A 230,686-nucleotide genomic window follows, 5' to 3' on the forward strand; every position below is an offset into this window, starting at 1 on the left:
TCAAAAGGGAATGGACACGAAATTAGAAAGACCTAAACATTGTGACCCACCACCTCTAGTGTCTTAGAAATCCCCGAAAAAAGTTGCCCAAAAGTTGCCCACGACCTGCACGAACCTTCGAATTCAGCGCGCCTGGAGGGATTCCCCCGAAGGGGTCCCTTCGGGAGAACCCCCAACGCAGTGCGCCTGCCGAGAGTCGAACTCGGAACCCTCAGATCCGTAGTCTGATGCTCTATCCAATTGAGCTACAGGCGCGGCATCATTAAATTAGTTCTCGAACCGTGAATTTCAAAGAAGATCGATGGAGTCGAGATGTCTGAAAAATCTGCAGTAGTAAGACAGGTGAGAGGTATGACTTTTGTCGGACTCACAGAATCAGGGCACTGGGTCAGCGTCGACGGACCTCCCGACTTTGGCGGGTCCAATGCAGCAATCCGGCCGAAGGAATTGGTCCTTATCGCACTCGGTGCTTGCACCGGAAGTGATGTCGCCTCGATCCTGCAGAAGAAAAAAATCAAGCTTTCCGGATTCGAAGTAAAACTGAAAGCCCACGTCGCCGATGAACACCCGCAAGTCTATACAAAGATTCACATCGAGTATGTCTTCTATGGCGAGAATCTTTCGAAACCTGACCTCGAACGAGCTATCGACCTTTCACAAAATAAATATTGTCCTGTCAGCGCTATGCTCAGACCGTCAGTAGAGCTGACGAACTCGTATGTAATTCTTCCGCCGGAGGATTTCCAGAACCCGAAGTCGATTCTCTGAAAGAGGTTAGGTGGCTCGTTTGTGCTACTTTAGCTTGAGGTCCTTAACCAATCTTATTGCCTCAGCCACCATTACTGCAGATGAAATGTCCTGAGGTCTCTCCCGCATTGAGTCCGTTCCACATTTCTGAATACCGTCGACACAGTTGGTGAGGTCCTGTGTACTGACGAGGTCTTCGAAAAAGACCAACATTCGTTCAAATTCTTGCCTGCACGACTTGAATTTCGATGTCGCTTCTGTCAGGTACATCCCTACAAGATTGCACGAGTGGTCCGTACCAGTATGAATCGATTCTTCATTTCGAGTTTGCAAGAATATTTCTACAAGATTCCTGGAAATAGCAACCTGCTGATCCTCATCGAGTGGACTGAATGTCATCACGAGCGGCATTGCCATATTCAGAGTCACCTGACCATGATCCACTATATTCTTATATCGTCCGTCAGGTTCGTAAAATGTGCTGAAGAAACCCGATTCAATTTGAGATATGATGTCAGTATACCGAGCGCCTTCCGAAGAATCCGAGTCGCTTATCAGCCTGAGAAGGTTGTATAGAAGAGCGTTTATACATGCGTTGCTCGGATTTGCTGCAGCGATATCAGATCCGCCTGTCAAAACTATTAGTCCTGTCGCGCCGAGCCTCTTTCCTCCCAAATTGTTCTCGAGTATCATGTCAGCCGACTCTTTGAGCACAGGCATGAAGCGCCTTAACAGACTCGCCCCATCCTCCTTCGCGGTGCTTCTTGCTAGTGCCACGGCAAAGTAAAAAGGCACCATCGGGTCGTCGTAATTTATGTGCTGGTCGCTTTCGTCGACGCTTGCCGGGAGCACTCCATTCATCTTATTGGTAACCAGATTGTGCAAGATATTGTGCTCCAGTTTGCTTTCGCCGGAGATCCAGCTCAATCCCGCTAACGACAGAAGGGTATCTCGGATCATGATGCTGCCGTACGGATAACCTTCAAGGACAACCGAACCTCGAACAGCATGACTCCTGACGAAATGACATGAACCCATGTCTGCAAGCCTGATATACTTCTTGGAAAGTCCGGACCTGGAGCGCACTGCCTCGATTGCTTCCACATATTTTGCCTCGATCTCGGAATAATCAAATTCCCCGAGGTCCCGAGTAGATGCAGCAAGCGTTACGCTTTTTCCGGGTTCGAGTATCGTCTCCCAATATCCGATGTTATATAAGTCCTCTCGGCTGTCGTCATAATTGCCACCGTCGTTCTTGTAAATGAAATCGCGATACCAGAACGACTCCGGACTGGTATTGTAAATTCGAGACAGCTTCAGATAGACTCGTGGAAGATTCATATCCGCCACAATCCTGACACCGTCAGGAAGTTCGTCCACAAGGAAGCCATCGCCGGCAAGGAGGAGAGAGTCCTTCAGCCTGAAGCTGAGAAGGGGCAAAAGCCGGAACGTCAACTCAACTTTCGAATCATTTTCATAGTGAATGAAAACTGAATTAGAGTGTTTCGGCATTACGACTTTTTTAGACAGAAGGTTGCCGTCCAGATCGAACGACAATTGAGGGAAGTGATCGAACGTGAACTTATGCAGGTATTTGTAACCCTGCGGGAATAGCGTGCCGGGGTATTGATTTGTCCCCAGAAAATATGATTTCCCATTAACTATGACTTCTTCGTCAACTTTATTCAGAAGTGCCAGTCTTCTAAGCGGAGGATTCAATGAAACGGTGAGTAGCGAATGCTGCCGACGAGTGTTCATGAAAGAAATCGTGCTCGAAGCAAATCCACCATCGCCATCCGTCAGAATCCACTCCTTTGATGACGAGAATTCTATGTCCCGTAGCTGTTTTTGACCGAAAACTATCATTTTTGACAATATAACTAATGCTGTTTCAACTGAAAACCTTGATTTTGCTTCAAGTAAAAGGAGAAGTAAACTTGATTAACTCATTGAGAGACTATAAATTCCTGACAATGAGGTTTTCTAGAGCAGTTTTGACGTTTGTTCTGGCTGCGATTTTTCCCGCGATCGCTTCTTCGCAGGTCGCCGGAGGAACCGTGGCGGAGCAGCAAGACTATACCTTCGCCGTCGGTCTCTACCGCGATGCTCAATACAATTTGGCTCTACAGCAATTTAAGAATTTTCTGACGAATTACCCCAACGCTACGAAGACGGACGAAATAACATTTCTTTGTGGCGAATGCCTTATGCAGGAAAGACTGTACGACAGCTCTCTGGGTTATTATGAGAAGGTTATAGGCGAATTTCCCAGCTCAACTTATTATATGAGATCGGAACTGAGGGCTGGGGAGGCTTACCTCCAGATGGGCAATTATGCGAAATCGGAAAAGCTCCTCAAGAGTGTATTGTCGGGCTCAAGCGATAACGACATCAAGGGGGAAAGCTCCTACAGACTCGGACAATTATTTGCAGCAAAGGACGACTATCAAAACGCGATAAAATACTTCGAACTCTCCTACGACGGTTACCCTGCTTCACCGTTTGCCGATTATGCATTCTATGGGCATGCCTGGAGCTATGGCAAGATTGGAAAGTTTCAGGAGAGCAAGCAAGAATTCTCGCAACTCATTACCAATTACCCGAAATCGAAATTGAAGCCGGATGCAATTGAGAAAATGGGCGAATGCGACTTTTTCACCTACGATTACCAATCGGCCATAAATGAGTTCAAAAGTTCAATCGCGCTCTCAAACGATATCGAATCAGCCGCGGCCGCGCTGTACTACGAGGGCAGAGCGTTTGAGGGGTTGAGTCAGGCTGACAGCGCCAAAGTAGTCTTCACTGAATATCTTGCTGTATATCCAAACGAGACGCATTCAGATGAAGTGCGGCTTCTTCTCGCGAAGCTGCTCGACGTCTCGAGCGATGGAGCTCCGAAGGCGATCGCGATTCTAGGTCAGGTGTCCCCAAAGGGACCCTTGTATTTTGACAGCCGAATCGAAATCGCAAATGCTTACCAGGCGAACGGTTCTCCCGACACAGCGAGGATGATCCTGGAGAATCTCATCAGCGGCAACAAGGACCCCGAGAAGGTGGCACGCGCGAATTACGCGCTAGGTCGACTTTTCTTTGCTCGGAAGAATTACCAGGAAAGCCAGAAGTCGTTTGTCCTCGCGGCAAGGAGCCCGTCACAATATGGCGAAGCGATGAAAAATGCCGCATTGTCTGCGGCTGCGGACGGAAGGTACAAGGAAGCAAAAGAGTTTTTCCTGAATTCCATTGCTCAGCTCAAGGGTGATGATCTCGCGAGAGCTCATTTTGATTATGCCGCTTCTCTGTACGCGTCAGGCGACTATGCCGGGGCGGCACAAATCTATCTTACTGCGCTCGGAATCTCTACAACCGATAGGGAAAGAGACGATGCAGTTTACATGGCAGCCGAATCGTTCTACCGCGCCAGCGAGTATGGCCCTTCGCTCGCTAACTACCAGCGGTATCTGACGACATTTCCGGGCGGAATCCATTCATCGAACGCTTTCCTGGGTGTCGCGTATTCTTATTTCTACTTGAATGATCTCGATTCTGCGGCGGTAAGCTTCAGGAAGTTTATCGATGCAAATCCGAACTCTCCACTGCTGCCCATCACGTATCTGAGATTCGGCGACTGTTATTATTACGGAAAGGACTTTTCAAAAGCGATCGAAATATACGAAACAACCGCGAAGAAATTTGAAAACGACACCGCATCAGCGTACGCCTGGTACCAGGATGGAGAAGCGAACTTTCATCTGGGTAAATACGGTCCTGCGGTGACAGCTTTCGAATTCGTGGTAAGCACTTATTCAGGTTCCGCGGTCGCTCCGGAGGCGCAATACGCAATTGGGTGGGTCCACTTTACCGAAACTAAATATGCCGAGGCGATAAGCGAATTCGACAATCTTGTTGCACGGTATCCAGGCAGTCCGGTCGCCGCTCGGGCACTATCCACGGAAGGAGACGCATACTACAACCAGGGCAAATATGCCGATGCGCTCACCTGCTACCAGTCGTTGCTTCAGAAATATCCTTCCAGCGACTACGTTGACAATGCTATAATGGGAATGCAATACTGCCTTACGGTTCTTGGCAGGTCTAAAGAAGCAGAGGGCGTAATCGACAGTTTTGTTCGCGAGCATCCTTCGCTTGCAAGCGTCGACAGGATCTACTATAAAAAGGTCGAGTACGATCTGAACCAGAAGAAATACTCGGACGCCGAAAGGGACTTGAAGGAATTCATCGTGAAATTCCCGAGAAGCAGCATGGTGGGCAAAGTGCTTTACAATCTCGCGATTGTCGAGCTGAATCTTGGGAAAGAGAAAGCGGCCACAGGAGTCCTCTCTGATCTGCTTGACCGAAGGCCTACGGACGAATACACAACCGCAGGGAAGATAAAGCTTGCGGAACTGTACCAGGCCAAAAAAGGTTACACGGAGGCTGAACGACTTCTCAAGGAGGCCGCTGCGTCCGCCGATCCAAACAGTACTGGGGCGCTCGTCGATCTCGGCAAATTGTACCTCGCACGTCAGGACACAGCCTCCGCAAAAGCGACGCTCTTGAAGGCCGCCCAGGTACAACCAGATTCTGCCAGCGCAGCTCAAATAGGCGATGCAAAGATCCTGTTGAGCGGCATTTACTTTAATTCCGGCAGCACGCAGGAAGCGATTTCGTTGGCAAACACGGTGGCGTCCTCGCACGAAGATATGATTGGCGCACGGGCGCAACTGCGGCTCGGAGAGTACTACTGCGCTTTGGGCGACAGTACGAATGCCGTCCTCTCTTTCCTGAAAGTCAAGTACGTTTTTGCGAGCTTCAGCGACATCGTCGCTCAGTCGCAGCTGGAAATGGCTGACTGCGTTGCGAAGGCCGGAAATCTCAGAGAAGCTCGCAGAGTCCTTCAGGACCTTATCGAAAGCAGAAGTGAAGACTCGTACACAAGAGCGGCGAGGGAACAGTTGAAAAACTTGAGAGCCCGATAGGATTGGAGATATTGAATGAATAAGACTGCGGCTTTTTATGGTGTACTGATCACGATCATCGTCCTCGCACTTATCGTTTCCGCGAATCTCAACAAGACTCCTGAGTTGAAACCCAAGTATGCCGATCTGGTAGAGAATCAGATTATGAGCGCAGATACTTCTAATTCTTTTGGACAGAACCTCCATGCACTACATGGGATTCATTCGCGAGATCAGCTGATGAACGTCATGAGAGGCTTTACTGAAGCTCTCGGGGTGAAGTGCGATTACTGCCACAACACAGACAATTTCCCGAGTGATGAAAAAGTCCAGAAGCGAATGGCCCGTCTTATGATAAAAATGGTCGGGAACATTGACCACGACTATCTTAACGCTCCGCAGATGGAAAAGGTGAGCTGCTTTACCTGTCATCGCGGTTCGACGACTCCAAAAATGACGCTTGCAAAGTGACGAGAGCAGCACTTTCCATATTGACCGTGATGGTTTCAACTACGTCAGCACTACTTGCGCAGGATTTGAACGCGCCTCCGGTTACGACATTCAAGCCGGACACTTCGCTCCCAAAGGTTAGTCTTCCCGAATTTGTCATAACGGGCAGATCACAGATGGAACTTCCAAGAACAGACAAGCCCGGTGTGGCGATCGACTCATCTTACTTTCAGAACAAGGAATTGCAGAGCGGGGATAACGGCGTTCCGCTCGAGCGTTCCTTGACCGCGGAAGATGTGGGGTATCCCGAGGGGCTGACAAGCCTATTCGCTCATGCATCCTACGGTCATTACACTACCGCCGACTATCTTCTATCGGCAGGAGGCGCGCTCCAGGGCTACCTTATGAACGCTTCCATAGGTGGGAACTATACATCGGGTTTCATCCCACTGACAATGGGCCGCGACTTTTCGACTGGAGCCGGTGTATCGAAAGACCTTGTCAGCGACGCGACTATGAAGTGGAGCAGCACGTTCGACGTTGGTTACGCCAGATCGAGCTATTATTTGTACGGTGATCCCTTGCCCAACCTCCTGAGGATGACAAACAGGTACCATGTCGGACTTAACTCGGATCTCGAGATTGGGCCCACACCTCTACAGTTCAATCTTGGTTACGAGCGTTATTCTATTTCTGATTTGTGGGAAGGAGTGGAAGGGACCGCAAAAGTCCAGCTTGCAACGCGCATCTCGATCTCAAGCGGCGACATCAGGCTTGGGTTGGATTATCTTGGCAGCACGCACTCCCTCGCCCCCGCCGCCTCGGCTCCGGCAATATACTACACTCCTTTCACGACGACGGGAATCATCGATCGCCTCCCGTATTATCTCCACATCGGCGGTAGTTATGATAACGGAATTGGAAATCTGTCATACTCTCTGGCAATTGGATATTTCCAGTATACCGACGACTCGACGAGCGGCATCTCAAAACTTTATCCCGATCTGAAGATCATCTACAGGTTCGGCGACAGCGTATCAGTCTTCGCAAGGTTTTTCGGGAGAATCGATCAGGCAGACATGCAGAGTTTCGTGTCCACCGACAGATTCGTAAACGGCTACATACCGCTCGAGAACGCTCAGAGGTTCGCAGACTTCACTGTCGGAAGTACGATTTCATTGATAAGGAATGTGACTCTCATTCCGCAGTTTAATTTGAAGAGTGAGAAATACCTTCCCGTTTTTGCGAGTGTTCCCTCTTATAACAACGTTCTTGTCTACGCGAAGCGGGCGACAGTGTACAAGATCTCTCTCGAGTCGAAATATTCCGAAAATAACCTGAGCGCGGGCCTGGTACTCGAGTATCAAAAGGGAACTGCCGACTCTTTAGGCAATATTCCCAATCTTCCTCCGTTCTTGGCCGCACTTGATGGCCTGTACCGCTTTACGCCTGATCTTGCGCTAAGCGGTAATTTCACATTTCTTTCGAAACGATATACCGACTTAGCTCTTACTCAACAGGTGGGGACTGCTAGTATTCTCGACATGCGCTTCTCATACACATTGGGAATTTCAGGAATTCCATTCGAGTTCTTCGTTGAAGGGAAGAATCTCTTCAACCAAAAGTATTACATCTGGCAAAATTACCAGGAATTCCCGCTTTCGCTTTTCATAGGACTGAATTGCAGGATACGATGAACTCTTTCATATTGATCGGATGAATAGGTGACAATCACGGACGGGACTTTGTTTCATATTATGAGCGTTGATATTATTTCATACTTTCAATAAAATAACATGAACCAACCGAGGAGGGACAATTCATGGGAAGCCTGAACTTTCAAGACGATCAAAACCCGAAACCGCCACAGAGGCAGCCGGATCCTGGTCATCATAGGGATCTGGACGACGCCAAGGTGGACGATATTTTTGTCGATGGGCCGGGCGTTGGCCCAAAGCTCTTGTTGATTGCGGTCGTTGTGATCGTAATCGCCGGCATTGGCGGAGGCCTTTATCTTCTAAACCAGCGGGGCATTCTCAAGTTCGGAAAGAAGACACCCGTCGTGGTTGTGCAGCCCCCAGTAACGGCTCCGCCGGTCAGCGCCGCACCTGCTCCGAAACCGAACGTGGTTCAGCCTACACCGACCGGGAAATTCGCGATACAGGTTTCAGCTTTTAAGAATCAGGACCAGGCGAATCGGGCAGTCCAGAATCTGAAGAAGAAGGGTGTGGATGCTTACGTTTTTGCCGGTGAAGTGCCGAATGAAGGAAAATGGTTCAAGGTCTGCGTCGGCTCCTACGATACGAAACTCCGGGCGCTCGCCGAGACTGAAATGATGAAGCAGAAAGTGGGAACAGATGTCTGGGTCATCTCCGCTCAGTGACAAGCGGAGTACTGTCGCGGGTTCTTACTATTTCCGACAGTACGAGCTGAAGCGGATATACTCGAGTAGTTTCTACCGCGGCATGGCGATCGCACTCGCGATCCATGCCGCGTTCGTCGTCGCATTAATTCTGATGGAGCCAATCTACAATAAGACTCCTGATGTTGAAACTCTTCTCCCGCCAGTGACGACCGGGTTCCGCATAATTGAAATGAAGATGATCGGAATAAAGGAATCCGGTATGGACGTTTCCGGAAAAGGCGGCGGCGAAGGGACGATCAAAGAACCTCCGGCCGCGGCCTTCGCAAATGTGAGGACATCTAGGGCAGCAAACCCGAAAGCTAGTATCACCAATAATGCCTCAATAGTTCCTCGATCGCTTCAGGGTCCGGGAATCAATGACATCGCGGGCATTCGCAGAAATCCGGTTTACTTCGATACGCTCAAAGGGTTTAACGGTTCGTCTCGGAACGGGACGGGATCTGGCGGCGGAACGGGCTCAACCGTCGGTAATACTAGCGGCGAAGGCTCAGGGATGACGGACAAGAACGGTTTCGGCGGGGGCTTCGGCGACAGATTCGTTCCGGGCAACCCGGCTAACAATTCTGCCACTGGAACTCCTTACGAAATCTCGTGGAACGGCGTTGCACGCTCGCTTCTCAACGGTGACGCGCCGACATTTCCCGCAGGCGTAGAGCGCGGCGGAGTGGTGCGCATCAGGCTCTCGGTGGACCCCGCCGGAAACATAGTGTCCATTGTTCCTGTCGAGAAAGCGGACTCGAGACTCGAGGAAGCGGCGATGACCGCAATTCGCACCTGGAAGTTCAGCAAACTTCCCCACGTTTATCCGCAGGTAGATCAACAAGCGACCGCGAAATTTGTCTTCAAATTGGAATGAGCCCGCAACCGCGCTGACATGGATTGAAAAGAAGAGATACCCCAAGGACAATCGGCAAGTCGCTTGCTACCATCGCGGAACGGCTGCGAGATCACTTCGGCCTCCCGAAAAGAAAAAGAGATCTCCCTGACCCGCTCGAACTTCTCATCGCCACGATACTTTCCCAGAACACGAATGATATTAACAGCCACAAGGCTTTTGAAAACCTGAAATCGGCAATCACGGATTTTTCGCTTCTTGACAAAACCCAACCGCGTAAGATCGAGACGCTTATCAAGGTCGGCGGAATATCAAAAAAGAAAAGCAGAACGATAGTAAGAGTGGTCAAAGAGGTAAAGAAGGGGTTTCGCTCGTTCGATCACAAGTCGCTCCGAAAAATTGAACGCTCGGATCTCATAGAGCGCCTGCGCGCTCTGCCCGGCGTCGGTTACAAAACTGCTGCCTGCGTATCTTTGTTTGCACTGGGCGATGACGACGCGTTCCCGGTCGATACTCATGTCCACAGGGTTCTAAACAGGATCGGAGTCGTAAATGAAAGAACTCCCGACAAAACTTATCTGGCTGTCCGTGATTCGATTCCAACCGGTTGCGGATACCAGCTTCACATAAACCTTATCCGTTTCGGCAGAAAGATTTGCACTGCAAGCAAACCTCGATGTATGGAATGCCCCTTGTTCGATCTATGCAAGTGGGACCAGAAAAATTCGCATGGTCGAAGCACGCGAAGAATTTCCTCCGATCGCAATATAAAGTTTATGATCCTGGAGACAGTATGAAAACTCGCGTTCCTGGCATGAAATCAAAGCCGTGCAAGAACGCACAGATTTCTCAAAAGGTATCTTGGGATTATGCCGATATGAGATTAGTGCCTGAAATCATTGATACTGTTATTGAATATTAGATACCTTTTCATTAAGTAAAAGCAATGGAACCGAAAGACCAAGTTCGTGCGCTGAGAATCAGCGGCTTGAATGTGGCAGGTGAGCCGGTCGATGTCGACTATTCTCTGAACCTCATGAACGTCGTCCTCTTCTTCGAGCCCGTCTCGAAGAATTCGCTCGATGTTGTAGAGCTCGTTCGGCTCATGTCGGAGCGCTACTCACGGCTGTCTGTCGGTTTCTGGTATGTGATGGAACCGCGGCTCTCTTGTCTCTATCGCTCGTTGTCCGCGCAAAGGACGCTTGACAGGCTGAGCCTTTTTTCAAATGTCCTTTTCGACGCAAACAATATGATTGTCCTCCAGTCGGGCGTCAGAGTGGTCCCTGCCGTCATCGTTGTCGACTCGAACGGATTAATCTGTTCGCAATTCGAAGGCGAGATCAGCCTGCTGGAAATCGAAAGAACGGTTCAGGCGAGGATCGCACTTTCGGGTTATAAGGACGAGCTCCCTTTAATGTCGCGATTCGATGCGTTTGGGAACGGAATCACCAGCGAACTCTCCAGAGGGCGCAGCGGTTCCGTGATGCGTCAGCTGGGATATGCAACCGGCGATTATGTGTTCGGTAGTGTGATCGCGCCGGAAACGAATCAGGAGTTTTCGCTCCCCGACTACTGTCTCATAAACACCATCTATCCGTTCGGCGCCTGGTTTGTCGGACGCGATTCAATCGCCGGCAATTCCGGAAGCACAGTGTACGTCAGCTGCGCAAGAGACGAATCGGTCACGATCTTCGCAGGGGCCGAAGCAGGAGCGACGCTGAGGATACATACTTCGATCGAGTCGCCGCAGAACATGGTATTTGGCAAGGACGTGAAAAAGTCAGAGGGATCGCTCGAAATGAAATTTGATGAGTTCCGGCCATACGAGGTCCTCCTCAATAGCGGTGACTCCGACCTGCTAATCAGTCTGCAAATCATGTCGGGGACCGCGCAGCTATACTCGGTCGAATTCTGCCCGACCGTGTATGTCCCAGTCAATCGCCCATAACTCAACCGGAAAAAGCCCCGTAACTCGAAATCCTGCCGTGGTCGGTGGATGGCCTGCACACGATTTATGACGCTCACAAAAGTCAACCGGTTGGCTCTCGAGAATTCTTCTCGGGAAAAATCGCACTTCGATTATGAACTCGCTCTTTCGGGAATACCTTCAAGCGCTGAAATCTTCTTTCTAAAATCATTCGACAGCTCTACGGACTTCCTCTCTTTGTAATCGTATCCCACCATCACGCTTGTACCTTCCGCCACAGTTCTGTTTGTCTTCAGATCAGAAATCAAGTATTCCATATCGAAGCTTTTGTTTTTAAGCTTGCTTACTCTGGTATACACGATTAGAGTCTCACCCGAGAAAGCCGGTGACTTGTACGTACACTTTACTTCAAGGACGATCATCCCGAATTTTGTGACGTCGTCCACCGGTATTCCGAAAAGATCTCTGAAGTAATGAACCCTGCCTTCTTCAAAATAACTTAAGTATGTGGCGTTGTTTACATGGCCGAGAGAATCCATGTCGGAGAATCTGACGGGAATATTGATACTGAATTTGAAATCTTTCTTATCCAAGACTCGAAAGGATAACGAACTGGAACGAGACAGTCAAGAAGAGGCAGGGGAACCCTCGCAAGGAGTCCAACTCGTGGGATTGCCATTGGCAGAGGTGTAGATTAGATTTATTTAAACAAATCACTCAGAAAACCACCAAAGAAAATGGAAACCAAGCTGATTGAGTCGATCAAGTCAAAAGCAAAGTCATTGAATCGCCACATCGTCCTTCCTGACGCGATGGATGAGCGGGCGATCTTCGCTGCAAGAAAAGTAACGGACCAGTCGATCGCGAAAGTCTCCCTCATCGGGAGGGAAATGGACATCCGGAAGAAGGCCGAAGAATTGAAATCTCCTCTTGTTGGCATCGACATTGTCGATCCGGAGAAGGACAAGAACGCTGATCGTTACACGAAGACTTTTTACGAATTGAGAAAATCGAAGGGCGTAACGCCCGAGCAGGCAGCCTCGACAATGAAAAACTCGCTCTTCTACGGTGCGATGATGCTGAAAGATGGTCTCGCGAACGGAAGCGTTGCAGGATCGCTCTCCACGACGGGAGATGTACTGCGCGCGGGAATTCAGGTTGTTGGAATGAAAGAGGGCATCTCAATCGTCTCGAGTTTCTTCCTGATAGTATTCCCGAACAAGGTCTATTCGTTCGCTGATTGTGCGGTCGTTCCGAATCCCACGCCGGAGCAGCTTGCCGATATCGCGATAAGCACAGCAGATAATCACCGCAAACTCGTTGGCGAAGAGCCGCGTGTTGCCATGTTGTCATTTTCAACGAAGGGCAGCGCGAAACACGAGATGATTGACAAAGTGGTACACGCTACAGAGATCGCAAGGAAGAAGGCTCCCAATCTGAAGATCGACGGCGAGCTGCAGCTAGATGCCGCGATACTGCCGGAAGTCGCGAAGAGAAAAGCGCCCGCCAGTTCCGTCGCCGGAGATGCGAACGTGCTGATCTTTCCCGATCTGAATGCTGGGAACATCGGCTATAAACTGGCACAACGACTCGGCGGCGCGGACGCACTCGGACCAATAGTCCAGGGACTCAAGAAGCCTGCGTTCGACCTTTCACGCGGATGTAGTGTCCAGGATATCGTCGACGTCATCGCGATAAACTGCGTCATGGGAGCTTGAGCAGATATCAAGCCGTCGGAGCTACCATCGGGTCGATTGCTGACGGAAATCCGGTTGTGCCGCTCATATCGTTGCACGGATCTCCATTTCAATTCGGTTTTGTCGCTGACTAACGCCTTCGTTCAGCTTTTTTTCTCGCTGGTCGAGTGCTAATTTCTCATTTGTACTAATGTGTCGGGAGAAAAATGACGAAAGCGGTTGCAGTCGGTAAAATTAAGATCGGAAATGGAAATCCTCTTGTCATTATCGCCGGTCCGTGTGTTGTCGAAAGCAGGGAGCTCGCGCTGAAGGTTGCACGCGACGCGAAGCGGATCGCGGGAAAACTCAAACTTCCGTTTATCTACAAGTCGAGCTACAAGAAAGCGAACAGGTCGAGCGGCGAGACTTTTACCGGCATCGGAATGGACGAAGCACTCAAGGTCCTGGCAGAGGTCAAGAAGGAAATTGAGGTTCCGATATTGACGGATGTCCACTCGGTAGATGAGGTGGAAGCGGCTTCTGAAGTCGCGGACGTCCTCCAGATTCCTGCCTTTCTCTGTCGACAGACTGAACTCCTCCAGGCGGCGGGCCGAACTCATAAAGCGGTGAATATCAAGAAAGGCCAGTTCATGGCTCCGGAAGACATGAGACTGCAGGCAGAAAAGGTCGAAGCTGTAGGAAACTCTAAAGTGATGCTTACCGAGCGTGGCACGACATTCGGCTACCATAATCTCGTTGTTGATATGCGTTCGCTCGTGATCATGAGTAGGAGTGGATATCCTGTCATACTTGATACCACTCATTCGCTCCAGCTTCCCGGCGGTGAGAAGGATCGTACCGGCGGACAACCGGAGTTTATTTTTCCCATTGCCCGAGCCGGGGCTGCTGCCGGAATCGACGGGCTCTTTCTGGAGACACACCCCGATCCTCGCAAGGCCCTCAGTGACGCGTCGACTCAACTTCAGTTCGATCTTTTTGAACCGCTCCTGATCCAGGTCAGCAGGATCGACAGAGCGAGGCGAGAAGTTGTCAAATGACTAAATATCAACAGCTTCTTCCTAAGTTGAAAAAAATCAGAATGATTCTCCTCGATGTTGATGGAGTTCTGACTGACGGCGCGATCATCTACGGTGTTGACGGTCTCGAGCTTAAGATATTTGATTCGCAGGACGGATATGGCATCACCAACGCGATGAAGAACGGGATTAGGGTTGGAATTATCACTGCCAGAAAGTCCGAGGTTGTCCAGAGACGCGCTGCAGATCTTGGTATCGTCGATATCTTTCAGGGATCGATGGACAAAGTGACCCCTTTCGAGGAGATAAAGAAGAAGTTTTCTCTCTCCGGATCGGAAACTGCCTACATCGGAGATGATTTACTTGATCTTCCCCTTCTGCAAAAGGTCGGATTCAGCGCCGCGCCGGCTAACGCAGTTCGCGATATCAAAATGCAGGTCGACTATGTCGCTAAGGCGAGCGGCGGCCACGGCGCCGTCCGCGAGGTGATCGATCTGATACTTAAGGCGCAGGGCAAATTGTGATTTACCGGCCGTCGAATAATGGCTCGGATTTTCCGAGGGAACTCGAACCTCTGGAGAGGGAGCTCGTTTACGGCCAACTTCCAATTCAATCTCCCACCTACAATCGTTACAGGGCGTCCATCGATCAGATGAAGATCGTTGGATTCGGCAGGCGCGGAGCAGGTCATTTCGTTCTTGCGAAACACAGGCCGGCAGAAGACATCATGGATCTTGTGACGCCCGTATTCGCCATCGGCGGCGCGCGCAATCGTGACGGCGAATTGACTGTGGTGATCCACGAGATGGAACAAGAATCTGTGTCGTTCGAGCTGATGGCGGTAAGGGGAGAAATTGAATCTTTCATGAACATGGACTTCACAAGATGGTCCACTTCGGAGTGGCAGCCGGGCAGCGATTGTCCGAAGTGTTCCGTGCGAGTAAAGGAGGTCGCGTTGAAGGTTGATGGGAGTGGCGTCCTGGCGATGTGCCCTTCTCACCGCGCGATCTGGGTTTGGGACGGCGTCATGCAGGTCAATCACATCGTGCCGCTAACAGCTTTTATGAACGAGCTTAACCTGCAGAGGGCATTGAAGGGTGGAAAGAAAATATACCGTCCACCTGCAGATGTGTTTTTGGATTTGGAAGATTACAGCGACTCTGACTTTGCGCACGCGTTTGTATTGTATAACAAATATTCTCACAAGCTTGAAATCAAGGACCAGCAACTCGTTCCGCAACAGAAGTGGAGAGCGGGACTGTTCGGAAGAATCTTCCGCGGTTCTCGCCAGGAACTGAATGCAGGCAGAACCGGTCCAACCGGACACACCGATAAGTGAAAGGCTGCATCTGATGGATGCCATCGAAAAAGGGAAACAGGTAGTACGCATCGAAGCCGACGCGGTTCGGGCACTTGAGGCGAAGATCGGGAAATCATTTTCCGACGCGGTCGATCTGGTCGCCGGAATTTCAGGAAGAGTTGTCATTACCGGAATGGGCAAGTCGGGATTGATCGCCAGGAAGATTGTCGCGACCCTGAACTCCACCGGGACACCTTCTATCTTCCTTCATCCGAGTGACGCCGTCCATGGCGATCTCGGCATGGTCAGGCCTGAGGATGTCGTAATTTGTATCTCGAACAGCGGTGACACGGAGGAGATCGTCCAGCTCCTTCCGATGTTCAAGAGAATCGGTGTCCCGATTATTTCGGTCCTCGGGAACAAAGACTCCAAATTGGGAAGAGAAAGTGAATTCGTTCTCGATGCGGGAGTCGAACAGGAAGCATGTCCCTACGACCTGGCGCCTACCGCTTCTACAACCGCGGCACTTGTGATTGGAGATGCACTCGCTATTGCGCTGCTGGAGCGGAACAATTTCACGGCGGAGGAATTTGCCATGCTCCATCCTGGCGGCAACCTCGGAAAGCGGCTGTTTCTCAAGGTCGAAGAGTTGATGGTAAAAGGCAAGGACGTGCCGAAAGTTTTGAGCGGTGCGTCCCTTCGTGAGTCGATCCTGGCTATGACCTCAGGTAGACTAGGGGCAGTCTGTGTCGTGGATCGTTCGGACATCCTCATGGGAATTATCACAGACGGCGATTTGAGACGATTGCTTCAGAAAAATTCCGACTTCAGCAACATGACGGCAGAAGAGATGATGACGAAAAATCCGAAGGTGATAAAACCGAACGTCCTCGCCGTGTCTGCAATTGAAGAGATGGAAAACTTCAACATTTCTCAGCTGATTATAGTTGACGACGCCCGCAGGGCGATAGGAATGGTCCATCTTCACGATCTTGTCAAAGCAGGTCTCTCTCCGAAATCGGACCTATGAGATTCTTTCCCTTTTTACTTGTACTCCTCATCGTTTCAGGCTGCGAGGAGAAATTGAAACCATCCGTAGTGTCGATACGCGGAAGACTTGCCGATCAGGAGAGTTGGAATTCCACGATCCAGTTTACGGATAGCGGGTCCACCCGAGGTATCCTGAAAGCCGGCCACGTTTGGGTTTATAACAATGAGAACCAGACCTACATGGGCGACAGCGTGCACGTCGATTTCTATGACGACCGCGGGAATCACACAAGTTTCATGACTTCAGACAGCGGTATCGTGAACAACCAGACGAACGACCTGGAGGCAATAGGAAACGTTTACGCCCACAGCGACAGCGGGACCTCTCTCTGGACCGATAGGCTTTTCTGGAACGCGAAAACTCAAAAGGTGACATCTGACGTCTTTGTAAGGATCGTATCTCCGAAGGAATCGCTTCAGGGAATCGGCTTTGAATCGGACAGGGACCTGACGAATTACAGGATATTCAACGTGAGCGGCGAGTCGAGATCTTCGAAGTGACTCAGGACGATTATAAACCTGCAGCCGTGCGTGAGAGCCCGAGGCGCCCTCCGGCCACATATAATAATTTTGGACCGGACTTTATGCCCGCGAATACGCGTCGCCTGACGCCTTTTCTTGTCTTAATATTTTTCTCGGCTCTAACAATCGTTATTCCGACTTGTAATTCTCTCGCCCAGGAACAGCCTGTTCGTCTTATTCATGCGGACAGTCTCATCGGCTATTCGCTCGGAGGTGATTCTTATCGCGAACTGATAGGTCACGTCACGATGCAGCACGAGTCTACAGTTCTCAAGTGCGATCGTGCTGTTCAGAATCTGACAAAAGACATTGTGAACCTGTACGGTCATGTAAGAGTGGAGGACGACACGCTTACGCTGCTTGCAAAACAGGCGCAGTATTTTGGAAAGACAAAAGAAGTCCAGAGCGACAGTGCCGTTTATCTGAACGATCGGAAGAGATCCCTCGACGCCGACAGGGGTACCTACAACACCGACACCAAAGAGGCCAGATTTTTCGGAAACGTATTCGTTCGCGATTCAGTATCTCAACTCACCAGTGACCAATTGGTATATTTTCGAAACGAAGGCAAGACAATCGCTGACGGGAACGTAAAAATAAAAAGCCTTGAAAATAATGTTACTGTTCGCGGGAAGCATTTCGAGGATTACGATAAACAGCATCACAGTATCATGGTCGGCATTCCGGAACTCGTGCAGATAGACACCGCCTCCGACGGCAAGATAGACACCTTGATGATCACGTCGCTATTCATGGAGGCATACAGGGACAGCGCGAATGAAAAGTTTGTCGCCCGTGACAGCGTCGAAGTTGTTCGCGGCTCTCTATCGGCGCGCTGCGGTTACGGAACATATTTCTCTAAGGACAGTCTCGTGATCCTGCAGAATGCGCCGGTTGTTTGGTACGAAGACAATCAGCTCGTCGGCGACAGCGTCTCGGTATTTATTCGCGACAAGAAGATTTCGAGAGTAGAGGTCGTAGGCTCGGCATTCGCAATTTCTCAGAGCGATTCGGTTTACGCAGACCGGTACAACCAGCTGAAGGGGAAAAGGCTCACGATGTTCCTCAACGACAGGAAGGTGGACCACATCATCGTTGAAAATAACGCGACGAGTTTGTATTATCTTTACGACAAAGACAAGCCAAACGGCGTGAACAAAGTCAGCGGGGACCGTGTCGTAATGTATTTCAAAGATGGTAAAGTGGAAAGGATCGCCGTATTGAGTGGAGTCGAAGGAGAGTATTCTCCCGAGAAAATGGTGAAGACTAAAATAAACGCATACAATCTTGCGGGATTCACGTACCATAAAAACCGTCCTCTCAAAGGCGAATTTCCGGTGTCATGGAAATGAGTGAAGATAATTTGAGGGGAAGGGACGGCGATCTGCAATATGTTGCGGGTGCCTCATTCTTGTATTCACGTGAGCTCAAGAAGCGGTACAAAAAGAGATTCGTCGTCAATGAAGTATCGGTAGACGTCAAGCAAGGCGAAGTGGTCGGTCTTCTCGGTCCGAACGGTGCGGGGAAGACAACGACTTTTTATATGATGGTCGGAATGATAAAGCCAAACATGGGAGATGTTTTCATAGATCAGCAGAACATAACAAATCTCCCGATGTACAAGCGCGCGCGGCTCGGGATTGGATATTTGCCGCAAGAACCGTCGATATTCAGGAAGATGAGTGTCGAAGACAATATCATGGCCGTCCTTGAGTTCAGGAAGTTGAGCCCGGGAGCCAGAAAACAAAGATGCGACGAGTTGATAAACGAGCTTGGCGTCTCGCAAATCAGGAAAACGCCCGGATACGCATTGAGCGGCGGCGAGAGACGGCGCACTGAAATAGCGCGCTCACTTGCGACCGACCCGAAGTTCATGCTCCTCGACGAGCCCTTCGCGGGCATCGATCCTCTCGCGGTGGAAGACATTATGAGAATAGTGGTCAGCCTGAAGAATCGGGGCATTGGAGTTCTGATAACCGACCATAATGTCCACGAAACGCTCTCGATAGTCGACAGAGCATATTTATTGTTCGAAGGGAGAATCCTAAAATCAGGCACATCCGAATATCTCGCGAACGATCCGGAAGCGAGAAAGCTGTACCTCGGGGAAAAATTCAAGCTCGACAGGTACTGAGGAATAAATCCTAAGTACGAAGTCCTGAATCCTAAACAATATCTAAACAATAAGATTCTAAACTGACCGCATACAACTTTAAATGTTGTTAATTCGGATTTTGAATCTGTATGGAGTTTTCCCGAAGGGCTGCCTTCGACAAGAGCTTAGGACTTTGTATTTCTTCTTCCTTGATGAATAACTGATGCCGATGCTTGCACTTTTCCAAGTCCTTTACTTATATTCAAATCAATGAAGCTACACTCAAACATAAGCGGACGGGCAACCAAATCCGATGAACGGCTCTCAAACGTCGTCTCGTTTGCCGCTTTTTCTTCCTGGGGTTCGCCCCTGGCATACTCCTACTTCTATTTCTATTTCCCCTACCGGGGAATATGATCTTACTCTAACCATATATATCTGTATTTTCCCAACATTTGAAAAAGAGATTTCCGAATGATTATTCGGACTCATAGAGAATTTGAAACGGATTTTCAGTCCGGAGCGAGACTCCGGGAAGGGAGCAAATAAAATGGTTGTGGTTTTTGAAGAGGAAGCCAGCGAAAACGAAATCGAAAATGTGATTAAAGTCCTGAACGAGTTTGGCTTCGATGTACATCGATCGACGGGTGTCTCGAGAACCATCCTCGGCGCGATCGGTGTCAAACCTGATTTCGATCATCGTCAGATACAGGTATTGCCGGGTGTTGATGAAGTCTACCGCGTCACGGAACCATACAAGCTCGCGAACAGGACATTCAAACCAGAGGGAACAATAATCGATATCAAGGGCGTGAAGGTCGGCGGAAATGAAGTCGTGGTCATGGCAGGACCGTGCGCCGTGGAGAATGAGAAACAGCTGTTCGCAATAGCGGAACACGTTTCGAAGAACGGCGCGAAACTACTCCGTGGCGGCGCCTTCAAGCCGCGGACATCTCCCTATTCATTCCAGGGGATGGGCGAAGACGGGCTGAAGCTTCTCCGCAAAGCGGGTGATGAGTTCGGACTTGTTGTGATTACTGAAGTCATGGACAAAAGCCAGATCGATCTGGTCGCGGAATACGCGGACATCCTGCAGGTAGGCGCGCGAAATATGCAGAACTTCACTTTGTTGAAGGACCTCGGAAAAATTTCGAAACCCGTGATGTTGAAGCGTGGACTCGCATCAACGGTAGAGGAATGGCTGATGGCGGCAGAATACATCTTGTCAGGCGGTAACAGGGATGTCATGTTGTGCGAGCGCGGAATCAGGACATTCGAGAACTCCACACGAAACACGCTCGACATAAACGCGATTCCAGTCGTTCACAAAAAGAGCCATCTACCGGTCATAGTCGATCCGTCTCATGCCACCGGCATCAGGGATAAGGTCGTTCCAGTTGCAAGAGCGGCGGTTGCAGTTGGGGCCGATGGAATAATGGTCGAGGTCCACAACGATCCCGGCAAGGCGCTGTCGGACGGACCGCAGTCGCTCTTTCCCGACCAGTTTACTCAGATGATGAAGGAAATCAGACTTATTGCAAAGGCGATAGGAAGAGAAGTGGCTTGATCTTTTCACGAAGACTTAGAACTCAAAATATAGGTTGACCATTGGACGAGTTTGAAAGCTTCGATTCATCCAAGAAAGTGGGAGTCGTCGGATGCGGATTGATCGGCGGCTCGATCGCGCTATCGCTTTCGAACAGCGGCTACCAGGTTTTCGTCGTTGATCTTCCCGGAAATGAAGGGAAGATAAGCAAGCAGATCCCTTTTGCGGTGGTAAGAAAAAGCATTCGCGATCTGTGTGCCGACGTGCCGTCAGTAATTTTTATCTGTGCGCCAACCGACCAATCCTCCGCTATCCTGGAGGAAATTGCCTCGAGTTGCAGGAAGGGGACGATAATTACGGATGTTTCGGGAGTGAAACTTCCGATTATGGAAAAAGCGGCACGCTCGGTTCCCGATGGCGTGATATTTGTCGGCGGACATCCTATGGCTGGCTCCGAAAAATCCGGTGTCGAAGCCGCGCAACCGTTTCTTTTCCAAAATGCGGTTTACGTCTTCAGTCCGCTGAAAAAGTATTCGGAAAAGGAAATCGCGCCTCTGGTTGAAGCTGTCGAGCGACTCGGAGCTCGAATACTTTTCATGGATGCATCTCAACATGATAGGATCGCTGCCGCAACCAGTCATCTCCCACAATTGATCGCTGTAGAGCTCGTAAATCTGATCGGCGATCTGTCTTCGAAGGACGAGCACTTCAACACTCTAGCCGCCGGCGGGTTCAGGGATATGACGCGTGTCGCGTCGAGCGATTTTTCCGTGTGGCAGGAGGTTATCTCCGCGAACCGACAAAACATCGGCGAAATACTCGATGCGTTCATCGGAAAACTGGAGCAGCTGAAATCCGCAGTCGAGGGGGAGCGCAGCGGCAAGATTAAGAAAGAATTTGAGTCGGCCAATCATGCTCGCAGGAAAATCGGGAAAAGTGGGAAAGGATTCCTTAAGCCGCTCTATGATCTTCACGTCGTGGTGGAGGACAAGGTCGGGGTCCTGAAGGAAATCACATCGACTCTTGCTGACTCCGGCATAAATATCAAGGACATGGAGCTCCTTAAAGTCAGGGAGGGTACCGGCGGGATGTTCAGGCTGTCGTTCGACACGGAGGAAATCATGGACGAGGCAGCGCGCATCCTGGGTGAACACGGATTCCAGGTTTTGCGAAAGGAGTTCGAAGGCTAATCGCCTTCTTCTTCCTCAATCTTTGCCTCGGGCTCGGTTACTTCTTTGGTAATGATCCTGACGCCTTCCAGAGACGTCTTGAATAGTGACCCCTCGTCAGAAGAGAATATTTTCCTGAAATCCTCCGGTGTGAAGAATTCCGAAAATCTTTCCGAATATTCGTCCAGCTTTCTAAGGTAGTACTGCGCGTTGTACTCGGGCGGCGAGGGTTCCTCCGGATCATATATGCGCGCGTTCGCGAACGACCTTGTGGAAGGATCGTTCCCCACGATGTAGTACGATACTCTATCACCCGGTTTCAGACGAAGTCCGGCGCCCAGCGCTGCCTCGTAACTTGCCGAACGGTTTCTTTTGTTCGATTTCACGGCGGTAATATAATCGTCTATCGTCTCACGCACGCTTTCTGTTCTTACCATTTTCCGTAGCGGCAATTCCCGGGCTGAAATCGCTCGCGCAAAATCAGAATAGAGGAGATGAAGCGCCTCAATCGCCTCGCGGAGTAAATATTCGACAGCCGTCTCTATGAATTCTCTTCCGAATCTCTCCATGCTTCTGGAAATCAGCGACGATCCGCGCATCTTTACTCTGCCGTCATACCCGAGAAGCGCGTAGTTCTTTTTCTTGTAACTCAACATTTTCTCGTATCTGCCGTCGAGGGAAAGGTTAATTCCTGTCTCGAGCACATTGGACAAGCTCTTGACGAATTTTGTCTCTCCTTCTTCTCCTCTGATTTCGGGAGGTGGCACGAAGTAGAGGCCGTCGGTATCGACTTCCAGGAGTGTCCCGCCTTCCGACCTGATTTGTGCAATAAGTTGCCTCAGTATTTTCTGGCCGGTCTCCGTGACTCTGTCGGCCGAGACGTAGTCGTTGAAGATGCCTCTTGAGTAACCGAGGTAGCCGTAGTATGAATTGATCAGAATCTTCAGAGAGGACTGCATGGCATCTAGCTTCGATTTCTGGACAGGGTCGCTCTCCTCTTTCATCTTCTTCTTCGTGTCGAGTCGGAGCTTGGTCAGGTGCTTGAGTGTCTTCTGGAACACTCCGAGGTCGTCGGTCGGCGGCGAAATCTTGTGTGCCAGCATGATCGATGGATAAAGCGACTCGACATCCGCGTGAATGACGGGTCCCGCGACGCCTCTTACGAAAACATCGGTGTAACCTCCTGAAGTCTGTCTGCCCGTTTGCGGACGCGGCAATGAATGCTTCTTCCTCAAGTACTCGCGAACAAACAGCGATTCAATTTTCGCTGCGGCACCTGATCGCGGAATATGCCCGTAGTTGTACGGGAGCATCTGGGCAAGGTAGAAGTTTGCCTGGGAAAGATGTTCGGCAATCATCCTCGTCTCTCTCACGTCGTCGAGTGCGTACTTGACGAGGTGGTCCGGGTCCTTGAGCCAGGTTTCGGAAATCTTCGAGCCTTCGATGTAGACTCTGTCCTTCGACGCGAATCCGAAGAACTTCGCCACATTCTTCAAACCGTAACTTTCAAGCTCTCTTCTCTGGCTGTCGTAATTCTGGACGAGAAGCCATGTATCAATTATGTGCCTACCGGGAATCTCGACATTCGAATACTCAATTTCCTTCTCGGCGTATGAAAGACGTGAGGTGAATACTTTCGGTTCAAGTGAGTCGCGGCCAATCTTTAGTTTCACGCCGCACATCTCGCCTCGTCTCAGGATGTACGGAATATCGAAGTTGAAAATATTGTGCCCCTCGATTACGTCAGGATCGCGATTCCTTATTATGTCGACCAGCTCGTTCAGCATCTCGCCTTCGGACTTCTGTCTGCCGTCGATTACGTATTCCCATCCGGTATTGTCGGAAAGTGAAATCAGTATGATCCTGTCCTGCAAGCGGCCAGCATTTGAGAATCCGGCGGAAGAGAATGTCTCGATATCCAGCTGCATCCTTCTTAATTCGGAAAAATCCATCTCTTTGAAAAGTGTCGTCCCTGTCTGCATCAGATACTGAAAAACGGGATCCAGCTTCACATATACTTCATCCATGTCGGAAGTTTCCTGCACGAATGTGCCCGTCCGATTGCCGAGATTGTCCGCCACCGCTTTCAAGCCGGCTCGCATTTCGCTCCAGCGGTGGAAAATACACAGGTACTTGTAGTGGTTATTGCCCGCGAGTTTGACTTTCCAGTATTTCTTATCGAACCCGCTCAGCAAATTCTCGTCTTGCAGGAAGAAGAAGGGGAAGAACTTGTGTTGCGTGATGACCGTCTTTCCCTCGACGCGCTTCGCTACTTTAATTGCAGACTCGCTCGCCTGGTAGACGGCGACGATTTTCGTTTCGGCGTTATGTCCGAATAATAAGGAGTCCATGACGTTTCAAAGTGGGTGTCGTGATGTTACAGCCGTTTGTCATCTTCATTGTCGATCATCATTTGTATCCGGGAGGCGATAGTGGCGATAGCCACGGCGTTCTCGCCGCCTTTGGGTATGATTATGTCCGCCCATCTCTTGCTTGGTTCGACGAATTCCAGGTGCATCGGCTTCACGGTCTCAACGTATTGAGACATGACGGACTCAATCGATCTTCCGCGCTCCATTATGTCACGCGTAAGTCTGCGAAGCAGCCGTTCATCGGCGTCGGTATCGACAAATATTTTAATGTCCAGGAGGTCGCGCAGTTCTTTTTCCACGAAGATCAAAATGCCTTCCACAATGATAACCTTGCTGGGGCGTACGAGTTCCTTCTTCTCAAGCCGCCTGTATGTGGCAAAATCGTAAACGGGTTTCCTTATCGCACGATGGGCCTTGAGAGATTTGAGATGTCTCACCAGCAAAGGCGTATCGAGGGAGTCCGGATGATCGAAATTCACCTGCGCATGAGTTCTGCCGCGGAATGATGAAATATCTTTGTAATACGAATCATGCTGGATTATAAGTACATTGTCGATACGAAGGTTGTCAATTATCCTCCGGGTTACCGTTGTCTTTCCGGATCCTGTTCCTCCTGCGATCCCTATGAGTATTGGTTTCATCTATTCGTGAGAAATGGCTGATTGCTTCGTGGATGCACACCCGGGCACTTCCCGGCGAACTGCAAGTTATCAAACAGACAACGGCCAGTCAAATCCTCGGGAGTCCGTAGATCTGAATGCCTCGCGCCGGAATGAACTAAAACGGGCGCGCCGCTGAACCAGGCACGCCCGCAAATTGTGATATGATGATATGTTACCTTCTTACAATCGGTACGTAGTCACGCGTTCCGTACCCGAGATATAATTGTCTGGGTCGTGAGATTTTCTGCTCATTGTCGAGAAGCATTTCCTCCCATTGAGCTATCCATCCGGCTGTTCTTCCGATCGCGAAAAGGACAGGGAACATGTCGACGGGGAATTTCATTGCCTGATAGATCAGTCCTGAATAAAAATCGACATTCGGATATAGCTTTCTGGAAGTGAAATAGTCGTCCTCGAGTGCGATTCGTTCAAGCTCAAGAGCGATGTCGAGAAGGGGATTCTTTCCGGTCACTTCGAACACGTCGTCCGCTAGCTTCTTGATTATCTTTGCGCGCGGATCGTAGTTCTTATACACTCGATGTCCGAATCCCATGAGTCGTTTTTCGCCTTTTCCTTCTTTCACCTCCTTGATGAAAGCCGGGACCTTGTCCTTACTTCCGATCTCCCTGAGCATTCGAAGGACTGCTTCGTTTGCTCCGCCATGGAGCGGTCCGTACAGGGCAGCCGAGGCCCCTGCGAGCGCAGAATACGGATCGACGTGTGATGAACCGACACTTCTCATTGCGTTCGCGCTGCAATTCTGCTCGTGATCTGCGTGAAGTATGAAAAGCACATCCAGAGCATTTTCAAGAGCAGGATTCGGCTTGTACTTCGGTTCGGTCATCTTGAAAAGCATGTTCAGAAAATTTCCCGCGTAACTTAGATCGTTGTCAGGATAAGTATAGGGAAGCCCCATCGCATGCCTGTACGCGAACGCTGCTATCGTGATGACCTTTCCTATTAACCTGTAGCTTTGCAACTGGCGCGATTCCTTGTCGAAAATATTCTTCGCGTCCGGATAGAAAGTCGACAACGCCGCCATGGTACTGATGAACATTCCCATCGGATGCGCGTCGTAGTGGAACCCGTCGATGAACTTCTTGATATTTTCGTGTACGATAGTATGATGAATGACGTTATATTTCCATTCATCCAGCTGATTCTTTTTTGGCAGCTCACCTTTCAATATCAGGTAAGCAACTTCCAGGTAGTTGCTCTGTTCCGCGAGTTGTTCGATCGGATAACCCCTGTACCTCAAGATCCCCTTGTCACCATCTATGAATGTCACCTTGCTTTTGCAAGAGGCTGTATTCATAAATGCAGGATCGTAACTCAACAAACCGAAGTCGTCCGGTTTCACTCTGATCTGCCTGAGATCCGCAGCTTTTATGGATTCATTCTCGATCGCGATCTCATACTGCTTCCCGGTTCGGTTATCTGTGATTGTCAGGCTTTCTTTGGGCATATGACCTCCATTGGCTTCATCTGGTTAATGGTGCGTTGTGCGGCTCTGCTTGAATCCTGCTTCGTCCGCGAAGTTGATTCATTGGTGTTACGTTTATCTTATATGATTAGTGAAGCCTTAGTATACCTCGAAAAATTGCCGGGAGTCTGCCTGTTGCATCGGAAGAAACCCCTTTTGACCTGCGTGTTGGGTGCGAGCCGTTCGGACTGGTTTCGGGTTTTTCAACGTGTCGGTGCTGACAACCGAGTCCACTAGCATGTCGTGCAGGATGTCGCCACACTCAACTCTTACTCTTGCCGGTTTTCTTCCTGTCGATTACAATGAACCCATCAACCTGCGTGTGGCGAATGCCATCAGGACCGATACCGACGATCTTGTACTCGACGTTCTCAGCCGCTTTGAACGGACCTACTATCGCGGTCCAGTAACTGTTATTGCGGTTGTAGTCATTGTACCGCCACTCGGCGTCGACGTTGAATTTCCTCTCGGGTGCGCTAATGCTCGCGACCTTGATCTCGACACTGACGGCCTGTCCCATTTCGATTGGGTAACTTCCTATCCAGATAACTACCTTGTCGTTTGGAAATACTTCGGCCGGAGTTCTCGGCGCGTCCTCCGTGTTATGCCAGATTACCATTCCCAATGCCCATAGGTTTTTTCGGTTTTAAACATGAGACGATATGATCTGCTGTCATCAATCGAAGAAAGGCGAGAGGGTAAGCGCACATGCAATCCACTTCATAGATAACTCCTCCATCTCTGTCAATTTCGCGAAACTGTTTGTGGAACCAGACGCTTCGCAACTCGCCCTTCCTTTCGTTGTCTCAAATGTAAAATTTAAATCTCTGAACAGCAATAGTTGTCAGGTGACTCCGCTAATTTTCGTTTCAATTCACCGTAACTTTCCCAGCGACCGAACGCCCGATGAAAATCCGACTGCAGCTGGTTCCTTCTTATCCACTCACGGATCTCGTGCTCGCTTAATTTTCGCCTCTTTGAGCAGTGAGCGAAACTCGTATGCACACCTTGCACGACTACTACCTCCAAATGCCGGCGGAGAGTTTTAAACACGCATCTCTGCCGCCTTTTGAGCATACGGTGGCGGCATTCCGATTGTACCTATCGTCGATAAGTGAGCGCAGAACTCGACAGGCCGCTGGATTGAGTCTTGAGAATGGTAGTACCGCCGCTTTACTGGTTGAGATTATTACTGCCGAACGGATTGAGATAATGGTGAGTTGGAGACCTGATATGTTGAAGAGATGGGTGATTACTGGAGTTGTGTGCGCGATTCTATGTGTTTCTATGAGTTCTTGCACAACTTTGTATAACTCCTCTCCTAAGTACGACATCTCAGGAGTATTTGAAGAATATCGCACAAATGGTTTGGTCTTCAAGATAGTCTCAGCTAAGTACCTCAAGGGTGTAGAGGCTTGGCTGGGTGAGGATAACTGGCTTTATATCACGATTCCTGACTCAAGTATGAAGGTGTCCCAGCTTCACAGTCTTGATGGAAGCAAGGCAGTGGAAAAAACGCAATTCTATAAACATCAGTCCTCGGTGCAAGTCACAATCAAGCTCAAACAGAAGTTCGATCATGTCGACGTTCTAAGATATCCGGACGATCGGAATACGTATGTTGTACTTTACCATTTTAAGCAAGATTAAGCCTGTGCATTCGATACTTTTTCCTGGATGGTCAAATGAAATCATCGGATTTCTTTTTGCTTAGGTCTCAGGCTGTCTAAGCGCGAACATTTCATTTGGTCAAACGGATGGTGTTTGTGCCGGTTCGGTATCTGTCTCTGACATCTGCTCTAGGACTGTATGTTGGACTTGGGGCTCACTTTTTCTCTAATTGAAGGTTTGCTTACCCGTCGAAAATCGTCAAATTAGCGGCAGTCTGGGGCTCTTGGGGGCTATTTTCATATTATATTCAAAATCTTCTTGCAATTGATTTAAAAAAGCTATTAATTTTCAGCGAAATTGAGCATGGCAAAATCTAAATTTCTCGCTGGAAAAAAAATCATCCCTCAGCCAATTCCGAAAGGAATCAAAGTCACCGATCTCGTAGATACTTATTTTCAGGCGTACAATGCCGCACGACTTAAAGAAGCTTCTCAATTGTTTGCACAGAAAATGCTCGAACGCGATGTGACAATTGGGATGAGTTTGACGGGTGCGCTGACGCCTGCGGGACTTGGGGGGTCTTGCATCGTCCCTCTCATAAGAGCGGGCTTTGTTGACTGGATAGTTTCAACCGGCGCTAATCTCTATCACGATACGCATTTTGCAATCGGGCACTCGCTTCATAAAGGAAGTCCTTTCGTGGATGACAGAGTTCTACGAAATGAGGGCGTCATCAGGATCTACGATATTCTTTTCGATTACGAGGTGCTCCTCTCGACAGATTCGTTCTTCAGGCACTTGATAGCGCAGGATGAATTTCAAAAAGAGATGGGGACAGCGGAATTTCATCATAGGATTGGCAAGTATGTCGCAGCTCGAGAGAAGACTCTTGGAATAAAACACAGCTCCGTGATCGCTGCAGCCTATCGATACGCAGTTCCGGTCTACACCTCCAGTCCTGGCGACAGTTCAATTGGGATGAATGTTGCTGCGATGGCGCTCGATGGATACGGCTTGAAACTGGATGTTTCGCGAGATGTCAACGAAACCGCAGCAATCGTATTGAATGCCAAGAGAGGAGGCGGGAAGAGCGGCGTGTTGATTTTCGGAGGCGGCTCACCGAAGAATTTCATGCTTCAAACGGAACCTCAAATACAGGAAGTACTAGGGATTGCCGAAAAAGGACACGATTTCTTTATTCAGGTGACGGATGCCAGGGTTGACACGGGCGGACTATCCGGGGCCACACCTTCAGAGGCCGTCAGCTGGGGAAAAGTAGATCCCACTAAATTGCCCGATACCGTTGTCGCCTATGTAGATTCGACGATTGCAATGCCGATCATGACCTCATACGCATTGGCAAAGCGGGCTCCGAGAAAGCCGAAGAAACTTTATAACCGTCTGCCGGAGTTGATGAGGATGCTGAAGGACGAGCACGAGAGGGCAAGTCGCAGAGGAAAATGAATTTCAAATACGATCGCTCGATAACATTTCCCAAAGGATTCAAGGCCGCAGGGGTAAGCGCCGGTATAAAGGAGAACGGGCTTCCCGATCTCGGACTGGTAGCTTCAGATGAGGGCACAATTGGCGTCGCGGTATTCACGAGGAACAAATTCCAGGCGGCACCAATTACGTTGTCAGGCCGAAACTTGGCCTCTTCCGGTTCCAAAGTGCGGGCGATTATTGCAAACAGCGGTTGCGCGAATGCTCTCACAGGCAAAGTCGGAATGAAAAACGCCGAGAAGACCGCGATTGAAGCGGCAAAGGTCTTACAAATTCCACGGAATGAGGTTTTGATCGCTTCTACCGGTGTCATTGGTCGTCAATTGCCTGTGCACGAAATCGTGGACAGTCTTCCAGGGCTTGCCAGGGAATTGAAGACTGGTTCCGATACAATATTCGCGCAGAGCATCATGACCACTGACAAGTTTCCGAAGCAGGTCGCGGCGGAATTCACGCTCGCTAAGGGAAAGAAATATAGGATTGGCGGTGTCGCAAAAGGCGCGGGAATGATTCATCCGAATATGGCAACGATGTTATGCTTTGTAACCACCGACGCGAAAGTTGAAGAAGCAAAATTACGCTCTGCTCTCTCCGCTTCTGTCGACAGGTCTTTCAACACCATCACCGTCGATGGTGATACGAGCACTAACGACTCTGTTTTTCTCCTCGCCAGTGGTGCTTCGGGAGTCGCAGTGAAGAGTGACTCGGACTACAGGCTGTTTCTCGATGCTTTGACTTCCATCTTGCGTGAACTCGCAATGATGATCGTGCGTGACGGTGAAGGCGCGACGAGATTTATGAAACTGAATGTGCGGTCCGCGTCCAACTTCGGTGACGCAGTAAAGGTTGGACGGGCGGTGGGTGTTTCTCCGCTTGTCAAGACCGCCATATTTGGTGGCGACCCGAATTGGGGCAGGGTAATTTCTGCAGTCGGGAACTCCAACGTAGAATTCGATCCTTCAAAGGTCGAGCTAAGGATCGGCAATGTCTGCGTGTTCAGAGGAAACGAACCTCAGAAAGTTGACCCGGCTGCCATCAAGAGTCTTTTTTCGAAGAAAGAAATAGAAATGACGATCAAGCTCAATACCGGACGAGAGTCCGCGGAAGTGTTTACATGTGATTTGAGCTATGACTACGTCAAAATCAACGGTGAATACACCACCTAAACTATCAACAAACCAAACAAGGAGTCACGTATGGGAAAGTACGAAGAGCTTCAACAAATCATAGGCAGCTTTGAAGTAGACTTCCGTAAGTTTTACGAGAAGCAGAACAAGGCAGCCGGAACTCGCGTGCGCAAACATATGGGCGAACTCAAGAAATTTGCCCAGACGATTCGTCAAGAGGTGCAGGAGCTGAAGCTGAAGATGAAAGAGGAAGGCAAGTAAGTTTTCTCGAAACCGTCCCTCGCGCCAGCGAGGGACGGTCATCTGTCAGCGTCCGTTCAAATCTTTCGTAAGGACCACACCCTCGGAACGGTGAGGTGGCATTCTTAACGACTCACCGTGGATCATTTTCCTTCTTGTGTATGTCGATCATCTTCAGTTCATCAATATAATTTGTGCTCTGGGGATCTCGCAGGTCGATAAATTGCTTTGCGATCTGCTTCAATCTGTCCGCAGTTTCGGCTATCAGTTCGATCCCTCTCTCGAGCTTGTCGTATTCACCGGCCTTCAGAGACTTCCGCATCATGTCGAGGGCGAGATAGATGACGTTTAACGGATTGTTGATTTCATGTCCGACGGTGGCCGAAAGTTCGAGTATCGCAAGCCTTCGCGTCAGCTGCTGGATCTCGCCGTGGAGTTCGCGCACCCTCACTCCGCTTTCAATGCGGGCGAGTACCTCGAGATGAGGCGCAGGTTTCGTGATAAAATCGTCGGCGCCGGCCTGCAAGCCGCGGACCCTGTCTTTGACGTCGCCCTTTGCAGTCAGCAGTATTATGTAAGTATACTTTAAAGTTTGATCGTTTCTGATGGCTTTTGCGAGCTGCTCGCCGTCCATCTCAGGCATCATCCAATCGATCAGCATTATGTCCGGAGAGAATTCCTTTGCGGCGTTGAGGGCGTCGGTCCCGTTCGCTGCCTCCCTGACCTCGTACCCCGCTTTTACGAGCACACGATTGAGAATGACTCGGGCATTCGTGTCGTCATCAACTATCAAAACCCTGTACTTCACTCATCCTCCTCTGTCCGTTCTGGCACGGTAAAGTTGATCGTAGTCCCTTTATTTGATCCATTGCTGCTTACCCAAATCTCTCCTCCCATCATTTCTATCAGGTGTTTCGATATAGCGAGCCCGAGTCCTGTCCCGCCGAACCTCCGCGTGCTGTCCCCCTCAACCTGGACGAACTTCTGAAATAATCTTCGCTGCTTATCCTTCTCGATACCGATTCCGCTGTCCCTGACCGAGAATAAAAGCATTCCGTCCCGCGGCTCAACGCGTACGTCGACTCCTCCTTTTGCGGTGAACTTTATTGCGTTACCAACCACGTTTATTAGTACCTGCTTAATGCGACGGAGATCCGCGGAAGCGAAAAGCGGGGTGGAGCTCATTGAAAAATCCAATTTCAATTTCTTCTGGGAAGCCTGTATCTCGAATGAAGAAAATACATCTCTTAGTAATTCGTCAACATAGATTCTTTCGATTTGAAGATGCATCTTGCCTGATTCGATGCGCGATATGTCGAGCAAGTCGTTTATTACGTTGAGCAGATGGTACGAGCTCTCAAGCGCATTGTGCGCAAAGAGATTTAATTCTTCGGGACTCTCATAATATCCCTCCGTAATCAGGGTTAGAAAGCCGATGATCGAATTGAGGGGAGTTCTCAATTCATGTGATGTGTTTGCAAGAAATTCGTCTTTGAGTTGATTCGCCTCTATTAGATGATCGTTCAGACGCCGGAGTTCTTCCAACTGCGAGTCTGCCAGGCTCGATCGTGAGTCCTTGAGTGCTCCGGATTCGGACGGTGCAACCAGACCTGCTGTAAGCACATGACCGTCGTGTCGGTAGAGGAGCATCATATATTCGCTCACTTTTATTTTCTCACCCGAGTGAGTAAGTATCGTGTATTCAAATGACTCGCCAGCCGACCCGCCCGTAAGCGATCGGCGGAACTTCTTCAGCTTGTGAAGGTCCTCGGACGAGACGATTGTGCGTTCGTAAAAATCTCCCTGAAGGAACTGTTCCGCCGAAAATCCGGTCAGTTCCGCAAAACCTCCGACGCACGTCTTCGGAGAAAAATCCGACGATCCGACATCAGCTGTGTATACGAAGGCGGGTATTGTCCTCAACTGCGATATATGAACTTTTCCGTCGCCGGTTGAGCGAACCTGCTTGAATTTGCCCGGGATACGTCGCTTTCTATCATCTGATCCCTGGTTCGGTACCATAATGTCTATTTCATCGGAATTTTGTCTCTGCTCTGCAATTTAGCAGGGACTTCATTTCAATTGCAAAGCGGATGAGTGCAAAGGAACACTCGAATCACGAACATACTACACGCAGGGTGCATGTTTCACTCGGGAAGCCTTTTCAGCATTTCGTAGTACTTGAGAATGATTTTTTGGTATTCAGGTGGGAAATTCTTCCGGATCAGACGGAGCATCTCCTGGTCTTGTTCTGATGTTGCATTGGACAAGTCAATATTCGCCGGACTTCGTCTTGCCATGTCTTCGCCCGGTGTGCTCTCGCGTCGGTTGTCATAATCTCTCTGGCGGATTGACCTCGCCGCGTCGAGGAGTCTTGAAAGTATTTTTTCCTGGCGCTGGATGGTCTCTTGGCTTATTTCCTTGCCCTGCATGTCCTTCACAATATCCTTCATATCGCCTGCGATCTTGTCCAGATTGCCAAGGACTTTATCCTGTGCTTGCGACTGTGCAGCCTCGTCCGAAAGCTGCTCGATCGACTTCCTGATTGCTTCCTGTTGTGCGGCCAACCTGGCAAGTTCTGCCTGTTGCTCCATCGATAGTGCGCCGCTTTCACCAAGCTTCTGAGTCAGGGCATTGATGTTCTCCTGTTCTCCGGCGAGTTGTTGGAGCTGTTGCATCAGCGAGGGTGTACTGCCGGATCCCTGTCCCTGCATCATTGCTTGGAGAGTATTCTGGATGTTCATCGCAGCTTCGTTCATCGAACCCATAGCCTGGCTCTGGGCATCTGTAGCGGGCTGTTGACCCCGGCTTTGCAGGTTTGTTAAAGCCTTTTGCATTTCAGAATATGCCTGCCCGATCTGGCGGCCCATTTGCGGCGTGACGGAAAAACTCTTGTTGGACAACTGCATCATCTGTTGTGCCGTGTAGTTGAGCTCTTGCATGAGTTCATTCTGCTGGTCTGCTAAAGACCTTGACTCAGCCGAGTTTGGAATCGAGACTTGTGTCTTGTCACGCAATTCCTCCTGCTTCTTTGACACCTCAAGAAGATTCTGCTGCGCCTTCCTGAGCGCGTTGACCGCCTCCCGCTGCTGGTTCCGAACCATCTCCTTTTGAACTTGCAAAATGTCCTGCTGGAAATTCTTGAGAGCGGCAGTAATCTGCTGTTGAGTCGACGATGCCTGCGAGAATTTACCTTGCGACAACTGTTGCTGTGCCGATTCCATCTTCTGTGACGCCGCGGATGTATCCAGCGATTCCTGCGCCTGCTCGAGTTTCTGCGTCGGCATTTCCTGAGAGAACTCGTTCATCTTCCTCTTCAAATCGGATAGACTCTGCTTCGCTTCATCGAGATCCTTTTGAATCTGCTTCTGGTTCTGGGCCAGTCTGTTCCGCTCAGAGCTGCTGCCGGAGTCTGCACTGGATGTTGCCTTTTGGAGATTCTGTTGCTCGGAAGACATTTGTTCGGCGCGCTTCATCAGCTCGTCGAGTTTTTGTTCGATCTGAACTCTTTTTATCAGACTCAGCGTTCGTTCAATACTTTGCTTCAGCATTTCTTCGTTAATCTGGAAATTCTGTGCCGCCTGGCGTACAAGATTCGGATTGAGAGATCGTATCGCATCTTGAAGCTTCTTGAGGGCTTCCTGGAACTCCGGCGAGTTGACCTCCTCAAGCGCTTTCTGAAGCTCCATGTATTTTTCCAGCGTCTGCGGCGAGATGATGTTGTTCTCGAGCATCTTTTGTGTCATCGACTCGACCTGCTTCTTGACGTCATCCACCTTGGCCTGCAACTCCTGATACTTCTGCAGCGTGCTCTCCATCTTCTTTTGCTGCTCCCAGCTCAGCTGCTGCGACTGGGTCTTCATGTCCTGAGATATCTTGTCGAGCTGGTCTTTCAGGTTGTCGGAGCTTTTCAACACATTCTCAGCTTTTGAAAAGAGATCGCCATGTTCGCTGTCTGTGGATGAGAACACTTCCTGCAGCGATGGGAGGCGGACCTGGTATTCAGCGCTAACAGCTGATTTCGGACCTTTCACCTCGTCGTTGTCAAAAACTTCCGCGCGATATGCGACCACATCTTCAGGGACAAGGCTGAGCGGCGACAGGTCCCATGTATATGATATGTCTTTCTGTCCCGCCGACTTATCCTGCAACGGGATTTCGATGCGGCGATAGAGAGTATCGGGTGAGATGTACTTTGAATAAACCAGTTTGTATTCGACAAACAATTTTGTGAATCCGTAATCGTCGCCGATCCTGATCCCGACCGGAAGGCGCATGTCGCGATTCAGATCTATATCTTTGGCCGGAAACGTAAGTTCGCATGTCGGGAAATCGTCGTTCAAGGCCTGTATGCTGTAAATGATCGGATCTCTGTTGGCAAGACTGTCGCGATCTACGAGCCGGAATCTGTAGGTGGTTGAGTTCCTTATGACAAAAACCCCTGTCGCATTCGTGCCGCTAACCACGAAACGGCTCGATGTTGTATCTCCGAACTCAATTTTTGCCGAGTCGAGTTCCTTGCTCGTTCTCAATGAAAACTCAGCGCGTGTTCCGATGAGCGCGCTAAAATCTCCGATGTTGTCCTGAAGAGTCTCTGCAGATTTGCCCGTGTAACCCGGGTATAAGAGCATGACACTGAAGCTCTGAACTAGCGGCAAATCGACCACCTTGACATGATACTCGTCGGTGTTCTGTTCACCGGCGGTGAGAAAATAACTCACATCCTCTCTCAGGTTAGGTAATTGAAACTGGTACCGTCCCGGCGAACTCATTTTCAAACGGTATCTCTCAAAGTCTTTTTCATCGGAGTACTTTTCGCTTAATGTAATGTAGGCAGGAAGTCTTCGAGCAGAGACAAGCGAGAGCGTTACATCGATATTGAGTGAGTCGCCCCTCGAGACCTGGATGTCGCCCGGACGCACGGTGATGGCGAATTCATCCGGCGCGGCGTATTTCTCGCTGAAGTTCACAATCCTGGCTATCGCGCCGGGAAATTGTGAGGGGAACAATAGAAAGCTCGATAGCGATATGATCAACGATGAGACAAAGATCAACTTCGGTCTTTTGCCTGTAGGATATTTAAGCGATGAGCCTATGTCAAGATGGTACGCACGCTCGAAAATCGTGTCGACATACGCGCTAGCGAGGTCGAGCGAATAAAAAGGAGTCGATTCGCCCGGGAGCAGTTCAACCGCGTTCCTGAGTCTGTCCTTAAGGTCGGGGAACCGGCTCCCCGCCTCAAGCGCGATGATCCTGATATCATCGGCGCTCGGTCCCCTGAAATATCGGGAGACGGGCGAAAATAAAAATCTGACAGTGGCTGCCACAATTATGGTCGCATCAAGAAAAAAGAGGACAGCGCGGCCGGCGACTCCAAAATTGAAAATAATCTGTATTACCGCAGCGATGGTGACAGCCAGAAGTAACGCTGATGCCACCGACAAGCATGACGCCGCGATTTGGGAGAGCGTTTTTCTTTTGTAGATGTGCTGCAGCGAAGTGAATACTCCGCTGTTTCTGCTATCCGAAAAGGTCTCTTCCATCTCTTAATGCGTCAATGCCCAATAGACAAGATTAGTTCCGAACTCAAGTGCTTCGAGACGTTTTGATTCCGGATCACCATGTACTTCCGGCGGATCCCAGCCGTCCGAAGGATTGCTCTCATAAGTGTAATACACAACGAGTCTTTTTCCCAGGAAGATTCCGAATCCTTGCGGAGGAAGCCCGTTATGTTTATGGGTCTTCGGAACCCCGTTTGGAAAATCATAAACACAATTGTAGAGTCCGAACGAAAAGGGAAGCTCCACGAGCTGTTTGTCCGGGAAGACCTTCTTTATTTCTCTTCTGAAGGAAGCGTCCATGCCGTAATCGTCATCCGCGTAGAGAAAACCGCCGTTCTCAAGATACTGTCGGAGCCGGTTGGCCTGCTCGTCAGAAAATCTGATGTTGCCGTGCCCGGTCATAAAAAGAAATGAGTAAGTAAAAATATCGTCGCTCATGATATCGACATAGTAGTAATTTGGATCCACGTCGATATTGGTGTGCTGTTTGACGAACTGTAGAAGTGTGGCTTCTTCGAGCGGATCGTTGTACCAGTCACCGCCTCCGTCGTATTTCAGGCGTGCAATCCTGAACGCACTCGTCTTCTGCGCATTCGATTCGGTTGCAAATGCCAGAAGAATTGCAATCAATATAATTATCAACGAAGACTTCCTCATCAAGTTGAATCTAAAGAAGGGTACGTGGAGATTCAAGATAAGCCCTTGTCGGTCTAAAATGATTTCCAGGTTCGTGTTTAGTATGTTACAATGTGGAACAGTTCATCTATCACAACGGCTACGTAACTGTCTTTTTGACCGTCGCGTTCGCAGGTGAATTCGGGCTCTTCACGGGAGTTGCGTTGGCACGGACAGGCGCGGTCTCACTTACCGGAGTAGTCATCCTGGGGACTGTTGCCTCTTTCGTCGGAAACATGCTGTACTACTACGCCGGGAGACTTCTCTGGAAGAAATGGCGATTTCTTCGTATGAGGTTTGAAGAAAAAATTGAGCGGACATCGCGGGTAGTCAGGCGCTACGGTTCGCCGATTATGCTGATCGCCAGATTCTTCTACGGGATCAGAAATGTAATCGCGATAGCACTTGGCGTCTACGACGTGAGAGCCGGAATCTTCGTGATATACAACCTGGTTGGCGCATTTATCTGGTCGTGGTTTTTTACGGAGGCAGGGAGCGTCTTTTCGTCATACTTCATGAATACTTTCGCGAGCTTCCGCGCGGGAATGTACTGGGGAATCCTGTCATCGATATTCGTAGCCGCGCTTTTCGTTCTGATAAGAAAAGCCATATCTCGTCTCCAAAAGTAGTGCCTTCACAAGATAAAAATGCCGGCGGGTTTAGTGAGCCGGCATTTTTCTCGTCAATACTTTGAACTTGTGTCGGGATTACTGCGTGCCGTCGTGACAATCGGTGCACGATCCGGTTTTCCATGCGTCGCCGATATCCGTCGGGTGCTGAAACTCAATACCGGCGAGATTGATCGATTCCTCGAGTTTAGCTCCCTGGTTGAGGATCACGTGGCAAGTCTCGCATTTGTTTGGTATGATCTGCCCGTCCGCGTTCTTGTGGTTTCCATCATGACACCTGAAACATCCCGGGAAATTCTCATGACCGATGTCATCGTTATACGCCCGCCAGTCGACTCTCATGTACGGAAAGAAATTGTTTCTGTAGATTTTTTGAACTGAGGCCACCGCCTGAGCGATCTGAGCGGCTCGAGTAGTGACTAATTCCGGGTACTTTTCTTTGTAGAATGAATCGACATATATCCCTATGCTGTCCATTGCGTCTTTTGTGTTCTCGTAACGGGGCACAAGTGCGTTGACTGCGGTTTGCTTAATCCATGGAATCGTAGGGTCAATTTGATCTGCTGACATCGCATCATTTACCGCATCGCCGGGTGTCTTTATGACATGAGTCGGGCGGTTGTGGCAATCCATGCAGTCCATTGTCTTAATGGAAATTTTCTGAATCGAATCGGGAGTGAAGGGATTGTTGCTCGTCTCGAATACTTCGCTCTTGCCTGTCGTATCGACAACCCGGACCCAGGGAATGGTTTGTGAGCTCGAGTCGGTGGGCAAGTACTGGACCGTGTGAGTTACATGCCAGTGGACGGGCGGTCGCTGTGCCTCGCCGGAAGTGCTCCTGCCGATTTTCACTAACATGTCCAATGTCCACCGCGTGTTCGAAGAATCCTCCAGGTAAAACGCCCTTGTGATCCTTCTCTCGCCCACGAACGATTGCGGCCAGTGACACTGCTCGCAAGTTTCTCTTGCCGGACGCAGGTTCCTGATCGGTGTCGGTATGGGTCGAGGATATTTATGGAATATTACAGAATAAACCTGGTAGGCGCCCGATAGTTTCGACTTAACATACCAACTTGCGCCGGGACCGACATGGCACTGAATGCACGCGACACGTGCGTGAGGCGAGTGGAGGTAAGTCGTGTACTCTGGTTCCATGACATCGTGGCAAATCTTGCCGCAGAAGGTGACCGACTCTGTGAACTCGAACGCCCTGTAACCGCCGATCGCGCTGAAAAGCATGAGAAGGAGTGTCCCCGTTGAGAACAGGAAGAACGCGGTGCGTTGCCGCCTGTCATTAAGATCGATCCTTGGGAGACTGGGAGTTCCTTCTTCGATCGCCCTTCGCAAACGCTTCCTCTGGAGAAATGCTCCGGCCGGAATAATAACAAGGCCGAGAATCAAAACGCTCGGGAGAAGTATGTAAGTGACGATTCCGAAATATGGCGGGAGAGAACTCCAGATCAGATCGATAAGCATCAGAACGAGTATAGTTCCGAACGTCACAGAAGCGATGATCGCTCCAGCCATACTAACACTATTGTAAAATAAATCGGGAAATCTTCTTTTTGCCATTCTTACCTCAGTTTTCGTTCGCGCAAAAGGTTACTGCCCCGACTCACGTCAGAGCTGCATATCACCAATCCATCCGATGACAAAATTATACTCGCTCAGGGAAGAGTATGGATTGCAAATGTTTTATCTTCCAGCCGCATTCGCAGTTGCCGCTAGAAATTACGACTATATGGATATTCAATTCAATATATCGTCATTAGCTTAAAAAACTTGATTGCAAATCATTTGATCTTTTGATTACCGCCGGATTGGGTCTTTCGGAATGAGACTGTTAAATTCCAGCACCATGACCGTACGATTGTTCGTTACCGGCGGAACCTTCGACAAAGAATATAACGAGCTGAACGGCACGCTCTACTTCAAGGACACACATCTTCACGAAATGTTAAGGCTCGGGAGATGCAAAGTATCTGTCGACATAAGGACTTTGATGATGATCGACAGCCTCGACATGACGGACCACGACCGCCGTATAATCCTGGAGAACTGCGAGCGGTGCAGTGAGGATAAGATCATTATCACTCATGGCACAGACACGATGGAGTTGACGGCGAGAGTTTTGGGGCAATCGATAAGCGATAAGACGATAATACTCACGGGGGCAATGATACCTTATAAATTCGGGAGTTCCGATGGGCTGTTCAATCTCGGAAGCGCCCTGGCGTTCGCTGAAACGCTTCCTCATGGAGTCTATATCGCAATGAACGGCAGGCATTTCGAATGGCACAACGTCAGGAAAAACAAGAAGACAGGCGAGTTTGAAGAACTCAAATGAATACGGTCCACGAGTGGCGGTAAACTAATGACCGACAAAGCGCTTCAGTCTCCGGGCAGATGTCCGTGGTCCACGACCGACCCGCTTTACATAAATTATCACGACAACGAATGGGGTGTACCGGTGCACGACGATCGGCTGCTGTTTGAGTTCCTCGTCCTCGAAAGTGCACAGGCAGGATTAAGCTGGATAACGATCCTCCGGAAGCGGGAGAATTATAGAAAGGCATTCGACAACTTCGACTTTGAGAAGGTTGCCTCTTACGACAAAAGAAAAATCAGAAGTCTTCTCTCTGACGCAGGAATAGTCAGGAACAGGTTGAAGATAGAATCGGCGATTCAGAATGCGCGAATGTTCATCGACGTGAGAAAAGAGTTTGGCACTTTTGACAAGTACATCTGGGAGTTTGTCGGAGGAAAGCCGATCGTCAACAAATGGAAAACATTGAAGCAGATCCCGGCGAGTACAAAAGAATCGGATTCTCTCAGTAAGGATTTGAAAGCGAGGGGATTCAAATTTGTCGGCTCGACGATCTGCTACGCGCACATGCAGGCAACCGGAATGGTGAATGACCACGTTGCTTCATGTTTCCGCTATAAGGAATTGAAATAGCCGTCATCGTCGCGCGCCAGTAGTCATTCTGAGTGCGCAGGCGCGCGGGTAATGCAGGAAGTCGTGTCAATATAAGTCGTCAGATTGCTTCAAATAAAAAATAAGGGAGCTGTTTATGAAACGTATTATCACGCTTCTAACCGTTTGTCTTCTGGCAATGAATGTCAATGGGTTTTGCCAGGAGTCGTCATCTATTTCACTTCCCGCGCCGGACACAACTGGAGGCAAGCCGTTGATGCAGGCGCTGAAGTTAAGACACACATCGCGGGCGTTCGACTCCAAGCCGTTGCCGTCGCAAGTTCTGTCGAATCTTCTATGGGCGGCGTTCGGAGTGAACAGACCGGACGGCCACAGGACTGCGCCTTCGGCAATGAACTGGCAGGAAACAGAGATTTACGTCGCACTGGCCGACGGTTTGTATCTTTACGACGCACAGACACAGTCTCTAAAGCTTGTGATGAAAGATGATATGCGAGGGAAGACAGGCACCCAGGGATTTGTTAAAGATGCTCCGGTCGACCTCGTTTACGTGTCGGATCTATCCAAGACAGGACGCGCATCGCCGGAAGACCAAACTCTTTACACCGCGGCGGATTGTGGGTTCATTGCGCAAAATGTCTATCTCTACTGCGCATCGGAGGGACTTGCTTGTGTCGTACGGGGATCGATCAACAGGGAAGAATTCGCGAAGGCCGCAGGCCTGAAGGCGAACGAGAAGGTCATCCTGTCGCAAACGATCGGTTACCCGAAATGAATCCGGACAATGCGCATCATTTGCCCGCCGATGCTTCTACGACAGCCGGCAAATGAAACGATCCAGAATGCTCCTCACATTTTCCTGAAATGAATCTGTAACGGAGGTTGAAATGTGGAAGTCACTGCTTCTCGGTGTGATGTTTGCAATGTGTCTCAGTACAATAAACGCACAGACGACCGTCAAGGGAAAATTATTCGGGCACGATGGCAAGCCACTCAAGGCAGCTAACATTTTCCTGATGAAAGACGGTGCATCTGCTGTCAAATCTGTGCAGGTCGGTAAAGATGGTAGCTACTCATTCCTCATCGATACTGCAGGCGTGTGGACGGTGAGGTACACCGGTGTCGATCATTACATGCATGACGTTTTGCTTTTCGTGGAGGGACAATCTACGGTAGGGATCGACGTGCGGTTAAAAGGCTACGAGTACGCAGAGGATCTAAGTGGCGTTAAAGTCGTCGGCGACTTTAATAATTTTTCATTCGAGAGCGCTGTCCCGTTGCAAAAGGGAAGTGACGGAAGATATGCGTTAGAGTTCAAGGCGACGGCCGATTCGCTTGCGTACCAGCTCATCGGAGTTGAAAAGTCCGGCAGGTCGATCAATGGGACTAATTCCACACGTTATGCGTACGACGGTGGCGGGGATTACAAATCGATCGTGATACCCGTGAACGGAATTGCGCGAATCATCTTTGACACGGCGTTGATTGTCCGAGCTAGCGAGCCCGCATTTGTTAAATTTGTGAATCCCGACACCAGGATAGCTAAGATGTCCGGGCTGGCAGAAGACTGGCAGAGATATCAGGAGAAAGTGGCTGCCGCTGAGACAGAGTTCCGGAAGAGCGGAAAAGACATTTCACAATTCAGGTATGATGCATCAATTGATATCTCTGAAGTGAAGTCGCGGCTGGACAAGGAGACCGATTCGCTCGTCCGAGAGGGCCTGTTGGTGAACTACCTGGAGCTTTGCGGGATGTCCGGACAGTTTGATTCATCCGAAACGGCAAAAACTCTTGCCAGAATTCCGCCATCGTCTCCAGCCTGGTCGATTGATCCAAACCTCATACTCCGTTTTGGCTCCACGGCGGTGGGTAAGGAAGGAAGTTATTTCGATCGTTATATCTCAGAAAATCCCGATGAGAGCGCGAAAGCTTCTCTCGTGTTCAATGAATTCATCGATGCGAAATACAACAATCAAAGAGAGGATGCGGCAAAGTATTACGATATACTCGTGAATCAGCTGAAGGATACTCCCCAGGGAAAGAGAGCAAAACTCAGATATGTCAGGGAGGGTAAGATCGGGGCGGGTATGCCGGTCCCGGATTTCTCAATAAAATCGTTTGACGACTCAACCCGTTTGATTACGAATGAGAGTCTACTGGGCAAGACTTACATCGTCGATTTCTGGGCGACATGGTGCGGTCCTTGCGTGGGAGAGATGAAGCACCTTCATGATGCCTACAACAAATTCAAAGATAAGGGATTCATAATACTCAGCATTTCCCTTGACGCTTCACCTGCCGATGTAATTGCGTTCAGGAAAGATAAGTGGCCGATGCCATGGCTTCATGCGTTTGTTGGCGATTGGGAGAACACGATCTGCAAGGACTTCGATGTGGTTGCCATACCGCGCCCCGTACTTGTCGACAGTAAAGGGAAGATTGTGGCGATGAATAACGAGCTTCGCGGTGCAGAGCTCGACAAGACGCTCGAGCGAATCCTGGGCAAGTGAGGCAACCAGGTCATCCTCAAATAGCCTGAAAGCTACAGATCACTAGCCAGAAAAAAGCGGTGAGAGTCTTTCAACTCCCACCGCTATCTAGCGAATGGAACTTTGTTCTATTTCTGCTTGGGGAGAGGTGTGGAGTCTAACGGGGATTGAGTTGCATTCAACTTTAGTTCGGTCCTCGCGATTTCGTCAGCCAACGATCTGTCGTTGGGGAAGAGATCCTGGAGTTGCTTTAGAATGTCCAGCGACTTTGCGTAATTATTCTCCAGTGCGTAAAGGCTCAGCAGAACTCCATAAGGATTATAGTACCCCTGGACGTCTTTTGGGTTTTCCTTTATTGCTGCAAGAGCATCGCGTTCTACCACAGCGGCATACCTGTAGAATTTAGCGGTGTCGCCCGCGCCATAATACATTCTTGCGACGTCGCTTAACAGGCGGTAGTTCATCGGGATTGCCTCAATGGGCACTCTCGCCTCCATCGTGTCGAGCGCGGAGAGCGCATCCGTCGAATCTCGACGCATCATGTAATAATTGGCAAGCCTCATGTAACCATAGCGATAGTTTACCATTAGCATGCGGACATTATCGTCGTAGTAAATGCTCGGTTTGTTAAGGTTTGTAAATAGAAATCCATACTGAGGGTCCGTCGCGTATCGCACCGGCTGATTCATGAAGCACTCCTGCGTAATGGGCTCATTGATCGTGTAGTCTTCATTCGGGTTGCCGTTTTGCACCGGTCTAAGCTCAAGTGCTAGACCCTGCATTTCCAGATATCGCCCCAGGCCGATGAAATTATCCGGTGATACCGTGACAGCGTAAAAGACCGGCCTTTTCCAAGCGTTCGTCTGGATGATGTTCTGCATGATTATGTCCTGGACACGCAGCGCTTCAACGTCTCCGACCTGCAAGGTAGGCCGTAGGTCATATTGGATTAAGCCGCGATTCGTGATGCTAGTGTCGGTAATTCCGAATGCCGCGTAAACTTCTTTTGGAACCGCCAACTTAAAGGACCTTGTCCGCCACTGGATCGGCTGAATGTTCCGGATCTCATCGTCGGTCAGACTGATCGGCACTTTCATCGCACCGTGCGGCCTTTCGTTTTTCAATTGGAGAATATACCAGTCAGTGTTAACGAGGCTGAGGTTGACTATCCTTATATCTGTTCTGATTCCCATGCCCTCCTGCAAGTACCAGAGGGGGAAGGTGTCGTTATCGCCGTTTGTAAAAAGGATCGCGTTCGGTTTGCACGACTGGAGTATGTTGTAAGAATAATCCCACGGCGCAAAATTGTTGTGCCTGTTATGAACGTAAAGATTTTGCGAAAACAAATTTACAGGAGAGATACCGAAAATCACGACTGCTGTACCCGCGACGATTAGATTTCTTCGGTCGCTTTCTTTCATCTTCTCGGAAAAGTACTCGAGGATTCCGGCAGCTCCTACGCTTAGCCACATTCCAAGAACGAAGAACGAGCCGACGAAGAAATAGTCACGTTCTCTCGGCTGAGGATTCTGCATATTGAAAAAGACGACTAGCGCTAGTCCCATCATGATAAAGAGCGTTAAGAATGCCAGTCCAAATTTCCAATCCTTCTTTACATGGTACCAGATTCCGAACAACGACAGGAAAAGAGGTATGGCGAAGAACCTGGTGGGGAAACCGGTGCGGCCGTCATATCGGCCCGGCGAGGGACTTGAAAAAGCCACGGGATCATCCTGAATGTCGCTTGTCCGGCCAATGAAATTGAACCCTATGTACCTGAGATACATGTGACCGAGCTGGAAGTTTAAGAAGTAATCAAGGTCGGATGAATAATTCTTGTATCTCTCAGTATACTGTGGATCACTGCTCCACATACGTGGCCACATCCTTTGTTCGCCGTACTGTTCGCGATTCAGGTAGGTCACGAGACGCGCGAGATTGCTCGGGTTATTCTCATTTATCGGCGTGTGAGCGTTCGACCGAACAAATACCAGAGTGTACGTCGAGTAACCAAGGATGATAAGAAGTCCCCCCATTATCGCAGTACCAAGAATCCAATGCCTTGTTCTCTCCGCCTTCCGCACGCCATAGATTGCCGCAGCTATCAGGCCCGGAGGTATGAGCTGGATGATGATGCTGTGGGAAATGTCGAACGGCCCTGTTTTCAAATCTCCGTTCAGGATCTGGGCAAGCCACTTAACGATTCCCGGGTAGATGACCATGAAGGAGAGTGCGGTGATGAGCCCGAATTTTAGAAATGATTTCCACTCGAATTCATAATATTTGAAATAGATGAAAAGCGCTATCGTGAAGTAAGCGAGCAGACTAAGTTGATGGATGCCGATGGACAGACCCATGATGTAAGCGGCAAGGAGGAGGTAACGCTGGCTTCCGGGTTCGTCGGCCTTTTCGTACCACACCATTCCGAGCCATATGACGATGGCCACAAAGAACATGCTTGTGGCAAAGAGACCCGACTCGACTGCGTTGAACCAAAACGTATCGGTCACTGAAAACGAGAGAGCGCCGATGACTGAAGATCCGAACACAACGAGGGAAGAGTTTGTATCGGATGGGAAGCCTCTCCAGCGAGAAATCACTCTCACGCCGATCAGGTAGAGAAACATGATTGTCAGCGCACTCGTGAGTGCAGAGATCAGGTTCAGCCTCAACGCCGGATCACTGACGTAAGGAGTCATCATCGCGATTCTGCCGGCCAGAACAAACAATGGAGCGCCGGGGGGATGTGGTACCTCGAGTGCGGGAGCTGCCGCTGCGTATTCACCGCAATCCCAGAACGCCACCGATGACTGAGATGTCATCCGGTAGAGAGTTAGAGTGAGTAGGAAAATTGTTAAAGCGATGTAGCGATTGACGTACTTGAAATTCATGGTTCGTCCGATATTAGTTTTGACTCTGTAGCATGTATTTTACTCTTGTTTCGCCGAAAAAACAAGCTTGCCGGGATTTTTGCGCCGGTCTCAATCGTCATTTCAAGCCTGACGCTTGCAGGAATTCAACAAAATCTTTATTATCAAAGTGTGAGAGAAGGAGTGGTTAGCAGTATGTTCCGCAGCGCTTCCTGGGTCAGTCCATCCGTTGTAGCCGTGCTCGTGCCTCTTTTCATCGAGCGTGGCCGCCAGAGGATCGCTGCAGACACGGCGTGCTGAACAAAGAGTTCTTCCAATTTTGTTTGGATCTCGTCCCGGTGCGGAACCGATTGTGATAGGACTGTGCCGCCCCGATATGGAGGGATCATGAGAGCAATCGCCACGGGCATCGCCGCCCGTAATTATCTAAAAGAATAGAGATAGAAAACTCAGGAACAGTAATTCCGCCTGACTAGTTTGCACTGATTGAAATCCAAAAGGAGTTGAAGAGAGAATGAGCGTAAGTCAGCTTGCGAAGTCTATTGCTGAATCGCCGACACTAAAGCTGAATGAAGAAGCCAGATTGCTAAGAGAGAAAGGCGAAGCAGTAATTCACCTTGGAGCGGGTGAACCAAAAAACAAAGCTCCGATTTCGGCAATCCTGTCGGCTGCGGCCAAGTTAACTACCGCAGATATCAAGTACACGCCGACGGACGGGATACCGTCGTTGAAAAAGGCTATCATCAGATACACGGAAGAGAATTACGACCGTATTATTGCTCCAGAAAATGTGATTGTATCTGCAGGAGCAAAGCAATCTGTTTATAATGTCCTCTATTCACTAATAAACCCCCAGGACGAAGTCATAATTCTGGCGCCGTATTGGGTTAGCTACCCTGAAATGGTGAAGATGGTCTATGGCGTGCCAGTAGTGGTAACACCCGAAGACGGCAGCTTCTATCCGCGAATGGAGGATGTGCTCAAGGCAGTCAGTTCGTATACCAAAGCCATAATTGTCAACAGCCCCAACAATCCGTCCGGGGTGATGTATCCCGAAGCATTCATAGCGGAGCTGGTTGAATACTGCGAGAAGAAGAACATCTATATCATCATGGATGACATTTACCACAAGCTGGTGTTCGACGGGAAGAAGACGCCATCCGCTTACAAGTTCACCAAGAAGGACATTGAGTCGACCCATATAATCGTCGTAAACGGTGTTTCGAAACTGTACGGCATGACCGGCTTCAGGATTGGCTGGGCGGTGGCAAGCCGGAGCCTCGTGGAAATTATGACTAATGTTCAAAGCCAGATCACTTCCTGCACGGCGGTGCTATTGCAGGCGGCGGCCGAAGGCGCGTTGACGGGTCTTCAAAGCGCCGTCGAAAGTCTGCGGCTGACTCTCGAGAATAATCGCGACGTGATGATGCAGGAGCTTCATTCATTCAAGGGCGTGAGAGTCACGAAACCGGACGGGACTTATTATTGTCTTCCCGACTTCCGTGCTTACTCGAATAACTCTGTCGCACTTTCAGAACTCCTACTGAAGAAAGCTCTCGTCGTAACTGTACCTGGTAAGGAATTCGGGATGGAAGGACATTTGAGGATCAGCTATTCCGGGTCGATCAAAGACATCACTGAAGGAATCGAGAGAATTAAATGGGCTGTCGATCCGAGCTCACCGACCGAAATTTACATAGGAGAAAGAAAACTCGTGAGGGACTGGCTATGAATAATCTTCTGAACATAAAAACTCCCGCAGAAGGCGAAGCCAAAGCCTTGAAGAGCGACTACGGTCTGGACAACCACGGCATCTCGAATCTGAGGATGTCGTATTGGAACCTTCCGACCGAATCGCTATATGAAGAAATAACGTTCCGAGGAGAAGCCAGGATAACTCATCACGGCCCGGTCGTCGCAAACACCGGTAAACATACTGCGCGAGCCGCCGGTGACAAGTATATAGTGAAGGAACCCTCGACGGAAAGTCAGATTTGGTGGGGACAGTATAACAAACCCTTCAGCTCTGAAAAGTTCGACGGCCTTTATAACCGTCTCCTCGGTTTTCTCCAGGGAAGAGACTTATTCGTTCAGGACTGCCATGTCGGCGCCGATCCCGAATATCAAATGCCGATCAGGATCATCGCTGAAAAAGCCTGGCATGCCCTCTTCGCGCGCAACATGTTCATTCTTCCTACAACGAACGAAGAATACAGGAGACACGTTCCGGATTTCACTGTGATCGCCGTTCCTTCTTTCAAAGCCATTCCCCAGATCGATGGAACGGGATCGGAGACTTTTATCGTGCTGAATTTTGCGAGAAGAGTATGCATAATCGGAAATTCAGCTTACGCAGGAGAAATTAAAAAATCAGTCTTCACTATCCTCAACTATTTGCTCCCCCTGCAGGGAGTCATGTCTATGCACAGCTCAGCCAACATTGGCAAAGACGGTGACTCTGCAATCTTCTTCGGGCTATCTGGGACGGGAAAAACCACTTTGTCAGCCGATCCGAAACGGAGATTGATCGGGGATGACGAACACGGTTGGAGTGACGATGGTGTCTTCAATTACGAAGGCGGCTGCTATGCAAAGGTGATCCGGCTTTCGGAATCTGCCGAGCCGCAGATCTACGCGACCACGAAGATGTTCGGTTCGATTCTTGAAAATGTCGTGTTCGACCCGGTCACCAGGATGGTTGATCTCGATGATGAATCGATCACGGAGAACACTCGCGGTTCTTATCCGCTCGACTACATTGAGAACGCAGTGCCCGAGAAGCGGGGCGGGCATCCGAAGAACATCATTCTACTTACCTGCGACGCCTCTGGCGTCATGCCGCCGATTGCGAAGTTGAACCCTGACCAGGCGATCTACCAATTTATTTCCGGATACACTTCAAAGATCGCGGGCACAGAAGTCGGCCTCGGGAAGGAACCCGAGCTGACGTTCAGCACCTGCTTCGGCGCTCCTTTCATGGTACACCATCCGTACTTTTACGCCGACATACTTAAGCGGAAGATCATCAATCACGGCGTGAGCTGCTGGCTGGTCAACACCGGATGGATTGGTGGAGCTTTTGGCGTCGGGAAGAGAATAAGCATAGGTTATACGCGTGCCTTGCTCAATGCTGCCCTAAACGGGGAACTCCTCAAGTCGAAGTTCGTGACTGATCCCATTTTCGGGTTCCAGGTTCCGCTGGCATGTGACGGGGTTCCATCGAACATTCTAGACCCCTCAAACTCCTGGCCGAGCAAGAGCGAGTACATGAACAAATACAAGCAACTCGCTTCGCGCTTCATTGAAAACTTCAAGAAGTTCGAGGAGGGTTGCCCGCCCGAAGTTATAAAGGCTGGACCTACGGTCTGAGAATCAAGGCGGCTCGCTCGAGCCGCCTTTTTCCTATCACATTGATGCAACTGGCTACCATCTGACCTTCGCGTTTGCAACAAAGTCTTATTTTTTGTAAATTTCCAAGCAATTTTTGAAGTCTTCGAAAAATGTTTGAACAAATTTCCGAAAAATTCGACTCTATTTTCCGCCGCTTTAGCGGGCAGGCACGCATTTCTGATGAGAACGTTAGTGATGCGGTGCGAGAGGTGCGCCGGGCGCTGCTCGAGGCAGACGTAAATTATAAAGTCGCGCGCCAGTTCACCGACGAAATTCAGAAGAAGGCGATTGGTCGCGACGTCGCAAAAAGCCTTAACCCCGGTCAGGTGTTCGTCAAGATAGTCTTCGACGAATTAGTACAACTCCTCGGCGGTACTACAAGCGATCTCCAGCTTACTGAAGTCATTCCCAACGTCATCATGATTGCAGGTCTTCAAGGTTCGGGGAAAACTACTTTCGCCGCGAAACTCGCCGAGCATTTAAAGTCGAAGGGGAGATACCCGCTGCTTGTCGCCTGCGACATTCACAGGCCCGCTGCCGTCGACCAGCTTGAGATGCTTGGTCAACAAATAGCTATTCCGGTCTACCTCGAGCGCGGAGCGACCGCCGTCGACATCGCGAAGCAGTCAATCGAGTACGCGAAAAAGAACGCACGCGACATTGCTATCATAGACACCGCGGGCCGGCTCCATCTCGATGAGGAAATGATGAGAGAAGCCGAGGCAGTTAAATCAGCCGTGAGTCCCCATCAGATTTTCTTCGTCGTAGATTCGATGACGGGGCAGGATGCCGTGAACACGGCGCAGGAGTTCAACCGCCGCCTCAACTTCGACGCGGTTGTCTTGACGAAGCTGGATGGCGATGCGCGCGGTGGAGCGGCGATGTCCATCAGGTCGGTCGTTCAGAAGCCGATCAAGTTTGTCAGCCTTGGCGAGAAACTCGACCAGCTTGAAGTATTTCACCCGGACAGGATGGCCTCAAGAATCCTCGGGATGGGCGACGTGGTCACTCTCGTCGAGAAAGTGCAGGCGCAGGTTGACGAGAAGAAAGCTGAAAAACTCGAGCGTCGACTGAGACGGAATGAATTCTCCCTTGAGGACTTTCGGGATCAGCTCAAGGAAATCAGGAAGATGGGATCTTTGAAGGATGTATTGTCGATGGTCCCGGGAGTGTCGGGTGCAGTCAGGAACGCATCGGTCGACGAGAAGGCTCTCACCAGGATTGACGCGATGATCAGCTCCATGACTATCCAGGAAAGGGAACGGCCGCAGATCATCGACGGCAGGCGGAGGAAAAGGATTGCTGCGGGAAGCGGCACAACTGTTCAAGACATAAACAGATTATTGAAACAATTCTCGGAAATGCAAAAGATGTTTAAGACTCTTTCCAAAGGTAAACTTGGAAAGGGAGCACTGGCCAACATGCGGTTTCCGCTTTAAAACTCGGAGGAAAATTTGGCGGTAAGATTAAGATTGCGCAGGACAGGAAGAAAGAATCAGCCATCGTACAAGGTAGTGGCAGCGGATTCTCGTTCACCACGCGACGGGCGTTTTATAGAAATGGTCGGGACATACAACCCGCGTGTCAATCCGGCTGAGATACACATCAATGAAGAGAAGGCCTTCAGGTGGCTTCGTCGCGGCGCCCTCCCGACCGACACTGTCCGCAGCTTGCTCCGCAAGTCCGGCCTGTGGTACAAATGGTACTTACTGAAAAAAGGACTGGATGAACCGGCTGTTGCTCAGAAACTTGCCGAATGGCAGGCCGGGCAGGAAGCCAAACTTGCGCGGGATGCCGAGCGCAAGCAGCGAAGAAAAGCTACGCGAAAAGCTAAGAAGGCGGCTGAAGGCGCACCCGCCGCAGAAGGTAACCAGACGCAACCGGCAGCTCCGGCTACACAGGAACAACCGGCCGCCTAAACGAATTCAGAGATGCATTGTGGTTAGTTGTACTTCAACAGGTCCGTTGCTCGACAGAAGGCGCATGAAGCATTCGCCCGAAGTTCAACTGTTCTCCTTCCTGTATTTTGGTCAGGAAGCTAACTATACAGTTCGTCGATTCCCACTGACCAGGTGGATCGCTTCGACGGAGTGGATATCAGGCTCAGGTGAAAAAGGAGGTCCGCAATGCATGACTTCGTTGAATTCGTTATTAAGAGACTCGTGGACAAACCTGATAACGTTCAGTTGACTCAGGACGAGAAGGAAGCGAACAAGGTTGTCTTTCAACTTAAGGTAGATCAGGATGACGTCGGAAAAGTGATCGGCCGTAAGGGAAGAACCGCGAACGCAATTCGGACACTCTTGAGCGCAGTTGCTGCCCGCGAAGGGAAACGCGCGATTCTCGAAATAATTGACAAGTAGTAGGCTGCCAGTCGCGGAATCGTCCCGCGCAGGGTTCTGAATCGAATTTCATCCAGCTAATTCGCTGACGGAATTCTCAATTTTGTTTCAATCGGGAACAGGTGTGGAAGATTTTGTTTTGATAGGAATCGTACGAAAAGTCAGAAACAATAAGGGCGATCTCAAAGTCGAACCGATGAGCGACGTCCCTTCTCGCTATTCGTCTCTGACACGAGTGTTCGTTCGCAGGGATCTGAAAGACCCGGCACTTGAAAAGCTTGTCGAAAAATGTGCTCCTGTTAATGGCTATGTCGTTCTCAAACTTGAGGGAGTCGACTCGTTCACTGCGGCTGAGGACTTCGTGGGGTCGCAGATTCTCGTTCCCGAGTCGGAGAGAGCGGAATTACCCGCCGGCACTTTCTATATCGACGCACTCATAGGGATGAATGTACTGAACAACGAAGGAAATCGTATCGGCACCGTTGATGACGTGCGCTCCTCCGGCCAAAGATCGCTATTGGTTAGACGCGACGATGGAAAGGAGTTCATTCTTCCCTTTGTCCGTGAATTTGTTAAGGATGTTAACGTCGGCGCGAAGACAATAGTGGTCGAGCTGATAGAAGGAATCATGGAAGGTGAGACCGATGAGGATTGATGTGGTCACGGCGTTTCCCGGGATGATTCTAAGCGCGATTGACGCAAGCATGCTAAAGAAAGCCAGAGAACGAAATACTGTCGAGATCATTGTCCATGATTTGCGCGATTACACGCACGACAAGCATAAAACTGTTGACGATTCGCCTTACGGTGGCGGTGCAGGGATGGTCTTGAAACCGGAACCGGTTTTCGAATGCGTGGAGAAGCTGTGCTCCGAAAGACATTACGACGAAGTGATCCTCATGGCTGCCGACGGAGATACGTTGAATCAGGCATATGCAAATGAGCTCTCGCTGAAGACCAACCTCATTTTGATTTGCGGTCATTACAAGGGAGTTGATGAGCGAATCAGAGAAAGCCTGGTGACGAAGGAGATCTCGATCGGCGACTACGTGTTGACCGGAGGAGAAATACCTGCGCTGGTAGTGATCGATGCGGTGACCAGACTCCTGCCGGGATCACTTGGTGACAGCGAGAGTGCGCTCAACGACTCATTTCAAACGGGGCTCCTCGACTCACCGCAGTACACCCGGCCGGCGGACTTCAGAGGGATGAAGGTACCCGACGTCCTTTTGAGCGGAGATCATCAAGAAGTCAGGAAGTGGCGTGAAGAAAAGAGCGTTGCTCGCACCGCCCGCAGGAGACCGGATCTGATCGATAAGAATTTTTCCAATTACGAGAAATCGGAGAATGAACATGAATAAAATATCATTGGTGGAAGCAGCACACCTCAAGACCGACCTTCCCCCTTTCAGACCCGGTGACACGGTCAATGTCCACTTCAGAGTTGTGGAAGGCGACAAGGAGCGTATCCAGGATTTTGAAGGTATTGTAATAAGCAGGCGCGGTGCGGGATTGAAGGAGACTTTTACCGTCAGGAAGATTTCAAACGGCGTCGGCGTCGAAAGAATATTCCCGGTGCATTCACCCCGTATTGCCAGAATAGAAGTTTTGCGCGGCGGGAAAGTGAGGCGTGCAAAACTCTTTTACCTCAGAGAATTGGCTACGAAAGCGGTTCGTCAGAAGACCACCTAACCAACGGGAGACGAAATGTTCCAGTCAACTGGAGATTTCCCGTCTGACCGGCTGAGAACAGGAAACGGAGTGAGCGTCCGGCAGACAATCGATGAAGAGATGCAGTTTCTGGGAGAAATGAATTCCTTCGGCGCGCTACAGGATATATTCGAGAAGGTCAAAGCGGGAGAAAGGCTAAGCCGTGAAGACGGCTTGAAATTATACGAGAGCCCGAACCTTCTTGGACTGGGGTATCTAGCAAATATTGCTCGTGAACGCTTGAACGGCTCGAACACCTACTTCGTGAAGAATTATGTCCTGAACTACACGAATATTTGTGAGCTCGACTGCAAGTTCTGTTCATTCTACCGTAAAGAGGGGCAGGACGGAGCGTATCTCATGAGTCTCAATCAGATTTTCGGGACCATTGAGCGAGAGAAAGAGAACATCTCCGAAATGCATATCGTTGGCGGGCTGAACAACAAGCTGCCTTATGATTACTACATCGAGATGCTCAGGGGAATAAAGCGGATAAATCAACGGATCCACATAAAGGCGTTCACAGCGGTGGAGATCGAGTTCTTTGCGAGACTTTACGGCAAATCATTGGAGGAAGTCCTGTCGGAATTCAAGGAAGCAGGACTTGATGCGATGCCCGGCGGCGGTGCCGAGATATTCAGCGAACGAGTAAGGGAGAAGATGTTCGCGGAAAAGATCGGGGCGGACGACTGGATAAGAGTGATAAAAGTCGCGCACCGACTCGGGATTCCATCTAATGCCACGATGCTCTACGGCCACATGGAGAAAGTTGAAGAAAGGGTAGACCATCTCATCCGGCTTCGTGAAGTACAGGATGAAACGCGTAACTTCTTCGCGTTCATTCCGCTTGCGTATCATCCGCATGTCGAAGACTCAACACAATGGGCAACAGGTGTAGATAATCTGAAGAGCATCGCAGTGAGCAGATTGATGCTCGACAATTTTCCCCACATCAAGGCATATTGGATTTCGATGGGACCGAAGGTGGCGCAGGTCAGTCTCGGATTCGGGGCCGACGATCTTGACGGTACGGTCCGGGACGAAAGAGTCTTCCACATGGCGGGCGCATCGACAGAAAATGCCCTTACCAAGAAACAACTTATCAAGCTTATCAAAGATGCAGGCCGCATCCCGATAGAAAGAGACGGCCTGTACAGAACTGTGGAGAGCTTCGCGTAAACAGCGCAGAAGTTCACTCAAGGAGTTCAGCAGCATGAGCATATCGAATAATCCCACCTCCGGAAAGAAAAAACTTGGCGCGGTCAGTTTCCTTAATACCAAGCCGTTGATTTACGGACTGGAGAAGAATCTCTTCCCGCACAATTTTGACATAAGGAAGGACATACCTTCTGCGCTGGCAGTCCTGCTTGGCGCCGGCCAGCTCGATGTCGCATTGATTCCAAGCATCGCATACGCAAAACACAGTCCGATACTTCGCGTTGTTCCGGAATGCGGGATAATTGCTCATGACAAAGTGAACAGTATAAGACTCTACTTCAACAAAGACCTGGCCAACATCAGAAAAGTGGCGCTCGACATCAGCTCAATGACCTCGGTCGTTCTTACGAAGGTGATTCTCGCGGAAAAGTACGAGATAAAGCCGGAGTTTGTCGTCGCGCAGCCTGACGTAAGCAGGATGCTTGCGTCGGCCGATGCTGCGCTCGTGATTGGAGACTCGGCTCTTTTCAAAACCGGTTCCGCCGGTCCTAATTATCTTGATCTCGCCGAAGAGTGGGTTGACATGACTGGACTCCCATTCGTATTTGCAGTTTGGGCGGGGAAGCCGGACGCGCTGAATGTTGACGACGTTCACGCGATAATCTATTCGAAGAACCTCGGCATCGATAATATTGAAACTGTGTGCAAAGAGGCCGCAGCCGAGTACGGCACAAGTCTGAATGTCATACTCGAGTATCTAACGAACAACGTTCAGTTCAATCTCGGTGAGGCCGAGATCGCAGGTATGCGGCACTTCTTCGAACTGGCGTACTATCACGGCGCGCTTGAATATCTGCCCTCTCTCAATTTCTATCCTCTTGAAACGACTGCGGAGTCCGCTTCTTCAAGCTGAGTTAGTGTAACAAATCCCTCAAAATCCGTAGATTCATGTTGAAAAGGAGTGTTCAACATGAAACGGCTGTTTCTTCTACTGACAATCTTGGTCGTCTCAAATGGGTATGCAGCGCCACGGATACAGGTGAAGGATTCGCTAAATACCGATCATGGGGGACTGATTGACTCGCTGAAACTGGAACTCGGCAGGATCGAAAAATCCTACCGTCTCTTAAGAGAACGAACAGACTCGACGAAGGAGTTGAGTGAAGTCGATAAGATGGAGCTTGACAAACTCTCTGACGCGCTTCAGAGGATCAGCACCGAGATAAGAAGCAACTCGGGCAATGCCGACGAGCTTGCCGATGACGCTACCAACGTATACGATTTTCAATACACAGTGGTCAAGGAGGGAGATTATACTCTCGCGGCAGACAAGGATGTAGACGGCGACGTGAAGGTCTTGAATGGAGACGCCCGGATATACGGTTCTCTGAATGGAAACATTCTTGTAGTTAATGGAGACGCCTACATAAAGAGTGGCGCGCGCGTTCTCGGCAACGTTGTGGTGGTAAACGGAAGAGCGCACGTAAGCGACGACGCGACGGTCCGCGGAAGCGTGATCGAACGCGAGGGGAGTGATCTCAAAGAAAGACGATCGTTCACACGTCACCTGAATCTCATCGAGCATCCGGACGTCTGGCAGGATCGCGATTTCATGTTTGAGCACGTCGCAGCAAATTATAACAGAGTTGACGGACTTTTCCTGGGACTCGGGCAGGACAAGGAATACTATTGGGGCGGTGCGGACGACTTTTCGCCATACGGTTTTCTCGGTTACGCGTTCAGCCTTCACAAGTGGCGTTACCAACTCGGTATGGACAAATGGTTTGGTAACGAAGATCGATTTGAGATTGGCGCTGAAGGGCATTCTCTGACCGACTCAAAGGAGTTGTGGATGGTCGGACCGAAAGAGAATTTCGTCTACTCCATCCTGGCTAGAGAAGATTATATGGATTATTACACCCGCTACGGGATGTCCGTTCATGCCGCGCAGTATTATGACATGGCCTCCAGGCTGACGCTAAGTTACGATGTCGACAAATATACCTCCTTATCGAGAAACACAAACTGGTCGATCTTTGGCGGCCACAAAGTATTTCGGGACAACCCCGCGATAGAAGACGGCTGGATGAGAAGCGTGGTAGTTTCGCTGGATCACAGGAGCTATACAGGCGGAACAACGCGGAGAGTGGGTTGGATGGCGGACCTGCGCGGCGAAGCCACTCTGAACGGCGTATTTGACTTCCGGATGCTGACGGCAAATGTGGTCAGATACCAGCATCTCTTCTCAGGATTGCAAATGAATCTTAGATTTGTGGGTGGAACTTCAAATGGAGATCTGCCGCCGCAGAGAGTCTACCAGATAGGCGGATTCAACACTTTGAACGCTTTCGCTTACAAAGAGTTCTCGGGAAACAGACTCCTCCTTCTTAATTGTGAATTCTTGTTCGACCCGGACATGTTCAGTCGGTCGCACTTCTTCCCGCTCAATACTTTTACTCTGATCCTGCTTGCCGACGTCGGGCAGGTGCAGACCGCGCCCGCAAATGATGCCTTTTCTGGTGGCTGGGGATTAGTCAACTCGAGGGATTTCAAGTCTGACTTCGGCGTGGGCTTCGGCAGCGACGACGGGACTTTCAGGATATTCCTCGCGTGGAGGACGGACATAGCGACATCGCCAACGCTGGGTGTGAGAGTGTCGCGACCGTTTTAAGCCGGCTAGTCTCTTGCGGTCTCTGCCTGGACAATGGGTGTGCAGACGGAAAGTTCGCACACCCATTCTCGTGAGGTCAATACGATCCGTTCAGGGGAAGATTCCTAAATCAACATAAGAGGTAGCGATCTTGTCTATCGCATCAATGAATGCCGCTGTCCTGAGATCTGGGATCTTACTGTTTCCTTTCTTGATTTCCCTGATCTGATTGTACGCTCCGGTCATTGTTTCTTCCAGACCGGAGTTTACCAAATCAATTTCGTCGGCGCCTCTCGCGATCTTCTTTCTTTCCGCGTCCGTGAATTCCTTGCCGGTCGCGTGCTCTACCGCTTGCAGCATCTTGTCGAACGCGGACTCTTCAAATCTTTTGTCCATTCTTCCGAACCGAACGTGAGACAGGTTCTTCAGCCATTCGAAATAGGAAACGGTGACACCGCCCGCATTCAAGTACATGTCGGGTATGACCAATACCCCCTTTCGAAGTAGAATTTCTTCCGCATTCGCCGTCGTCGGTCCGTTAGCACCTTCTGCGATGATCTTCGCCTTGATCCTCGGCGCATTCTCTTCAGTGATCTGATTTTCCAGTGCTGCAGGAATCAAGATGTCGCACTCGAGTTCGAGTGCCGCGAGCGAGCCGGCAAGGTCCTTCGCTCCCGGATACTTCAGAATCGACCCTGTCTCTTTCCGATGCTTTACAACCGCATCAACGTCGAGACCGGAAGAATTGTGGATCGCACCCTCGTATTCGGCAAGTGCAATGATAATCGCTCCACCATCCTGGCAAAACTTCGCCGCATGATAACCCACGTTACCAAGACCCTGGACAACGACTTTCTTCCCGGACAACCTGCGAGAAAAACCGAGCGCTTTCATGTCATCCTTGTTGTCGCATGCTTCACGGAGCCCGAAGTAGATGCCTCTTCCGGTCGCTTCCGTTCTCCCGCGCACTCCGCCCTCAGCGACTGGCTTTCCGGTTACGCAGGCAAGCGCGTCTATCTTACCCGGGTTGAACGCGGCGTAAGTATCCGCTATCCATGCCATCTCTCGGGGACCGGATCCATAATCAGGCGCAGGGACGTCGACACCGGGTCCGATGTAATTCTTTCGGATCAACTCAGCAGTGTAGCGCCTCGTGATGATTTCAAGATCCGTGACTGAATAATCCTTGGGGTTGACTTTGATCGCGCCTTTCGCTCCCCCAAATGGGACGTCGACCACGGCACACTTGTAAGTCATCAACGCGGCAAGAGCCTTGACTTCGTCTTCATCCACCTCGGCCGAGTATCTTATTCCTCCCTTGACAGGAAGTTTGTGATAGCTGTGTTCGACACGCCAGCCCTGCAGAACCTCAAACCCCTTCGATGTCCGTACAGGGAACTGGAATGAATAGATGCTGTTGCAGCCCTTGATCTGTTCGAGCAATCCCTTCGGATGATTTGTAAATTGCGCAGCTCTATCGAAATTAAGGTTTACATTCTCGAAGAAGCTAATCTTTTGCTTGGAGTCGCTCATTGTTAACTCTCCTTTTCACTTTTTGAAATTACAAAACGGGAAATTGAAATCCAGCGGGATAATCCATTGGAGCTGCTGCCAACCAGCGGCGCGTAAGCCGGCGCATTTCCGCGCGAACGGCCGGACATCCTGCGGGGAGTTTCCATGCACTTGGATATTTCGGATAAACCGGTGCGGTTCTTGAACGATCAGCCGCGGGATGCAACGACTGCCGTGCCATAACATAAAACTTCTGTAACTCCGCCCAACAACTCCGTCGCGTCGTACCTCACTCCGATGACCGCGTTTGCTCCGAGCTGCTCCGCGTGTTCCACCATCATGTCGAACGATTCGTTCCTTGTCTTTTCGCACAACTCAGTAAACAGTGAGATATTTCCTCCGAACAGAGTCTGCAGCGAACCTCCGATCGTGCCGAATACAGACCTCGAGCGCACCGTAATTCCCCTAACAACGCCCAGCTGCTTTGTGATCTTGTATCCTTCCAATGTAAAAGTGGTGGTGGTCATCGAGTGATCCATCTTGTGTCTCCTTAGCCCTTATTCGTTTTGAGATTACTGTCGAGCAAGAATTGAGCTTCTTCGAACCAAGGGTGGGAAAGCATGGTCAAATATATGTTCCTCCGGCAACTCTTACAATCTTCTTTCGCATCGAGGCTGTATGAATCAATTGGACCAATTTCGTAAATTTCTATGAACAACGCGAGGAGCGGATGACACGTTTAAAAATATTTGTCGTCGTCATGTTGGCGTGCGCAGTTGAAGCATGCAATCCACCCAAATCCACGGTGGATCTGGTTTTGAAAAACGGGAGATTCTATACGGTCGATTCGAGGTTACCGAACGCCGGAGCCGTGGCAATTGTTCGGGGTACCATCATCGGCGTCGGTACTGACGACGGAATTGCATCCAGGTTTGATGGAAAGGTGACTATAGACCTCAAGGGCGCATTTGTCCTTCCTGGTTTGACAGACGGCCACGCGCATTTGACGGATCTCGGTGCAATGCTGCTGACATTGGATTTGACAAAAGCAAAGTCGCCCGCTGAAGTGGCCGGCCTCGTTGCGGGCGCGGCAAAGAATTCGAGTCCGGGAGGCTGGATTCGCGGAAGAGGATGGGATCAGAACCAATGGCCGGGCAGAAATTTCCCGACTCACGAGACACTCGACAAGGCTGCTCCGGACAATTATGTTTATCTTTTTCGGGTCGACGGTCACGCCGTCTGGGTAAACAAAAAAGTCATGGATCTCTGCGGAATATCACGCGCCACGCAAGACCCCGAGGGCGGAAAAATTATACGTGATAAGAAGGGAAATCCAACTGGAGTCTTTCTGGATGCCGCCCGTGAATTGATCGCCTCGAAAGTTCCTCGACCAACGGATTCCGAAGTTGAACACGCAATTACGGTCGCGATGGATACTTGCGCCAGTTACGGTTTAACGGAGGTGGATGACGCACGGATTTTCGAACAGACGATCGGAATATATAAGCATCTTGTTGACAGCGGTAAATTGAGAATTCGAATAACGTCGATGTATTTCGGCATGGACTCGACGCTTCCAGCCATACTTAGACAGGGACCCATCATGAATTATGGCGGTCTGTTTACAATGCGCGCCGTGAAAGTCTACATGGACGGGGCGTTAGGATCCAGAGGTGCGGCCCTTGTGAAAGCTTACTCTGACGACCCCGGCAATTATGGTCTCACCGAAATCGGAGAATCCGATCTCGAGAACCTCACTATTGCAGCACTATCGGACGGCTTCCAGGTCTGTACCCACGCGATCGGAGATCGTGCCAATCATGTCACATTAGATGCGTACGAGAAAGCTCTTAAGGCAATTAACCTTCCCGACCCGAGGTTGAGGATCGAGCACGCACAGGTACTTCTCAAAGACGACATACCTCGTTTCAAGGAGCTTGGAGTGATTCCGTCAATGCAGCCCGCTCACTGCACTGCCGACATGTACTGGGCCGAGGCGAGACTTGGGCCGGAGCGGATAAAGCATGCTTACGCCTGGAGGTCTTTAATAGATGACGGTAACATTATTATCGGCGGGTCCGATTTTCCGGATGTTAGTCCTGATCCCAGACTTGGTATCTACGCGGCAGTTTCGCGGCAGGACATGAATGGGCTCCCGAGGGATTTCACCGATGCGAAGGAGTACTTTGAACTGTCTCCCGACGCGCTGAAAGACAGCTCCTATTTTGACAATGGTTTCTTCCCGTCTCAGAAAATGACGCTTGACGAAGCGATAAAAGCTTTTACCATTTGGCCAGCCTACGGGAGCTTTCAGGAAAACGAAAAGGGTTCGATATCTGTCGGGAAATTCGCCGACTTCACAATCTTCGAAAAAGATTTTCGGGAGATTGCGCCGATCGAGATTCCCGACGACGCTGTGTTGGCGACGATTGTTGCAGGTAAGCTCATCTTTGTCAATCGTTCCGAACACGACTGGGAGGTACAATGATATATCGGAAACTCGGCCGCACGAATCTGGAGGTGAGCGAGATAGGTATCGGCACGTGGGGAATGGGCGGGAATTTATGGCTCGATTCTGATGACAAAGAAAGCACCAGATCACTTCAAACAGCGATTGAGCTTGGTGTGAATTTCATCGACACTGCACTGGCTTATGGCAACGGTCACAGCGAGGAACTTATCGGGCGCGTACTGAGAGAGCGCAAGGAGAAGATCTATATTGCCACAAAAATTCCTCCGCACAACCGGAAGTGGCCCGCGCAGAAAGAAGATCGATTTCGCGAGGCCTTTCCGCGGGACCACATCATCGCCTCGACTGAGTCGAGTCTTAGGAATCTAAAAGTTGATTGCATCGACCTGCAACAATTCCACGTTTGGAACGACGAATGGGCGAACGAGCGCGAATGGCAGGACACCTTAATGGAACTGAAGTCGCAGGGTAAGATCAGATTCGCGGGGATCTCGATGAATAGCCATGAACCCGAAAATGGAATTAAAGCTGCCGGGACGGGATTGATAGATGTGTTTCAGGTCTTTTACAATATATTCGACCAGTCTCCCGAGAAAGTCCTCTTTGGTTTTTGTCGCAGGAACGAGATCGGCATCATAGCGCGTGTGCCGTTCGATGAAGGTTCGCTCACGGGAAATCTTCGGATGGATACGGAATTTCCCGAAGGAGATTATCGCAACGGCTATTTTGCTAAAGAGAAGAGAAAAAGGCTCATCGATCTCGTGGAACGCTTGAGAGAATATCTCGGCGTCGAAGCTGCGACACTTCCGGAACTCGCGCTGAGGTACGTGCTGAACGAATCCGTGGTGTCGACCGTGATACCGGGGATGAGAAAAGTCAGTCACGTCGAGTCGGATTGTTCAGTCGCCGACGGCAGAAAATTGTCTTCAAAGTTGATCGACGAGTTGAAACAATTTCACTACTATGGATAATCACAGTGAACGATGACATAAATCGAATCCCAAACCACAAATAAGAAACGGGCCATCTTATAGGAGGATCCAATGGAATTGAAGCTGGTCAAGATCGAGAAGCCTGATGACGTTAATTTCATTTTAGGGCAGTCGCATTTCATCAAGACGGTTGAGGACATTCACGAAGCCATAGTCCAAACGGTCCCGCAGATGAAATTCGGAATTGCGTTCTGCGAATCGTCCGGTCCGGCTCTTGTTCGTTATTCCGGCAACGATGATAACCTGGCGGACATTGCTAAGAAGAACGCGATGAACCTGTCGGCAGGCCATTCGTTCGTCATTTTCATGCGGGACGGGTTCCCGGTAAATATCCTGAATACGGTAAAGAACATCCCCGAAGTTGCGAACATTTATTGTGCTACCGGAAATCCGGCAGAGGTATTGATCGTGGAATCGGAAGACGGACGCGGCATATTGGGTGTCATTGACGGTGTCAAATCAAAAGGCGTGGAATCGGATGCTGACAAGAAGACCCGCCACGACTTCCTTAGAAAGATCGGATATAAGCTATAGAAGGAACTTCCGACCGGTTGAAGCGTCTATAAACTCATCTATGTTGGAGACTATGAGAAAGTGTTGTCTTTTTTTAGCGTTGCTGCCCGCAATCGCGTTCGCCCAGTCTGACACGTTGACGTTATCGCAATGTGTCCAGATCGCTCTTAAGCGCAATCCGCAAATCAGGGTTGCCGAAGGCGGCCTGGAAGCATCTCAGGCAGATCTGAAACTGACACGGTCGACACTTCTGCCGCAGGTCTCGGCGTCGGCCGGAGTCACAAGAAGTGGCGGAACATTTTTGATCGGGAATATTGTGAGGAACGGTGACTATGACAACTATACCTCCGGGTTTCAAGCGCAGCAATTAGTATTTGATTTTGGAAAATCTTACACCAAGTTGTCAGCATCGGGTAGTCTCGTCGATGCCGCGGGCCAGTCACTGAGGTCCGCCAGCCAGGACGTGATCGTGAATACCTATATTGCTTACTTCAATTACCTGGCGGCGGTGAGGGTGCTTGAAGTGGACAACGAGACGGTCAGGCAGGCTGAAGATCACCTGACACAGGCACGGGCCTTCTACACGGCGGGGACTGTACCACAGTATGACGTCGTAAACGCGGAGGTGTCCGTCGCGAACGACAGTGTTAGTTTGATCCAGGCGGAAAACGGACTTAAGATCGCTCGAGTGCAGTTGGAAAATGTAATTGGCCAGAGTCTCCCTAATAATTTTATTCTATCTGACGTACTTGAGGTCTCTCACGTTGATATAAGCGTGAATGATGCGATCGACAGTGCGATCGCTAACCGCCCGGAACTGTTGGCAAGCGAGGCTGAAGTCGAAGCCGGAAAATCACTTCTCGCTTCCGCGTGGACAACTAACCTTCCTAACATCTCCGCGAGCGGCGGATACAACTGGCGAGGGCTACAGCTGAACCCGCTTTACAGCGGATGGAACGTCGGGGTCACTGTCACACTTCCGATCTTCCAGGGTTTTGCACTTGACGCAGGTGTTGACCAGGCAAGAGCAAACCTGAAGACCGCAGAGGCGTCAAATGATTTGGTTATGCAGTCACTGACACTTGACGTTCAGCAACAGGATTTCGCCCTCCAGGAGGCAAGCCAGCGAACTCGGGCCGCTCGCGTACTCGTCGAGCAGGCCGGAGAGGCATTGAGGCTTGCTGTCGCGAGATACAACTCGGGGACGGGAAGTGCCCTCGAGACTACCGACGCGCAAGTCACCTTGGCGAACGCGCGCATAACTTATATACAGTCCCTTTACGACTACAATGTCTCTTACGCGAGACTCGAAAGGGCAATGGGAGTAATAAAGTGAAAGCGAGAGAACAATTGCGATGAAAAAGAAGAGATTAATAATAATAATTGCTGGGGTACTGGTCCTTGCATGCGGCGCTATGTTTTTGATTTCGAGCGGGAAGAGTGAAGACCCCAAATGGCTGACGTTGAAAGTGTTGCGCGGAGATTTGGATGTTGTGGTCACAGCGACGGGTACGGTTGCTGCGGATACGACTCTTCAAGTCGGTACGCAGGTGTCAGGAACGATTGCCCAGCTATTTGCTGACTGGAATTCGTACGTAAGAAAAGGACAGGTGATTGCCAAGTTAGATACGACGTTTCTCTGGGCTAGTGTTGAAGTTGCGGAATCAAATTTGCAAAAGGCTAAGGTCGCCGCCGATCAGGCAAAGGTTAGTTTCGACAGAGTGAAACAATTGTTCGACCGCAATCTAGATTCCCAATCAGATTATGATGCGGCTTTCGCGACGTACCAGACTGCCGAGGCAGATGTGAAAACGGCTCAGACAGCTCTCGACCAGGCACACATAAATCTAAATTATGCGACGATCAAAGCGCCGATAAGCGGGGTTGTGATTTCGAGAAACGTTGACCTCGGACAGACGGTTGCTGCGAGTTTCAATACGCCGACTCTTTTCACGATAGCAAATGATTTGTCTCGCATGCAGGTGCAGGCGTCCGTCGATGAAGGCGATATAGGCAATGTGAAAGTCGGTCAAAATGTTACATTCACCGTCGATGCTTACCCGACTGATCTTTTCAACGGAAGAGTTTCACAAATAAGGCTGCAGTCTACTATAGTGCAAAACGTCGTTGAATACACAGTCATAATAGATGTTCCTAATCCGGATTTAAAATTAATGCCGGGTATGACGGCAAACCTGACCATCAATGTTGCCGAAGCAAAAGATGTTTTGAAGGTTCCGACGACAGCATTGCGTTTCACACCACCGCAGGAGTATTTAACCCAATTGATGAACCAGCTTCCGGATTCAATCAAGCAAAAATTTCAGCAGCGACGAAATCAAAATGGCGGTAGCAATGCCGGAACTGGAGTCGGCAGTGGAACGAACGGCGGCACAGGAGGAGGGAATGCTCAGACGCGGAACTTGACTCCCGGCAGCTATTTCAGAGTTTGGGTCGTCGATGGCAAACAAATAAAACCGGTGCGAGTTTTGCTCGGCTTGTCCGACGGAACCAATACCGAAGTGCAAGGCGCTCTTAAAGAAGGCGACGATGTCGCAGTTGGAACGCTGACTCAAACCGCGAGCACTCAGCAAAGTAATCCGTTTCAGGGTGGCCAGAGGAGATTTTAAGACCATGGCCCAGCCGATAATTTCCGTAAAACATATAGTCAAAATCTATAAGATGGGTGACTTTGAAGTTCATGCCCTTCGTGGAATTAACCTGGACATCAACAAGGGCGAGTTCGTTGCTATAATGGGAGCAAGTGGTTCCGGTAAGTCAACCTTTATGAATATTCTGGGATGCCTCGATACACCAACTAGTGGCGAATATTTTTTAGATGAAATTGAAGTGGGGAAACTGGATCGCGATGAGCTTGCTCGTTTGAGAAATAAGAAGTTAGGATTTGTTTTCCAAGCGTACAATCTCTTGCCGAGAACAACCGCGCTGGAGAATGTCGAACTGCCGCTTCTTTATTCAAATTCAGTTTCTTCATCTCAGAGAAAAGAGAAGGCGCTCGATGCACTTAACGCAGTCGGACTTTCTGACCGGGCACTTCACTATTCGAACCAGCTTTCGGGCGGACAGCAGCAGAGAGTTGCAATCGCACGATCCTTAGTGAATGATCCTGTCGTGATTCTTGCAGATGAGCCGACGGGAAATTTAGACACACGGACAAGCGTTGAAGTAATGGAAATTTTTCAGAAGCTCAACGGACGCGGAATTACCGTTGTCCTCGTAACACACGAGTTGGACATTGCCCAGTACGCGCAAAGAAATGTCGTATTCAAAGACGGGAAGATAAACCGGCTTGTCACTGTTGAAGACAGAAAAATTGCCTCTGAAGAACTGCCGAAGATTCCTGTATTAGAAGAAGAGTTGGACTCATGAAGATTCTCAACATACTTAAGATCGCGTACCGTTCGCTTGGAAGAAACAAACTTCGTTCCTTCCTGACCATGCTCGGCATCATCATCGGTGTTGCCGCCGTCATCGCAATGCTTGCAATCGGGCAAGGAGCAAGCAATGCCGTTAAAGCACAAATCGCTTCCCTCGGAACAAACATGATGATTCTTTTTCCGGGTGCATCGAATCAAAGCGGAGTCAGAACGCAAGCGGCGACATTTACACGGTTTACAGAAGATGACGCTATCGCGATCAGCAAACAGTGTCCCGCAGTGCAATATGTATCGCCCGTGGTAAGAGTTGTCTCACAGGTTATTGCAGGAACGCAGAATTGGCGTACCAGCATATTTGGCGGCTATCCAAATTACTTCAACATAAGAGCCTGGCCTCTGCAGAGCGGAAATTATTATACGGATTCCGATGAGCGCGGAGCAACAAAAGTATGCATTGTCGGGCAGACTGTTGCGACAAACCTCTTCGGACCAAATTCACTTCCTATCGGGCAGATTATCAGGATCAGGAACCTTCCGTTCAGGATTATCGGTGTTTTATCGGCGAAAGGTCAGGATGCGAGCGGTAATGATCAAGATGATATTATCATTGCTCCCTTTTCGACAGTTCTGAAAAAACTTGTCGGCGGAATTTATGCAAATGTGATCTTTGCTTCCGCGCAATCCCCGGATGCTATCGATGAAGCAAGCAACGAAATCACCCAGCTGATAAGAGATAGGCACAAGCTGACACAGTGGGAAGGGAATGATTTTACAGTCAGAACACAGACTGAAATTGCGAGCACAGCTGATGCCACCACTCAAACGATGACACTTTTATTGGCAAGTATTGCCGGGATATCGCTCGTGGTTGGCGGGATCGGAATTATGAACATCATGCTCGTGTCGGTGACGGAAAGAACGCGCGAGATTGGAATCAGGATGGCGGTCGGGGCGCGCGGCAACGACGTCTTGACACAATTCTTGATAGAGGCACTGAGTTTGAGTTTCGCTGGAGGACTGATCGGCATTGTGCTTGGAGTTTTGACTTCACAATTTGTTTCTGACCTGCAGAAGTGGCCGATAGTGATTTCACCTCAGTCGATTGGCTTGGCATTTGCGTTTGCAGCAGCGATCGGCATCTTTTTCGGTTGGTATCCGGCGCGCAAGGCAGCCAATCTGAATCCGATCGACGCGCTGAGATACGAATAACGGACACAATCGGCCGAATTATCACCCTCGACATTTGGGACCCATAAACAAGGCGTCCTGCCGGCGGATCCATTCGTGAATCGGAAATCTCATCGTGGCACGAACACACACGTGTTTTGCGACAGACTTGCTGAGAAGTAAGCCTATCCTCAAACTCCTCCCCACGATTTTCACTAGAAACCAAAAGTTCTTAGATTGAAACGGAACCGGCACTAATACGATAAGTCAGGTGTTATGTTGATGTGAACTTGGATGGTAATGTTGTTTTTGTTGGGCGACTGTGGAATCTTGGATGAGAGCCGGCTTGATGTTCTTCTGTCAAGAATAGTTAAACCTATATCATAGATTTAAATGCGTTGGATGACAACTTCGGCTCTGAGGAGCGAACGGGTTGTCGCTGAGCAGCACATAGCTAGTCGACAGGAATATCTGCTGAGACCACATCTCATTCTGTTACTCGCAGCTTTTCCCCGGCGTTAATTTGGAGATGACAATCACCATTGCAGGAAGGATTCTAGAATGACGTTGTCTCAAAGCGGCTTTATAACTGGAACTTTACTTTGGCTACTTTCGGTTCAGCTCGGGTTTTCGCAGAACAATAAATCTGTCCTGGATTTCGCCGGTTCAGATTCGATAGCGGTTGCAGCGATCGAAGACGCGCAGGTGCCCTATACACCCGTCGTCGATACTTCAGGCGATTATTTGCCGACCTGGTACGATATGATTACGAGGATTCCGGGCGACTGGGTAGCCTATTCGAATGAGACTTTCCAAACAAAAAACATTCCTGCAATAATCGGGATGGTGGGTGTCACCGCGGGTCTTGTCGTCGTGGACCGGCAGTGGTGGTGGACGGAACAGAAATGGTATGATGAGTCCCCGACGTTTAAGCGGTTAAGCAACTGGATGGTATTTACCGGCGACGGCAGATTTCAGTTCGGTATCGTCGGCGCCTTTGCCGCATATGGGTTTGCCTTCGACGATCATCGTGCATTGCGCACGGCGAGCGAGACCACCGAAGCTATTCTCGCTTGCGGAGGAGTAGTCCAATTACTGAAACACATTACCGGTCGTGAGAGTCCTTTTGTCTCCACAAAGCGGACCGGTGCCTGGAGATTTTTTCCCAACCAGATCCAGTACTCAAAACATGTTCCGCATTACGACGCCTTTCCGTCGGGACATCTCGCGACAGCGACGACGACACTTATCGTAATCGCGGACAATTATCCGGAATTGGTATGGCTTAAACCTGTCGGATACGTTGCACTTGCGGCGATCTCGTCAAGTCTTGTCGCATATGGCATCCACTGGTGGAGCGATTTCCCGCTTGCTCTTGCGCTTGGATATTCATTTGGCGAGATCGCGGCCCATCCGATCGGCGTCAACCTTACACATGGCAACAATGGGAACGAACACAGGTTGTCGTTCGGACCGGTCACTTACCCCCATGGGGGAGCGGGTGTCGGATTATCGCTGGCCTTGTAGAGATTTGAATTGATGATTATGATGAGATGCTCGGGAGATCTCCATCAGGACAAAGTGCGCGTCCGCTTCTTTGACACTTCTAAACGAGGATGACCCCTTCAAGTCTGAGCAAGAATTCCTTTAGTCTAATTCCTCCGGCATATCCTGTCAGCTTGCTGTCCGAGCCTATTACCCGGTGACACGGAATAATTATAGGTAATGGGTTCTTTCCCACCGTAGCTCCCACCGCACGATATCCTTTTGTGTGAATCCTTCCAGCGATTTGTTTGTAGGTTGTGATCCTACCGTATGGTGTTCTGGCTATTTCAGTCCACACGCGTTGCTGGAACGGCGTCCCGATCAGGTCGATGTCCAAATCAAACTTGGTTCGTTTTCCGATGAAGTACTCGTTCAACTGTTTCACGGCGACCGAATTTCGTTTCCGGTCGTCCACGATTCCCTCAAGAGAGAAGTTCGTCTTGACCCAGGAAAAGAAGCTTGATTTACCGTCTTTTGGGAGCGCTATCTTGCATACGCCTTTCGCCGTGGAAGCGATATAGATGACCCCGATTGGCGCCTCAAATGAAGCACAGTAAACCTGCTGTGCAGCCGGGTCTCCGATATCCTGTTGCAGATTGAGGGAGCCGCGAACGGAGTCGATTCTTCTCAGCCTCTCTGCGGTCCTCATCCATGCCTGTGAAACTTTTACAGCAGCCTGCGACACGCGGAATGTCCTCTCATTTTTTTTGGCGGAGTTGTAGCTCCGTAATTGAAAGAACTTCTACTTGAAATCTCTTATCGTATAAGAACGCTTCGTTATGGCAGAAACTTCATTTAGTGCCATGATGTAAGAAGTGAACCAGCAACTCATAACCAATATACGCACTGAAGGACAACATTATAAAACCTGAAATCTTGGAAAGAACAGTCAGCGTCTCTGCCTTGAACGAATCCTTCTTCCAGAATATCGCCTTGAGAAGTGAATAATACCATAGCGCGGTACCGCCCCCGACTCCGAGAGCGAATAGAATGCCGTCTCCAAGATTATTTATTACATTCCCGGAAGACTGGATAATGCCGCTAAGTGTAATCCAGAATGCGACCAGCGTCGGATTTGAAATGTACATGAAGACACCGATTAGAAATGCGCTGTGAAATCTCCCGTTCTTTGCGTCGTAGTTTTCATATTTGAAAGCCTCAACACGAGTTGTGATATCCCGTATTCCGAGGTAGAGAAGAAGTAGAAAGCCGATGACCTGAAATATCACATTTACTTCGATCTTGTGAACAATTGCTGAGAGACCGAGCATCGACGCTCCACAATAAAAGGAATCCATAGAGGAAGCTCCCAGTCCCACGGCAAATGCATTCTTGAATCCCTGTTTGAAACCTTTCGAAACCACCGTGACGTTGATAGGCCCGATCGGAACTGAGATGACAATTCCTATAATTACGCCGATTAAAAGTGCTATCATTCCTATATTGCTTTACGAATTTTTTTGCATACGCTTCAGCTTTATCCACCCCCCGCAAACGCAACCGAAAAATACAGAATCGAAAAGTAAATAGCAATCTTGAATGCGTGGATCACGATAAGTACTTTCGAAGATCACAGTGATGCGCAGAGCGTAAAGAAGGCGATCAACCCCACGACATATCTCATTCCAGCAGCGCTATTTACCTTGATTTTCAGACGGCCGTTGTTTAAAATTTCTTCCGCGTTAAAACACAAATGGAGGTTCCCTGGATGGTTTCGAAACGATTCTATTTGCTTGTAGCTCTCGCAATTTTCAGCGCAGGTTGCGCGGCGAACATGAGCACCGACAGCAAGGTGATCGCCGTTGTCGGAGACACTAAGATTACTTACGGCGATTTCAAGCGTCAGTATGACCAGAACTACTACGGCCAATCCGACACCGCCGCCACAAAGGAGAGCATGGAGAAATTCCTGAATCTCCTCGTGGATTACAACTTAAAATTACTCTCCGCTCAGAAGGACCACCTGGCGGACGACCCTTCGGTGAAAGCCGAGATCCAGCTGTACGAGCAGCAGCTGGCCGTGAGCTACGTCATGGAGCATGAGATAACAGAGCCGGCGGTAAAACAGATTTACGATCGTCAGAAATATGAAGTACGGGCGACTCAACTTTTCGTACCGTTTGCGAAAGACTCGCTGGGCAAGACCGACACGCTCAAATCCTATAATGAGGTGGTGGGCTTAATCAAGGCTATCCAAGAAGGTGCGTCGTTGGATTCGCTCCAACGTAAATACAGGGGGTCCGACACCTACTACTTGACGGCAGGAAATTTCCTCCAGTATCTCGGAGGAAGAGAATTTGAAGACCAGCTGTATGCACTCCAACCGGGCCAGGTAAGTCCGTCCCCGATAAAGACTTCTTTTGGGTATCTCATTATCAAGCTGACCGACAGGAGGCCGCGAGTAGAGAGTATTAGAGCAAGCCATATCCTTATCCCGATTCCCCCGCAGGGTGGCAACGACACCTTGAAAGCATATAACGAGGCGATCGCGATTCTGGATTCTATTAAGAATGGAGTCGATTTCGGTAAACTTGCCGAGCGAAATTCCTCCGATAAATATTCGGCGGTCCGCGGAGGAGACCTCGGATTCTTCTCGCGGGGCCAGATGGTGAGAGAGTTTGATGAAGCTGCCTTCAGCATGAAAGTCGGAGATGTGGTGGGTCCGGTGAGGACGCGCTTCGGCTATCACATAATAAAGCTCACGGATGTGAAACAGGTTCCTTCCTATGAGCAAGTGAAAGACAAACTCAGGGAGAACTATCTGAACGCGGGCTACAAGATGGATCTTCAGAATTTCATCGACAGGCTGAAGAGGACCTACGGCTATAAGGAAGACGATGCTCAGATCAGATACTTCTACGGCAAGTTGGATTCGACGAAGCAGTTCTCGGAACTCGATCTGGACTCTCTACTCACGCCCTCGGATCGTGCGAGAACGATATTCACGTTTGACGATTGCAGTGGGACAGTCGACACCGTCGTTTCAATCGTGAACGCTGACGAGTCAGTAAGACCTCTGCTGCCGAATTGGACTGGCATCAACACGATGATTAACCAGACTTCAAAGCAAATGCTGATAACTCATTACTCGGTCTCTGAAGCGCGAAGTTATCCCAATTTCGATTCATTGATAACCCAATATGAGAACGGGATTCTGATCTATCACATGGAGCAGCAGGAAATATGGAATAAGATCCAAACAAGTGACAGCGCGTTGAAACCCTACTACTTTGATCACGCGGACAAATATCGCTGGCCCGAGAGAGCCGACCTGAGCGAGATACATGTGTCCAAGGACAGTCTCGCTAACGCGTTGTACGCGCTGCTTCAAACGGGTGAGGATTTTGACTCGGTGGCGGCCAGGTATACGACACGTCCGGGTCTTGCCGCGAAGGCTGGGCACTGGGGATTGTTTACTGACTCAACTAACGCGCTTGTCACTGCCGGGTTTGCAATGAAGGAGGGCGAGTTCAGCAAGCCGATTCCTTTCGAAGGCGGTTACTCGATCATAAAAGTGAACAAATTTGTGGCGCCTCAACCTAAGACTTTCGACGAGGCACGCGGCGAGGTCTCATCTGACTACCAGGAGTCGGAGTCCAAACGAATCCAGGGAGAGTGGCTGAACCGTCTCAGAAAGGAATTCGGAGTCGAGATCGACAACAAGACTTTCGATGAGTTGATCGCGACAAAGTGAACAAGACACGGATCCGCCTCCTTTTTGTTGTGGTGATCTTCGCTGCTGGGTGTTCAAAGCAGAAACAAAACGGGCGGCTCCTCGCGACCGCGGGCGGAGTGGATCTTTATATGGGAGATGTTGCAGCCCATGTTGACACTAACTCCGCTTACGCGGTGAGAAACTACGTGTCAAAGTGGGTAGATGAGCAGCTCCTTTACAACGAGGCGGCCAGCGAAGGACTCGACAATTCCTCGGATTTCAAGGAGCGCGTCGGCGAGTTTTCCAGACAACTCGCAATAACCGATCTCCTCAACAGGAAGGTCTACGGATCTCCCGTTGAATTCACACAGGAGGAGATCTCAACTTTCTATACCCAACACCGCATTGAATTTAAGGCCGCTGAGGATCTTGCTCAGGTAAACCTCGCGGGATTCGACAAAAGGAGTTATGCGGTGTCGTTCAGAAATTCCCTGGTGTCGGGTGCACAGTGGAGCTCCGTGTTCAGCGAGATCCCGCAGTACGCAATCTTGAGTGAAAGAGATTCGGTCTTCATTACTTCTTCTAGCGTAAGCCCGGCGATCTGGAATGTCGTGCAGTCACTTGAAAACGGGAGGATCTCTTTTCCGATTCAGGTCGATTCATTAAGCTGCATTGTTCAGGTCATCCAGAAGATCGAACCGGGAACTCCACTGCCGCTCGAGTATGTCACCCAGCTCATAAAGGAACGGCTGACAGTATTCAAACGGCGGCAAATGACTCAGGACTTGATAAATTCCCTGAGATCATCGGGAAATTATCAGATAGATCCAAGTGTTGCTATTAAAGACACCAGCGCCGAGGAGTGAACAGCTTGAAAAGATTTCTTGAGGTTGTCTTTGCAGCAGCCGCTCTCACTGGAGTAGTGCGTGCACAGGACAAGCCGGTCCTTGACAGGATCGTCGCGGTCGTAGGTAACGAAGTCATTCTGAAATCCGAACTCGATTACCAGGTCCAGCTCGCAGCGTATCAGAGCAGACTCAATCCGTCCGATCCTTCCTTGAGAACGAGAGTACTTGAGGCAATGATAGACGATAAGTTGATTCTCGCGCAGGCGATTCTTGACAGCGTCTCCGTCACGGATGATGAAGTGAACAAGCAGCTCAACTCGAGAATTCAGAACCTCGTGAGGCAGCTCGGGAGCGAGTCGGCACTCGAACAGCAATACGGTATGTCGATAAACAAGATACGCAACGAATACAGATCCGAGATGCGGAAACAGCTTATCATCCAGAAGCTGAAGGAGCAGAAATTCGGCGACCTCAAAGTCTCCGCGCTGGACGTGAAAAACTTCTACGAAACGTACAAGGACAGCCTGGCGACAGTCCCGGATCAGCTTACGCTCAGCCACATCTTCATGGTGCCGAAACCGTCTTCGCGCGCTCGTGAGCAGGCTTACTCATCGGCCAAGTCGATTCTCGATTCTCTTCGCGCCGGCTCGGATTTCGCAGCGCTGGCAAAAAAGTATTCGCAGGACCCCGGGAGTGCCTCATCCGGAGGCGACCTCGGTTGGGCAAAGCGCGGCCAGTTTGTGCCGGAATTCGAACACGCCGCATTCGGCATGAAGCCCGGCGAAATATCGGATATTGTTGAAACTCAATTCGGGTTTCATATCATACAGGTCCTCGATAGGAGAGGCGATATGATCCACGTTCGTCACATCCTGATTCAGATCCCGCACCTGGCCGCTGACGATGATTCCGTAGTAGTTGTACTCGATACACTTCGTGCCCGCGCGATGCGCGGTGAGAATTTTGCCGCACTTGCCAGGGAATACTCGCAGGACCAGGATACGCGCGACATCGGAGGAGATTTGGGAACGGTGGACACTTCACAATTGGAGCCATCGTTCAGAGCGACTGTGGATACTCTTAAAGCCGGAGACATTAGTTTTCCCGCAAAAGTCGTTTTCGGAAATTCGTACGGGTATCATATCGTGTATCTCCGCGAGCGAATACCCGCACACAAAGTCGACTTGAGCCAGGACTACGCCCGACTTCAGAACATGGCGCTCAGCCTAAAACAGAATGAAGCTTATCTCGATTGGATTTCGCAGCTTAAGAAGCAAGTTTACTGGAAAATCATAAGTTGACCTTAAGGGGTCGGAAATCCGGCTGACATTTTCCACATTTCGAACCAGTTCTCCGATATTTCCTGACTAAGGTCGCACAGATCTTGAAAGAAATCAATTTCATCGAATACGAATTGCCGAACGGCCTTCATGTCATACTCTGTCCTGATAAGAATTCGAGGATCGTCGCGGTGGATGTATGGTACCATGTGGGAAGTAAAGACGAAGACCCCAGTCGCACCGGTTTCGCACACCTGTTCGAACACATGATGTTTCAGGGCTCAGCCCATGTGGGCAAAGCTGAACACATGAGCTACATCGAGAGAGCCGGCGGGACGTTTAACGGTTCGACAACCTGGGACCGGACGAATTACTTCGAGACGCTGCCTTCAGATCGGCTCGAGCTCGCGTTGTGGCTTGAGGCGGACAGGATGTCGAGTCTTGACATCAGCCAAACCAACCTCGACAACCAGAGGGAAGTGGTAAAAGAAGAGCGTCGCTGGCGAGTAGATAACCGGCCCTATGGTACTGCGTGGGAAAAGATTTATTCACTTGCCTTCAGAGTCCACCCCTACCGCTGGCCCGTCGTGGGTTATATGAACGACCTCGATGCCGCGACGGTTGAGGATGTCAGGTCGTTCTTTGCGAAGTACTATGTTCCGAATAACGCCGTGCTTGTACTCGCAGGTGAGTTCGAAGTCGCATCGGTCAAACGTTCGATCGAGAAGTACTTTTCAGATATTCCAGCGGGCGCATCGATTGAGAGGGAATTCATAAACGAGCCCCCCCTTGAATCCGGAATTCACGAGATAGTTCATGACATCGCGGCACTTCCTGCCGTTTACATGGCGTTTCGCATCCCGGAATTGACCTCGGACGATGTCAAAGCACTCGACCTCGTCGCGGCAATTCTTACTGAAGGCGAAAGCTCTCGATTGTACAAGCGGCTTGTTTACGAGAAACGGATCGCTGAATCTGTCGAGTCATTTGCCGTCGATATGGAACATCCCGGTCTGTTCATTGTGAACGCGGTCGTCGCGCCAGGGCATTCGACTGAGGAGATCAAGAACGCTATAGATGCAGAGTTGAAAATGATTCCCACAAAATCCATCCACGACCAAGAGGTTCAAAAAGTCAAGAACCAGTCGTATTCTCACTGGGTTTCGAGGAATTCGAGGGCTATGGGTCGTGCAGAAAACCTTGCGCATTTCTCCGTATTCCATCACGACACGGCTGAGATCAATCGGCATCCGGGCAAGATTCAGTCAATCACAAACGAACAAATCAGATCGGCAGCGGAAAAATATCTCTCGACCGACAGGAGAGTTGTTCTGGACTATGTTCCCAAGATTCGAAGAGTATCCAAGCGAGCCGGAAGGAAATTGACAGTTGCCTAGGAATAGTCTGACAGCCGCTAGAGAAAGCATGGCGAAAAGAGTCAAGAGAAAAAGCCTCCGTCTTCCCCCAGGAAAATCAGTTACGAAAGTCGCTGTGTCATTTAAAGAGTTCGAGCTGGAGAATGGACTCAAAGTGATTTTGAGGAAGGATTCAGGTATTCCGCTGGTCGCTGTGAATGTGGCGTACCATGTTGGCTCAAAGAACGAAGTGGTCGGGAAGACCGGCTTCGCACACCTTTTTGAACACCTGATGTTCGAGGGTTCGGAAAACGTGAAGAAGGGAGATTTTGACCGGTATATTTCATTAGCGGGAGGATACAATAACGCCTACACGACGGAAGACGTCACAAATTATTATGAAGTCCTTCCTTCAAACCAGCTCTCGCTCGCGCTCTGGCTTGAGAGCGACCGGATGTTCAAGTTCAGCGTGACAGACGAGGCGCTGTCGACTCAAAGGGAAGTTGTCAAGGAGGAAAAGCGATATAGAGTTGACAACCGGCCGTATGGCGACGCAACGGAAAAGCTTCAGCGTATGCTATTCCCAGTTGGGCAATATAACTGGCCGGTCATCGGTTCGATGGAGGACCTCGATGCGGCGAGAATGACGGATGTAAAGGATTTTTTTGAGAGGTTCTACACACCTGGGAACGCGGTGCTGTCAGTCAGTGGCGATATCGATCCGAAGAAATCAGAACAACTGATCCGAAAATATTTCGAGGCAATTCCCGCAGGTGCTTCGAGGATACTCACAGTCGATTTCCAAGACGAGAGACTAAAAGAAGAAAATATTGTGTCGGTTCATAGCGACGTACCTGCGCCGGCAGTTTTCGTGGGCTACAAGGCCCCACCGGAGGGATCGCCGGAATATTACGCGTTGAGTCAGATTACTAAGATACTTTCGGATGGGAACAGCTCCAGGCTGTATAAGCGCCTTGTGTACGACTCCCAGGCCGTATCTGATTTCGATGCTTCAGTCGAAGGCATGGAGAAAGCAAGTGTGTTTGTATTTTCCGCGTTCCTTACACCAGGTCATACCGTGGAGGAAGTGTTAAACATATTCGACCAAGAGATGCTCGCCCTGCAAGATGTCACTGTTGATGAGTATGAATTTGCCAAAGCCCGCAATTCAACTATTTCAGGATATGTTGGAAGACTCTCCACTAATAACGGTGTCGCGGACGCTCTTGCACATTACAGAATATTCTTCGATGACACGAAGATGATCAATACGGAACTAGATCGAGAGCTCGCTGTAACACGGGAATCCATCAAAGAAGTCTCTCGCAACATCCTTACGCGGAATGAGCGTGCAATTCTTTTCTATCATCCCGACAATTAGGCGGCAGTCGCCCGCAAGACGTGATTGTGCGATTGGAAGAATGATAATATTAAAACGACAAGGTCTCTGCTCATGAAGAGAAGGAAACAAGCTTCAGTGGATCGATCGACACCGCCCCCTCCGGGAGTGCCCGGTAAGGTAGGTTTCCCACGGTATTCTGAAAAGAAGCTCCGCAACGGATTCAAGATCTTTGTCATCGAGAATCACAGTCTCCCGATCGTGACGATTGGCTTCGTCGTACGCGGAGGTTCGATGTACGATGGCGACCGCCCAGGGCTGGCAAGCATCACCAGTGAGCTCCTGACAAAAGGAACGAAGACGAGAAGCGCGACAGAAATTGCAGAACAAATAGATTTTGTCGGAGGATCGCTTGCAAGCAGCGCATCGTGGGACGCATGCCAGGTCTTTGTCTCAGTGCTCAAAGAATATGTGACGGTCGGTTTCGACCTCCTGGAGGATGTCGTGCTTAATCCTACATTTCCGGAAGAGGAAATTGAAAGAGTCAGGACACAGCGGCTAGCGTCGATTCAGCAATTGAAGGCTGACTCGGGTTATCTTGCGGACACTAAATTTGCCGAAGTCTTATTCAAGATGCATCCCTACGGTAAACCGCCAGGAGGCACCGAGAAGTCGGTAAAGGAACTCAAGCGCTCCGACTTCAGATTGTTTCATGATAATCTCTTTACGCCGCTTAACTCGTTCATTGTTTTCGCGGGAGATATTCTGCCAAAGGAGGCTGAGCAATTTAGCGCAGGAGTGTTTGGAAAGTGGAAACGAAAGAGCAAGCCGGCTGCTGTCAAATCACCCGGTGCGTCCGAACCGCGAAAGGGCATCGTAATTATTGAAAAGCCTGATGCCGTGCAATCCGCGTTGAGGATAGGCCACGTCGGAATTGCAAGAAGAAATCCCGATTATCTCAAAGTTTTCGTGATGAACACACTTCTCGGCGGATACTTCAGCTCGCGCATTAACATGAACCTCCGGGAGGTTCATGGGTACACTTACGGGGGAAGGAGCTCATTCGATGCGCGTACTCTTCCCGGGGTCTTCGAGGTGTCCGCCGACGTTCGGAATGAAGTTACTCTCGAGACGATCGATGAGATCTTCGCGGAGTTGAACAGGATCGTCAGGGCGCTTCCGACGAAGAGTGAACTTGAAATGGTTAAGAATTATCTCGTTGGACTTTTTCCTATACAGCTCGAGACTCCTCAGCAAGTTGCGAGCAGAATAATCGTGATAGAACTGTTTCATCTCCCGAAGAATTATTACAGGGATTACCGTAGTAATATCCGGAGGGTCACTGCCGCCGGTATCAGGGCAGCTGCGGCGGAATACATCCATCCTGAGAATTGTGCGATAGTTCTCAGCGGAAATTCGGCTGAAATAAAGAATAAATTGAAAAAGTTCGGCCAAATTCAAATATTTGATCGTGACGGCAATAAGTTGAACGACAAATAATCGAGGTTTCGAATTGAATCAAGCGGCCATGAAAGAAAAACAATCCTCAGACGTGGACGGGATCGCGCGTCTCAGCAAGTCATTCACTGAATTGAAGATCGAAGTCGCCAAGGTAATCGTGGGGCAGGATGAAATCATACGGCAATTGGTCGCTACTATGCTCTCGCGCGGTCATTGTCTCCTGATAGGAGTTCCCGGTCTCGCGAAAACTCTGTTGGTGAGGACTCTTGCCGACGTGCTGCAGCTAAAGTTCAGCCGGATTCAGTTTACGCCTGACCTGATGCCGAGCGACATCACCGGTACAGAAATCATAGAGGAAAACGTCACCACCGGCGAGCGGGCGTTCCGGTTTGTGAAAGGCCCGCTGTTTGGCAATATCATACTTGCCGATGAAATCAACAGGACTCCGCCGAAAACACAGAGCGCACTCCTCGAGGCGATGCAGGAATATCGAATCACCGCGGCCGGCCAGACTTTCCAACTCGAGCAGCCTTTTTTTGTCCTTGCCACTCAGAATCCGATCGAACAGGAGGGAACCTACCCGCTGCCGGAAGCACAGCTCGACAGGTTCATGTTCAACTTATGGTTGGACTACCCGTCGTTCGACGAGGAAGTGAAGATTGTCCAATCAACCACGGGTGAATACGCGCCTGTGGTCAGGAAAGTTATTGGCGCTTCCGACATCCTTTATTTCCAGGAGCTGGTGCGCCGGGTCCCCGTTGCGGAGTCTGTGGTGAAGTATTCAGTTCAGCTCGCGAACCGAACGAGGCCGCAGAATGCAACCTCGCCCGATTTCGTCAAGCAATTTGTGAGTTACGGCGCGGGTCCGCGTGCATCGCAGTATCTCATACTTGGTGCGAAGGCGAATGCCGCCCTCGACGGACGCTTCAGTCCGGACATCGACGATATAAAGAAGGCTGCACTGCCCGTGCTTAGACACAGGATTATCACAAACTTCAACGCAGAAGCGGAGAACGTCCCTACCACCGAAATTGTGAAACGGCTCTTAGAGATTTGATAAGTGAAGGCCGCGTTCGCTGTTCTCATCCTGCTCTACACGTCGTCGCTTTCAGCTCAGAACAAATATTGGGTGTTCTTCTCCGACAAACCTGGCGTCGGAATTTCCGCTCATTTGCTGAAGACTAAAACCGCCGATCAATTCCTCGTCTCAAAAGGAATTCTGTCTCAGCGTGCAATCATCCGCCGTCTTAAAGTTTTGTCAGAAGACAAAGTTGTTTCGTCGTCTGATTTCCCCGTTTCGGAAAATTACGTGGACGGCTTGAAGTCCGAAGGCTTCAAGGTAATTGGGGAAAGCAGATGGTTCAACGCTGCTGTCGTCGTGAGCGATTCATCATCGCTTTATAAGTTAAGAACGCTTCCTTTTGTCAATGCATACAGGCGGATCCAAGAATATTCATCTCCGATTCAGCCGAAAAATATTCGACCTTTCTCTCCGCTAAGCCCCTCAATAGGGTCACTTCCACCTGCGCAGGATCCGGGGGACTCGACTTTTTACGGACCTTCGCAGACGCAGCTCGAACTCAGCGGGGTACCACAAGTTCACGCACTTGGTATTAACGGAAAAGGGGTGCTTGTAGGAATGCTCGACGCAGGATTTCGGTACGAAGGCCATGACGCGTTAGAGCATATCAAGATTATCGGCGAACATGACTTCATCCAAAATGATTCGATAACGGCGAACCAGGCGGGCGATTCTCCCGACCAGGATAATCATGGCACATCAACTCTGTCGATGCTCGGCGCATATTCACCCGGAAATGATATCGGTGTCGCTTACGGCTCAGAGTTCATGCTTGCCAAGACTGAATACGTTCCTGTATCAGACTTTAAGTGGGAGGAGGACAACTGGGTAGAGGGAATTGAATGGATGGAGGCGCGGGGCGTCGATGTTGTCTCTTCGTCAGTAGGCTACGATACTTTTGTCGATTCGTCCGGTGCGATAGACTCATCGCAATCTTACTTCTGGTCCAGAGGTGATTTCAACGGCAGGAGATCCATCGCTAGTGAAGCTGCGACAAGGGCCGCGGAGCTGGGTGTGGTAGTCGTACAGGCGGCGGGGAATGAAGGAAATGGAGATGGTGAAACAGGAACGCTGCTCGTGCCCGGTGACGCGGATAGTATCATTACTGTCGGTGCCGTCGACTTCACAGGTCAGCTTGCTTCTTTCAGTTCAACAGGTCCGACGAGTGACGGAAGAATCAAACCGGACCTTGTTGCCGACGGCTCGGGAGATTACGTCGCGGTCGTACCGGGACCCGACACATACGCGTATGAAAGCGGGACTTCTTTTGCTACGCCACTCACCGCCGGTATTGCTGCACTGATTCTCTCAGTGAGACCCAACTATACTCCTTCTCAGGTTATTGATCTGCTGAAGACAACTGCGGACAAAAACACTGACACATCGAGTTCTCTTTTTCCAAATGACTTTTACGGCTGGGGAATTGTAAATGCATGGTCGGCGGTTCGCACTCTTGGATTTGTCGGATCCAATGATTTTACCTACTGGGTAACCGGAACCACCTTGAATCTCGCAGTGAGGGCTTATGCTTCCAAAGGAATCAATCTGGCGATGAGCAACGCGTACTATTCATCCGATGGAGCCGCATATTCGGCTGAGCAGGTGTTTCGTACCGATACGGCAAACCAATTCGAGCTCAAAGTCCCCGTTTGGACTTCACTTACGAAGGATCTTCATTTCTACTTCGATCTTGTTGATTCGGATGGAACGCATCTTAACATACCTTATCGTGGCTTGAGCTCGCCATTTCAGATTGCCGCTTGGGAGTTGAATCCAATTCCGTCATCTGACAACTACTTTTTGTTTACCAATTACCCGAATCCATTTTCATCGGTAATGCACGTAAGTGTAGACGTAGCCTCTAACTCAAATGCCGAGATTGTTGTGTTCGACATTCTTGGCAGGAGAATCAAGACGATTTTCAAAGGATCCGTCGCGTTCGGGTTGAGTGATTTCACATGGAACGGCATCAATGACAAGGGGGTACGCGTGAGCAGCGGTACATATTTCATCAGGGTTAATATCGGCGGCCAAGTTAGCGTATTGAAAGCGCTGTTTCTAAAGTGAATCTTCGTGTTCTCTTCGATATACCGACCTTAGTGCTGGTCGGGCTGGCATTGCTTTCAGCGGGACTAGCATACGTGATGTACGCGAAGTTGGAAGCCCTTTCCCGAACTCGACAATTCCTTTTGACCGGCTTGAGAAGCCTTACTTTTTTCCTCGTATGCCTCGAGGCCGTCAACGTGGTTACGAGTATGGCTCGCGATTACGAGCGAAAAAGAGAGGCGGTAATCTTGATAGATAATTCAAGGAGCATGTCGCTAAAGGACGGTCCAACATTGCGATCTCAAGTTGTGGAGAACTTGCTGCGTAGCAAGTCCTTAGATAGCGTCCGCAGGAATTTCAATGTCCGTTCCGTTGCTTTCGGCGGAGATATAAAGCGGGATCCTTCGATCGACTCGCTGAGGTTTGACGAGCCCGCGACGAACATTGGAAGCGCTATCGATGAGGCTGCGAGAGTGCCGGGGAATAATCCCGCCGGGTTCGCACTCCTTCTCAGCGACGGTAACTACAATGCGGGTGAAAGTCCTGTCGATGCGGCGCGTGACGCCGACTTTCCGATTTTTACCGTGGGAATCGGTGATTCTTCCCAACCGAAAGACGTCTTTGTTCGGCAAGTGATTGCGGCGCCCAACATCTACGCGGGTAGGGAGACCACTGTGCGGGCAATCGTCAGCTCGTACGGGTTCGGCGGACAGAAGGCAACAGTCCGGCTGACTGAAGACGGCAGGGAGATTAGTTCGAAATCGATCGTGCTGCCCGTCAGCGGCGACATCGAAGTCCCTTTCGACTACACCCCGGTCTATGTCGGAACGCATGTTCTGGCTCTTAGCGCGCCATTCTTCAAAGACGAATTCAATAAGGAGAACAACTCATCCTCAGTGACGGTTGATGTGCGCAAGGGAAGGTACAATGTCCTCGTGGTCGCCGGTGAGCCGTCAGCTGATCTCGCATTTCTGAAGAGAACTGTCGAAGACAACGCCGACTTCGAATCACAGGTGCTCATCCAGAAAAACGGGGGAGAGTTCTACGAGAAGAACGCAGGCGAAATCCTTTCCAGCAAGTACGACGCAATTATGTTATGTGATTTCCCGAATGTCCAGTCTTCGCAAACGCTGATTCAGATTTCGAATTTGATAAGCTCAACCGGGATTCCATATTTTTATCTCGCGGGAAATCAGTTTTCGCCCACCACGGTGAGCAAGCTGCCGCGCCTTCCTTTGACAGTCGCCGGTTTTCAGGGAGGCGAGTTTCAAATCGGTCTATACGCATCGGCTGAAGCGTCGGCGCCACTGGAGCTGCAGCCTCTTAACTCGCTTTTTGTTTCGAACTACGCTCTTCTCCCGCCCCTCTACTATCAACGAGTCGATGGCTTACCCGTGTCCGGCACCACAGCCCTCGTCCTTCCGGTGATGAACGGGACGAAACTCAATTCGCCGATTTTATATTTCAACTTAAGGAACAGGAGCGCGGCATTCCTCGCGTACGGTCTGTGGCGATTGAAAATGATGAGCGCTCTGAGTGGATTGCAACCCGATTTCTTGAATGAATTTATTGAAACTATACTGAGAACTCTGATCAACGGCGGGAAACAAAAACTCCTTACGCTTCATACAGACAAAAAAAATTACGATCCTTCCGAGAAAATTCAGTTTAATGCTCTCCTTGTAGACCAGGCCGGTTCTCCGGTGAGTGATGCCGCAGTAGATGTGCGCATTGAAAGCGAGGGCACCCATAGGACATTCTCGGATATCCAGTTGGCCGCGACGGGGGAGGGGGGATACTCAGGTGAAATCCCGGCGCCGGGCGAAGGGAAATATGTGTTTGTCGGGAGGGTGTCGGCACTCGCCCCACCTGCCACATTTTATGGCGCCGATAGTGGTACAGTTGTCGTCGAACCGCTCAGGACGGAATTCGTTCAAACTCCGATGAATGCCACATTGCTCAGACAGGTCGCGTCTGTGAGCGGCGGACGTTTCATGACTCCTGAGGAGTTCATACGCCACGGGTTGAACTTAAACCCTGAATGGAAGGAACCCGTTGACTTGACCGACACCAAGAAATTCGAAATCCTATCACTTCTCCCTGCACTTGGATTAGCCCTGGCGCTTCTCACGGTCGAATGGACGTTACGAAAGCTCTGGGGCCTGCCCTGACCGTTACGAATGGCAACTCCCTTCTTCGACTTCACCATAACAACTTCAATTGTGTCCTCCCCCTTTTGAAGTTCCTTCGTGATCGGTTTCAAATAAACTTAACAGCAAAGTAATCTTTGACTAACCTCCTATTAGTTCCACAATGGCTAGATTAATAGATGCGGAAGATCATGATGGTTGTAATGTCGTGCGTCTCTCTTCTGTGTCTTGACGCCGAGTGTGGCGCGCAACCTAAAGGCGAAAGCATCGCGCCTCCTAGTGTGGAAGGCAGGATAGTGTGGCTTGCTTATGATTCCCGATTTGAAAGCGCACTGAATCAGATCGACGAAGAAATTCGTCCGGAAGGCGACTCAATGAAATGGAATTTTTTCCGGGGCGTGGTATTTTGGCAGGAACATATACTACTCGACAGCGCCGGTATCCCTTCGGCAGATGTGGAGGCGAGCTTTCTGAGTTCCATCCAACTTGTTATTTCGGCCGGGGAATCGAGGCTTTCCGGAGAACCTGATGATCCGGAGGCACTTTTCTACACCGGTTTCGCGCTCGGCTACAGGGCAAAATATGACGCCGCCGAAGGAGACAAGTTCAAGGCCGCATCGGACGGCAATAAAGGACTGAGCTTTCACAAGAAGCTCTTGACCGCGCATCCTGAATACTACGACGCCTACTTCAGCCTCGCGCTTTTCAATTTCTACACAAGCGCGCTTCCGTGGTTTTTAAAACCGCTCCTGTTCATCCTTGGAAAAAGCGGGTCGGAGGATAAGGCATACGATTATCTTTGGCTCGCTGGAGGAAAAGGCGAGTTCACAAGATATGCAGCCCAGGAAATTCTCGGCGAGCTTTACGCACGAGACAAGTCTTATGATTCCTCAACGGCAGTGTACCAGAAATTGATTATGCAATTTCCCGACTCCCGACTTTATTATTATACAAGGCTTTCATGCATCCTTATGGATGGTAAAGAATATTCACGGAATGTGACCGAGTGCCTCAGCGCGTTGAGCGCCGTGGCGTCCATGAAGCTGGACCGCGTAGACTCGCTTTATCTTGGAATTATTCAGATGCGGCTCGCAGAGAGTTGTCAGTACACAGGAGACTATTCAGAAGCACAGAAGCACTATGACTGGATAGTGAGAGCAAACCGATCGACTGAGGCGGTCAGGATCGCACGCGATCGTTTGGCGGACATACAAAAGCGTTGAGGATAGCAAGTGGACCGAACGGAGTCGATACAGACGCTCATTCTGGTCAGTGGGCCGTGATCAAATTAGATTGACATTATGCCACCTTGCCCGTAATTTTCTGATGAATTATTTGAGAGAGAAATCCGGATGGCTGTACTCGCCGCAATAGACGTTGGGTCAAACGCGATTCGACTTTCGATTGGTCGCACGGGGAACGACGGAAAGATAAGCGCGGTTGAAAGCATGCGGGAGCCAATCCGCCTGGGTCGCGATGTGTTCACCCGACGGGTTATCTCGGACCAGACGATGGAAGAGGCGTGCGACGCTTTCCGGGGATTCAAATCCGCAATCGATAGGAACGGCGTGACATGGACGAGGGCGGTCGCAACGAGCGCTCTGCGGGAGGCGATGAACCGTGACACATTCATAGACAGAATCTCGCAAGCAGCGTCCATCGAAATTGAGGTGATCGGACCTGAAGAAGAGGCGAGACTGATCCAGCTTGCTGTCTCCGAAAAGGTCAATCTAAAGAACAAGACGGCCCTCCTTATCGATATTGGCGGAGGAAGCACTGAGGTGACGCTGGTTGTCGATGGCAGCATTGTCTCCACAGAAAGTTTTCGGCTCGGCGCGGTCAGGCTCCTGCAGATGCTTGAGGAGCAAAAGCAAGGCGAGAAGAAATTCAACGTTCTTGTGCGTGAGTATGTCGATTCGGCCCAGCGCCGGCTCAGGAGAGAGCTCGGCGACAGGAAGATCGATATCTGCGCGGGAACAGGAGGGAACATCGACGCTCTGATCGGGCTCCGTAAAGATATGCTGATGAAGGAAAGGGACTCGTCGATAGATGTCTCGGAGCTCGACGTCATAGTAAAGAAGCTTTCCTCGACAACGTTTGAAGATCGTGTTCGTGAGCTGAGGTTGAGACCGGATAGGGCGGACGTGATTGTACCCGCCGCTATCATTCTTCAGGAGATTGTGAAGGTCGCAAAGGTCAATGAGATCCTCATTCCGAAAGTTGGATTGAAGGACGGATTAATGATCGATATGGGACTTGAGATCTTCGGGACCCACAAGCATACCAACCGGGATCAGACTGTTACATCAGCGATCGAAGTCGGGAGAAAATATTCATTCGATGAACAACACGGCTTGATCGTGGCGAGGTACGCTGTCGAACTTTTTGACCAGACAAAGACACTGCACAACTTGAATCTTGAACACAGATCGTTGCTGGAGATCGCATCGATCCTGCATGATGTCGGAACCTACATCAGTATGACGGCCCATCACAAACACACCTATTACCTTCTCACGGCTACTCCGGTGATAGGACTCTCGCGCGCTCAGATGGAAATCGTCGCGAACGTGGCGCGTTACCATCGTAAGTCGTTTCCGAAGATGCAGCACGAAGCTTATCGACTCCTCTCATCTAAGGATCGCGTGGTAGTTTCAAAGCTCGCTGCAATACTCCGGATGGCAGACGCGATGGACAACGAGCACGCGTCGAAGGTCAGTTCGTTTACAACTGAATATAAGAAACCGAATTTCACAGTACGGCTTGAGGGTGAAGGTGATCTTCTTCTTGAGAAGTGGGCGCTGATGCGGAAGGGAGACCTCTTCGAAGAAGTTTTCGGCGTGAAGGTCGGTGTTGTGGAATAACTGTCCCGATTCTTTCTCGCCGATTGTAACGACAAATCATCGTAAAAAGAAAATCCACCCGGTCGCAGTCTTGCGATGACACAAACATGCACGTGTGCAAATTTCGCCGGAAACGGCACTGTGCGGGTGAATCAGGCGCTAAATTTGCGTAGAAAATGGATCGGATGCAGGGGTTGTTAGAGGTTAACAATTCCTTAACTTGTCATTGAATCGCGGGGCGAACTATTTTGTTGAGAATTGGAGGAGGATCGAAAGGTGATGCATCTACCACCATTGAGAAACGCCGAGGAATTTAGCCGGAATGATCTCGATGAAGAACCCATAGCGCCGAAGAATTCGCGAATCTCTAAAGGCCATCAGACTGGGCAGCGCTCCAAAAGAGCCGGCGAGCATAAATATGAAAGGCCTATAGACTTCGGGTCGTCACAAGTCAGGCCCGTGCTGGATCCGTCGCTCTATATCAATCGCGAGTTGAGCTGGCTGGAATTCAATCAGCGAGTTCTGGAGGAGGCCCGCGACAAAAGGCATCCGCTTCTTGAACGCGTGAAATTTCTTTCCATCGTCAATTCAAACCTTGACGAATTCTTCATGATTCGCGTCGCAGGAATACAGGAGCAGGTCCGCGCCCAGTTCGGAGAGCTCTCGCCTGACGGCATGACACCCGAACAGCAGCTCCATGCCATCCATGAGCGCGTCAACACGATGGCAAAAGAGATGTGCGACTGCTTCTGGCAGGACCTCCATCCGGCGCTCGCGGAGTCCGGGATTCATCTTCTCAAGATGGACCAGGTCAACTCGGATGACAGGGCCAAACTTTCCGAACTCTTCGCCCGGGAAATATTTCCGGTATTGACACCGCTCGCATTCGATCCAGGACATCCGTTCCCGTACATTTCAAATCTGAGTCTCAATATTGCGGCTGTGGTTACGACACCGCAGGGCGAAGAGAAATTCGCGCGCGTGAAAGTGCCGGGCGTGATTGCCCGCCTCGTAAAGATTCCGAATGGAGACTCACCAATTCTTCGTTTCGTCTGGCTGGAGGACTTGATAGCAGAAAATCTAAATCTCCTTTTCCCGGGCATGAGTGTGAAGGAATCCTATGTTTTCCGAATCACGAGAAATGCCGACATAGAAATTCAGGAGGACGAGGCTGAGGATTTGATCAGCTCAATAGAGGAATCGGTCCGCCAGCGTCGCTTCGGCTCAGTGGTGCAGGTCGCGGTACAAGACACGATGCCGGCTCGGATAAGGAACATTCTGATCGAGAACCTCGAAGTGACTCCGGACGGCGTGTATGACATGCCGCCGCCGCTCGGCCTTATCCACCTTACAGAGCTCCTCTCGCTCCCCAGACCTGAGCTCAAAGACCAGCCATACCATCCGTCTCCACTCGGGTCGGAGGAAGACGGCGAAGACTTGTTTAGCATCATCAGGCATAAGGATGTTCTTCTTCATCACCCTTACGATTCGTTTAACCCCGTGGTACAGTTAATCGAGTCCGCAGTCAATGATCCCAACGTGCTTGCCATAAAGCAAACACTTTATCGCATCGGCCGTGAATCTCCTCTCGTGCCTCTCCTCATAAGGGCTGCCGAGAATGGAAAGCAAGTAGCCGTACTGGTGGAATTGAAGGCGCGGTTCGATGAGGAGAATAACATAGGCTGGGCAAAACAACTCGAGCGAGCAGGCATCCACGTGGTCTATGGCCTGGTTGGATTGAAAACTCACGCGAAGATGGCATTAGTCGTAAGAAAAGAACAGGATGGATTGAGACGATATGTCCATCTCAGCACCGGAAACTATAACGCCGTGACCGCAAAGATATACACGGACCTCAGCTATTTCACCTGTCGAGAGGAAATTGCCGATGATGTGACTCAGGTATTCAATTTTCTAACCGGCTATTCAAAGAGAGAGACTTATCGGAAACTCGCAGTTGCGCCTGTTACGCTCAGGGAAAAACTAAATGAACTCATAGATCGTGAGATCAAAAATGTTCTGGCCGGAAAACCGGGAAGAATGATCTTGAAAATGAATGCCCTCACGGATGTGCAAATGATTTCGAAACTTTATGAGGCTTCTAAAGTCGGAGTAAGGATCGAACTGATAGTACGAGGGATCTGCTCGCTCAGACCCGGCGTAAAAAATCTCAGTGAGAATGTGCGTGTGGTTAGCATTGTTGGAAGATACCTGGAACACAGCCGTGTTTTCTATTTTGAAAACGCCGGGACGCCGCAGATCTATCTTAGCAGTGCGGACCTGATGGGACGCAACCTTTACAGGCGCGTGGAACTAATGTTTCCGATTGAAGATCCGGCGGAAATGGAAGTGATCATGAAGGAAGTCCTGGAGCCGGCGCTGAACGACAGGACAAGAGGAAGGGAGCTGAGGACTGATGGAGCGTACACGCGTCTGACAACGCCGGGTGGCGAACAGGCGCCCGACAGCCAGCAGGCTCTCATGCTGTCCCGTTCGAAGATGGGAACGATACCGAAAGTTGTACCGAGGGAATTTCCTCTTCGGGACTGAGAAATTTCTCGCTGATTTCCTAATACCCAAATTGTTGAACGGTCGAAAAGTCTGAACGGATGACAATATGATTCCATTGTATGCAATTCATGTCCATTCGAGGAATATCTCGGGGAGGATTTGTAAATCCTCGAATTAATGTTGATAAAACGATTCTTTAATATTGAAATTTTACATTCATTTAAAGACTTCTTCCCTCGGTAGCTGCCAGGTGCGCTCAGATTTGAAGAATGCAAATCGCTGTCGCCCCGTTAAGTCTACTTCGAATTTTCCAATTTCTTTATGACAATTTTGTTTGCTTCTTGCCGGGGACCCAATGTGAGTTGTACCCGCATATAGTTTAATGAGACGCTCGGACCAAAATAAGCAATTGAATTCTAAGGGAGGGGAAATGGTTAAACTGCTTTTCAAGGATGGTGGTAGTGTTATTGACCCGACAACGGGTCCTCAGTCTTACCTTTTGGAACGACTGAAGAATGTAATGGATCGTGCGTTTACGCCGCTTCATTGTCCGAACCATAATGCAAGCTCTTACGCGACACTCATACTCAACGTCGAGTTCGGAAGCACAGATTGGGAAGTCACCGACTATTGCTGCCAGGAGTTCAGCGCCGTAGTGGAAAGTGAAATGCCATATCCGTGGAGTCACGCAAGAAGACATCAGAAGTCGTGACATTCCAGGATCATGTGCAGCATCGGACGGACATCTGCTGCTTCGACGCTGATTCGGATGCTCTGAATCTCAGTCGGTCAGGTTCTCTTAACGGTTTCTTAACATTAGATTAACCTATTGTTCAATGCAAATTTTTAGTTTTTTCGTGTGGCGGTGGAAATAGACGACGTATTTGTGCCTTCGAATGCCGTAAAGATCGAGCGGAAGACTTTGGTCCATCCGGACATGGTCTTCAAGGGAGTCGTGGGCTTCTTTGCGCTAACAGTTGTTGTACTCGTCCTATGGCTCGGGATTCAGCTCTACACTTCCTCACGGGCCGCGTTCGCCTCAATCGGGTTCTGGAATTTTGTCAAGGGGACCACGTGGAATCCCGTGACGGGAGAGTTTGGTGCACTCCCGTTCATATATGGAACCGCAGTTACGTCGGTGCTGTCCCTTCTGATCGCGACACCGTTGGGAATCGGCACTGCTGTTTTTCTCGCTGAACTTTCACCAAAGTGGTTGAGAAGCTCTCTTCAACCACTGATTGAGCTTCTCGCCGGTATCCCAAGTGTAATTTATGGGCTTTGGGGAATGTTCGTCCTTTCACCACTGATGGCGAGCACGGTAGAACCGTTTCTTATGAACAAGTTTGGTTTTCTTCCTTTCTTTAAAGGGTACCCGCTCGGGATCGGCTTCTTGACCGCTTCGATAATTCTCGCCATAATGATCGTCCCCTTCATCATATCCGTTTCGACTGAAGTCCTGGGGACGGTGCCCGTACCGCTAAAGGAAGGTATGTATGCGCTGGGTGCTACACGTTGGGAGGTCGTGAAGAAAGTCTGTCTTCCGTTCGCAAGGAGCGGTATCTCAGGTTCAGTAGTGCTTGCACTTGCCCGCGCGTTGGGAGAGACGATGGCAGTTACAATGGTGATTGGCAATACCCCGCAGATCAGTAAATCGCTCTTCGATCCGGGTTATTCAATGTCCGCTGTGATCGCAAACGAATTTACAGAAGCTACAACGGATACTTATCTTTCCGCGTTGATCGCAGTAGCATTCATTCTTCTTCTCATTACACTTTTGGTAAACGCAGTAGCGAGGTGGTTGATTTGGCGGACGACGCGGGCAAAGTAAACAAAACCGTTCTTGAAGGTACCGGCTTCTCCTATTGGAGAAGGAAGGGTGTTAATTGGTTTTTCACGCTCGTCTTTTCTTCCAGCATACTAATAGTGCTCCTCCCCCTCTTGCTTATCGTTGGCTACTTGTTGATGAAGGGTGCTTCGTCAGTCAATCTGAATTTCTTCATTCATCGTCCTGCGCCTGTTGGTGAAAGCGGGGGAGGAATGGGTAATGCGATCATCGGATCATTGTATGTCGTAGGACTTGCTTCTCTCATAGGAATTCCGATTGGACTTTTTGGCGGCGTCTACCTCGGAGAATTCCCAAACAGCAGGCTCTCAACGGTCGCAAGATTTGTCGCGGATGTGCTGAACGGTGTGCCGTCTATTGTAATGGGCGTTTTTGCCTACACGGTCGTCGTTCTACCCATGAAAAGTTTTTCCGCTCTCGCCGGGGGGTTCGCGCTTGGAGTGATGATGATACCAACCATCCTCAGGACGACCGATGAGATCTTGCAAACAGTTCCTCTCAGCATTCGTGAGGCGTCGCTTGCTCTTGGAGTTCCGTACTGGCGAACGGTCATTTCGGTGGTCTTGCGGAGTGCGAAGGCGGGCATTGTCACGGGGATTTTACTCGCAGGAGCAAGGATACTCGGAGAAACCGCTCCGCTCTTATTCACTGCGTTCAATAATGCTTTCTTCAGCTACAGTCTGGTCCAGCCGATATCTACTCTCCCGGTCCAGATCTTTAATTATGCGATCTCACCGTACAACGACTGGCACAGACAGGCATGGGCTGGAGCATTGGTGCTCGTCGTCGGAATACTGGTTGTGAATTTTGCCGTGCGTGCGTTTTCAAGTCAGAAGTTCGAGCACGTCTAATGGCCGACGCGGCAGTTCACAATTTCAATCCGGGAATAGTGACGCAGGATCTGAAGGCTTACTTCGGCAGTCTGGAGGTGCTCAAAGGGATCAGTGTGGCCATTCCAAAATATGAGGTGACTGCATTAATTGGACCTTCCGGCTGTGGCAAGACAACGTTTCTCCGGACATTGAACCGGATGCATGAGCTCGCCCGCGATGCGACGATCACCGGGAGCGTGATGGTCGACGGTACGGATATTTACGGTTCTAATATCGATCCTGTTCTCGTCCGCAGAAAAATCGGGATGGTTTTTCAGAAACCAAACCCGTTCCCTTCGATGTCCGTTTACGATAATGTTATCGCCGGCTTGAAATTAACCGGACGGCAATCGAGGAGGCAGTACGACGAATTAGTTGAGAAGACTCTTGTGCAAGCCGCGCTATGGGACGAAGTGAAGGACTCTCTTCAAAAATCGGGTGCGAGCCTTTCGGGAGGGCAGCAGCAAAGGCTTTGCATCGCGCGAACACTTGCTGTCAATCCTGAAGTCATACTGATGGATGAGCCTGCGAGTGCCCTGGATCCCCTCTCTACCGCGAAAATCGAGGAGCTGATATTCCAGCTCAAAGACACCTACACAATTGTGATCGTTACGCACAACATGCAACAGGCGGCTCGTGTGAGCGACTACACCGCGTTCTTTTATATCGGGGAAATGGTCGAATTCAGTGCCACCAAAGACATGTTTACCAAACCGAAGAAGAAACAGACCGAAGATTACATCACCGGTCGCTTCGGCTGATTATTCCGCATTTCTTTCGAATTCCCTCATCTAATCCGGACTACCGCTCCTGTCGATCGGTAAGTCCTGACTTCACCGAAACCAATTATCCAGGAATCCGTCTATGAACGAGTCTGTTTCCTGGAGTTTTGTCTTGCGGTCCAGTGGTATTAAATTCATCCAATAATTTCTGATCAGTTCAGAATAGTCTTGTTCCATTTCGTCCTACAAAGATGAAGAGATTAACCAAAGGAGGTCCATTCATGAGGTCGTCATATATTTTCCTTTCGTTGCTTCTCACAATCCCGCCGGTTATGGCGCAGTCAGTGCACCACTTGTTTTCACCACTGGAACTTCCTACTCCAAATGCATACCGGACAGCTGACGGCAGGCCCGGACCCGAATACTGGCAGCAGCGCGCTGATTATGACATCAAAGCATCGTTGGACAGCTCGGCCGGAAGAGTGACCGCGAGCGAGGTTATCACTTACACTAATAATTCCCCGGAGCCACTGACGACTCTTTGGCTGCAAGTCGATCAGAATCTTTTCAAAGAAGGAAGCAGGGGAAGCCTCGAGTTTGATTCGCCTCGAGTAAGATGGAGAGGAGCCTTCTCGAACGGCGGAGATGAATTGAGTAGCGTTGTCGTGGTACGGAACGGAAGAAAGGAACAGGTGCACTACATCGTGGACGACACCAGAATGAGAATAGATCTTGAGAGCGCCCTCCCGGCTCACGGCGGCAAACTTCAGATACAGATCGCCTGGTCGTTTGTTGTACCACCTTACGGGTCTGACCGCACCGGGAGGTTCTATTCGAAAGATGGCACGATCTTCGAAGTCGCTCAATGGTACCCGCGGATGTACGTGTACGACGATGTTCACGGGTGGAATCCGCTTCCGTATCTCGGCGAAGGGGAATTCTACCTCGAGTATGGCGACTTCAAAGTTGATATTACCGCGCCACGTGATTTTGTCGTCGTCGGTACCGGGGTTCTACAGAATCCTGATCAGGTTTTGACTAAAACAGAACGCGACAGGCTCGCACAGGCCAGGAAGTCGGACGAGACAGTTCATGTGATATCGGAAGCTGAAATAGGACAACCTCTCACGCGACCGAAGGGCAAAGAGAATCTGACATGGAAATTCGAAGCGAAGAATGTTCGGGACTTTTCATGGGCGGCATCTAGAGCCTTCATATGGGATGCATCGCACTGGGACAATATCCTCCTGATGGCTGTTTACCCGCGTGAAGGGATCGCGACCGATACGACACGTGGCCCCGGCTGGGAGCAGGATGTCCAGTTCATGAGACATACATTCATGTACTATTCCACGAATTATTTTCACTTCCCTTACCCGGTTGCGACAAACGTCGCCGGAGTGGTCGGCGGGATGGAATACCCTATGATAGTGTTCTGTTCGGTCCGATCGCGGGGACAGGGACTCTATTCGGTGACAGATCATGAATTCGGACATGGCTGGTTTCCTATGACCGTAGGCAGCGACGAGAGGAGGCATGCGTGGATGGACGAGGGAGTTAATACATTCATAAATTATTATTCGAACTTCGATTACTACGGCTCAAAGTCGTTCAATATCCGGCGCGTTCAAGCAGATACAATAGCTCACTGGATGTTGAGACAGCAGGACGGTCAGCCGATCGAAGTGCGGGCCGATCTTATCAAGCCGATGGGATTAGGTTTTCTCGAGTACGCGAAAACGGGATTCGGACTCAGGCTTCTGAGGGAATTCATACTCGGACCGGAAAAATTTGACGGCGGTTTCAAGGAATATATCCAGCGATGGGCCTTCAAACATCCTCAGCCGGCTGACTTCTTCCGCACGATTGAGGACTACTCCGGTGAGGACCTCAGCTGGTTCTGGAGAGAATGGTTCTACTCGACTGACGTCCTTGACCAGGGAATCGACTCTGTAGTCGCCGATTCAGCCCGGACACGCGTTTTCATTTCGAATAACCGCGGACTTGCAATGCCATCTGAACTCCAGATAACTTTTTCGGATAATCAAACTGAAGACATCAAACTTCCAGTGGAAATCTGGTTTCAGGGTAACAAGTATACTTATCCCATTTACGATTCGAGACAGGTTCAGAGCGTGGTTTTGGATCCGAAGCATGAGCTCCCGGACATCGACCGGAACAATAATGTGTGGTCTACCAATTCTTCATCGCCGGGCAATTAATACGAGCTTCATCCATATTCTCTTTTCCAAACCGGGACGCGGCGAATGCTCGCGTTCCGGTTTTTGATTCACGTTGCAGATTTTTAACCTGTAAATTACGGGAGCATTGATGAGGTTATATCCAATAATCATACCGCCGGGCCGCCTTTCAGTTTTTACTACTTTTTTCGTTCTGCTAATGTTCCTCGAGTCGTTCAGCGCGACAAGAGAGAAAGTCTGCCAATATCCGCTTACTCGGGCGGAAGAGACAAACTTCACCGAAACTTCGCGCTACCAGGACGTGATGACATTCATCTCCTCGCTCCAAAATGCCGGTGGACGGTTTGCCCTTGAGTATTTTGGGACGACGGCCGAGGGGAAGAAACTACCTCTGGCAATCTTTTCAGACCCGGAAATATTCACTCCCGTCGGGGCGAAGAGGCTCGGCAAACCGGTCGTCTTCGTCATGGCGAACATTCATGCCGGGGAAGTTGAGGGGAAAGAGGCCGCGCAGATCATAATGAGAGAAATTGTCGACGGCAGACTTGCTGCGTTGCTTAAACATATGGTTCTACTCGTCGCCCCCATTTACAATGCGGACGGCAACGATAAGATCAGCATTTACAACCGGACCGATCAAAACGGTCCGTACGGAGGCGTCGGGGCTCGCGCCAACTCGCAGGGTCTCGATCTGAACCGGGACTACATAAAACTGGAATCGCCGGAGGCGCAGGGGCTCGTCGCCAATGTATTTGACAAATGGGATCCGGACGTGTTCATTGATCTCCATACGACTGACGGCTCTTATCATGGATACGCGCTCACCTACTCCGGGCCTCTTAATCCCAACACCGACAAAGAGATTATGGCGTTCGAAAAGGAAAAACTGTTTCCGTCTGTGTCGAAAGTTCTTTTGAGGAAGTATAATTATAGAACCTATTACTACGGTGACTTCGTTCCGCCTCACGATCCTTACGGCTACTTCGATCCGGACAGCGAGCATTCAGCGAGGGCATGGGCAACGTTCGACGAGCGTCCAAGATTCGGTACGAACTATCTCGGATTAAGAAACAGGCTCTGTGTTTTAAGCGAAGCGTATTCTCATCTTGATTTCAAAACGCGAATCGACGTAACGAAGGAATTCGTCATCGAGATCCTGGATTACGTGTCGAAGAATCCGAGTAAAATTTTGTCCCTCACTACGCGAGCTGATGAGTACGCGATACGGACTGGAACTACAAGAGGGCACGAGAGAGGATTCGGAACCGAGTTCAAATTCGAACCGTCAGATGGACCGGTGACGATCCTGGAAGGGAGCGTGAGACGAGTCCTGGACGAGCGAACAGGGAAATACAGAATCGAAGCCGTTCAGGGCGTCCGGCCGCTGAAAATGATTGAGTATGAAAAGTTCGCGCCGACGAAATCGCTTGCTCCTCCCGCTGCTTATGTGATTCCATCAGATCGCGAGGACATAATTAAACTGCTTCAGCATCACGGAATCATTGTCTATAGAACTACGGAAGATACAACCCTCCAGGTCCAGCAGTATCTAGTAGATTCTCTCACTCACGCCTCGATCTCTTTCCAGAAACACCATGAATCAAAGTTGACTGTAACTGAGAAAGCGACAACTATCAAACTGCCGGCGGGTACGTTCATCGTGAGCACGCACCAGCCAGAAGCGGGATTGATCTTCTATCTGCTGGAACCTGAATCTGACGATGGACTTGCCGTATGGAATTATTTCGACGCAGACATTGAAACCCAGCTCGCTTCGAACTCGGCAGCGATTTACCCGGTTTACCGACTGAGCAACGAACCGAAAGTGAGCAAAGTATCAGTGCAATGAGTTCTTCGCCAGAAGGTCTGAATCAACTTGGAGCACGCTACACCTTCTGATCCCCAAGTGAGTTTGACCGGCTAACTGAAACGGCAGCTTCGGCTGCCGTTTTCTTTTCCAGTTTTCGGATCTAGTTCTTCTCTTGTGATTCATAAGTGGAATTCCAATTCCATTTCTACGTGGGGCAGAATACCACCGAGCCTTCAATTTATTGCGATCCCTTCGCGCAAGTCTTTGAATTTGAATAACTAATGAGTGCTGTTTGCGGCATTCCAGTTGCACTAGATGACGTGTTGTTGAAATTATGATTTGACAAATAATGTGTGAAGAGGAACAAAAATGGCCGAAGTGAAAACAGAAGAGAAGCAAAACGAAATTAGTGATTCAGAAAAACAGATAGTAACCATAGACGGCAATGAAGCGGCCGCTTACGTTGCCCACAAACTGAATGAAGTCATCGCCATCTATCCGATAACTCCTTCATCACCGATGGGCGAATGGTCTGACGAGTGGTCTTCGCAGGGCCGTCCTAATCTCTGGGGGACAATCCCGCTTGTGGCGGAGATGCAAAGTGAAGGCGGTGCGTCTGGAGCGGTTCACGGTTCTCTTCAGGCTGGCGCGTTGACAACAACGTTCACCGCCTCGCAAGGTCTCCTGCTCATGATTCCAAACATGTTCAAGATTGCGGGCGAACTTACGTCAACCGTATTCCACATCGCTGCAAGGACTGTCGCAGCTCACGCGCTGTCGATATTCGGCGACCACAGCGACGTTATGGCTGCAAGACCGACAGGGTGGGCCATGCTCGCGTCAAACTCAGTGCAGGAAGTAAACGATTTCGCTGCGATCGCTCAGATGGCAACACTCGAGTCGCGCGTCCCGTTCCTCCATTTCTTCGACGGGTTTAGGACCTCTCATGAAGTGATGAAAATCCAACAGCTGACCGACGCCGAGATGCGTCAACTCATCGATGAAGAGCTGATCAAGTCGCATCGTCAGCGTGCTTTGTCGCCCGACCATCCGGTCCTTCGGGGCTCGGCACAAAATCCGGATGTGTTCTTCCAGGCGCGCGAGACTGTGAATAAGTTTTATACGGATTGCCCAGGGCTTGTTCAAAAAGCCATGGACAAGTTCGCTAAAGTGACCGGAAGAAAATACGAACTGTTTCAGTATGTCGGCTCACCTGACGCCGAGCGGATCATCGTGATCATGGGCTCCGGCGCCGAAACGGCCCACGAGACGGTCGAGTATTTGCGAAGTAAGGGTGAAAAGGTGGGTCTGGTTAAAGTGAGATTGTTCAGACCGTTCTCGGTGGAACGGTTCGTCCGCTCCTTCCCGAAGACTGTTAAGAATGTCGCAGTTCTTGACAGGACAAAGGAACCGGGTGCTACCGGCGAACCGCTCTACACCGATGTGGTGACCGCTCTTGCCGAAGCTGCCGCGAATAACAGCGGCATGAATGGTGGATCACCGAGAGTGATCGGCGGAAGATACGGTCTGTCGTCAAAAGAATTTACGCCGGCAATGGTAAAGTCGGTATTCGATGAAATGAAGAAACCGGTTCCGAAGAATCACTTCACAGTCGGGATAGTCGATGACGTGACAAATACGAGTCTTGGTTACGATCCGGCTTTCGACATCGAGCCGCCGGAAGTGGTACGCGCGATTTTCTACGGGCTCGGCGCAGACGGGACCGTCGGCGCGAACAAGAATTCCATTAAGATCATCGGCGGTGAAACCGATTTCCACGCGCAGGGATATTTCGTCTACGATTCGAAGAAATCAGGCACGATGACGATTTCTCACCTGAGATTCGGGCCGAAGCCTATCCATTCCACTTACCTCATAGGAAGCGCCAACTTCGTCGGATGTCATCAATGGTTCTTCCTAGAGAAGTATGATGTTCTCGAGAAAGCCGTTCCGGGCGGAGTCTTCCTGCTGAACAGCAGTTACGGTCCCGATGAAGTCTGGGACAAACTGCCGAGGCATATCCAGAAACAGATCATTGAGAAGCGACTGAAGTTTCACGTGGTCGACGCGTACAAAGTGGCGCGTCAGACAAACATGGGAAGCAGGATAAACACGATCATGCAGACATGCTTCTTCGCGATCTCAGGTGTGCTTCCGCGTGAGCAAGCAATCGAGCAGATAAAAAATTCGATCAAGAAAACATACGGCAAGAAGGGCGATCTGGTCGTCCAGCAAAACTTCCAGGCTGTCGACCAAACACTCGCAAATCTCTTTGAAGTTAAAGTCCCCGACAAAGTGAGCAGCACGATAGTGATGCCCCCAGTGGTTTCCGAACGTGCTCCTGACTACGTGAAGAAGGTGACGTCTCAGATGATCGCCGGAAAGGGCGACTCACTCCCGGTAAGCGCAATGCCGATCGATGGAACATTCCCGACCGCCACCGCACAGTGGGAGAAGAGAAACATCGCTCTGGAGATTCCGGTATGGGTGGAGGAAATCTGCATCCAGTGTAACAAGTGCGTCGTGATTTGTCCTCACGCCAGCATTCGTGTGAAGGTCTATGACCCGAAGGAGCTTGCCGGTGCACCGCCGACCTTCAAGGCGATGGACTTCAAGAGCGCGGAGCACAAGGGAATGAAATACAGTCTCCAGGTTGCTCCTGAAGATTGCACAGGCTGCGGATTATGTGTCGAGTTCTGTCCCGCGAAGAGCAAGACGGAGACCAAAATCAAGGCGATCAACATGAAGCCTCAACCTCCGATTAGAGAGGCCGAACGGGCTAATTACGACTTCTTCCTGAATATTCCGGAAGTCGATCGCAGAACAATAAAGCTCGACAACGTCAAGGACTCTCAATTTCTCCAGCCGCTCTTCGAATATTCGGGCGCGTGCTCCGGTTGCGGAGAGACTCCATACGTCAAACTGGTTACGCAGCTGTTTGGCGACCGCTCCGTCGTCGCTAATGCGACGGGTTGTTCTTCGATTTACGGTGGAAATCTTCCGACCACACCCTATACGGTAAACAAAGACGGCCGCGGCCCGGCATGGTCCAATTCACTTTTCGAAGACAATGCCGAGTTCGGGCTCGGGATGCGGCTCGCCATAGATAAACAGACGGAGATGGCAAAAGAGCTTGTCCAGAAACTTGCAGGCCAGATCGGCGATCAGCTTGTGAAGGAACTTCTGGTAGCGAAGCAAAGCGACGAAGCGGGGATTTATGAGCAGCGGGAACGTGTAAAGCTGTTGAAAGAGAAACTCGCCTCACTGAATTCTCGAGAAGCAAAGTCCCTGTTGAATTTGGCCGACAACCTTGTGAAGAGAAGTGTGTGGATATTTGGCGGAGATGGTTGGGCGTACGATATCGGCTACGGCGGTCTGGATCACGTCATCGCATCCGGAAAGAACGTAAACATTCTCGTGCTGGACACGGAAGTGTACTCGAACACGGGCGGGCAGATGTCGAAAGCGACTTCGCGCGCGGCCGTTGCCAAGTTTGCCGCCGGCGGCAAACCGAATCGGAAGAAGGACCTTTCCCTCATGGCACTCACGTACGGTAATGTCTACGTTGCGCGTGTCGCGATGGGAGCAAATGATGCACAGACTGTACGCGCCTTCATAGAGGCAGAGTCTTACGACGGACCGTCTATCATAATTGCGTATGCTCATTGCATAGAACACGGCATCGATATGTCTCTAGGTGCGCGCAACCAGAAAGTTGCCGTGGAAACAGGTTATTGGCCGCTCTTCAGATTTGATCCGCGCCTGGCAAAGGAGAGCAAGAATCCGTTCAGGATAGACTCCAAAGCGCCGAAAGGATCGGTTTCTGACTTCACCTCCCTTGAGACGAGGTTCAACATCCTAAAGAAGACTCACCCTGAGCGAGCAAAGTTCCTGATGGAGCTTGCGCAGGAAGACGTGAACGAACGGTGGAAAATGTATGATCAGCTTGCGAAGGAATATGAGCCTCATAAATCCGGCAACGGTTCCGAGGCTACGAAACAGCAGACGCCGTCTGCACCATTGAACTAGGGATTCAGGAACAATGACATGGACCTAAAAACGAATTACCTCGGACTCGGACTGAAGAACCCATTGGTTGCTTCAGCCAGCCCGCTCTCGCGAAGCATCGATAGCATGAAATGGCTCGAGGATTCAGGCGCATCGGCGATCGTGATGTACTCCCTCTTCGAAGAGGAGATCGCGCACGAAAGGGCAGAGCTCGATCACTACCTGCACTATGGAACCGATAGTTTTGCAGAAGCGCTGACCTATCTGCCGTCCGCGGCTGAATACAACCTTGAGCCCGACTCTTATCTTGACCTCCTGCGGAAAGCGAAAGAGTCTCTCGGGATTCCCGTTATACCAAGTCTCAACGGAATTACGACGGGCGGTTGGATAAAATACGCGAAGTATTTCGAAGAGGCCGGCGCCGATGCCGTCGAGCTGAATGTTTATTATATTCCGACCGATCCTCGCCTCACGTCGGATGACGTCGAAGCACGTTATACTGATGTCCTTGCAGCAGTGAAAGATACAGTCAGAATTCCCGTGGCTGTGAAGCTTAGTCCGTATTTCAGTTCACTGACCAATCTGACCGACAGGCTTGTCAAGATTGGGGCCTCCGGATTAGTTCTGTTCAACCGATTTTATCAACCTGACATCGATATCGAGAAACTCGAGGTTGAACCCGGGGTCGTCCTGAGCAGCTCCGCGGACAACAGACTTCCGATGAGATGGATTGCGATACTCTACGGAAGAACCAAAGCGAGTCTCGCAGCGACGAGCGGGATACATACGGCAGAAGACGTATTAAAACTCGTCATGGCGGGTGCCGATGTCACGATGATGTGTTCCGCGCTGCTCCAAAACGGTCCGGCACACATAAAAAAGGTCCTCACAGATTTGACAAAGTGGATGGAAGAGCATGAGTATGCTTCGATTGAACAAATGAAAGGAAGCATGAGTCAGAAGTCCGTTGCGGATCCCGCCGCGTTCGAGCGGGCAAATTACGTGAAGGCGCTGAACAGATTTAAGCTTCTCCTCTAAACACACTACACCACACATAGGGCGCCTCCGGGCGCCTTTTTTATTCCGACAAATTCTCGAATCCGGGAAACTATTTCTTAAACTGAACTGCCCTTGTGTGCCACAAGCACACTCTTGCAATTCGCGGAGTATTATCAATGCCGCCAATCTTCATTAGACCATTTTTCAGCCGTTAAATTGACTAGCAGCCGCTTTTGCCCGACGTCGGGCCATAAGTTGTCGGCACTCGAGTGTCGTTGAGGTGCTTGTCAACGGTCAGTTGTGCCCGTTCCTGAACAAGATGATTGATTGTCGAGGCAATGCTGTCTCTCCTCGGATTTCTCATGTTGATTTTGCCGTTCCTCTTAAGTTGGAAAAGTCCGTTCAGACTTTCATCATGACTGCTCTGGCACGATGTTTTTATAATCGAAATGGCTATCTTTCCTGAAAAGGAGAGAGGCATGTGCTCACCACCGCGGTCAGGATTAATTTGTTTTTTGTCTCCTCTATTTCTTATTCTGTTATGGCAGAATTCCGAAAAAGCCTTTGGTCAAACTAATTCCCGAATCAAGATGAATCGAACGACTGAATCTGTGATCGATCTCGATGGTAAGTGGAAGATGAAAGACTTCACATCGGGAATCGGTGTTCAGAAAAAGATCTACCTGCCGGAGAATGAACCCGCTGATTGTCTACCATGTCAAGTCCCCGGAACTGTAAGGACCGCGTTACTGCAAGCAGGAGAGATTCCTGATCCGTATTTCGGTTACAATAATGAAAAGTCGCTCTGGGTCGAACAGAAAGAGTGGTGGTTCTTCAAGAAATTTTCAGTGCCGGCCGGTCTTGAAGGCAAATTCATCGATCTTGATTTCGAAGGGACTTCGTTCCAGGGTGAATTCTGGATAAACGGCCAAAAGGCGGGTGAGCTGAAAGGAATGCTGAACCCACGGTCGTTCGATGTCTCAAGGCTTCTGAAATATGGCGCAGAGAACCAGGTGGTGGTTCGTCTTGAGGCGCCGCCTGATGAATGGTCAAAGACGATGGAAGATGGTTTGACATGGCGTGCGCCGAGAGACCAATTGTACTCAATCGCGCAGTGTATGTATGGCTGGGACTGGGGTCCGCATGGACTTCCGATTGGGTTGTGGAAGTCCGTAAGCCTGCACGTCACCGGACCCGTGCGAATTGAGAATCCATATGTGGTAACAAAAGTTAAATCCAGTAAGAAAGCGGTATGTAACGTTCGAATCGAGGTCCGGAATCTTACCGCTGATTCAATTGATGCGCGAATTGTCGGACAAGTGAAAGAAAAGAAATCGAATCGAATTGCATCTGATTTCGAGAAAACCGTTAAGCTGAAGTCCAAAGAGACGAGGAAAATGATTTTTGATGTTGCCGTGACCGATCCTCAGTTGTGGTGGCCGAACGGGATGGGTGATCAGAACCTTTATATACTCGACGTCGCCGTGGCGGAGAGAGATTCAGAATCCGATAATTTGTCGACTCAGTTTGGAATCAGGGAGTTGAAGCTCGTGGATAATGAGCGTGTGGGGGAATTTCTCAAGTCGATGCAGAATGACGTCGGAGACCCGCACCATTTGGGAAACGCCGTCGGCTCATATCCGTGGACATTTTTGGTGAACGGCAGGAAGATGTTCGCAAAAGGTGGAAACTGGATACCTGATGACCAGCTCCTCCGTCTGGATCACAGCAGGTATGAACGATTGCTGAAACTATTTAAGGACGGAAATTTTAATCTGCTTCGTGTTTGGGGAGGAGGACTTTACGAGACCGACGATTTTTACAACTTGTGTGATGAGTACGGGATTCTCACCTGGCAGGAATTCCTGAGTAATCAGAACTTTTCGAAAATCGACCGGGATAATTTTCTTGAAGGTGCGAAGTCCGCAGTGCTGCGCTTGAGAAATCATCCTTCTCTCACCTTCTGGTGCGGCGGAAACGAGTTCGATCCGGACGATGTTGGAAGCAAGACTGTGATTGACTCGCTTGCAGCGCTCTTGAAAACCTTCGATCCGGTTCGCGAATTCCACAGAGCGTCTCCGTATATGGGTGATGATCACTATTGGGGGGTCTGGCACGGCCTAGAACCGTACACGAAGTACCGCGTAGTGCGGCCATTCCGGAGCGAGGCCGGTCTGAACGCTCCTCCGGTATTTGAAAATTATGTCAAGTTCACACCCGCTCAATTCCTGTGGCCGCCTGACACAACGTACATTGAATACCATGGAGAATCGGGCACGGGTTTCACTCACCTCAGCAAGTTGATGCGGTACGCGGACGAGTTCGGCGATCCTTCGTGCATCGAGGAACTTATTACGCGCGGACAGCTCTACCAGGCACTCGGTAATGAATTTGATATGGAGTTCTGCAGATCTAATAAGTTTCGGAACAGCGGATTCCTGGTATGGCAATATGATGACATATGGCCGTGTCTTTCGTGGTCGATCGTAGATTGGTACGGCACTCCGAAGCCTTCATATTATTTTCTGAAACGTGCTTCGCGCCCAGTTCATATTTCTGCCGACTATGAAAGATATCTGTGGAATCCAGGAGAGACTTTCAAATCGGATGTATACCTTTTGAATGATACTGAAGATTCACTCAAGGAGCTCAACTTCAGAGCGACACTGCTTGATTGCAGAGGACGAACTTTGGCAGAGAAATCCGGCAGTGCGGGCACAAGCGCTAATACTTCTAAGAAGATCGGCGAAATAAAGTATAGAATACCGGAGTCGATGAAAGGCAAATCCTTCTTTGTAGTTGTCGAACTGGAGAAGAAGTCGGGAGGAAAGATATCCGATGCGATCTATCCGATAGCTGTCAGCAACTCGGGCGAATTAAGCGACTACAAAAACATTTTTTCCGATTTAAACAACATGCCCAAGGTCCATCTGTCAGCAAAGTCCGGATCACTCGAAGTATCAAAAGATTCGAGTTGGATAGCTGCCGGTGAGATTCAGTTGACAAATCCAGACTCGAGCCTGGCGTTCTTTGTGAGAATCCGTATGGTTGAGGAATCGGATACGCTGAGGAGTTCGTACAGCGACAACTACATATCGCTCGTTGGCGGCGAAACCAAGACGATCTCGGTAAGAATCGAGCACGATGGGAAGATGGTTCCCCCACCTCAACTTCATTTCGAGATATCGGGACTGAACTGTCAGATTCAGGAGCTTAAGATGGATGTGAACGGCATCTAGAGACTGAAACGGTCCGAGGCTAAGTTGACCACGGACCGTTTTCTCAACTCCGAACCTAAATATCTGTTGAGACCGCCTTGAAAGTGGATATCTATTGGTTCTCGATTACAGTGGAACGACTCTTTAATGTGTTGAAGTCAATCTCATTTCTTGTGTAGAGATCGATGTCTCCCTTCTTTACGCTGACAAGCTTACTTTGCTCCCCCTCCATGAAGTTATTCACCTTCAGAAGAACCAATATAGATTCATCCTTCCTGATGGATCTAAGAGATGAACCGTATGTCCCGAGCTCAAGTATGACTTTGTCCTTCAACTTGCCGGTATTGAACTTCACCGTATCAACTGATCTCGAAAAATCTGAGACATAAGGCATATCGGAAACACTGCACACAAACAACGCTCCAAGACCCTTGACATAGACTCCCCTTGAATCGGCACCTCCGAAAGAGACATCTCTGTCGCTTGAGTTTTTTTCCGACAATGACTTCTCCAGGATCGTAGCCATGATGCTTATGGAGTTATCCTCGTCAGTCTCCTCGACATCGGTAACCTGCACACTATGTCTGAAGATGTTTTCCGCCACTGCTCCCGTACGGTAATCTGTAATGTTTTTCTTTGAGACGTTGTACAGTCTCGCAGCTGGTTGAGAATCGCCCGATAGGAAAACCACTACCGAAACTGTTTGAGCTGAGGTGAGTTTGTTCTCAGCATCAGCGTAGCTGCCAAGGAACTTCATTATCGCCTGATCGAGGCGATCCATGATTTGTTTTGAGGATTCTTCAGTTTTCTTGCCGAACGACTCAACCAACTGGTTCAGCGAATCCTTTCGTGCGCCGAGCCGATCCCCCATCGACAAACTCGAATCAATAGAGGCTAAAACCCTTACCTTCGTTTCAAGGGCGATCTTGCGAGCTAGAAATCCTGCTGAGACGATTCCATCGGAGGAGTTCACCACGAAGAGCAGCCCGCTCCCCGGTAGATATGAACCGAATACATCGCTGGAGTTGTATTCATCCCGATTCGCGTCCTTCATTAATTCTGCCAGGATGCCGTTCATTACGCCGATGTCGGGGTACGACTGTTCTTGAGCCAAGCTGACAACGGGCGAAATTGTCAGGGCGATCAGAATCATGCAAGTCAGGTTCATCAACAAATTCCTATTCATAATGAATTCTCCCGTTTTTGTATTTCATGATTCAGAATCTCATCGTTACTTGACAGCGTCAGCGAGCCTCATCACGCCGGTGAGGGCGGCCTTCGACTGATAGTATGCGAGCTGGTTCTGTTCCTGCAGACGATAGAGATGATTTGTAAAATACATCATGTAAGTCCGTTGCTGGCCGCTGATCTGCTTTGAGAAAGTCTCAAGGCTAGATTTGTACATGTCCGCCTGACGTGCTTCGCTAGCGGCGATCAATTCTGACACAATTTGAAGATTTCGCTTTTCGGCTGCCGCAATTTCTGAAGCGATCCTTGACGAATCAGCTGCTAACGGGTTAGTCGCGGATCGTCCGATAGCAATAACGATGGCTCCATTGTCAAATTGAACACGTGTCCCCATGAGGAACGCAGCGACAAGTGCCGCAGCGAACGTCAGGCGTAAACCGTACCTTGCGAAGAGACCTGAGATTAGTGACAGGGAGTTTTTCGCACGTCTCACGGGCAACGCCCCCGGCAAGAGTGCGAACACCGGGGCGGGACCATGCGCGGGAATTTTCCAGCGCCCCATCGCAAGGATTGTCTGTCTGTAATCTTCCGATTCTTTGCGGCAGCCGGCACATGATCCGACGTGTTCACTGACCAATCGGCTGTCTTCTTCCCCAAGTTCGTCCAGAACGAACGGGATAATCTTTTCACGAACATCTTTACATCGCATCTTTCAGAATCTCCTCGATCAATTTGTTCCTGGCAAGGGAATCTTTCATTGCACGAAGTCCGGAGTACATCCTGGTTTTCACGGTGTTGAGAGGGACATTGAGCGTCTCGGCAATCTCCGAGAACTTCATATCCTGGTACAGCTTCATTACAATCACGACTCTTTGTTCTTCCGGAATTGAAAGCATTATCTTCTCGAAAAGAATATGAAGGCCCACAAGATCGATCCTTGACTCCAGGTCAGCCGCCTCCGTGTCCGGTCCATCGAGGTCGATATGCGGATCCTCAGATTCTCCGTTTGTGCGGCTTCGAGCAATATGTTTTCTGTCGTTTAATAGGTCCATGGCGTTATTGTTCGCTATGCGATAGAGCCACGACCGGAATTTGGCCGGCTCGTTCAACTGATGCAGGCGCGTGTAGACCGTGATGAATGTTTTCTGGCAAGCATCCTCGGCATCTTCCATGTTGCCGAGCACGCGATACAGGAAACCTAGTATCTTCTCATACCACCTCCTGGTGAGGAGGTTGAAGACTGAGACATCGCCTGCCTTAAACTTTGCAATTAACTCGAATTCTGGGCTGTCTGGCATCCTATAGTATGACGGAGGTTTGTGAAGGAAAGTTTTCAATATTTTCGATCAAATACCAGCTAAGGATATACCCGCAAGAATAACGCGGTCTTGACGTGTCACTGAGGAGAGCGTATGGGGCGCGCAGTGGGAAGCGCATTGGACCGCTTTCTGCGAAACTCGAATCGCGGCGGAAGTATTTGTACGATGATCATGATTTTTGCGTTTGGAATAAATAGAAGATCGTTCTAAACTGACATCCAGATATTTCTTGCGGAAGACCTAATATGAAGACCTCGTTCGTGATTCTTGCGAAGCTATCGATCCTGATCCCGATATCCGTTCCTGCCCAATCGCACAAGGCACCTTTGGACTACGTTAATCCGGCTATCGGAGGTGTCAGCCTTTTGCTTTCGACGACGAAGCCGATCGTGCAGCTGCCTCATGACTATCCACAGGTAACGCCGGTGTTGAATCCGGGATTAAACGATTCATATCTTGCCACTAAGGTTTATGGGTTTCCCGCCGGTGCGATTGTTCTCATGCCGGGTATCGGGAGTGTGAAGACCGATCCGGATGAGATCGCATCGGATTTCGATAGGGATTTCGAAACACGCACTCCGTATTTCTATCAAGTGTTGCTTGATGATTATGGCATCGAGACCTCTTTCACTGCGGGACATTTTTCAGTGTTCTATCGATTCAAATACTCAGGAACGGACACGAACCTCATTAACGTCATGATGGCCGACAGCGGAACTATAAGGATCATTTCTCAGACCGAGATTGAAGGTTCCACTGAAGTCAATGACGTTCCATATTATTTTTATCTTAAATTTTCAGAACCGTTCGGTGACGCAAAATCCTGGGATTACGGCGGAGTGCCGGACTCCAGGACGGAAATTGAAGGGAGGAAGATAGGGATCACTTTGGTATTCACGCGGTCCAAGGAGCGGATGATTCAGGTGAAATCAGGCCTTTCATTTATCAGTCTCGATCAGGCCAGGAAGAATCTCGGGGAATCAATCCACGGTTGGGATTTTGAGAAACGAATACAGGAGACTAAGTCGGCCTGGGAGCGTCTCCTCGGCAAGATCGAGGTCAAAGGTGGTACAGACAAGGAGAAGACTATTTTTTACACCTCGCTATATCGAGCCGAGCAGAATATGACAGACATAACGGAGGACGGAAAGTACTACAGTGGTTATGATCACGCCGTACATGACAGTCACGGAAGGGATTTTTACACGGACGACCAGTTGTGGGATACCTTCCGTTGTGAACACCCTCTTCAGTTACTCCTTGACCCAATACAGCAGGAAGATATTATCCAATCGTATATAAGAATGTATGAAGAGTGGGGATGGCTGCCGTTATTCCCGAGAATCTACGGCGAGTTTCCGGCGATGATTGGTCAGCATGCAAACGCGCTGATAGCTGACGCTTACTTCAAGGGTTATCGTGACTTCGATGTGGCGAAAGCATATGAGGCAATGAAAAAGGAAGCGATGCGCGCGACTATGCTTCCGTGGCGAAATGGGATCATGGACATGCTTGATTCAATTTACTTGGAAAAGGGTTACTTCCCGGCGCTGAAAGAGGGGGAAACCGAAACGAATCCTAACGTTCACCCTTTTGAGAGGAGGCAGGCTGTTTCAGTCACCCTGGAGACTGCATACGATGACTGGTGCCTCGCGATGATGGCAAAGGAGCTGGGGCACAGTGACGACTACGGATATTTTCTCAAGCGCGCCTACAATTACAAGAAAGTCTTCGACACGACTATAGGTTTCATGGCGCCCAAGACCGCGGACGGAGAGTGGGTGAAAGGATTCGATCCGACCTTACCCAGCGGTCCGGGCGGGCGCGACTATTTCTCGGAATGTAACTCGTGGATTTACACTTTCAGTGTCATGCACGATATGACGGGGTTGATTCAGCTCTTTGGCGGACGTAAAGAATTCTTGAGCAAACTCGATTCTCTCTTTGAAGCGCAGTACGGAGGCATTTGGAAGTATTCGTTTCTCGGCAAGTTCCCGGACATGACCGGGCTGATAGGGAATTATGCGCAAGGAAACGAACCGAGCTTTCACATACCGTACATTTATGATTTTGCCGGCGAGCCATGGAAAGCCCAGAAGATTATCCGCGAGATATTGGAAGTGTGGTACAACGATAGTCCGCTCGGTATCCCGGGTGATGACGATCTAGGCGCGATGGGATCATGGTACGTATTTTCATCGATGGGATTCTATCCGTTTTGTCCCGGCGCATCCTACTACGTGATAGGCAGCCCGATTTTCAAGGAAGTAACCATTCATTTGGCGGGCGGAAATTCGTTTGATATTAAAGCCGACAACGTGTCGATTCAGAACAAGTACATCGAGTCCGCGACTCTCAACGGCAAGCCGCTCATGAAACCATGGTTCACGCAAGAGGACCTCGCACACGGAGGTATTCTCGAGCTGCAGATGGGGCCAAGGCCGAACAAAAGTTGGGGAAGTGCACCCGAAGATGCCCCTCCCTCAATGAGCGATAAGTGAAGCAGGATATCCTCATTGACGGATCAACCCGGATCTCGTGCTGTCTTGCACACATTCCCGAAGAGAAGGAGTTCCTGTAACATGTGTATTGATCTTTACAAACCTGGGCTGACGTCAAGACTGGCTTTCGTTCTTTCAGTGTTCTTGCTCGTGCTGGTGACTTACGGAAGCGCGTCGCTGCTGACGAGACCGGGTCGGCCAGTCAAAGCGAAGCCGGACTCTGTCGCGACCGCGCAAGAGCTACTTCCTTATCGAAACGAAAGTCTACCTGTCGATGAGCGTGTAAGAGATCTCCTTGAACGCATGACTGTTGAAGAGAAAGCGCGCCAGCTTGACATGTATTCAGGCGCGACTGACCTTCTCGACAAGGACCAACTCGACGAACGAGATCACGCGAAACCAGGCGCAAAGTTCAGTCGATCAAAGGCAGAGTCAGTGCTGAGCAATCTTGGAGTCGGCTCAATTCACGACCTTTATCCGGCTCCGGAACTCTATGATAGTTTGCAGTCCTGGGTAATTCACTCTAACCGGCTGGGCATACCGGCGTTATTCATCGAAGAAGGTCTTCATGGTTACATGGGACGGCTGAAAACCGTATTCCCTCAAAGTGTGAATCTCGCGACGACGTGGGACACTTCCCTCGCACACGAAACGGGCGCGGCCATCGCCTCCGAGGCGAGGGCCGATGGGGTCGACATGATTCTGGGTCCGGTTCTTGATGTGGCGCGTGAACCGAGATGGGGTCGGGTCGAGGAGGACTTCGGCGAAGATCCGTTCCTTTCGGGTAGAATAGCCGTCGGCTACGTTGAAGGGATGCAGGGAAGCACACTTGCTGATGATTCAACATGCATCGCGGAGCCGAAACATTTCGCAGGATACGGTTCACCCGAAAGCGGATTGAATATCGCTCCCACTCATGCCGGCGAGAGGGAAGTGCGTACCATCATGCTGAAATCTTTTGAAGCCGCGGTGCGAGAGGGACACGCGATGGGGATAATGGCATCATACAACAGCATTGACGGAGTTCCAAGCACAGACAATCCGTGGCTCTTAAACTCCGTGCTCAGGAAAGAGTGGGGATTCAAAGGTTTTGTCCTGTCGGACCTCGGCGCAATCAGACAACTATATGATATCTTTTATGTCGCGCCGACAAGACAGGAAGCCATATATCTCGCAATGAAATCCGGCGTGGATATGCAGTTCTACGATTTCCCCCACGATCTTTTCCAGAATGCTATAATCGAAGGAATTAGAGACGGAAAACTCCCGCGGCCAGTTCTCGACAGCGCGGTCGGCCGAGTTTTGCGGGCAAAGTTCATGCTCGGTCTCTTTGACCATCCCTTCGTCGACGTGAACCTTAGCAGTCGGGTTAGCAGGTCGCCTGATCATTTGCGTCTTGCACTCGAGGTCGCACGCGAGTCTATGTGCCTTCTCAAGAACAGTGGACACCTTCTTCCTTTGAGGAAGGACCTCGACTGCGTCGCCCTTATCGGCCCTAATGTAGATAGTACCCGACTCGGTGATTATTCTGGACCTGTTAGTGATCGAATCGAAGAGAGTCTCCTCGAGCAGGTCAGGAAAATTGTTTCGTCGCGAACGACAATTCTTTTTTCAAATGGCAACGACATTGAGGATGCCGTCGCGAAGGCAAAGAAAGCACGAGTTGTGATCCTCGGCTTGGGAGAGAACTCGCGTATTTCCGGTGAGAACCGCGACCGTTCGGAATTGAACCTCCCCGGCAATCAGGAAAAATTGCTTGAGGCTGTGGTCGCTGCTGGCGTGCCTGTAGTGTTGGTTCTGCAGAACGGCAGACCTCTGACAATCCCGTGGGCCGCAGAACATGTACCTGCAATTCTCGAGGCATGGTACCCCGGTGAGTTCGGCGGAAAGGCTATCGCGGAAACTCTTTTTGGGGACAACAATCCGGCAGGAAAACTCACAATATCGTTCCCTAGAAGTGTGGGACAGCTCCCCGATTTCTATAACTATGGCACCTCGAAGATAGCAAAGTACATCGACGGTGACGTGGGACCGCAGTATCCGTTCGGATATGGACTGAGCTACACGACTTTTTCATATGACAGTTTGGACATTCTCGCTCCTTCCCTGGAAAGCGACGGCGATGTAATCGTTTCATTTAGTGTGACAAACAACGGTAAGCTGGACGGAGACGAGGTGGTACAGGCATACGTGCGGGAGAGATACGCGAGTGTAGAAACGCCGGTAAAAGCATTGAAAGGTTTCGAGCGAATTCATCTGCGCGCGGGCGAAGCGCGAAGAGTCGTCATTCCAATCAGACTAAAAGATCTTGAGGTTTGGGGCGCAGACAGAAAATGGGAAATTGAACCGGGCGAATTCACCGTCACGGTAGGAGGAAATTCAGAAGGGAAGTTGACCGGAGAATTTGTCCTCAGATAGACATAAGATTCTACAAGCGGCTTTGATTTGAGGACAGAACTCTCATGGAAGCTGGAGTCACTTCTCGAGATTCGTCAGCGGTTTCAGGGCAACTTCAATTATGTTCCCATCTTTTTTCATCTGATCGATAATTTCTATCGACGGTGCAGCGTCAAGGAGGAGCGTGCAGCACGCCGCTTTCGAATTGTCGAAAATAATATTTGTCATCTCCTCCACGTTTATACCGCTTGCCTTTATCTTGTCCAGGATTCCAGCCAGAACCCCTACTTTGTTATAATGCCGGACGACAAGTGACTGAGTCGCTGATGACCTCGCCCGGATATTCACGGTATTGAGCGGCACTCCCTTTTCCTTGAATGACCTGACGATGTTCACAACTTCGTCTGCGATTGCCTCAGACGCCTGATCGGTCGAGGCACCGATGTGGGGAGTGGCCGTTACCAGTCCGGCAAGTTCTGTGTCTTCGAATTGCGCATCGCCGCCGGCGGGTTCGTGCTCAAAAACGTCAAGCCCCACCCGGAGTTTCTTCGATTTGATCGCATCCTTAAGTGCGGTCGTGTCGACGACCTCGCCCCTCGATGTGTTTACTAGTATCGCGCCGTTCTTCATCGACTCGAGAAACGTCTTATCGATCAGGTGATGAGTCGAGTTCTTGTCGTATGCGACATGTATGCTCACCGCGTCGGAAATCCTGGCGAGATCTTTGAGGTCACTTATGCATTCGACATTCAGGCTCTCTGCCAGCTCGTTCGTCATACTTCTCGACCAAATGACCACCTTCATGTCGAGGCTGAGCGCACGACGCGCCACAGCTTTGCCGATCGAGCCAAACCCGACTATACCAATTACTCTGTCCTTGAGTCCTTTTGCTTTCCCGTAATCTTTCTTTTTCCATGAGCCTGATCTCAAGTCTCTGGTGGAATTTGCGATCTGCCTGTCGGCAGCGATCAGGAGACCGATTGCCAGTTCAGCTACCGCCTCAGTGTTCTTGCCCGGGCAGTTCGATACGTAGATCCCACGGGAGTTTGCCGCAGCGAGATCGATAGTGTTTACTCCGGCACCGGCGCGAACGATCAATGAAAGGTTTTTCCCGGCCTCGATAGTCCTGGGCAATACTCTGGTGGATCTCACGACCAATACATCCGAGTTACCTATCGCACCCGGAAGGTCTTCGGCTGATAGATCGGCGTTCACTTCAACTTCAGCGCCGAGGTCCTTCAGCGTAGCAACGGTTTTATCGGACAGTTTGTCTGCGATTAAGACTTTCATGACAGGGGTCTCCTTAGCTCTTGAAATCGTCTTTCGTACTTCACCGGTTCGTCTGGTGCATCTCCTCAATGCGGGATTTTGGACAGGGAAAAGTTAGAAGGTGCGGGAGTAAAATTCAAAGCGAATTATTGTTTCGGCGGATAAAGGGAATGCTTGAGTGTTAAGGTCTATTCATATCTTAAGGATTCCACGGGATCAACACTCGCTGCGCGACGCGCCGGGAACACGCCCGCGAACAAACCTATGGTGGTAAGCACGAGGACAGTGAAGAGCATGATTCCGATTGAAAGGAGAGGTCTCCCCAGGAACTGCATTGGTCCGCTGCTTGTGTCAAGCATTCCTGCCCCAGCGACGATCCCCCAAGATAGAAGCAAGCCGCTTGTCCCGCCGAGCAGAGAAATGATAAGAGCTTCGAAGATGAACTGCGAAAGGATGTAAACCCTTCTTGCTCCTACAGCCATCATGATCCCGATCTCTCTCGTACGTTCTTTCACGACGACATACATTACATTTGCCACGCCGACTCCTGCTATCATCAGGGTAAAGAATCCAACGATCCCGAGGAATATTTTCACGCCGAGGGTAACCTTCTGAATAATCTCGTCGATCATCATCGTATCAAATATGCCGATAGCACGTTCATCGGTAGGATCAAATCTATATTTCTTGCCCAGGACCTCGCGTATCTCACTCATCATTTGTGTCTGCATTCCCGGGCTGGGTGCTTTCAGAAGGATTGTGTTTATATGTTCATACCCATAGATCATCCTGAAAGTCGAATACGGAATTACAGCGCGTCTGGAATCGGGGCCGTTGTTCATTGATGTTTGAAGCTTCTTCTCCATAATTCCGACAACTGTGAAAGGCACATTGTCCAGCGCGACGGTTTTTCCTATCGGGTTTTCGCTCTTAAAGAGATCTCCGGCAATTTCATAGCCCAGGAACAGACTTCGCTGCTGGAACTTGATGTCGTGGGCGTCTATAAATCTTCCTCCCGGATCTGGATACATTGCGCGCATGATTTCGAAATCGGGTCCGGCACCTTCACACTCTGTTGTGAGCCTTGTTTTTCCGTAGAACAGTTCAGCGTTCTTCCTGTACTGCGGACTGCTCATGACTATGTTTGGAATCGTCGCCCTTAGGAGATCGACGTCGCTCTCCTCCAGGTTGATGCCGCGGCCTTTCGGGAGGCCCTGGTACACTTTTCCCGTCTCGCCGCCGTACACGATAAGGACTCTGTTCCACGCGTTCACCATGCCGTTCCTCATCGCTGCGCCGAAGCCGGATCCGAATGCAAGCAGGAGAACGACGGACATCGTTCCCCAGGTGATCGCGATCAGTGTAAGCGCTGTCCGGAGCTTGTGGCTCCCCATATCGCGAAAGAACTCTTTGATTAACTCACCTACCATCGATTAGAGTCTCCCTGAATTCATCTAGTCCCTCAAGCATTCAACGACATCGAGATTAGCCGCACGACGAGCAGGCATCATACCTGCGGATAATCCAATCACCGCCAGAATTGAAATTGTAGCTATGACGACAGGAAGGGAAATCTCGGGAGTACCGACGTACTGCTTTATCGGTATCAGTTGTAAGGCAGAGACGATTCCCCATCCTATTAGAAACCCGACCGCAGCGCCCAGTCCAACGATCATGAAAGTCTCCGCAAAGAACTGAAGGAGTATCGTCGATTTCTTGGCGCCGACAGCCCGCTTCACCCCTATCTCCTTCACACGCTCCCGGACAACGATGAACATTATGTTTGCGACTCCAAGTCCGGCAACGCCAAGAGTGAAGCTTCCGATGATGCCCAGAAAAAGGGTGAATCCTATCGTGATGTAGAGAAGTATCTTCTCAAAATCCGCAGTGTTCCAGATGAAGATTGCGTCCTTGTCGGCGGGGTCGAAGCGATATTTCTCTCCAAGTGCTGCACGAACCTCTACCTCCACCTCGTCAGTCTTAGCAGGGTCTGCCGCTTTGTAAATAAGATCAGTTATGTATGGCGTTCCGAACATCGCGGTAAAAGTCGGTGCCGGAATGAATATGCGGTCCTGATCCTGCATGTAGTACGACGAGTTTTGGTTTTTCGGTTGCATGACCCCAATGACGGTGAATGGTGTCTGACCCACAAAGACGATACGCCCGAGTGCGTCCGTTTCCCCGAAAAGGTAATTCTTCACTTCATTGCCGAGTACCGCGACTCGTTTCCGATCTGCAACGTCCAGTGTGTCTATGAATCTTCCGCCTTGGACAGGAATAATATTTCTCATTTCACTGTATATGGGGTAGATACCCGTTATTCCAGGGTTGGTAATATTGATTCCATACCTGATCGGCGTTCCCATCTTGATGTACTCAGGACAAATGGACTGGATGTCGCGTACCTTCGCCGTCACTATCGACGCGGCCTCTTCAGTTAAGTGGATCTCCCTGCCGATACCAAAACCCTGGAACGGTTTCGTTGTCCGGTTTGGAAACATCACCGAGATGCTTTCACCCATCCCGTGCATGTTCATCATCGACTGCTTCTTGAAGCCAAGGCCGAAAGAAATGAGAACTATGACAGTTACCGTTCCCCAGATGATCCCGAACATCGTGAGGAACGCGCGCATTTTTTGTGCGCGAAGATCAGCGAAAAACTCGGAGAAGAAACTTATAAATGCCGTCATGACAGATCTTTAATTGATCTTGACGACGGGTTTTTCGAGGAGCTTGTCGCCTTCTTTAAGTCCTGATACCACTTCGATGTTTATGGCATCGCTCAGCCCGGTCTTGATGGCGAGCTCTTTTGACTTGCCGTCGGGGAGAGAGAGCTTTACAATCGAGGAGTCATTCCTGAAGGTAACAACCCTTTCCGGTATGTAAAGTATTCCGGTCTTCTTCTGGATTATGACGTCTGCATTGGCAGAGTAGCCAGCTCTAAGCGTAATGTTCTTTGTGTTCGAAATTGCGATCTCGATCGGGAACACCGATGCATTTTCCTTTTTCTCGGCTTCCAGCCATATCTTTGAAAGTCTCCCTGGTATCGTGTCGCCGGGAAGAGCTCCAACCCTAAGCTCCGCCGGCATCCCTTCGCGAAGTTTGCCGACATCAATCTCGTCCACTGTTCCCTTGAAGACGAGCTGACTCATGTTTGCCATTTTCATCAAGACGGTTCCTTCCTGGTAGGAAGTGAGTGGCGTGACGGGGTCACCAACCTCCACAGCTCGAGTTAGGACATATCCGTCGATCGGCGCGTATATAATTGACTCAATCTTAGTGTTGTCTATTGTTACTCTTCCGTTTTGTATCAGGTCTAGATTGTCCCGGGCTATCTTGAGACGCAATTCTGATTGCTTATATGATACGAGAGAGTTGTCAAAATCCCTTTCCGATATCAGAGCCCGCCTGTGTAAGGAATCCTGTCTGCCCAGATCCTTCTTGGTATTATCATAGTCTACAACGGCCAGCTCAAGCTGTCTCTTCGCATCAGCAAGTTCCCCCGGCGTCGGATCGGGCTTGACTTCGAGGAGCGGGTCACCAGCGTGAACGAACGCACCCACTTCGACGTAAAGGACTTTTATAACGCCGCTGACTCGTGACTTGATGGAAATCTCGTTTTCGGGCTCGATGGTTCCGATTGCGAGGGCTTTTTCCTGAATTGTCCCCTTGGCCACGGTTACACTAGCGATTGTATCGCCGCCTCCGCCATCCTTCGATTTTGCCGCGATCAGTGCCACGACCGCGAGCACTACCAGGACTGCGAACGTTATGATTATCTTTTTCTTCCTGGTCTTTCGTTTATTGGCCATTTCGCATGCCCTCTGCTTTCTTGTGGTTTATGAACGCTACGACTGAAACATCTATTGGTTTCGCAAAAAGCCGATTTCTTTGGAAGGGCGCTTTGGCCAGCAGTGACTCGTTCAGGAAGAAATTACTGATGAGGAGATTCGCTATTGGCGCGCCTGGAGGGACTCGAACCCCCAACCCACAGATCCGAAGTCTGTTGCTCTATCCAATTGAGCTACAGGCGCCTACACAAATTTATCGATGATCCATTCGAATTGCAAATTTCACGTTTTTGAGATCTAGTTTATTCTGGTGTGGGCACTACTCCCCATCGGCACCGCGATCTTTTTTGTGGGATTAAAAGCTTACGCTGTTCACTTAACAAAGATTTGCAAATATTTGTATAATGTATTATAATTTCGCCAGATGAAGGACTTCGAGTTCAAGAAGCTTTACTATTCAATCTCTGAGGTTAGTCGCATCACGGGGCTTGAACAACATGTTTTGCGCTATTGGGAATCTCAATTTCCTGAATTGAATCCGGCAAAGAATAGAGCCGGGAATCGGATATACACCAACCGGGACATAAGTCTGATCTTCGAAATCAAGCGTCTCGTCCGTGAAGAGGGTTTCACTATTGAGGGCGCAAAAAAAGTCCTAAGTGCAAGATCCAACGGGACCGCGGAGGAGACTGCTGAGTCCACGGACAGAAAGGATAGAGCTCCCGACTACAAGCAGACATTGATTGAGGTACGGACCTTCTTGGATGAACTCGTTCGAAAACTTTCCAACAGGGACTGACGACAAATCTTTATTCGCAGCTCCAGTCGTGTGGAGATGCTGTCTGATTGTCACTCCACATCGCAATCCAGTTGCAAACGATCGTCTCAGGAAGCGTGATCATTCTCCGGCCGTTGTGGAACGGTTGTTAGATCGTGCGCAATTCATTAAATTGATTTCGAAGTTGAACACCGGAACGTGGCGCAGCCTGGTAGCGTCCCGAAGGGAACCTGCGGTCACTACCTTGGGGTGAAAATCCAAACCAATGAATTACGTAGTCTACATACTGCAGAGCCTGAAAGATGGTCGATATTATATCGGTCATACAGCAGACATGGAGAAACGATTGAGAGCGCACAACTCGGGGAAGGTGAAATCGACCCAGAAGAGAAAGCCACTGAAGTTAGTGTACCGGGAAGAGTATGAAACGAAAGGGGAAGCATTCCGACGAGAGATGTATTTGAAAAGTGCAAAGGGGTATCGGGAGAAGAAGAAAATAGTGGATGAGATTGATAGCGGAGAAGGAATTGTGTAAATTGGAGCTGCAGTTGAACACCGGAACGTGGCGCAGCCCGGTAGCGCACTACCTTGGGGTGGTAGGGGTCGCGGGTTCGAATCCCGCCGTTCCGACAAGCGGACAATATTTAATACGCCTCTTCGGAGGCGTATTTTGTTGTGTTCAAGTCTCTCGTAACTTGTCAAATGTCGGGAGTCGATGAAGAATTGAGAAGGTTGGACCGCCTTCAGGAAATATACGAATCGGAACGTGTGAAGTCATTACGTGCCGACTTTTACCTCTTCGACCCGATAAGTTTTCCAAAAAAGTTCGCCAGAAGAGATGACATTGAGGTCGCCGCCTTTATTGCGGCGATGTTTGCCATCGGTCCTCGCTACGCAATACTCAGATCGCTTGACAGAATCTTCACGCAGCTTGGCGACTCGCCGTCTCAAACTATCAGGTCGTTTGATCTCAACGAGATGCTCTCGGAATTGAAAGGTCATGTGCAGTTCGCTTACAAGAACATCATCGCGAAGGATGTGGTACAAATACTTCTAGCAATGAAGAATATACTCTCTGAATTCGGGACCATCGAGGACGCGCTTCGATCGAATCTGGACGGCGAGCCGGACGCGTCTTTTCACATCCTTACAGGGCTGCTTGAGAAAATGAAGGCGTATCCCGTAGCTTCTTTGCTCGGAGGTGAATTGACCCCGCGCTCACGATCACTTCTCGCAAGCCCGAATCAGGGAAGTGCATGCAAGCGGATGAACATGTTCCTGAGATGGATGACTCGGAGCGACGACATCGACTTCGGGTTTTATTCGTGGCTGGGTACCGATCGGCTCATCATACCGCTTGATGTGAATGTCTCCAGAGCTTCGAGGAAGCTCGGACTGACGAAACGGAAAACGGATAATTGGAAAACTGCCGTAGAAATCACGGACCAATTGAAGCGGCTCGATCCGGCAGACCCGGTTAAGTACGATGTGCCGCTATTCCTTTTCGGAATGGAACTGAGAAAAGGATCGAAATCAGAATGACTAATCTAAAACTTTTGCTCATTCTTTCGATATGTGCGGCAAGTTCCGCATTCGCACAGCCGAAGGTAATGACTCTGAAGGCTGACTCGAACATTTCATATATCGGCGGCTTTGTGGATTTGAACCATGCATACGTGTCAGTTGCCGATTTAGCGAAAGGATTAGGCTTGAGGACTTTCGGTCTGCAATCCACCGGGAAAGTAAGCGTTTATTCGGATTCCGGCAGCGTCCTCCTGACTCCCAATAATAGTTTCATCGTCGTGTCGACAGGCGGTGAATCGAAAACTTATCAGCTCCCCGTGCCGGTCCTTTCTGCAAACGGTAAGCTATATATCGCCGGGAAATATGCAAGTCAGTACTTGTCGGCAATACTTCCGGGTACCCTCGCATTCGACGAGAGTGCCGCCGGTTTCAGCTACTCATCTACGGTTCTTGCCCCGCCGACAATTCTGGGCATTCAGTCAGAAGAAAAGGCCAACGGCGCAGTGATCGAGATTGGAATGAAAGAATTGCCGAAAGCCTATGAGGCAGCAATCGGGCAGGACAATATGCTGTATGTGACTCTTATGCCAGCAAGAGTCGACACTCAAAAGCTGAGTGCGCTTCCGTCGACCCAGGTTTATTCCGGCGTGCTTGCAATCCAGAATCCCAACTCGGTGCAGCTGAGCTTCAAGTTGACCCACAATTATTCCTCGCACCAGATTTACATCGATAGCACGACGAACTCTGTTTCGGTAGCCCTGTATATGCAAGCTGATGTCGAGAAAATATTCTCCGAGGAGCTCAAGCACCGGCTTGAGGAGGAGAAGAAGAACTGGAAGCTGGATGTGATAGTCATTGATCCCGGCCATGGTGGAAAAGATCCGGGTGCGATCGGCATAAGCGGTGTACAGGAAAAGGATGTCACGCTGGCAATTGCGAAGGCTTTAAAGAAGGCCATTAACGTCCGGCTCCCCAAGGTGAAGGTCGTCATGACAAGGGACGACGATGAGTTTGTAGAGCTCGACAAGCGAGGCGAGATCGCAAACGATTCAGGCGGAAAACTGTTCGTCAGCATTCATTGCAACTCCATGCCCCGCAAGCCGAGTTCTCCGAACGGACTGGAGACTTATTTCCTCAGGCCTGGAAAAACCGACGAAGCCATTCGTATTGCAGCACAAGAAAACGCCGCGATCAAGTATGAAAACGATTATGAGAAGAAGTACCAGACTTATGATGCCGACAATATGATCCTCACCACGATGGCACACAGTGCGTATGTGAAATATTCGGAACAGTTCGCTCAATTGATTGAGGACAACGTTTCTTCCGTCGCAAATGTCGCGGATGATGGAGTGAACCAGGCGGGATTTATAGTTTTGATCGGAGCTTCGATGCCCGCAGTGCTTGTCGAGAGCGGATATATATCGAATATTAGGGAGGCGCGATATCTCAAAAGTAAGGCAGGCCAGCAGGCAATAGCTAGGGGAATCTCGAATGCAATCGTCCAGTTCAAGGAGGAGTATGAAAAGAACTTCACGCAAAACTAAATCACGCGGGAAGATCGAAGACATCCAGAATGAAATTAAGGGGTTCCTGAAACGAAACCCTGTCGCCACATTTAAGAAGCGCCAGCTTGCGAAGTTACTCGGATACACCTCTGAACACGAGTACGCAAGGTTCAAGCAAGCCCTGCGCGCCCTCGAGGCTAAAGGGTCGGTGCAGCAATCGGGGAGGCGTAAGCTCGGCTCCGGCGAACAGGTCGACATTCCGCCGGGAAGACTCGTTCTGGACAAAGGCGGCAACATCCTTTTCTATCCTGAAGAATCGACCCTGGGCGAAGAAGTGAAAATGCAATTCGCCGTGACGCCCGGCGGACTGGGCGATGCGAATCCCGGAGACAGAGTTCGAGTCAAGATTGTAGGCGGATCGGGAAAGCTCCTTGTCGTCAGGGTTACGGAAGTCCTCGAACGGGAGGAGCTGCGAGTCGTCGGGACAGTCCAGCAAGTCGGCGGACATTTCAGGCTGGTCACTCGCGACAGGAATTTTCCGTCTGAGATCGATATCCCCAGGAAGAAGCTGAATAACGCGCGAGAGGGAAGTAAAGTCGTCGCGAGACTGATAGTCGACAGGCACGCGGGCTACTCTGCAGAAGTTCTCACTGTGCTCGGTAGAGCCGGAGATCCAAATGTCGAGTTGAACAGCATAGCCGCGCAGTTCAATCTCAGAAAGGATTTCCCGAAAGAAGTCGAGGACGAGTCGGAGAGGATTGCGGACAGAATATCCGAAACAGAACTGGAACACCGGCTCGACTTTAGACATGAGACCGTAATCACGATAGATCCCGAAGACGCTCGCGATTTTGACGACGCGGTCTCGTTGAAAGAAATCTCGGCTGACTTGTTCGAGCTGGGAGTCCACATTGCTGACGTGAGTCATTATGTCAGAGCGGGAAGCGCGCTCGACAATGAGGCGTACAACAGGGGTACCAGCGTGTATCTGACGAACGGCGTAATCCCCATGCTTCCTCACCGTCTTTCAAATAATATTTGCAGCCTGAATCCTGACGTCGACAGACTGACCTACTCGGTCATAATGCAAATTACGCCGGCCGGCAAAGTCACCGAGTACAAATTTGCGAAGTCTGTCATACGGAGTAAGCGGAGGTTCACGTACGAGGAAGTCCAGAAGATAATCGAAAGCGGTCGCGGTGATCACGCAGATATTATTCTGAAGATGAACAGTCTCGCGCACACTCTCACAAAAATTCGGAGCAAAGCCGGGAGTATTGACTTCGATCTTCCGGAGGCAAAATTCGTCTTCGATGAAATGGGGAGGCCGGTCGAGATTATAAAGAAGCAGCGACTCGATAGTCACAGGCTGGTTGAAGAATTTATGCTCCTGGCAAATAAAACGGTCGCGTCACACATCGGCCGTCAGGGTGTGAAAGCCAGACCCTTCATTTACCGGGTGCACGATTTGCCCGATCCCGCGAGGATAAAAGAGCTGGCAGTTTTTGTATCGCACTTTGGATATAAATTGGATTACGACGGGACTGTGAATCAGAAGCAGCTCCAGAAACTGCTTCAGTCGGTCGAAGGAAAACCCGAGGAATATCTGATCAACGACATCATGCTCCGCTCGATGGCGAAGGCAATTTATTCGGAGAAGAACATCGGACATTACGGGTTGGCATTCAAATACTATACGCACTTCACGTCTCCAATCCGGCGCTATCCGGATCTGATCGTTCACCGTCTTCTCCACGCTTATGAGACAGGGGCGCAAATTCCGGATCTTAAATCGACGAAAAAGCTGGTGGCCGAAGTGTCAAGTTCTTCTAGCGACGCGGAAAGACGTGCCGTCGAGGCGGAACGTGAATCGGTGAAGATCAAGCAGACCCAGTACATGATGGGACACATCGGCGACGAATATGAGGGCACAGTGGCCGGCGTAACGAACTTCGGGATGTTCGTCGAAGTGGATGAAGTGCTGGTCGAAGGGTTGGTCCACGTGAGAGAAATGGACGATTACTTCACATTCGTTCAAGGTCAGTTCAAGTTGAAGGGAAGCAGGACGGGAAAAGTTTACCAGCTTGGTGACCGGGTGCGTGTGAGGGTTCTCAGGGTTAACATGGAACGACACGAGATAGATTTCTCGCTTTGCTGAAACCCGTTCATTTGAAGAACGACTTTCGGCAAGTATATTTTGGTTTGAGGAGTTTCAAATGATCGATCCAGCAAGTATGCAAAAGATGCTTTCCGAGATGCAAAAGAATCTCGAGAAGGCGATGAGCGAGTTGGAAGGTATGCAGGTCACCGGTGAATCCGGCGGCGGCATGGTCAAAGTGACGGCAAATGGAAAAAGGGAGGTCCTGAAAATCGACATTGAGCCGGATCTGTTCAAGTCGCAGGACAGGGAGATGTTGGAGGACCTTGTCGCAGCCGCAGTGAACAGCGCACTCGAAAAAGCTGAGAAGCTGGCAACGGAGCACCTGGGTGCGAGCACCGGCGGTCTCCTGTCGATGCTCCCCGGATTCAAGTTCGGCGGGATTTCCTGAATGATATATACCTCCCAGGCTCTCGAGATGTTGATCGGCGAACTGAGCAAACTTCCGGGCATAGGACGAAAGACTGCTCAAAGGCTCGCTCTCCATCTGTTGAAATCCGATAACGAGAGTGCTGACCGGCTGGCAAGCGCGATCGTCGAAGTGAAAAGGAGAATCCGCTACTGCTCCGTATGCTGGAACATCACGGAGAAGGATCCGTGCTCGATTTGCTCCGATCCGTCGCGCGATCATAGCGCGATATGTGTCGTCGAAGACGCCAGTGACGTGCTTGCCGTCGAAAAAACAAATGAGTTTCACGGCGTGTACCATGTCCTGGGCGGCGCGCTGAGCCCGCTGGAAGGCGTCACGCCTGATCAGTTAAAGGTGAAAGAGTTGTTGAGCCGGTTGAATTCGGAAGTGAAGGAAGTGATAATTGCGATGAACCCGGACGTCGAAGGTGAAGCAACAACTATTTATCTTGGAAATCTTTTGAAGCCTCTCGGTGTGAAGGTGACCCGGATCGCACGAGGCATCCCGGTGGGAGGAGACCTCGAGTTTGCGGATGAAGCTACTCTCGTGCGGGCATTGGAGGGACGGATCGTTGTCGAATGACGAGACCGTTACTATTTCTATGGCTTACTTTTATTCCTATTTCAGGGTGCGGAATATTTGAAACGCGACAACCTCAACCGCCACAGCAGGGTCGAACGGATTTTCAGCCGCCAACTGCGCCATCGGTAGTCGTGGATAACATGACCAGCGCCATAGGGGACAAGAATGTGGACAATTATCTCTCCTGTCTTTCGGATACAAGCTTCGGAGGGAGACCTTTTTCTTTCGTCCCGGCTCCCGATGTCTTCAGGCAATATCAGGCCATCTTCGCATCGTGGGACAAGAATTCAGAAGGAGCCTACTTCAGAAGTATTTCGACTCAGTCGTCCGCCACAGCAGCACCAGCTTTGACTCTCTCCTCAGTGACACTCGTGCAGCAGGGAAGCGATTCAGCACAATACAATGCCGATTACGTTCTCATCTGGCCAAGCAAAGTCCCGGGCTACCCGCATCAACAATTTCAAGGAAACCTCCAACTCTATCTTGGAATCGACAGGAATCAGAACTGGTCAATCTACAGGTGGATTGACTCGCGTACCGGAGACAGCTTAACATGGGGGGACATGAAAGCCAGGTTCAGCCAATGAAGTGGTTTGCCGCCTCGGTCCTCTTTTTCCTTTTCGGAAGCTGCGAGAACCCATTCGCTCCGCGACTGGAGACACAGCAGATTGCAACGAACAGCTTTCTTTCCGATCAAAAGACAATCGACGGAGTTTTTCAGAATTTCATTTATGCATACACGTTCAGAGACACGGTGGTCTACTCGCAGCTCATGGCGTCGAGTTTTACGTTTACCTACAGAGACTATGACAATGGAGTCGATGTTGCATGGGGTAGGGACGACGAAATGCGGTCGACGAGCATGATGTTCCAGCTTGTCAATCGTCTGGAGTTGAATTGGAACAACATCTACTCGGAGACCGAGGATTCTTTACAGGCCACTGTGACGAGGGGATTCACATTGACGGTCGCCTTCAACCCTGCAGACATCTCGCAGGTAGACGGTAAGGCATACTTCCAGCTTTCTCGTCCGTCATCCTCTTCGCCATGGCAAATTTCACTTTGGAGGGACGAGTCAAATTTCTGATAACATGAAGAAAATCAAAATAGCTTTTCAGGGAGAGCGGGGCGCATTCAGCGAAATCGCTGCACGGCATTATTTCCCGGCGGGTACGATCGAACTAGTTCCGCACACTACTTTTGTCGACGTTTTTCACGCTGTAGAAAAGAAGAAAGTGAAATATGGAATCGTCCCGGTGGAAAACACACTCAGCGGAGGGATACGGGAAGTTTTCAACCTTCTCGATGTGGAGCCGGTCTATGTCCGCGGCGAGATAAAGCTGAAGATATCGCATTCGCTGCTGGCCAAGAGAACATCGAGGATGTCGGCTATCAGGACGGTTTACTCTCATCCTCAGGCGCTCCTGCAATGCAGGAAGTTTATACGTTCGGCGGGACTCAGGCCCGTAGAGTACTATGACACGGCGGGCGCCGCAAAATATGTGTCGGGCACCAAAGATGAATCGATTGCTGCAATTGCAAGCGAAGCAGCGGCGGAAGACTACAATTTGAAAGTGCTGAAGAGACGCCTGGAGAGCGACGGGAACAATTTCACGAGATTCCTCATAATTTCGAATAGGTATGAGATCCAGAAGGATGCAGACAAGACCACAGTCACGTTCAGCTTACGGAACGCGCCGGGTGCACTCCACAAGCTTCTCAGCGCGTTCGCGATAAGAGACATCGACCTCCTCACGATCGATTCAATCCCGATTCTCGGGAAGCCGTGGGAGTACAAGTTCTACGTTGATTTCAGCGGCAGTATAAATAACGTGGTACAGCAAAGAGCAATCGATCATCTGGAAGAGATGAGCCCTCACGTGAAGATTGTCGGAAGCTACAAATCCGGGAGGACCATTCAGTGAGCAGACTCTGGTTTATTATCAAAGAGGCCTTCAGCGGTCTGGGACGCGCAAAACTGAGCGCTTTCTTCTCCATACTGATGGTGGCACTGTCGTTTACTATGCTCGGAAGCTTCTATCTTACTTCGATCCAGGCCGAGCGCCTGCTCAAATATCTCAAAGGGAAAGTTGAAGTGGAGGCGTTCCTCACCGATTCGCTGACTCAAGACCAGCTTGCCGTTTTGAGATCGCAGATTCTCGGGACGAAAGGAGTTAGTAAAGTCGACTACGTGAGCAAGGCCGACGCGGCGGAGATGTTCAAAAACGAGTTCGGCGAAGATATCAACAATGTTCTCGACTTTAATCCGCTGCCGGCTTCCTTCAGGATTTTTTTGAAGGACCAGTACAAAAATACAACGGACGTCGGTGTTATCGCCGGAAAGATTGAGAAGATGCCGGGGGTCGAAAATGTTAAATACCGTAAAGCGCTTCTCAGCTTGATCGACAAGAGGGTCAGACTTTTCTATGGTATAATGAGCGGTTTCGGAGGAGCACTCGTGCTTCTTTCAATATTCCTTGTCTATAACTCCATGCGGCTCGCGATTTCCCACAAGAAGAGAATAATAGACACGATGAAACTTGTGGGAGCATCGCGCATGTTCGTCCGGCTCCCTTTTCTTTTGGGCGGCATGATACAGGGATTCACCGGCGGCCTGATCGCTGCGGGCGCTATTTACGGAGTTCTCAGCGCGGGTTCCATACTCCTGCGCGAGAGTTATATCAACCAGGTTCTTCCACCTCTGCAGTTCTATCTGGCGGTAATCGGAATCGCGACGCTTCTTGGACTTGTGTCAACTCTGTCAGCGACGCGCAAGTACATCAAGGAGAGTCTCTCTTGATATCAGGTATGAATCGAAAGGTGTGCTCGGCGATCATTGCGCGCAATCGATTGGAGGCGGGTGATGTATAAGTTTGTAATTAACGGCGGAAAAAAGCTGAAGGGCAGCGTCACAATCAGCGGCGCCAAGAATGCATCGCTTGCCTTGATGCCCGCGACATTGCTTGCCCCCGGGAAATATAGAATCTCTAATACGCCCGACCTTCAAGACGTAACTACTATGTCGCAGCTTATGGGCACGCTGGGGGCGAAGGCAACGCTCCAGGGCTCTGTCCAGATGATCGACACGACAAGTGTGAAAAACTTCGAAGCCCCGTACGAGCTGGTCAAGAAGATGCGTGCCTCCATCTACGTGCTCGGACCTCTGCTGGCAAGATACGGTTATGCCAAAGTCTCAATGCCCGGCGGGTGCGCGTGGGGACCGCGGCCTGTCAACCTCCATATCGAAGGAATGGAGAAGCTCGGCGCGAAAATCACCCTCGACAGTGGTTACATCATAGCGCGCGCAAAGAAGCTCAAAGGTACGAGAATCAACTTCGACGTGTCGAGTGTCGGGGCAACGGGAAATGTAATGATGGCGGCCGTGCTGGCGGAAGGGACTACTGTTATTGGTAACGCTGCTCTCGAACCGGAAATTGTGGCACTCGGTCGATTCCTGGTCGGCATGGGAGCACAGATAGACGGTCTGGAAACATCCACGATAACTATCAACGGTGTAAGTGAGCTCCAACCGACAGACTTCGAGAACATTCCCGACAGAATCGAGGCAGCTACATATCTTGTCGCCGGAGCGATGAGTGGCGGAAGTGTGACTATTCGAAATTGTGAATTGTCCCATCTGTCGGCTCTCGTTTCAAAACTCGAATCCGCTGGAGCGGTGATTCAAGTTTCAGGAAATTCCGTTGTGCTCGACGCGCCGGCCAGGATAGCCCCTGTGGATGTGTCGACCGCGCCCTATCCAGGTTTTCCGACAGACATGCAAGCACAGTGGATAGCGCTCATGTCAAGATCGGCCGGCTCGTCCGTCGTTACAGAAACCATATATTTCGATCGGTTCAATCACGTGCCGGAGCTTATCAGGCTCGGGGCGGACATCGAAGTCAAGGAAAATGTTGCGATCGTGAAAGGAGTCAAATCGCTCAAGGGTGCTAAGGTCATGTCGACCGACTTACGCGCAGGCGCGTCGCTGGTACTTGCCGGGCTCGTCGCTGATGGAACAACCGAAGTACTTCGAGTCTACCACATGGACAGGGGCTACGAACGGATCGAAGAGAAACTTAGAGGTCTCGGTGCAGATATCGAACGTGTTCAGAGCGGCGAGTTTTAGCCTGATCTTCGCCGCCGCCATGGCATCGTCCGGCTGCAGCTCGAGCAACGAATCCGTTTTATCCAGATGCTTCTACGACTATGCTACAACTAAATCGAGCTTGCCTGAGTTCTCAGCCAGGTTATTTTGTTCTGCGGACACCGCGGGCGGCAGAGTTGACATCTACGTTAGTGTAAAAGAATCGGGATTGAAATTCTCAAGGGAGGAGAACGAATATTATGCGGCCTACACCTCGGGAATTCACGTGTTCGAAAATCAAAAGTCCGCCGGTGATCAGGAAATCTCAAGAGTCGTGAGATCCGGGTCCTATCCCGGGAGCTCAGACCGGTTCTACGATGCTTTCGTTACATCGGTCCGGCTCAAAGCCGGAGCTTATTCAGTTCAGATCGATGTCTTCGACAGTCTGGCGAGGGAAACTGCGACCAGAACTTATATGCTGAAAGTGCCTGATTACTCTTCGAAAACGGTTTCGCTCAGCGATGTTCTGCTGCTTGCGAGGTTCGATACGACGGGTGGAGCGCACCGCATCACGCCCTTCATTCTCACGAACGCCGGACTTCTCCCCGACACTATAAAGTTCTTTAGTGTGGTCTCAAGCCCGAGACCGGCTTCCGATTCGATCGTTTTTTCCATGTACAGACTTCAAAGCCAGCGAGGGCCGCTCCCATTCAACGGTCTCCAGGCACTGTCCACAATGCCCTCCGCTTACAACCCGTGCGATGCGAGAGAAGACACGATTCTTATCTACCGGTATTGGGTTAACGCAAATCTGCCGAAAGGGAACTCATACCTGTTTGGCACGGTGCCGAAGCCGGCGGAAGGCGAATATCTTCTGAAGGTTGGTGTCGATAGTATAGCAGGCGAAATCGCGGAGACATCGCTCGAGTTTCAGGTGCGAAATCCGAATTTTCCGGACATAACGGATGACCTCAACGAGATGGTGGGCGCAGTGAATTATGTGGCAATGGGATCGGAGATGCAAAAAATTGTAGCGGTCAGAACTGATTCCGCCATCAGGGCAAACCTCTTCGATTTTTGGAAGGTCCACGGCGGTGTCGCCAAGATGACCCAATACTATCGCAGGGTGGAACAGGCTAACCGTTACTTCACGTCCTGTATCGAAGGCTGGCGCACCCCGATGGGAATGTTTTATGTAGTTTGCGGTCCTCCGGATGGAGTTGATTGTCAGGGGGAATGGCAGGAAAGATGGACTTACTCCCAGTCAAACGGCCAGAACGCGCTGATCATTCTCTTCCGGCTGATTAAGGACACCATCAATCCGGAAGACAGACTCTACCGGATTGAAAATGTATATTCCAACTCGGACATGTTGAACTATTACGTGACCCGGTGGCGGAATCCGGATTGAGAATACTTGTAAGTCGTCTCCAATTCATCGGCGATATTATTCTGACTACTCCCGTGCTTGAAGTTCTACGCGAGAGATTTCCAAACTCGCAGATCGATTACCTCGGCGAGAAGCATGCCGTGACGCTCCTGGAGAAGAATCGGGATATCAATGACATAATACAATACGATTTCGACAGGCCTTCCATCCTTGAACAGATCAGAGTGTCATCTCTGTTGCGCGCAAGGAAATACGATGTCGCGATAGATTTATTTGGCAATCCCAGGAGTGCTGTCGTTATTTATCTTTCTGGTGCAACGATGCGGATTGGAGGTTCCTTCGGATGGCGGAAGAATCTTTTCACCCATCCCATCGTGATTACGGAGAGAATCAACGCCGTAAGTTTCCATCTGCGCTACCTGCAGCCGCTCGGCATCAACGAATCGTTCCGTCCGCCGAAGATCACAATTACGGAAGATGAGATACGCTCCGTGCAAGAGTCTCTCGGCAAGATCGGCGGTCGTGTGGTCGGACTTCATATCGGGGCGACATGGCCCGCCAAGGTATGGCCGAGCAGAAGCTTCGCGCGGCTCGCAGAAATGGTTTTTGAGAGACTTGATGCCCGGGTGATCGTGACTTACGGCCCGAAGGATTCCAAATATATTTCCGCTTTTTCTTCGGCTGTAAAAATCCCCTTCACACCCTGGCCTCCGGCACCTCTCAGGCAACTTGCGGCGCTCATCTCCAGCTGCGACGTATTCGTGTCGAACGACGCGGCTCCCATGCATCTTTCTGCGGCAGTTGGGACGCCAACCGTGGGGATTTTCGGACCGGGCGAGCCGGATATCTGGTTTCCTTACAGCGAATCGATAGGGCATAAATCATTTCACAAAAACGTCGAGTGCTGTCACAGGGATTTTTGCTCGCTCAAGGATAAAGAATTCATGAGATGTATGAATGCAGTTCAACCCGAAGAAGTGTTCCATCATATTGAGAGCGTCCTAAGCTCTCGAGGGAGAAACAGAAAATGACGAGAATAGAAGAGAACGTATTGAAGGAGTTCATCGAAGTCGTCAGGCGGCTGAGGAGGGAATGCCCCTGGGACAAAATCCAGACAAATAGATCGATAAGACATTACACGATCGAAGAGGTCTATGAGCTCGCTGAATCGATAGATCGCGAAGACTGGGATGAAGTCAAGGGCGAGCTGGGTGATATCCTATTGAACGTCTTTCTCCATTCACAAATAGCCGAGGACGAAGGGAAGTTCACACTTGCCGACGTCATCACTTCCGAGACACAGAAGATGGTCGAAAGACATCCGCACGTTTTCGGAAATGTGAACGCTGAAACTCCGGATCAGGTTAAGGTGAACTGGGAGCGGATCAAGACCGAGAAAGGCAGGGAATCGATTTTCGACGGTATACCGGTGGCGTTTCCCGCACTTGCGCGCGCGCACAAGATCCAGGACCGTGCTGCCAGGGTTGGATTTGATTGGGGGAAGGCGGAAGAAGTGTGGCCAAAGGTGGAAGAGGAAATGGAGGAACTTCACAGGGCCTCCGCTTCGGGTGACAGCAGGCGAATCGAGGAAGAGTTCGGAGATCTGTTCTTTTCACTTGTCAACTACGCCCGCCATCTCGGAGTTCATCCGGAAAGCGCGCTGAGAATGTCGACCGAGAAATTTCAGAAGCGGTTTCTTTATATCGAAAAGCAGCTCGCGCGAAAGAAGAGATCGCTTCACGATGCCACACTTGAAGAAATGAATACGCTCTGGGAGGAAAGTAAAAAGGAGTTATGATCTTGCAGGGAGCGGAATCTCCATGAACCCGCGTGACGGATTGTCGCTAACGAGATAATCGCAGACTTTTCTTATTGCTTCTTTCTGACCAGGCCAGACCAACAATTGTACCGCTTCGTCTTTCTTAAGCCACCTGAACAGCTTGTGTTCGTTTGAAAGAACTATCTTGTCAGTGACGTCCACCTCGGCCGCAAATACCGGGCTGAGATTCACGGAATCGTTGGTGAAGAAATAGAACGTGTTCGTAAGAGGCGTGTTGTATAATTTTTTCGGGCTGATTCCGCATTCTTCAATCACTTCTCTCATCGCAGCTTCGTAAGCTTTTTCACCTGTTTCTATGCCCCCGCTTACTATCTGCCATAACCCCGGGTATATGCTCTCGTCATCCGACCTTTTGAGCACAAGAAACTCAGCGGGCGAAGTCCTACGGAAGACGACCACTTCGACTATTTCAGATTTGAGAACCGGCATCAGGAGAAAATCCGGTCGATATCGTACTCCGAAAGCTTTCTCCACTGTCCGACCGACACGTCGAGCTGAAGATTACCGATTGCCGACCTGTGTAGTTCGATGACGGTTTTCCCGATTGCTGCAAGCATCTTTCTGACTTGTCTGTTTTTACCTTCGTGTATTTTCAATTTCAAAATTGTTCTTGAGGGCCCTGGCTCCAATATCTCGCATGTATCTGCTCTTACTATGGTCCCGTCATCGATCTGGACGCCGCGCATAAGCTTCACGACATGGTCATCCGTCAACTTTCCCGCAGCCGTCACGACATAAGTCTTTTGTATCAACTTATCGGGCGATGTGATCTTATCCTGGAGCTGACCGTTATTCGTCAGCAGAAGGAGACCCGTTGTGTCGATATCCAACCGTCCAACTGGAAACAAATGCATGTCACCCGGCACAAGATTCAGCACCGTCTTACGGGACAACTCATCATGAGAAGTTGAGATGTACCCCTTCGGCTTGTGAAGCATTACCACTACGGTCACCGGTTTTGAGAGATGGCGATTATCAATTTCGATAACATCCTTATCGACATCCACGCGCCATGATGGAAGCTTCACAACCTTACCGTTCACGCTTACTTTTCCGCTCTTCACGTAAAGAGCAGCGCGGGACCTCGAACAATACCCGAGTTTCGAGAGTGCCCTTGCCAGGGAAATGGTGGCGTCTGTCATGACTCAGCTGCTGCCCGTGCCTTTAGATTGTCTCATCTGTCTGTACACCAGATACACAACACCCGCTATCAGTATGACGACAACAACGGCATCAACAACCTGGCTGTAGCGTCTGATCTCTTCCCAGTGGCTTCTCAATCGGAAGCCGGCATAAGCCAGAAATGAATTCCACATCGCTGCGCCCAGCGTTGTATAAAGTGCGAACTTTGTGATTTTCATTTCACCTGCACCTGCCGGAAGAGAGATCAGATGTCTGACCACCGGGATGAATCTACTCACGAATATCGTCTTGTCTCCGTATTTACCAAAAAATTTCTCAGTCAAATCAAGATGATGCATGTTCAACAGAAAATATTTCCCGAATCGCGATATGAACGGCCTCCCGCCGTACCGGCCGGCGTAGTATGAAAGAAGTGATCCGATAATGCTCCCGAGTGTGCTGTAGAATATGACCTGGTGAAAGGTAAAGTTACCTTCATAGATGAGAAAGCCCGCGAAGGGCATAACAGCTTCGCTCGGAACAGGAGCAACCATACTCTCGAGTGCCATCAGCAAGACAACTCCCGCGTATCCGGATATAGAGATCCACTGAACGATATGGTCGATCAACAACTCAGTCATTATTTTTCCTTAAGGGACTTTCCAATTTAACGAGAACAATCTCGGTAAGGCAAATCCGCCGCGACCGATCTCCGGCAGCCATATTGCGATCGAACGAGTGCGGATGTCCATTTACAGAAACCGGAAAGAGCTGTGGTCGTCGGATGTTCAACGCGGTAGATAGGGAGCGAACCTCTCTTTGAAGCCCCTGAAGTCCTGTTCCATCATGCCGTAAATATTATGATCGAGAAAGACTTCCCTGATTCTTTCATTCTCTTTGAGCACGCCCTCGAGCTTGAAACCTAGCTTGCGAATAACCCGGTTACTCGGCTCATTATCTGTCGCCGCCTGGATATATATCCGGTGAAGCTTCAGATTATCGAACAGGTACGCCATCAAAACCGCAGTCGCTTCCGTCGCGAGATGGTTTCGGGTCCGGTTCTTTGCTATCCAATAGCCGATGCTCGTCCGCTGGTTCAACCAGTCGATCTGGTGAGTGCTGATTATTCCCGACATCTCGCCGTCTTTGATTATACTGAGGTGAATCGCAGCCCTCATCTGCATTTCGTAAATCCACTGCTCGACAATATGTCTCTCGTCGTCAACGGAGCGGACATAATCAACCCAGGGAAGCCACTTCGTGAGATGTTCTCTTGAACCGTCGATGAGATTGAAAAGCGCCTCCGCTTCTTCGAGTTCGATTGATTTTAGCACGACTCTTGATCCGCGGAGTGTAAGTGAGTTGAAATCGTCCATGGCCTGAATAAGATAGAGGCTGGCGGGTAATGAGACAAGACTCAAGCTGGAACATCGGCCGGATATCCGCCGGTCATTCCTGAATTGCCAGGTCGAAATATTTTTGAGCCGGGAATCTCAGGTTGGCTTTGAACTCTGCTGCTTCAGGTTCTATATTTGTCTAAGGTCTCATGGTAAACAGACTCTATTGCATGCGGAGAGCGCCCGGTAACGAGAAAACCCTCAGGAATGACCTATTCAAGTAGAGTAACTTCCAGATCGTGCGCCCAGTCGTTCCGGAATCGAAGGAACCCAACCTAAGGGAGGCGGCAGTATGCTATACCAATATGTTTCGATAGGTTATGCGGCGACAAATCTCCTGCTCGCTCTGATCATATATTTCAGAGCCACCCGAAGTCTGATTGTGAAGTTCTATCTCTTTCTGGTCGGCAGTCTTGTCATATTCGGTGGGTGTGGATTTCTCTCCGCGTTCCATCTGGGGAATCCGTGGACTCCCGTGATCAGCTCGGTCGCAGCATTTCTGTTTGCCCTATTCCCGTTTTTCTTTCTGCACTTTATGATCATAATGGTCCGCCGCGAGGAACTTCTCCAGTCACCTCTGACGGTGGCCTTCGTCTACTTTGCGGGACTCTTCAGTTATACATTCGAACTGTTGGGGCTCATACCTAAGCCCACAATCGCCGGAACGGGTTTTTCCGTGATCGGATACGTCTTTCTAATCACCTGGATGTCGGTCGTGTTCAGCATCGGGATAGCATTGCTCTTCACGTTCCTGAAAGGCTTTTCCGACAAGGGAATGAAATCGAATCTTCTGATTGCCGGATTCGCGCTGCTTCTGCTTCTTCTCCCCGGCCCTTTTACAGAATCCATATTCTTCGCGTTCTTTCCGAAGAGTATGGAGCTATACATTTTTACGTCGCTCCTATCTCTGGTGATCGCGCTCTATTTCGTCTTTCGCCACAAGATCATAGTGAACACGCTTTACGACGCCATGAAGTCCGCGTTGACTTTCATGAGCGACATACTCTTCAGGATGGACGAGGAACTGAATATCCAATTTGTTCGCGGCGCAGCCGCGGCTACTCTGGGTTACGAGGAAAACGAGATGGTCGGCCTGAATCTGTTTGACTTAATTCAGCAGGCGGAGCCGGTCCGTTCTTACAAGGAAAAAGCACTGAAGGGCAAAGAAGATGAAATGGTGGTTGACGTCGATTTCGTTTCCAAAACCGGTCAGCCGGTCCCTATCAATCTTTCACTCACGGTCGTTATTGAGACCGGCCAGGTCGTCGGCTTTGTCGGAGTGGGAAGGGACATCACCGAGCGGCGGAGATCCGAGATGTTGCAGGCCGCACTTTACCGCCTCGCCGAAATTACTCGTGTCACCGAAAACCTGAGTGAGTTCTGCAAAGCGATTCACGAAGTCATACAACCTCTGATACCGTCGAAGAGTTTTTACATAGCGCTGCGCGACAACATACTTAACACGCTTGAATGTCCTTACTACGTCAACGAGATCTACAGTTCACCCGACAGCCAGCCCGGTCTTTTCGCTTTCAATGAGCAGGTCATGCTTAGCGGCGGTCCATCTATCATGACCATTAATGAAACTCGCCAGCTCGGCGAAAACATGCTTGCGTCAGCCGAGAGGAAGATACCCACCGATTGGCTGGGTGTGCCTCTCAAAACCGCCTCAGGAACGATCGGCGTGCTTGGAGTTCAGAACTTCTCAACTTCGGTAAGGTTCGGCGATCCGGAGAAGAATCTTCTTTCACTTCTGTCTGGTCAGGTCGCTACCGCAATCGAACGCAAACAAACCGATGAGAAGATTCGAGAACAAGCGGCCCTCCTCAATAAATCGCAAGATGCTATTACTGTCGAGACACTCGACGGGAAAATAACCTTTTGGAACGAAGGAGCGGAACGCATTTTCGGTTGGAGCAGCGAGGAAGTTATCGGAAAGAAGTTCGAAAATCTATTCGGGGACAAAATGGCCGCCGATATTCAACAGGCGCGTGACAGAGCAATTAACGAAGGTGAATGGGCCGGCGAGGTTATCCGTTCAAATCGATCGGGCGACGAGATCGTCCTTGATTGCCGCTGGAAACTCCTCTCCGACAGCGACGGCAGACGGAAATCAATAATGAGAGTATGCACGGACGTCACTGAACGAAAGAAGCTTGAGTCGCAGTTCATGAGGGCACAGCGGCTTGAAAGCATCGGCACCCTTGCCGGTGGTATCGCGCATGATTTGAATAATGTTCTGTCACCCATAATGATGTCGGTGCGCGCGCTGAAAAGAAGAGTGAGCGACGAGCAGAGCGAAAAAATACTTGCCGCAATCGAATCGAGCGCCAAGCGCGGCGCAGGCATGGTACGCCAGGTACTCATGTTTGGAAGAGGCGCCAAAGGCGAACGCGTCATCCTCCAGCCGAGGCACGTGATCCGCGAAGTCATGAGTATCGCCTCAGAAACATTCCCTAAGTTGATAAAGGTCGAACACGATGTCCCGAAGGATCTCTGGACTATTTCCGGTGACGCGACCCAGCTGCACCAGGTGCTGCTTAACCTGAGTGTTAATGCGAGAGATGCAATGCCGGACGGAGGAATTCTTACTTTCACGGCGCAAAATGTCACTCTCGCAGATGATTACGCGAGGATCAACATCGACGCGAAGCCGGGAAAGTATGTGGTTCTCTCCGTGTCGGACACAGGCGTGGGAATTCCACCCGGGCTTCAGGTCAAGATCTTTGAGCCATTCTTCACCACGAAAGAGATCGGAAAGGGGACCGGATTAGGTCTGTCAACGGTGCTTGCACTGGTCAAAAGCCACGGCGGGTTCATCAATGTCTACAGTGAACCCGGCAGAGGGACGACGTTCAAAGTCTACCTTCCTGCAACCGAACTTGCGGAGGCCGCTGCGGGTGTGGAGGCCGATCTCGACCAGTATGTCGGACATGGTGAAGTTATTCTCGTCGTGGATGATGAATCGTCAATCAGAGAAATTGCCAGGGCGACGCTGGAAGCGTACGGCTATCAGGTCCTTGTCGCCGGTGATGGCGCCGAGGCGATCGCTGTCTTTGTCAAGAACATGGACAATGTCCGGACGATAATCATAGACAACATGATGCCGGTGCTCGACGGGAAATCGGCCGTCGCAGCGTTGAGGAGGATAGAAACCGGTGTGAAGATTATCGCGACAAGCGGATTGCAGGAAGAGGTGCTGGGCGCGTTCTCCGAACAGATCGACGCTTTCATAAATAAACCGTTCACCGGTGAAAAACTGCTGAAGACTGTGTATGAAGTTATGAACGAACCTGAGTGAAAACTTCTTGAGACATCGCTAGAGTATCCCCAACGTCCCGTGTGCGGTGCTCCGTACACGGGATTTGTGTGATTGCTCTTATGTGAAGGCGGGCTTAAATTAGGTGGAAATGGAGATTCCTGTTGAGTGGATTCACTTCTGAAAGACTGAAAGGCATATTCGGCGGTTTTCAGGGTAAGCGAGTCGCTGTAATCGGAGACCTGATGCTTGATAAATATGTCTGGGGTGTGGTCTCGAGGATTTCCCCTGAGGCACCCGTACCCGTTCTTGAAGTTGAAAGCGAATCTGCAAAGCTGGGCGGTGCTGCTAACGTCGCAAACAATATCAGGTCTCTTGGCGCTGACGCGTACCTGATCGGGGTCGTGGGTGACGATTCTTCCGGAAGAAAACTTCGCGAACTGGTTCGCGAGATGGGACTCTCTGACGCAGGTATCCTCAACGACGGTGACAGACCCACCACTGTCAAGACCCGCGTTATCGCCCATGGCCAACATGTCGTCAGGATGGATTATGAATTAAGACGCGAAATTGGGAGGAGCATGGTGGCACAGTTCGTGAGTTTGCTGGAATCAATGTCCGACCGAATTGACGCTATTCTTCTGGAGGATTATAACAAAGGCATGCTGACTGCAGAACTTCTCTCCGCCGCGATAAAATTCGGCCGAAAGAATGGAAAGGTCGTCAGCGTGGATCCGAAACAGAATAACTTTTTTGAATACAAAGGCGTTACTGTTTTTAAACCAAACCGTAAGGAAGCCGAAAATGCTCTTGGCTGCCACATCAGCTCGGATGAACAAGCGGTGGACGCTGCGAAGGAGTTGATGTCACGGCTTGACTGCGAGAATGTCCTCCTGACTCGCGGCGAGAAGGGGATGACTCTTGTTGAAAAGAACGGTGAATTCGTCCATCTCCCGACGAAAGCGAGGGAAGTCGCTGACGTTTCAGGTGCTGGTGACACAGTTATCTCGACGCTGACCGTCGCGCTGATAGGCGGTGCGAACATCAAAGAAGCCGCCGTCATAGCCAACCACGCGGGCGGAATAGTCTGCGGAGAGGTTGGAATAGCCCCCGTGGACCGAATTAAATTGTTCAATGAAGTCCTGGACGACTCACGCGCATTGGAGCCGGGATGAACAGAGTATTCTCTCGGGACGAAGTTTCAGCTGCAGTCGATCGACACCATGCCGCGGGAAAGAAAGTTGTCTTTACAAACGGCGTGTTCGACATTCTTCATAAGGGACATGTCGAATACTTGAATCGCGCGAAGGAGCTCGGTGATTTCTTGGTAGTGGGCGTCAATTCCGATGCGAGCGTGAAGAGAATCAAAGGAGATAAAAGACCGGTTGTCGGCCAGGACGACAGGGCATTCGTAGTATCGAATCTGAGGTCTGTCGACTACGTTTGTATTTTCGATGAAGACACTCCCTATGAAACGATCAAGTTGGTGAAGCCGGATGTGCTCGTCAAAGGCGCCGACTGGAAGATGGAGGATGTGGTGGGCCGCGATTTGGTAGAAGCCCGCGGGGGCAAAGTCGTCACCATCCAGTTTGTCGACGGGAGGTCGACCACCAGTATCATTAGAAAGATTCTCGAAGTAATGTAGTCTGCATGGGCAGATGCCGAACATGCGCAGACGAATATTATTTTCGATTCTCGTTTTTCTGATTCTCTTTCCTCTTCTCGTTTTCATCGTGTCATTCACACCGTTTTTCAATAACCAGGTGCGTTCCATCCTGATTTCTCTCGTCAACCGCGGAACCAACGCTTCTCTTTACCTGGGCGAAATACACGGGAGCATTCTGGGTTCATTCAGTATCGATGGCGCCGCCCTGATGTACGGGAACGAACCAATAGCACTTGTGGATACAATCAAGGTCTCCCATTTCCCCCTCTCGCTGGTTGCAAAGACGGTTGATGCAATTCACGTTGAGCTGGTTCATCCACGGTTTCACCTGACGAAATTCAAAGACGGTTCACTGAACGTCGACCACATCTCAAAAAGTCGTTCGACTTCGGGCGGGCAATTTGACTGGACGATAGTCTTAAAGTCGCTCACCCTGAGAAACGGCCAGTTCTCGTACTACGATTCAACGGTGGCGCCGAATGATGAAATTGATCCTCAGGCTCACGACCGGAAATCGGGTCCGTTCTTTGACCCGGCACATTTCACTGCATCGAAGATTTTTATGTCGGCAGATGCGAACATAAATGGAAGGAATCTTACCGTTAACATCGTGGACCTCTCCCTGAAGGTGGATCCGGCTGATTTCGTCGTGGATTCTCTTCGCTTCGGTTTCTTCACTTCACCGGGAGGGACAGAAGTTTCGGGGCTCGTGTTGAAATCCGGCTCGACTTCCGTTCGCGCCGATGTCACACTTATGGAACAGTCACTCCTGGATCCCATTGGCGTCGAGTCATTTAAGACTAAACAATTATCGGCCAGTCTGGACGCCAAGAAAGTCAGATTGGGGGATGTCGAAAAGTTCATTCACCTTCCCCTTGACCCCCCGTCAACAGCGAATTTGTCTTTTTACGTCAGCGGCAGTCTCGATACGCTCAACGTAAAGCAGTTCCTCCTCTCCACTGACAGTTCTCGAGTGCCGCTTAACGCAGACTTCTTTAACCTGGTCGACACATCGTTCTCCGCGAAAATTCAGACGCGTAACGCTTCCGTCAACGTTGGAGAGATACATTCTTTGTTGAGAAGTGCCGGATTCCCGGACATGAAGATGCTGAAACAGATTCTTGTGAGCGCCGATGTATCGACTAACTCGAAAGTGATGAAAGCTCGGATCTCGCTGGATGCAGGTACTTCTGAAGTAGTGGGAAATGCAACGCTGCAGGACGGGAATTACGATGGGGACCTGCGTTTCTCCGGCATCAATCTGGCAAACATCCTGAATCAAGCTGGTGCACAGAGTAGACTGGATGGGGAAGCCACCTTCGATTTGCAATCCGGCGGCTCAGGGATTCCTCACGGCAAATTCGCAATCACGTGCGACTCGTCGGAGTACGATGACACTTTTGTCCGGAAATCTTCGATAAACGTTTCTTCACTCGGTGACAGCGTGAAGGTCAGGCTGAATCTTCTTTCTTCAAACGGCAACATTGATGGTGACGCATTGTTGAACACGAGGACAGAGAGCTATGACGGCAAATTTGCGTTCAGCGAGCTGAACGTCGCACCGTTTGCGCGCCAGTCTCAGCCCGTTAGCAACCTTACTGGCACTCTAGAAATTTCCGGAGACGGGCTGTCTCTGGACTCGTCTCAGACGCGGGTCTATTTGCTGACAGAAAATTCAGTTATCGGAAACCTCGCGCTTAATGACGCTGCCTTTACGCTTTCGCTGAACACTGAGAAGCCGATCAAGACATTTCAACTAAGGTCTCCTTTTGTTGATGCGGACATTTCAGGAGACTTCGTCCCACTGCAGCTGCCGTCACAACTGTCGAACATATTTTCGAGGTTGGCAGACAGTCTCTCCGGCCGCCTGCTCGCAAAGCATGACAGCACGACAGAAGAATTGAGCGACATTAAGAGTGTTTCGGCCTCGGTCGATTTGAAAGTAAAAGACGCGCGTCTCATTAATCAATTTCTTCCGCATGCGCAGGTCTCCGGCAACCCATCCGTCCATCTCATGCTTGCTTATGGACCACAGACTTTCTTTCTAAGCGGCTCTGCATCTGCTGACTCGCTATTTTATTCACAGGATTCAACTACCGTCAACGGGACCGGGCTCGGCATTCAGTTCGACATGAAGACTGACGATCGCTTTTCCGTGTGGGACCATGGACGATGGACTATTGACGGCAACATCCAAGCTCTCCGGATAAATCAGACAGAGCTTGCTGCGAAGATCATCAAGGCGAGCTATACCTCCGGTGATTCTACCGGTAGTGATGGTCTCAATTTTACTCTGCTCGGAAGAGTCGAACCTCTTGTCGATTTTTACGTCGACGGTTCAGGCCGTGTCGCAGGCGACAGCATTTCGATCACAACGAGGAGTCTCCTCGGCAAGTTATACGGCTTTTCGCTTGTTACACACGACCCTGTGCAAGTAACATATCTGCCTGAAACTTTCCACATACATCCCCTGACATTCTGGACTGACGTGGAGGGGGCTCAGCACGGAAACGATACAAGGTTGACCTTGGCGGGTGAATACTCTTTCGACAGTGGTGCCGACCTGCATATCAGGTTTTACGACATCGGTCTTCGTCCGCTTCAACGCCTGGCGCGACTCGATACCACTTCACTGGCTTTGGGGGGAAGCTTGAGCGGCAGCGCGGATATCACAGAGTCCCAGAAGGGAATAAATATCTCATCTGATTTTACGGGCGACGGCGTCGTTTACAACGGAACGAAAGCAAAAACTTTTGGCGGCAGCTTTGCGCTTGAGGGCGACGAGATGTCTCTTAATGCCCAATTGTCGAAGGAAGCCGACTCTTCTAGAGACGCGTTAAAAGTCCAAGGCGTAATTCCCCTCAGCGCAAAATCGGAATCCGGTCTCCAGTTGAGTTTTACTGCGGACTCGCTCAATATTTCATTCCTGGCTCCGTTCCTTTCCGGTGTTCAGGACTTCCGCGGGTTCGTAAGCGGCGACCTTGCGCTCGGCGGAAATTATAGGTCACCCACATTTCAAGGAACGATGCAAATAAACAATGGAAAGATAAGGCTAGCCGCAAACGATATAAATTATGAATTCGACGGCAGCCTTGAAGGGAACGGAGACAGAATCCTTTTAAAGCCTGTGACTCTCAGAAACCTCCCATCGGAAGGGGGGGAAACGATGGTCGCAAATGGGTTCCTCAGAATTGCCGACAACACTATAAAGGAATTAAGCGTGGATTTGAGCGGCTCACTTCTCGTTCTTAACAATGCGGCTCAGAACATCACGAGCGGTATTTCCGGCGTTGCTGTTGTGGGATCAGGTTCGAGAGGGCTGCAACTCGGAGGAAGCCTGGCAAAACTGAGACTCGAGGGGACAATGAATATCCAGAGCGCTGATTTGAAACTTGTCGGCATCCAGAAAACTGAAGGCGCTTACGTGCAGGAAATAGTCTACCATTTTCCCGCCTTCCCATCGGAACAAAAATCTGCTTCAAAAGTCCAACAGCCTCAGGCTGATGTCACCTCAACTTCCAGCAGCGTGCTGGACAGCTTGAGGTACGACCTCGAGATCGAGACAAAGGACAATGTCAGCCTGAGATTGATTTTCAACTCAACGACCAACGAGGAACTGTACGCCGTTCTCGGTGGCAGATTGCATCTATCCAATTCTACGGGGGCCATGGTACTAAACGGTGAGGTCAGCGTGCAGACCAACTCGTATTATACCTTCTACAAGCAATTCGCAGCGACGGGAAAATTGAGTTTCACCGGTGACCCACTTAACCCGTCTCTTGACATAACCGCACAGTACCAGGGTGAACACGCCGACACTTCGGCTACCCATGCACCGGAGACCGTGGTGGTTCTTCTGAAGATCACGGGTACATTCAACTCTCCGAGCGTCGCCATCTCGATGACAGTGGGTAATAATCCGTACGTGGGCGATGCGCAGACCAATGCCATTTCTTTCATCGTGTTCGGTCAATTCGAGGACGAATTGACATCAACCACGAGGCGGAGCGCTGCGGACAACCTGATGAGCCAGGCGGGTGCAGGCATGTTAACGGCCGGAACTTCGGTACTCTCGGGCGTGCTCACCAGTCTGCTCGGTAAGGAATTGAAGTTCATTCAGAGCGTGAGTCTGCGCTATCCCAGCGTCTCTAACGTCGCAGATCCTGATCTTTCCATAACGGGGAAGATAGGACCGGCAATCATAAGGCTCGGCGGTCAGGTCTTCAGCGACATCAACAATACGGATGTGAGCGTCGACTACCCGCTCACTGAACTCCTGGGCAACAAAATATACATTGAAGCTTCAAGAAAAGTGTCGCTTAACAACCGTTCGTACTACCAGCGGGAAACGATCAATATGCTGAAGGTTTTTTACCAGCTTAGTTTCTGAAGACCGCGGATTTGTGGGGGAACTGATGGAGCGGCGGAGGACTGTGCGACTGACGCTTTCTATTTGATCGCTACGGAAGTGCGCGATTCGCTCAGTGCTTCCTGGTACAACTTCTCGTATTGCGGCACGATCAGGTTCGTATCGAATTTCTCGACGGCCCGCTTCCTCGCGTGCTGACTAAAGACCTCGCGTTTCCTGTCGTCGCTCAGCAGCTCGATCGCGTATTTGGCCATCCGCTGAATGTCGCCCAGCTCCGCGACATAACCGGTCTCGCCGTGGACGATAAGCTCGGGGAGTCCGCCCGCACTTGACGCAACCACTGGAACACTGCACGACATCGCTTCGAGCGCAGACAGCCCAAAACTCTCCGACTGACTCGGCATGAGCATCAGATCGGATGCTGAGAGGATTTCAGGAAGGAGCGTTTGTTTGCCGAGAAACTTCACGTCTTCAAAAATCCCGAGCTCGCGAGCCAGTCGCTCAGACTCAGACCTGTCCGGCCCGTCGCCAACAAGAATAAGTTTGCTCGGGATTGATTGCCTCACGATATCGAATATTCGAATAACATCTGGCACGCGCTTCACAGGACGGAAATTCGACACGTGTACCAGTGTCTTTTCTCCGCTGGGCGCTATGCGCATCCTGAATTGACAATCCTTCTGGCGCGAGAACCGGTCCGTGTCCACAAAGTTTGGAATGACATGGATCTCCTTCTCCACGTTGTACATCGTGAGCGTTTTCATCTGGAGAAAACGCGAAACGGAGGTCACGTAGTCGCTTTGCTCTATCGAAAACTTAACAAGCGGGAGGAAGCTCGGTTCCAGTCCGACAAGTGTGATATCGGTGCCATGCAGTGTAGTGATGACTTTTATGTCTTTAGTCGGGGCGAGGATTTGTTTCGCAATGAACGCGCTTGTCGCGTGTGGAATAGCGTAGTGAACGTGAAGAATATCCAAGTCGTGGTACTTTGCGATGTCTATCATCTTGCTCGCGAGCGAATCGGTGTATAGCGGAAAATCGAAAAGCGGATATTGAGACATCTCCACTTCGTGGAAGAAGATATCTCCGCTAAAATTATCGAGCCGCGCCGGGAGTGAATAGCTTATGAAATGAATTTGATGGCCCCGCAGCGCAAGCGCCTTTCCCAATTCGGTCGCGACTACTCCGCTTCCACCGTATGTCGGGTAACAGGTGATTCCAATCTTCACAACATTCTCCTGCAAAAAAATAGTCGTCTCGCTTCATCTAAACAATCCAACCTCGTTATTCATTCCATGAATCGGGAATGCTACTTGGATGAATTCTTCTTCGGAACTCCCGTTCTCTAATGCGACAGTATGCCTCAACATTGCGTCGGTCGTGAGACGGAAATTCATCGTTACGGCCTGAAATCGCGTTTTTTAATCCTTGAATTTAGTGGTGATATTCGGCATCTTAATTGTGCATCCATACGGTGTAGTTTTGTCGTATAACTAAGTGAAATGAAAACAGATAGAATTCTGAACCTCATTGTCGTTTTAACACTTCTCACCGGCCAGGTCGAGTACGCGGTATCTTCGTACTTCTGTATGATGGAAAAAAGAGTCGTGAGCTCCACGCGAATGGACGCTTCTTCGTGCGGCATCAGCTCACCAGACGTGTGCTGCATGGACCAGACCCTGTCGGACCAGGAAAGCGCGCGCGAACATTTGTCCGGAGCAGATTGTTGCCAGGTGCAGGTGAACTCGAAATTGGTGACAGACTCGTTCATTGCGACAAATGATTTGACTTCTCACATATTCAGCTCACATTTGGTTGCGACGCTCCCTACTGTGCAGCCCGGTACCCAGCTTGGTGGCACTACTTTGCTTGGTGTCATCCCGGTAGACTCGTCCCCTCCCGCACCTCCACTCACGCAAGCCGTACTCCGCATTTAACAGACTCCACCTTCTGTAGTTTCTAATTTCCAAACTCAAAGGTGAAGTATGTCTGTTCACAATTTTAAACTGTCAATTCTGAATATTGATTTTGTTTTTGCCATCGTATTTGCCGTTGGGGCATCCGCGGTCGCTCAAACACAATTGGATAGCCTGATCGGGATCGCGATCGGGAATAACCTGGAAATCAGAACTGCCCGATATGAATCGAGCGCGGCAGAGGTGAAAGTAAGTCCGGCTATGACTCTTCCTGATCCGGAGCTGTCGGTAATGGCCGATAATGTGCCGTCAAATTTCAAATTGAATTCCGATCAGATGACTATGTTTCCACAATTCAAGATAATGCAGATGATTCCCTGGTTCGGTAAGCTGGCTGCCGCGGGAGATGCCCAACGATATGGCTTCGACGCGGAGTCCGATAGAGTATCGACCGTGACTCTTGGGGTTGTATCGGAACTCAGGAAAACCTACGCGGACATCTACACCTTTCAGAAGTCGATCCAGTATCTAAAATACAAGGAGACACTTCTCGAAAGTGTGGTGCAGGTAAGTGAACGACTATTTGCAGTTGGTCAAGTGCCCGAACAAGACGTGTTCCGCACGAGCGCCGAGTTGACGATGGTACGTTCGGACCTTATCACAATGAATTCAATGTTATCCGGAGACTTTGCCCGCCTCGGGGCAATTCTCGGAGTAGACTCATCCTATCAGATCCAGGTCGACACGCTTGAACTGACTCCATTGCCGGCTTCCGAAAGTTTTGTAACACTTTTGAAATCGAACAACCCGGAACTGAGCATGATAAGAAATGCAGAAGCGTCGTCGAAGGCGAACGTAGAATATGCCAAGAGAGACGCTGTTCCTGACTTCAGTTTTGGTTTTTCTTACGGTTACCGCGGTGCGTTGATGCCGGACGGAACCAAGGCATTGAACATGATGAACTTCGAAGTCGGAGTAAGTATCCCCATCTTTTACGGCTCGAGACAGAGGAAGTTGATCGATGAAGCGGAGTTCATGAGCAAAGCTCAGGAGTCCCGGTATAATCTCGCCGAAGTGGATTTGTTGAGTCAGATTCGCAGCGCATATGCGAACGCAGATGCCCGCACAAAACTCATCCCTCTTTACGAGAAAGAGCTGATCCCACAGTATGATGCGACCTTCAATTCATCGTTGTCGTCATACTCGGTCGGGAAGACAAGCTTTGCGATGGTGATTGACAACCTGACAAATCTTATTAATGCCAAAATCGAATTAGCCAAGATTGAAGCGGCGTACTTCTCGGCTTTGGCTGACATGTCGAAACTTGTTGGCGAGGGTTCTGAAAAATACAGAGGTGTGAAATGAAAAGGACTGAAAAGGAAAAAGAAGGGAAATGGGAAATGGGAGGAGGACCGGGCAGAATTCTCGGGACGGTGAAGTCAACTGCTGCCATCTTGAGCGCTTACGTCGTTGTATTTATGATTGCTGCAGTCGTCCTGTACGGGTGCGAAAAGACGGGCAGCGGCAACAGCTCCAGGCCCGACTCGACATCAGTCGCTTCGTCGAATTCGGAAAGAAAAGTGCTGTACTGGTACGACCCAATGAACCCGACACTTCATCTTGATCATCCGGGAAAATCTCCTATGATGGACATGGATCTCGTACCCAGGTACGCGGACGAAGGCGAAGCAAATCCGAATATCATCAGAGTCGATCCGGTCATGGTTCAGAACATAGGGGTCGTTACTGCGCCTGTTGAGCTCAGGCGGCTAACAAGGACGATTAGTACATACGGTGTTGTGATGGCCGACGAGGAGAGCATTTCGGATATCAACACACGAGTCGGCGGATGGATAGACAAACTCTTCCTTAACTACACGGGGATGGAAGTGGCAAAAGGTCAACCTATTGCGGTGATCTACAGCCCTGATCTTATTTCCGCAGAGCAGGAATTTCTCTCCGCAGGTGCCTTCAATGAGTCAGCTTCTTCTTCAGGATCAGCTGAAGGAAATTTGGGCCAGACAGGCGCGCTGGTCCGAAGCGCGCGAGAAAGACTGAAGTTTTTCGGAATGAACGATGCGGAGATCGATTCTCTCCAATCGACCGGCAAGATAATCGACAGAGTTGTGATTCATTCGCCAGCTGACGGGATTATTCTCGACAAGAGTGTCGTCGAAGGTCAAAACATCTCATCGGGCCAGTCTCTTTTCAGAGTTGCAAATCTTCATCAGGTATGGATCCTTGCAGACGTGTTCAAAATTGACATGCCATTCCTGAAGATGCATGCTCCTGCGAATGTAGAGAACGCCAACGATTCATATAGCGGACAAATCGATTTCATCTATCCTGAAGTCGACCCCGCTGCAAGGAGCGTAAAAGTGAGAATTCCGCTCAACAATCCCGGGATGGTGATGAAAATCGGCCAATACGTGAACGTCGCGATTCATTCGCCCGTGAGCTACGAAGCCATCGCTGTCCCGTCCCAGGCAGTCATAAACACCGGCGCACGGCAGGTTGTCGCATTGGCAATCGGTGAAGGAAAATTCGAAATAAGAGAGGTAAAGCTCGGAGCATACGCTGATGGATTCTACGAAGTGACCGATGGTTTGCGGATTGGCGACACCATCGTCACATCTGGGCAGTTCCTTCTGGATTCAGATGCAAATCTAAACTCCGCCGGAAGCGCGATGTCCGGATCTGACCGACACGTCAATACTTCGAGTGACAAGAATAATTCAAGCGGTTCGATCGACAACTTGGCTGGGATGAACATGAAGAACATGGATCACGACACGACGAAGCGGGAGAAGTGACATGCTGGCAGGAATAATCGAATGGTCAATAAAGAACAGATTTATTGTGATCGTGATTCTGTTATTCGCGATTGCCGCGGGTTATTTTGCGTTGAGCTCAAGTCCTGTCGACGCTATTCCTGATTTGAGCGACGTCCAGGTAATAGTTTATACGGATTATCCCGGTCAGTCGCCGACGGTAGTACAGGATCAAGTGACATATCCATTGACCTCGTCGCTGATTTCTCTTCCTCACGCTAAAGTCGTCAGGGGATATTCATACTTCGGTTTTTCGCTTGTGTACATAATTTTTGAGGATGGAACCGATCTTTACTGGGCGAGGAGCCGGGTCCTCGAGTACTTGAATTATGCCTCGAGCAGATTGCCGCAGGGAATCACGCCATCGCTCGGACCTGATGCCACGCCGGTTGGATGGGTGTACCAGTACGCACTCAAGTCGGACAAGCGAAGCCTCGCAGATCTGCGTTCGATCCAGGACTACTATCTCAAGTACGGGTTATCGGCAGTACCTGGCGTGTCCGAAGTCGCGAGTGTAGGCGGTTATGTGAAAGAATGGAGGGCAACGCTCGACTCAAGAAAGCTTCTGGCCTACCACATCTCGCCGATGCAGGTGGTGGACGCGATCAAGAAAAGTAATAGCGATGTCGGGGGAGAGGTGATCGATCACGCAGGATACGAGTTGATGATCAGAGGTCTCGGATATATCAAGTCTCTCGACGATATGAAGGAGATACCGCTTGGAGTTTCGCGGGGAGGCAAATTGTTTCAGGACTCGCCTTTTAACGCTCAACCCACAAGATCCGAAATGGAGACGGGTTCAGGCGGAGGTTTTGATGGCATGAAGAAAGAAGATCCGGTCGCGAGTCTGCAGTCCGCTCTAAATTATTCGAGTCCGGGCTTCACGGCGGGGACACCTATATTTCTTGGAGATGTGGCAGACGTGCAGATCGTCGCGGCCGCACGACGCGGCGTTGCGGACCTCGACGGAGAAGGAGACGTCGTTGGAGGTGTGATCGAAATGCGTTATGGCCAAAACGCGCTTCAAGTAATAAACGGCGTCAAAGACAAATTGAAAGAACTCCGGCAGGGCCTGCCGCCCGATGTCAGGATCGTACCGGTTTATGATAGGTCGGAGCTGATCAATAACGCGATCAACACGCTTCAGGATAAACTGATTGAGGAGTCCGTCATAGTTGCCCTCGTCTGCTTGCTGTTCCTATTTCACTTCAGGAGCGCTTTTGTCGTAATACTCACTCTTCCGACCGCTATACTCATGGCGTTCATCGTGATGAGATGGCAGGGACTGAACGCTAACATTATGTCTTTGGGCGGCATCGCCGTCGCGATAGGAGCCATGGTGGATTCCGCAATCATCATGGTAGAGAACGCGCACAAGCACATCGAGGTCGATAACGGCAGGTCCGATAGATGGAAGCTTATTACAGAATCGTCGAAGGAAGTCGGTCCATCACTATTCTATTCGCTGCTCGTGATTACCGTCTCCTTCATTCCCGTATTTGCGTTGACAGGACAGTCGGGACGGCTCTTCCGGCCTCTCGCGTTTACAAAAACATATTCGATGGCGGCGGCGGCACTCCTCGGAATCACCGCTGTACCGATACTGATGGGGTACCTCATCAGGGGCAAGCTCCCTCCGGAGGGGAGGAATCCCGTGAATAGAATACTCGTCAGGTTGTATTCGCCTGTTCTCAAATTTGTCCTCAGGTTCCGGTGGTATGTACTGACCGCGGCAGTCATCATTCTCGGAATAACAGTTTATCCTTACATGAAGCTCGGCTCTGAATTCATGCCGCCGTTGTGGGAAGGGACGCTCCTTTACATGCCGTCGGCATTTCCGGGAATTTCGGTGACTCAGGCGCGGCAAACCCTCGAGATGACAGACAAGATCATAACGAAGTTTCCCGAAGTCACTTCGGTGATCGGGAAGGCGGGAAGAGCAAACACCGCGCTCGATCCCGCAGGCCTTGACATGTTCGAGACCACCGTAAATCTCAAGCCCGAATCGGAATGGCCGAAAGGGATGACGCCTGATAAACTGAAATCGGCGCTTAACGACGCCCTGCAAGTACCGGGGCTCGCAAACGTTTGGACGATGCCGATCAAGAATCGAGTTGACATGTCGAGCACGGGAATTAAGAGTCAGGTCGGAATCAAAGTCATGGGTCCTGACCTCGACACTCTTCAGGCAATTGGAGAGCAGATCGAGGGCCTCCTCAAGAAACTTCCCGAAACATCGAGCGCCTTTGCTGAACGTATCGGATACGGAAACTACCTCGATTTCAGTATTGACAGGGCAGAGGCGGCAAGATATGGTATAACAGTCCAGGACATGGAGGACATCATCACGAGCGCGATAGGCGGTTTGCCTGTCGGACAGATCGTGTCAGGTATCGAACGATACCCTATCACCGTCAGATACGCGCTTGAAGAGAGGGACAATCCGGAAGAGTTGAAGCGAGTGCTCGTTCCCACTTCCGCCGGCGCGCAGATCCCCATTGGCGACATCGCACAGATGAGCATTCACCAGGGCCCGATGTTCGTGAGGACTGAGGGTGCCGAGCCGACAATTTATGTCTTCGTTGACGCGAATACGTCCGATATCGGCGGATACGTGAGAGCTGCGAGGCAGTACCTCAATGATCATATGAAAATTCCGGATGGGTACTTCGTTATGTGGAGCGGACAGTTCGAGAACATGCAGGAAGCGGCGAAAACGCTTGGGTATGTAATACCTGCGACTCTTCTCCTCATTTTCCTCATCATTTATCTCAACACCCGGTCCGTCGCCAAGACTTTCATAGTGCTGCTTGCAGTGCCGTTCTCTCTTGTTGGCGCGATATGGTTTCTCTATCTTCTCGGTTACAATCTGAGCGTCGCTGTGGCTGTCGGAATGATCGCGCTTGCGGGCCTCGACGCGGAGACCGGTGTCGTGATGCTGCTATACCTCGACATCGCACACGACAAAATGAAAGCGGCGGGGCAGATGCTCACGCTCGGACACCTGAAGGAAGCGATCCATGAAGGCGCCGTCAGGAGAGTGCGCCCCAAGATGATGACTGCATCTGCCATACTCGCCGGACTTCTTCCGATCATGTGGGCGACTGGCGCCGGGTCGGATGTGATGAAAAGAATTGCGGCACCGATGGTTGGCGGAGTCGTTACCAGCGTGCTTCTCGAACTCGCCGTTTACCCGGTCATCTACTATTTGTGGCGCTCGAGACAGCTGAAGGCGGGGCCGCAGTCTCCAGAGAGCTAACTGGAAAGTGAATCTAACGATTATAATATTTGTCGTGAATTAGAAAGGGGAATTTAGAATGGCACGTGATCCTGTATGTGGAATGGAAGTAGACGAGAAAAGAGCAGCCGCGAAGAGCGACTACAAGGGTAAGACATATTATTTTTGTGCAACCGGCTGCAAGGTCGCCTTCGACAAAGAACCGGAAAAGTATATTAATAAAGAAAAAGATCGCACTCACAAGATGAGTTAACGATCTCTCAGTAGCGCGTTCAGAAAGGTGCGGTTGAGAAATTGGGAAGCCTGCTGAACAAGAAATAAACCGCGCTATATTCTTGATTGACGATACGAGATGAAGGCGTCGGCGAGTTGAATGTCTACTTCTGCTCGTCTCTTACAAAAGTACCGGAGTGGTCAATCTCAGCCACTAGCTATTTCTAGTTATTTCCGAATCACCGGCAGTTGCGCTACTTCTCTTTCTTCTCAGTGAAATATTTCTTCAGCGCCTGAAGATAGAACTCCTTCCAGCCGTCCTTGTATCGTGCGCCCTGACCCTCGGGTATGTTTGTCTGAGTCAGGGTCAGCTTGGTCCCACCTTTGGCCTTCTCGAGTGACACCTCGAGTCGGGATTCTGGGCTGCCCGCGGGAAATTCTGTAGTCCGCCATGCCTGGACAATCAACACGCCCGGCTTCAGCTCAGTGTTCTTGCCGCTGATGTAGTCTCCGAACGCCGTGAATTTTCCTCCGACTTTCGGATCGATCTTCGCCTTATCTCCTGTGAACTCGGTGTGTTGCTTACTGCTCAACCAAGCCTCATATACTTCTTTCGGTGAGGCAGGGATGGTAGCTGATATCTTGAGTGATTCTGTCATCTAGGTGGCTCCTCTGTTTGCTCAGACTTGTTCATTGATATGGTAGTAACGGACGATCATCCGCTAAGGCTGCAATATCGGGCGCGGTTCCGAGAAAGCGCTGCGTCGGGCCGATGCCGATTGGACGGGAACCTACTTCAGCAATAACATCTTCTTTGATGAAACAAATTCCCCGGCGACAAGCCGAAAATAGTAAACTCCACTGGCAGAGTGCGCTCCGTCGAACGTCACCGCGTGGCGGCCCGCGGGTTTAGTCTCATTTACAAGGGTCGCCACTTCCTGTCCCAGCATGTCGCAAGCCCTTGAAGCAAGATGGCTGGCGAGAGATGACTAACAGCCGATCGCCTTTTTCGGATTGAAGAAATTGTTATAGCTCAGATGGTTGAAATTGATCCACGAGCACGTCTTGGCGGTAACGCATGTCGGGCGGATTTCAATTTCCAGACTGCAGAATTGTGACATAATCTTCCCGCATTGGCTATATTCAATCGCAATCACGAGTTAGCGTGGACCGGATGCATCTGGCACGCTGCTTACATGGCGGTCTATATAGGAGAATTACCATATGAACAGCCGATCCCATCATTATTTTCTTTTTGTGATTCTTCAAATTTTTTTGGCGGTCTGCCTGGTCAAGGCTCAACAACCCAACGTCAGTCCTTCTCCTGACGACAGGTTGAAAGCTGACATACTCGTAGTAGTCGCGCACCCCGATGACGAGTCCCTCATCGCCGGATATCTCGCGAAGGCCGTTCTGGACGAACACAAGCGAGTGGCAGTGGTCTTCACTACGCGCGGGGATGCCGGACAGAACCTCGTAGGATATGAACAAGCTAAATCCCTCGCGGAGATTCGGGAGATGGAGGCGCGACAAGCCCTCGCTTCGATCGGAATTGAGAATGAATGGTTCCTCCGCGGACCTGATACACCGTGGCTCGAAGTTCCTGACGTTCTCCGGTCGCTTGAGGCATGGAACCACGGCAATATCCTCGGGGAAGTGGTTCGGTTCATCAGGCTAACGCGTCCCGCAGTTGTGATCACTATGCTTCCGGATATTGTCGTCGGTGAAAACCATGAGGACCACCAGGCCTCTGGTGTCGTGGCGACTGAGGCGTTCGATCTTGCGGGTGATCCCACATGGTTCCCTGAGCAGATCGGTGACCCCGCAGACAGATTGTGGTTCGCGAATCTTATGGAAGGTCTCCATGTATGGCAGCCTCAGAAGCTTTACTATTTTACAGATGCTTCTCATTTCGATTTCCTGAAAGGAAAGGGTCCGGAATATTCCATGACTGAAGTCTCGCCATCACAACATCTTTCATATGCTCGCATCGCTGCGAAGGAAGTGTCACTTCACCGGACTCAGTATGACGGAGAACCGGATCGGGACCTGCAGGCGGGGAATTTGAGTTTCTATGAAGAGCCATTGACATTCATACTTGGGAAATCGCTGGTGGGCGGCACCGTGACAGGCGATGTGTTCGAGAACGTCGTGCAAGGCCAGATCGGCTTTGCGCGAGTTCGCGGGTACGAGCCGCCGAAAGATCCGCCTGATTATTCTATAGAACTTGGAGGAGGTTGGGCATTCTATAACCGGTTCTGGCCGGCCCACAACCTTGAATCGTTGACCGAGCTCCTGTCTCCTGAGCTGGGTGTTGGCACAGGCCAGGATTTTCCAATCCCGCTGATCCTCCGCAATAACACTGACAAACCGGTTACGATGGACCTGCACCCGTTCCTTCCCAACGGATGGGCCATTGACAGCAACTCGGCTCAGTACGCCCACCATCCATTACCTCAGGGAAAATTCATCATCCCCGCAAGGGATTATGTCCCCGTTGTGGTTCGCCTCATTGCCCCAACTATTCACGCATCTTCCTGGCAGACTGTAAGCTGGAGCGCCGAAGTTGAAGGTAAGTCCGCCGGAAGAGTTACAGTTAAGTTTTACGTCATGGCTGAGTGAGTAATCCGAATGGATGGACACAGGGTAGCGCGTCCATAGTTCGCGTGTCAGATATTGAGCTATCTGCTTCTTTCTATGGAGACGTCTGCGGGAGGAACGACCGGCATCGATATGACTGTCATCTCGCATTCGATGATACAGTTGGCGAGGTGAGCGGGATGTGGTAGTCGGTGGGAATTGTAATGGAGCATCAGGTGTTCTGACTTAAATCATGGTTGAGGGCGTCGAGGAAACTATCAGCTCTGTCGTCAAAGGACTTGCAACATTACGTCCGGAAAAGAATCTGGATTTGGCAGAAGAGAATTTCGTCCATGGCTGGACGCATTTAGTTGGAGCGAACTTAAGGGAATTCGTCGAGAAGAAATAATTATAAGAAGAGGGCTACACATCATGTCGAACATTGTCGTTGGATGGCAAAACCTTGAACCGCGTCTGCGGAGTCTACTGCGTTTTGTTGCTTCATTCACATTCATGCTTCATGGCACGATGAAGCTATTCGCATTTCCAGCAGGGATGGGAAAGGGCGGTACCGTCTCTCTAGTCTCGCAGATGGGTCTCGCGGGAATTTTGGAAGCTTTCGGAGGTGGATTGATGTTCCTCGGGCTTTTCACGCGGCCAGTCGCGTTTATCCTTTCAGGCGAAATGGCTGTCGCGTTCTTCCAGGCTCATTTTCCCCGGAGTGTCTGGCCTATAATCAGCGGAGGCGAACTCGCGATGGTCTACTGTTTCATCTGGTTATATTTCTCAGCTGCCGGCCCGGGTCCGTGGAGCCTGGACGCCATCCTGAAACGGGGACCAAATCGGAAATCTTAAGCGCAGAGTCCTCGTTAGACTCGAAATCAAAACTAACCCGGGTCACCGAATATGGATTTGGTGTTGCTATTGAAATTTTCGTTTTGTCATCTTGCGTTCGCATGGATCTCAGTGATCCGGGTTAGGAATTTTTTTTTGAAGACAGAGAGGAGAGTCATTTATGTCGAACGATCTCGCGAATAACAAAAAAGCTGCAGTCCAATTCCTGGAGCTCGTCACGTCTGGCAGGATCGAGGAGGCGTATAAGCAATTTGTCGACTTTAGCGGCAAACACCATAATCCTTTTTTTGCGGCCGGGTTCTCCGCGCTGCGGAAGGCAATGATCGAAAACCACGAGAAGTTCCCGGCCAAGAAGTACACGGTTAAGAATGTCATCGGAGACGGCGATCTCGTTGCGGTTCACGCCCAACTTTCGTTGAGCGGCATGGATAGAGGTATGATAGTGGTACACATGGCAAGATTCAAAGGCAGCAAAATAATTGAGCTTTGGGATTGCGGCCAGCAATTACCCGAAGATTCCCCCAATACAGACGGGGCGTTTTGAACTAACTTCGAACCTGCTTTGTTTTAGAAAAAGATAGCACACTCTTCTTCGACGTCAGCTTTAACAGTGTATGACTACCAATTCCATTGAATATGTCCGCAAAACACTTGACGACGTTTACAGGACGGAGTCACGTCGTATCCTCGCGACGCTCATCCGTCTCCTCGGCGACTTCGATATAGCTGAAGACGCCATGCACGACGCCTTCAATGCTGCGCTTGATCAGTGGCAGGCTGATGGGGTTCCCGCAAATCCGAGAGCGTGGCTCGTCTCGGCCGGCCGGTTCAAGGCCATCGACCAGATTCGGCGTCATGCTCGTTTCGAGACTTCCCTCGAGCCGATTATCGACCAGGTGTCGAATACTCCCGATGCGGTGGCCGAATTTGATAATGGTGAGATCGAAGACGACCGGCTGCGCCTGATCTTTACGTGCTGCCACCCCGCGCTGGCGCCGGAAGCACGCGTCGCTCTGACTTTGCGCGAAGTCTGCGGCCTGACTACAGAAGAAATAGCAAGAGCGTTTCTGACAACGCCGTCCACACTTGCTCAAAGAATAGTAAGAGCAAAATCAAAAATCCGTGACGCGCACATTCCCTATCAGGTTCCATCTCAATCCGACCTTCCTGAAAGGCTGGAGACCGTGCTCCAGGTTGTTTACCTGGTCTTTAACGAGGGTTACTCGGCATCGGCGGGGAAGTCCGTGACGCGTGCCGACCTTTCATCAGAAGCGATCAGGTTGGGTCGCCTCATTGTCGAGCTACTCCCCGAGCCGGAGGCACTCGGTCTTCTGGCTCTTATGCTTCTCCACGAATCGCGAAGAGCTGCCCGCATGTCTCCCGAAGGTGAATTGGTTCTTCTCGAAAACCAGGAACGCTCGTTGTGGAATCGCGATATGATCGCCGAAGGCGTTCCGCTGGTCGAAAGAGCAATAGCATCCCAACGATTCGGGCCGTACACCGTTCAGGCGGCGATCTCTGCAGTTCATGCGGAAGCAACAGCTGCTTCTGAGACCGACTGGAACGAAATTGTCGCACTGTATGACCTTCTCATCCGCCTTAACCCTTCTCCAATTGTCGAGTTAAATCGGGGCGTTGCAGTAGCCATGCGGGACGGTCCATCGGCTGGGCTGAAAATCGTAGATGCTATCCTCGAGCGCGGAGAACTGAACGACTATCACCTCGCACATTCTGCCCGTGCTGAGCTTTGCCGACGGCTTGGAAAAACCACCGACGCGCGAATGTCCTATGAGCGCGCGCTGAAGCTCACTCGTCAGGAACCCGAACGTAGATTCCTGGAGTCGCAACTGAAGAAACTGAAATGAGAAATCGATCCGCATTGTCGATTTGAGGATCCTCCATACGATTACTTATTGAACAATCAAGCGGAGCTGCGCATGAAATATATGTGTCTGGTTTACGGTGAAGAGATGAAAATTGGCGCCATGACCGACGATGAGTGCATGGCGTACGACAGCGAAATTCGAAAAAGCGGTCATTGCGTCGCATCGGAGGCTTTACTCTCAGTTCGGACGGCAACTACCGTTCGTGTAAGGGACGGCCGGGTCTCTATTACCGACGGCCCTTTTGCCGAGACGAAAGAACAGCTAGCCGGATTTTACCTCGTAGAAGCAGGAGATCTGGACGAAGCGATACAAATCGCTTCCAAGATTCCACCGGCAAGCGTCGGATGCATCGAGATTCGCCCAATCAGAGAGCTAGTCAGCACTAACGGTGCGCGAAGACGATGAAGAAAATTTTCTCTCCGGATGTCGATTTCTAACACTGTCGTTCGACTATCTGTTGTAGGCAATAAGAAATTAAACAAAAAGAGAGAAGTCATGGAGCACTCAATAGAATCAGTTTCGCCGAAGAGATCACTTTGGGAGAAGAAGGGACTTTGGACGGGGCGTATCATGAGCGGCCTGGCAGTACTCTTCATGCTTTTTGACAGCATTACTAAAGTGATGAAGGTTGCACCAGTAATGAAAGCATCCGCTCAACTGGGATATCCGGCCGAAGCCATTTCAGCTATCGGGATCATATTACTTGCCTGTGTTATTGTCTACGTGGTTCCGCGAACTTCCATAATTGGCGCGATTCTCCTCACTGGCTACCTCGGTGGAGCGGTCGCTTCCAACCTGCGCATCGGCACGCCACTTTTCAGCAATGTCCTGTTCCCGGTGTACTTTGCTGTGCTGGTTTGGGGCGGCCTGTACTTGCGCAAACAGATTGTCCGCTCAATATTCTCACTTCGAAAGGCGTAGAGCCGGAAGTTGTATGAAGAGTCCACGGCTGATGTCTGATATTACTGCTCGTTCATCGTCAGCCGTTTGCTCTTCTCCTGTCTCACAATCATGTCCACTTTGACGTTCCGGGAGTTTCGCTCATAATATCAAAATCGGTTGGAGGAATTTGAATGCGTAAGTTAATCGTGTTTAACAGCGTATCGTTGGACGGGTACTTCGTGGATGTGAAGGGCGACATGAGTTGGGCTCACAATACTGATCCTGAGTTCAAAAAGTTTGTGGAAGGCAACGCGAAAGGCGGTGGCGTGCTCCTGTTCGGGAGGATTACTTATGATTTGATGGTGAGCTATTGGCCGACCCCGGCTGCCCAAAAGAATAACCCGGTGGTTGCGGAGAGGATGAACAACGGGGAGAAGATCGTATTCTCAAGAACGATGGAGAAACCTGCCTGGAATAATACCAAGTTGATAAAGGAAGATATCGTGGCGGCAATCAAAAAGATGAAGCAGGAGCCCGGGTCGGGTCTGGTGCTTATGGGAAGCGGCAGCATTGTCTCTCAATTTGCTCAGGAGGGATTGATTGATGAGTATCAGATTGTTGTCGTTCCAGTTGTACTCGGCGGAGGAAGGACGATGTTCCAAGGCATAAGAGGCAAAATACCGATGAGACTGGTAAGTTCCCGCTCATTCGGAAATGGTAACGTCTTCCTTTCATACGAACCGGCCCTCAAATAGCCACATATGATCGTAAACCCTATGATGCAGTTCGAAGAACAATTTCGAAAACCAATGGTCCTGTGTGGCAAGACTTCCAAATTTTCTTTCCTTTATGGGATACTCTTATGCACGACCATTGACATTCGTAATCACATTGATGTCGATTTGGGGACTTGTCAATCGACTAAATAGTGTGAACAGTAAATCAATTCAAATAAAAAGGAGTCAATAAAATGAGATTCATGATGTTTATGATCCCGCCGGAGTATCAGCCGGACGCACCTCCGAGCCAAAAAGCTGCGGCAGACTTCGCTCCTCCTGCAGAAGCAGTCGCTGCAATGATGAAGTACAACGAGGAGTTGGCGAAAGCCGGCGTACTCATTTCACTTGACGGACTTCATCCGATGCTGAAAGGTGCGAGAGTTACGTTCAAAGGGGGAAAGACAGCAGTAACTGACGGCCCGTATGTCGAGGCGAAAGAAGTCGTCGGCGGATACTGGATGATCGACGTCAAATCCAAGGAAGAAGCAGTCGAGTGGGCAAAACGTTGCCCGGCAGTGAAAAACGACTCCGGTGCAGTCATCGAAGTCCGACAAGTCTTCGAAATGTCTGAGTTCCCTGAAGACGTTCGGAAAGCAGGAGAAAATTCCACGGTAATGGCGGAACTCGAAAAGCACAAAGCCCGTATCAAAAGCTGAACCTGGGACCTGGAGCTGGGTCCGAGTTAATATGAGAGGATCCTCTATTCAATTGTTGGAAAGGACAGAGACTTCACGATCCAGTCATGCGGAGTCGAATGTTGGGTTTCTATCTTTCGGAAATGGACTCATCATCGGACGCCGGAACTCAGTGATTGTATTTAACTCGCTCTAATGTCCACTTTCAGTCCCGGACGAATTTCAGTCAATCCGAACAACAGGAGATTAAGATGAAATATGTATGTCTTGGCTACATCGATGATAGTGTTTGGCAGAAGATGACACAAAGCGCCCAGAACAATTTCGTTGATGCTTGTTTCGCTTACGACGATGAACTCCGCAAGAACGGTCACTATGTCGGTGGGGAAGGGCTGGAGAGCGCACATAACGCTGCCACTCTTCGTCCGAATAACGGACGCGTGACGGTGACAGACGGTCCCTTTGCGGAAACAAAGGAACAAATTGGCGGCATTATGATTCTCGAAGCGAGGGACTTGAACCATGCCATCCAGATAATGTCGAGGCACCCTTCGCTGAAGCTCGGCGGTGGATGTTGGGAGATCAGACCTGCGAGTGACCTCACATCCATGATCGCGGAAAGCGAACAACGACGTTCGGGAGCAAAATGAGTCTTGTCAATTGTTACATCTGAACTCTAGGGAAGATTTTGAATGAGCGTGATTAAGTTGTCAACGAACAACTCGAGTTTTTCCTCGGAGAAAAATACGCCGAACCACAACCCGGTGAAAAGGCATTGAGCAAGTTGTACATCTTCAACATGTTGACCATAGACGGTTTCTTTGAAGGAACTAACAAATGGGAAATCAGCTGGCACAACGTTGACGCAGAGTTCCACGAATTTGCGGCTGAACAACTCAATGAAACCGGTATGCTTTTGTTCGGGAGAGTCACGTACGAAGGGATGGCAAAATACTGGACTTCTGAGACTGCATCTAAGAATGACCCGCTCATCTCGCAGTTGATGAACAGTGTTCCCAAGGTTGTCTTTTCACGGACAATGTCAAAGGCTGATTGGAGCAACACTAGATTGATAAAGGGGAATGTCTCAGAAGAAGTTCAGAAACTGAAAAGTGAAGGCAAGAAGGACATCGGGATACTCGGAAGTGCGAACCTTGCGTCGAGCCTCATCGATAACAGCCTGATAGACGAATATCGCATCATCATCAATCCGGTCGTGCTCGGGAAGGGCAGTCCAATGTTCTTGACAACGCGGCCCATGCCGAACATCAAACTTCTCAGATCCAGGATTTTCAAGTCAGGGAATGTGCTTCTCACCTACGGTCCCAAGTAGGCCATACACTCAACCTCCTTCAGTCGCACATAGCTAATCGCCGGGTACCGGCCCCCCAGACTCATTGCAGTGGCTTCGGGGGATGTGCAGTTCGGCGTGAGGGCTTCATGTGCGCAGCTCGGAATTGCTCTTCATCCTCAGCGAATAGTGTAGATCCATAATCAAATTTCCAATCAAACGCGGCACAAATTCGTGCGGCTTCATTACGGTTTTGTAATCGGGATCTTTCGACTTCCAGTTAGTCTTGAATTGCCGTCAAATTTCGCGTATTTCTTTTTGGCACGGTCCTTGCGTCTCATGTGTATAGTTATGAAAAAGATGAGTTCAATACAGTTTTCAAAGAAGCCAGGAGCAGCAAGCTTCTGGGTTGAGAGTTCAAACAACAAAATATCCAACAGGAGGTTAGTCATGAAGAAGTTAATGTTAGTTTCGGCGATCGTCCTCGGGACAGTCGGAATGTCGATGGCGCAAAACACCGCCAATCAGGCCGTTACAATTAATGCGGCGATTATCCAGGGACTTACGCTTTCGGTGGCGGGCGGACCCTTGAATCTTGGTACAATCGTAGCAGGGACGACTCCTGCGGCCGTCGATCCGCATACGAGCCCGATCCAGTTTACTCTTACCGGCAACGGTACTTCTGTCGTAACAGTCCAGTATAGCTCGGTGACACTGAACGGTCCCGCCAGCTCTACACTTACTTTCACACCGACAATCGACGGAGCCGCCTCTTCTGCCAATCAGGCGACGGCAGCTTCAGTGGCGAATAACGCGACCGTTACGCTCGGCGGCTCGAACTACAGCGCTCAAGACTACTACTTTTGGCTTGGAGGGAGCGTTGGCACCGTCGGAGCCGGCCAGACACCAGGAGCCTACACCGGCACTTTCACTCTGACAGTACACTATTAAGATCATCTCGGCCTCCTGTTCTACTGGCAACGTGGCCCGGCGCTCAATGTGCCGGGCCGCTTTTTTTTTGTGCCCCGGTGTAGGAGAAGCTCTCAAATGGCTTCACGCGGACATGTCTTGACGTAATCCCCATTTTAGACTTCTTTTTTGTGACAATCGACACATCTGCTTGACAAAGAAATTCCGCGATGTTATTATTCTCGCGAGGGAACGGTAGCAGCACAGAGTTTCTGTTCGAGTCATGAGATGGAGAAGCACGACATCAATCCCGGGCATTTATTTCGTTTCGGCGTAATGTCACGTCTGCCGGATCGCGGTGTGCGTGCCTCCATTGTCTAGTGTGAAAAGGTAAGATGTCATCTCTTCATCAAATGGAGGACAAATCAATGAATCATGCTAATGCGTCGACCATCAGGTTCCATCGGGTTTTCATTTTGGCGTTGATCCTCGTCGCATTTCTCTCCGGACACTCATCCGCTCAGTCGTCGGCGAAGAACGACTTCTCGCCAAGGAATCCCTATGGAGCGCCTCGAAATCCCAGTCCTTTCTCTTTTGGCCTTTTCGCGCTTGACGTGGATTCCGTTTTCTTTGGACACACAACGGTCGGAGTGCCCAAGGTGGACTCGATTCACGGTTCCGCACAGATTGACGTTGTGTACCTAGACTCAGTCACGTCGAGCAATTCCGATTTCGTCATCATCCCGCAACAAGATACGATCAACTATGACGGTATCAACAACGTGTCGGACACTGTGAGATTCCGTATCACCCTCACGCCGCATTCCTCTGGTGCAGGCACGTCAACTCTTACATTCTACTGGTCAAACGCTGCAGGGCCCGGACCTCTCGCTCACGCTTACCTTACAGACACAAGCGAGGTGTCATTAAACGCACTTCTAACCTCGGCCGTCGGTGCATACAGCAATGGGAAAGTTCAAATTGAATTCAAGACTTCAGCAGAAGTGAACGTGGAAGGATTTAGCATTTCCAGGAGCAGCAACGTTTCGGGTCCTTTCATCCTTATTTCCGACTGTACCACTGATGCGAACCTGCTCGCACGTGGGCAGGCTAATGCTGGTGCAGAATATGCTTTTACAGATTTGAAAGCGCTCACCGCGGGAACCTACTATTATCGCATTTCTGAGATCGACGTGAGCGGAACCTCACGACAGCTTGGTGGAGTGCTCACTGTAACTGTAGACATTCCAAATGGCTACGCGTTGTACCAGAATTATCCGAACCCCTTTAATCCCTCGACAACTGTTAGCTTCGACATCAAACAGACATCGTCAGCAATCATTGAGGTTTTCAATGATCTTGGCGAGAGAGTCTCCCAGCAAGACTTCGGTACTGTGAATCCTGGCAAGTACACTACACAGCTGAATCTCGACAAATTCGCAAGCGGGATTTATTACTATCGCCTTTTCGTATCTTCAACTGATGGAAGCGGATTCTCTTCCACGAAGAAGATGATATTGCTGAAATAGAAACCCAGATGCATTTTGTGTCCCTGAAAGGCGGGCCATTCGGTCCGCCTTTCTTTTTGGAAGAAAATGTCAATATAATATCTAGACGAGCTTTGCGATTATTCTACAGTCTTCGGAAGAGATGGAAACTGGTCCGGATTTGACGCGCAGTGTTTTGCATTTGAAAGCGCAGGGGGTTAATTTTATACGGTCTTAAGGAGGTGCAATGATATCTCTGATAATAGTGATGCTGCTAAGCTACTTGGTCGGATCGATCCCGACAAGTATCATAGTTACCAAAGCCCTAAAAGGGATTGACATCAGGAATTATGGAAGCGGCAATGCTGGCGGCACAAATGTAATCCGCGTTTTAGGCTGGGGCCCCGGTGTTTTCGTCATAATAATTGACGCTCTGAAGGGGTTTGTCGCCGCAGTGGTCCTTGCCCGTCTCTTCTTCGGTAACTTTCCTTTGGATAACGGAACCCCGTTTTCAGATTTCACGATGGTACAAATAATCGCGGGTATCAGCGCGATACTCGGACACACGTGGACGATCTTCGCAGGATTCAAGGGTGGAAAAGGAATAGCAACAGCCGGCGGCATGCTCCTCGGAATTGCTCCCATTGAAGTCGCCATCGCCTTCGGCGTCTTCGCAATTGTGGTGGTTAGTTCGCGTTACGTATCTCTCGGTTCCGTCAGCGCTGCTGTCGCGTTTCCGCTCGCCATGTTCGTGCGCGCGAATGTGTTCGACGTAGTCACCCGTTATTACCACTCGATGATATTCGTCAGCATCTTCATATCGAGTTTCTTGATATATAACCATAGGACGAACCTGATCCGCCTCCTGCATGGTCAGGAAAATCGTCTGGATAAATTGAGATTCTTTCACAAACAGAAGAACCACTCCAACATCATTAGATGAAAGTTTCCGTACTCGGTGCTGGCGGCTGGGGTACGGCGCTCTGCATTCCTCTTCATGACAACGGGGCCGAAGTCACTCTCTGGGCTTACAAAAAGGAATATGCCGAAGAGCTGGACAGGCTCAGAGAAAACAAGACCTACCTTCAAGGCGTTTCAATTCCTCCCGAAATCACAATTACTTCCGATATTCAAAATGCGATTGAGCAGGCAGAAGTGGTCGTCGCATCTATTCCTTCCCAATTCTTGCGCGAACAGCTGAAGAAGATTTCCGATTTCAATTTTCGAGACAAGATTTTTGTCAATACGGCCAAGGGTATCGAAGCATCAACGCTGTCAACAATGTCCGAGGTAGTCGAATCAACACTTTCAAAATGTCCAATAGAGAACTATGTGATTCTGTCGGGACCAAGTCATGCCGAAGAAGTCAGCAGGAGGCTGCCGACTGCGATTGTGGCTTCCTCTCATCACAGGAAAAGTGCGGAGTTGATTCAGAAGCTTTTCATGAACGCGTATTTCAGGGTCTATCTTAACCGCGATGTCAAAGGTGTTGAGCTGTGTGGTTCTCTGAAAAATGTTATCGCGCTTGCCGCGGGAATGAGTGATGGAGCCGGCTACGGGGATAACACGAAGGCCGCTCTCATGACGCGCGGAATGGTCGAGATAACGCGGCTCGGAGAGACCCTCGGCGCACATCATAAAACTTTCTCCGGTCTCGCAGGGATGGGAGATCTGATTGTTACTTGTATGAGCAGATACAGCAGGAATAGGTTTGTCGGAGAACAGGTTGCGGCGGGAAGAAAATTGGAAGACGTGTTGAACGGAATCAAAATGGTCGCAGAAGGCGTTCCTACTACACGAGCAGCACACCAGCTTGCAGCAAAGTATCACGTCGAAATGCCAATAATGCAGCAAGTGTACGAAGTCCTCTTCTCGGGAAAGGATCCACAGAAAGCTGTGCACGACCTCATGACGAGACCTGGCAAGGAGGAATATTGAAGCTTGCGGCGGACCGCTGAAGTCGTAGGACTTATTAACGGGCAGCCTTATGTTCGGTATCGATAGATTCCACATCGGATCGACTGAAGACCGGGAAGCCATAACAGGATGCACGGTAATGCTATTCGATGGTGGCGCGGTTTCTAGCGTCGACATTCGCGGGGCATCACCGGGCACGCGAGAGACGGCGTTGCTCGCTCCCGACAAACAGATGAACAGGGTGGACGCAATACTCTTCACGGGAGGAAGTGCGTACGGACTGGCGGCCGCGACGGGTGTGGTAAAATTTCTGGCGGAGCGCGGAATCGGTTATACCACTCCATGGAGAGTCGTGCCGATCGTCCCGGGCGCGGTTATCTTCGATTTGAACATAGGAAGGAGCGACGCATTTCCAGACGATCGGATGGGTTATCGAGCTTGTGAAGCCGCGATCGACAATCGGTTTTCTAAAGGGTCACACGGTGCAGGGACAGGAGCGACCGTGGGGAAATGGGCCGGGTTGAATCACGCAATGAAATCGGGTCAGGGTGTCGGTCTTGCCTCTAAAGACAAAGTGAAAGTCGCGGCAGTGGCCGTCGTGAATGCAGTGGGAGATGTCTATGACCTGTCCGGAAGTTTCGTTGCCGGAGCGCAGGTCGAGGGCAAACCTGTATCCGACAATACAAAAGAGGTGGAAAGGATCGTAAGATCACAACTGCCGGGTGCAAACACTACGCTCGTTTCTGTCGTGACTAACGCAAACCTCAGCAAGACTGAACTCAACAGAATCGCACAGCGGTGCCACGATTCGCTCGCGAGGAGGATTGTGCCTGTCCACACAAGCTACGACGGCGATGCAGTCTTTGCTTCGTCGACATGCGAGATTGAAGCACAGTTTGAACTCGTGGCCGCTCTTGCGTCTGACGCTGTGTCGGGTGCTATCCTCGAAGGAGTCATGTCGGCAGAACCGCTCGGAAGCTTTGTCTCTTACTCAGATCTTCATCACGAAAAGTAGAACAGCAAAAGACACTTTATCTGTCCTGGCAGGCCAGCCACTTCATACGGTTCCTTAATCGGTCCGTAAATACTCTTCTCACTCGGCAAGGTTCCTCAAAGTTCTTTAGTTGGCAATCTTCTGCATTGTACGATGATAATTTCCTGATCTTGTTTCTCATTTGACGATTGAACCGCAATCTGCTCAAAACTAAATTGAAATGTTAAGGAGTAAGGATGAAAATAGCGTACCTGGATGCATTTGCAGGAATTGCAGGAGACATGATTCTTGGCGCCTTCGTGTCGGCAGGGATAAGTCCGGATGACCTGAAACGAGAGCTCGACAAGCTGAAACTCGGAAATGTCGAGCTTGCTCAAAGGAAAGTCATTCGAAGTGGGATTACTGCAGTGAAGATCGACGTTCTGGTGTCGGGTGAAACAGAAAAGGTTACGGATCTCGGTCGAGACGCCGATTCAGGCCAACATCAGGGCCGTTCCCACCGACACCATGGTCAGGGACATGGACGAAGTTATGTCGAGATCGAACACTTAATAGCGGAATCGCCGCTGAGTCAATTCGTGCGCGACAAATCTCTCGACGTGTTCAGGAGGATCGGCGAGGCGGAATCCAAAATACACGACATTCCCCTCGAGAAGATTCATTTCCATGAAATTGGGGCGGTCGATTCGATCGTTGACATAGTCGGATGCGCACTGTGTGTAGAGATGAGCGGTGTTGATGCGGTATACACATCTCCCATCCGGATGGGGTCTAACGGTTTTGTTGAGACACGGCATGGTGCGATGCCCGTCCCAACTCCTGCGTCAATCGAAGTGTTGAAGGATTACCCGGTCGTGTTCAATGACGTACCGTATGAGCTTACGACTCCAACCGGGGCAGGTATTGTCAAGTCGTTTTCAAAAGGAGTGCTCAAACATCAGGCTTTCGAGATCGAAAAAATCGGGTACGGTGCAGGATCGCGCGACCTGGACAAACTTCCGAATTTGCTGAGACTCGTGATCGGAGAACTGAAATCCGAGGTCGAAGAGGATCATGTTGTGATGCTTGAGACTAACATGGACGATATTAACCCTCAGCTGATTCCACATGTCATCGAGAAGCTGATGTCCGCCGGCGCCACCGATGCTTTCGTCGTCCCTGTGATAATGAAGAAGGGAAGACCCGGTTTTATGCTCACCGTCCTCATTTCCGAATCTCTTCTTGAAAGGATATCGGCAGAGATATTCTCCCAGACCACCACTCTCGGACTTCGGATCCAGCACGTCGACAGGATCAAGATCCATAGAGAAATAAAGACGGCATTGACCAGCTTCGGCGAAGTTCAGGTTAAGGAAGCAGTTGTCAACGGTAAAAAAAGGGTATCGGCAGAATTCGAGGAGTGCAGGCGCATTGCGGAATCGAAGGGTCTTCCGGTAGCGGAGGTAATGCAGAAGTTGAATGCGGAGCTGAACAGGGAGTGAAGAAGAGTTATTGCGAAGTTGCCTTTCCCATTCCAGTACACAGACAGTTCACTTACGAAATTCCTGACGCCCTATCCGACGCTGTAGAAGTCGGAGTGAGGGTGATTGCCCCTTTCAGAAAGAGGTTTCTGATGGGCGTTGTCGTTGATGCAAACTCGGCAGCGAACGTTCCCGACATAAAGTCTCTTCAGGATGTATCTGATGATAAGCCGATTTTCAGCTCTGAAATGATGAGACTTACTAAATGGATCTCCGATTATTATCTGAGTTCCTGGGGCGAAGCGTTGAAGCTTGCCGGCCCGACCGGTACATCTGTTGAGAGCATGAGAGTCGTGAGACTCTTGAAAGACTCAGCCGAAGTCAAGAATCCTGCGCGTGCAAAGATAATCAGAGCTTTGGATGCGAAACGTGAGATGACAATCAGGCAGCTCGCGCGAAGACTCGAGATGAAAGGGCTTAACTACCACATTGCTCGACTTCAGGCCGACGGAATAGTGGATGTCATTGAAAAAATTGCAGAGCCTAGGGTCGCGATACGGTACGAGAGTTATGTGAAGTTTGCGAAGGAGTATGAATCTCAAGAACGACTCGCAACAATCCTGGACGATCTGGACAAAAGGGCACACAAGCAGTCGGAACTTCTGATCAAGTTGTCTCAGCTGCTAAGAGTTTCTGAGGGCGGAGTTAGCGTTGTACAACTCCTCTCGCTTTCAAAAGCGAAGATGAGCTCGCTAATGGCGCTTGCTGAAAAAAAGATTGTGGAGTTGTATGACAGGGAAAGCTACAGGGAGATCGACTACAAATACCACGAAGCCGAGCGGACCTTTGACCTGACTTCTTTCCAAAGAGAGGTGATCTCAAGGATTTGCGAACCCGTTTCATCAGGCGATTACACCACCTTTCTTCTCCACGGAGTCACAGGAAGCGGCAAAACCCAGGTCTACATCGAAGCCATTGACCTCGTGATCAAACAGGGGAAGTCTGCCATCGTCCTTGTTCCTGAAATCTCCCTCACCCCGCAGATGGTCGACAGGTTCAAGAGTCGCTTTCATGAGACAATAGCGGTAATGCACAGCAGGATGTCTTTGGGCGAACGGTTTGATTCGTGGCGCAAGGTGAAGCGTGGTGAGGCGCGTGTCGTCATCGGGGCGCGCAGCGCGGTGTTCGCTCCGGTGCAAAACCTCGGTCTTATTGTCGTCGATGAAGAACACGAAGCAAGCTACAAACAGAGTGATTCCTCGCCGAGATACAATGCGCGAGACGTAGCCGTGATGCGGTGCTCCTTAAACAAGGGAGTAGCTGTCCTCGGTAGCGCAACTCCGTCCGTTGAGTCGTACTACAACGCGGTATCCGGAAAGTATGTCCTCCTCAACCTTCCGGAGAGAATCGACAATGCAAAGATGCCGAAGATCGAAATTGTTGATATGAAATTGAAACGGAAAGAGAAACTTGTCTCAGGAAGTTTCAGCGACACACTCAGGCAAAAGATAGATGCGCGGCTTGAAAAGAAAGAAGGCATCATAATTTTACGGAATCGCCGCGGATTCTCGACATATCTTCAGTGCGATGATTGCGGCAGTACCATCATGTGTCCGAACTGCGACCTTGCCCTTACATTTCACAAAAGAAAGAAGCACTTACGTTGTCACTACTGCGGTTATGTCCAGGATCCGCCGGTTCGCTGTCCGAAATGTGGCAGCGATAAACTTGTTTATGGTGGAACAGGCACTCAGAAAGTCGAAGATGAGCTTGGCATGTACTTTCCTGAAGCAAAAATCCTCCGGATGGATCTCGACACCACATCTGTCCGCGGTGCTCACGATAAGATGCTGATCGAATTCGCAAACGGTACGGCAGATATGCTCATCGGTACGCAATTAGTTGCGAAGGGATTGGATTTTCCGCGAGTGACACTGGTGGGCGTTATTTCAGCCGACTCGAATCTATTGATGCCGGATTTCAGGTCAACGGAAAGAACATTCCAGCTCCTGACGCAGGTCGCGGGAAGGGCGGGAAGACGCGATAAAGACGGCGAAGTGGTGATCCAGGTATCTGACAGCCGTGACGAAGTCCTGAAATTTGTCGCAACGCATGACTACCTTGGGTTCTATCAAAAAGAAATCGGAGTTCGGAAGGAACTGAACTATCCTCCATTTTCGCGCATGGTCGTACTCGAGTTCAGGGGAGCTCGCCTTAATGATACCAGCGCCGCAGCAGAGAGAGCCGCTGCCCGGATCAAGAAGAAGCTGCCGGTAATTGCCGTTCTTGGTCCGGCTCCAGCTGTGATCGGCCGGTTAATCGGGAAATTCAGATTCCAGATAATAATAAAGTTGAGCAAGCAGCTTGCATCGGCGGACGCGAAGCTGGAAGCAATCCTGGACGAAATCGATCTGGACCTGAAGCGGGTGTACGGTAATGCGGTGACCTTTTTTCCCGACGTCGATCCGGTCACGACACTTTAGTGATTTCTTCTACTGCACATGCTTCAACATCAGGTAAATCAGAGGCGCGGAGAAGATCAGACTGTCGAAGCGATCGAATACTCCTCCATGGCCGGGAATCATGTCCGAGGAATCCTTCACTCCGGCGTCACGCTTGAAGAGAGATTCCACGAAGTCTCCCGCTTGCCCGAATATCCCCACGACGAAACCGGTCCCTAAAGCCAGCGGTATGCTTAACCAATGAAGAAATAGAAATTTGCCGACGACAACAGTGATGACGGCGAATATCAATCCGGCCGCCGCTCCTTCCCACGACTTGTTCGGACTTACAAACCTGCTCATTTTGTGCTTGCCGAACGGTTTGCCGACGAAGTACGCCGCTGAATCGCATATCCAGATCGTCGCGAGTATGAGGATGAGATAATATCCCGCGGCGCGATCTGTCGGCAATACGTGCTCAATGCCGACCCTTAGCCTTAGTGCTGTCAGCATCGCGCCGAAAAGACCGATGTAGGCCACACCCGCGATCGTTCCACCTACGCTTTCGAAAGTGCCTGAGACTTTGTCAGTCCTTTTCCTTGCGAGTTCAGACAACAGGACCAGCACAATGAAAATTATCAGGAACTCAAAAGCCGCTTCCATGGTAGACGAATAGACGATCGCATTCAACACACCGGCTCCTGTGATGCCGATGACAGGAGACATTTCCAAGCCGCGAGTACTTGCCATCGAATAGAACTCGTTTACCGATAGGACGATGATCACCGTCGTGAACGCAAAAAAGAAAAATCCTCCAAAGTAGCATGCGGCCACTATCAGAGGTATAGCCACCACAGCGACGAGAACACGTGTAGTCAAATTAGACATTATTCTTCATTCTCCTCTTCTTCATCAAGACCGATCGAACTGCTGATCTCCATGGCCTCATTATACTTCGATTTCGGGACTAGAACTGTCACTTTCGTCGGTCGCGCGCTCGACTCCACGACGTCGGGATTCAACTTGGTAAATACTTCCGATTCGATGTCATGCTGATCGAGGTTCGCACACAGCATTGCCGCCTCATACTCGAAATCGAAAGTATGAACGACCTTCCAATCGCTAAGCAACGTGCGATGCCTGGTGTCCGAACAGAGCAGAGCTCGGCCTGAATTTTCTGCGCACTCAGTGCAGACGGCTCTCCCGCATACTACACAGAACCCGATCGCCTGGTTCTCGAGATGAGTGTCGCAGACAATCCCTTCCTCTGATGAGACTTCACTGTTCAGTGTGCCGCACTTCTCGCAATAAAGAAACATCCTTTCGATTTCCGATCCGCAATTCCCGCACCTCAAGCGTCTTCAACCTCCTTTGGTTCTAAGTCCCGGCTCCTCATAAACCGAATTGTGAGAATGAACACCACTATAGAAAGAGTCAGCAAGATAACTATGGCGAGCGGGCTCACTGACTGAGCGTCGTCTGGTGCCACCAGGCTGTCCCTTCCGGAGAGATAAAACACCAGAATCGTGAAGAAATTGTTCGTAAAATGAGCCGCGATGGGGACAAGTATACTTTTCGCTGTGTACATGAGATAGCCCAAGTAGATCCCGAGGCTACAAAGTCCCACGAACGTGACCGGCTGGACGTGGTATGCACCAAAAATAATTCCGGTCATGACAATGGCGGGCCATTTCCTCATGACGATTTGGAAATTACCCTGAACCAGACCTCTAAAGAGAAATTCCTCACAGATGGCAGGAGTAATAGCAACAACAGCCGTGACTACCAGGAAGTCTCCGAGCGAATGGGCGACAATTAAGAGCTTATATAATTGGTCGATTGCATTCTGATATGAGTCGATAAATTCTTTCACACTGTTAGGAAGCGGTATCATGCCCTGGAAATATGTGTAGACCTCGAGTATTTCCTGGAGCGCAATGATTCCTACCATGGAAAGAAGAATGCTCCTCCAATCGGCTTTGTTTATCCCGAGAATTGATTTCCAGTTCCCCGATTGAACGCGCATGAGAAGAAGCGCGGGGGCGAGCACGAACAAAAGTTCGGCGATCATGCTGGCTAGTCTGAATCCCAACGCCTGGTTTGCTTTTGGATTCGGACCGAATATGAGTTCGGTTATTCCACCCCCGACAACTTGGAATAGGAAGAATACGATTACGAGTGAGAGCAACGCGAACGGCACCGGCTTAAATCTGGTAGGACGCGCGACGTCGGTAGTCACCAGGTTCTCTTCAGACGACACTATCTTTCCTAATATTTTGAGGTCGGATTGCCAGCCAGACCGCTATAGTCGATCAGCTCGGCCACGACCGATCCGATCGCAACTTCGCTCTGGACCTTTACAGGAATCTTGAGCGAATCCTTGCTTATCCAGACTACTATGCGGCCGGTGTTCTTAAACAGACCTCCCTTGACGATCACCGGCTCAATAATCTGGCAGTGGAATTTTCCAGCTTTTGTTTCGATGTCTTGCTCACCGAGGTACCTAACGTCCAGCGGATATGTTTTGTCGCTGTAAAAGTTTTCGAAGTGCAAGCTTTGGCCGATTCTCAGATTGTTATAATTAAGAGTGCGCGCAAAGAAGAATGTGCTCACAATGTCCTGAGTATAAGGCGCAATCAGGTACGGTCCGCCTTCGCTCGTCTTTGCTCTGTGATTCTGCTGGTCGAACCACGCCGTGAAATCGCGCTTGTACCCACCTTCTCTGATGTGCTGCTCGAACTTCCAGGGGAACAGTCCGGAGACGTCGATCAAAGATGAATAGTAATCTCTCACCTTGAAGAAGAAGTCGAAAAACTTCGCCGACCTCATCGTGAATTCTATTTTGATGCATTTCCTGTCGCCGTAGTACTCTGTTGATGGTGTGGCAATTGTAGCCCCACCCGCGACAATGGGGCCGTAGAAGACATTATAATCCAACTTCTCGCCGACAGTGAACGCATTGTTGCTAAGGCTTCTGAAATCGTTGTCTCCCATCGGTTCCTGTCGAAAAGTGGTATCATTTCCCGAATATTCAGGATTCCGCGCGATCAATTCCGGATCCGTGCGTGATGCGGTCATCAACATATACGTCGAGAAGATCAGCAATAAAATGGATGAGAGGTTGATCATCGACTCCCGGCCGAGATAAGTTCTTGAATGGAATCCGCAACTTCTTCTACAGTCACGACGGACATGTTATCGGAGCCGTCCTTTGGGGTCAGGATTCTTTTTCTCTCGGTCAGCGGAGCCCATCGGACTGGCGTCATAGGGCTGGCGTTCGGATAAATCCCTACGACCGGTATTCCCACCGCAGCTGCGAGGTGGATAGGGCCGGTTGAATTCGAGATGAAAAGCTCGGCGCCGGAAAGGAGCGCGATAAATCCCGTGAGTGAGAACCTTCCCGCCATGCTGACCGCCCGCGGCAATCCCGCACACAGCTTGTTACACCGCTCCGATTCATTCTCGAGACCTGTCACGATAACCTGAGCTTGGTGCGTTTCAGTAATTGAGCGGACCAAGTCGCGAAATTTATCTCCGCTCCATTCAGATGCAGATCCGCCGCTCCCCGGGTGTACCACGAAATACCGCGATATTCCGCTGGCAGCCAGAATGTCCCTGACTTTCTTCAGGGCGGACTCGTCCACACGCAGTCTTATGTCCATGATTCGCTCACTGCATCCGATAGCAGCCGCGAGGTCGAGATTGTAGTCCGCTTCACTCCGCGTGGAATACTTGCGATGCTCCTGAACTTTTTGGTTGAACAGGAATGAATACCATCGATAACCGGTTCCGACTCTGACGGGAATTTCGGCCAGGAATGCCGCTGCAGCGAGCTTGAAGCGTGGATAGAGAAGCAGGATCGCGTCGGCATCCACATGCTTCAGCTTATCTCTCGTTGAGCCGATCGTCTCTGCAGGATCATAAATCATTACCTCGTCAACAGGCGGAAAAGATGAAACCACCTCAGAAGTATAACTTCGGACCAGCGCGATGAGCCTGGATTTGGGAAAACAGTTTCTCAATGAGGCGAATACAGGAAGTGCCAGCACGACATCGCCGATCCGATCTGTTCGCGCAACTACAATCCTTCTGAATTCTGGAGCCATTTAACAAATATAATGTTGAGGGGTGTTTATATTCAATTTGCACGTTTCCAGGTGGTGTCTCAAATCGAATCTGAAAATCAGTGAGCATCGACATCTCGATGACAGGGGGTATTGTTCATGCCGAGCTAACACTCACGATGGTGGAGACGTCATATCACCCCGGAAACGAGCCGATGCTTCAACCAAAAAGATTTCATTGACATCGAGATACTGAACTTGGCCACGATGCAGTGCGATTGCCTTTTACTTAAATCTCAAAATGTTTATTATAATCACGACTGGAGCCAATCGCACTTTACGCAGAATTCTAGTTAGCAGCTTTTAGATCTTGCTTGATTTTCTCTTTCTCCTCAATCCTAATTAAAGGGTAACTCTTTTGGACCAGGACAATCGGGAATTATTTGACTTTGAGATACCGGCTCCAGACGCCGATCGTATTCTAAAAGTCAAAGACCTGAACAGGGTAGCAAAAGAATTGCTCGAGAGGAGTTTTCCTTTAGTTATGGTTGAAGGCGAGATATCGAACTTCAAGCGGCACATGCCTTCGGGTCATCTCTACTTCACCCTCAAAGATGACGAAGCACAAGTGAGAGTAGTCATGTGGCGGTCCGACGCTGTGAGATTGAGATTCGAAATAAGCGATGGCATGAAAATGATTGTGAAGGGAAAGGTTTCGCTCTATGAGTCGAGGGGCGACTTTCAACTCTACGCAATTAGTATGGTCCCCGCCGGTCAGGGTGTGCTTCAACTCGCATTTGAGCAGCTGAAAAAGAAACTTGAAGCCGAGGGTCTCTTTCGGGAAGAGCATAAGAGACCGCTCCCGGAATTTCCTCGGCGTATCGGAGTAGTCACTTCTATAGAGGGCGCGGCGGTACGCGACATAATCAGTGTAATCAGGAGAAGATTCCCGCTAGTCGAGCTTGTCGTTATCCCTGTTAAGGTCCAAGGAGAAGGAGCGGCCGCAGAGATTGCAAGGGCGATTCAACAGATGAACCGTCTTGGAAATGTCGATGTCTTGATTGTCGGAAGAGGCGGGGGAAGTCTCGAAGACCTCTGGGCTTTTAACGAGGAAGTCGTTGCGCGCGCCATATACGACAGCAAGATTCCTGTCATAAGTGCAGTGGGTCATCAGGTCGATTACACAATATCGGATTTCGTCGCCGATGTGCGTGCTGCTACTCCCAGCGCTGCAGCGGAGCTGGTCGTACCCGACAGACTCGAACTACTTGCCGGCCTTCAGTCAACCATTAGAAGTATGAGTAAGTCGGTCATCCAGAATACGGAAAGATTGACTCTAGAGCTCGACAGGTTCGCGAATCACTACGCGCTTCAACAACCGGCATCGAACGTTGAACAGAAATCTCAATTTGTGGATGAGCTGACGAGACGTCTCCAGACTCATACTCTTCATTTTTTCGAAAAGAATGTCGAGCGGATTGCCGCGACTGAATCTCGTCTGAACGCGTTGAGTCCATATCATGTGCTTCGCAGAGGCTATGCCTTTGTTGAAGGCCCACGCGGCGTTGTCAGGTCGGTCAGGAACGTGGAGATTGGCGACGAGACGACAATACACCTTCAGGACGGTACTCTTGACTCCAGAATCACAGGAAAACATGGCCAAGAACGTTAAACAAAAGGAAAACCCGACTTTCGAGGAGTCTTTGAAAAGGCTGGAAGAGATTGTCGAGGCTCTCGAGGCAGGTGATGCTCCGCTCGATGAATCGATAAAGCTGTACGAAGAAGGAATGGCACTGGCAAAGTCTTGCATGACGCAATTGAACGAAGCTAAATTGAAGCTCAAGAAAATCCAGAAGGACTCAAGCGGTTCGCTGGAGGAAGGCGATCTCGAAATCTGAGCGGAGAGTGAATGACTTACAAGTACCTGTATACCATAAATTCGCCAGCCGACCTGCGCAAATTAAACATCAACGAGCTGAAAGTCCTCGCGCAGGAGATCCGGGAATTCCTTATCGACACCATCTCGAAAATCGGCGGGCATCTCGGTGCGAGCCTCGGCTCCGTTGAATTGACACTGGCGCTTCATTATGTGTTCAACACTCCCGACGACAAAATAGTGTGGGACGTCGGACACCAGGGATACATTCATAAGATTATCACCGGGCGACGTGACGTCTTCCAAACGATAAGACAGTATCAAGGCATCAGCGGCTTCCTGAAACGATCAGAAAGTCCGTACGACGTTTTCGGTGCAGGCCACGCCAGCACTTCGATCTCCGCTGCCCTGGGGATTGCGACGGCCCGCGACTTCAAGGGAGAGAAATTCAAAGTTGTTGCTGTCATCGGTGACGGAGCAATGACCGGAGGAATGGCTTACGAGGCGATGAACAACGCCGGGCTCCTGAAGAAGAGTCTGATAATTGTGCTGAACGATAACCGCATGTCCATCGCCCCAAACGTCTGGTCAATCTCGAATTATTTCAGCAGTCTTACCGTTACGGGCGCCTACAATAAGTTCAAGTCCAATGTCTGGGACCTTACCGGCAAATTGGACTCCGTCGGTGATCGGATAAGGAAAGTGGCAGGTCGACTTGAAAGCGGCATGAAAGCGATCGTGACCCCGGGTATGCTGTTCGAAGCACTCGGGTTCAGATACTTCGGACCGTTTAACGGCCACAATCTCCCGCAGCTGGTCCGGACATTTGAGGAAGTGAAGGATCTCCCCGGAGCTAGATTGGTGCATGTCACGACAGAAAAGGGGAAGGGTTATCTCCCCGCTGAAGCAGATGGGCAGAGGCTGCACGGGGTTGTCGCCTTCGACAAGATTACCGGGACACAGTTCAAGAAGGACGGCCCTCCCGCACTTACAAAAGTTTTCGGCGAAGCTCTTCTTGAGATTGCGAAGGCAAACAAGAAAGTAGTCGGTGTGACTGCTGCCATGCCGGACGGGACCGGTCTTAACATACTTCAAAGAGAGATGCCCGAAAAGTTTTTCGACGTTGGTATAGCCGAGCAGCACGCTGTCACGTTCTGCGCCGGGATGGCAACTGAGGGATATATCCCTGTTGCTGCGATCTATTCGACTTTCCTTCAAAGAGCCTTCGATCAAATAATTCACGACATTGCCATTCAGCATCTTCATGTCGTCTTCGTTCTCGATCGCGGAGGTCTGGTTGGTGCGGACGGACCCACGCACCATGGCGCGTTCGACCTCACGTATTTGCGCCTCGTACCTGGAATGGTGATCATGGCGCCGAAAGACGAGAACGAGCTTCGAGACATGCTGCTGACTGCGGTTAATCTCAGCGGCGGCCCTGTCGCAATCAGGTATCCGCGCGGAAACGCGCTTGGACTAGCACGGAAGATCATGGAAGAAATTCCAATCGGAACGGGCGAAATACTGCGAGCCGGCGAAGACGTGGTAATTCTCGCAATTGGTGCGATGGTACAACATGCAATGCATGCAGCGGATATTCTCAGCAAAAAGGGGATACACGCCGAAGTTGCAAACATGAGGTTCGTAAAGCCTGTCGATCTTGCCCTGTTGTCCGAGATCGCCGACAGGTTCGATCACATCGTTACAGTCGAAGACAACACGATCAGGGGAGGGTTCGGAAGCGCGATACTCGAGTCGCTCCAGGAGATTGGCAAGACCCGGAGCGTGCTGTGCATGGGTTTGCCGGACTCTTTTGTGGAACAAGGGACTCCTCAGCAGCTTTACGAGCTGGTCGGCCTGCACCCCGAAGGCATCGCAGCACGTGTTGCCGACTTTCTTAAAACCGAGGGGAAAACACCAGTTAAACGAATTGCGGCGGGCAAATAAAGTATGGAAGAAATTAAATTAGGAGTCATCGGGGGCGGTGCAATCGCGCAGATAATTCATCTCCCTCTTCTGAAAAAGCTTGACGGAGTAAAGGTCATCGCCCTGGCCGAGCAGGATAAGCAAAAACTGCAGATCCTCGGTCAGCAGCACGGAATTCAGAAACTGTACCATAATACAGCCGACCTTCTGGCTGATCCTGAAATCGATGCAGTGGATATTTGTACGACCTCTGATACTCACTTTGATATAGCGCTCAAGGCGCTCAATGCCGGGAAAAATGTTTTGATTGAAAAGCCTCCCACTATAAATCATTCCGAGTGTGAAACGCTTGCTAAGACAGCGGAGGAGAAGGGAAAGGTGGTCCTTGCAGCAATGAACAATCGGTTCCGCGCCGACTTCATGATGCTGAAAAGCTATCTTCTGGAAAAGCAGCTCGGCGATGTGTTCTATGTGAACGCTGCCTGGCATAAGCAGGAACCGAGCACCAAGATGCATCTGAGCTCGAATCCGCAGTCGAGACGCGGTGTTACGTTGGACCTTGGCATCGTCCTCATCGACCTCGCGCTCTGGCTCCTTAATTTCCCGAAAGTGATCGCGGTTAACTCCGCACTTTTCAGCCGCAGGTTCAAGAAGATCGAAGACACTGCTCTTATTACACTCAGAACAAAAAACGGCGCGATGATAAGACTCGATGCGAGCTGGGGCCTTCAGCAACCCGATGAGAGTTTCAAATTCGAATTGTACGGAACGAATGGCAGCGCGACTCTCAACCCGCTGATTCTTCATCACAGAGTCAAGGACGAGCTTGTCAGCCTCACTCCAATCCAAAATTCGAAATTTGAAAACGTGTTCAAGAGAAGTTACGAGACAGAGCTTTCGAATTTTGTGAGGTTCCTGACCGGGGTGAAGTCGGACATGCCGACAATTACTCAAATGTGCCAGGTAATGAAAGTAGTGGACGCCGCGTATGCGTCCGCGAAGCGGGAAGGCGCTGTCAAGTTGTAATGCCCCAGGTCGTGCTTCTGACCGACTTCGGCAATAGAGACTACTTCGTCGGAGTCATGAAAGGGGTGATCACCGGAGTGAATCCGGTCGCCAGAATCATAGATCTCACCCATTCGATCAGCCGTCAATCGGTTCCCGAGGCGGCGTTTGTTCTCTGGGCTTCACGGAGATCGTTTCCCGATGATGCCGTCTTTGTCTGCGTGGTCGATCCCGGCGTCGGAAGCGAGAGGAAAATCATCTGCGGGGAAATCGATGGACAACTCTTCATTGCTCCTGATAACGGCTTGTTAGATTTCGTAGTAGCCGATGGGAGGTCCAGCCGGTTTTTCGAAGTCTCGAACAAGAGTTTTTTCCGCCAGGAGGTCAGTACGACATTTCATGGACGAGATATTTTCGCGCCGGTTGCGGGACACATTTCACGCGGGACCAGATTGACCGAATTTGGCGAGTCCTTCAAATATCTCTCCGTCCGTCCTTTCCATTTACCTCTGGTCGACGGAGTTAATGTCGGACGGATCGTGTACCAGGATGTGTTTGGGAACGTCGTCACTAATTTGGATTGGCATGACTCGCTCACTGGCGGTAAGGCCGTACTTAAGATCGGTAAGAAAACAATCAAAAGATTCTTCAAAACGTATTCGGAGTCGAAGGGAAATGACCTCGTCGGGATAAAGGGGAGTACTGGCCTTTTGGAAGTTGCCATCAATCAGGGGGATGCCGCGAAGGCTCTGAAGTCGAGGATTGCACTGAAGCTTACACTTAAGAAGAACTGAGACCATGTTGAGTGACGAAGATATAATGCTGAGGTGTATACGCCTTGCGGCGAACGGATTGGGATCTGTCAGTCCGAACCCGCTCGTAGGATGTGTGATAGTCAAGGATGGCAGAATCATTGGAGAAGGCTATCACGAGAAATTCGGCGGGCCTCACGCGGAAGTTAACGCGATCCGCTCCGCGACTGAGGATGTAGCGGGCTCAACGGTCTATGTCAACCTGGAGCCGTGCGATTTCCAGGGAAAGACTCCCCCTTGCACGGATCTCCTGATTGAGAAGCGCGTAAAGAAAGTCATTGTGGCAATGCTCGATCCCAATCCGAGAGTCAACGGCGGCGGCGTGAAGAAATTGCGGGCGGCTGGAGTCGAAGTGGAGCTGGGCGTTTGCGCCGAAGCGGCTCACATCTTGAACGAAGTTTTTACCTACTATATCTCAAAGAAGCTTCCGTTTGTCGTGTTGAAAGTCGCTCAGTCGATTGACGGCAAGGTTGCCCTGAAGAATGGCAGATCTAAATACATCACATCCGCCGACTCGCTGAGGAGAGTTCATGAGCTGCGCAGGACGTATGATTCCGTTCTAGTCGGCGCCGGGACAGTCAGGAGCGACGATCCCCTTCTGACTGTGAGACTGGTTGAAGGAAGGTCGCCTAAAAGGATTATCCTGGACGGAAAACTATCAGTCTCCACTAAATCAAAAATGTTTCGAAATAAAGACGCACCGACGATCCTCTTCTATTCCAAGTCAATGGAAAACAAGAACAACATCCGCAAGAAGTTGAGGGAACTTGAAGCGCTCGGCGTCGAGACCCACGCGTTGAAGGGCAGGACCAGCACCAGCTTAAGTCTAACTTTGGTCCTCAGGTCCTTGACGAAAATGCAAATCGCTTCCGTACTTGTAGAGGGTGGTGTAAAGATATTTTCCGATTTCATAAATCAGGGACTTGTCGATAAAATTCATATCTTCGTGGCGCCGAAGATCATTGGCGCGGGAAAGAGTTTTTCAGACGGTTTCGAGCTGTCAGATGTCTCGCGATCTAAAATTATAAGGGATTTGCAATTCAGTCAGGTCGGACCGGATTTGCTTCTGACGGGTTACTTCAAGTGATCATTGTATAGTGAGGTTACGAAGAAGCTTCTTTGTCATTTTCTAAATGGCTAATCAGAAAGAGGAATCATGTTCACGGGAATTGTGGAAGCAATGGGGAGTATTAGAGAAATTCGGAAGCTCAGTTCCGGCGCGAGGAAGATTACCATCGAGACTCCATTTGTGGATCTTGCGCCCGGAGACAGTCTCTCGGTGAACGGAGTATGCCTGACAGTCGTTGAAAAAAAAGATGAAAACGTTTCTTTAGAAGCCGTTGAAGAAACGATTAAGAAGACATCGTTAGGCGATTTGAAGAGTGGAGATGCTGTGAACCTGGAGAGGGCCGCGACTTTGAACAGCCGACTCGGCGGTCATCTCGTCCAGGGTCACGTCGATGCGACCGGAAAAGTAATAGCTATACGCAAGCTTCCGTTGAGCTGGATGTTCCAGTTCAGGATCCCGCCCCGTTTAATGAAGTACTTGATCCCTGTGGGAAGTATAGCTATCAACGGCGTTAGTCTCACGGTCGCGGAGAAACTGAAGGATTCATTCAAGGTCGCGATCATACCCCACACGTTTGACAACACGGTCTTCAAGAACTTTCGCGTCGGAAGTATCGTTAATATAGAGATCGATTTGATAGCAAAGTATGTGGAGAGTCTTCTGAAAAAATAAGATGGCACGCAAGATTTATTATCGAGTGAGAGAGAACGGACTCAATTTCATATCGGACGAGGAATGGGAAGGGATTGAATCTCTTCAAAGGTGGTACAACAGTGAATTCTTCTGGACCGGTGGAAAGATAAATCTCAGGCGGTTTGTCGTGTTCCCGAATTACGATGTGGTCGGGGCAAAAGTGAAAGGAATCCGGGAACAATTTTCCGGTATGATTGCCGGGGGCTACTCGGAGTCGGAAGCATTAAGTGAGCTTGAATCGCGCGGACTCATTATCGTGAAGAGGGGCGGTTACGAGGACGGGATGCTCGGGAGCGGGTTCACGCGGGTGGCTGACAACGAGTTCAACGCGTTCCTTGTTCTCGATTTTCTGCTGAAAGCATCGAGGCTTGCGCCGACTGCCTCATTCGAGATATTCGACGAAGGGAGATTCGTCAAGACCCGCGAGTTAATACTTAAGAACGCGGATGCTCTCGTTGATTTGAGGTCGACTTCGGAAGAGGACGTGGAAAGCGTGAAATTCTCGAGGAAAGTGTTCGCAGTGGTGAATCCCGACAAGTACGACGGGCACCCTCCGTTCTCAAATTGTGTTGATGAGTTTAACGAGCTTTTGCCCTACGAGAAAGTGAGAGTGGTCGAGAATTGGAATTGGCTGGGTTACGAAAGCAAAGCTGATTACGATTTTAACGGAGATGACTTCTACGGATTCGACCTTAACGAAAAGCTCTGTCACGTGTTTTTCATATAAATTGGAGGATGAGATGATAAGGAAATTCATTATGCCGCTTATGGCGCTGATGGTTTGCGCTGCCACAAACGTTTTTGCCGGGGTGACGCCCAAAGCCGGCGACAAAGCACCCGACTTCAAGTTGCAAGGCAACGACGGCAAGATGCACAAGCTGAGCGACTTTAAAGGGGAGTATGTGGTCCTCTATTTTTATCCTGCTGATGAAACCTCTGGCTGCACAACCGAAGCTTGCAGTTTTCGGGATGGCATCTCCGATATTACAAAGGCCGGCGCCAAGGTCATCGGAGTAAGCGTTCAAGATGTTAAATCGCATCAGGATTTTGTAAAGAAGTATGGACTCAATTTCCTGCTGCTTGCTGATCCGAAGATGAAAGTTGTAAATGAGTATGGCGTCTATAATCCAACGTGGAAAGTAGCGAGTAGAGTCACGTTCATCATCGCTCCGGACGGAAAGATCGCGAAGGTATATCCGAAGGTTAATCCCGAAGGTCATGCTAAGGAAGTTCTTGCGGACCTGCAGGCAATAAAGAACAGAACCTGAAGTATTTCAGAAGTCAGATTTGAGCTGTCCGCTAAATAGGCGGACGGCTCTTTTTTTATGGAGCAGAGAGTGCAGCCGAGACAATTCAAAAAGATCAACGAAGGCGAGGTTCTAGTTTCATGGGACGACGGAAAGGAGTTCGTCATCCCGCTCAAATATCTTCGGGACAGATGTCCGTGCGCGTCTTGTGCGGGCGAGACGGTCCTTTGGCGGGAGTATAAGCCCGTCACTTTGCCTGTGCTTGTGCCGGGCAAGTACGAACTTGAATCGGCTGAAGTGGTCGGGAACTATGCGATCGCTCTCGGTTGGAAAGATGGGCATAACACAGGGTTATACGCTTTCGATTTTCTCCGCAGGATATGCGACGAACAATCAAGACAATCTTCACCCGCATGAATTTTCGTACAATGAGAAATGTGAAATGAAAAAGGCGGCAGCCTGGGAAGCCGTCGCCTTTTCATTTTCAGGAGTGGAGCAAAATTATTTTTCCGGTATTCCTAGTGCCAGGAATTCGTTTGCCTTTGCAGATGTGGTCACCCTGAAGAGGAGTGCGTCACCGGGTTTATGCGAGTCGACGATCTTCTCAAGATCCCGGGAAGACTTGATCGAATTATTATCCACGCTCGTTATTAGATCGCCCTTCTGAATACCACGACTTTGGGCCACGCTGCCAGAGGCAACATCTGTAACCAAAACGCCGTTCTTAGCATCGTATTTGTCCAGCGTCTGTTTGTCGGCGTCCTGAACCGTGAGGCCGAGCGTTCCAAGATTTGCACTTGAATTGTCACTGCCGTTCGCGACTGCCGCGAAGGTCTCTCCGCTTCTTTCTTTGAGCTCAACGGAAATATCTTTCGTTTTACCGTCACGCATGATTTCAACGTCAACCTTGTCTCCGGGTCTCTTCGAGGCGACGAGGGCCTGAAGCTGATTGGCTTGCTCGATCTTTTCGTCGTTGAACTTCAAGATGACGTCGCCCGGCTTGATGCCTGACTCCTCGGCGGGGGAATTGGACTGAACGGACTGTACCAGCACACCTCTGGCGTTTGTCATCCCGAGTGCCTTTGCCATCGTCTCATCGACATCCTGGATCTGTACGCCCATGTATGGGCGAACAACTTTTCCGTTGGAAATCAGATCTTCCGCCACCTTCCGCGCTATATTTATCGGGACGGCGAATCCGTAGCCTTCATAAGTTCCGGTGTTGGTTGCAATCGCGGTGTTTATCCCAACCACCTGGCCCTGGAGGTCGACCAAGGGTCCTCCGCTGTTTCCGGGATTGATTACCGCGTCCGTCTGGATGAAGTCCTCTATGCCGTACTGGTTCTGGATAATGTTAATGTTGCGCCCCAGCGCACTTATGATCCCCTGCGTGACTGTGTAGTTTAGTCCCATCGGATTACCGATCGCGACTACCCATTGACCGACGTGAACGCTGTCGGAATTTCCAAGTGCGACACAGGGAAGGTTGTCCCCCTTTATCTTTATTACTGCAACGTCGGTAGTGGGATCGCGGCCGACCAGCTTCGCGTCGAATGTTCTCTTATCGGTGAGTGTGACCTTTATGCCGTGATCGTCCGCGCCCTGCACGACGTGATTGTTCGTAATGATGTAACCATCCGAATTTACGATCACGCCTGATCCGAGCGCGTGTTCAGGCGAAGGTGCCTGCTGGGGAAAATTGAAATTGTGGAACGGAAATTCAGGACCGAAAAAGAATTTGAACATATTATTTCCGTGCTGATCCTGGCCATCCGGAACAGTGACCGCTTTAGGTGTGGTTGTGACCTGGATCTGGACCACTGCCGGTGTGACCGCCTTTGCGACATTACTGAAGGCATTACTCAATTCTTCGACTGCAGAAGGCACCGCCGTGATAGGCGCACTCTCAGCTCCAAGCCTGATGTCTTTCCCGGAGTTCTCCATCTTCCCGAATGAAAGACCCATTGTAAACGCAAATACGAGAGCTGTCACGCTCAAAGCTCCCACTCCCAAGAGTATTTTTCTTCTCGTTGATTTCACCATTGTGCTATCTCCTTTTTTACAATTAAATATTGTCCCGAACCCATGAATCGACAATTAAAATGAAATGAAAAGATTTTCATGAAGGATGAGAGGGACAAGCTGTCCGATGGCTGGATTTTGTGATTGAAAGTCTGGCCTGTGAAATCTATATTATTTGAAAAAATTAAGCGAATATGAACGAAGGAAAAATCGTACAGATAATCGGTCCTGTAGTTGACGTCGAATTCCAGAACGGTAAGCTTCCGAAAATTTTGACGGCGCTCAATATCCCCAGGAAGAATCTCGACGGGGCAGAGGAAGTTCTCGTCGTCGAAGTCCAGCAGCATTTGGGTGAAGATACCATCCGGGCAGTCGCGATGGACTCAACTGATGGCCTTGTCCGCGGAATGAAAGTGATAGACACGGGCGGCCCGATAACAGTCCCGGTCGGTCCGAATGTACTCGGAAGAATGATGAATGTCATCGGATTGCCGATCGATGGGAAGGGCCCGATCGAGACGAAGCAGCACTACCCGATCCACAGGGACCCGCCGAAGTTCGACACCCTCAACACACAGAAGGAGATGTACGAAACCGGGATCAAGGCCATCGATTTGCTTGAGCCGTATTCGAAGGGTGGAAAGACCGGATTGTTCGGCGGCGCGGGAGTCGGAAAGACTGTTATCATACAGGAATTGATCCATAACATCGCTACTGAGCACGGAGGCTATTCCGTTTTCGGCGGAGTGGGGGAACGAACCAGAGAAGGAAACGATCTCTGGATTGAGATGAAGGAGTCGGGCGTTCTAAGCAAGACTGCACTCGTATTCGGACAGATGAACGAACCGCCGGGCGCACGCCAGAGAGTGGGATTAACCGCGCTTACGATCGCAGAATACTTCCGTGACTCGGAAGGAAAAGACGTTCTTCTGTTCATAGACAATATATTCAGGTTCACTCAGGCAGGGTCGGAGGTTTCTGCTTTGCTCGGACGCATGCCGTCTGCCGTAGGTTACCAGCCGACACTTGCGACAGAAATGGGCGCTCTTCAGGAGCGAATTACTTCGACAAAAAAAGGATCGATCACTTCCGTTCAAGCAATTTACGTCCCTGCTGATGACCTGACAGACCCGGCGCCGGCGACGACCTTCAGTCACCTCGATGCCACTACAGTTCTGAGCCGGCAAATAGTTGAGCTTGGAATTTATCCTGCCGTCGATCCGCTGGATTCGACCTCGCGCATACTCGATCCACTCGTCGTCGGCAACGAACACTATCGGGTAGCAAAGACCGTCAAGGAAATTCTTCAGACATACAAAGATTTGCAGGATATCATCAACATTCTCGGAATCGATGAATTGTCGGACGACGACAAGTTAACCGTATCGAGAGCGCGAAAGATCCAGCAGTATCTCTCTCAACCGTTCTTCGTCGCGGAAGCATTTACGGGAAGACAGGGGAAGTATGTCAAGCTTGCCGATACGATCGCAGGATTCAAAGCCATTATCGAAGGAGATTGCGATGAATGGCCTGAGAGCGCGTTCACGATGGTCGGTACGATTCACGAAGCCGAAGACCAGGCAAAGAAACTCCAGAGCGCGTAATGGCGGATGAGCAGACGGACAAACTGCTGAGACTTGAAATCATAACCCCACAGCGAAGCGTATATTCGGGAAATGTCGAATCCTTTTCAGCACCGGGGACATCGGGAGGATTCCAGGTACTGCACAACCACGCGCCTTTCCTGACGACCATCGGTGTCGGAGAAGTGAGCATTCGGGAAGAGGCCGGCAGAGAGTTTCAGTATTCCACGACAGGTGGATTTGTCGAAGTCAGCAACAACCACGTGACCTTTCTCGCTGACACTGCCGAACGAAAGGATGAAATCGACATCGAAAGAGCCAGGGCCGCTCGAGCGCGAGCAGAACAGCGGCTCGATAAGAAGGAGCCGGGTATCGACGTCGACCGGGCCAGGATCGCACTCGCACGGGCAATGAATCGGCTGAGAATAGCGGACGCCCTCTAGCATAATTCCAACCTTAACAGCAACGCGGAGTCCGATTTCCTTTCTTGTTTAGAACGCTACCCAAGGCTAAATTTGTGAAGTGAGGAGTACTTGTGAGTAAGTCAGCTTTGATTTTTGTTGTCGGTTTAGCGGTGACACTTGGCGGTTGTTCCGCGGGCAAATTGGCTACCGCTCCGTCGGAGAAGACCGGGCTGACGCAGGATGATCCGGTTGCGAATAATCCCAAATATCGCGCCGCGATGGAACACTTCATGGATGGAAGCCTGAACGATGCGAAGGGCGAATTCGCAAAAGCGATCCTCGATTATCAGGACGCCCTCCGCTTCTACGACGACGCCGCAATACTAGATGCCATGTCCGTCGACTACACGCGGCTGGGAAAACCCGACAACGCGATCCAGACGTCGAAGGAAGCGGTGGCACTTGAACCCTCTAACGTTTCATACAGGCGCACACTCGCCCAGGCATACCTCGCGGGTTTTGAAGTGGACAGCGCCAAAATTGAATTTCAGAAAATCCTGGCTATCGACAGCACTCAGGTCCCTGATCTGGTAGTCCTGGCCCAATTGTATCAGCGGGACGACCCACGAACGGCGGCTGATCTATATGAGAAGGCTCTTCAGCTTCATGGCCCCGATTTTCCGACCATGATGCAGCTCGTTCAACTTTACAACTCGACGGATCAATTCGAAAAATCAATCAATGTCCTGAACGAGATGCTGAAGCTCGATCCTTCCAATTTACCGCTCAAAGAAATGCTGGTCGACCTGTACCTGCAGACCGACAGGAATCAAGCGGCGGTCGACCTCCTGCAGGAATTGATGCGAACGAACCGGAGCGATTTCGACCTGAAAGCAAGGGCAGCGACGGCGTACCTGAGAATGAAAAACTTCAAGGCGGCCGACAGCCTTCTCGATACCGTTTTCACATCTGATTCCACGAAAGCCGACGCTAAGTTCGCTATCGGGCAATTCTATCTGAACGAAATGCAGCGCGACTCTTCTGTTGCGCCGTTCGCGCAGGAAATCTTCGGACGGCTCCTGAAAATGTATCCGAAAGACTCGCGGTCATATTTGATGTCCGGTCTCGGCGCATCATATGCCGGCCATGACTCGACGGCCGGTGTGTACTTGAACAAAGCCGTCGAACTCGATTCAACAAACCAGGGCGCGTGGCAGGCAATTGGTGTATTTTATTTTCAGAAAAGCGATTTCAGGCGAATGGCAGACGCGATGGGAAAGGCCGTGGGGTGTGTTCCTGAAGACTTCAGACTAAATCTTTTTTACGGTATCGCACTGAATCGAGACGGAAGAAACGCGGAAGCGGTGAAGCCGCTTGAAAAAGCCGTCTCCCTCAATCCTACGGACATGGATGCGTTGAGCACTCTTGCTCTCGTCTACGAAGCCTTGAGACGGTACGATGACGCCTACAGGGTTTACGATACAGCGCTGAAAATTGACGCGAAGAATTCTTTAATACTGAACAACTACGCTTACAGTCTTTCAGAAAGAGGGAAGGATCTTGATCGCGCGCTCAAGATGGCACAGCTTGCGATTCAACTCGATCCCAACAACAGCGCATTCCTCGATACCATAGGTTGGGTTTACTTCAAGCTCGGGGATTTCGATAAGGCGGCTTCATACGTCAAGAAGGCGCTTACTTTGAGAACTGCGGCCGATGGATCTCCGGCGACGCTTGAAGAACATCTTGGGGATATCTATTCCAGCATGGGTGACAAGACCAAAGCGGTGGAGTATTGGCAAAAGGCGCTGGGCCATGATCCGGGCAACGAATCGATCAAACAGAAGATCGAGAAGACTAAGACTTGAGCCGCATATTCTTGATCTTCTTTCTTGCGGCGCTATTTGCGGGTTGTGCCACAACTTACGTAAACCTGTCCGGACTGACGGCCGAGCAGGTTGCGGAAAACATCGAAGGGCAGTCGGGTTCGTTTGCCTCGTTCACATCCACGGGTTACGGGAATTTCGAGACTCCTCAGGGCTCGTTCAACGCGAGGTTCGAGCTCTCTATCCAGAGACCGTCCCAGGCAATGGTTAATTTGTACGGTCCGTTCGGCATCAAGGTCGCGAAGGTAAGGATCACTTCCGACACGCTTATCGTGTATAACAGCATCAAGAACCAGGTTTTCGTCGGCAAACCCAGCGCTTCCAATCTTGGACGTTTATTGATGGTTGCCACAAACGGCTCGTCGTTTACAGATCTACTTCTGGGATTCATGGTACCTCTCGCGCATCTTGACAAGCCCGACTCATCGTCAAGTTATGACGGGAAGGTTGCGGACTTCACATACGTGAGTCAGGACACCGTTGAAAAATACACAGTGGACGGCGAGTATCTTCGTACGACGGAGTACCGCCAGACGATCGCAGGTGATGAAGTCATGAAAATCGAATATTCGAACTTCACCAAGATCGACCAGATTTATTTCCCGCGAAGTATATCCTTCGAAGACGCGAGGCATCAGGTCTCTGCAAGACTTTACTACCAGGATATCACGTTGAATCAGAAGGACGACTTCGAACTAAACGTGCCGCCGGATGCTCAGGAAGTTATTCTCAATTAGTGTCCTTTTGCTGACGGCGTTCAGCCTCGCCGCTTTTCCTCAGGAAAAACAAAAGGTCACTAAGAAGAAGCAGGAGCTCCAGAAGCTCCAGGGGAACATAAAACTCTATCAGCAGAAGATCGCCGAGAGCAGTCAGAAGGAAACCGTTTCGTTGTCCGCTCTCGATAAGCTGGAGAAACAGAATTTCCAGACGCGTCAGAGCATAAAGAAGACGTCGGATCGCATCGCGGCTAATTCCAGGAGCATTTCAATTGTGGAGCAGAAGATTAAGGACGCGGGCGGAAAACTGTCCGACCTCACAAACGAGTACGCGCGGTTCGCAAGGAGTTTTTACGAGGAGGGAAGACTCCACGATCTCGAACTTGTGATGACAGCTTCCTCCGTGAATGAAATGCTCATCAGATATGAGTACATGAAGAAATTCTCAGATCAGACAAAATCCGACATGGATGCCATTGTACTCGAACGGAGCAGACTTTCGGATCTCAAGTCCGATCTAAGGGGCCAGCTTTCGAAGCAACAGGACTATTTGGGCCAGAAGAACAGGGAAGAGGCCGAGCTGAGCTCCAGCATCGTCCAGCAGCAGAATCTGATATCCAAGCTCCGGAAGAACAAAAAAGTTTACGCGGAGCAGCTGACCAGGTCGCAAACCGCAGCGGCCGAGTTGGAAAAGACGATCCAGCAATTGATTGCCGAGGAGGCGAAGCGAGAAGAGGCGAGGAAAAAAGAAGCCGCGCGCATTGCCGCCGAAAATGAGTCAGCGCGGATTGTTACCCCTCCACTTCCGGCAACTCTTCCTGCAGGTAAAGGGCGGCTCCCGTGGCCGGTCGATAGGGGTAAAGTCGTCGCCCGCTTCGGCGAACAGGAGAACCCGGTTCTGAAGACGGTGACTCTTAACTACGGGATCGACATCTCTGTTCCCGAGAATGCTTCTGCGAAAAGCGTTGCAGATGGGGAAGTCTCCAGAATTTTCTGGCTCCCTTCTTACGGAAATCTGATAATCGTCGACAATTATAACGGCCTGCGTACAGTGTATTCGCATCTTTCAGATATCTTCGTGAAGGAGGGCGACAAAGTAAAAGCAGGCCAGACATTGGGAACGATTGGTGAGTCTCTCGGAGGATATGTGCTGCACTTTGAAGTTTGGGTCGACAAAGATAAACAGGATCCTGAATCATGGCTAAGCAAGAAGTGAGCCCTGTTTCCGGGAAGACGAATTTCCTGTATTCAATTCTGTTCGTCAACGCCATGCGTCTATTCTTCCTTGCAGCATCGCTCGTTAACGGCAAGGCGAGGCGGGGTTTCGTCGGGAGGAGAAAACTCTTTCACGATCTTGAGAAAAAACTTGAGAAGATTCCTCATGGCAAACGCGTCTGGTTCCATGCCTCCTCGCTGGGAGAGTTCGAGCAAGCAAAACCGATAATTGAGCTCATGAAAGAATCGGGTTACAAGACAGTGGTCACATTCTTCTCGCCTTCCGGTCACGATTACTCGCTCAATTACCCCTTTGCGGACGTCGTGACATATATTCCTTTCGATACAAAAAAAAACGCCCGCCGGTTCGTTGAATTGGTGTCGCCTGCCGCCGTTATCGTGATGAGATATGATCTTTGGTTGAACCATCTTGTCGAGGCCCGGAAACATGGAGCGAAGGTCATGCTTGCCGACGCGACTTTTCCGACAAAGCTCCTCAGAAGATCCGCTTTCATAAAAGAATTCTTTCGTGAATTGTATCAATGTTGCGACGCCATACTCACGACCACGATAGAGCACAGGAAAATGTTCGACTCGTTCATCGGCGAAGGCAAGGCTGAAGTCGCCGGTGACACTCGATACGATAGGGTTCACGCCCGGAGCGTCACGAATAGCGTACTGGAAAAGCTCCCATTGAGGATTGATCGGTCACGCAGGACAGTGGTCGTAATGGGGAGCACGTGGCCGCAGGATATCGATGTGCTGACGGGCGCGCTCAAGAAGCTAACTGAAGAATATCCGGAACTCCTGATATTGATCGTGCCGCACGAGCCGACCTCGGATGAAGTCAGGAAACTCTCTGCTGCTTTCACCGGGACAATGATCTTATCTGAGCTTGACGGCACGACCGAAGGTTTTTCATTTCTCATTGTTGACCGGGTCGGATTATTGACCCAGCTTTACGTGCTTGGCGATATAGCATATGTCGGAGGAGGTTTCGGCTCCGGCGTACACAACGTCCTCGAACCTGCCGTCTACGGCATTCCGATAATCACAGGTCCACGGATAGAGCGATCGGACGAAGCAGTTGCACTTATGAAAGAGGGTGCCCTCTTTTATGTTAAGGATTCGGAAGACAGCTATGAGATCCTTCGCAGAATGATCAGCGACAGGAGCGCAAGGGAAAAAGCCGGCACGACTGCGAAAAATTTTGTGGATCGCCATCTCGGTGCTTCAATTTTCGTCGCCGACAAAATCAAACTAATGTGCGGCGGAAGCCCGCAGTAAGGATATATGGACAAACCGTTTCATATCGCATCTTCAAGGGAAATCCTTGACGGAAAAGTTACAGACATTTACTTTGTGCGCGCTCTCGAGGTACTTAACGCAAAGGGAATCCTAAAGCGGGTTAAAGCGGAATTTGTGGTGAAGCATTTTCCGAAAGACTATCCATGGGCGGTGTTCGCGGGTCTCGAGGAAGCATTGTCGCTCCTCAGCACGCTTAAAGTGAATGTCAAATCGATGGTTGAGGGGTCGGTCTTCCACACCAATGAACCGGTGTTGATTGTAGAAGGTCTTTACCAGGATTTTGCAATATATGAAACAGCAATACTCGGTTTTCTTTGCCAGGCGTCAGGCATAGCGACCAAAGCGGCGCGAATAAGAATTGCCGCAGGGACGAAGCCTGTGATTCACTTTGGCGCAAGACGCATGCATCCCGCAATCACACCTATGATCGACAGGAGTGCTTTTATCGGTGGCTGCAATGGAGTGGCCACAATCGCCGGTGCAGAACTGCTGGGACTTAGGGCGTCGGGGACAATGCCCCACTCGATGATATTGCTTTTCGGAGATACCGTCGAGGCTGCCAAGGCCTTCGAAACTGTAATCGACCCCCTCGTCCAACGAACAGTCCTGATCGACACTTTTCATGATGAGAAGTTTGAAGCTGTTCGGGTCGCGGAAGCTCTCGGAAGGAAACTCTACGCGGTTCGGCTCGACACACCAGGTTCCAGACGCGGAGATTTTCACGCGATTTGCAAAGAAGTCAGATGGGAATTGGATCTCCGCGGATTTCAAAATGTCAAGATCTTGGTGAGCGGCGGCGTAAATGAGAACTCAATAAAGAACTTAAACGACGTAGTCGATTCCTACGGAGTGGGAACATCAATAAGCAGTGCGCCGGTATTGGATTTCGCGATGGATATTGTCGAGATAGAAGGAACACCCGTCTCAAAAAGAGGAAAGTTGTCGGGTGAGAAACAAGTTTACTTGAAAGCGAAAACCGGCGCTCGCGAAGTACTTCCGTCAGCAGCCAATCCAAAGAGAGGCTATACTCCACTCCTCAAGCCGCAATTAGACAACGGGAAGCGTCTGTCGAAAGAGAGGACTCCTCAGGAGATTAGAGACTTCGTTTTACGGCAGTTGAAGGATTTGAGATTAGAGCTTGAAACCGAATTCTGACGGAAAGACGCTGATATCCGAAGCAACACAAGCACTCGGAAGAAAATTCGAATTCGGCCATTGGATGGAACTGCTTCAAGAATCGAGTAGCAGGCTTGGGAAGTCATCTATCTTCGAGGATCTTTCGTTCGATGCCAAGGGTTTTCAAAAAGTTTACAGGCTGGTAGGCTCAGCCGGATCTAACGGTGTGGACAAATCAAGAGCGGCGGATGAATTAAAAACGCTCCTTGATCGAATTTCAGCCAAACTGGAAATCCTGGTCGGGGGTTTGCCTGAGGATACAAGGGATGAATTTAGAAAAGAGTTCCTTGCACCTTCGGGCGGATCGTTTGAAAATATGAGAAAGCTCATATCCGACTTCGGTCTGATGAAAGAGTATTTCCTTATCGAACGAGACAAGGCAAATTCAAAGTGAAAAGCGGGCTCGATCCGGGCCGCAAGTCGTCCGTAACATTTAAGGTCGAGAAAAAAATGGTGGCGGCATTCGAGGGTAAGACTGTCCATGAAGTGCTCTCGACATTTCATCTTGTTTATTACGCCGAACTCGCCGCGAGACGTCTCATAGAGCCGTTTCTTGAAGAGCACGAGGAGGCTGTCGGATTTGAAATCTCTCTCAAGCACATCGCTCCTACCCGAATCGGAGAGACAGTAGAGATGATCGCGGCACTTACGAAAATGGATGGCAAAAGGGTAACGTGTACGATTGAGGCAAGAAATCAAAAAGGAAAGATCTGCGAGGGGACACAGACACAAATCCTTATCCGCAAAGGAGAGTTATACTGAAACGGAGTGTTTTGCGAGAAGATCTTCCGCAATCTCGTCGCAAACGGTAAAGCCTTTACTTGTGAGAGCAAGCGTGTCGACGGAAAGTGATGCGTAACCAGCCTTGACAAGATCGGCAACGAACTGAGCGCCGATCGATAATCCAAATTTCTCTGCAGCTTCAATCAAGTTTAATCTACCCTGGCGGAGTTTCAGAAGGACGAATTCATCCAGTTTTTGGGAATCATTTAAGGTTTCCGCGGCCGAGATAGGAGACTTGCCCGCCGAAATTGAATCTACGTAATTCGTCAGGCTGGAGACATTCCACCATCTTCTACCTGCCATGTAGGAATGAGCGCTTGGGCCGAACCCCACGTACTCTTCGCAGTTCCAATATTTTAGATTGTGCCTGCACTTAAACCCATCTCTGGAGTAATTTGAAATCTCATAGTGGTTGAATCCGCTGTTTTCAAGAGCTTCCATCACATGCTGGTACATTGCTGCTTCTTCAGAATCGCCGGCGGGATCGACTTTTCCTTCAGCGACAGCCGAGAACAACGGCGTACCCGGCTCCACTATCAGCGCATAGGCGGAAATGTGTTTTGTGCCGAGCTCGATCGCTCGATTGAGATTCGATTCAAGCCGTGGAATTGTCTGACCCGGCAATGCGTACATGAGATCGAGATTTACATTTTCGAATCCCGCAGCATGAGCTGTCTCGATCGCGGCTGCAGCCTGCTTTGAGTCGTGAATGCGGGAGAGAAACTTGAGCTCGTCATCGAAGAATGACTGTACACCGAAGCTGAGGCGATTAATGCCTAGATCAGAATACGCCCTCAACTTCTGCAGATCGATCGTTCCGGGATTGCATTCGGCAGTTACCTCCGCGTCCTCCGAGACGTCGAAGTTGGAGCGGATGGTGTCAAGTATCAAATCGAATTCCTTTTCCGAGAGAAGAGAAGGTGTACCGCCGCCGAAGAATATCGTATCTGCTTTTGGCCTTTCAGAAGTGCGGGCGGTGATTCCGGATATTTCCCGAACTAATGAACTAATAAACTCATTCCGCAGAGAATGGTTTTCCAGAGAGTAGAAATCGCAGTAGAAGCACTTCTTCTCGCAGAAGGGAATATGGACGTATATACCTATCGTATGAGCATCCCGATTCTGCCCCATCGTACACTTCCTAATTTGGAGAAGAGACTGTAGAATGGAATTTCCGGATCCCACGACCAGTAAACTATCATCGCCTCGCCGACTATATTCTTGAACGGCACGAATCCCCAGAACCGGCTGTCGAGACTGTTCTCCCGATTGTCGCCCATCATGAAGTAATAGTTGTCTTCGATGGAATAGTTCTTCACTGGCTTGCCGTCCACATAGACTGTTCCACCCTGGATGTCGCACGAGTGACCTTCTCTTCGGATGAAGATTTTCCATTTCAGGTAATCCGATTGATCCAGCGGAATGAGTTCGCCCTTGTGAGGCACCACGATCGGACCGTAATTGTCTTCGTTGAAATCTGAACCTTCCGGAAATATTTGAGGATTGGGATAACCTCTCGGAAGCATGGTCAACGCCTCGAACTTGACATCGGTGGGATACGGGACAATTCCACTGTTCACGTAGAGCAACCTATTGATCACCTGCACGGTGTCTCCGGGCAATCCGATGCATCTCTTGATGTAGTTCGTCGGCTCAGGCGGCTTTACCTGGTCTCTGTCGCCCGGCCATTCGAATACTATCACGTCGCCGTGCCGTGGAGTCCTGAGCGACGGCAGCTGGAAATACGGGAGTTGTATATCCGTGAACGGAAGGTACTGGGGGCTCTTCGAACCGTAAATAAACTTGTTCACCAGAAGAAAGTCCCCCACCAGAAGTGTGTTCTCCATCGACCCCGTCGGGATCCTGTATGCTTCCACAACAAATGTTTTGAGAAGAAGCGCTGCGATGATCGCAAATATCAGGCCTTCGATCGAATCCCTTAGTCTCTTCTTCGGCGGCTTCTGTGCCTTGGTTGGTGCTTTCTGTTGTGCCAATTTTCCTTCTCTTCCTTCTATGTTTTCTTTCCTATCTCTTAGCGCAGTTCAATAATGACGCGGTTCAGCCGGCGGATGACTCCGGTCTAATTGAGAACAACTCCGATCCTGTCCCATCTCACCGATCCGATCTTGGCAAATACATCGTAAAGTGGGACGTCCGGATTCCATGACATGTATATGATCATCGGCTCTCCGACTATGCTCTTCCAGGGCACGAATCCCCAGAACCGGCTGTCCAGGCTGTTCTCGCGATTGTCTCCCATCATGAAATAATAGTTTTCAGTGACAACATATTCTGTTTCCATCTTGCCGTCAACAAGTACGCTTCCATTCTGGAGAATGCAAGTGTGCCCTTCGCGTTCGATGAATATCTTCCACTGAGTGAACGTGCCGGCATTAACCGAGATCCTGTCTCCCTTTTTGGGGACGACGATCGGTCCGTAATTATCTTCGTTGTACGCGGAACCTTCCGGAAAAATCTGGGGGTTCGAGTAACTCCTCGGGAGTATCTGGTTCGATTCGATCTTCTCTCCCGGCGGATTAGGGAAAAGTTCTCCGTTGACGTACACGGCCCGGTTGACGATCTGAATCGTGTCGCCCGGCAAGCCAATGCAGCGCTTGAGGTAATCTGTTCGCTCGTGCGGGATCACTTCGTCTCTCATTCCAGGCCAATTGAAAACGACGATGTCGCCTCTTTGAGGATGGCGGATCGCCGGGAGCCTGAAGCTCGGTATTCCGATATCCGTGAAGGGAATATACTTTGGAGACTGAGCTCCGTAAATGAATTTGTTCACCAACATGGTTTCGCCGCCGAGTATCGTGTTCTCCATCGAGCCCGTCGGGGTCGTGCAACCCTGAACTACGAACACGCGAAGTACCAATGTTATCACAATTGTAATAAAAGTACCGAGTGAAAGGAATGGACTCTTTTTCTTCGTGCTGGGTTCGGTACGTGCCATGTTATTCCTCGTCATTAAGGGAAAGTACTGCAAGAAAGGCTTCCTGAGGGACTTCGACGCGCCCGATCTGCTTCATTCTTTTCTTCCCTTCTTTTTGTTTCTCGAGAAGTTTTCGTTTTCGTGTTATGTCGCCGCCATAACATTTTGCCAGCACGTTTTTCCGGATAGGAGAAATGGTTTCGCGAGCGATGATCTTGCTCCCGATAGCCGCCTGAATTACAACTTCAAATAGCTGCTTGGGAATCAATTTGCGCAAACGGGAACAGAGTTTTCTTCCCCAGTCGTATGATTTTTCCCGGTGCACCACAGACGACAGGGCGTCCACAACGTCACCATTCAGAAGTATGTCAAGTTTTGCGAGCTGAGACTCGCGATAATCAAGATATTCATAGTCGAAAGATGCGTAACCTCTCGTCAGCGACTTCAACTTGTCGAAGAAGTCGAACACAATTTCGCCAAGCGGCAGCTCGAATCTGATATCGGCCCGCTTCGTGTCGATGTACGTAGTGTTCTTGTAAACGCCCCGCCGGTCCATGCAAAGCTTCATGACATTGCCGATAAATTCCGACGGGGAAATGATCTGCGCGGTGACATAGGGTTCTTCGATGTGATCGATCTCAGCGGGCGACGGCATATTCGCGGGATTGTCGACAAGAAGAATTTCTCCTGAGGATTTCACAACCTTATACTCGACGTTCGGAACGGTAGTGATAATCGTCTGGTTGAATTCGCGCTCGAGCCGTTCCTGGACGATCTCCATATGGAGCAAACCGAGGAAGCCGCACCTGAATCCGAATCCGAGTGCAGTCGATGTCTCGGGCTCGTAAAGAAATGCCGCGTCGTTCAGTTTGAACTTCGCAAGTGCGTCGCGCAATTCTTCAAAGTGCTCGCTCTGGGCAGGGTAGAGCCCGCTGAACACCATCGGCTTCACCTCCCTGTACCCGGGTAGCGCCTCCGGGGCAGGATTGGTGAAATTCATCACCGTGTCACCCACGCGGGTTTCAGTCAGCTCTTTCACACCCGCGATCAGGTAACCGACATTTCCCGCCTCTATTTCCTGAACGGGAACCCTGGTCATTCCGAGTATGCCGACCTCTTCAGCCAGGAAAGACTTGCCCGTCTTATGAAAGAGCACTTTGTCGTTCGTTCTAAGCTTGCCATCGACGATCCTTATGTAGGTGACAACTCCGCGGTATGAATCGTATTTAGCGTCGAAGATCAAAGCGCGAAGAGGGGCATCGACGTCTCCGCGAGGCGGCGGGATCCTGCTGACGACCGCTTCAAGCACATCGTCGATTCCCATGTTTGCCTTGGCGCTTGCGAGCACAATCTCCTCTTCCTTACACCCGATGAGGTCGACAAGCTGCTTCTTGACATCATCGATCATCGCGCTGGGTAGATCTATCTTATTTATGACCGGTATAATCTCAAGTCCCGCATCCACCGCCATATAAGCGTTGCTGATTGTCTGAGCTTCGACTCCCTGTGAAGCATCGACTACTAGTATTGCTCCCTCGCACGCAGCAAGAGAACGCGACACTTCGTAAGAAAAGTCGACGTGCCCGGGTGTATCGATGAGATTGAGAGTGTAGTCATCGCCATTCTTTCTCCTGTATTTCATCTGGATGGCATGGCTCTTTATTGTGATGCCGCGTTCTCTCTCGAGGGGCATATCGTCGAGCACCTGGTCCATCATTTCACGTGCTGTGATGGTGCCGGTTCGCTCGAGAAGCCTGTCAGCCAGCGTCGACTTCCCATGGTCGATGTGGGCGATGATGCAGAAGTTGCGAATTTTCTGAGAGGACCGAACTGGTTCAGTCGGGGAAAAACTCATTTGTGTGATTGGCTCGTATCGTGCATTTATGCGTTAATATACGCAATGAGGCATGGTTTATCAATTTATGAGTTGACGTGGACTTCGTCGCATTGGTAAAACGACGAATCAGTCTACCTGTAGTTACTGGTCGGAGCTGCTATGTCCTGCAACAGATATTTCTGAACCCGGAGTGCTGACTTTAAGCCCGGTCAGCGAAGTGCCGGGGTCGAGGTAAACGAGATATTCAAGTGATCAGATGCGTCCACTCCCGTGTAGTAGACTCTGTACCCGGAGCCGGTACTTACGAGGCAGGGGTAATCGATCTGGATCCACGACTGTTTCGTCTGCGCCGTGCTGAACACCGGATCTCCGGATCGTTTTGTCCAGTTGAGTCCGTTGCTTGAATATGCCAGTCCGTAGTTCGTCCTGTCAGTGCTCTCGTACAACATGACGAACTGGCCACCGTCGATTATGACGGACGGATAAGTCACGCCGCCACCTTCCCAGGAAAAAGTGGGAGCTAATATAGGATTCCCTGAATATGATGTCCAGTGTACGCCATCGGTCGACGTGGCGGCATTGATCGTCCATGAATTGTAATTATTGACCGGGGAGGAATTATAATACAAGAAATAAGTACTGCCGGATTTCACGACCGATATAGTGCCGATATGATAGTGAGCTGAGTCTCCGGTTAGAACGGGCGTCGCATATTTCTCCCACGTGATTCCATCGGAGGATGTCGCGAGTCCCGTACTTGATTTGCCGTATGGCGACTGGATCGCGTTGTAGTACATCTTAAATGTGCTTCCGTCTTTTATCACTCCTCCGCATGCAATGTAGTAGCCACAGTCCCATGAAGTGCTGTCGTCAGTATTGAGGACGGGACTGCTGGTCTGGTTCGTCCACGATATCCCATCGCTCGATATCGCGTACCAGATGCTCGGGAGTCGCGGGTAGAAGGTTGCAAGGTACCACATCCTGTAGATTCCGTCGCTTACGATCACCTTTGCCTCGGCGACTCCCAAAGGCGACGCAGGATTCTGGCTTGCGGTGAAAACGGGGTTTGAGCCGTAATCGGCAAAGCTCAATCCGGTTCCCCAGTTCACTGTGATGTTTATGATCCCGGTCGATGGCATAAGGGTTAAATTCACCTGCGTGGTGACGCCCGCTTCGACATCCACATCCGTCTCACCTGAATAAACTGTCATTCCGCTGCTGTTCATTGCCTCGACAGTTAGGTGCCACTTACCGGTTGGAATATTTTCCATCGTAATCCCGGCAGTTGAATCTGAAAGTAGATTGAGAACGCTGCTCAGCGTGTCGAATCCGGATCGACTCAGATATGCAGCGACAGCGGCGACCTCCTGAGGCGCTGTCGACTTATCCAACTCAAACGTGATGCCTCCGAGATTATTTATATTCGGCGAGACGGGTGAAGTTTTTGTGCAACCGAAAAGAAGCACGCTCGAAATGGCAAGTAGTAAAACGAATGAATTTCTCATTCTAGACTCCTGTGCATCAGCCTTCTGAGTTATCCCACTCCCAAAACTTATCGGGTACAACTGATCAAATCAAGTCTCATTTGGGTAGTGGGCTATTTTGATGCTACTGTAATGTCCCATCGTTGAGTATTCTACGGCGTTCAAAAAAAACACAAATGTCATTCCCGAATGCTCCTATGCCGCTCAATTATTCTATACGAGTATGCGGCATGCCGCAACGCGGCATCGGGAATCCATGGTGGAGAATGGAGATAGATTCCCGCTAAGAGCACGTCCCCACGATCCGGCCGCCGATCCTGCGGTCGGACGGGAATGACAGTGAGAGAATTTGTCGACGTCACTTCACTTTGAAAGTAGCCCCCTGCTCTCATTGGCATAGCATCAGGATCAACTCTCTCTGTCAGCGTGGTGGGACACGTGATGACGATAGGACAGGAATGACGACCTGTCGAGCTCAACGAGAATTTTCTTGGCACGACGTCTCCTCACGGGTGAAACTTTCCAGTGGCTAAGTGCTTGACAATCGCATTTAAGAAATTGAAACATTGTTAGTCACTATCCGCCCGTATAAATTCAGAACATGATGAGGAGGTTCTTAGTCCCGGCAATGGTATTCGGCCTCATGGTGGCTCCTGGATTTGCGCAGAATCCTGATGAGATGAACAATTTCAGGATAGCTCAAGCTCTCGAGCAGTCGGGCGAATATCAAAAAGCTCTGGGATTCTACAAACAATTGTACCAGCTCAATCCCTCGAACATCATGTACTTTGACGGGCTCAGGCGAACTTACATGTCCTTGAAACTATACCCGGACGCCGAGCGGTTGGTCATGGAACGGATCGAATCGGATTCGACGAACATTGTCCTCGTGTGCGAACTTGCCGACGCATACTACAAAGGCGGCTCCCCCGACAGCGCTTTCATTTTTTGGAACAAGGCGCTGGCGTTGAATCCAGACAACCCGGCTACCTACCGGGCAGTTGCGGGGTTCTTGATAAACAACAGGTTGTTCGACAGGGCGATAGACGTTTACAGGAAGGGTGACGCACTTCCGTCATCTAACGGGTCCTTCATTTCCGACATCGCAAGATTGTACTTCCTCAACATGAATTACGGCGAATCTGTGAAAGAGCTCATGAAATTGTTGACCATTCAGAATCAGAATTTCGCCATTACATATATCGAGCAGCAGCTCGGAGCGTACGCATCAAGTAAACAGGCGCTTGGTGAGATCATCGCGCAAATGGAAACTGAAGTAAAACAATCGCCCGGCAATGTCGATTACAGGAGGATCCTCGCTTTTCTTTATATGGAGACAAAGGATTACTCATCCGCATACAAATCGTACAAGTGGCTTGACGAGCATTCAGATATTCCGGGGAGTGAGTTGATGGCTTTTGCCGACCGCGCCTATAATGACGAAGCTTTCGAAGTCGCCGCGAACGCCTACGACGAAGTCTCGATGCTCATTCATGCGACTCCGGCAAAAGCCCAGGCCATAATGGGATATGGGAATTCTCTTCTGAGAATGGGCGAATTGCATGCGTCTGATGAAAGCATCCCTTGTCCGGCTGAAGATTCGCTCACGGAGTTGCGAAACGCGCTATCCGCATTCGGAAGAGTCATAAATGAATTTCCCTCAAGTCCGTTCATGAGCGAGGCCGTACTCAGGTCGATCGAGATCATGATCAGCTACTTCGATGATTTTCCCGGAGCGGAGACTATGTTCTCGAAATATGGCGGGATCCTGAAGGCCACAGATTCTGACGGCGTTCTGTTAAGAATTCGCTTGAGCATGGCAGAAGGAAAATTCGCGGAAGCGCTGGACACCGCACTTGGAAGTATTCAATCATGCAAGGGAGTTTCCAATGAGATATGCGACAGGCTCAGGTACGAGTCCGCTCTTGCACTGTACTTCATGGGAATGTACGACAGCTCGAAGTATTACTTAGGAACGATCACAGCTAACCCGAAATCTGATGCGGCTAATGAGTCCATTCAGCTGCTTGATCTTATTGTGAACAACATCGGGAGTCCAGCTGTCCTGAAGGAGTTTGCTTCAGCCAATTCGATGGAGACCTCGGACCGCGTGGCGGAGGCGCTTGAAGTGTACCAGCAAATATTGAAGGAGTATCCCCAGGCGCCGCTCGCCGATAATGCCCGGCTCGCGCTTGCTACAGACTATTGCAAACTGGGTAAGCCGGCCGAAGCCCTGAAGTATCTGGCAATTCTCGCCGAGGACAGCACCGGAATATTTGCAGACAGGGCCCAGTTCAATACGGGGAGGATCTACGAGCTTACCCTCCACGATAAGCAGAAGGCGATCTCGGTCTACGAGAATTTCCTGATTCGATTTCCCAATTCAATTTATCAGGACAAGGTCAGATCGATTATTGCTGAAATGTCAAACGGAAACTCGTGAGGCAGCATTTGAAGAAGACAATTTTCCTGATTCTGGTTTTACTCTCGCAAGTCTCGTTGTGCCAGACGAAGATATTCGTTTACATGGATTTGAAACAGACGAACGATCTGAAGGCGTACGGGATTGCGTTCTACACACTCGAAAAAGGTGAGGAGGTCGACTGGCTCCTGAACTACCGCGGCGGCTCGTTCATGTTCGACTACAACGACGACGTCGCGAACCAGTGCAGGATCCGCGGCGTTGCTTTCGATATACTCTCGGGGGCCCAGGCCTCGCAGATATATGCTACGGTGCAGGATGTCGACAACAACATGGACGTTGTGCGGCTGGAGAAAGCACCGAAGATTGCGGTTTACATTCCGCCCAATTTCAAGCCGTGGGACGATGCGGTCACACTAGCTCTGGAGTACGCACAAATTCCGTATACGCAGGTGTGGGACGAAGATGTCCTTGCAGGGAAGCTCTCGAATTACGACTGGCTTCACCTTCATCACGAGGATTTCACGGGTCAGTACGGCAAGTTCTACGCATCGTACGCCAATGCAACATGGTACATCGAGGAGCAGGCGACCTACGAAAAAGAGGCACACAAGCTCGGGTTCAAGAAAGTCTCAGACGAGAAGAAAGCAGTGGCGGCGGCAATTAAGAACTATGTCGGGCAGGGAGGATTCCTTTTCGCGATGTGTTCTGCGACAGAAACGCTTGACATCGCGCTGGCTGCTCAGCGGACAGACATTTGTGACGTCATGTTCGACGGCGACCCGCCTGATCCAGACGCACAGCAGAGACTGGACTACTCCCAGTGTCTCGCATTCGAGAATTTCAAACTGGTTACCGATCCGTATCGTTACGCTTTTTCAGACATAAACGATCCTCAAAACGACATGGTACAGTTCCGCGATCCGACAACGGACTACGTAACGCTGTTCCAGTTCTCCGCGAAATACGATCCGGTCCCCACAATGCTGACTCAGGATCAGGTAAACGTAATTCACAATTTCATGGGGCAGACGACATCATTCAAGAAAGATCTGATAAAGCCAAACGTCGTTGTGCTTGCCCAGAAGGAAGGCACGGACGAGATCAAGTACATCCACAGTGACTACGGGAAGGGGACATGGACATTTCTTGGTGGGCACGACCCCGAAGCTTACGAACATTTAGTGGGCGATCCTCCGACCGATCTTTCCCTTCACATGAATTCACCGGGCTACAGGTTGATACTCAACAACATTCTTTTTCCGGCGGCTGAGAGGAAACCTCAGAAGACGTGAAAGTCTCGATATCCCGGGTCGAGGTCGAACGGGAACATTGTCATCGTTTGCATCATATCGCAAAAGTGTGCATTTTGTGACATACCGTAAGCGATATGTCATTTTCTGCTATATATCCTTTTGACCTTCCTTTGCTCCCGCCGGCAGTCGACTTCAACGACTCAGAGACGACAAAGATTCTCTTGAAAGCGCGCACAGAGCTGGGAGAGTTGAAGGGCTATTCATCCGCGCTCCCGAACCCGCTGCTTCTCCTCTCGCCCGCTGTGCTCAAGGAATCGGTCGTGAGTTCTCAAATAGAAAACATCAACACGACGGTTGAGAGCGTACTGCAGATGCAGTTGTTTCCTGAAATTGAACGGCAGAAACCTGAAAAGGAAGTACTCCATTACAGGGAAGCGCTGCTGTGGGGGTTCGAACAGTTGGGCAAACTTCCTCTATCGTCGCGTATCGTAGTTGGTGTTCAGAAAAGGCTATTGCCGGGATCCGCCGGTGGCTATCGTAGAGTGCAAAACAGCATTCAGGATGTTGTCGCCGGAAAAGTAATCTACACTCCTCCGCCTGCCCAGAAGATTTCCGGACTGATGGGCAACTGGGAGAATTTCATTCATGATGGCACCGACCTTGATCCATTGATAATGTGCGTGATCGCTCACTATCAATTCGAAGCGATTCACCCTTTCCTTGACGGCAACGGCAGGACGGGAAGGATCTTGATGGTACTCTATTTGGTAGAGCGGGGCTTCCTGTCTATACCCTTGTTGTACGTAAGCGGCTACATAAACAAGAACAGGGCGGAATACTATCGCCTCCTCAGCGAGGTGAGCTCGAAGCGAAGCTGGAAGCCATTGGTCTATTTCCTGTTGAATGCTTTGTACCTTCAGGCAAAGGAAACGAAAGAGACTCTCACGGCTTCCATGGATTTGTATCGCAGGATGAGAGAGAAAATCAGGATCGATTTTCCTCGGATTTATTCCGGCGATCTTGTTGAAGCGCTTTTCACCTACCCGATCATCTCTCCCGTGAGTCTTGGCAAGGCGTTGGGCATTCATTACACGACCGCAAGTCGTTACCTGTCGACTTTAGCCGGCGCTAAGATCCTCGGCGAGGCGGTTGTGGGCAAATATCACTTCTTCGTAAACAAGAAACTTCTCGGCCTTCTGAAGAAGTGAAGGGGGTTCTTCTGACGCATTTACTAGACCACGGAGATCGCACTATTGTCATTTCCTGCGTCGTTAATCATGGCGGCGGAGAGGAAACCGCAGAAGACGTGAGCACGGATATACCTCGCCAATCTTCACTTCCTTTATTCTGGTAGTTGATTGCTCATACCTGAGGACTGACAGCTCTTAGTTGACGTCAGTCCGATTGGTGAATTGTTTGAACTTCATGGCCGAAAGAAATAACTTTTAAAGTCAAACGGGGACCGTCAAAAAGCAAAAAGGCGACCACATGCAAGTATTCGACTGGCGTAGAATAAGAGCTTTCAACAACTCTCAGAACAATGCCTTCGAGGAACTTGTCTGCCAATTGGCAAGTGAGGAACCTGTTCCCAACAAGAAGTCATTTAGAAGGGTCGCGGCTCCTGATGGTGGCGTTGAATGTTATTGTGAACTTGCAGACGGAAGCGAATTCGGATGGCAAGCAAAGTATTTCTTTACATTGGGAAGGTCCCAATGGGAGCAAATTGAGAATTCTTTCGAAAGAGCATTAGCCACTCATCCGAAGTTGTCTACCTATTATGTGGCTGCACCAATAGACCTACAGGACCCAAGAGATACCGAGAGACACTCCGTAAACGATGTGTGGAACGAGAAGACCAAAGAATGGAAAAAGTTTGCCAAAAGACGAAGTCGAGAAGTTGATTTTGTTTATTGGGGGAGTCATGAGATGCTTCTTAGACTCTCAAAGCCAGAACATGCAGGCAGGCTTCGATTTTGGTTCAACGCTGAGCAATTCACCGACGAGTGGTTTGCTGATAGACTTTCAGCAAGTATTGATTCGCTAGGTAATCGGTACTCTGACGAGCTTAACGTTGAACTAGGAATTGCCCGACTATTTGACGCCATGGCGCGAACCGAGCGATTTAGAAATGTTCTGAGGAATCATTTGGTTGAGATCAAGGAAAAAGGGGACAATTTTATTAGGCGACTGGAAAAACGCAATTTAGGTCGGCTGAGGAGTGAAACGGAGGAATACTTGCGAAAGGTAACTGGGAAACTTGATCCGACAGACCTTTCTGAATGTGAACCAATAGATGTTGCCTCATTGAAGAATCTAAGTTCAAAATTCCTTGACGGCCTCGATTCCCACCGAAAGGAAATTTATCTATCAAAACGGCAGCTCTCCGAGAACGCAAAGTCAAATGTAAATGGAGACGAGAAAGAGAACTATAGGCAGGAGAGCGATGATCTCGACGAGCTTAGCGAAAGTATTTTGGACTTGGGAGGATTGCTCGAGAGTAACCTTCCGATCCTTGCCAACAATCCAATCCTCATTGTCACTGGAAAGGCTGGTGTGGGTAAGTCGCACCTTCTTGCAGATGCTGCAAAACATATGCAACAGATTGGCCACATGAGCATCTTATTGCTTGGACAGAAGCTTATCACTGAGGAAGAGCCTTGGACCCAGATATTAAAAAACGTATTGAGACTTGAGGGGAGTGAGGATGATTTTCTTGGGGCGTTAGATTCGCGCGCCGAAGCATCTCACTCACGGATATTGGTATTCATTGATGCTATCAACGAGGGAAGAGGAAAACTAATATGGCCGAATACTATTAAGGCTTTTATTAAGACTTTTAAGAAATACAGATGGCTTGGTCTCGTCCTAAGCGTCAGAAGTTCATATGAGGACATTATACTTCCAAAAGAAATCATTCCTGCCGATTTGGCCTTACGGGTCAATCATGAGGGCTTTGCTGGAGTGGAAAATGCGGCCACAAAGAAATTCTTTGAATACTATGGAATAGAAACCCCAAGTGTCCCTCTTTTGCATCCTGAATACCAGAACCCATTGTTCCTAAAACTATTCTGCGAAGGCTTGAAGAAATCGGGACTCACACGACCTCCAGAAGGCTATGAGGGAGTAACAAAGATATTCGAATATTATTTATCAGCAGTAAATAATAAACTTGCGAGGCCAGACCAACTCGATTATTCCAATTCTTTGGATTTAGTGGGGAGATGTGTATATCTCATTGCCAATGAAGTTCGAGTTTCATCGGAGAAGTGGGTTCCGTATGAAAAAGCGTTCGATCTTTTAGAATCTGAGCTAAGAAAGATAAATCCATCAAGGAACAATTTCCTGGAGCAACTTATTTCCGAGGGGGTTTTTTCGAAAGACATGTTTTGGATTGATACAAAGAAAACGAAAGAGGGGGTTTACTTCACGTATGAAAGGTTCGGCGATATGAGAGTCGCCGACTTGACTGTCAAGCAATTCCTCGGGCCCGAGATTTGGATGCGTAGGCAAATCAATGCGAAAAAAATCTCACCATTGACAGCATTACTTGAAAGCTGTCTGAGAGCCTCTTGTCGGTTGAAGTTTTCATTAATCAAACGACTTTCAACACTTGCTGCTGATGAAGAATCCGCCTTAATGAACTCAGGGATGATAGAAGCATTCTCTATAATTTTACCAGAGGCCGTGGGATTTGAATTCTACGAACTGTGTCCTCGCACGCGAGACTATGACACCGTCGTAAATGCGTTTATAGAATCCTTAATATGGAGGAAAGTTGAGACCGTATCCCATAGAGTCCTATCCTATATCAATAATTTCATTTCGGAGGGCGAAAGAACGGAGGACCACTTCTTAGAGATGCTCCTCTTAATTGCATCAAACCCGAGGCACCCGTTTAACGCCGAATTTCTTCATAAACATCTTTCCCGCTTCACGCTTGCAGATCGGGATGCATGGTGGACAATCTACATAAACTCCAATTTCGACGAAGAATCCATCATAGCCAGGATAGTAGACTGGGCTTGGTTACCTGAGAATGTATCGAACGCGTCATCAGATTCTTTAAGGCTTATCGGAATTGTCTTGGCGTGGTTTTTCACGAGTTCAAATAGGTACTTGAGGGACTCGGCCACGAAAGCAATGGTATGCCTCTTACATGAAAGACTCGACATCATGGAGGCAATCTTGCGGCAGTTCGAAGGAGTAAACGATCCTTACGTTTACGAACGGCTGTTCGCGGTCGCTTATGGAACAACTCTTAGGTCCGTGAAACTTGACGGCTTGAAGAACCTCAGCAAGTACATTTACGAAACTGTATTCCTCAAAGAAAAAATTTACCCGCATGTTCTGCTTCGGGATTATGCGAGAGGGGTCATTGAGATCGCTCTTCGTGAAGGAATTTCTCTTGATATAGACGCAGTGAGAATTCGCCCCCCTTTCAAGAGCGATTTCCCGACAGTGTTTCCGACAAATGAAGATATAAAAAAATATGAATTTGAGCATGACTCGGAGGATTTCAAAGATCACTTTTGGAGTCAGAACGCTATTGTGTACTCTATGGTGACAGAATACGGGAGAGGAGTGGCTCGCTATGGCGACTTTGGTAGGTATATATTTCAAAGTGCATTTAGGCAATGGAACAAATTAGATCCCCAAGGATTGAGTAACGTGGCACTGAAGAGAATTTTTGAATTGGGATATGATGTAGAAAAGCATGGGTACTATGACCGTGGTATCGATCACCGACAAAGCTATGTTGGGAGGTCGGGGAGGAAGATTGAAAGGATCGGCAAGAAATATCAGTGGATTGCATTCTATGAATTATTGGCGCAAGTTTCGGACAAATTCCAAATGCAAGACGACTCCTCCTGGAGAGTAGAGAAGCTGATAGATTTTCAAGGACCATGGGAGCCATACGTTAGGGACATTGATCCCAGCATCACAGTTAAGAAAACTCTCTCTGAACGATACGAGAAGCATTCACGGCGCTGGTGGTTTGGTTGTCAATACAATGCCTGGGATGATGAAGCTACAAAATGGTTAAAGGATACGAAAACTATACCTGAATGCAGAAACCTTATAGAGGTTCAAGACCCTGAGGGTGTAGCATGGTTGGTATTGGAAATACATCCAGAGTGGCAATCGCCGCCGGCTGGCCGAGAGGATTCTCCACAGAAGATAGTCTGGTGTCAGCTGCGAAGCTATCTGGCAAAGTCAAAAGACTTCAATAAAATAAAAACATCTCTCAATCATGTGAACTTCATGGGCAGATGGATGCCCGAATCCAGAGATAGTTTATATGAAGTGTTCTATAGAGAGATGTATTGGTCCCCTGCGTATGACTCATTCGCAAGCCATTACTATCGAGGAGACGATTGGCATGATGTCACGCCACCAGGTAAAAGAGCGAACGGAAAAGTGATGGTCACGACTGAGAACTTCTTGTGGGGGGAGGAATACGATTGCTCGAAGGATGAAGCGATAAGATTTATGATGTTGAACAAGCCTGTATTCAACGGTATGAACCTTCGTCTTGGTTCTTTCGAAGGCGAAGTGGTTGATCGGTCGCGCAGAATCATGGCGTTCGACCCCTCAGTAAGAACTCGAAGCATTTCCTGCCTTCTTGTCAGAAAAAGAGAGTTTTTTGACTACCTCAAGAAAAATAATCTTGAAGTGTTCTGGGCAATGCTGGGGGAAAAACAAGTGTACCGTGAAGGAGCCCATAACGTACAACCGAAAGTCTACGTAGAAATGAGCGGCTTGTACTATTTTGACGGAGGAATACTAAAAGGGAAGACAAAACCAAGATTGGTCAGGATCACCATCCCGAAGAAAAAGCCCTTATCAAAGAAGCAGCAAATGCAGGAGCAACTGCTCTCCAAGTTAGCTAAGAAGATCATGGCTGACGGTTATAAGAAACTGCAAAATGGGGCTAAGACCGAAGTCTGAAGAGGTGGATACCCACTACCGTCTTCACCGAAAGATCGCTCTACTGTGCAATTGCCATTTGTTCACCCTAGGTAACCGTGTTAACTTTTAGCTGTGACAGGAAAGTTCAAGTCAAAACCGCTCGAGGGTGAGCTTCCCACCGATTATGCGGACAGGTTAGGACTAGAGTATTCTACCTTCGCGACAAAGAACCACAAGAAGATCAAGGGGCAATTCTTCACTCCGACTGCAATTGCACGTTTCATGGGCGGGCTTGCGGATACTTCGAAGCGCTCCATTAAGATCCTCGATCCCGGCTGCGGCACGGCTATATTGACTTGCGCGCTGGTTGAGAACCTGATCGAAAAACGGGGAAGAATAAGTTCAATCGACTTGACAGCTTACGAGACCGACAAAAGTATCTTGAAGTTTGCCGAAAGAGCCCTTGAGTATCTTGGACGGTGGCTCCGTGAGAAAGACGTTGAGCTTAAATACAAGATTATTGCAAAAGATTTCATAATTGAAAACAGCCGGATTTTTGAAGATGGCCGCGCCATCGGTCTTATTGTTAAACCGGAACTGGAGAGCTTTGACTATATCATTTCTAATCCGCCGTACTTCAAACTTTCTAAGCAAGACCTGAGAACAAAAGTCGCCGAGTGCGTTGTCAGCGGTCAGCCTAACATCTATGCGCTCTTCATGGCGGTGGCGTCAAAGTTAATGAATAGAAACGGAGAGCTTATTTTTATCACGCCGAGAAGCTTTGCATCGGGAGACTATTTTAGGGCGTTCCGGAAATTCTTTTTCTCTAACGTACAGGTGAACCGCGTCCACCTGTTTGTATCCCGCCATGAGACATTCAGGCGAGACGATGTGCTTCAAGAGCTTCTCATCATCAAGGCAAAGTCATTAAACCAGAGCGAAGCCCGCCCACAGATTGTCATCTCTTCCTCTCACGGAATGAGAGACCTAGATTTATTGAGCGAGAAGACGCACACACAGTCACTTCTGCTCGATCTCGATTCACGCGAGAAGATTTTGCATCTCCCCGTTACCGACACTGAAGAGAACGTGATCAATCTCTTCAAAAGTTGGAATCAGAGGTTGAGAGATTATGGGTTCCAAATATCCACGGGCCGCGTAGTCGCGTTTCGGGCTCGGAGATTCATCAGGGATACGTTTGAGAACGGAAAGGTCTTGTTGGCACCGCTATACTGGCTTCACAATGTGACGAAGATGAACGTTCGGTGGCCGGTTCATAAACCCGGCAATGGCCAGTACATCGAGATTTGTAGAGCAAGCGACAACGTTCTTCTCCCCAACCGTAACTATGTCCTGCTGCGGCGGTTCAGCGCGAAGGATGACAGGAGCAGGCTGATCGCCGCGCCTCATTTTGTGATGCCTGATGAACCGGAATATATCGGAATTGAAAATAAGCTTAACTACATCTACCGCCTAAAGGGAGATTTGCAGAGAAATGAAGCGGTCGGAATTGCCGCCCTCTTGAATAGCAAGTTATTCGATACCTATTTCAGAACATTCAACGGCAACGTTAATGTGAGTGCGACGGAGTTGAGGGAAATGACTCTGCCACCCCTGGAAACAATCAAAGAGATCGGCAATAGGATTATCGCAGGCAATGACTACAATGAAGCGACGGTCAATCATGTAGTGGGTGAGTTGTTTAGTGAGGAGGTAGCTGTAACTAAATGAGCAAGCTACGCGAAGCCAAGGAAATCTTAGAAGCGTTGGGACTCCCTAAAGGACAACAGAACGAACGGTCCGCGCTCACCCTCCTAGCCCTGTGCGACCTGAAAAAGGACGGAAGCTGGCCTGAGGCAAAGCAGCTGAGCATGTCCGTTGTTGGAAACAAAAAGAATCCGAGGTTCCCAGGTATAATGCGTTTCATCCGGGAGCACTACGGAAGAAACTACGCCGAAAACTCCCGTGAGACATTCAGGCGTCAGACCCTTCACCAGTTTGTCCAAGCTGGTATAGTTGACCATAACCCGGAAGACCCCAACCTTCCGACTAACAGCAAAGACAATCATTACCGTTTGACGGACGAAGCATTGCAGGTAGTCCAAGCTTATAGTACGACCAACTGGAAAAAAGAGCTTGAGGATTTCAAGAAGAAGGTCGGAACGTTACGTGAGAAATATTCGAGTCAACGAAAGCTTGGCATGATTCCTCTCAAGCTCGCTGATGGTACTGAGTTAAGTCTTTCGCCCGGAAAGCACAACGAACTTCAAATAGCTATTGTCCAGCAGTTCGCTCCGAGGTTTGCCTCGGGCAGTATTCTCCTTTATCTTGGAGACGCTGCCAACAAAGATCTATACTGCGATGCTATTGGGTTGGAAAGTTTAGGGATAACGTTTGATCAGCACACCAAGTTTCCAGATGTGGTCCTGTACGATAAACTGCGCAAGTGGCTTATTGTAATCGAGGCAGTCACTGCTCATGGTCCCGTGTCACCAAAGCGGATCATCGAACTCGAAGAGCTGTTGAAGGACTGCAAAGCCGGAAAAGTTTACGTCACAGCCTTTCCAGATTTCACTGAGTTTAAGAGACACACGCTCGACATAGCTTGGGAGACGGAAGTGTGGTTGGCCGATTCTCCTGACCATATGATTCACTTCAATGGCAGCCGTTTTATCGGATCGCGATGAGAGAGGCAAACTTCCTCGGTCGTCCTGATTCAACCGCGATCTGCCAATTCATCCACCTTCCACCGCGTAACTGAATGATGGTTAAGTTGAATCTCTCTCAGTGAGGCATCCTAGACTCAACTTAGACTGAGTGTTGGACAGCGATCCGATTTTTTGTTTCGATCCTATCCGTCCGAACTTCTCGATTTGAGATCTTATTTGTCGATTTGAAATTTGACTTCTGAACTTTGAAGTTTCGAAGTTTATCTGATTAATCTTCGGTGTTCCACCATGATGCACTTGTTCATTACGACGTTCAACCCGTTATCGGAAGCGAAATCCCTGGCGGCCTCGTTGATCACTCCAAGCTGCATCCAGAGCGTCCCGGCCTTTGCGGCGACCGCGTCCGCGGCTACCTCTTCGACGAATTCACTTCTCCTGAACACGTCGACAATGTCTACAGTCCTGCCGGCCGCAGTTACGGTTGGATAACATTTCATCCCTGCAATCTCTTCGTAATTTGGGTTGACCGGGATTACGTCGTACCCGATCTTCGCGAGATAGAGCATGATCGCGTTGCTGTCGCGTTCCGCGCTGGGTGACGCACCTACAACCGCAATCGTCTTTGCGTCCCGCAGAAGCTCCGCGATCTTTTCGTCGTTGAGGTCCGGTTGTTTCACTCTTTGAAACAGACGTTGAGATTCCTTGCGGCGAATGCGTCGTCGAGTCGGCTTACCGGAGTCGTCGAGGGGGCTGAACGCACGGTGTCGGGCGAAGATTTTGATTCCTCGTCAATCTTGAGGAGAGCCTCGGCGAACGCGTCGAGCGTTTCTCGCGTCTCTGTCTCCGTCGGCTCGATCATTAACGCTTCATGCACGATCAGCGGAAAGTAAATGGTAGGGGCGTGATAGCCGTAATCGAGTATTCGTTTCGCGATGTCGAGCGTCTTAACGCCGCGATCCTTTTGCAGATCGGCGGACAGAACGAACTCATGCATCGGGCGCGCGTTGTACGGCAGGACAAATGCGCCTCTCAGCTTGCTTAAGAGGTAGTTGGCGTTGATAACCGCGTTTATACTGTTTCCCCGAAGCCCGTCTGGGCCATGAAAAAGGATATACGTATAAGCGCGCACGTGCATTCCGAAATTTCCGAAGAAAGAATGTATCTTACCGATTGAATTCTTCTTTTCCGAATTCAACACAAACCTGTCGCCGCTTTTTTCGATAACCGGGACAGGGAGAAATTCTTTCAGCTTGTCGTTGGCGGCTACAGGTCCTGAGCCCGGTCCACCTCCGCCATGCGGTGTCGAGAACGTCTTATGGAGATTTATGTGCACGACGTCGAAGCCCATGTCACCCGGTCTCACGAGTCCGACGATAGCGTTTAGGTTCGCGCCGTCCATGTACATGAGCCCGCCAACGTCGTGGACCATTTTACATATCTTCACGATGTCGGTCTCGAAAATCCCGAGCGTGTTGGGGTTCGTTAACATCATACCGGCAACTTCGTCGTCAAGATGGTTCTTCAGATCTTCGAGGTCTACAGTCCCGTTCCCGTTCGACTTGATGCTGACTGCTTTGTACCCGCTTATCGCGACGCTCGCGGGATTTGTGCCGTGGGCGGAGTCAGGAACAAGTATTTTGCTTCGGGTTTTTCCTTTGGACTCGTGGTATTTCCTGATGAGCATTATTCCCGTGAGCTCGCCCTGTGCACCGGCCGCCGGCTGCAACGACACTTCTGACATCCCCGCGATTTCCGCGAGCAGTCTGCCCAGGTTGTACATCAATTCGAGTGCGCCCTGAACGGCTTCCTGCGGCTCCATCGGGTGTATGTCGGCGTTACCCGCCATCGATGACGTCTTCTCGTTCACCTTCGGATTGTATTTCATGGTACACGAGCCGAGCGGGTAAAATCCTTTGTCGATGTGATAATTCATTCCGGATAGCCTGACGAAATGCCTGACGACTTCGTTCTCGCTTACCTCAGGCAACTCCGCCGGAGCCGTGCGCTTCAAGTTGTCCGGCACTGTTCCGAGAAACGCATCTTCAGGGACCTCTTGACGGGGGAGTGTGTAACCTTTTCGGCCACGGTGCGATAATTCAAAGATGAGTTTCTCTGCCATGTCTCTTTCTCTTTTCAATAAAATTAGGTGGAGAAGGAGAATTTTTCAAGGAGCGGAAAGCAGGAGTGCTGGCTCAGTATGACCGCCGCGTCGAAACCTTGCGAAGGTAGCTAGGCTTCTGCTCAGAAACCTTCGCAAGGTAGCTCTGGGTGAACCAAACTGAGCCAATACCAAAGGAGGGGGTGATGGTCTGTTTTCAAAGAGGTGTGTCATTGACATAGTATCTTACTGTCATTTGGATTCCCGATAGGAGCGTTCGGGAATGACATTTGTGTTTTTTTTGTGGTAAAGTACTCAACGATGGGACATTTCCGTAGCGTCAAAGTAGCCGACTACCGGGAGGGGAACATTCTTGAGTTTCACTAGGCCCTTATCTAAATTTAACTAAACAAAGGAGTTCATTATGTCGCGCGGAGCGATAATAGCACTGGCAATCCTCGGCGTAATCATTCTAATAGGACTTGGCGTCGTCGGTTGGGGATTCGGAGTGTACAACAAGCTTGTCTCGTACGACGAAAATGTGAAGCAGTCATGGGGACAGGTTGAGAACCAATATCAAAGACGGTTTGACTTGATTCCAAACCTCGTCGAGACTGTGAAAGGTTATGCGAAGCACGAGGAGAGTGTTTTCGAGAATGTGGCGGAAGCCCGCGCGAGCGTCGGCAAGATCACCATTACCCCTGAGGTTCTCTCCGATCCCCAGGCGTTCAGGAGATTTCAACAGGCGCAGGACGCTCTGAGCTCGGCGCTCACCAGACTCATGGCAGTCTCTGAAAACTATCCAAATCTAAAAGCCGATCAGAACTTCCTGTCGTTGCAGGCGCAACTCGAAGGAACTGAAAACAGGATCGCCGTGGAACGCAGACGGTTCAACGAGTCTGTGCAGGGTTACAATGTCCTTGTGCGCACCGTTCCCTCGTCTATCATTGCGTCCTTCGGTGGATTTCACGAGCGCCCGTACTTTGAAGCTACTCAGGGTGCAGCCACCGCGCCGAAAGTGCAGTTCTGATGAACCGAAAATTATTGTTGCGGTTCTTCGTTCTGGTTGCAGCGGTTCTCCTTTCTGCAGTCCGAATCAGCAATGCTCAATCCGTTCCTGCTCTCAGCGCGTATGTCACTGATCTTTCAGGCGTGCTATCGTCTGATCAAATCCAGGCGCTGGATTCTCGACTAAAGACTTATGAAGACACCACTTCAAATCAGATAGTTGTTCTCATTGTAAAATCAGTTCCGGATGGGGACCTTGAGGGTTATTCGATGTCGGTCGCCGAGCATAACAAGATCGGCCAGAAGGGGAGAGACAACGGTGTTCTCTTCACGGTCGATGTCGGCGATCATAAGACCCGGTTCGAAGTTGGATATGGTTTAGAGGGAAGCGTGCCGGACGCAATCGCCAGTTACATAATCGATGAGCTGGTCGTGCCCGATTTTAAAAATGGTGATTACTACAGCGGTATCGACAAAGGTATAACGGCCATGGCTGCCCAAATCGGGGGAACATTCCACGCTGACCTTAAGAAGCACAAGGGTCATGTAAATGCAATTCCGATACTGGTATTTATCTTTTTTGTTTTCATATTCCCGATGCTTTTCGGTAACCGCCGGTATTCCGCCTCGTCGCGCGGGACCAGAAGCGGTTGGTGGATTTTCCCTTTGTTCCTCGGAGGATTCGGAGGAGGAAGATGGGGCGGCGGTGGTTTCGGTGGAGGTGGATTTGGAGGAGGTGGATTCAGCGGAGGCGGCGGATCGTTTGGCGGCGGAGGCGCAAGTGGCAGCTGGTAAAATTCGCAGGCGGCATCTATGCTCATAGTCATGGAAAAGGGGGCGACCGACGAGCAAATCGAACGAGTCGAGGAAAAAATTCGATCGCTCGGCTGGACCCCTCATGAGATTCCAGGCTCGCTGCGGATCGCCATCGGCGTTACCGGCAACAAGGGAGCTGTAGACCCTAGTCTCTTCACAAATCTTCCCGGCGTCGTAGAGTGTATTCCTGTCAGCAGACCCTACAAGCTCGTAAGCAGAGATGTCAAACCGGAAGATACAATTGTCAGGGTTGGTGACGTCGATGTGGGAGGACCTGAACTTGTCGTAATGGCAGGTCCGTGTTCAGTCGAGAGCCGTGATCAAATTATGGAACTCGCGGAGTTTCTCAAATCGCAGGGCGCTAAGGTTCTTCGTGGCGGTGCTTACAAACCGCGTACTTCGCCATATGCCTTCCAGGGATTGAAAGAAGAAGGACTCAAGTATCTCAGGGAAGCCGCTGAGAAATACCACATGGCTATAGTCACCGAGGTGAAGGATACTGAGACGGTCCAACTTGTCAGCGATTATTCCGACATGCTGCAGATAGGTGCGCGCAATATGCACAACTTCTCACTCCTCGAGGCGGTCGGTCGGACCAGAAAACCGATTTTGCTCAAGCGCGGACTCGCTGCGACGATTGAAGAGTGGTTGATGGCGGCGGAGTATATCGCTTCCCAGGGAAATTACAATATCGCTCTCTGCGAACGCGGAATAAGAACTTTTGAAACGTACACAAGAAATACTTTAGACCTCAATGCCGTTCCGCTTGTGAAGCACCTGTCGCATCTTCCGATCATTGTAGACCCGAGTCACGGAACGGGTAGCTGGGAACTTGTTACACCAATGGCTCTCGCCGCTGTTGCAGCCGGAGCGGACGGCCTTCTTGTAGAAGTCCATCCGGCTCCCGAAAAGGCGCTCTCGGACGGCAAGCAATCACTGAAGCCGGAAAAGTTTGCAGAACTGATTAAGAGACTGAAGCAGATTATTCCCGCTGTCAATAAGAGATTTGAAGCATGATTCAAAGAAGAATAATTTCCAGGCAGGAACTCACCAATCTGAGTGCGCAAATTGCCGAGATAGAAAAAAATACTTCGGCTGAGATCCGCGTAGTGGTTCGCCACCGAAAACACTGGAGCGAACGCAAACTTACAGCGCGGCAAGTTGCGGAACGAGAATTTGTGCTTCTCGGGATGTCGAAAACTGACAACAGGTCCGGGATACTGGTTTTCATTCTGGTGAGTGAAAGGCAGTTCGAGCTTCTCGCTGATTCGGGAGTTGTGAAAGTTCTTCCGGATGAGTATTGGACCTCGGTCGCGCAAAAACTCTCCGAACATTTTTCGAAGAGTAATTTTTATCACGGGCTGACGATGTCTCTTTCAGAGATCGGGACGATATTGAAGGATAAGCTTCCGGCCGCCGGGGGAAAATCGAATGAGCTCCCGAACGATATAATCGAGGAATAGAAAGGTGGAGAAGCTGAAACTGGCTGTCGCTCAGATCAGGCCGCGGCTGGGTGATGTCGCGTGGAATCTGGCTCATCACGTAGATTTCGTGGAGCGGGCGCGTGAAGAGGGTTCCAATCTGATTCTATTCCCTGAACTCGGTCTCACAGGCTATTCGGTGCGCGACCTCAATTCCGAGCTTGCGCTTCCTATCAACGACAAAGCGTTTGGCAAGTTCAAAACGTTGAGCAAGAAGATTTCGATAGTTGTCGGCGGAATTGTGCGGGAGGAGACCGGAGCGATAAGAAACGCGCTCATATACTTCGAAGCGGGTGAAATAAAACATGTTCACTTCAAAGTTTATCTCCCAACGTACGGGATCTTTGAGGAACAGCGTTATTTCCTGCCTGGGAAAAAGGTTGAAGCTTTTGATACAAAATTCGGGAAGATCGGGCTCCTGATTTGCGAAGACCTGTGGCACATTTCGCTTCCGTATTTGCTCGCGCTTCAGGGCGCGAAGCTAATCCTTGCTGCTGCCGCGAGTCCTACCCGTCTGTCGGGAGAAGGGAAGGAGCACTCCGCTTACCAGAGTAACAGTGAACAGCACAAGAGTATCTCCCGTCTCCTGAGCGTTTTCCTCGCGTTCACTAACCGTGTCGGTTTTGAAGATGGAGTGAATTTCTGGGGAGGGTCCGAAATCGTTTCGCCCCATGGTGAAGTTCTTGCGGCGTGCAAACTGTACGACGAGGATCTCGTGTCTCACGGAATAGACCTTGCCGAAGTCGACAGGGCCCGACTCTTTGCACGGCATTTCCTCGATGAGGATCCCGCACTCCTGATGTCTCATCTTAAAGATCTGGGTTATTAGCCGGAGCATTCCGCTACTCATTCCCATCTTAAGTGATTGGCGCAATCGACTTGCATGTAGTCATTTAGGGTTCTCGTGCTGCCTTGCAAGTCCGTGCCATGCTTGATAAATTGTTTCGCTGTCCGATGCTTCATTTTGGAAAGGAGATATGATTTTTTTATGAAGAATACTTTGAAGACAGTGTTCTTTATGACATTGATGATGGTGCTCTTCCTGTTCATTGGAAACCTGATCGGAGGCAAGACGGGCCTGACATATGCCTTTATCTTCAGCCTTGCCATGAATTTTTTTGCCTACTGGTTCTCGGATAAGATGGTACTTATGAGCTACAGGGCGAAGCAGGTCAGCGAGGCGGAGGCACCGAGGCTTTTCTCGATGGTTCACCGGCTTGCCACGCGGGCCAGTATCCCGATGCCCAAACTTTATGTGATACCGACGGAAACTCCAAATGCCTTTGCGACTGGAAGGAGCCCGCAGCACGCTGCGGTGGCTGTGACCGAAGGAATCCTGAAGACACTGAACGACGAGGAACTCGAGGCGGTCATCGGCCACGAGTTGTCACACGTTTTGCACCGCGACATTCTTACGTCGACTATTGTTGCGACGTTTGCGGGAGCAATAACATACATCGCGCAAATGTTGAGCTGGTCCATGTTCATTTTCGGAGGACGCGGGCGCGACGACGACTCGTCGGCGCTTGGCGAGCTGTTCGTGATAATAGTCGCTCCCATTGCAGCAATGTTAATACAGCTTGCGATATCGCGTTCGAGGGAATATAAAGCCGACGAATCAGGCGCTCAGCTTTCAATGAAACCACTTTCATTGGCAAGTGCGCTGGGTAAACTTCAGACGGCTGCGCAACAGATACCTATGCAGGCGCAGCCTTCAACCGCCCATTTGTTTATTGTGAATCCCTTAAAGGCAAAATCTTTATCGGGACTCTTCAGCACGCATCCTCCAACTGAGGAGCGGATAGCAAGGCTGGAAGCGTTAGCGGCAGGAAAAAACCTCTACTAAAAATCCAGGAGACATATGGACTCGACGATCTACAAAGAACCGGCACCCATTGAAGATATTGAAAATCCTTTCGAGTCAATGATGCAGCGGTTCGATGTCGCGGCGGAACTTTTGGAGCTTGAACGCGGCGTTTATGAATATTTGAAAACGCCTGTCAAACAGGTGATAGTTTCAATCCCAATTCAGATGGACAGCGGTGAAATTGAAGTCTTTGAGGGATTTCGCGTGATCCACAACGATGCCCTCGGACCGTCCAAAGGCGGAATCAGGTATTCGCCCGATCTGACTCTCGATGAAGTGAAAGCGCTTGCAGCATGGATGACATGGAAATGTTCGATTGCAAATATACCGTTCGGCGGTGCGAAGGGCGGAGTCAGGTGCGACCCTTCAAAGTTGACGCCTGTTGAGCTTGAGAAGATCACCCGCCGCTTCACGGCGAACATGCTGGATGTGTTTGGGCCTGACAAAGACATTCCCGCTCCGGATATGAACACGAATGAGCAGATCATGGCATGGATCATGGACACTTACAGCATGCACAGTCGCAAGACCGAAACCGCCGTTGTCACGGGGAAGCCTTTGATCATCGGCGGGTCACTTGGGCGGCGTGAAGCCACGGGACGCGGAGTGATGGTGATGACCTTCGCCGCAATGGCAAAGAGAGGTCTGAATCCGAAGCAGACGACTTGCGCCGTTCAGGGTTTCGGAAATGTGGGATCGGTTTCTGCTAAACTACTTAGCGAACAGGGCTTGAAAGTGGTCGCGATCAGCGACGTAAGCAGCGGATATTATAATAAGAAAGGCATCGACGTCAACCAGGCGATCGAGTGGGTTCAAAAGCACCGCGTCCTCGAAGGTAGCGGCATCGGGGATTCGATATCGAATGAGGAGCTTCTTGAACTTGAGGTTGATGTCCTTGTGCCGGCGGCCCGCGAGGATCAGATTACTCACAAGAACGCGTCGAAGATAAAGGCGAAGATTATTGTCGAGGGTGCCAATGGCCCGACTGCTGCCAAGGCGGATCCAATACTTGACGGGAATGGAATTCTCGTCGTCCCGGATATTCTGGCGAACTCAGGCGGAGTGACTGTCAGCTATTTTGAGTGGGTGCAGGACCGCCAGGGATACTTCTGGACACTTGACCGGGTCAATAGACGCCTGGAACGAATGATGCACGATGCTTTCACAAATGTCTTCATGTCAGCCGAGAAACACAAAGTGTCTATGCGACTTGGAGCTTACATCCTGGCGATAGACAAAGTTGCCAGGACGCTCAAAGTTCGCGGAATTTACGCGTGATGAAATCGGCACTGGCCATATCAGGATTCGTAATCGTTTCGAGCCTGCTTCCGTGCGCGTCACGGAGCTCCGATCGACCAACGAACTACGAGGTGGTCAGTTCCCACATCGACTCGCTTGTGAATGTCGTGACAGGGATATTGAGGAAGGACAGCATCACCTCGCTTGACTACAGATCGGCACGAAGAGAAATCGATGAGTTTGTTCACCAAAGGGTGTCGGAGGGATTACTTGGAAAGGGGATCAAGCTCCTCTCAGATTCCGCGTCGACTGCGTCGATGAGAGTGACAGTTCCCCTGATGGAAGTTTCCTATTCCGCTCCCGTAAGCTCGCATGTGTTCGGTTCGTCCGACGTCATAAGATCAATACATTCCGAATACTCAGTTGAGATTGTGCTAAAAGATCAAGTCGCATTTTCAAAATCCTTGAGATACTCTTACGTGGACACGATCAGCGAAAGTGAGATCACAGAATTGGAATCTGGTTCGTACAGTTTTCTAAGGGGAAAATTCGAAAATTCCGGAATCCTCGATGACATTCTACAACCAATACTTTTTGTAGCTGCGGCCGGGGTTATCGTCTACCTTTTCTTTACACTCAGAGGGAGTTGAATGAATTTCAAAATTATCTTCGGAGTCTTCTTCTTGATAGGATTCGCTGTGCTCTTGCAGTCGTGCTCTTCAACCGAAGAAGTCATTATTCAGGGTGCAGGGGAAACGTTTCGAACCGGCATGGCGTACTTGCGTGACGGTGCGTATGACAAAGCTAAAAATGAATTCGATATCGTGGTGAAGCAGTATCCGGCGAGCGCTTATGCAGACAGCGCGCAGTACTACCTCGCGGAGACTTATTACGATCGCGAGGAATTTCTGACGGCCGCATTCGAATACCAGAACCTGATCCGTAATTATCCTACGTCCAGACTCGCTCCTCAGGCCCGGTTTCAGGTGGCGAAATGCTATGAGCAACAGTCGCCGAGAGTCGAATTGGACCAGGACAACACGTCCAAAGCGATTGACGCTTTTCAGAGTTTTATAGACTACTATCCCACGAGCCCGCTGGTGAGCGAGGCTGAAAAGGAAATAATGAACCTGAGAAATAAACTTGCGGAGAAAGATTACGCCATAGCGCAACAGTACCAGATTCTTGGATATTACAAAGCGGCGACCGTGTACTACGATGAAATTCTGGATCAGTACCACGATTCGGGTATCGCCGACAAAGCTTCCATCGAGAAAGTAAAAGTTCTGATGATGAGGAAGAAAGACAACGACGCGAAAGCTGCTCTCGAGAAGTTCTATATCATGTTCCCGAATTCCGCACTCAAGACTCAGGCGGACGACCTTGCGAGACAGCTGAACATGTCCGGACAGGTAGGAGTGCAGTAAATGCCCTTACTGATATCGATGCGTCGAAGGGCGGAAGGGAAGCACGACCAAAGTGAATGACGCCGGGTTCGAGCGGAAACCCAAGTCCGTTGGCGAATCGCAGGTGGAAATGATCGAACTTGTTTTGCCAAATGATACCAACCAGCTTGGCAGCCTCCTTGGCGGAAGGTTGATGCACTGGATCGACATCGCCGCGGCAATAGCGGCGAGCAGACACTCCAACCATGTTTGTGTTACAGCGGCCGTCGACGGGATTAGCTTTCTTAATCCGATCAAACTCGGGCAGCTTGTACTCATTAGAGCGAGTGTCAACAGAGTGTTCAACACATCAATGGAGGTTGGAGTGAAGGTTCTTGCCGAGAACCCGTTGACCGGCGAGAGGAAGCATTCCAATTCGGCTTTTCTGACATTCGTGAGCATCGACAATGAAGGCAAGCCTGTGAAATCGGTTCATGTAAAGCCCGAGACTGCGGAAGAGGTTCGTCGTTTTGAGCAGGCGCTATTCCGGCGCGAACAGCGTCTCAAGCATCGTGAGGAGGCAAAGAGAATTTGGTCCGACACCGCCCGCGATCAGGGTTGAACGGATAAAGAAATGGATGACATCGTCGGTCACACTTCGAGGAGGCTCATTGCTCAACTGGCACTTCAAATTGTAATAGTCCTGGCAGCCAGTGGGACCGTTTTCGCCCAAACATACTCTCCCGCGTTTAAGGCAGTCGAATCACAGGCAACCATAGCGCCTCTCGGTCAACTCGTGGTCGGAAATTTCTTCGGGCATACCAGCGTGGCCGCGATTTCAAAATCCGAAAAGGCGATCTATTTCTTTGTGCCTGATTCGATGGAGAACCTGATCCTCACTAATGTCGTTAGCTTGCCTGATACTCCCGTCGCGATTTCGTGCGGCAGCCCGGTGGAGATGGAGAAACCCGATCAGAACCCGGCTACTAGAATTGCTGTCCTCATGAAACCGAACTACGCGTGTCTGGTGCATTTCAGCAAAGATGGTGAGCCGATAGTCTCGCAAGAAATCAAGATCGACTCGCTCTGCACAGGCATAAGGACTGTAGACCTGGAAGCGAGCGGAAAACTCGACATAGTCACATTCGGCCGGTTCTCGCTCGGGATTTCGGTCTCGCTTAACCAGGGAGGCGATTCGTTCGGACAAGCTCAGCCCGTCCGCGGAAGTACGGGGGCTGTACCATTTAACGATATTGCTTTTGCTGATTTCAATGGCGACTTCGTACCCGATATGGCTGCTCTTGATTGGGTCAACCATCGGCTCCTCATCTTCTATGGAAGAGGCGACGGGACTTTTGCGCAGCCAGTGATTTTCAATCTTACCGGCGAGCCTTCAATACTGACAGTGGCTGACCTGAGCGGCAAAGGCTATCCCGACATAGTGGTCGGGTACACACGACAAAATAGGATCGACATTTTCAGCGGCGACGGATTCGGAAGGTTTTTTCTTAGACAGACTTTGAATACCGTCTTTCCAGTAACCTCTTTCGGAATGGCCGATTTCTCAGGTGACGGAACGACTGATATCGCAGCTTACGGGGGCGAGACTAGCGAGGTGACGGTCTTCTGCTACGACCCGGTCGCAAGGATTTTCAGATTTGCCGGTGTCGCCGGATTAGGCCGGGACTACAGGAGCATGACGCCGATCTATTTCCCAACCAGATTCAGAGCGGACATCGTCGCTTCGAGTCCTACTCAGAAATTTCTGAAAGTTTTGAAAAGCGCCGTGAGATTCATTAAGTCCCCTGACATGTTGGTACCTGTCCGGTCTGGCTCCGAGTTTCTGACGGTTTGCGGGGCCGATACCTCAAACTACCTCATCGTAACCGATTCGACCGGTGAAGTAACTTCCAGATATTATTCCGGCAGAGGGACCATGGATGTCCAATCTGAACTTGACTTGCGCACCCGGGGGAAGCCTGCAGAAGTTCAATTACTCTCCTCGGATCCGGTTTATCTCTTGGTTTCGTATGCCGACGCGGGTCTCTTGAACCTGTATGAAATGCCGGGGGACGAAAATGATGTCAGAGAGATTACTGCCGAAACTCAGTTCATGCCCTTCTCGGCAGCGGGAAAAGTCGACGCGCGTTCAGCAGTAGTTGGAGCTGCGTACGTTTCACGCCAGGACAGCGCAGTAGCGGTTTCCGTTTTTACTTCAACCAAGACCAAAGGTGAATTCACCGAGAAGGATTACACCGTGCCCGGTAAATCTAAATATCTAACTTCAACACTGGCGCTCGATCCGACGCAAACCTATTTCGGACTTGTCGAGGCGGGACAGGACACATTGGTTCTCACTCTGGTTAACCTGGAAAGCAATGAGGAAATGTACGACACCGTTTTGGCCTCACGCGGATATTTTTTGGAGACCAGTCCGGGCGGATATCCTTCCTTCGCTGTCGTCAAGAGCGATACATTAGGAGTTTTCAGGATTCATGTAGGCGAATCGCGAACCATCGAGTTGCATCCAATCATAAACATCCCTTTTGCGGGTGGCGACATCGAGAGCATCAGGATTGCACTAAAAGAGTCAACGTGGTTTGTTGCTTACTCGATTCCATCCCAGAACGCGGTCTTTTTATATGTGACAGATGGAGAAACCATTCGGTTTTATAAATCCTGGCACGTTTCCGATGAACCCGCGGATATCGCTATATCGACAGAACAGAATAGGATCTATTTTCTTAATGAGATGGAATCATATGTGTCGGTTCACACGTTCTAGCGGATTCATCTGCTTCCTGATAGTTCTTGCCTTGACCCAGAATGGAATCGCGGCCGGAAAAAAGAAAAGGGTCCAGAAGTTTTTTGAGGATTTCAATACTAAAGGATATAATAAGTGCGGCTTCCATCTACTCGCACACTATTTCGCGTCTCCATCCGCGGACAAATCCTTGAAGTCATTGCTGCAGCAAAGACCCACGAACGACACGAGCATCGTGAGCTCGTCGGGCAGATTCAGGATTCATTTCGACACTACCGGTGGGTCTGAGCCGAGTCTTTATAATTCCTCCAGTCAGCCGATACCGAACAGCTCATTCGCCTTTGCCGATTCAGTGGCCGACATTTGCGATCATGTGTACACCATAGAAGTCGATACTCTCGGATTTCCTCCCCCACCATCAGACAGCGGAGCCGGCGGCGGATACGAATACGACGTCTATGTCCAATCACTCCCGCAAGGAGAATATGGTTACACCGATTGGGATGAAAACCGCCCGATCATCGACAGGACGAATGCGACCTACGCAACGTGGATGGTAATCAGAAATGAATTTCAGACTACCTATACACGCGGGATTCCCGCCTTGAAGGTAACTGTCGCACACGAATTCAATCACGCAATTCAAGTTGGTAATTTCGGATTGTGGCCGAACGATATTTATTTTTACGAGCTTACCTCGACATGGCTCGAGCAGGTGGTTTATCCTGGAATCAGGGATTATTTTCAGTACCTGCCAAACTTCTTCAGCAATGTCGACAGGCCCTTTAACCTTTATGATCCGGATAATTATGCAGGATACGAACGGTGTGTCTTTGGAATCTTTGTTCAGAATGAGTACGGAAGCAGCGTGATGGTAGCGATATGGAATAATATTGGCCGCGAGCAGGTGATCCCGGCGCTTGAAGACGAATTGAATACGGCCGGTCCGGCTAACGTATTTCTACTCTTTGCCCAATGGAATTACTTCACTTCATACAGAGCCGGATCTGCCGGATCGTTCGGCCTGTCTACTTACCCGCTTGCCGCGGCTTATCCTCTCGTCAGTATCGCCGGCTTCGGCACCCTGTCTCAGAGTGGCGTATCGTTTCTCGAGTCGGGACAAAGACTGAGCGAACATTTCTTCCAGATTAATGACGGTCCGGATACAATAGGTATTTCTGTTGCTAACACTAATTTTGGAGCTGCAACTGTTTATGATTCGACTAATTTCCCTTTTTCCGTCGGCATTTCGACAGGGAACTCCGGATGCATCAGAGAGTTGTCCGGCGGTTACTGTGTCTTTCTTTCACCGAGCAACACAAACAATTGGAAAGTTCTGCCTGTCGTGTCAGGCAGCGCACTTGCCGCGACGAATAATCTCGCGTTTCCTCAGCCGTTCAATCCGGCTACTCAATTGTTAAGAGTGCCATATCCTTTTTCTAATACGGTCAATGCAAGTCTTTCCATTTATACCGTTTCAGGCGATTTGATTAAACGACTTACAGGTGATCAGACGATCGATTATTACCTTAGAGGAAAATATTTTACGTGGAATGGTCGAGACAGTAGTGGAAGAATCGTTGGAAGCGGGGTATACATTTACGTGCTCAGCGACGGAACCAATAGCGCTCAGGGTAAAATCGCCGTGGTGAGAAACTGATGATCTTGACAGGCGAACAACTGAAGAAGGTCTACAACAAAAGAGTTGTATTCAGTAATCTTTCCTTCAAGGTGGAATCGGGTCAGACGCTGTCTGTTACCGGACCGAACGGAAGCGGAAAATCCACAGTCTCAAAAATTATCTGTGGAGTCTTATCGCCTACCTCCGGGAAGGTCATCCTGACTGAAGGGAGTAAAACAGTCGACCGGGATGAAATACATCGTCACGTTGGATTCGTTTCACCCTATCTCGAACTCTACGGGGAGTTTACTGCGGCCGAGAATCTCGAAATAGAGATGCGAGCCCGTGGAACCAAGGCAGTTGACGGGAGCGTGGATGAAATTCTTGAATTGGTGGGATTGTTTAATCGAAGGAACGATGAGTTGAGAGGATTCTCGTCGGGAATGAAACAGAGGATGAAATATGCTGCGGCGTTGATCCACCAGCCATCAGTTCTAGTTCTCGATGAACCGACGGCAAATCTCGACCCTGCCGGAATCGAAATGGTTTATACTCTCATCGACCGTTACAGGAAAGACCGGATTGTAATTTTGGCGACGAACGATAAGGATGAGGCGTCGATGGGTGACATTAAAGTTGTGCTCGACCGGAATCCCGGGTCTTCGGGCGGGAAATAAGGAAATGTCGGAAAAGGTCGGAGGAATTAACAAAATCAGAATTACCCTCCCGGTGGAGGGTATGACCTGCGCGAGCTGCGTCCTTCGCGTTGAAAACGCGTTGAAAAAGGTAGAAGGAGTTGAGGACGCCGTCGTGAATCTTGCTACGGAATCCGCATCCATATCTATCGAACCCTCCCGTGTCAATATGGACCTTCTCAAGGAAGCAGTGTCGGATGCTGGTTATAAGATCATTGACACCACAGATGAGGCAGACGCACTGAAAGCCGCTGACAACATTCATAGGAGAGAGTATAACGCTCTCTTAAGCCGGTTCGTAGTTGCCGTGATCTTGTCTGTACCCATAATCATGGGTAGCATGCCGGAAGTTTTTGTCTTTGTAAATACGATCCCGACGGGGTTACGATATCTCATCTTGATGATAATGACGATCCCTGTCATGGCATACTCGGGAAGCAAGTTCTTTCGGGGTTTCTGGACTACGCTCCGTCACGGAACAGCCGACATGAACACACTCGTGTCGGTGGGTACGGCTTCCGCGTTTGCGTACAGCGTCGTCGCAACATTGTGGCCGGCTTATTTCAAATCGACCGGTCAGTCCGCGGACGTGTACTTCGATACGAGTGCGGTAATAATAACTCTGATTCTTCTTGGCAGGTTGCTTGAAGCCCGGGCAAAGTCGAAGTCATCTGAGGCCGTGAGAAAACTGATGGCCCTTCAGCCATCCACTGCACGATTACTTCTTGACGGGAGGGAAGTCGAGCTCCCGATATCAACAATAAAAGTCGGAGATTTGCTGGTTGTGCGGCCGGGGGAAAGAATTCCGGTTGACTCAAAAGTGATATCTGGATTCTCATCAGTAAACGAATCGATGTTGACGGGTGAGAGCATGCCCGTGGAGCGGACGGTCGGCTCAAAAGTTCTCGGCGGCACAATGTGTCTCGATGGTGTACTCACTCTCCAGGCCGAGAAAGTCGGAAGGGAAAGTTTTGTTGCTCGTGTTGCGAAGCTCGTTGAAGAAGCTCAGACTTCGAAACCGCCCGTTCAGAAGCTTGCGGACAGGGTCGCCTCCGTTTTCGTTCCTACAGTGATTGGAATTGCGCTTCTCGCAGGGGTTGTGTGGATGCTCGTCGGCCCCTCTCCTCATCTGGCACATGCTCTGAACGCGTTCGTCGCCGTTCTAATAGTCGCGTGTCCGTGCGCGCTCGGACTCGCAACTCCGACGGCAATTATGGTGGGGACGGGACGGGGTGCGGAGCTCGGACTCCTCGTGAAAGGGAGTGACGCGCTTGAGGAAGCGCGAAAGGTGACGGTTGTCGTCTTCGATAAGACAGGAACGATTACAACAGGCGAGATGCGGGTCGTCGACACAATTTTGGCGGCAAGTATATCAGCGGACGAACTGATCCGCATCGCAGCTATGGCGGAGAGTTACTCCGAACACCCGGCGGGAAAGGCCGTCGTGGAGGAGTCTGTGCATCGCGGTCTGACCGTACGCCCCGCGGTCATCCACGACTTCAAGAATTTTCCCGGACAGGGTGTCGAAATAGTGTACCACGATGCGGCACGCGGTTCGAAAATCCGTGTCGGGAAATATGCCTTTGCGTCCGGCTCATCCGGAGAATCACCGGATGACTTTGAGTCTGACGTGTCCTCGAAGGCCAGAGAACAGGCAGCGACGGTTCTTTACGTCGCGCGGGATTCTGTGATACTCGGCGCTATACTGGTAAGCGACTATGTCCGGGACGGAGCCCGGGAATCGATTGCGGCTGTGAAGAAACTCGGCGCAAAAGTGTACCTCCTTTCCGGCGACAGTGAGTCGTCGGCAAAGAGAGTTGCAGGCATCGTAGGTATCGACAACTTTGTCGCCAATGTTCATCCTGACCAGAAACTGAATGTCATCAAGGATCTTCAGAAATCAAACCGCGCAGTTGCCTTTGTCGGCGACGGAATTAATGACGCACCTGCTCTTGCGCAGGCCGACCTCGGCATAGCCATGGCAAGCGGAACGGATATCGCGATGGAAACTGCTGACATCACTCTCATTAAGAATGATTTGAGACTGGTACCCATGTCAATATCGCTTTCCAGAGAGACTCTCAGAACGATCAAACAGAATTTATTCTGGGCTTTCTTTTACAATATCATTTTGATTCCGCTTGCCGCCGGAGTTCTATTTCCGCTTACCGGCTTTCAACTAAACCCTATGGTTGCATCTGTATCTATGGCACTGAGTTCCGTGACTGTAGTGGGTAATTCGCTTCGATTAAAAAAGAAGAAAATAGACTTTTGAGGATTGAGTTAACTACAAGGAGTCAATAATGTTCGGAATGGGCAACAAGAAAAAAGTACTATCTGTAGAAGGCATGACCTGTCATCACTGTGAAATGACTGTTGAAAAAGCTCTTCTCGAGCTCGATGGTGTCAAGTCCGTGAAAGCGGATCACTCCAAAAAGACCGTCGAAGTACAATACAAGAATGAACTCGACCCTAACGGGGTGAGGGAGAAAGTTGAGAAGGCCGGCTACAAGCTGGTTTCGACGAACTGAGTTTTCCGGGCACGCAAGAATGAAAAAGCCCCGGAGATCATTCCGGGGCCAGGTTTCGAACACTTATTAAATACGGTCCTAGTTCAGACCTTGGGTAGTGGTCCCGGCAGACGCCTGAGGACCCGTCTTCGACTGATATTTGGACGGACACTTGGTTAGCACTTCACTCGCCTGAAAAGCCCCGTTCTCATAACGACCTTTCGCGACGATATCGTTTGCGATTTCGAAGTTGTTCGGCTTCGCCCCGGCGAGTACAACGGGGATCACCGTCTTTTGATCGTCGACTAAATAAAAGTGGAACGTATTGGTGTGAGCATCATAAAATGTATTCATGTCCTTGACCCATGAACCTTTCACCTGTACAGTTCTATGGGTGTTCTCAGCTGCCTTCGCGGTAACGTATTCGATATTGTTTTGCATGAATGAAATCGCGCCGAAGATCACGAACGCAATTATTACGATTCCCGCGACAATATATTTCGCCTTCATTTCACTTTCTCCTTTTCACCTTCAGCTTTCTCATACAACCTGGTGACCTTCTTATCTAAACGAAATAAATAGATAAAAATTCCCAGCCAGATCACCAGGACTATTATCAACACAACGTACAGCGAATGACTATCAAGAAAATTGAATAGCGAATCCATTCAATTGATCTCCTCATTTTTTAATGCAATAAGACTTATCCTGGTTCTAATCTGAAATAACCAGAAGTACAATACACTGAATCCGATCAACGAAGCATAGAAGACGTACCGCATGTTCATGTCCATATACATCTTGCCGTTCGCATTTACTATCGGTGCCGCAGATCCCCCGCCTCCCGGATGAAGACTGAACATGATCCTCGGCATGATGAAGACGAAGAAGGGTACGGTAACAAACGCGATTATGGAGTAAACCGCGGATAGTGTTGCGCGCCGCTCCTCATTGTCAAGCGCGCTCCGCAGAGAGAAATAGGCACCGTATATTAGAAGAAGAACGAATATTGAGGTCTCCCTCGGATCCCAGTTCCAGAAGCTACCCCAATTGAAT

The 230,686-nt window shown here is 50.1% G+C and carries 199 protein-coding genes and 3 tRNA genes (1 of these 202 cut by a window edge); 151 read left to right on the plus strand and 51 right to left on the minus strand.

The window, feature by feature from the left end:
- Positions 1-181: 181 nt before the first annotated feature.
- Positions 182-255, minus strand: a tRNA-Arg gene (locus VIS48_13675).
- A 57-nt stretch (positions 256-312) separates the two neighbouring features.
- Between VIS48_13675 and VIS48_13680 the strand changes: the two genes are divergently transcribed.
- Positions 313-768 (plus strand): OsmC family protein, encoded by a 456-nt coding sequence (locus VIS48_13680; GenBank protein ID HEY9167200.1) that lies wholly within the window; start codon positions 313-315, stop codon positions 766-768.
- A gap of 24 nt (positions 769-792) precedes the next feature.
- On the opposite strand, the gene VIS48_13685 is transcribed toward VIS48_13680, so the two are convergent.
- On the minus strand, positions 793-2,613 hold the full coding sequence (locus VIS48_13685) for a glycogen debranching enzyme N-terminal domain-containing protein (GenBank protein ID HEY9167201.1): 1,821 nt from the start codon (positions 2,611-2,613) through the stop codon (positions 793-795).
- Between the two features lie 71 nt (positions 2,614-2,684).
- Between VIS48_13685 and VIS48_13690 the strand changes: the two genes are divergently transcribed.
- The 7 genes from VIS48_13690 to VIS48_13720 all read left to right on the plus strand — a co-directional run bounded on the left by VIS48_13690 (position 2,685) and on the right by VIS48_13720 (position 11,360).
- Positions 2,685-5,723 carry a tetratricopeptide repeat protein gene (locus VIS48_13690; GenBank protein ID HEY9167202.1) on the plus strand — a complete coding sequence of 1,013 codons (3,039 nt, stop codon included), beginning with the start codon at positions 2,685-2,687 and terminating at the stop codon, positions 5,721-5,723.
- Between the two features lie 15 nt (positions 5,724-5,738).
- Positions 5,739-6,173, plus strand: a complete 435-nt coding sequence (locus VIS48_13695) for a c-type cytochrome (GenBank protein HEY9167203.1) — start codon at positions 5,739-5,741, stop codon at positions 6,171-6,173.
- Positions 6,170-7,849 carry a hypothetical protein gene (locus VIS48_13700; GenBank protein HEY9167204.1) on the plus strand — a complete coding sequence of 560 codons (1,680 nt, stop codon included), beginning with the start codon at positions 6,170-6,172 and terminating at the stop codon, positions 7,847-7,849. The genes VIS48_13695 and VIS48_13700 overlap by 4 nt, the downstream gene beginning before the upstream one ends.
- Positions 7,850-7,974: 125 nt before the next feature.
- Complete coding sequence (locus VIS48_13705) at positions 7,975-8,535, plus strand: SPOR domain-containing protein (GenBank protein ID HEY9167205.1); 561 nt, start codon at positions 7,975-7,977, stop codon at positions 8,533-8,535.
- Positions 8,510-9,433, plus strand: a complete 924-nt coding sequence (locus VIS48_13710; protein ID HEY9167206.1) for a TonB family protein — start codon at positions 8,510-8,512, stop codon at positions 9,431-9,433. The genes VIS48_13705 and VIS48_13710 overlap by 26 nt, the downstream gene beginning before the upstream one ends.
- Positions 9,434-9,456: 23 nt before the next feature.
- Positions 9,457-10,209: an endonuclease III gene (locus VIS48_13715; GenBank protein HEY9167207.1), complete on the plus strand. Its 753-nt coding sequence runs from the start codon at positions 9,457-9,459 to the stop codon at positions 10,207-10,209.
- A gap of 149 nt (positions 10,210-10,358) precedes the next feature.
- Positions 10,359-11,360, plus strand: coding sequence for a hypothetical protein (locus VIS48_13720; GenBank protein HEY9167208.1), 1,002 nt, complete (start codon positions 10,359-10,361; stop codon positions 11,358-11,360).
- A 131-nt stretch (positions 11,361-11,491) separates the two neighbouring features.
- Here the strand turns inward: VIS48_13720 and VIS48_13725 are convergent, their stop codons facing one another.
- Positions 11,492-11,932, minus strand: a complete 441-nt coding sequence (locus VIS48_13725; GenBank protein HEY9167209.1) for a thioesterase family protein — start codon at positions 11,930-11,932, stop codon at positions 11,492-11,494.
- Between the two features lie 144 nt (positions 11,933-12,076).
- On the opposite strand from VIS48_13725, the gene pta reads away from it, so the two are divergent.
- The 10 genes from pta (at position 12,077) to VIS48_13775 (ending at position 21,755) form a co-directional block, all read left to right on the plus strand.
- Complete coding sequence (gene pta, locus VIS48_13730) at positions 12,077-13,057, plus strand: phosphate acetyltransferase (protein ID HEY9167210.1); 981 nt, start codon at positions 12,077-12,079, stop codon at positions 13,055-13,057.
- Between the two features lie 185 nt (positions 13,058-13,242).
- Positions 13,243-14,073, plus strand: a complete 831-nt coding sequence (kdsA, locus tag VIS48_13735; GenBank protein ID HEY9167211.1) for a 3-deoxy-8-phosphooctulonate synthase — start codon at positions 13,243-13,245, stop codon at positions 14,071-14,073.
- The gene (locus VIS48_13740; GenBank protein HEY9167212.1) at positions 14,070-14,576 is read left to right on the plus strand and encodes an HAD hydrolase family protein; all 507 of its coding nucleotides are present in this window, start codon (positions 14,070-14,072) and stop codon (positions 14,574-14,576) included. The genes kdsA and VIS48_13740 overlap by 4 nt, the downstream gene beginning before the upstream one ends.
- Positions 14,573-15,391 carry a hypothetical protein gene (locus VIS48_13745; protein ID HEY9167213.1) on the plus strand — a complete coding sequence of 273 codons (819 nt, stop codon included), beginning with the start codon at positions 14,573-14,575 and terminating at the stop codon, positions 15,389-15,391. Before VIS48_13740 ends, VIS48_13745 begins: the two co-directional genes overlap by 4 nt.
- The gene (locus VIS48_13750) at positions 15,351-16,382 is read left to right on the plus strand and encodes a KpsF/GutQ family sugar-phosphate isomerase (protein HEY9167214.1); all 1,032 of its coding nucleotides are present in this window, start codon (positions 15,351-15,353) and stop codon (positions 16,380-16,382) included. Before VIS48_13745 ends, VIS48_13750 begins: the two co-directional genes overlap by 41 nt.
- Positions 16,383-16,435: 53 nt before the next feature.
- Positions 16,436-16,903 (plus strand): LPS export ABC transporter periplasmic protein LptC, encoded by a 468-nt coding sequence (gene lptC / locus VIS48_13755; GenBank protein ID HEY9167215.1) that lies wholly within the window; start codon positions 16,436-16,438, stop codon positions 16,901-16,903.
- 83 nt (positions 16,904-16,986) lie between these two features.
- Complete coding sequence (locus VIS48_13760) at positions 16,987-18,276, plus strand: OstA-like protein (GenBank protein ID HEY9167216.1); 1,290 nt, start codon at positions 16,987-16,989, stop codon at positions 18,274-18,276.
- Complete coding sequence (gene lptB, locus VIS48_13765) at positions 18,273-19,058, plus strand: LPS export ABC transporter ATP-binding protein (GenBank protein HEY9167217.1); 786 nt, start codon at positions 18,273-18,275, stop codon at positions 19,056-19,058. Before VIS48_13760 ends, lptB begins: the two co-directional genes overlap by 4 nt.
- Before the next feature lie 511 nt (positions 19,059-19,569).
- On the plus strand, positions 19,570-20,586 hold the full coding sequence (gene aroF, locus VIS48_13770; protein HEY9167218.1) for a 3-deoxy-7-phosphoheptulonate synthase: 1,017 nt from the start codon (positions 19,570-19,572) through the stop codon (positions 20,584-20,586).
- Between the two features lie 41 nt (positions 20,587-20,627).
- The gene (locus VIS48_13775) at positions 20,628-21,755 is read left to right on the plus strand and encodes a prephenate dehydrogenase/arogenate dehydrogenase family protein (GenBank protein ID HEY9167219.1); all 1,128 of its coding nucleotides are present in this window, start codon (positions 20,628-20,630) and stop codon (positions 21,753-21,755) included.
- Here VIS48_13775 and VIS48_13780 read toward each other — a convergent pair.
- The 4 genes from VIS48_13780 to VIS48_13795 form a co-directional block, all read right to left on the minus strand.
- The gene (locus VIS48_13780) at positions 21,752-24,085 is read right to left on the minus strand and encodes a DNA polymerase domain-containing protein (protein ID HEY9167220.1); all 2,334 of its coding nucleotides are present in this window, start codon (positions 24,083-24,085) and stop codon (positions 21,752-21,754) included. The genes VIS48_13775 and VIS48_13780 overlap by 4 nt on opposite strands.
- Before the next feature lie 26 nt (positions 24,086-24,111).
- Entirely contained in the window at positions 24,112-24,747 is a 636-nt protein-coding gene (gene udk / locus VIS48_13785) for a uridine kinase (protein ID HEY9167221.1), read from the minus strand.
- Positions 24,748-24,940: 193 nt separating this feature from the next.
- Positions 24,941-26,233, minus strand: coding sequence for a citrate synthase (locus tag VIS48_13790; GenBank protein ID HEY9167222.1), 1,293 nt, complete (start codon positions 26,231-26,233; stop codon positions 24,941-24,943).
- A gap of 280 nt (positions 26,234-26,513) precedes the next feature.
- A complete protein-coding gene (locus VIS48_13795) occupies positions 26,514-26,870 on the minus strand; it encodes a hypothetical protein (GenBank protein ID HEY9167223.1) in 357 nt (118 codons plus the stop codon).
- A gap of 461 nt (positions 26,871-27,331) precedes the next feature.
- Between VIS48_13795 and VIS48_13800 the strand changes: the two genes are divergently transcribed.
- The 4 genes from VIS48_13800 (at position 27,332) to VIS48_13815 (ending at position 30,753) form a co-directional block, all read left to right on the plus strand.
- Positions 27,332-27,901: a hypothetical protein gene (locus VIS48_13800; protein HEY9167224.1), complete on the plus strand. Its 570-nt coding sequence runs from the start codon at positions 27,332-27,334 to the stop codon at positions 27,899-27,901.
- 324 nt (positions 27,902-28,225) lie between these two features.
- Positions 28,226-29,326: a deoxyhypusine synthase gene (gene speY, locus VIS48_13805; GenBank protein HEY9167225.1), complete on the plus strand. Its 1,101-nt coding sequence runs from the start codon at positions 28,226-28,228 to the stop codon at positions 29,324-29,326.
- On the plus strand, positions 29,323-30,531 hold the full coding sequence (gene argJ / locus VIS48_13810; GenBank protein HEY9167226.1) for a bifunctional glutamate N-acetyltransferase/amino-acid acetyltransferase ArgJ: 1,209 nt from the start codon (positions 29,323-29,325) through the stop codon (positions 30,529-30,531). Before speY ends, argJ begins: the two co-directional genes overlap by 4 nt.
- A gap of 30 nt (positions 30,532-30,561) precedes the next feature.
- The gene (locus VIS48_13815; protein HEY9167227.1) at positions 30,562-30,753 is read left to right on the plus strand and encodes a histone H1; all 192 of its coding nucleotides are present in this window, start codon (positions 30,562-30,564) and stop codon (positions 30,751-30,753) included.
- Positions 30,754-30,865: 112 nt separating this feature from the next.
- Here the strand turns inward: VIS48_13815 and VIS48_13820 are convergent, their stop codons facing one another.
- From VIS48_13820 to VIS48_13835, 4 genes are all read right to left on the minus strand, one after another.
- Positions 30,866-31,540 carry a response regulator gene (locus tag VIS48_13820; protein ID HEY9167228.1) on the minus strand — a complete coding sequence of 225 codons (675 nt, stop codon included), beginning with the start codon at positions 31,538-31,540 and terminating at the stop codon, positions 30,866-30,868.
- Complete coding sequence (locus tag VIS48_13825; protein ID HEY9167229.1) at positions 31,537-32,754, minus strand: PAS domain-containing sensor histidine kinase; 1,218 nt, start codon at positions 32,752-32,754, stop codon at positions 31,537-31,539. The genes VIS48_13820 and VIS48_13825 overlap by 4 nt, the downstream gene beginning before the upstream one ends.
- A 125-nt stretch (positions 32,755-32,879) precedes the next feature.
- On the minus strand, positions 32,880-36,275 hold the full coding sequence (locus VIS48_13830; protein ID HEY9167230.1) for a DUF4175 family protein: 3,396 nt from the start codon (positions 36,273-36,275) through the stop codon (positions 32,880-32,882).
- 3 nt (positions 36,276-36,278) lie between these two features.
- The gene (locus tag VIS48_13835) at positions 36,279-36,935 is read right to left on the minus strand and encodes a DUF4159 domain-containing protein (protein ID HEY9167231.1); all 657 of its coding nucleotides are present in this window, start codon (positions 36,933-36,935) and stop codon (positions 36,279-36,281) included.
- Between the two features lie 107 nt (positions 36,936-37,042).
- On the opposite strand from VIS48_13835, the gene VIS48_13840 reads away from it, so the two are divergent.
- Entirely contained in the window at positions 37,043-37,597 is a 555-nt protein-coding gene (locus VIS48_13840) for a DedA family protein (protein HEY9167232.1), read from the plus strand.
- Positions 37,598-37,675: 78 nt separating this feature from the next.
- Here the strand turns inward: VIS48_13840 and VIS48_13845 are convergent, their stop codons facing one another.
- Entirely contained in the window at positions 37,676-39,169 is a 1,494-nt protein-coding gene (locus tag VIS48_13845; GenBank protein ID HEY9167233.1) for a NapC/NirT family cytochrome c, read from the minus strand.
- A 286-nt stretch (positions 39,170-39,455) separates the two neighbouring features.
- On the opposite strand from VIS48_13845, the gene VIS48_13850 reads away from it, so the two are divergent.
- The 4 genes from VIS48_13850 to VIS48_13865 all read left to right on the plus strand — a co-directional run bounded on the left by VIS48_13850 (position 39,456) and on the right by VIS48_13865 (position 43,045).
- Positions 39,456-39,944 carry an asparaginase domain-containing protein gene (locus tag VIS48_13850; GenBank protein HEY9167234.1) on the plus strand — a complete coding sequence of 163 codons (489 nt, stop codon included), beginning with the start codon at positions 39,456-39,458 and terminating at the stop codon, positions 39,942-39,944.
- A 27-nt stretch (positions 39,945-39,971) separates the two neighbouring features.
- Positions 39,972-40,556 carry a DNA-3-methyladenine glycosylase I gene (locus VIS48_13855; protein ID HEY9167235.1) on the plus strand — a complete coding sequence of 195 codons (585 nt, stop codon included), beginning with the start codon at positions 39,972-39,974 and terminating at the stop codon, positions 40,554-40,556.
- Between the two features lie 115 nt (positions 40,557-40,671).
- Entirely contained in the window at positions 40,672-41,310 is a 639-nt protein-coding gene (locus VIS48_13860) for a nitroreductase family protein (GenBank protein ID HEY9167236.1), read from the plus strand.
- 112 nt (positions 41,311-41,422) lie between these two features.
- Positions 41,423-43,045: a thioredoxin-like domain-containing protein gene (locus tag VIS48_13865; GenBank protein ID HEY9167237.1), complete on the plus strand. Its 1,623-nt coding sequence runs from the start codon at positions 41,423-41,425 to the stop codon at positions 43,043-43,045.
- A gap of 107 nt (positions 43,046-43,152) precedes the next feature.
- On the opposite strand, the gene VIS48_13870 is transcribed toward VIS48_13865, so the two are convergent.
- Both VIS48_13870 and VIS48_13875 read right to left on the minus strand, forming a co-directional pair.
- Positions 43,153-45,915, minus strand: a complete 2,763-nt coding sequence (locus VIS48_13870) for a DUF2723 domain-containing protein (GenBank protein HEY9167238.1) — start codon at positions 45,913-45,915, stop codon at positions 43,153-43,155.
- A gap of 143 nt (positions 45,916-46,058) precedes the next feature.
- The gene (locus VIS48_13875) at positions 46,059-46,298 is read right to left on the minus strand and encodes a hypothetical protein (GenBank protein HEY9167239.1); all 240 of its coding nucleotides are present in this window, start codon (positions 46,296-46,298) and stop codon (positions 46,059-46,061) included.
- A 110-nt stretch (positions 46,299-46,408) separates the two neighbouring features.
- Between VIS48_13875 and VIS48_13880 the strand changes: the two genes are divergently transcribed.
- From VIS48_13880 to VIS48_13930, 11 genes are all read left to right on the plus strand, one after another.
- A complete protein-coding gene (locus VIS48_13880; GenBank protein HEY9167240.1) occupies positions 46,409-47,626 on the plus strand; it encodes a pyridoxal phosphate-dependent aminotransferase in 1,218 nt (405 codons plus the stop codon).
- The gene (gene pckA, locus VIS48_13885) at positions 47,623-49,263 is read left to right on the plus strand and encodes a phosphoenolpyruvate carboxykinase (ATP) (protein ID HEY9167241.1); all 1,641 of its coding nucleotides are present in this window, start codon (positions 47,623-47,625) and stop codon (positions 49,261-49,263) included. Before VIS48_13880 ends, pckA begins: the two co-directional genes overlap by 4 nt.
- A gap of 131 nt (positions 49,264-49,394) precedes the next feature.
- Complete coding sequence (ffh, locus tag VIS48_13890; GenBank protein HEY9167242.1) at positions 49,395-50,723, plus strand: signal recognition particle protein; 1,329 nt, start codon at positions 49,395-49,397, stop codon at positions 50,721-50,723.
- A 15-nt stretch (positions 50,724-50,738) separates the two neighbouring features.
- Positions 50,739-51,203 carry a 30S ribosomal protein S16 gene (gene rpsP / locus VIS48_13895; GenBank protein HEY9167243.1) on the plus strand — a complete coding sequence of 155 codons (465 nt, stop codon included), beginning with the start codon at positions 50,739-50,741 and terminating at the stop codon, positions 51,201-51,203.
- 207 nt (positions 51,204-51,410) lie between these two features.
- Positions 51,411-51,647 carry a KH domain-containing protein gene (locus tag VIS48_13900; GenBank protein ID HEY9167244.1) on the plus strand — a complete coding sequence of 79 codons (237 nt, stop codon included), beginning with the start codon at positions 51,411-51,413 and terminating at the stop codon, positions 51,645-51,647.
- A gap of 103 nt (positions 51,648-51,750) precedes the next feature.
- A complete protein-coding gene (gene rimM, locus VIS48_13905) occupies positions 51,751-52,281 on the plus strand; it encodes a ribosome maturation factor RimM (protein ID HEY9167245.1) in 531 nt (176 codons plus the stop codon).
- Positions 52,271-52,987 carry a tRNA (guanosine(37)-N1)-methyltransferase TrmD gene (gene trmD, locus VIS48_13910; protein ID HEY9167246.1) on the plus strand — a complete coding sequence of 239 codons (717 nt, stop codon included), beginning with the start codon at positions 52,271-52,273 and terminating at the stop codon, positions 52,985-52,987. Before rimM ends, trmD begins: the two co-directional genes overlap by 11 nt.
- The gene (gene rplS / locus VIS48_13915; GenBank protein HEY9167247.1) at positions 52,980-53,318 is read left to right on the plus strand and encodes a 50S ribosomal protein L19; all 339 of its coding nucleotides are present in this window, start codon (positions 52,980-52,982) and stop codon (positions 53,316-53,318) included. The genes trmD and rplS overlap by 8 nt, the downstream gene beginning before the upstream one ends.
- A gap of 15 nt (positions 53,319-53,333) precedes the next feature.
- Entirely contained in the window at positions 53,334-54,515 is a 1,182-nt protein-coding gene (gene mqnE / locus VIS48_13920) for an aminofutalosine synthase MqnE (protein ID HEY9167248.1), read from the plus strand.
- A gap of 34 nt (positions 54,516-54,549) precedes the next feature.
- Positions 54,550-55,407 carry a menaquinone biosynthesis protein gene (locus VIS48_13925; GenBank protein ID HEY9167249.1) on the plus strand — a complete coding sequence of 286 codons (858 nt, stop codon included), beginning with the start codon at positions 54,550-54,552 and terminating at the stop codon, positions 55,405-55,407.
- 57 nt (positions 55,408-55,464) lie between these two features.
- A complete protein-coding gene (locus tag VIS48_13930; protein ID HEY9167250.1) occupies positions 55,465-57,165 on the plus strand; it encodes a hypothetical protein in 1,701 nt (566 codons plus the stop codon).
- Between the two features lie 90 nt (positions 57,166-57,255).
- On the opposite strand, the gene VIS48_13935 is transcribed toward VIS48_13930, so the two are convergent.
- Both VIS48_13935 and VIS48_13940 read right to left on the minus strand, forming a co-directional pair.
- Positions 57,256-58,677 (minus strand): Glu/Leu/Phe/Val dehydrogenase, encoded by a 1,422-nt coding sequence (locus VIS48_13935; GenBank protein ID HEY9167251.1) that lies wholly within the window; start codon positions 58,675-58,677, stop codon positions 57,256-57,258.
- A 188-nt stretch (positions 58,678-58,865) separates the two neighbouring features.
- The gene (locus tag VIS48_13940; protein HEY9167252.1) at positions 58,866-59,195 is read right to left on the minus strand and encodes a YbjQ family protein; all 330 of its coding nucleotides are present in this window, start codon (positions 59,193-59,195) and stop codon (positions 58,866-58,868) included.
- A 191-nt stretch (positions 59,196-59,386) separates the two neighbouring features.
- On the opposite strand from VIS48_13940, the gene VIS48_13945 reads away from it, so the two are divergent.
- From VIS48_13945 to VIS48_13980, 8 genes are all read left to right on the plus strand, one after another.
- On the plus strand, positions 59,387-61,144 hold the full coding sequence (locus VIS48_13945; GenBank protein HEY9167253.1) for an amidohydrolase: 1,758 nt from the start codon (positions 59,387-59,389) through the stop codon (positions 61,142-61,144).
- Positions 61,141-62,097, plus strand: coding sequence for an aldo/keto reductase (locus VIS48_13950; GenBank protein HEY9167254.1), 957 nt, complete (start codon positions 61,141-61,143; stop codon positions 62,095-62,097). The genes VIS48_13945 and VIS48_13950 overlap by 4 nt, the downstream gene beginning before the upstream one ends.
- A 72-nt stretch (positions 62,098-62,169) precedes the next feature.
- The gene (locus VIS48_13955) at positions 62,170-62,652 is read left to right on the plus strand and encodes an adenosine-specific kinase (GenBank protein ID HEY9167255.1); all 483 of its coding nucleotides are present in this window, start codon (positions 62,170-62,172) and stop codon (positions 62,650-62,652) included.
- 52 nt (positions 62,653-62,704) lie between these two features.
- Entirely contained in the window at positions 62,705-63,967 is a 1,263-nt protein-coding gene (locus VIS48_13960; GenBank protein ID HEY9167256.1) for a TolC family protein, read from the plus strand.
- Positions 63,968-63,986: 19 nt separating this feature from the next.
- Positions 63,987-65,261, plus strand: a complete 1,275-nt coding sequence (locus VIS48_13965) for an efflux RND transporter periplasmic adaptor subunit (protein ID HEY9167257.1) — start codon at positions 63,987-63,989, stop codon at positions 65,259-65,261.
- A gap of 4 nt (positions 65,262-65,265) precedes the next feature.
- Positions 65,266-66,021, plus strand: a complete 756-nt coding sequence (locus tag VIS48_13970) for an ABC transporter ATP-binding protein (protein ID HEY9167258.1) — start codon at positions 65,266-65,268, stop codon at positions 66,019-66,021.
- A complete protein-coding gene (locus VIS48_13975; GenBank protein HEY9167259.1) occupies positions 66,018-67,238 on the plus strand; it encodes an ABC transporter permease in 1,221 nt (406 codons plus the stop codon). The genes VIS48_13970 and VIS48_13975 overlap by 4 nt, the downstream gene beginning before the upstream one ends.
- Before the next feature lie 519 nt (positions 67,239-67,757).
- Complete coding sequence (locus VIS48_13980) at positions 67,758-68,723, plus strand: phosphatase PAP2 family protein (protein HEY9167260.1); 966 nt, start codon at positions 67,758-67,760, stop codon at positions 68,721-68,723.
- 79 nt (positions 68,724-68,802) lie between these two features.
- On the opposite strand, the gene VIS48_13985 is transcribed toward VIS48_13980, so the two are convergent.
- Positions 68,803-69,426 carry a methylated-DNA--[protein]-cysteine S-methyltransferase gene (locus tag VIS48_13985; GenBank protein ID HEY9167261.1) on the minus strand — a complete coding sequence of 208 codons (624 nt, stop codon included), beginning with the start codon at positions 69,424-69,426 and terminating at the stop codon, positions 68,803-68,805.
- Between the two features lie 106 nt (positions 69,427-69,532).
- Positions 69,533-70,177 (minus strand): LysE family transporter, encoded by a 645-nt coding sequence (locus VIS48_13990; protein HEY9167262.1) that lies wholly within the window; start codon positions 70,175-70,177, stop codon positions 69,533-69,535.
- Between the two features lie 272 nt (positions 70,178-70,449).
- Here VIS48_13990 and VIS48_13995 point away from each other — a divergent pair, with 272 nt between their 5' ends.
- The 20 genes from VIS48_13995 (at position 70,450) to VIS48_14090 (ending at position 101,804) form a co-directional block, all read left to right on the plus strand.
- Complete coding sequence (locus tag VIS48_13995; GenBank protein ID HEY9167263.1) at positions 70,450-72,435, plus strand: peptidylprolyl isomerase; 1,986 nt, start codon at positions 70,450-70,452, stop codon at positions 72,433-72,435.
- A complete protein-coding gene (locus VIS48_14000; GenBank protein ID HEY9167264.1) occupies positions 72,432-73,262 on the plus strand; it encodes a peptidylprolyl isomerase in 831 nt (276 codons plus the stop codon). Before VIS48_13995 ends, VIS48_14000 begins: the two co-directional genes overlap by 4 nt.
- A gap of 5 nt (positions 73,263-73,267) precedes the next feature.
- Positions 73,268-74,545: a peptidylprolyl isomerase gene (locus tag VIS48_14005; protein HEY9167265.1), complete on the plus strand. Its 1,278-nt coding sequence runs from the start codon at positions 73,268-73,270 to the stop codon at positions 74,543-74,545.
- 83 nt (positions 74,546-74,628) lie between these two features.
- Complete coding sequence (locus tag VIS48_14010) at positions 74,629-75,921, plus strand: pitrilysin family protein (GenBank protein ID HEY9167266.1); 1,293 nt, start codon at positions 74,629-74,631, stop codon at positions 75,919-75,921.
- A gap of 28 nt (positions 75,922-75,949) precedes the next feature.
- Positions 75,950-77,260, plus strand: coding sequence for a pitrilysin family protein (locus VIS48_14015; protein ID HEY9167267.1), 1,311 nt, complete (start codon positions 75,950-75,952; stop codon positions 77,258-77,260).
- Positions 77,261-77,356: 96 nt separating this feature from the next.
- Positions 77,357-78,718, plus strand: coding sequence for a pitrilysin family protein (locus VIS48_14020; GenBank protein HEY9167268.1), 1,362 nt, complete (start codon positions 77,357-77,359; stop codon positions 78,716-78,718).
- Between the two features lie 28 nt (positions 78,719-78,746).
- Complete coding sequence (locus tag VIS48_14025; GenBank protein ID HEY9167269.1) at positions 78,747-79,736, plus strand: MoxR family ATPase; 990 nt, start codon at positions 78,747-78,749, stop codon at positions 79,734-79,736.
- A gap of 3 nt (positions 79,737-79,739) precedes the next feature.
- Complete coding sequence (locus VIS48_14030; GenBank protein ID HEY9167270.1) at positions 79,740-81,827, plus strand: S8 family peptidase; 2,088 nt, start codon at positions 79,740-79,742, stop codon at positions 81,825-81,827.
- Entirely contained in the window at positions 81,824-83,977 is a 2,154-nt protein-coding gene (locus VIS48_14035; GenBank protein HEY9167271.1) for a hypothetical protein, read from the plus strand. The genes VIS48_14030 and VIS48_14035 overlap by 4 nt, the downstream gene beginning before the upstream one ends.
- Positions 83,978-84,135: 158 nt before the next feature.
- Positions 84,136-85,179, plus strand: coding sequence for a hypothetical protein (locus tag VIS48_14040; GenBank protein ID HEY9167272.1), 1,044 nt, complete (start codon positions 84,136-84,138; stop codon positions 85,177-85,179).
- A 129-nt stretch (positions 85,180-85,308) separates the two neighbouring features.
- The gene (locus VIS48_14045; GenBank protein ID HEY9167273.1) at positions 85,309-86,820 is read left to right on the plus strand and encodes a Ppx/GppA phosphatase family protein; all 1,512 of its coding nucleotides are present in this window, start codon (positions 85,309-85,311) and stop codon (positions 86,818-86,820) included.
- Positions 86,821-87,078: 258 nt separating this feature from the next.
- Complete coding sequence (gene ppk1, locus VIS48_14050) at positions 87,079-89,349, plus strand: polyphosphate kinase 1 (protein ID HEY9167274.1); 2,271 nt, start codon at positions 87,079-87,081, stop codon at positions 89,347-89,349.
- Between the two features lie 391 nt (positions 89,350-89,740).
- The gene (locus VIS48_14055) at positions 89,741-90,022 is read left to right on the plus strand and encodes a hypothetical protein (GenBank protein ID HEY9167275.1); all 282 of its coding nucleotides are present in this window, start codon (positions 89,741-89,743) and stop codon (positions 90,020-90,022) included.
- A gap of 153 nt (positions 90,023-90,175) precedes the next feature.
- Complete coding sequence (pstC, locus tag VIS48_14060; protein ID HEY9167276.1) at positions 90,176-91,138, plus strand: phosphate ABC transporter permease subunit PstC; 963 nt, start codon at positions 90,176-90,178, stop codon at positions 91,136-91,138.
- Positions 91,114-92,004 (plus strand): phosphate ABC transporter permease PstA, encoded by an 891-nt coding sequence (pstA, locus tag VIS48_14065; protein ID HEY9167277.1) that lies wholly within the window; start codon positions 91,114-91,116, stop codon positions 92,002-92,004. The genes pstC and pstA overlap by 25 nt, the downstream gene beginning before the upstream one ends.
- Positions 92,004-92,786, plus strand: a complete 783-nt coding sequence (gene pstB / locus VIS48_14070; GenBank protein ID HEY9167278.1) for a phosphate ABC transporter ATP-binding protein PstB — start codon at positions 92,004-92,006, stop codon at positions 92,784-92,786. Before pstA ends, pstB begins: the two co-directional genes overlap by 1 nt.
- Before the next feature lie 242 nt (positions 92,787-93,028).
- Positions 93,029-94,969 carry a M1 family metallopeptidase gene (locus tag VIS48_14075; GenBank protein ID HEY9167279.1) on the plus strand — a complete coding sequence of 647 codons (1,941 nt, stop codon included), beginning with the start codon at positions 93,029-93,031 and terminating at the stop codon, positions 94,967-94,969.
- Positions 94,970-95,078: 109 nt separating this feature from the next.
- A complete protein-coding gene (locus tag VIS48_14080) occupies positions 95,079-96,797 on the plus strand; it encodes a M14 family metallopeptidase (protein HEY9167280.1) in 1,719 nt (572 codons plus the stop codon).
- Positions 96,798-97,127: 330 nt separating this feature from the next.
- Positions 97,128-100,787, plus strand: a complete 3,660-nt coding sequence (gene nifJ / locus VIS48_14085; protein HEY9167281.1) for a pyruvate:ferredoxin (flavodoxin) oxidoreductase — start codon at positions 97,128-97,130, stop codon at positions 100,785-100,787.
- An 18-nt stretch (positions 100,788-100,805) separates the two neighbouring features.
- Complete coding sequence (locus VIS48_14090) at positions 100,806-101,804, plus strand: dihydroorotate dehydrogenase-like protein (GenBank protein ID HEY9167282.1); 999 nt, start codon at positions 100,806-100,808, stop codon at positions 101,802-101,804.
- Between the two features lie 181 nt (positions 101,805-101,985).
- Here VIS48_14090 and VIS48_14095 read toward each other — a convergent pair whose 3' ends face one another.
- Complete coding sequence (locus VIS48_14095; protein ID HEY9167283.1) at positions 101,986-102,246, minus strand: hypothetical protein; 261 nt, start codon at positions 102,244-102,246, stop codon at positions 101,986-101,988.
- A 109-nt stretch (positions 102,247-102,355) separates the two neighbouring features.
- Between VIS48_14095 and VIS48_14100 the strand changes: the two genes are divergently transcribed.
- Positions 102,356-105,004, plus strand: coding sequence for a sugar-binding domain-containing protein (locus tag VIS48_14100; GenBank protein ID HEY9167284.1), 2,649 nt, complete (start codon positions 102,356-102,358; stop codon positions 105,002-105,004).
- A 91-nt stretch (positions 105,005-105,095) separates the two neighbouring features.
- Here the strand turns inward: VIS48_14100 and VIS48_14105 are convergent, their stop codons facing one another.
- Genes VIS48_14105 through VIS48_14115 form a run of 3 tightly spaced genes read right to left on the minus strand, consistent with a single transcriptional unit; the run spans position 105,096 to position 107,508 of the window.
- A complete protein-coding gene (locus VIS48_14105; GenBank protein HEY9167285.1) occupies positions 105,096-106,169 on the minus strand; it encodes a hypothetical protein in 1,074 nt (357 codons plus the stop codon).
- A 45-nt stretch (positions 106,170-106,214) separates the two neighbouring features.
- The gene (locus VIS48_14110) at positions 106,215-106,880 is read right to left on the minus strand and encodes a zf-HC2 domain-containing protein (GenBank protein HEY9167286.1); all 666 of its coding nucleotides are present in this window, start codon (positions 106,878-106,880) and stop codon (positions 106,215-106,217) included.
- Positions 106,870-107,508, minus strand: coding sequence for an RNA polymerase sigma factor (locus VIS48_14115; GenBank protein HEY9167287.1), 639 nt, complete (start codon positions 107,506-107,508; stop codon positions 106,870-106,872). Before VIS48_14115 ends, VIS48_14110 begins: the two co-directional genes overlap by 11 nt.
- A gap of 227 nt (positions 107,509-107,735) precedes the next feature.
- Between VIS48_14115 and VIS48_14120 the strand changes: the two genes are divergently transcribed.
- Entirely contained in the window at positions 107,736-109,991 is a 2,256-nt protein-coding gene (locus VIS48_14120) for a GH92 family glycosyl hydrolase (protein HEY9167288.1), read from the plus strand.
- 81 nt (positions 109,992-110,072) lie between these two features.
- A complete protein-coding gene (locus VIS48_14125; GenBank protein ID HEY9167289.1) occupies positions 110,073-112,409 on the plus strand; it encodes a glycoside hydrolase family 3 N-terminal domain-containing protein in 2,337 nt (778 codons plus the stop codon).
- A gap of 57 nt (positions 112,410-112,466) precedes the next feature.
- Here VIS48_14125 and VIS48_14130 read toward each other — a convergent pair whose 3' ends face one another.
- From VIS48_14130 to VIS48_14150, 5 genes are all read right to left on the minus strand, one after another.
- Positions 112,467-113,678: an NAD(P)-dependent oxidoreductase gene (locus tag VIS48_14130; protein ID HEY9167290.1), complete on the minus strand. Its 1,212-nt coding sequence runs from the start codon at positions 113,676-113,678 to the stop codon at positions 112,467-112,469.
- Positions 113,679-113,845: 167 nt separating this feature from the next.
- Complete coding sequence (locus VIS48_14135; GenBank protein HEY9167291.1) at positions 113,846-115,087, minus strand: ABC transporter permease; 1,242 nt, start codon at positions 115,085-115,087, stop codon at positions 113,846-113,848.
- Between the two features lie 24 nt (positions 115,088-115,111).
- Positions 115,112-116,347 carry an ABC transporter permease gene (locus tag VIS48_14140; GenBank protein ID HEY9167292.1) on the minus strand — a complete coding sequence of 412 codons (1,236 nt, stop codon included), beginning with the start codon at positions 116,345-116,347 and terminating at the stop codon, positions 115,112-115,114.
- 9 nt (positions 116,348-116,356) lie between these two features.
- Positions 116,357-117,469 carry an efflux RND transporter periplasmic adaptor subunit gene (locus tag VIS48_14145; GenBank protein HEY9167293.1) on the minus strand — a complete coding sequence of 371 codons (1,113 nt, stop codon included), beginning with the start codon at positions 117,467-117,469 and terminating at the stop codon, positions 116,357-116,359.
- Positions 117,470-117,614: 145 nt separating this feature from the next.
- A tRNA-Arg gene (locus VIS48_14150) sits at positions 117,615-117,691 on the minus strand.
- A 181-nt stretch (positions 117,692-117,872) separates the two neighbouring features.
- Between VIS48_14150 and VIS48_14155 the strand changes: the two genes are divergently transcribed.
- The 16 genes from VIS48_14155 to mazG all read left to right on the plus strand — a co-directional run bounded on the left by VIS48_14155 (position 117,873) and on the right by mazG (position 131,679).
- On the plus strand, positions 117,873-118,247 hold the full coding sequence (locus VIS48_14155; GenBank protein ID HEY9167294.1) for a MerR family transcriptional regulator: 375 nt from the start codon (positions 117,873-117,875) through the stop codon (positions 118,245-118,247).
- 244 nt (positions 118,248-118,491) lie between these two features.
- Positions 118,492-118,761, plus strand: a complete 270-nt coding sequence (locus VIS48_14160) for a GIY-YIG nuclease family protein (protein ID HEY9167295.1) — start codon at positions 118,492-118,494, stop codon at positions 118,759-118,761.
- Between the two features lie 21 nt (positions 118,762-118,782).
- A tRNA-Pro gene (locus tag VIS48_14165) sits at positions 118,783-118,856 on the plus strand.
- A gap of 45 nt (positions 118,857-118,901) precedes the next feature.
- The gene (locus VIS48_14170) at positions 118,902-119,768 is read left to right on the plus strand and encodes a TIGR02757 family protein (GenBank protein ID HEY9167296.1); all 867 of its coding nucleotides are present in this window, start codon (positions 118,902-118,904) and stop codon (positions 119,766-119,768) included.
- Positions 119,765-121,297, plus strand: a complete 1,533-nt coding sequence (locus tag VIS48_14175; GenBank protein HEY9167297.1) for an N-acetylmuramoyl-L-alanine amidase — start codon at positions 119,765-119,767, stop codon at positions 121,295-121,297. The genes VIS48_14170 and VIS48_14175 overlap by 4 nt, the downstream gene beginning before the upstream one ends.
- Positions 121,272-123,416: a ribonuclease R gene (gene rnr / locus VIS48_14180; protein HEY9167298.1), complete on the plus strand. Its 2,145-nt coding sequence runs from the start codon at positions 121,272-121,274 to the stop codon at positions 123,414-123,416. Before VIS48_14175 ends, rnr begins: the two co-directional genes overlap by 26 nt.
- 58 nt (positions 123,417-123,474) lie before the next feature.
- The gene (locus VIS48_14185; GenBank protein HEY9167299.1) at positions 123,475-123,807 is read left to right on the plus strand and encodes a YbaB/EbfC family nucleoid-associated protein; all 333 of its coding nucleotides are present in this window, start codon (positions 123,475-123,477) and stop codon (positions 123,805-123,807) included.
- Positions 123,808-124,407 (plus strand): recombination mediator RecR, encoded by a 600-nt coding sequence (gene recR, locus VIS48_14190; protein HEY9167300.1) that lies wholly within the window; start codon positions 123,808-123,810, stop codon positions 124,405-124,407. It begins immediately after the preceding gene.
- Entirely contained in the window at positions 124,404-124,994 is a 591-nt protein-coding gene (locus tag VIS48_14195) for a hypothetical protein (GenBank protein HEY9167301.1), read from the plus strand. The genes recR and VIS48_14195 overlap by 4 nt, the downstream gene beginning before the upstream one ends.
- Positions 124,961-125,494: a hypothetical protein gene (locus VIS48_14200; protein ID HEY9167302.1), complete on the plus strand. Its 534-nt coding sequence runs from the start codon at positions 124,961-124,963 to the stop codon at positions 125,492-125,494. The genes VIS48_14195 and VIS48_14200 overlap by 34 nt, the downstream gene beginning before the upstream one ends.
- A gap of 4 nt (positions 125,495-125,498) precedes the next feature.
- Positions 125,499-126,332 (plus strand): prephenate dehydratase, encoded by an 834-nt coding sequence (pheA, locus tag VIS48_14205; GenBank protein ID HEY9167303.1) that lies wholly within the window; start codon positions 125,499-125,501, stop codon positions 126,330-126,332.
- Complete coding sequence (locus VIS48_14210; protein HEY9167304.1) at positions 126,329-127,207, plus strand: permease-like cell division protein FtsX; 879 nt, start codon at positions 126,329-126,331, stop codon at positions 127,205-127,207. Before pheA ends, VIS48_14210 begins: the two co-directional genes overlap by 4 nt.
- Positions 127,208-127,270: 63 nt before the next feature.
- The gene (gene murA, locus VIS48_14215) at positions 127,271-128,533 is read left to right on the plus strand and encodes a UDP-N-acetylglucosamine 1-carboxyvinyltransferase (GenBank protein ID HEY9167305.1); all 1,263 of its coding nucleotides are present in this window, start codon (positions 127,271-127,273) and stop codon (positions 128,531-128,533) included.
- Complete coding sequence (locus VIS48_14220; protein ID HEY9167306.1) at positions 128,496-129,902, plus strand: GWxTD domain-containing protein; 1,407 nt, start codon at positions 128,496-128,498, stop codon at positions 129,900-129,902. The genes murA and VIS48_14220 overlap by 38 nt, the downstream gene beginning before the upstream one ends.
- Positions 129,899-130,912 carry a glycosyltransferase family 9 protein gene (locus VIS48_14225; GenBank protein HEY9167307.1) on the plus strand — a complete coding sequence of 338 codons (1,014 nt, stop codon included), beginning with the start codon at positions 129,899-129,901 and terminating at the stop codon, positions 130,910-130,912. Before VIS48_14220 ends, VIS48_14225 begins: the two co-directional genes overlap by 4 nt.
- Positions 130,909-131,679 carry a nucleoside triphosphate pyrophosphohydrolase gene (gene mazG, locus VIS48_14230; GenBank protein ID HEY9167308.1) on the plus strand — a complete coding sequence of 257 codons (771 nt, stop codon included), beginning with the start codon at positions 130,909-130,911 and terminating at the stop codon, positions 131,677-131,679. Before VIS48_14225 ends, mazG begins: the two co-directional genes overlap by 4 nt.
- Here mazG and VIS48_14235 read toward each other — a convergent pair.
- The 4 genes from VIS48_14235 to VIS48_14250 all read right to left on the minus strand — a co-directional run bounded on the left by VIS48_14235 (position 131,674) and on the right by VIS48_14250 (position 134,177).
- Positions 131,674-132,150 (minus strand): NUDIX pyrophosphatase, encoded by a 477-nt coding sequence (locus tag VIS48_14235; protein ID HEY9167309.1) that lies wholly within the window; start codon positions 132,148-132,150, stop codon positions 131,674-131,676. The genes mazG and VIS48_14235 overlap by 6 nt on opposite strands.
- Positions 132,150-132,863, minus strand: a complete 714-nt coding sequence (locus VIS48_14240; GenBank protein ID HEY9167310.1) for a pseudouridine synthase — start codon at positions 132,861-132,863, stop codon at positions 132,150-132,152. Before VIS48_14240 ends, VIS48_14235 begins: the two co-directional genes overlap by 1 nt.
- Before the next feature lie 3 nt (positions 132,864-132,866).
- Complete coding sequence (locus VIS48_14245) at positions 132,867-133,484, minus strand: DedA family protein (GenBank protein HEY9167311.1); 618 nt, start codon at positions 133,482-133,484, stop codon at positions 132,867-132,869.
- Between the two features lie 147 nt (positions 133,485-133,631).
- Positions 133,632-134,177: a GNAT family protein gene (locus VIS48_14250; protein ID HEY9167312.1), complete on the minus strand. Its 546-nt coding sequence runs from the start codon at positions 134,175-134,177 to the stop codon at positions 133,632-133,634.
- Positions 134,178-134,532: 355 nt separating this feature from the next.
- Here VIS48_14250 and VIS48_14255 point away from each other — a divergent pair, with 355 nt between their 5' ends.
- From VIS48_14255 to VIS48_14270, 4 genes are all read left to right on the plus strand, one after another.
- Positions 134,533-137,541: a PAS domain S-box protein gene (locus tag VIS48_14255; GenBank protein ID HEY9167313.1), complete on the plus strand. Its 3,009-nt coding sequence runs from the start codon at positions 134,533-134,535 to the stop codon at positions 137,539-137,541.
- Positions 137,542-137,663: 122 nt separating this feature from the next.
- Complete coding sequence (rfaE1, locus tag VIS48_14260; GenBank protein HEY9167314.1) at positions 137,664-138,674, plus strand: D-glycero-beta-D-manno-heptose-7-phosphate kinase; 1,011 nt, start codon at positions 137,664-137,666, stop codon at positions 138,672-138,674.
- Positions 138,671-139,144, plus strand: coding sequence for a D-glycero-beta-D-manno-heptose 1-phosphate adenylyltransferase (rfaE2, locus tag VIS48_14265; protein ID HEY9167315.1), 474 nt, complete (start codon positions 138,671-138,673; stop codon positions 139,142-139,144). Before rfaE1 ends, rfaE2 begins: the two co-directional genes overlap by 4 nt.
- 22 nt (positions 139,145-139,166) lie before the next feature.
- Complete coding sequence (locus tag VIS48_14270) at positions 139,167-143,555, plus strand: hypothetical protein (GenBank protein ID HEY9167316.1); 4,389 nt, start codon at positions 139,167-139,169, stop codon at positions 143,553-143,555.
- Between the two features lie 59 nt (positions 143,556-143,614).
- On the opposite strand, the gene bshA is transcribed toward VIS48_14270, so the two are convergent.
- Entirely contained in the window at positions 143,615-144,763 is a 1,149-nt protein-coding gene (gene bshA / locus VIS48_14275; GenBank protein HEY9167317.1) for an N-acetyl-alpha-D-glucosaminyl L-malate synthase BshA, read from the minus strand.
- A 273-nt stretch (positions 144,764-145,036) separates the two neighbouring features.
- On the opposite strand from bshA, the gene VIS48_14280 reads away from it, so the two are divergent.
- The 5 genes from VIS48_14280 to VIS48_14300 are packed head-to-tail and all read left to right on the plus strand — an operon-like array spanning position 145,037 to position 151,772.
- Positions 145,037-145,471: a hypothetical protein gene (locus tag VIS48_14280; GenBank protein HEY9167318.1), complete on the plus strand. Its 435-nt coding sequence runs from the start codon at positions 145,037-145,039 to the stop codon at positions 145,469-145,471.
- A gap of 48 nt (positions 145,472-145,519) precedes the next feature.
- Positions 145,520-146,815: a TolC family protein gene (locus VIS48_14285; GenBank protein HEY9167319.1), complete on the plus strand. Its 1,296-nt coding sequence runs from the start codon at positions 145,520-145,522 to the stop codon at positions 146,813-146,815.
- Positions 146,812-148,263: an efflux RND transporter periplasmic adaptor subunit gene (locus VIS48_14290; protein ID HEY9167320.1), complete on the plus strand. Its 1,452-nt coding sequence runs from the start codon at positions 146,812-146,814 to the stop codon at positions 148,261-148,263. The genes VIS48_14285 and VIS48_14290 overlap by 4 nt, the downstream gene beginning before the upstream one ends.
- A gap of 1 nt (position 148,264) precedes the next feature.
- The gene (locus tag VIS48_14295) at positions 148,265-151,540 is read left to right on the plus strand and encodes a CusA/CzcA family heavy metal efflux RND transporter (GenBank protein HEY9167321.1); all 3,276 of its coding nucleotides are present in this window, start codon (positions 148,265-148,267) and stop codon (positions 151,538-151,540) included.
- A gap of 58 nt (positions 151,541-151,598) precedes the next feature.
- Positions 151,599-151,772 carry a YHS domain-containing protein gene (locus VIS48_14300; protein ID HEY9167322.1) on the plus strand — a complete coding sequence of 58 codons (174 nt, stop codon included), beginning with the start codon at positions 151,599-151,601 and terminating at the stop codon, positions 151,770-151,772.
- Positions 151,773-151,986: 214 nt separating this feature from the next.
- On the opposite strand, the gene VIS48_14305 is transcribed toward VIS48_14300, so the two are convergent.
- Together VIS48_14305 and VIS48_14310 are read right to left on the minus strand one after the other, a co-directional pair.
- Positions 151,987-152,391: an SRPBCC family protein gene (locus VIS48_14305; GenBank protein HEY9167323.1), complete on the minus strand. Its 405-nt coding sequence runs from the start codon at positions 152,389-152,391 to the stop codon at positions 151,987-151,989.
- Positions 152,392-152,523: 132 nt separating this feature from the next.
- A complete protein-coding gene (locus VIS48_14310) occupies positions 152,524-152,667 on the minus strand; it encodes a hypothetical protein (protein HEY9167324.1) in 144 nt (47 codons plus the stop codon).
- Between the two features lie 289 nt (positions 152,668-152,956).
- Here VIS48_14310 and VIS48_14315 point away from each other — a divergent pair, with 289 nt between their 5' ends.
- From VIS48_14315 to priA, 17 genes are all read left to right on the plus strand, one after another.
- Positions 152,957-154,354 carry a PIG-L family deacetylase gene (locus VIS48_14315; protein ID HEY9167325.1) on the plus strand — a complete coding sequence of 466 codons (1,398 nt, stop codon included), beginning with the start codon at positions 152,957-152,959 and terminating at the stop codon, positions 154,352-154,354.
- A gap of 390 nt (positions 154,355-154,744) precedes the next feature.
- Positions 154,745-155,167, plus strand: a complete 423-nt coding sequence (locus VIS48_14320; GenBank protein HEY9167326.1) for a DoxX family protein — start codon at positions 154,745-154,747, stop codon at positions 155,165-155,167.
- A 160-nt stretch (positions 155,168-155,327) separates the two neighbouring features.
- Positions 155,328-155,711 carry an ester cyclase gene (locus VIS48_14325; protein HEY9167327.1) on the plus strand — a complete coding sequence of 128 codons (384 nt, stop codon included), beginning with the start codon at positions 155,328-155,330 and terminating at the stop codon, positions 155,709-155,711.
- Positions 155,712-155,781: 70 nt separating this feature from the next.
- Positions 155,782-157,032: an RNA polymerase sigma factor gene (locus tag VIS48_14330; GenBank protein ID HEY9167328.1), complete on the plus strand. Its 1,251-nt coding sequence runs from the start codon at positions 155,782-155,784 to the stop codon at positions 157,030-157,032.
- Between the two features lie 72 nt (positions 157,033-157,104).
- Entirely contained in the window at positions 157,105-157,458 is a 354-nt protein-coding gene (locus VIS48_14335; GenBank protein HEY9167329.1) for a YciI family protein, read from the plus strand.
- A gap of 90 nt (positions 157,459-157,548) precedes the next feature.
- Entirely contained in the window at positions 157,549-157,974 is a 426-nt protein-coding gene (locus tag VIS48_14340) for a DoxX family protein (GenBank protein HEY9167330.1), read from the plus strand.
- 152 nt (positions 157,975-158,126) lie between these two features.
- The gene (locus VIS48_14345; GenBank protein HEY9167331.1) at positions 158,127-158,690 is read left to right on the plus strand and encodes a dihydrofolate reductase family protein; all 564 of its coding nucleotides are present in this window, start codon (positions 158,127-158,129) and stop codon (positions 158,688-158,690) included.
- Between the two features lie 215 nt (positions 158,691-158,905).
- Entirely contained in the window at positions 158,906-159,370 is a 465-nt protein-coding gene (locus tag VIS48_14350; protein HEY9167332.1) for a YciI family protein, read from the plus strand.
- Between the two features lie 230 nt (positions 159,371-159,600).
- A complete protein-coding gene (locus tag VIS48_14355) occupies positions 159,601-159,999 on the plus strand; it encodes a YciI family protein (GenBank protein HEY9167333.1) in 399 nt (132 codons plus the stop codon).
- A 125-nt stretch (positions 160,000-160,124) separates the two neighbouring features.
- The gene (locus VIS48_14360; GenBank protein HEY9167334.1) at positions 160,125-160,682 is read left to right on the plus strand and encodes a dihydrofolate reductase family protein; all 558 of its coding nucleotides are present in this window, start codon (positions 160,125-160,127) and stop codon (positions 160,680-160,682) included.
- A gap of 408 nt (positions 160,683-161,090) precedes the next feature.
- Entirely contained in the window at positions 161,091-161,591 is a 501-nt protein-coding gene (locus tag VIS48_14365; protein ID HEY9167335.1) for a hypothetical protein, read from the plus strand.
- A 386-nt stretch (positions 161,592-161,977) separates the two neighbouring features.
- Complete coding sequence (locus VIS48_14370; protein ID HEY9167336.1) at positions 161,978-163,078, plus strand: T9SS type A sorting domain-containing protein; 1,101 nt, start codon at positions 161,978-161,980, stop codon at positions 163,076-163,078.
- Between the two features lie 205 nt (positions 163,079-163,283).
- A complete protein-coding gene (gene plsY / locus VIS48_14375; protein HEY9167337.1) occupies positions 163,284-163,979 on the plus strand; it encodes a glycerol-3-phosphate 1-O-acyltransferase PlsY in 696 nt (231 codons plus the stop codon).
- Complete coding sequence (locus VIS48_14380) at positions 163,976-164,974, plus strand: NAD(P)H-dependent glycerol-3-phosphate dehydrogenase (GenBank protein HEY9167338.1); 999 nt, start codon at positions 163,976-163,978, stop codon at positions 164,972-164,974. The genes plsY and VIS48_14380 overlap by 4 nt, the downstream gene beginning before the upstream one ends.
- Positions 164,975-165,023: 49 nt before the next feature.
- Positions 165,024-165,968: a P1 family peptidase gene (locus VIS48_14385; protein HEY9167339.1), complete on the plus strand. Its 945-nt coding sequence runs from the start codon at positions 165,024-165,026 to the stop codon at positions 165,966-165,968.
- Between the two features lie 215 nt (positions 165,969-166,183).
- Positions 166,184-167,428 carry a nickel pincer cofactor biosynthesis protein LarC gene (gene larC, locus VIS48_14390; GenBank protein HEY9167340.1) on the plus strand — a complete coding sequence of 415 codons (1,245 nt, stop codon included), beginning with the start codon at positions 166,184-166,186 and terminating at the stop codon, positions 167,426-167,428.
- Entirely contained in the window at positions 167,425-169,890 is a 2,466-nt protein-coding gene (gene priA, locus VIS48_14395; protein ID HEY9167341.1) for a primosomal protein N', read from the plus strand. Before larC ends, priA begins: the two co-directional genes overlap by 4 nt.
- A 9-nt stretch (positions 169,891-169,899) precedes the next feature.
- Here priA and VIS48_14400 read toward each other — a convergent pair whose 3' ends face one another.
- From VIS48_14400 to VIS48_14420, 5 genes are read right to left on the minus strand one after another with little or no spacing between them, the layout of a single operon-like run.
- Positions 169,900-170,736: a phosphatidate cytidylyltransferase gene (locus VIS48_14400; protein ID HEY9167342.1), complete on the minus strand. Its 837-nt coding sequence runs from the start codon at positions 170,734-170,736 to the stop codon at positions 169,900-169,902.
- Positions 170,736-171,167 carry a hypothetical protein gene (locus tag VIS48_14405; protein HEY9167343.1) on the minus strand — a complete coding sequence of 144 codons (432 nt, stop codon included), beginning with the start codon at positions 171,165-171,167 and terminating at the stop codon, positions 170,736-170,738. Before VIS48_14405 ends, VIS48_14400 begins: the two co-directional genes overlap by 1 nt.
- Positions 171,168-171,199: 32 nt before the next feature.
- Positions 171,200-172,108 (minus strand): type II CAAX endopeptidase family protein, encoded by a 909-nt coding sequence (locus VIS48_14410; GenBank protein HEY9167344.1) that lies wholly within the window; start codon positions 172,106-172,108, stop codon positions 171,200-171,202.
- Between the two features lie 8 nt (positions 172,109-172,116).
- Positions 172,117-172,977: a DUF3108 domain-containing protein gene (locus VIS48_14415; GenBank protein ID HEY9167345.1), complete on the minus strand. Its 861-nt coding sequence runs from the start codon at positions 172,975-172,977 to the stop codon at positions 172,117-172,119.
- A complete protein-coding gene (locus tag VIS48_14420; protein HEY9167346.1) occupies positions 172,974-173,954 on the minus strand; it encodes a glycosyltransferase family 9 protein in 981 nt (326 codons plus the stop codon). Before VIS48_14420 ends, VIS48_14415 begins: the two co-directional genes overlap by 4 nt.
- 376 nt (positions 173,955-174,330) lie before the next feature.
- Here VIS48_14420 and xseA point away from each other — a divergent pair, with 376 nt between their 5' ends.
- The 10 genes from xseA (at position 174,331) to VIS48_14470 (ending at position 182,957) form a co-directional block, all read left to right on the plus strand.
- Positions 174,331-175,584, plus strand: coding sequence for an exodeoxyribonuclease VII large subunit (gene xseA / locus VIS48_14425; GenBank protein HEY9167347.1), 1,254 nt, complete (start codon positions 174,331-174,333; stop codon positions 175,582-175,584).
- Positions 175,568-175,810, plus strand: coding sequence for an exodeoxyribonuclease VII small subunit (gene xseB, locus VIS48_14430; protein ID HEY9167348.1), 243 nt, complete (start codon positions 175,568-175,570; stop codon positions 175,808-175,810). Before xseA ends, xseB begins: the two co-directional genes overlap by 17 nt.
- A gap of 11 nt (positions 175,811-175,821) precedes the next feature.
- The gene (gene dxs / locus VIS48_14435) at positions 175,822-177,735 is read left to right on the plus strand and encodes a 1-deoxy-D-xylulose-5-phosphate synthase (protein ID HEY9167349.1); all 1,914 of its coding nucleotides are present in this window, start codon (positions 175,822-175,824) and stop codon (positions 177,733-177,735) included.
- 3 nt (positions 177,736-177,738) lie between these two features.
- Positions 177,739-178,740, plus strand: a complete 1,002-nt coding sequence (locus VIS48_14440; GenBank protein HEY9167350.1) for a Gfo/Idh/MocA family oxidoreductase — start codon at positions 177,739-177,741, stop codon at positions 178,738-178,740.
- Positions 178,740-179,513 (plus strand): SAM-dependent chlorinase/fluorinase, encoded by a 774-nt coding sequence (locus VIS48_14445; GenBank protein ID HEY9167351.1) that lies wholly within the window; start codon positions 178,740-178,742, stop codon positions 179,511-179,513. Before VIS48_14440 ends, VIS48_14445 begins: the two co-directional genes overlap by 1 nt.
- 4 nt (positions 179,514-179,517) lie before the next feature.
- Positions 179,518-180,618, plus strand: coding sequence for a bifunctional diaminohydroxyphosphoribosylaminopyrimidine deaminase/5-amino-6-(5-phosphoribosylamino)uracil reductase RibD (gene ribD / locus VIS48_14450; protein ID HEY9167352.1), 1,101 nt, complete (start codon positions 179,518-179,520; stop codon positions 180,616-180,618).
- A 69-nt stretch (positions 180,619-180,687) separates the two neighbouring features.
- Entirely contained in the window at positions 180,688-181,272 is a 585-nt protein-coding gene (locus tag VIS48_14455) for a riboflavin synthase (GenBank protein HEY9167353.1), read from the plus strand.
- A gap of 1 nt (position 181,273) precedes the next feature.
- Complete coding sequence (locus VIS48_14460; protein ID HEY9167354.1) at positions 181,274-182,020, plus strand: hypothetical protein; 747 nt, start codon at positions 181,274-181,276, stop codon at positions 182,018-182,020.
- A gap of 13 nt (positions 182,021-182,033) precedes the next feature.
- The gene (locus VIS48_14465) at positions 182,034-182,561 is read left to right on the plus strand and encodes a peroxiredoxin (GenBank protein HEY9167355.1); all 528 of its coding nucleotides are present in this window, start codon (positions 182,034-182,036) and stop codon (positions 182,559-182,561) included.
- 69 nt (positions 182,562-182,630) lie between these two features.
- Positions 182,631-182,957 (plus strand): DUF971 domain-containing protein, encoded by a 327-nt coding sequence (locus VIS48_14470; GenBank protein HEY9167356.1) that lies wholly within the window; start codon positions 182,631-182,633, stop codon positions 182,955-182,957.
- A gap of 84 nt (positions 182,958-183,041) precedes the next feature.
- Here VIS48_14470 and VIS48_14475 read toward each other — a convergent pair whose 3' ends face one another.
- Positions 183,042-184,583, minus strand: coding sequence for a Do family serine endopeptidase (locus VIS48_14475; GenBank protein HEY9167357.1), 1,542 nt, complete (start codon positions 184,581-184,583; stop codon positions 183,042-183,044).
- A 173-nt stretch (positions 184,584-184,756) separates the two neighbouring features.
- Between VIS48_14475 and atpD the strand changes: the two genes are divergently transcribed.
- From atpD to VIS48_14520, 9 genes are all read left to right on the plus strand, one after another.
- Entirely contained in the window at positions 184,757-186,166 is a 1,410-nt protein-coding gene (gene atpD, locus VIS48_14480) for a F0F1 ATP synthase subunit beta (GenBank protein HEY9167358.1), read from the plus strand.
- On the plus strand, positions 186,166-186,588 hold the full coding sequence (locus VIS48_14485; GenBank protein ID HEY9167359.1) for a F0F1 ATP synthase subunit epsilon: 423 nt from the start codon (positions 186,166-186,168) through the stop codon (positions 186,586-186,588). Before atpD ends, VIS48_14485 begins: the two co-directional genes overlap by 1 nt.
- Before the next feature lie 92 nt (positions 186,589-186,680).
- A complete protein-coding gene (locus tag VIS48_14490) occupies positions 186,681-188,417 on the plus strand; it encodes a tetratricopeptide repeat protein (GenBank protein ID HEY9167360.1) in 1,737 nt (578 codons plus the stop codon).
- Complete coding sequence (locus VIS48_14495) at positions 188,414-189,172, plus strand: DUF4292 domain-containing protein (protein ID HEY9167361.1); 759 nt, start codon at positions 188,414-188,416, stop codon at positions 189,170-189,172. Before VIS48_14490 ends, VIS48_14495 begins: the two co-directional genes overlap by 4 nt.
- Complete coding sequence (locus tag VIS48_14500) at positions 189,147-190,367, plus strand: peptidoglycan DD-metalloendopeptidase family protein (GenBank protein ID HEY9167362.1); 1,221 nt, start codon at positions 189,147-189,149, stop codon at positions 190,365-190,367. Before VIS48_14495 ends, VIS48_14500 begins: the two co-directional genes overlap by 26 nt.
- Positions 190,349-191,653: a glycosyltransferase N-terminal domain-containing protein gene (locus VIS48_14505; protein ID HEY9167363.1), complete on the plus strand. Its 1,305-nt coding sequence runs from the start codon at positions 190,349-190,351 to the stop codon at positions 191,651-191,653. The genes VIS48_14500 and VIS48_14505 overlap by 19 nt, the downstream gene beginning before the upstream one ends.
- A 6-nt stretch (positions 191,654-191,659) precedes the next feature.
- Positions 191,660-192,829 (plus strand): nicotinate phosphoribosyltransferase, encoded by a 1,170-nt coding sequence (locus VIS48_14510; GenBank protein HEY9167364.1) that lies wholly within the window; start codon positions 191,660-191,662, stop codon positions 192,827-192,829.
- On the plus strand, positions 192,813-193,244 hold the full coding sequence (locus VIS48_14515) for a hypothetical protein (GenBank protein HEY9167365.1): 432 nt from the start codon (positions 192,813-192,815) through the stop codon (positions 193,242-193,244). The genes VIS48_14510 and VIS48_14515 overlap by 17 nt, the downstream gene beginning before the upstream one ends.
- On the plus strand, positions 193,241-193,612 hold the full coding sequence (locus tag VIS48_14520) for a hotdog domain-containing protein (GenBank protein ID HEY9167366.1): 372 nt from the start codon (positions 193,241-193,243) through the stop codon (positions 193,610-193,612). Before VIS48_14515 ends, VIS48_14520 begins: the two co-directional genes overlap by 4 nt.
- Here VIS48_14520 and hemW read toward each other — a convergent pair.
- The 6 genes from hemW to VIS48_14550 form a co-directional block, all read right to left on the minus strand.
- Positions 193,604-194,764 (minus strand): radical SAM family heme chaperone HemW, encoded by a 1,161-nt coding sequence (gene hemW, locus VIS48_14525; GenBank protein ID HEY9167367.1) that lies wholly within the window; start codon positions 194,762-194,764, stop codon positions 193,604-193,606. The two genes, VIS48_14520 and hemW, sit on opposite strands and share 9 nt — an antisense overlap.
- The gene (lepB, locus tag VIS48_14530; GenBank protein HEY9167368.1) at positions 194,734-195,627 is read right to left on the minus strand and encodes a signal peptidase I; all 894 of its coding nucleotides are present in this window, start codon (positions 195,625-195,627) and stop codon (positions 194,734-194,736) included. Before lepB (VIS48_14530) ends, hemW begins: the two co-directional genes overlap by 31 nt.
- Positions 195,628-195,713: 86 nt before the next feature.
- On the minus strand, positions 195,714-196,589 hold the full coding sequence (gene lepB, locus VIS48_14535; protein ID HEY9167369.1) for a signal peptidase I: 876 nt from the start codon (positions 196,587-196,589) through the stop codon (positions 195,714-195,716).
- A 1-nt stretch (position 196,590) separates the two neighbouring features.
- A complete protein-coding gene (gene lepA, locus VIS48_14540) occupies positions 196,591-198,423 on the minus strand; it encodes a translation elongation factor 4 (protein HEY9167370.1) in 1,833 nt (610 codons plus the stop codon).
- Between the two features lie 191 nt (positions 198,424-198,614).
- The gene (locus VIS48_14545; protein ID HEY9167371.1) at positions 198,615-199,910 is read right to left on the minus strand and encodes a hypothetical protein; all 1,296 of its coding nucleotides are present in this window, start codon (positions 199,908-199,910) and stop codon (positions 198,615-198,617) included.
- A 158-nt stretch (positions 199,911-200,068) separates the two neighbouring features.
- Positions 200,069-200,386 carry a hypothetical protein gene (locus tag VIS48_14550; protein ID HEY9167372.1) on the minus strand — a complete coding sequence of 106 codons (318 nt, stop codon included), beginning with the start codon at positions 200,384-200,386 and terminating at the stop codon, positions 200,069-200,071.
- A gap of 107 nt (positions 200,387-200,493) precedes the next feature.
- On the opposite strand from VIS48_14550, the gene VIS48_14555 reads away from it, so the two are divergent.
- From VIS48_14555 to VIS48_14580, 6 genes are all read left to right on the plus strand, one after another.
- Positions 200,494-202,332, plus strand: a complete 1,839-nt coding sequence (locus VIS48_14555) for a tetratricopeptide repeat protein (protein HEY9167373.1) — start codon at positions 200,494-200,496, stop codon at positions 202,330-202,332.
- Between the two features lie 8 nt (positions 202,333-202,340).
- On the plus strand, positions 202,341-203,606 hold the full coding sequence (locus VIS48_14560) for an asparagine synthetase B (GenBank protein ID HEY9167374.1): 1,266 nt from the start codon (positions 202,341-202,343) through the stop codon (positions 203,604-203,606).
- Positions 203,607-203,701: 95 nt separating this feature from the next.
- Complete coding sequence (locus VIS48_14565) at positions 203,702-204,775, plus strand: Fic family protein (GenBank protein ID HEY9167375.1); 1,074 nt, start codon at positions 203,702-203,704, stop codon at positions 204,773-204,775.
- 280 nt (positions 204,776-205,055) lie between these two features.
- A complete protein-coding gene (locus VIS48_14570) occupies positions 205,056-209,516 on the plus strand; it encodes an ATP-binding protein (protein HEY9167376.1) in 4,461 nt (1,486 codons plus the stop codon).
- Positions 209,517-209,609: 93 nt separating this feature from the next.
- The gene (locus VIS48_14575; protein ID HEY9167377.1) at positions 209,610-211,208 is read left to right on the plus strand and encodes an Eco57I restriction-modification methylase domain-containing protein; all 1,599 of its coding nucleotides are present in this window, start codon (positions 209,610-209,612) and stop codon (positions 211,206-211,208) included.
- Positions 211,205-212,164: a BsuBI/PstI family type II restriction endonuclease gene (locus VIS48_14580; GenBank protein ID HEY9167378.1), complete on the plus strand. Its 960-nt coding sequence runs from the start codon at positions 211,205-211,207 to the stop codon at positions 212,162-212,164. Before VIS48_14575 ends, VIS48_14580 begins: the two co-directional genes overlap by 4 nt.
- Positions 212,165-212,406: 242 nt before the next feature.
- Here VIS48_14580 and VIS48_14585 read toward each other — a convergent pair whose 3' ends face one another.
- Positions 212,407-212,823, minus strand: a complete 417-nt coding sequence (locus VIS48_14585) for a CoA-binding protein (GenBank protein HEY9167379.1) — start codon at positions 212,821-212,823, stop codon at positions 212,407-212,409.
- Positions 212,820-214,265, minus strand: a complete 1,446-nt coding sequence (gcvPB, locus tag VIS48_14590; GenBank protein HEY9167380.1) for an aminomethyl-transferring glycine dehydrogenase subunit GcvPB — start codon at positions 214,263-214,265, stop codon at positions 212,820-212,822. Before gcvPB ends, VIS48_14585 begins: the two co-directional genes overlap by 4 nt.
- A gap of 403 nt (positions 214,266-214,668) precedes the next feature.
- On the opposite strand from gcvPB, the gene VIS48_14595 reads away from it, so the two are divergent.
- The 15 genes from VIS48_14595 (at position 214,669) to VIS48_14665 (ending at position 229,651) form a co-directional block, all read left to right on the plus strand.
- The gene (locus VIS48_14595; GenBank protein ID HEY9167381.1) at positions 214,669-215,274 is read left to right on the plus strand and encodes a LemA family protein; all 606 of its coding nucleotides are present in this window, start codon (positions 214,669-214,671) and stop codon (positions 215,272-215,274) included.
- Positions 215,274-216,047: a TPM domain-containing protein gene (locus VIS48_14600; GenBank protein HEY9167382.1), complete on the plus strand. Its 774-nt coding sequence runs from the start codon at positions 215,274-215,276 to the stop codon at positions 216,045-216,047. Before VIS48_14595 ends, VIS48_14600 begins: the two co-directional genes overlap by 1 nt.
- A gap of 18 nt (positions 216,048-216,065) precedes the next feature.
- Entirely contained in the window at positions 216,066-217,085 is a 1,020-nt protein-coding gene (gene aroF, locus VIS48_14605) for a 3-deoxy-7-phosphoheptulonate synthase (GenBank protein ID HEY9167383.1), read from the plus strand.
- On the plus strand, positions 217,082-217,531 hold the full coding sequence (locus VIS48_14610) for a TPM domain-containing protein (protein ID HEY9167384.1): 450 nt from the start codon (positions 217,082-217,084) through the stop codon (positions 217,529-217,531). Before aroF (VIS48_14605) ends, VIS48_14610 begins: the two co-directional genes overlap by 4 nt.
- 4 nt (positions 217,532-217,535) lie before the next feature.
- Entirely contained in the window at positions 217,536-218,378 is an 843-nt protein-coding gene (locus VIS48_14615) for a nitrilase-related carbon-nitrogen hydrolase (GenBank protein HEY9167385.1), read from the plus strand.
- Positions 218,379-218,537: 159 nt separating this feature from the next.
- Complete coding sequence (gene htpX / locus VIS48_14620; GenBank protein ID HEY9167386.1) at positions 218,538-219,395, plus strand: zinc metalloprotease HtpX; 858 nt, start codon at positions 218,538-218,540, stop codon at positions 219,393-219,395.
- A 15-nt stretch (positions 219,396-219,410) separates the two neighbouring features.
- A complete protein-coding gene (locus tag VIS48_14625) occupies positions 219,411-220,694 on the plus strand; it encodes a Glu/Leu/Phe/Val dehydrogenase (GenBank protein HEY9167387.1) in 1,284 nt (427 codons plus the stop codon).
- Positions 220,694-221,305 (plus strand): hypothetical protein, encoded by a 612-nt coding sequence (locus tag VIS48_14630; protein HEY9167388.1) that lies wholly within the window; start codon positions 220,694-220,696, stop codon positions 221,303-221,305. Before VIS48_14625 ends, VIS48_14630 begins: the two co-directional genes overlap by 1 nt.
- On the plus strand, positions 221,306-222,082 hold the full coding sequence (bamD, locus tag VIS48_14635) for an outer membrane protein assembly factor BamD (protein HEY9167389.1): 777 nt from the start codon (positions 221,306-221,308) through the stop codon (positions 222,080-222,082).
- A gap of 109 nt (positions 222,083-222,191) precedes the next feature.
- Positions 222,192-222,662 carry an acyl-CoA thioesterase gene (locus tag VIS48_14640; GenBank protein HEY9167390.1) on the plus strand — a complete coding sequence of 157 codons (471 nt, stop codon included), beginning with the start codon at positions 222,192-222,194 and terminating at the stop codon, positions 222,660-222,662.
- A 12-nt stretch (positions 222,663-222,674) separates the two neighbouring features.
- The gene (locus VIS48_14645; protein ID HEY9167391.1) at positions 222,675-224,825 is read left to right on the plus strand and encodes a VCBS repeat-containing protein; all 2,151 of its coding nucleotides are present in this window, start codon (positions 222,675-222,677) and stop codon (positions 224,823-224,825) included.
- The gene (locus tag VIS48_14650) at positions 224,803-226,464 is read left to right on the plus strand and encodes an MXAN_6640 family putative metalloprotease (GenBank protein HEY9167392.1); all 1,662 of its coding nucleotides are present in this window, start codon (positions 224,803-224,805) and stop codon (positions 226,462-226,464) included. Before VIS48_14645 ends, VIS48_14650 begins: the two co-directional genes overlap by 23 nt.
- On the plus strand, positions 226,464-227,102 hold the full coding sequence (locus VIS48_14655) for an ABC transporter ATP-binding protein (protein ID HEY9167393.1): 639 nt from the start codon (positions 226,464-226,466) through the stop codon (positions 227,100-227,102). The genes VIS48_14650 and VIS48_14655 overlap by 1 nt, the downstream gene beginning before the upstream one ends.
- Positions 227,103-227,106: 4 nt before the next feature.
- A complete protein-coding gene (locus VIS48_14660; GenBank protein HEY9167394.1) occupies positions 227,107-229,395 on the plus strand; it encodes a heavy metal translocating P-type ATPase in 2,289 nt (762 codons plus the stop codon).
- 28 nt (positions 229,396-229,423) lie between these two features.
- Positions 229,424-229,651 carry a heavy metal-associated domain-containing protein gene (locus VIS48_14665; GenBank protein ID HEY9167395.1) on the plus strand — a complete coding sequence of 76 codons (228 nt, stop codon included), beginning with the start codon at positions 229,424-229,426 and terminating at the stop codon, positions 229,649-229,651.
- 78 nt (positions 229,652-229,729) lie between these two features.
- Here VIS48_14665 and VIS48_14670 read toward each other — a convergent pair whose 3' ends face one another.
- The 3 genes in view from VIS48_14670 to VIS48_14680 are tightly spaced (each overlapping or abutting the next) and all read right to left on the minus strand, a layout consistent with a single transcriptional unit that may run on beyond the window.
- A complete protein-coding gene (locus VIS48_14670; protein ID HEY9167396.1) occupies positions 229,730-230,140 on the minus strand; it encodes a cytochrome c maturation protein CcmE in 411 nt (136 codons plus the stop codon).
- Positions 230,137-230,298 carry a CcmD family protein gene (locus VIS48_14675; protein HEY9167397.1) on the minus strand — a complete coding sequence of 54 codons (162 nt, stop codon included), beginning with the start codon at positions 230,296-230,298 and terminating at the stop codon, positions 230,137-230,139. Before VIS48_14675 ends, VIS48_14670 begins: the two co-directional genes overlap by 4 nt.
- Positions 230,299-230,686: the 3' portion of a cytochrome c biogenesis protein gene (locus tag VIS48_14680; GenBank protein ID HEY9167398.1), read on the minus strand. Its footprint extends 290 nt past the window's final position; the window shows 388 of its 678 coding nt (coding positions 291-678); the start codon falls outside the window, past its right edge — the gene reads right to left on this strand; it ends in the stop codon at positions 230,299-230,301.

It is taken from the genome of Candidatus Kryptoniota bacterium (assembly GCA_036567965.1).
GTDB lineage: Bacteria > Bacteroidota > Ignavibacteria > Kryptoniales > JAKASW01 > JAKASW01.

Coding starts and splice junctions, on each gene's coding strand:
- nifJ (HEY9167281.1), top strand. CDS start 97,128: ATGGCCGAAGTGAAAACAGAAGAGAAGCAAAACGAAATTAGTGATTCA.
- VIS48_14245 (HEY9167311.1), bottom strand. CDS start 133,484: ATGACTGAGTTGTTGATCGACCATATCGTTCAGTGGATCTCTATATCC.
- gcvPB (HEY9167380.1), bottom strand. CDS start 214,265: ATGGCAGAGAAACTCATCTTTGAATTATCGCACCGTGGCCGAAAAGGT.
- VIS48_13795 (HEY9167223.1), bottom strand. CDS start 26,870: ATGGTAATCTGGCATAACACGGAGGACGCGCCGAGAACTCCGGCCGAA.
- VIS48_13990 (HEY9167262.1), bottom strand. CDS start 70,177: ATGATAGCACTTTTAATCGGCGTAATTATAGGAATTGTCATCTCAGTT.
- VIS48_13760 (HEY9167216.1), top strand. CDS start 16,987: ATGCCCGCGAATACGCGTCGCCTGACGCCTTTTCTTGTCTTAATATTT.
- VIS48_14460 (HEY9167354.1), top strand. CDS start 181,274: ATGGCACGCAAGATTTATTATCGAGTGAGAGAGAACGGACTCAATTTC.
- pckA (HEY9167241.1), top strand. CDS start 47,623: ATGAATAATCTTCTGAACATAAAAACTCCCGCAGAAGGCGAAGCCAAA.
- VIS48_14610 (HEY9167384.1), top strand. CDS start 217,082: ATGATTCAAAGAAGAATAATTTCCAGGCAGGAACTCACCAATCTGAGT.
- speY (HEY9167225.1), top strand. CDS start 28,226: ATGGCAAAATCTAAATTTCTCGCTGGAAAAAAAATCATCCCTCAGCCA.
- pta (HEY9167210.1), top strand. CDS start 12,077: ATGGAAACCAAGCTGATTGAGTCGATCAAGTCAAAAGCAAAGTCATTG.
- VIS48_13900 (HEY9167244.1), top strand. CDS start 51,411: ATGCATGACTTCGTTGAATTCGTTATTAAGAGACTCGTGGACAAACCT.
- VIS48_14465 (HEY9167355.1), top strand. CDS start 182,034: ATGATAAGGAAATTCATTATGCCGCTTATGGCGCTGATGGTTTGCGCT.
- htpX (HEY9167386.1), top strand. CDS start 218,538: ATGAAGAATACTTTGAAGACAGTGTTCTTTATGACATTGATGATGGTG.
- VIS48_14345 (HEY9167331.1), top strand. CDS start 158,127: ATGCGTAAGTTAATCGTGTTTAACAGCGTATCGTTGGACGGGTACTTC.
- VIS48_14300 (HEY9167322.1), top strand. CDS start 151,599: ATGGCACGTGATCCTGTATGTGGAATGGAAGTAGACGAGAAAAGAGCA.
- VIS48_14045 (HEY9167273.1), top strand. CDS start 85,309: ATGGCTGTACTCGCCGCAATAGACGTTGGGTCAAACGCGATTCGACTT.
- VIS48_14140 (HEY9167292.1), bottom strand. CDS start 116,347: ATGACGGCATTTATAAGTTTCTTCTCCGAGTTTTTCGCTGATCTTCGC.
- VIS48_13950 (HEY9167254.1), top strand. CDS start 61,141: ATGATATATCGGAAACTCGGCCGCACGAATCTGGAGGTGAGCGAGATA.
- VIS48_14255 (HEY9167313.1), top strand. CDS start 134,533: ATGCTATACCAATATGTTTCGATAGGTTATGCGGCGACAAATCTCCTG.
- VIS48_13740 (HEY9167212.1), top strand. CDS start 14,070: ATGACTAAATATCAACAGCTTCTTCCTAAGTTGAAAAAAATCAGAATG.
- udk (HEY9167221.1), bottom strand. CDS start 24,747: ATGAAACCAATACTCATAGGGATCGCAGGAGGAACAGGATCCGGAAAG.
- VIS48_13955 (HEY9167255.1), top strand. CDS start 62,170: ATGGAATTGAAGCTGGTCAAGATCGAGAAGCCTGATGACGTTAATTTC.
- xseB (HEY9167348.1), top strand. CDS start 175,568: ATGGCCAAGAACGTTAAACAAAAGGAAAACCCGACTTTCGAGGAGTCT.
- VIS48_14650 (HEY9167392.1), top strand. CDS start 224,803: ATGTGTCGGTTCACACGTTCTAGCGGATTCATCTGCTTCCTGATAGTT.
- VIS48_14295 (HEY9167321.1), top strand. CDS start 148,265: ATGCTGGCAGGAATAATCGAATGGTCAATAAAGAACAGATTTATTGTG.
- ffh (HEY9167242.1), top strand. CDS start 49,395: ATGTTTGAACAAATTTCCGAAAAATTCGACTCTATTTTCCGCCGCTTT.
- VIS48_14015 (HEY9167267.1), top strand. CDS start 75,950: ATGGCGAAAAGAGTCAAGAGAAAAAGCCTCCGTCTTCCCCCAGGAAAA.
- VIS48_14315 (HEY9167325.1), top strand. CDS start 152,957: ATGAACAGCCGATCCCATCATTATTTTCTTTTTGTGATTCTTCAAATT.
- VIS48_14095 (HEY9167283.1), bottom strand. CDS start 102,246: ATGCCTCTCTCCTTTTCAGGAAAGATAGCCATTTCGATTATAAAAACA.
- VIS48_13965 (HEY9167257.1), top strand. CDS start 63,987: ATGAAAAAGAAGAGATTAATAATAATAATTGCTGGGGTACTGGTCCTT.
- rfaE2 (HEY9167315.1), top strand. CDS start 138,671: ATGAACAGAGTATTCTCTCGGGACGAAGTTTCAGCTGCAGTCGATCGA.
- VIS48_14625 (HEY9167387.1), top strand. CDS start 219,411: ATGGACTCGACGATCTACAAAGAACCGGCACCCATTGAAGATATTGAA.
- rnr (HEY9167298.1), top strand. CDS start 121,272: ATGAAAAGAACTTCACGCAAAACTAAATCACGCGGGAAGATCGAAGAC.
- VIS48_13855 (HEY9167235.1), top strand. CDS start 39,972: ATGACCGACAAAGCGCTTCAGTCTCCGGGCAGATGTCCGTGGTCCACG.
- VIS48_14290 (HEY9167320.1), top strand. CDS start 146,812: ATGAAAAGGACTGAAAAGGAAAAAGAAGGGAAATGGGAAATGGGAGGA.
- VIS48_13825 (HEY9167229.1), bottom strand. CDS start 32,754: ATGGTACCGAACCAGGGATCAGATGATAGAAAGCGACGTATCCCGGGC.
- VIS48_13960 (HEY9167256.1), top strand. CDS start 62,705: ATGAGAAAGTGTTGTCTTTTTTTAGCGTTGCTGCCCGCAATCGCGTTC.
- VIS48_13940 (HEY9167252.1), bottom strand. CDS start 59,195: ATGGATCACTCGATGACCACCACCACTTTTACATTGGAAGGATACAAG.
- VIS48_13995 (HEY9167263.1), top strand. CDS start 70,450: ATGGTTTCGAAACGATTCTATTTGCTTGTAGCTCTCGCAATTTTCAGC.
- VIS48_14385 (HEY9167339.1), top strand. CDS start 165,024: ATGTTCGGTATCGATAGATTCCACATCGGATCGACTGAAGACCGGGAA.
- VIS48_14675 (HEY9167397.1), bottom strand. CDS start 230,298: ATGGATTCGCTATTCAATTTTCTTGATAGTCATTCGCTGTACGTTGTG.
- mqnE (HEY9167248.1), top strand. CDS start 53,334: ATGTTCCAGTCAACTGGAGATTTCCCGTCTGACCGGCTGAGAACAGGA.
- VIS48_14235 (HEY9167309.1), bottom strand. CDS start 132,150: ATGCCGGTTCTCAAATCTGAAATAGTCGAAGTGGTCGTCTTCCGTAGG.
- lptB (HEY9167217.1), top strand. CDS start 18,273: ATGAGTGAAGATAATTTGAGGGGAAGGGACGGCGATCTGCAATATGTT.
- VIS48_14600 (HEY9167382.1), top strand. CDS start 215,274: ATGAACCGAAAATTATTGTTGCGGTTCTTCGTTCTGGTTGCAGCGGTT.
- VIS48_13705 (HEY9167205.1), top strand. CDS start 7,975: ATGGGAAGCCTGAACTTTCAAGACGATCAAAACCCGAAACCGCCACAG.
- VIS48_14110 (HEY9167286.1), bottom strand. CDS start 106,880: ATGCGATGTAAAGATGTTCGTGAAAAGATTATCCCGTTCGTTCTGGAC.
- pheA (HEY9167303.1), top strand. CDS start 125,499: ATGAAGAAAATCAAAATAGCTTTTCAGGGAGAGCGGGGCGCATTCAGC.
- VIS48_14565 (HEY9167375.1), top strand. CDS start 203,702: ATGTCATTTTCTGCTATATATCCTTTTGACCTTCCTTTGCTCCCGCCG.
- VIS48_14105 (HEY9167285.1), bottom strand. CDS start 106,169: ATGAATAGGAATTTGTTGATGAACCTGACTTGCATGATTCTGATCGCC.
- VIS48_13860 (HEY9167236.1), top strand. CDS start 40,672: ATGAAACGTATTATCACGCTTCTAACCGTTTGTCTTCTGGCAATGAAT.
- VIS48_14320 (HEY9167326.1), top strand. CDS start 154,745: ATGTCGAACATTGTCGTTGGATGGCAAAACCTTGAACCGCGTCTGCGG.
- mazG (HEY9167308.1), top strand. CDS start 130,909: ATGACGAGAATAGAAGAGAACGTATTGAAGGAGTTCATCGAAGTCGTC.
- VIS48_14660 (HEY9167394.1), top strand. CDS start 227,107: ATGTCGGAAAAGGTCGGAGGAATTAACAAAATCAGAATTACCCTCCCG.
- larC (HEY9167340.1), top strand. CDS start 166,184: ATGAAAATAGCGTACCTGGATGCATTTGCAGGAATTGCAGGAGACATG.
- atpD (HEY9167358.1), top strand. CDS start 184,757: ATGAACGAAGGAAAAATCGTACAGATAATCGGTCCTGTAGTTGACGTC.
- kdsA (HEY9167211.1), top strand. CDS start 13,243: ATGACGAAAGCGGTTGCAGTCGGTAAAATTAAGATCGGAAATGGAAAT.
- VIS48_13780 (HEY9167220.1), bottom strand. CDS start 24,085: ATGGACTCCTTATTATTCGGACATAACGCCGAAACGAAAATCGTCGCC.
- VIS48_14630 (HEY9167388.1), top strand. CDS start 220,694: ATGAAATCGGCACTGGCCATATCAGGATTCGTAATCGTTTCGAGCCTG.
- VIS48_14305 (HEY9167323.1), bottom strand. CDS start 152,391: ATGACAGAATCACTCAAGATATCAGCTACCATCCCTGCCTCACCGAAA.
- VIS48_14240 (HEY9167310.1), bottom strand. CDS start 132,863: ATGACAGACGCCACCATTTCCCTGGCAAGGGCACTCTCGAAACTCGGG.
- VIS48_14440 (HEY9167350.1), top strand. CDS start 177,739: ATGGAAGAAATTAAATTAGGAGTCATCGGGGGCGGTGCAATCGCGCAG.
- VIS48_14400 (HEY9167342.1), bottom strand. CDS start 170,736: ATGTCTAATTTGACTACACGTGTTCTCGTCGCTGTGGTGGCTATACCT.
- VIS48_14355 (HEY9167333.1), top strand. CDS start 159,601: ATGAAATATGTATGTCTTGGCTACATCGATGATAGTGTTTGGCAGAAG.
- VIS48_14645 (HEY9167391.1), top strand. CDS start 222,675: ATGGATGACATCGTCGGTCACACTTCGAGGAGGCTCATTGCTCAACTG.
- trmD (HEY9167246.1), top strand. CDS start 52,271: ATGAGGATTGATGTGGTCACGGCGTTTCCCGGGATGATTCTAAGCGCG.
- VIS48_14335 (HEY9167329.1), top strand. CDS start 157,105: ATGAAATATATGTGTCTGGTTTACGGTGAAGAGATGAAAATTGGCGCC.
- aroF (HEY9167218.1), top strand. CDS start 19,570: ATGGTTGTGGTTTTTGAAGAGGAAGCCAGCGAAAACGAAATCGAAAAT.
- VIS48_13880 (HEY9167240.1), top strand. CDS start 46,409: ATGAGCGTAAGTCAGCTTGCGAAGTCTATTGCTGAATCGCCGACACTA.
- VIS48_13850 (HEY9167234.1), top strand. CDS start 39,456: ATGACCGTACGATTGTTCGTTACCGGCGGAACCTTCGACAAAGAATAT.
- VIS48_14040 (HEY9167272.1), top strand. CDS start 84,136: ATGCGGAAGATCATGATGGTTGTAATGTCGTGCGTCTCTCTTCTGTGT.
- VIS48_14155 (HEY9167294.1), top strand. CDS start 117,873: ATGAAGGACTTCGAGTTCAAGAAGCTTTACTATTCAATCTCTGAGGTT.
- VIS48_14665 (HEY9167395.1), top strand. CDS start 229,424: ATGTTCGGAATGGGCAACAAGAAAAAAGTACTATCTGTAGAAGGCATG.
- VIS48_13870 (HEY9167238.1), bottom strand. CDS start 45,915: ATGAATTTCAAGTACGTCAATCGCTACATCGCTTTAACAATTTTCCTA.
- VIS48_14160 (HEY9167295.1), top strand. CDS start 118,492: ATGAATTACGTAGTCTACATACTGCAGAGCCTGAAAGATGGTCGATAT.
- VIS48_14500 (HEY9167362.1), top strand. CDS start 189,147: ATGCTCAGGAAGTTATTCTCAATTAGTGTCCTTTTGCTGACGGCGTTC.
- VIS48_14325 (HEY9167327.1), top strand. CDS start 155,328: ATGTCGAACGATCTCGCGAATAACAAAAAAGCTGCAGTCCAATTCCTG.
- VIS48_14330 (HEY9167328.1), top strand. CDS start 155,782: ATGACTACCAATTCCATTGAATATGTCCGCAAAACACTTGACGACGTT.
- VIS48_14545 (HEY9167371.1), bottom strand. CDS start 199,910: ATGAGAAATTCATTCGTTTTACTACTTGCCATTTCGAGCGTGCTTCTT.
- VIS48_14100 (HEY9167284.1), top strand. CDS start 102,356: ATGAATCGAACGACTGAATCTGTGATCGATCTCGATGGTAAGTGGAAG.
- VIS48_14135 (HEY9167291.1), bottom strand. CDS start 115,087: ATGGTAGGTGAGTTAATCAAAGAGTTCTTTCGCGATATGGGGAGCCAC.
- VIS48_14555 (HEY9167373.1), top strand. CDS start 200,494: ATGAGGAGGTTCTTAGTCCCGGCAATGGTATTCGGCCTCATGGTGGCT.
- VIS48_14340 (HEY9167330.1), top strand. CDS start 157,549: ATGGAGCACTCAATAGAATCAGTTTCGCCGAAGAGATCACTTTGGGAG.
- VIS48_14365 (HEY9167335.1), top strand. CDS start 161,091: ATGAAGAAGTTAATGTTAGTTTCGGCGATCGTCCTCGGGACAGTCGGA.
- VIS48_13975 (HEY9167259.1), top strand. CDS start 66,018: ATGAAGATTCTCAACATACTTAAGATCGCGTACCGTTCGCTTGGAAGA.
- VIS48_13865 (HEY9167237.1), top strand. CDS start 41,423: ATGTGGAAGTCACTGCTTCTCGGTGTGATGTTTGCAATGTGTCTCAGT.
- VIS48_13790 (HEY9167222.1), bottom strand. CDS start 26,233: ATGCCCAAAGAAAGCCTGACAATCACAGATAACCGAACCGGGAAGCAG.
- VIS48_13945 (HEY9167253.1), top strand. CDS start 59,387: ATGACACGTTTAAAAATATTTGTCGTCGTCATGTTGGCGTGCGCAGTT.
- VIS48_13930 (HEY9167250.1), top strand. CDS start 55,465: ATGAAACGGCTGTTTCTTCTACTGACAATCTTGGTCGTCTCAAATGGG.
- VIS48_14380 (HEY9167338.1), top strand. CDS start 163,976: ATGAAAGTTTCCGTACTCGGTGCTGGCGGCTGGGGTACGGCGCTCTGC.
- VIS48_14580 (HEY9167378.1), top strand. CDS start 211,205: ATGAGCAAGCTACGCGAAGCCAAGGAAATCTTAGAAGCGTTGGGACTC.
- lepA (HEY9167370.1), bottom strand. CDS start 198,423: ATGAGTTTTTCCCCGACTGAACCAGTTCGGTCCTCTCAGAAAATTCGC.
- VIS48_14415 (HEY9167345.1), bottom strand. CDS start 172,977: ATGATCAACCTCTCATCCATTTTATTGCTGATCTTCTCGACGTATATG.
- VIS48_14350 (HEY9167332.1), top strand. CDS start 158,906: ATGAGATTCATGATGTTTATGATCCCGCCGGAGTATCAGCCGGACGCA.
- VIS48_13830 (HEY9167230.1), bottom strand. CDS start 36,275: ATGGAAGAGACCTTTTCGGATAGCAGAAACAGCGGAGTATTCACTTCG.
- VIS48_14185 (HEY9167299.1), top strand. CDS start 123,475: ATGATCGATCCAGCAAGTATGCAAAAGATGCTTTCCGAGATGCAAAAG.
- plsY (HEY9167337.1), top strand. CDS start 163,284: ATGATATCTCTGATAATAGTGATGCTGCTAAGCTACTTGGTCGGATCG.
- VIS48_13750 (HEY9167214.1), top strand. CDS start 15,351: ATGCAGGCAGAACCGGTCCAACCGGACACACCGATAAGTGAAAGGCTG.
- VIS48_14445 (HEY9167351.1), top strand. CDS start 178,740: ATGCCCCAGGTCGTGCTTCTGACCGACTTCGGCAATAGAGACTACTTC.
- VIS48_13680 (HEY9167200.1), top strand. CDS start 313: ATGTCTGAAAAATCTGCAGTAGTAAGACAGGTGAGAGGTATGACTTTT.
- VIS48_14025 (HEY9167269.1), top strand. CDS start 78,747: ATGAAAGAAAAACAATCCTCAGACGTGGACGGGATCGCGCGTCTCAGC.
- argJ (HEY9167226.1), top strand. CDS start 29,323: ATGAATTTCAAATACGATCGCTCGATAACATTTCCCAAAGGATTCAAG.
- VIS48_13720 (HEY9167208.1), top strand. CDS start 10,359: ATGGAACCGAAAGACCAAGTTCGTGCGCTGAGAATCAGCGGCTTGAAT.
- VIS48_14655 (HEY9167393.1), top strand. CDS start 226,464: ATGATCTTGACAGGCGAACAACTGAAGAAGGTCTACAACAAAAGAGTT.
- VIS48_14485 (HEY9167359.1), top strand. CDS start 186,166: ATGGCGGATGAGCAGACGGACAAACTGCTGAGACTTGAAATCATAACC.
- VIS48_14505 (HEY9167363.1), top strand. CDS start 190,349: ATGGCTAAGCAAGAAGTGAGCCCTGTTTCCGGGAAGACGAATTTCCTG.
- VIS48_14670 (HEY9167396.1), bottom strand. CDS start 230,140: ATGAAGGCGAAATATATTGTCGCGGGAATCGTAATAATTGCGTTCGTG.
- VIS48_13925 (HEY9167249.1), top strand. CDS start 54,550: ATGAGCATATCGAATAATCCCACCTCCGGAAAGAAAAAACTTGGCGCG.
- recR (HEY9167300.1), top strand. CDS start 123,808: ATGATATATACCTCCCAGGCTCTCGAGATGTTGATCGGCGAACTGAGC.
- VIS48_13845 (HEY9167233.1), bottom strand. CDS start 39,169: ATGGCAAAAAGAAGATTTCCCGATTTATTTTACAATAGTGTTAGTATG.
- VIS48_14640 (HEY9167390.1), top strand. CDS start 222,192: ATGATCGAACTTGTTTTGCCAAATGATACCAACCAGCTTGGCAGCCTC.
- VIS48_14280 (HEY9167318.1), top strand. CDS start 145,037: ATGAAAACAGATAGAATTCTGAACCTCATTGTCGTTTTAACACTTCTC.
- ribD (HEY9167352.1), top strand. CDS start 179,518: ATGTTGAGTGACGAAGATATAATGCTGAGGTGTATACGCCTTGCGGCG.
- VIS48_14130 (HEY9167290.1), bottom strand. CDS start 113,678: ATGAAAGTCTTAATCGCAGACAAACTGTCCGATAAAACCGTTGCTACG.
- rplS (HEY9167247.1), top strand. CDS start 52,980: ATGAATAAAATATCATTGGTGGAAGCAGCACACCTCAAGACCGACCTT.
- hemW (HEY9167367.1), bottom strand. CDS start 194,764: ATGGGGCAGAATCGGGATGCTCATACGATAGGTATATACGTCCATATT.
- aroF (HEY9167383.1), top strand. CDS start 216,066: ATGCTCATAGTCATGGAAAAGGGGGCGACCGACGAGCAAATCGAACGA.
- VIS48_14075 (HEY9167279.1), top strand. CDS start 93,029: ATGAGGTCGTCATATATTTTCCTTTCGTTGCTTCTCACAATCCCGCCG.
- VIS48_14195 (HEY9167301.1), top strand. CDS start 124,404: ATGACGAGACCGTTACTATTTCTATGGCTTACTTTTATTCCTATTTCA.
- VIS48_14090 (HEY9167282.1), top strand. CDS start 100,806: ATGGACCTAAAAACGAATTACCTCGGACTCGGACTGAAGAACCCATTG.
- VIS48_13980 (HEY9167260.1), top strand. CDS start 67,758: ATGACGTTGTCTCAAAGCGGCTTTATAACTGGAACTTTACTTTGGCTA.
- VIS48_14475 (HEY9167357.1), bottom strand. CDS start 184,583: ATGGTGAAATCAACGAGAAGAAAAATACTCTTGGGAGTGGGAGCTTTG.
- lepB (HEY9167369.1), bottom strand. CDS start 196,589: ATGGCACGTACCGAACCCAGCACGAAGAAAAAGAGTCCATTCCTTTCA.
- dxs (HEY9167349.1), top strand. CDS start 175,822: ATGACTTACAAGTACCTGTATACCATAAATTCGCCAGCCGACCTGCGC.
- VIS48_13935 (HEY9167251.1), bottom strand. CDS start 58,677: ATGAGCGACTCCAAGCAAAAGATTAGCTTCTTCGAGAATGTAAACCTT.
- VIS48_13815 (HEY9167227.1), top strand. CDS start 30,562: ATGGGAAAGTACGAAGAGCTTCAACAAATCATAGGCAGCTTTGAAGTA.
- VIS48_14570 (HEY9167376.1), top strand. CDS start 205,056: ATGCAAGTATTCGACTGGCGTAGAATAAGAGCTTTCAACAACTCTCAG.
- VIS48_14595 (HEY9167381.1), top strand. CDS start 214,669: ATGTCGCGCGGAGCGATAATAGCACTGGCAATCCTCGGCGTAATCATT.
- VIS48_14510 (HEY9167364.1), top strand. CDS start 191,660: ATGGACAAACCGTTTCATATCGCATCTTCAAGGGAAATCCTTGACGGA.
- VIS48_13695 (HEY9167203.1), top strand. CDS start 5,739: ATGAATAAGACTGCGGCTTTTTATGGTGTACTGATCACGATCATCGTC.
- VIS48_14200 (HEY9167302.1), top strand. CDS start 124,961: ATGGGGGGACATGAAAGCCAGGTTCAGCCAATGAAGTGGTTTGCCGCC.
- VIS48_13710 (HEY9167206.1), top strand. CDS start 8,510: ATGTCTGGGTCATCTCCGCTCAGTGACAAGCGGAGTACTGTCGCGGGT.
- VIS48_14120 (HEY9167288.1), top strand. CDS start 107,736: ATGAAGACCTCGTTCGTGATTCTTGCGAAGCTATCGATCCTGATCCCG.
- VIS48_14285 (HEY9167319.1), top strand. CDS start 145,520: ATGTCTGTTCACAATTTTAAACTGTCAATTCTGAATATTGATTTTGTT.
- VIS48_14370 (HEY9167336.1), top strand. CDS start 161,978: ATGAATCATGCTAATGCGTCGACCATCAGGTTCCATCGGGTTTTCATT.
- VIS48_14125 (HEY9167289.1), top strand. CDS start 110,073: ATGTGTATTGATCTTTACAAACCTGGGCTGACGTCAAGACTGGCTTTC.
- VIS48_14420 (HEY9167346.1), bottom strand. CDS start 173,954: ATGGCTCCAGAATTCAGAAGGATTGTAGTTGCGCGAACAGATCGGATC.
- bamD (HEY9167389.1), top strand. CDS start 221,306: ATGAATTTCAAAATTATCTTCGGAGTCTTCTTCTTGATAGGATTCGCT.
- VIS48_13685 (HEY9167201.1), bottom strand. CDS start 2,613: ATGATAGTTTTCGGTCAAAAACAGCTACGGGACATAGAATTCTCGTCA.
- VIS48_14455 (HEY9167353.1), top strand. CDS start 180,688: ATGTTCACGGGAATTGTGGAAGCAATGGGGAGTATTAGAGAAATTCGG.
- VIS48_14055 (HEY9167275.1), top strand. CDS start 89,741: ATGGTTAAACTGCTTTTCAAGGATGGTGGTAGTGTTATTGACCCGACA.
- VIS48_14080 (HEY9167280.1), top strand. CDS start 95,079: ATGAGGTTATATCCAATAATCATACCGCCGGGCCGCCTTTCAGTTTTT.
- VIS48_14405 (HEY9167343.1), bottom strand. CDS start 171,167: ATGTTTCTTTATTGCGAGAAGTGCGGCACACTGAACAGTGAAGTCTCA.
- ppk1 (HEY9167274.1), top strand. CDS start 87,079: ATGCATCTACCACCATTGAGAAACGCCGAGGAATTTAGCCGGAATGAT.
- pstB (HEY9167278.1), top strand. CDS start 92,004: ATGGCCGACGCGGCAGTTCACAATTTCAATCCGGGAATAGTGACGCAG.
- VIS48_14270 (HEY9167316.1), top strand. CDS start 139,167: ATGCGCAGACGAATATTATTTTCGATTCTCGTTTTTCTGATTCTCTTT.
- murA (HEY9167305.1), top strand. CDS start 127,271: ATGTATAAGTTTGTAATTAACGGCGGAAAAAAGCTGAAGGGCAGCGTC.
- VIS48_14175 (HEY9167297.1), top strand. CDS start 119,765: ATGACTAATCTAAAACTTTTGCTCATTCTTTCGATATGTGCGGCAAGT.
- VIS48_13970 (HEY9167258.1), top strand. CDS start 65,266: ATGGCCCAGCCGATAATTTCCGTAAAACATATAGTCAAAATCTATAAG.
- VIS48_14145 (HEY9167293.1), bottom strand. CDS start 117,469: ATGGCCAATAAACGAAAGACCAGGAAGAAAAAGATAATCATAACGTTC.